The sequence below is a fragment of the Tsukamurella pseudospumae genome (assembly GCF_001575205.1).
Taxonomy (GTDB): Bacteria; Actinomycetota; Actinomycetes; order Mycobacteriales; family Mycobacteriaceae; genus Tsukamurella; species Tsukamurella pseudospumae.
In genome coordinates this window covers 336,726-558,006 of sequence record NZ_LSRE01000050.1, presented here as the reverse complement: position 1 = coordinate 558,006, position 221,281 = coordinate 336,726, and the positions used below count along the sequence as shown (strand labels likewise).

The following is a 221,281-nucleotide window of genomic DNA, read 5'->3' as shown; positions in this document are numbered from 1 at the left end:
GCGGCGTCGACGAGATGAGCGCGGCGCTGCGCTACCCGCTACGCGAGCACAGCCTTGCGGTGATCATGTGGTACCCGCAGCCGGAGCTCGAGCGCGGTGAGCTGATCGGTATGGAACGCTTCCTGTTCCTCGCGGCGAAGCACCTCGGCGCCTCCTCCAAGCCGCTGTTCCTCGCGCACGACCGGCAGACGGCCTGGGGCTGGATCCCGCTGTCCGCCAGGGCGGCCGACGGTGCCGTGGAGATCCTGCGCGCCCTCGGAGCGTCCGACCGGCAGGCGCCGTCGCTCGCGATCGGCGCGCCCCGCAGCGGGGTGGTGGGGTTCGTGCGCTCGCACGAGCTGGCCGAACACGCCCGCGCGGTCGCGGTACGCGCACCGGGGGAGGACCGGGTCTCGGTGGCCAGCGGCGACGTCGGCGTCGTCATCGCCGCGATGCTGGGCGGCGATCTCTCGACGGCGGACGTCTGGGTGCGCGAGGTGCTCGGGCCGCTCGCCGAGCCCACCGAATCGGATGCGCACCTGCGGCACTCGCTGCAGGTGTTCCTCGAGGCCGGCTCCAGCTTCACCGCCGCCGCGCCGCTGCTGCACCTGCACACCAACACGGTGAAGTACCGGGTGCGCAAGGCCATCGAACGCCGCGGACGGCCGCTCGAGGACGGTCGGCTGGACGTGGAGATCGCGCTGCTGCTGTGCCGGCGATTCCCCGCGATCACGGGGCCGAACTGGCGCTGAGCGCGACGATCCGGGCGTTCTCGAGCACCCGATCCGGCGGCCGGATCTCTGCGGTGCGGATCATCGCCCGGCCGACCTCCACCGCGGAAGTGATCCGGTCGGGGATCATGCGGCGCAGCAGCGGCGCGGCGGGAACGATGACCGCGTACAGCGCCGTGTTCAGCCGCGACCGGAGCCGCGCCCCGGGCAGCGGAAGGATGATCGCGGGCCGGAACATGTACGTGCCTGTACCGAGGGCGAGGAGGGCGTTCTCGGTCTCGCCCTTGACCCGCGCCCACATCAGCCGCGACCCGGCGTCGGTGCCCGCGCCGGACACGTAGCAGAAGGCCGCTTCGGGGTTCGCCGCGAGCACCGCCCGGGCCGCGGCGATCGGGATGTCCCGGTTGGCGATCCGGTACTGCGCCTCCTGCTTGCCCGCCGAGGTGGTGCCGAGGCAGAAGAAGCAGCCGTCGTAACCGACCAGCCGGTCGGCGACCGCGGAGTAGTCGGTGAAGTCGCGGTGCTCGATCTCGCGCAGCTTCGGGTGTTCCCGGCCCGTGGTCGAGCGGGCGACGACCAGGACCTCGGTCACGTCCGGGGCCTGCAGGCACGCCTCCAGCACGCCCTGGCCGAGGAGCCCGGTGGCGCCGAACACGATGACGCGCGTCAGCCGAGCTCCTTCTGAGCACGGCGGACCAGGCCGCCGCCGATGATGAGCCGCTGGATCTCCGAGGTGCCCTCGTACAGGCGCAGCAGCCGGACGTCGCGGTAGATCCGCTCCACGGTGGTCTCGCGCATGTAGCCCGAGCCGCCGTGGATCTGCACGGCGCGGTCCGCCACGTCGCCGACCATCTCGGTGCAGTACAGCTTCGCGACCGACGGTGCGATCCGCCGGTCCTCGCCGGAGACCCACTTCGCGGCGGCGTCCCGAGCGAGGGCCCGGCCCGCCATGACGCCGGTCTGCATGTCCGCCAGATGCGCCTGGACCAGCTGGAAGTCGCCGATCGGCGTGCCGCCCTGCGTCGCGACCGCCGCGTGCCTCAGGGACTCGTCCAGTGCCCGTTGCGCAGTGCCGACCGCGAGGCCCGCGATGTGTACGCGGCCGCGGGCCAGCGAGGTCATCGCAGCGCGGTAACCGCCCTCCTCGTCGCCGCCGACCAGCGCGGATGCCGGGACGCGCACGCCGGTGAACGCGACGTTCGAGGTCCAGGCGCCCTGCTGGCCCATCTTCTCGTCGTGCGGCGCCACCTCCAGGCCCGGCGTGTCCGCGGGGACCAGGAACACCGCGATGCCCGGGCCGGTGCCGGCCTCCGCGGGCCGGGTGCGGGCGAAGGTCACGAACAGGTCCGCCGACTGCGCATTGGTGATGAAGCACTTCTCGCCGTCGAGCACCCAGTCGGCGTCCGCGCCCTCGCCGTCCCGGGCGGCGCGGGTGCGCAGTCCTGCGGGGTTCGACCCCGCGCCGGGCTCGGTCAGCGCGAACGACGCGACGACCTCGCCGGCGGCGATCCGCTCCAGCCACGTCGACTTCTGTTCGGCGGTGCCGAAGTTCACCAGGACCTGGCCGGCGATGCCGTTGTTGGTACCGAACATCGACCGCACCGCCAGCGAGGTGTAGCCGAGCTCCATCGCGAGTTCGACGTCCTGCGCGAGGTCCAGGCCGAGGCCGCCCCATTCCTGCGGGATCGCGAAACCGAAGAGCCCCATGTCCTTCGCCTGCCGGCGCAGGTCGTCGGGGATCGCATCGGCGTCGGCGATCTCCCGCTCGCGGGGGACCACGCGGGTGCGCACCCACTCCCGGACCTGGTGCAGGATCTGGGCGAAATCCTCGGCGTCGACCTCGCTCATGCGGCGGCCTCGAACAGCCAGGACATGACCAGCGCACCGGGATCCGGTACGCCGCGTACTGCGTCGCCGAGGTAGCTCGCCCGGCCGCGAGAGGCGGCGCTGTCGGCCGTGGCCGCCACGCCCCGGGCGGCCGCCTCGGCGGCGTCCGCCATGGATCCGCCGGCGGACAAGGCGTCCGCGGCGGGGGAGAGCGCATCGACCACCGTCTTGTCGCCCACCCGCGCCCCGCCGAGCTCGACGACGGCGTCGAGACCGGCCCGCACGCCGGCGGCGAAGCCGGCACCGTCGGGCTGCAGGGCCCGCCCGAGCTCCGTGAAGAAGGTCCCGAAGACGGCGCCCGAGGTGCCGCCCGAGCGCACCAGGTACGAGGTGGCGATCGCCTCCAGGACATCGGAATCCGGGCCGCGCAGGGGCAGAGGGAAGTGGCCGAGCGCGGCGGCCATGTTGGTGCCGAAGTCGCCGTCGCCGGCCTTGCGGTCGAGTTCGGTGAGCTCGTCGACCGAGCGCTGCACCCGGCCCACGAAGTCCGAGAGCCACACGTTCGGCTCGCCGCGGTCCGCGGAGTCGTCCGGCAGCGCCTGCGCGAGCGGGTCCAGGTACGACGGTGCGGTGGCCGTGTTCGGCCAGCCCGGTGCCGCGGTCGGTGCGTCCCAGAGCGCGATCAGCTCGTCGTCGAGCGGGACGACGGTCACGGAGGCGCCGGCCATGTCGAGGGCCGTGATCACGCGCCCGACGAGCGAGCGGGCGACCTCGATCCCGCGCTCGCCCAACTGTTTCACCGTCTCGGCGAAGAGCACGCCGAGCTCGAGATCGGTGACGGCCCCGAGGTTGTCGACCACGACCAGGGCGCGGTCGCCGGACTCCAGGCCGGTGCCGGGCAGGATCCGCGCGAGCAGGTCGGTGACGATCTCCTCGGCGGCGACCACCGGCCGCTCGACCCGGGCGCGCTCGCCGTGGATGCCGACGCCGAAGGCCATCTCGCCGTCGGCGAGGTCGAAGGAGGGCTCGGTCGCGCCGGGCACGTTGCAGGCGGAGACCGACACCGCCATCGAACGCGCACGGGCGACGGTACGCCGCCCCAGCGCGGCGACCTCGGCCAGCGGCGCCCCGAGATCGGCTGCTGCGCCGCAGATCTTCTCCACCACGACCGTGGCGGCGGTGCCGCGCCGGCCCGGGCCGGCCGTGTCCTCGGTGGCCACGTCGTCGTCGACGAGGACGACCTCCGTCTGTACGGCGGACGCCGCGCCGTCGGCGACCGCGACCAGCCGCCGCGCGACGGCGAAGTTCATGACATCGCCCGTGTAGTTCTTCACGATGTGCAGTACGCCGGCGCCGGTGTCCACCGCGCGGGTGGCAGCGGCGATCTGAACGGCGTTGGGGGAGGTGAAGATCAGCCCGGGGCACGCGGCGTCGAGCATGCCGGCGCCGATCATCCCCACGTGCATGGGCTCGTGTCCGGAGCCGCCGCCGGAGACCAGGGCGACGCCGGAGGCGCGCGGCGTGCGCCGCGCGACGAAGCCCGCGTCGTGCCACGCGGCGTCGGGATGGGCCGCGAGGACGCCCCGCAGACCGTCGGTGAACAGGGAGCCGGCGGAGTTCTCGAAACGCGCGCGTACCGTCACGCCCCCACGTTAGCGAGGAATGTGCAGCTCCGCGTGCCCGTCTTCGACAACGGCGAAGGCCGAGGTCGGGAACTTGGCGAAGGTGAAGGTGGGATCGAGGATCTGGGCCGCCTCGGCGAGCCCCGGATCGTGGCCCACCACCAGCACCGTGGCCGCGTCGCCCCGCTCCGCGTCGACGATCTTCAGGATCTGTTCGCCCGTGGCGCCGTACAGCTTCGGGACGAAGCGCACCGGCGCGTCGACGGCCGCCTGTTCGAGCGTCGCCCGGGCCCGCTCGGCGGTGGAGCACAGCACCAGATCGACGACGTGCCCGTAGCGGCGGATCGCCTTGCCCGCCAACCCCGCCTGCCGGATCCCGCGCTGCGCCAGCGGACGGTCGTGATCCTTCACCTTGTCGGGGTACGCGGACTTGCCGTGCCGCAGCAGGATCAGGGTGTCCATAAAAGGACATCCTACGGGGTGAACCACGCACGCAGCCGCCCCGATCCGGGCGTGGCCGGACCGTCGTCGAGGTCCAGCAGCACGACGGTGCCGGGGGAGAAACCCGGCAGTTCGGCGCGCGGATCGAGCTCGGCCGCCGCCTCGGGCAGGCCGGGGAAGTGCGCGACCACCAGTAGGACCGGTACGTCGCCGGGGACGCCGTTGATCTCGTCGAGCACGCGCCGGCCGGGGCACTCGTACAATTCCTCGGTCGCGGTCATCGGGCACCGCAGTCCCGTCGCGTGGAAGGTCTCGACGGTGCGCCGCGCGAACGAGACGAGCGCGTGGTCGGGCTCGAGCCCCTGCTCGGCGAGCCACTCCGCGGACCGTCGGGCCTGGTACCGACCGTTCTCGGTGATCGGGCGTACCTCGTCGGGGATCGACATGCCGGCCTCGCCGTGTCGCATGAGTGCCAGCACCGTCATGATTCGATCTTGCCCTGCCGGGAATGCGTACATTGGTGACATGGCTGGAAAAGAGCTCGATCCCGCGCGCAAGCAGGCCGCGCTGGACGTCGTGAAGCAGCATCCGGGGATGGTCGCCGCGATGGCCGCCCCGGCGGTCGTCGTGGTCGCGGTGGGCTTCTTCATCAGCACGGGCCTCGGGTTCCTGCTGCTGGTGGCCTTCGGCGTGCTCGGCGCCGTCGGGTACTCGCGGCTGACGCGCCGGCGCTGAACCGTGCGGGTCGACGCCTGGCTGTGGTCGGTGCGGCTGACCAGGACCCGGTCCGCCGCCGCCACCGCGTGTCGTGCCGGGCACGTGCGGGTCAACGGCGCCGCTGCGAAGCCGGCGCAGCACATCGTCGTGGGCGACGAGGTGCGGCTGCGGCTCGGCGGCCGCGAGCGGATCGTCGAGGTGGCCACGCTGATCGCCAAGCGGGTCGGTGCGCCCGTGGCCGCCACCTGCTTCATCGACCACAGCCCACCGCCCCCGCCACGGGAGATCGCCGCGTCCATGCCCCACCGCGATCGCGGCGCGGGCCGTCCCACCAAGCGCGAGCGCCGGGAGACCGACCGGCTACTCGGGCGGGAGTGACGCGGTCCGGCATCTACCGTGGAACCATGACACCGTCACCGGCCCGGATCGCGCAGGCGCAGGACGCCGCCGCCGTCGCGGCGCTCGCCGCGCGGACCTTCCCGCTCGCCTGCCCACCCTCGCTCCCGCGCGAGCACGTCCAGACCTTCATCGCGCAGAACCTCGGCGAGGCCGAATTCGCCGGGCACATCGCCGAGCCCGGCCACCGGGTCCTCGTCGTCGACGGTGCGCCGGGACCCGACGGTGCCGCGCGCCCCGTCGGGTACGCGCTGGTCCTGCACGGCGACTTCGATGAAGGGCCGGAGAGCCTGCGCGGCGCACCGTCGACCTACCTGTCCAAGCTGTACGTGGACCCGGACCACCACGGCTCCGGGGTGGCGCGCACGCTCCTGGACGCGGCGGTGCTGGGTGCGGCCGGCGAGCCGCTGTGGCTCGGCGTGAACGCCGACAACGCCCGCGCGAAGCGGTTCTACGCCAAATCGGGGTTCGTGGTGGCGGGCACGCGCACGTTCACCGTGGGCGGGACGACCTTCGTCGACGACGTGCTGGTGCTGGCGGCGAGCGCGGCGCGCGGCGCGTAGAGCCGGGTGATCTCGTTGCGGCCCCGCAGATCCTGTTCATCGGTGAAGCGCCAGTGCTGCGACTCCGCCTCGCGGGCGCCCATGACCGCGGGCTCGGAGGCGACCGGCAGCGAGGTGTCGCGCTTGGCCACCTCGGACAGGCGCGCGGACTCGTTGACCGGGTCGCCGATCACGGTGAACTCGTACCGCTCGATCGCGCCCACGTTGCCCGCGACGACGACGCCGTAGGACACGCCGATCCCGGCGGCGAGGCCGGGCACGGCGGAGGGCAGGCGGTCCGCGATCATGCGGGACGCGCGGAGTGCGCCGCCGGCCGGATCCGGGTGGGGGAGCGGGGCGCCGAAGACGGCGAGCACCGCGTCGCCCTCGAACTTGTTGACCAGGCCGTCGTTCTCCTCGACGGCGGTCACGATCACCTCGAAGAACCGGTTGAGCAGCTCCACCACCTCGGTGGCCGGCCGCTCGCGGGCCAGCGTCGTGGACCCGACGACGTCGACGAAGAGCACCCCGACCACCTGCTCGGAGCCGCCCAGTTGCACGCCCCAGCCCAGGGCCTGCTCGGCGACCTCGCGGCCGACGTGCCGGCCGAACAGGTCGCGCAGCCGCTCGCGTTCGGCCAGGCCCGTGGTCATCTCGTTGAAACGGGCCTGTAGCTCGCCCATGTCGGAGCCGTCGAACACCGTGATGGAGACGTCGTGCTCGCCGTCGCGGACGCGCCGCAGTGCGTTCCGTAGCACGCGCAGCGGCCCGACGATGGTGTCGGCGTTGAGCAGGGTGAGCAGCGGGCCGGTGAGCAGGGCGATCGCGGCGATCGCGGTGACGGCGACGAAGATGTCCATCTTGGAGGTGTCGTCGCGGAAGGTGGCGAACACGACGACGAGGAAGATCCCGACGATCGGCACGCCCGAGCCCACCGCCCACGCGGTGAACGCCCGCCCCTTGAGGCGGCTGCGGCGCGCGATCGGGTACCCGGCCTCGAGCGCCCGGGCGGCCGCCGGGCGCAGCGCGAACTCGGTGATCAGGTACGAGATGGCACAGACCACGACCCCGCTCAGACCGGTGACCAGGGCGACCTTCGGCATCAGTTCAGGGTCGACGAGGCCGTAGCCCACCGTGACCACGACGGTGCCGCCCGCCCACAGCAGCGCCTGGATCACGGTGAGCCGCCACGGCGCGGTCATGGCCGCCCGCGCCTCCCGTGCGGTGGGGGTGTCCCCTCGGATCGACCAGCGCAGGGACCGGACCAGCCGGACCGTGCCGAGCACGACCCCGAGGAGGAACGCGATGCCGATGTAGACCGGCATCACGAGGAAGGGCATCCACCAGGCGTCCCACCGCATCGCGGGTTTGGGGATGCCGACCGTCGCGAGCGCGATGGCGAGCCCCACGCCGATGGCGTTGGCGATGAGCACGCCGGTGGTGAGCACCAGCTGGATCCGCACCCGGGTGGTCCGCGGGCTGTCGTCGGCGGAGCCCAGCAGGACCGACCCGTAGTCGGCGCGGAGCCGCGGCAACCTCATGCCGACAACGTACCGGGCCCGCGCCGACCTCGGGTCAGACCTCGCCCGCGTCGAGGAGCTCGTCGAGCTTCGCGTATCCGTCGACGATGCCCGACTCCATCCCACTGGCCAGCATGCCGTCGCGGTTCTCGAAGCTGTCCAGCAGCGAGACGGCGCGCAGGCGGGTGCGGCCGTCGCCGAGGTCCTCGAAGGTCATGGTCTCGAGCGAGACCCCGTCGGGCATGTCGTCGTAGGTGAAGGTCTGCACGATCCGGTCCTCCCGGACGTCGTGGAAGCTGCCGTGGAAGGCGTACCGCTCGTCGCCGCGGCGGCTCACGTACGCCCAGCTGCCGCCGGTGCGGGCGTCCCAGTGCACGATCTCGGTGTCGATGTCGGACGGACCCACCCAGCGGGTGTAGATCTCCGGGTCGGTGTGCGCGCGGAAGAGCTGGGCGGGGGTGGCGCGGAAGTCGCGCGTGATGGTCACGGTGGGGAGGGTGGTGGAGGCCTCGATGCCGGCCTCGGCGTTGACGATGGTCATGATGCTGCTCCTTGCTCGGTGCTGTCGGTGGGGTTCTCTTCGGCGTTCATGTCGGCGAGCACGGCGTCGAGGCGCTGGTAGCGCTGCTCGGCGCGGCGGCGGTACCGCTCGATCCACCCGTTCATGAGGTCGAAGACCTCCGCCTCGAGGTGGGCCGGCCGAGCCTGTGCCCGTCGGGTCCTGCTGATCAGGCCGGCGCTCTCGAGCACGGTGAGGTGCTTCGAGACGGCCTGGATGCTCACGTCGTAGTGTTCCGCGATCTCCGTGAGCGTGGCGTCGCCGTCCGAGAGCCGGGCGACGATGTCGCGGCGCGTGGGGTCCGCCAGTGCGGCGAACGCGCGGGACAGATCATCGTTGTCGTCCGTGGTGCACCTCCGTCGTGTTCAACCAATCGATTGAATACGACGGTACGCCCCTGTCCCGACGTGGTCAACCTGTTGGTTGAATACGCTTGTCCCCGGGACGGACGTCCCCGTCGGTGATAGGAACGACGCATGCGAACAGCAGCGGTCACCGACGACGCCCTCGCCCGGCGGGACCCTCCCCGAGCGGCGGTGACCGCGTTGCGGCGGGCGGTCCTCGCACTGCTCGTGATGCTGCTGGTCGCGGCGCCGCTGCCGGCGAACGCCGACCCGGTGCCGCCCGCCGGCGGCGTGCTGCGGGTGGGCACCGAGGGCGTGTACGCGGTGTACAGCTACCACGACGACACCGGGAAGCTGACCGGGTACGACGTCGAGATGATCACCGCGATCGCCGAGAAGATCGGCGTGCGAGTGGAGTTCGTGGAGACGCCGTGGGATTCGATGTTCGCGGCGCTGGAGTCGAACCGGCTCGACCTGGTGGCGAACCAGGTCGCCGCGAATCCGGCGCGGGCGGCCAAGTACGACCTGTCGGACCCGTACAGCACGGCGAGCGGGTCGATCCTGGTCCGCAAGGGCGACGATTCCGTGAAGTCGCTCGCCGACATCCGCGGCGAGCTCGCCGCGCAGAGCTCGACGAGCAGCTGGTCCGGCGTCGCCGAGAAGGCGGGCGCGCGGATCGAGCCGGTCGCCGGGTTCACCGAGGCGGCGACGCTGCTCGCGCAGGGCCGGGTGGACGTGGTGGTCAACGACACGGGCGTGATCCGCAACTACCTCGCGGTGAATCCCTCGGCGCCGGTGAAGATCGCCGCGGAGACCCCCGACAAGTCCGAGTCGGTGTTCGCGGCGCGCAAGGGATCCGGCCTCATGCCCGCGATCAACCGCGGCCTCGCCGAGATCCGCGCCGACGGCACCGCCGAGCGGATCTCGCAGAAGTACTTCGGCGCCGACAGTGCCGCGCCGAAGCAGTCGACCACCTGGGACCTGGTGCGGCGCAGCCTGGTTCCCCTGCTCAAGGCGATGGTCACCATGACGCTGCCGCTCACCGCGATCAGCTTCGTGATCGGTCTGGTGATCGCGCTGGCCGTCGCGCTCGCGCGGATGTCGGCGCGGAGGCCGCTGCGGGCGTTGGCGACCGCGTACATCTCGGTGATCCGCGGAACACCGCTGCTGGTGCAGCTGGTCATCATCTTCTACGGACTGCCCGCGATCGGGCTCGTCTTCGATCCGTTCTTCGCGGCGGCGATCGCGTTCTCGCTCAACGTGGGCGGCTACGCGGCGGAGATCATCCGCGCCGCGATCGGCGCGGTCCCGCAGGGGCAGTGGGAGGCTGCCGCCACCATCGGCATGGACTACGGCACCTCGCTGCGCCGGATCATCCTGCCGCAGGCCGCGCGCACCGCCACCCCGCCGCTCGCGAACACCCTGATCTCCTTGGTCAAGGACACCTCGCTGGCGTCCACGATCCTCGTGACCGAGGTGTTCCGGCAGGCCCAGATCGCCGCGGCGCCCACCTTCGACTTCCTCACCATGTACGTGGTCGCGGCCTGCTACTACTGGGTGGTCTGCCAGATCCTCAGCGTGTTCCAGTCGAGGCTCGAGACGCGATTCGAAAGGTACGTGACGCGATGACCGACCTGATCTCGGTGCGCGGCCTCACCAAGTCCTTCGGTGACGTGGACGTGTTGCGCGGCATCGACTTCGCCGTGCCGGAGGGCACGGTCACCGTCGTCATCGGACCCTCCGGGTCGGGCAAGACGACGGTGCTCCGCTCCCTCAACGCGCTCGAGCTGCCGGACGGTGGAACGGTCACCGTCGGTGAGGCGACGGTGGACTTCGGCGCGGGGCCGCCGGGCAAGGCGGAGCTGAAACGCTATCGTGCGCAGAGCGCGATGGTCTTCCAGTCGCACAACCTGTTCCCGCATTTCACGGCGCTGCGGAACGTGACCGAGGGGCCCGTCGTCGTGCAGAAACGGCCCGCGGCGGAGGTCGAGTCGCAGGCGCGGGACCTGCTCACGCGGGTCGGCCTGGCCGAGCACGCGGACAAGTACCCGCACCAGCTCTCGGGTGGCCAGCAGCAGCGCGTCGGGATCGCGCGGGCGCTGGCGCTGCGGCCGCGGGTCGTGCTGTTCGACGAGCCGACCTCGGCGCTCGATCCGGAGCTGGTGGGCGACGTGCTCACCGTGATGCGCGATCTCGCGGACGAGGGCCGGACCATGGTCGTGGTAACGCACGAGATGGCCTTCGCGCGGGACGTGGCCGATCAGGTGCTGTTCGTCGACCGCGGCGTGGTGCTCGAGGCCGGCCGCCCCGCGGACGTCATCGGGAAGCCGCAGCAGGACCGCACCCGCGAGTTCCTCGACCGCATCCTGCGGCCGCTGTGAGCGGGAAACGGGTCGCGCGAACGGCCTGCTGATCTCTAGGGTCGATGGCATGGCGCACGAACGCAGACCGGTGACCACCGAGGCCGAACTGCGCGCGGTCGTGCCCGAACCGATCCCGCGGATCCGTGACAAGGCGAAACCGGAGCTGCACGAGGTGCACCGGCTGTTCCTGGCCGCGGCGCGGCTGTACTTCGTGGCGACCTCCGGCGCGGCCGGCGACCTCGACGTCTCCCCGAAGGGCGACCCCGCGGGCGGCGTGCTCATCCTCGACGACCGCACGATCGCGCTGCCCGATCGGCCCGGCAACCGCCGCGTCGACGGGCTGCGGAACCTGCTGCAGGACCCGCACGTCGCGCTCGAGTTCGTGATCCCCGGGCGCGGCGATACGCTGCGGATCAACGGAACCGCCGTCGTGCTCGCCGACGCGCCCTATGCGCCGATGATGGCGGTGGGGGAAAAGCTGCCCCAGCTCATCGTGGAGGTCGCGATCGACGAGGTCTTCTTCCACTGCAGCAAGGCCTTCCTGCGGTCCGAGGCGTGGGAGCCGTCGACCTGGCCGACCAACGACGACGACCACGGCGTGCCCCGGCGCGCCGTCATCGCGAAATCCCTGGAGCGCCCGGACGACTCGCTCGAGGAGCTGGACCGCTACTACGGACCGGGCTACGGCCGCGAGTTGTACTGAGCTCTAGTCCGGCCACTCGGAGCGGAGCGCCTCCAGGTAGCCGTCGGGGAACCATCCGGTGCCGCTCCCCGCGAGCCTTCGGGCTGCTGCGAGACGCCGTTCGATGTCGGCGGCGTCGGGGTCGTCGACCGTGCTGTTCGCGTCTCGATCAGGGGATCCGGTCATACGATGAGTGTGCCCCTCGGCGGGATGCCGTCACACCTGATTTCCGCCGCGGAGCACCCGCAGCAGGTCCAGATCTGCGGAGAGCTCCAGGACATCGGCGCGCAGGCCGGCGGACAGCTCACCCCGGTCCTTGAGGCCCAGCAGTCGGGCCGGCGTCGTCGCGCCCGCGCGGGCCGCGTCGGCGAGGGCGACGCCCGAGTACCGGACGGCGCGAGAGAACACGTCGAACACCGAGGAGGTGCCCCCGGCGATCGCGCCCGGCGTACCGTCGGACGTGGTCAGGCGGGCCGTGCCGCCCCCGACGGTGACCTCCAGCGGCCCCAGCGAGTACTGGCCGTCGGGCATGCCGGCGGCCTGCATCGCGTCGGAGATGAGCGCGACGTGGTCGGGTCCGACGGTCGCGAAGACCATCGCGACGGTGCCTGCGGCCAGGTGCACCCCGTCGCCGATGACCTCGGCGACCGCGCGCCCCTCGCCCGCGACCTTGAGCGACGCGCCGACCGCGCCGGGGTGCCGGTGGTGCATCGGGTGCATGCCGTTGAACAGGTGCGTGATGCTCACCGGACCGGACGGCGTGCCGAGCGCGGCCGCGACGGTGTCGTAGTCGCCGGCGGTGTGCCCGACCGAGACGACGGCGCCGGCCTCGGACAACTGCTGGGCCAACACGTCGAAGTGCGCCGTCTCGGCGGCGACCGTCATCGAGCGGATCCGTCCGCCCGCGGCGTCGAGGAGCGTCGCGAGGAGCGCCGGGTCACCGTCGACGATGTACCGCGGGTCCTGCGCGCCGCACACCTCCTGGGCCAGGAAGGGGCCCTCCAGATGCAGGCCGGCGACGGTGCCGTCGTCGACGAGGGGCGAGAGCGTCGCGATGCGCTCGAGGAGCTTGTCCGCGGACGCCGAGACGAGCGAGGCGAGCATCGTCGTCGTACCGCGGCCGAGGTGGTGCGCGGCGGCCGCGCGGGCACCGTCGGCGTCGGAGTCCGGGAAGCCGAACCCGCCGCCGCCGTGGCAGTGCACGTCGATCATGCCGGGCACGTACACGCGGTCCGACGGTGCCGGGAGACCGGCGGGCGGGAAGGCGGACGCCGGCCCGACCTCCGTGATGAGTCCGTCGCCGTACGCGACGACGCCGTCGTCGATCGCCCCGGAGGGCGTGACGACGGTGCCGCGCAGGTACTCGGTCACGCCGTCACCTCTGCTTCCTCGTCCTCGTCCTCGCGGCCGGGGGTCTTGAGGTTCCGGCGCTTGATGATGAACGAGAACGTGAAGTAGTAGATCACGGCGTACACCAGGCCCATCGGGATGAGCCACAGCGGATTGGTCGCCTTGCCGAAGTTGAGGACGTAGTCGATCGCTCCCGCCGAGAAGGTGAAGCCGTGATGGATGTCGAGCCAGTTCGCGATGAGCAGGGAACTGCCGGTGAGCAGTGCGTGGACGATCAGCAGTGGCCATGCGACGAAGATGAAGGAGAACTCGAGCGGCTCGGTGATGCCGGTGAGGAAGCTGGTGAGTGCGACCGAGAGCATGATGCCGCCGACCACCTTGCGGTTCTCGGGCTTGGCGCAGCGGTAGATCGCGAGCGCCGCGGCGGGCAGGCCGAACATCATGATCGGGAAGAAGCCCGTCATGAACGTGCCGGCGGTGGGGTCGCCCTGCAGGAAGCGGGCGATGTCGCCGTGCACCACGTCGCCGCCGGCCGTGCGGTAGTCGCCGAGCACGAACCACACCACGGAGTTGATGATGTGGTGCAGGCCGAGCGGGAGGAGCAGGCGGTTGACGGTGCCGAACACGCCGCCACCGACGACCGAGTGCTCGGCGACCCAGTTGCCGAGGCCGGTGAGCGCCCAGTTGAACGCGGGGTAGATGAACGCCATGATCACGCCGACGACGATCGCGCCGGAGGCGGTGAGGATCGGCACGAGGCGCCGACCGGAGAAGAAGCCGATGTAATCGGGCAGCTTCGTCTTGTAGAACCGCTGCCACAGCATCGCCGACATGATGCCGATGACGATGCCGCCCAGCACGCCGTAGTCGACGACCGCGGGGTCGCCCGCCTTGTCGACCTTGCCGGCGAGCACCACGGGGGACATCGCCTTCTCGACGGCCTGGAAGGACAGGTAGCCGACGAGCGCGGCGAGTGCGGTCGAGCCGTCGGCCTTCTTCGCCCAGCCGATCGCGATGCCGACGGCGAACAGGATCGCGAGGTTGCCGATCAGCGCGTTCCCGGCGCCGCCGATGACCGCGGCCACCGTCTTCATCGACGACCAACGGCCGAGGAGGTCGTCCTGCCCGAGCCGCAGGAGCAGGCCGGCGGCCGGGAGGACCGCGATGGGCAGCATGAGGCTGCGGCCGAGTTTCTGGAGACCGCTCAGATCGAGCCGTCGTGCTGATATACCGGATCCGGATGAGGAACTCATTTTTCGCTCCTGTCGAGGGACGAGTCCACTAGGGTGACGACAGGTTATAACCAGTTGGGGGCGGCGTGAGCCGGTTTCCCCGAACCTCTCCGAAAGGGCGGCAGACATGTCGAAGGCTCAGGACATCGTGAACGGACTCGGCGGGGCCGACAACATCGAGGAGGTCGAGGGCTGCATCACCCGGCTGCGCTGCGAGGTCAAGGACGCGGGTCTCGTCGACCAGGCCGCGCTCAAGAAGCTCTCGCACGGCGTGATGGTGGCCGGCTCGGCGGTCCAGGTCGTCGTCGGGCCGACCGCCGACGCCCTCGCGGAGGAAGTGCAGGACCTCCTGTGACCGACGTCCTCGCGCCGGTCGCCGGGCGACTGGTGCCGCTCTCCGCGGTCCCCGATCAGGTCTTCGCCGGCCAGATGGTCGGTTCGGGTGTCGCGATCGAGCCGTCCGTCCCCGCCGACGGTGCCGACGCCGTCGTGGTCTCGCCCGTCGCGGGCACGGTGCTCAAGCTGCATCCGCATGCGGCGATCGTGCTCGGCGACGGTGGTGTCGGTGTTCTCGTGCACGTCGGAATCGACACCGTGAATCTGGGCGGTGAGGGCTTCACGCTGCTGGCTGCGGAGAAGTCGAAGGTGGCCGCAGGTGATCCGCTGATCTCGTTCTCCCCGTCGGGAATTCGCGATCGAGGCCTTAGTGCGATCTGCCCGGTCGTGGTGATGGATTCCAAGCCCGGATCGGTCGCGGATCCTGCGGAGCGCGAAGTGCTTGCGGGAGAGGTGTTGTTTGCAATGTAATCGAGCTTGTGTCTCGGCGTGTTCATCTGGTCACAGTGATCGAATCGAGGAGTAATCCTCTCATCTTGTTGAGTACTGTGAGCGCGAATGATGTCGAGCGGGTGACCGTGAACCATTCGTAGGACGAGTGATTCGGGCCGCGCGAGCGGAGATGGAGGGTACGTGGTGCGCTCGACGACGAACGTCGGTGAGGGGTGCGTGTCGTGAACGCACATCTGATCGAGCAGCTCATCACGATCCCGTTGTTCACCGGCATCATCGGTTACATCACCAACTGGACCGGCATTCTCATGCTGTTCGAGCCCAAGCGGTTCTACGGCATCAAGATTCCCGGCATGGCCACGTTGTATCCGTTGCTCCCGCGGCGCGTCCAGGTGATCCCGGCCATTCAGCCGGACGGCCGCGTCGGATGGCAGGGGATCGTGCCCTCGAGGGCCGAGAAGATGGCGAGCATCGCCGTCGACAAGTCGCTCAACAAGGTTGGCAGTATCGCCGAGTTCTACGAGGTGATGGATCCCGAGCACGTCTCCGAGGTGCTCACCCGCGCGTCGCTGCCGATGATCCCGTCGATCGTCGAATCCGTGATGCAGCGCGAGAACCCGCGTCTGTGGTACTCGCTCCCCGAGGACGTGAAGCTGCTCGTCTACCGCCGCGTGTCGGCGTCGCTGCCGAAGGACGTCCGGCGGATCACGTCGACCATCGGCGAGAACATCGACGACTACATCGACGCCAAACTTCTGGTGATCCGCTACCTCACCAACAACCCTTCGGTCCTGAAGGACATCTTCTACAACATGGGCCGTAAGGAACTGAAGTTCATGCAGAACTTCGGCTTCTACTTCGGCTTCCCCATGGGCTTCCTGCTGGTCGCCCTGCTGCATTTCTTCCCGTACTGGTGGCTCCTGCCGCTCGGTGGGATCGTCATCGGCTACGTCGTGAACTACATCGGGATCCTGATGATCTTCGAGCCGATCCACCCCACCTGGTGGGTGCCGTGGAAGCAGGGCCTCTTCCTGAAGCGGAAGAAGGAGATCGGCGAGGAGTACGCCAAGGTGATGGCCGACAAGGTGATCACCATCGAGAACATCTGCGACGAGCTGCTGCACGGTCCGCGCTCGGACCGGACCCGGGCCACCGTCGAGACGGTGCTGCGCGACTCGATCGACAACGCCGCGGGCTGGGCGCGCGGCTTCGTCAAGCTGTCGGTCGGCAGTGAGGCCTACGACCGCGTGCCGCAACTGGTCGGTGCGGAGGCGCTCAAGGTCGCCGAGGCGACGGTCAGCCAGCCGCAGTTCGTGGCCGAACAGCAGACCAAGGTCCGTGAGTTCGTCATCGAGCGGATGAGCAAGCTCAGCCCGGACGATCTCAGCGAGCTGCTCCGGTCGGCGATCAAGCAGGACGAGTGGCTGCTGTTCCTGCACGGAGCGGTGCTCGGCTCGTTCGCCGGCTTCCTTCATCTAGCGATCTTCGGGGTGTGACAGACGTGAGTGACAAGTCCGGTTCCAACGCGGCGCGGGACGTCGACGACGCGCTCGACGCCGAGGGGCGCGAGTTGGCGGTGCGTGGCGAGGGCGGGATCGCCGAGGTCGACAAGCACGAGTCCGGCGGCGGCCTCCTCGGGCGGCTCGGGCGCGTGTCGAACTCGGCGTTCAACGTGACCCGCGAGATCGGCGGCTCGGCGCAGCGCCTCACTCAGCAGTTCGTCAGCGAGGCGGGGCATCTCGTGGACGTCGCGCTGACCACCGAGGTGGCGCCGCGCATCGTCGTGCACGGCGAGGTCGTCGAGGAGCTCGACGAGCGTGAGGACGAGCCCGTCACCACCTCCGAGGAGCTCCGTCGCACGGGTGACCGTCTGCTCGCCCAGTCGGCCGAGCCGGCCGGGGCGCAGGCTCCTCACCCGGCGTTCGCGCACATCCTGCAGGAGCTCTGCCCCGACGAGGCCCGCATCCTGCGGCTGCTCCACAACGACGGTGCGCAGCCGGCCATCGACGTCCGCACGAACCGGCCGTTCGGGGTCGGCGCGGAGACGGTGGCCGCGGGACTGTCGATGATCCCCGAGGTCGCGGGCTGCCGCCATCCGGAGCGGATCGCCGCGTACCTCGGCAATCTGCACCGCCTGGGCCTCATCTGGTTCTCGAAGGAGCAGGTGGAGGTGCGGCGGTACGAGCTGCTCCAGGTCCAGCCGCAGATCCTCGATGCGATCAGCACCGCCGGCCGGTACGCCAAGACCGTCCGCCGTCGGATCGAGATCACCCCGTTCGGCCGGGACTTCTACGGCACCTCCTTCACGCCGTCGTCGGGCTTCTCGGGGGCGTGAGCGCGAACCGCATGTGGTAGACAGTTCTCAACAGAGTGTCTATCTTACGAGGTGATCATGGTTGACGTGGCTCACACGGATGTCGAGGGCGCGCACAGCAGCGCCCAGCGCGCCGATTTCCACCGGACGTTGTCGGACCTGTCGACCGCGTCGGTCGAACGCAACTTCGACCCCTACCTGGACATCGCCTGGGATTCGCCGGAGCTCGCGATCGACCCCGCGGACCCGCGATGGGAACTGCATCCCGAGCTCGACTACATCGGCCGGAGTCCCTGGTATCAGGCGCAGCCGCTGGAGAAGCGGATCGCCATGGGCGTCTGGCGGCAGGCGAACCTCGTCAAGGCCGGCCTGCAGTTCGAGCAGGTGCTCATCGCGGCGCTGATGCAGTACTCGTTCGTGCAGCGCAACGGCTCCCCGGAGTTCCGCTACGCCACGCACGAGGCCCGCGAGGAGTGCAACCACACGCTCATGTTCCAGGAGTTCGTCAACCGCACCGGCCAGAAGGTGCCCGGTGCGCCGCGCTGGTTCCGCACGGTGATGCCGCGCCTGACCCGCGCCGCCGTCTGGGCGCCGCCGGGGTTCTTCGTGGGCGTGCTCGGCGGCGAGGAGCCGATCGACCACATGCAGAAGCACCAGTTGCGCGCCGCAGACACCCAGCACCCCGCGCTGACCGCGATCATCGCGATCCACGTCGCGGAGGAGGCGCGCCACATCTCCTTCGCGCACCAGCTGCTCGACTACCAGGTCCCGAAGATGAGCCGCGTGCAACGCGGCATCCTGTCGGTGGTCACGCCGCTCGTCATGTGGTCGCTCAACAACGTGATCATGGTGCCGCCCAAGCAGTTCTGGGAGACCTTCGACGTTCCGGACGAGGTGCGCAAGCAGATCTTCTGGCGCGATCCCGCCACGCGGCGCATGCGCGCCGAGGTCTTCGGTGACGTGCGTGCGCTGGCCGAGCGCATCGGCCTGATGAACCCGGTCTCGCGCCGGGTGTGGTCGGCGCTCGGGATCGGCGGCCGCGCATCGCGGTTCCGGGGAGAACCGCAGTACGAGGCGATCTGACGGGTCGCGTTCTCAGCGATCAGCTGCAGGTCACTCGGCGGGCGCCGGTCTGGCGGTGGAACCACGACGCCGCTCCGAAGTTCGAGTACGCCTGGCCCCAGCGGACGTAGGTGCCGGCGTGGAGGCCGTTGGCGGCCACGCCGCTGCAGTACCAGCCGTTCGGGTGCGGGGCGGCCTGGGCGGCGGGGACGGCGACGAACCCGCCGGTCGCGATGGCGGCGATCGTGGCGGCGGCGATGGTGAACCTGCGCATGGGACTTCCTTCGTTCGGGGTGATCTGCTGCTGTTGTCAGCGATCGTGCCGAGCGCCCCTTGTGTCCCGCTTGGCGCGCCCTAGCGGCCGGTCTCGGTGACCGTCATCTGCACCTGGTAGCGATCGGAGCGGTACCAGGAGTAGCTGTGCTCGACCCGGACCTCCCCGGAGAACGAGACGCGATCGAAGGCGAGGATCGGGGCGCCCGAGGGTACCCCGAGCAGACGGGCGAGTTCGCCGTCGGCGGAGATGGCCCCGATGGACTGCTCGGCGCGGTCGATGGGGTGGCCGTACTCGGTGCGCAGCAGGTCGTAGATCGACTGCGTGAGGTCGTGCACGTCCATCCCGGGCGCGACCGCCTGCGGGTACCACGCGTCGTCGATCGAGATGGGCACCCCGTCTGCGAGGCGCAGGCGTTTGATGTGAAAGGCCTTGTCCGCGGCGCGGATCTGCAGGGCCGCCGTCGTCGACGGGGGTGGGATCCGGAGCTCCGTCTGCAGCACCACCGTCGACGGTGAGCGGCCCAGGCGCCGCATGTCGTCGTGGAACGAGGCGAGGTGCAGCTGCGAGCGGGCGGGGCGGTCCGCGACGAAGGTGCCCTTGCCGCGGATCCGGACCAGTGTGCCCTCGGCGACGAGCTGGCGCAGCGCCTCACGCACCGTGATCCGCGAGACCCCGTACTCCTCGCACAGCTGCCGCTCGCTGGGGAGCGCGGCGCCCGGCTCGAGGCCGTCGGCGCAGCGTTTCTCGAGGAGCGATCGCAACTGCTCGTGCTTCGGAATCGGGCCGTCCGCGATCATGATCCCATCTTGTCACACCAGGTCATGACCAGTGGGTCATCTGACCCCGGCCACCCGGAACTGCACGCTGATCCGCGGCCCGGCGTGCGGGACCTTCGGCACCGCGTGTTCCCAGGTGCGCTGTGCGGAGCCGCCCATCGCGAGCAGATCGCCGTGGCCGATCGACAGCTTCGTGCTGGCGCCGCCGCCGCGCGGCCGCATCAGGAAGGGGCGCGACGCGCCGAGGGAGACGATGGCGACGATCGTGTCGTGGGTGGCGCCGCGGCCGATCGTGTCGCCGTGCCAGGCCACCGAATCCGCGCCGTCGCGGTACAGGCACAGCCCGACCGAGGTGAAGGGCTCGCGCAGATCGTCCCAGTACAGCTCGGTGAGCCGATCGCGCGTGCGGGCCAGTTCGGGGTGGGGCAGCGCCGCGCCCGTGTCGTAGTAGCGCAGCAGCCTGGGCACGGGCAGCGTGCGCTCGTACATGCGGCGCTTCTCCTCGACCCACGGCACGTCGCGGCCCAGGGCCTCGAACAGTTCGTCGGCCCCGACCTGCCAGTCCGCGCGCACGTCGAGCCACGCACCGTCGGCCAGGTCCCGACGGTGCGGGGCCAGCGGTACGGCGTCGTCGAACAGCGAGTCCTGCATCGCCCACGACGATACGACGACCCACCGACATGTTCGCCGCGACCTCCGTAGGGTTGAGGAGTGCGATTCGGACTCTTCCTCCCGCAAGGCTGGCGTTTCGACCTCGTCGGCATCGACCCGGCGGACCACTGGTCCGTCATGAACGGCCTCGCCCAGCGTGCCGATGCCGGCCCCTGGGACTCGGTGTGGGTGTACGACCACTTCCACACCACGCCGGTCCCGAGCCGCGAGGCGACCCACGAGGCGTGGTCGCTCATGGCGGCCCTCGCCGCCACGACGAACACCGTCAAGCTGGGCCAGATGTGCACGGCCATGAGCTATCGCAACCCCGCCTACCTGGCGAAGGTGGCGGCCACCGTCGACCTGATCTCCGGCGGCCGCACGCAGATGGGGATCGGCGGCGGCTGGTACGAGCACGAATGGCGCGCCTACGGCTACGGCTTCCCGCCGGCCGGCGAGCGCCTGGGCCGGCTCGACGAGGGCGTGCAGATCATGCGGCAGGCGTGGACCGAGGGCGTCTCCAGCCTGGACGGGAAGTACTACCAGGTCGACGGTGCCATCTGCGAGCCCCGTCCGCTCCAGGACGGGGGCATCCCGCTGTGGGTCGCCGGTGGCGGCGAGAAGAAGACGCTGCGGATCGCGGCTCAGTACGCGCAGTACACCAACTTCGACGGGACCTTCGAGGGGTTCGCGCACAAGTCGGAGGTGCTGCGGAAGCACTGCGCCGACCTGGGCCGCGACTTCGACGCCATCACGCGGTCCGCCAACTACAACATCGCGATCGGCGAAGCCGCACGCGACGTGCAGACCAGGCTCGACGAGACGCGCAACCGGCTCCTCGAGCACGCGCCGGAGGCGGCGGTCGACGCCACCATGGGCAGCTTCCTCGGCATGCCGGGGGTGGGCACGCCCGCCGAGATCGTCGCGAACCTCAAGCGTCTCGAGGCGGAGGGGATGACCTACGCCATCTGCTACTTCCCCGAGATCGCCTACGACACATCGGGACTCGAGCTGTTCGAGCGCGAGGTGATTCCCGCCTTCAGCTGACGGAGGCGATGCGCGCCCTCCGCCAGCACGTCCTCGCGCTTGGCGAACGCGAAGCGCAGGAGGTGCCCCCAGCGGGCCTGATCGTCGGCGAGCGCGCTCACCGGCACCGCGGCCACGCCGATGCGGCCGGGCAGTTCCCGGGCGAGAGCGGCGGCATCGTCGAAGCCGAGGGCCCGCGCGTCGGCCACGACGAAGTACGTGCCCTCCGACGGGTGCACCGTGAACCCCGCATCGACGAGCGAGGCGGTGAGCAGGTCGCGGCTGTCCTGCAGTGCGGGGGAGAGCTTCTCGAGCCACGAGGACTCGTTGTCGAGCGCGTGCGCGACCGCGTGCTGCAGCGGTGTGGCGCCCGTGAAGGTGAGCCACTGCTTGGCGGAGCGGCACGCGTCGGCGAGCTCGCGCGGGGCCGTGATCCAGCCGACCTTCCACCCCGTCACGTTGAAAGCCTTGGCGGCGCCCGAGATCCGGACGGTGCGTGTCCGCATGCCCACGAAGGCGGCGAGCGGGCGGTGCACCCGGCCGTCGAAGAGGAGGTACTCGTAGACCTCGTCGGTGAAGCACAGGAGGTCCCGCTCGACGCACAGGTCGGCGATCAGCTGGAGGTCCTCGTCGGACAGAACGGTGCCGGTGGGGTTGTGCGGGGAGTTGACGATGATCGCCGCGGTCCGGTCCGTGACCGCGGCCCGGAGCATCGCCGGATCGAGGCGGTAGCGGCCGCCGTCCTCGACGAGCGGCACCACGACCCTGGTCGCGCCGGCCATCGCCACCGTCGCGGCGTAGGAGTCGTAGAAGGGCTCGATGAGGATCACCTCCTGGCCCGGTTCGACCAGGCCCAGCACGGCGGCGGCGATCCCCTCGGAAGCGCCGACGGTGACCAGCACCTCGCCGTCCGGGTCGTAGTGCAGGCCGTACTCGCGCTCGACCTGCGCGGACACGGCCCGACGGAGCTCGGGCAGGCCATCGCCCGGCGGGTACTGGTTCATCCCGACGTCGATCGCCGCCTTCGCGGCCGCGAGCATCCCGGCCGGGCCGTCCGTGTCCGGGAATCCCTGCCCCAGGTTGACGGCGCCGGTCTCGGCGGCGAGGGCCGAGATCTCCGCGAAGATCGTCGACGTGAAGGGCTGCAGTCGTCGCACCGTGCGCATACCCGCAGCCTACTGACGTGGCTGGTTAGTGTGGAGGAATGACCTCCGCCGTCGTCGTCGGATCCGGCCCCAACGGGCTCACCGCTGCCGCGTACCTGGCCCGCGCGGGGCTCGAGGTGACGGTGCTGGAGGCCGAGCCCACGATCGGCGGGGCCTGCCGGTCGGATTCGCTGCAGGGGACCACGGTGGACCGGTTCTCGACGGGGCATCCCCTCGCGTACGCCTCGCCCGCGCTCCGGGACGTGGCACTCGACATCGCCTGGGGCACGGCGGAGATCGATGTGGCGCACCCGCTCTCGCCAGACCCGGCCGATGCGGTGGGCACGCTGGCGGACGTGCCGGATTGCGGTCCCGACGTGATGGCGGCCTTCTTCGCACCGATGACCGACGTGTCGCGGCACCCCGTCCTCGCCACCCGATGGGGGCCGCGTTTCGCGCTACCGGCCGCGGTGACCGCCGCCGCGCTGGGGCGGGTCGGCGGCGCCGTCTTCGCCGGTGTCGCCGCGCACGGCATCGTTCCCCAGCATCTGCCCCTCACGAGTTCGCTCGGGTACATCCTGGCGGGTGTGCGGCCCTGGTCGGTGCCGTTGGGCGGCTCGCAGAAGATCTCCGACGGGCTGGCCGCACTCGTGCAGGCGCGCGGCGGCACGATCCGCACGGGCGAGCGGGTGACCGCGCTACCGGACGCCGACCTCGTCCTCCTCGACACGGGCGTGCCCGCGGCGCGGGACCTGTTGGGGGAGCGCGCCCCGAGCTGGCTGCGGCGTCGTGCTCGGCAGTGGCGGTTCGGCGCCGCCGCGTTCAAGGTCGACCTCGTGGTCGACGGCGGGATCCCCTGGGCGCACCGGGATCTCCGACGGTCCGCCTTCGTCCATCTGGGCGGCACGGCACGGGAGATCGCCGCCAAGGAACTGATGGTGAACCGGGGAAGAATGCCGGAGCGCCCCGTGATGATCCTCTCCCAGCAGTACCTGGCGGACCCGTCGCGCTGCGCCGGCGATCTGGTGCCCGTGTCGATGTACGTGCACTGCCCCAACGGATTCCCCGGCGACCTCACCGAGTCCGTCGTCGCCGAGGTCGAGCGGCACGCGCCGGGCGTGCGGGAGCGCATCGTCGAACTCCGGTCCGTGGGTCCGGCCGGCCTCCAGGAGGGCAACGCCAACCTCGTCGGCGGCGACATCGCCGCCGGCGCTGCGATTCCCGCGCAGCTGGTCCGCCGACCCAAGCTGGTCGATCCGTACCGGCTCACCGATCGGGTGTACCTCTGCTCCGCCGCCGCGGCCCCCGGCCCGGGCGTGCACGGGATGGTCGGGTGGCACGCGGCGAAGGCCGCGCTCCGGGCGCTGTAGTCCGCGGCTACGTCGCCGCGCCGGTGGATCGCATCGCGGCGACGGCGGCCGCTACCGCCGCGACGACGATCGATCGACGCGCGGCGCCGTCGTCGGACGGTGCGAGGGAGGTCAGCGCGGGAGAGGCGGCGAACCACGCCGTGACCAGGCCGAGCGTGAGCACGAGCGCATCGACCGCGGCGTCGCCGTAGCGGGGTCGCAGCTCGTCGACCTTCTTGCAGTAGGTGGTGCCCTCGTCGTCCGTGCTCGAAGGCCGTTCGAGGTTCGCCCACGTCGAGAGCCGGAGCGTGCTGGGTTCGGCCAGGAGGTGGTCGTACAGCCTGCCCGCGTAGCCGGGCAGGTCGCCGGCGTCGAACCGGACCGCGTCCGCCATCGTGCGGAGGGCGTCGATGACGATCAGGTCGAACAGGTCCTCCTTCGGACCGAAGTGCACGTAGATCGAGCGCTTGTTGGCCGATGCGTGCTCGGCGATGCGGTCGATACGTGCTCCGGCCAGGCCGAACTCGGCGAACTCTCGGCGCGCTGCGTCGAGGATCCGCCGCTTCGTCTCCGTGGCGTCGGGTGGCACAGGAGGAGAGTACCGCCCTCCGAGTATGTAGGTAACTAACTAGTTATTGACAAACGGTCGGCGATCTTGCATCCTCGAAGGCGTCGCTCGCGGAGTGCGGGCGGAACGAAGGAGAGACGATGCCGAAGAAGATTCTGATCACCGGGGCCAGTTCGGGTTTCGGTGCCGGCGCGGCCCTTGAGCTGGCGCGTCAGGGGCACGAGGTGGTCGCCACCGCGGAGACCTGGCCGCAGGTCCGGAGCCTCCGCGCCGCCGCGACGGACGCGGGCGTGCGGCTGGAAGTGATCAAGCTGAACCTGACCGACGAGATCGATATCAAGCACGCCTCGTCGTTCGATCCGGACGTGTTGGTGCTCAACGCCGGCGTGATGGAGGGTGGCTCGATAGTCGATGTGCCGCTCGCGCGCGTCCGGGAGTCGTTCGAGATCAACGTCTTCGGTCACCTCGCCCTGGTGCAGGCGATCGTGCCGAAGATGGTCGCCCGGAAATCGGGGAAGGTGGTGTGGACGTCCTCGATGGGCGGCATCCTGGTTGTGCCCTTCGTCGGCGCCTATTGCGCGACGAAGCACGCCATCGAGGCCATCGCCGGCTCGATGAAGGCGGAGCTCGCGCCGCACGGCGTCCAGGTCGCAACGGTCAACCCCGGCGTCTTCGGGACCGGCTTCAACGACACCGGCGCGGAGAGCTACGTGCAGTGGTACGACGCCGATTCCGCGGTCGTGCCGATGCCCGACATGGGCGACAGCCTCGCGGATCAGGCCGACCCGCAGGAGATGATCGACGCCATGGTCGAGATCATCCCCGCCGACGAGCACCTGTACCGCACCATGCGGCCGGTGGCGACCATCGATGCCGCGAAGCAGTGGCAGGAGACGGAGTGGACCCAGAATGCCTGACATCACTCTCGCGCACGCCCAGGAGCTCATCGCCGCAGCCGACCGTGCCGGCCGGGAGGCCGGCGTCAAGGCCGTCTTCGCGGTGCTCGACAAGGGCGCGAACCTCGTGGCCTTCGCCCGCACCGACGGGGCCTGGCTCGCGTCGAACGAGCTCGCCGTCGCCAAGGCCCGGACCTCGGTGATGTTCGAGGCGCCGACGGCCGGGCTCGCCGCACCGATCCAGATCGGGCAGCCCGCATTGCATTTCGATCACATCCACGCCGGCGGTCTGCTTCTGGTGGGTGGCGGTGTGCCGATCGTCGACGACGACGGCCGACTGATCGGCGGTCTGGGCGTTTCGGGCGGCGCCCCCGAGCAGGACGCCGCCATTGCGGAGGCCGCGATCGCCTGAGTCGTCGTCTACAGGGCGCGGATGGCGTCGAGGGATCAGCCCGCTCGGTGCGGGCGATGAGCGCCTGGTCGAGAGTGACCGCCTCGAAACGTCGTGACGATCCTGTCGTACATGGTCCACCTCCGTGGTCAGCGCGGCTTCGACGGAGTCGGGGCGACGGTGCGGGTTCCGTAGGGATCGTCGCCGGCGCCGTGGTTCGGGTTGGTGCAGATCGTGCCCTCGCCGGGGCCTCCGGTGCAGGGGACGTCGTACTCGCTGCCCGGTCCGGTGGATTTCGTGGGCTTCGGGATCGTGGTCGGGGCCCGGCCCGTCGGTCGGACGGTGACCGTCCTCGTCGGGTGGACGGTTCCCGGTGACGGCGGAACAGACTGCGAGGTGGACGGTTCCGTGATCACCATGGACGACGGGGCCGAGGGCTCGGTGGGCGTCTCGGCCTCCGAACAGCCCACGACGAGGGCGAGGATCGCGGCGCCCGTGGCTCCGGCGACGATCGAGGTGGTGTGGTTCATCTGTCTTCTCCGTTCTGGGGAATCCCGCGCGGGTGGACCGGCTCAGGATAGGGCACGGCGCGACCGTTCAGTAGCGCCACCGGATGGCGGTAGAAATACTCGCTGGACCTCTCGCCCGCCGTCGCAGATGATCGTGGGGAACACCGCGAATGCGACGAAAAAGGCGGGTGACCATGCGATTCCACGACCTCCTTGTGAAGCTGGCGGCGCGATTCGGCGAGTTCCGCCGGACCCACGTCGAGCTCTACGAGCGGCACTACATCCTGCTCGAGCCCTGGACCCACGACATCCTCCACTGGGGCGCCGACGGCACTCTGCACGGCAGCATCGCCGTCGGCCGGGCCCGTCCGCCGGTGACCCGCGCCGGCTGGTGCCCGTGCCGCCCGCTGGACGCCGCGGTGTCTGCTCCCGAGGGAGAGCGGCTCCGGCCGAGGGGTTGTGTTTAGTAGTTAGTAACTACTAATCTACTCGAGTGGCCACCCGAATGAGCGGACCCGAGCGCAGGGCGCAGGTGCTGGCGATCGCCGGGCGCGAATTCGGCGCGCACGGCCTGCACGGTGCGTCGATCGACGCTGTCGCCGCGGAGGCGGGCATCACGCAGGCCTACGTGTTCCGGATGTTCGGCACGAAGAAGGCGCTGTTCCTACAACTCGTCACCGACGCGTTCGGCGGGCTGGTCGACGCGATGGCCCGGGTGGGGAGCGGCACCGTCGGGATCGAGGCGCTCGCGCGGATGGGCGGCGAGTACTACGAGAACCTCGCGGACGACACCGGTCTGCGCCTGCAGCTCCAGGGTTTCGCCGCGTGCGGCGACCCCGAGGTCCGCGAGGTCGTCCGTGGCTGCTTCGCCCGACTGTGGGACGCCACTGCGGACGGAACCGGGCTCGACCCGGTCACCGTCAAAACCTTTCTGGCCTTCGGCATGCTGCTCAACGCGGGGGCCGCGCTCGGCGTCGGCGAGGTCGATGCGCCCTGGGCGGACGGCGTCCGGACCCTCATCCGGCCCGGCCTGTTCGAGCACGTGCGGACCGAGACCAACGGGCCGGCGTCCACGTGACCGGGAGGCTGTCCGGTGCGCTGGTCACCGTCGCCCTCTGTGCGGCGGTGATCGGGAGCGTCGGGGCGCCGCTCATCACCGCCGTGGCCCGGTCCGAGGGCGTGTCGCTGGGTGCGGCGCAGTGGACCCTGACGATCACGCTGTTCACGGGCGCGATCGCCGGGCCCGTGCTCGGGCGACTCGGTGCCGGCCCGCTCCGGCGTCGAACGATCCTCGGTACGCTCGGCCTGGTCGCGCTCGGCGGTGTTCTGACGGTGCTGCCGCTGCCGTTCGGCGCGCTCCTGCTGGGCCGCGCGCTGCAGGGCGTCGGCATTGCACTGGTGCCGCTGCTGATCAGCGTGGCGCGCAGTGCCCTCGCGCCCGAGCGGGCGGCGGGGACGATCGCGTCGCTGTCGGTCGCGTCGACGGTGGGCATCGGGGTGGGCTACCCGCTGATCAGCCTCGTCGACCAGCTGCTCGGCCTTCGTGCGGCCTACGGAACCGGTCTCGCGATCACCCTGGTCGCCCTCGCCGTCGCGTGGCGGGCGGTCCCCGTCGACGATCCCGGGGTGCGCCGGCCGATCGACGTACCCGGCTCGCTGCTGCTCGGCGTGGGAACCCTCGGTGTGCTGCTGCTCGTCGCGGAACCCGCGCTGTGGAGCCGGCCCGGGATGGCGCTCGGCGTCCTTGCCGGCACCGTCGCCGTGCTCGGCGTGTGGGTGGCCGTCGAGCTGCGCGTCGCATCACCACTGGTGGACCTCAGGCTCGCCGCGCGACCGGCCGTGGCCGCCGCGAACCTCGCGATGCTGGTCGCCGGGATCGGCATGTACCTGTTGTTCAGCGACCTCACGCGGTACGTCCAGGTGCCGTCCGATGCGGCGTACGGCTTCGCGCTCCCCGGCGTGTTCGCCGGCGCCGCGCTCATCCCGTTCTCGGTGCTCGGCTTGGTCGCGGGCAGGCTCGTGCCGCCCATGTCGGATCGGCTCGGCGCGCGCGGGACCTTCGCTGCGGCTTCGGTTCTCGTGGTCGTCGCGGCGGGAGTCTTCGTCGCCGGGCGGGACCACCTCCCGGCGGTGCTGCTCGCGCTCGCTGTACTGGGCCTCGGGGTCGGCGGGGCGTCCGCGATGATGCCGCGCCTCGTGCTCGACGGGACTCCGCAGTCCGAGACCGCCAGCGTCATGTCGATCAACCAGATCGCCCGGTCCGTCGGCTTCGCCGTCGGCAGTGCGCTCGCCGGGTTCCTCCTCTCGCGTGCCACGCCCGACGGTGCGCTCCTTCCTGCGCAGAGCGGGTACGTCACCGTCGCGGTCTGGTCGACGGTGCCTGCCCTGCTGGGTGTCGCGGTGCTGGCGGCGGGGCGAAGGAGTCGCGTACCGGACATTTATTCGATCTAGCTCCGCATCTCGAAAACTTGTCAGTGGTTCCGGGTAGCGTCCTGGTATGGACGAAAACATTGCAGTAGAGGAAGACCCACCTCCCGACGGTGCTGTTGGTGGGGACGTGGTGGACCGGTTGCGTTCGAGTGAAATCCAGCGGTGCCGGTTGGCGGTCGAACAGTACGCGCTCGCCGCGGACCTGCTCCGGCAACGGGTCTGCGAGCGGGTCGCGGCGGGCGTGCCGCAGGACCGGTGGCAGCAGGGCGTCGCCGGGGAGGTCGCGCTCGCCTTGCACATCTCCCCGAACACCGCCGGCCGGTTCGTCGCCCGGGCCGTGGAACTGGAGAAGCACATGCCGCACACCCGCGCCCGCCTCTACAACGGGGACCTCTCCCCGGAAGCGATACCCGCACTTCTCGCCGGCCTCTCGCATTTGGACATCTCCGAGCGCCAGCAGGCTGACGAAGAGCTCTGCGCCGACCCGGCGACCCTGACGGGGTTGGGGCTCAAACAGCTGGCGGCGAAGGTCGAACAGGTCGCCTACCGGCTCGACGCGCAGGCCACCGTCGACCGGAATGCGGCGGCGGAGAAGGACCGCACCGTCACCCTCCGCCCGCAACCCGAGGGCATGGCCCGCCTGTCCCTGTTGCTGCCGATGGCGCAGGCCGTCGGCGCCTACGCCGCACTCCGCAACCACGCCGACACCCACGTCGGCCACGATCAGGAACTACGGACCCGGCCGCAGCTCATGGCCGACACCGCGTTCGCCCGCCTCACCGGCCGCGACGCCGCCGACGGCCAGCCGGTCGCCGTCAACCTCACCGTCTCGGCGGAGGTACTGCTGGGCGACCAGCCCGGCACCGCCCACCTCGACGGTGGTGGGGTCATGCCTGCGGAGATCGCCCGCGACCTCATCGGGAAGGCCACCGCCAAGGGCGTCGCCTGGGTGCGCCGCTTGTTCATAGCGCCGGAGACCGGGGCGGTGGTGGCGATGGACTCGCGGCAGCGGCTCTTCCCCGACGGCCTCGCCGATGTCATCCGCCTGCGGGATCGGTACTGCCGCACCCCGTACTGCGACGCACCGATCGCGCACACCGACCACGTCACCCCGCACGCGAAAGGTGGAGCGACGAGTTTGGAGAACGGGCAGGGTCTGTGCGCGGCGTGCAACTACGCGAAGGAAGCACCTGGCTGGCGCAGCGCAACCGTTGACGACCCGTCAGGGAGGCACACCGTCGAAACCCGAACCCCGACGGGGCATGTCCACCGATCCACCGCCCCGAACCAGGCGGCCTGAGAGGAGGATTCAGTTCGCCTCGCCGATGGCGGGGCCGAGGATGTCGTCGGCGTCGACGATGCGGTAGGCGTAACCCTGCTCCGCGAGGAACCGCTGGCGGTGCGCGGCGTAATCGGCGTCGAGGGTGTCGCGGGAGACCACGGAGTAGAAGTGGGCCGTGCCACCGTCGGCCTTGGGACGCAGGAGTCGGCCGAGACGCTGTGCCTCCTCCTGCCGCGACCCGAAGGTGCCCGAGACCTGCACTGCCACGGAGGCTTCCGGGAGGTCGATGGAGAAGTTCGCGACCTTGCTCACCACGAGCGTCGAGATCTCGCCCGATCGGAACCTGTCGAACAGCGCCTCGCGTTCCTTGTTCTTCACCGACCCGGTGATCACGGGCGCATCGAGCTCCCGCCCCAATTCCTCCAGCTGATCGAGGTAGGCGCCGATCACGAGCGTCGGAGCGCCCTTGTGTCGCTCCAGGGTCGACTTCACCACGGCGATCTTCGTGTGCGCGGTGGAGCACATCTGGTACCGCTCGTCCGCCTCTGCGGTCGCGTACTGCATGCGTTGGTTCTCGGTGAGCGTCACCCGCACCTCGACGCAGTCCGCCGGCGCGATCCAACCCTGCGCCTCGATGTCCTTCCACGGGGCGTCGTAGCGCTTCGGGCCGATCAACGAGAACACGTCGCCCTCACGGCCGTCCTCGCGCACCAGCGTGGCGGTGAGTCCCAAACGTCTGCGGGACTGCAGGTCCGCCGTCATGCGGAACACGGGCGCGGGGAGCAGGTGCACCTCGTCGTAGATCATCAGGCCCCAATCGCGGGAGTCGAACAGGTCGAGGTTCTTGTACTCGCCCTTCGACTTCCGCGTGAGCACCTGGTAGGTGGCGATGGTGACCGGGCGGATCTCCTTCTTCTCGCCCGAGTACTCGCCGAGCTCCTCCTCCGTGAGCGAGGTCCGGGCCAGGAGCTCGCGCTTCCACTGCCGCCCCGCGACGGTGTTCGTCACCAGGATGAGCGTCGTCGCCTGTGCTCGGGCCATCGCCGCCGCGCCGACCATCGTCTTGCCCGCGCCACAGGGGAGCACGACGACGCCGGAGCCGCCCAGCCAGAACGAATCGGCCGCGGTCTTCTGGTAGTCCCGCAGCTCCCAGGGGGTCGAGTCCGTGTCCAGCGTGATCGGATGCGATTCGCCGTCGACGTAGCCGGCGAGGTCCTCCGCGGGCCACCCGACCTTGAGCAGCAGCTGCTTGAGGTGACCGCGCTCCGACGGATGCACCACGACGGTGTCGTCGTCGATGCGAGCGCCCACCATCGGGGCGATCTTCTTGTGTCGGAGGATCTCCTCGAGGACGGCCCGGTCCAGCGAGACCAGCGTCAGGCCGTGCGCTGGATGCTTGACCAGCTGCAGCCGGCCGTAGCGGCTCATGGTGTCGACCACGTCCACCAGCAACGGTTGCGGCACCGGGTAGCGCGAGAAGCTGACGAGGGCGTCGACGACCTGCTCCGCGTCGTGGCCCGCGGCGCGCGCGTTCCACAGTGCCAGCGGGGTCACGCGGTAGGTGTGCACGTGCTCGGGCGCGCGTTCCAGCTCGGCGAAGGGCGCGATCGCCGCGCGCGCGGCACCGGCCAGCTCGTGGTCGACCTCCAACAGGAGGGTCTTGTCGGACTGGACGATGAGGGGTCCGTCGGTCATCCCTCCATTGTGCCGCGTGCGGCGCGACTTCCGCTCCTCGTCACAGACGCACGAGGCCGCCGTCGGCCATTATCGTCTGCCCGGTCACGAATGCGCAGTCTTCGCTGCTGAGGAAGCTGACGGTGCCGACGATGTCGCTGGCAACGCCCCCGCGCTTGATCGCCTGCATGGATGCGACACCGTCAAGGACGTCCCCGGCGATGTTGGCCTCTCCGCCAGGGGTACGTGACGCAGTGGGGGCAACGGCGTTGACGGTGATGCCGTACGGCGCCAGGTCGGTCGCCAGCCCCCGCGTGAAGCCGACGACGCCGCCCTTGCTGGCCATGTAGTGCGACAGAGAGGGGACCGCGAGCCCGAGGGAGTTGGACGCGAGATTAACGATTCGTCCCCACCCGCTGTCCCGCATCGACGGCGCAAAGGCACGCGCCGTGAGGAACTGCGAGTCCAGGTTGATCGCCTGGATTTTGCGCCAGTAGCCGAAATCGACGTCGAAGAAGTCCCGGAACGGATACACACCCGCGTTGTTGATCAGGATGTCGACGGAACGGAATGTCGTCAGGATCTGGTTGCCGGCATCGGCGACGGACTCCGGTTGCGAGACGTCTGCCTCGACGGCCATCGCTCGGCGTCCAACGGCCTCTACCGCAGCCACTGTCTCGCTCGCTTCGTTGAGGTCGATCACCGCGATGTCTGCACCGCGCTTGGCGAGTTCCACTGCGATCGCACGACCGAAGCCCTGACCGGCGCCAGTTACCACCGCGACCCGTCCCTCATGCGTTTGGACAACACTCATCTTCTTCGCTCCTTCGCTGGTCACCGCACCCGTCCGGTGGGGCGACTGCGGCAACGGTAGGACTTGAACGAACGAAAGTCAACACTAATGTCGATCTATTGACAAACATGTTGATTCAAGCCAGGGTGGAGCAGTGGGTGTGCCAGGTCACATCGCGATATCCACCAGTCGGTGGCGAATCGATGGCGCTCCAACACCAGATGGGAGGCGGCGCACACAGCACCGCCCGTATGCCGTGAAAGGTGAAGATCCAATGACAATCGACTCGATCACTTCCGCAACGCAGTCGGTCGGCCGCAACTTCATCGCAGGCCGATGGAGCGACGAAGGAGAGCGCCTCGAGACGATCAATCCCTCGACGGGGCAGAGCATCGGAACCTATGCCAGCGCGGGAGAGGCTGACGCCCTCGTTGCTATCGCCGCAGCGCGGCGCGCCTTCGACGACACGGACTGGTCGCGCGATGCGCGACGTCGGTCGCGGGCCGTCAGCGCATTGGCAGACAACCTCGAGCGGCGCGTCGAGGAGATCGCGCTGAGCCTCTCCAGGGAGAACGGCAAGCGAATCGGGGAGACGATGTGGGAGGTGTCCACGACGGTGGATTGGCTCCGGTACGCAGCGGCCTCCGCGATCGTTCTGGACGGCGGGCGGTCGTCGGAGGTCTCGCCCGGCGTCTACTTCCAGACCGGGCGTGAAGCGATGGGTGTCATCGGCATCATCACGCCGTGGAATTCACCGGTGATCCTGTCCATGCGGTCGATCGGACCCGCCCTCGCAGCGGGGTGCACGATGGTGGTGAAGATGCCGGGGCAAACTGCGCTTACCAACACGCTGGTCGCCGAGGTGATCGCGGAGACCACAGAGATTCCTGCTGGAGTGGTGAGTGTTCTGACCGAGGGTGGGAACGCGGTAGCGCCGGCGCTCGTGGATTCGCCCGACGTCGACATGATCAGCTACACCGGGAGCACTCATGTCGGCCGCGCCATTGCGAAGGCAGGAGCGGACACGTTGAAAAGGCTCAGTCTCGAACTCGGAGGCAAGACACCGCTGATCGTTTTCGATGATGCCGACCTCGATGTGGCCATGCAGAACATCGTGGCGGCGTGCACGCTGATGAACGGCCAGTTCTGTCTCACCGGTTCCCGACTTCTCATCCAGCACAGCATCGCGGACAAGCTCCGACCGATGATCGTCGAGGCACTCAGCGGCCTTCGTCCGGGACCGAGTGAAGATCCCACGAGCGATCTCGGACCGCTGATCGACGCTGCGAGCGCCCGCCGTGTGGACGCCGTCGTCGAGGACGCGGCGAAGTACGGCACGATCCTCGTTCGGGGAGGGGTCGTGGAAGACGCTGATCGCCCTGGCGGGGCCTTCTACCAGCCGAGCCTCGTCGAGGTCGATCGCCTCGACGTTCCGCTCGTGCAGGACGAATTGTTCGGTCCTGTGCAGACGTTCGAGATCTTTGACGACGAGGCGGATGCCGTTCGTATGGCGAACGGAACTTCCTTCGGGCTCGGTGCCGCCGTGTTCACCACCGATGAGTGGCGCGCGCGGCGGGTCACCCGCAACATGCGGGCCGGGTTCGTGTGGACGAACTGCTGGGGCGTCATTCATGAGGCGTTCGAGGAAGGTGGGCTCAAGCAGAGCGGGTACGGCGTGCTGTGCGGTCCGAGCGCCGTCGCCGAGTTCCAGGACACCAAGCTGTACGCACAAGTCGCTCCGCAGTAACGGCGCCGAGAGAGAGGCGGTGGGCGGTTCAGTCGGTCACATCGTGTCGAGGCGGCGGGCGAGTACCGGCACCACGATCGCCGCCGCTGCGACGTGCGTGAGGATCAGGACTGCGGCGGAGGCACCGTCGAAGCCGAAGGTGAGGTCCGGCACGAAGGACAGGACCAGGAGCGTGACGCAGGTGCGGACGAAGGTCGAGCGCGGGCGCCGGGCACGCCGTGCCAGCACGGCGGCGATGCCCACGGCGATCAGCGAGAAGATCATCGTGAGCTGCGCGAACCCCAGCAGGGGGATGGAGGCACCGTCGGGCCCGGCGAAGGTGACACCCGCGTCGGAGGCGACCGCGGCGATCGCGGTGGTGGCGACCGACGCGCCGACGGCGGCGCCCAATCCGTGCTTCCACACGGGCAGGCGGTCGGTACGGACAGGTGCGACGGTGGCGGCGATGGTGCTCATGGCGTGCTCCTCAGCGGTGGTTGACGGTGCCCGGGGCGGGCGCGTCCTACCCCTTCCACGAACGGGGCCGACGGATTTCGACATCGGTGCTGCGAAGAATTTCCGAGGGTGGTGTCGTATCGGTACGCCCGAGTTCGTAGTGAAGGTGAGGGACCGCCACCAGGCGATCCGACGACGAGAGGAACGACCATGACGAACTACCTGCTCTCCGTGCACGGACCCGCCGAGCGCGGCGACTTCGGCGACTACGGCACGAAGGAGGCGATGGAGGAGGCGTTCGCGCGAACGGACGCGTTCAACCAGCAGCTCAAGGCCGACGGCTACTGGGTCTTCGCCGGCGGGCTCGCGGAGGCGACCACCGCAACCGTCGTCGACGGCCGCGGCGACAAGCCGATCATCACCGACGGCCCCTACCTCGAGTCGAAGGAGCTCCTCGGCGGGTTCTGGGTGATCGACGCGCCCGACCTCGACGTCGCGCTGCGGCTCGCGGCCGAGGGATCCAAGGCCTGCGGCGGCACCGTCGAGGTCCGCGCCTTCGACGGGCTGGCGTGACCGAGCCCGGCGCCGGGAACGGAGCGAGCGGGCCGAATCCCGACTCGGTCGCCGCCCTCGACCGGGTGTTCCGCGAGGAGTACGGCCGGGTCGTCGCCTCGCTCGTCCGCCGCTTCGGCGACATCACGATCGCCGAGGAGGCGGCGGGCGAGGCGATCCTGGTCGCCGTCGAGCGCTGGCGGGCCGACGGCATCCCGCCGAACCCCGGCGCCTGGCTCACCACCACCGCGGGCAACCGCGCGATCGACCGGATCCGGCGCGAGAACCAGCGCGACGCCAAGCACAGGGCGGCTGAGATGATCCACGACGACTCCGACCCCGAACCGACCGGCGCGGTCGAGGACGACCGGCTGCGGCTGATCTTCACCTGCTGCCACCCTGCGCTCGCCCCCGAAGCGCGGATCGCGCTCACACTCCGCCTGCTCGGCGGCCTGACGGTGCCCGAGATCGCCCGTGCCTTCCTCGTCCCCGAGACCACGATGGGGCAGCGGATCACCCGCGCCAAGAAGAAGATCGCCGCGGCCCGCATCCCGTACCGGGTACCGGCACCGTCGGACCTGCCCGACCGGGTCGACGGGGTGCTGACGGTGCTGTTCCTCGTCTTCAACGAGGGGTACCTCGCGAGCGGCGACGGCGAGCCGATCCTCGCCGAGCTCACCACCGAGGCCATCCGGCTGGCGCGGCTGGTCCGCGTGCTGCTACCCGACGACCCCGAGGTGACCGGCCTGCTCGCCCTGATGCTGCTCACCGACGCCCGCCGCGAGGCGCGCGTGCGCGGCGGCCAGCTGGTGCCGCTCGACGAGCAGGACCGTGCCGGATGGGACCGCGTCGCGATCGCGGAGGGGCACCGTCTGGTCCGGGAGTGCCTCGCGCTGAACCGGCCCGGGCGGTACCAGATCCTCGCCGCGATCGGTGCCGTCCACACCGACGCGCCCAGCGCCGACACCGTCGACTACGCGCAGGTCGTGGCGCTCTACGACCAGCTCCTCGCTATCGACCCGTCGCCGATCGTGCGGCTCAACCGGGCCGTCGCGGTCGCCGAACTCGACGGCCCCGAGGTCGCGCTCGCTCTCGTCGACCCGCTGCCGCTGACCGACTACCACCCGTTCCACGCCACCCGGGCGCACCTGCTGCGGCGGCTCGGCCGCACCGCCGAGGCGAAGGCGGAGTACGACGCTGCGATCGCCGCGTCGGGCAACTCCGCCGAGCGCGCCTACCTCACTCGCAAGCGCGGCGAGCTGGTGTGACCAAGGTGGTCAAGATCCCGCGGGGTTCGGGCGAAGCGGCAAAGGGCGTATCCCGGAGGGCCCCAGTGCGACTGCCCAGGGGCCGGCGCCGCGTTTGATGATCTCGCGCCGAAGGCGATCTTCGTGGGCGAGAAACAGGTCCATCTGTTGCTGTGGCCCGAGGTCCTGCTTCGCGCCGATCCACACGGACCGGACACCGTGTTCGTGGTAGGCGCGCAGTTCCGCAGGGCGCGTCCTGATTCTTCGATCGCGGCTGACGACGATCATCGCGCGCGCTCCGACGATCGGGAGCCAATCCTGGTCCTCGGTGCCGCGCGGAATCTCAGGGAGCCCCTCATGTCCGGGGTAGAAGACGTCTGTGCGCCCGGCGCGGCGGAGCAGTTTGCCCAGCCCCAGGGTGTTCTCGTCGGTGAAGTACACCGGCGCGAAACCCTGGGCGCTCAAGCGCTGCGCTCGCTGCCCGCGATCAGTTCGAAGCGAATCGCCGCGTCGACCTCGCTCGGGCTTAGATCGTAGAGATCGGCCAGTTCGGCGCGGGTCGTGCCGGCGCGGAAGTCCTCAGCGAGGGATTCGGTCCTCACGCCACGGACGGACGGCCGCCCGAACGCTGTCCGGGGATTCATCGTGACGTCGGGAGTTCGTACATCCGGCGTCAGTCGGGCGACCACGTCATCGCTGTACCCGGCGGCCGAGTAAAATCGCTCGGCGGCGTCGGCGAGTACGACCTGGCCGTTCCTCACCACCACTAACTGCAGCGGACTCTCGAGTTCGACCCGCTCTTGCACGATCCGCACAAGCTCTCGGCCGGCGACGTCGAGGAGTGGTCGAGCGTGCGCGAGGGGGTAGCGACCGAACTCCTCCCTGAGCTGGACGATCGCGGGTCGAAGCCGTTGGACGGGTACGCGCCGATCGCGGTACTCAGCGAGCAGCCGGGACTCGACCATCTCGCCCCACGTCACTGCATCGGAGCATGTTGGTTCGTCGCGAAGAATCGGATCGTAGAACTTGCCGGCCCGGGCATAGCCCTCCAGCCAGCGGCGTGCGGTTCCTGAGTGAAGCCCGACGAGACGATCCACGTCCGAATAGGAGTAGATCGCTCGGTCGAGCAGGGAATGAGCCACACAACCATTCTTGCACGATTGAATTCGTGCGAGGACCGATGATTGCGACCTACTCGGCGTACTCCGCGGTGGTCACGCGATGCAGGGCGAACCGGCGGGGAGAGTCACCGTCGACCGCCGTGAGCTGACCGTGCCGCACCGACTCGGGCACCACGACGTGCCGCGTGAACACCCCGTTCGCATCCACGTAGCCCAGCCGGACGGATCGGCCGTCGCCGGCCGCGGACTGGAGCAGCTCCATCAGCTCCCGGCCGGAGACGCCGGCACCGTCGTCCGACGGGGCGTCCTGCCGGCGGATCTGCACCGCGGCGTCGGCCAACTGCTCGAGCGTGGGCCGCGCCGCCGGCGGCCGGGACCGGGGCGGGGGCAGCCGTACGGCGGACGGGCGCAGGTCGACGACGACGCCGCGCGAGTCCTCGGCGGCCGCGTTGAAGCCCGCGGCGGCCAGGCCGGCAACCAGGTCCGACAGCGTGACCTGGGCGATGAGCACCGTCGGGGCGACGGCCCGCAGCGCGAGCGCCTCCGCCGCGGGGGAGGCGAGGACCGCTGCGACGAGGGCGGGGTCGTCGGACCGGAGGAACGAGCCCGCGACGCCCGCGCGCAGGGCACCGTGCCGGCGCGCGACGTCGTCGACCAGGTAGGTGAGGCCTTGCGGCACCGGCGTCACCGCGTGCGCGGCGAAGAAGGCGTGCACCTCGGCGGAGGTGCGCCCGGCGTCGAGTGCCCGGCGCACCGAGGCGTCCGTCACGCGGTACACGGCCGCGCCGCCCGCGGACTCCAGGTCGGCGACCAGCGCGACGGACGCCGCGAAGTCGTGCGTCGTGGGACCGGGGATCGTCAGTGTCAGGTCCGCCTGGAGCAGGAACTCCTCGACCGGCTTCGGCAACGCCGCAGCCATCGCCTGCGCGGGATCGGTGGTGCGGGCCGCGCGGCCGGCGGCCGTCAGCGCGCCGCCCGCCACGAGGCCCACCACCTGCGCCTGCTCGACGATGTCCGCGATCGCCTGCAGCGTCAGCCTGCGGTACCAGGACGGGTGCGCGTACCGGGTCGCGGCGTGCAGGTCGGCCGTCGCCGGGGCGGTGCCCTCCGGGGCGAGGGCCAGGGCGTCGAGCACGGCCGCGCGGTCCTGCGGGGCGACGGTGCTGCGCGCCGCCCGGTGCAGCGGACCGACGATGCCCTCCTCACCGCGGGTGCCGATCAGCGCGGGCTGTCGCCGCAGGTCCAACCAGGTGCGGGCGAGCAGCGCCCAGCGGTCCGCGGGCTCGGACCGCTGCCACTCGTCGACCGCGACGGTCGGCGCGAACACCGAATCCTCCTCGCCGTCCAGTTCGCCCTCCGCGATCAGCGCCGCGGCCGCGAGCAGCTCCAGGAGGAGCGCGGCGCGCTCCTCGGGCAGGCCCGCCGCCTTCGCGACGCGGCGCAGCTCGCGGATCCCGATGCCACCCGCCTTCACCCGCTGCGCGGGGACTGCGCCCAGCACGCCCAGCACGTCGTCGGCGTGGCGCAGCAGCTCCAGAGCGGCGACCGCGCCGGCACCGTCGACGCCGGGGACGGGCGGACCGTCGAGCACGGGCGGCTTGAGGGAGGCGCCCAGCGGCAACTCGCCCCGCAGTCGGGCGCGGACCTCCCACGGCAGCTCGACGGTCTGGTGATCGACGCGGGCCAGCAGCCCGGATGCGAGCATCCGCTGCACCGGATGCTCGGTCGATGTACCGGGGCCCGCGGCGGCGGTCCGGCCCAGCGGCGAGCCCTCCGCGAGTCGGTCCAGTAGGGCCCGCTCGTCCTCGCCCGCGACCGCGAGGGCGGCGTCGATGTCCGCGAGGTCCGGCGGGGCGATCAGCTGCGCCGTCCGCCACGGGACGGCCTCCCGGACGGCGGGCGCGGTGTGCAGCTCCTGCTCGCCCCGGATCAGGGCCAGCCCGACGAGCTTGCCCGCCGACGCGGCGACCTGCTTCTTCAGTGCCCGGCCGCGGAGCCGGCGGGCCAGCGCGTCGAGGTCGATCCCCGACTCGGCGAGCACGAGTTCCAGGACGGCCAGGTCCAACAGGGTGAGATGCTCGGACACCCGGCCCAGCGATGAGGGGCTGAGCAGACGGCTCGCGAGCACCGGGAAACCCGCGGGGACCGGCGTCGCGACGTCGCGGCGGGCGTCGAGGAGGGCCGTGATCTCCGCGTCGTCGCGGCCGCGCAACCACTCCGCGAGGAGCGCCGCGGGGGCGGCCGACGCCGCAATACTGCTCACCGATACAGCCTAGACACCGCGGCATGTCAGAATAGCGGCGTGTCTGAGACCTCGAATGCGAAGAAGCCCGGCTACGTCGACAACGGCTGGCCGCAGGCGAACGACGGCCATGCCGCCCACGCCGTGAACGAGCTGGCCGCCCCGGTGGTCGGCGCGATGTCGCCGTTCGGCGAGGTCGAGTTCCCGCAGGCGCACATCCCGTACGTGCACCCGTCGACGAAGATCAACCGCTGACCGGAGAGCTCTCGCACGTCGACGCCACGGGTGCCGCCCGCATGGTCGACGTGTCCGGCAAGGACGTGACCGCGCGCACCGCGGTCGCGGCCGGGACCTTCCGTACCACCGAGACCGTCATCGCGGCCATCGCCGACGGTGCGGTCCCCAAGGGCGACGTGCTCGCCACCGCCCGCATCGCGGGGATCATGGCGGTCAAACGCACCGCCGACCTGATCCCGCTGTGCCACCCGCTGCCGATCTCGGGGGTCACCGTGGACCTCGAGCCCTCGGGAACGGAGATCACCGTCACCGCCACCGTGCGCTGCACCGGCCGTACGGGCGTCGAGATGGAGGCGCTCACCGCGGTGTCGGTCGCGGGCCTGACCCTGCACGACATGGTCAAGGCCCTCGACCCGGCCGCGGTCATGACGGACATCCGCGTGCTCACCAAGGACGGCGGCAAGACCGGCCACTGGGAGAGATGATGACCGAACCGCTCCGACCGTCCCGCGACCGCTGCGCCACCGTCGTGGTCGCCTCCACCCGCGCCGCCCTCGGCGAGCGTGCGGACACCACCGGCCCCCTCATCGCAGCCTGGCTCGGTGAGCGGGGCTTCGAGGTCTACGGCCCCGTCGTCGTGCCCGACGGCGAGGAGGTGGGCGCAGCCATCCGGTCCGCCGTCCGGCGCGGCGACGCCGTCGTGCTCACGACGGGCGGCACCGGCCTCACGCCGACCGATCGCACGCCCGAGGAGACGCGCGGTGCGCTCACCTTCGAGATCCCCGGCCTCGCCAACGCCATCCGCACGTCGGGCCTGCCGGACGTCCCGACGACCGTGCTCAGCCGCGGGCTCGCCGGCGTCGCGGGATCCTCGCTGGTGGTGAACCTGCCCGGGTCCACCGGCGGTGTCCGCGACGGGCTGGAGGTGCTCGACGGGGTGCTGCTGCACGCGCTGGACCAGATCCGCGGCGGCGATCATGGTTGAGGTCGTCATCGCGCAGGTCACCGAGGACCCCATCGACCTGCCCGCGCACGAGGCGGCGGTGACGCGCGCCGAGGCGGGCGCGGTCGTGGGTTTCGTCGGCGCCGTCCGCGATCACGACGGGGGCCGCGGCGTGACGCGATTGGAGTACTCGGCGCACCCCAGCGCCGGGCGGGTCCTCGCCGAGGTCGTGCAGGCCGAAGCGGACGCCGCGCAGGGAGTGCGGGCGGTCGCCGTGTCGCACCGCGTGGGCCCGTTGGCGATCGGCGACGCCGCGCTGGTGGTCGCCGTGTCGGCGGATCACCGCGCCGCCGCCTTCGCGACCTGCGCGCGGATCGTCGACGCCGTGAAAGAGGCGCTGCCCGTCTGGAAGCACCAGCTGTTCGGGGACGGAACAGACGAATGGGTCGGCAGCGCGTAGCCGCCGACCCACTCGATGCCGGTTCGTTACGAGGTGACCGGAACTACGCGCACGTGGTGACCTTCGTGGGGTCGCACGGGCGCGGAGTGAACAGGGGGACACCGAGGTGTCCGGGGACCACCGGGACGCCGAGCACGCCGTCGGGGATCGTGGCGCCCGGATTCGCCGGGCGCGACGGGACGTTCGCCGTGGCGGGCACGACGGGCCGAACGGGCTTGACGCCCGAGCTGGTGCCGGTCACGCCGACCCCGTCGATGCCGCCGTTGTCGCCGGGCGCGAGCGGATGCCCGGGGCGGCCGATCACGCCGCCGATACCCGCGCCGGGAGCGCCGACGGGGACGCCGCCGACGCCCGCGATGGCCGGGCCACCCAGGCCGCCGGGGATGGTGCCGACTCCGCGGGGTGCGACCGCCCCCGTGACGGGCGCGACGGTGCCGATGCCGCGAGGCGCCACCACGCCGGTGCCGCGCGGGGCGACGGTGCCGGTACCGACGGGCACCACTGCGCCGACCGCGGGCGCGACGGCGCCCACGCCGACCGGCGCCACGACGCCCGCTCCGTTGCCGTTGCCGGTGCCGGTGCCGCGCGGTGCTGCCGGGCGGGTGCCCGTGGCGGGGGCGACCGCGCCGGTTCCCGTGCCGACGGCGCCGAGCCCGGGCACCGTCGAACCGCCGACCCCGCCCACACCGGGAATGACGACCGCGCCGACGCCGGGAACGTTCACCGAGCCGGGCCGGGCGGGAGTGCCGGCCGCAGGCTTCGCCGGGGCGGGCTTCGCGGCCGCGGGGGCCGCTGCGCCCGGTGCGGGCGTCGGCACGGGGGTGGGGTTCGCGCACGGGCAGCCGGGCGCGGCGGAGACCGGAGCTGCGACGACGAGGCCCGCGGCGGCGATCAGTGCGCCGACTGCGGCGATCTTGCCGGCAGTGCGCGAGGTGCGGGGGCGAGCAGTCATCCTGGCTCTCTTCCTACTGTGCTTTGCAGTCACGAAATGTGATCGACAAGAACCTAGCAGATGATGTGCGACTGCAAAACGTTACCTCCTCGTGATCGATTCGGTGTGTCGCAGTTCACATCGTGCGAGCCTGGGGTGAAAGAACGAAGGGACCGACGGCGATGCCGTCGGTCCCTTCGGGGGAAGCGTGTGTGCTTCAGGCTCAGTAGCCCTTGGCCGCGGCCTGCTGCAGCATGGCGAGCACGGCCGGGTCGACCTGCTTGCCACCGTTCTGGGCCTGCGCGATGACCTGCTGGACGTAGGCCGAGTTCGCGGTCTGGCCGGCGACCGGCTTCTGCGCCGGCTTGACGGCCGGCTTCGCGACGGGCTTGGCCGCGGGCTTCACGGCGGGCTTGGCAGCCGGCTTCTGCGCCGCCGGGGTGGCGGGCTTGGCGACGGGCTTCTGCGCGGCCGGGGTCACCGGCTTGGTGACCGGACGCGTGCTGTTCGAGGTCTCGGTGGGGGAGACGGTGCGCTGGGTCGCGGCACCGAGGCCGGTACCGCACGACGGCCACGCGCCCTTGCCCTGGCCTGCGAGGACCTTCTCGCCGATCGCGATCTGCTGCGCGCGGGTGGCCTGGTTGGCGGTGGGCGCGTACTGCGTGCCGCCGTAGGCGGCCCACGTCGACGGGCTGAACTGGAGGCCGCCGTGGTAGCCGTTGCCGGTGTTGATGGCCCAGTTGCCGCCGGACTCGCACGCGGCGACCTGGTCCCACTGGGAATCGGGCGCGGCGTTCGCGGCGGGAGCGGCGAGCGCGAGACCCGCGCCACCGAGCATCGCGCCGGCGGCGGCGATCTTGGCGGCGCTCAGGCTGGTGGTGGACTGCTTGCGGTGACGAGCGGTCATCGTGTGAAGTCATTCCCTCTCTACGCGCGTGCGAAGTTAGCTGTCGGGTTCGAGCGAGAGGCTGCTCGGCCATTGCTGGCTTGACCCCTAGGGCGTGTGCCCTGCGGCGTTGCGGCCGCGGTGGTTCCTCCGCCTTCGTCCAGGTGTAGATCGTGGTGCATTCCCCGAAACGGACACTGGACGAAGCTCTGCGCTGCGCCCGATCGGGTGGCCACTGCTGCGGCCCTCAGCGACGGTAACAGACCCCGGCCCGTGGCCCAACCGTTACCGGACCGTGATTTTGTGGAGTGTGATGGATGTCACGGGCCCGGACGGGCCGGATCGGCTGCCCGCGAAGGGCGGGATCAGCCGCCCGCGAAGGGCGGGAGCACGTCGAGCATCGCCCCCGTCGCCGGCGCGTCGAGGTCGCGGACGGCCACCTCGTCGAGCAGGTAGCTGCAGCGCGTGAGCACACGGCCCAACTCGGGGTGGCGCTCGACCAGAACGTCGGCCACCTCGGCGACCGAGGCACCGTCGGGCATCGGGACGGTCTCCTCGGAGACCCCCGCGGCCGCGCGGGCGGCGGCGAAGTAGCGGATCAGCACGCGTCAGCCACCGATCGCGCTCATCGTGCGCGTGGGCTGCAGGAAGGTCGGGTCGTCGATGCCGTGGCCGGCCTGCTTACCGAGCATCGCGGCGGCCCACGCGTCACCGATCTCGTCGTCGGAGGCGCCGCCGCGGAGCAGGGGCTTGAGGTCGGTCTCGTCGGCGGCGAACAGGCAGGTGCGGATCTGGCCGTCCGCGGTGAGCCGGACGCGGTCGCAGTCGCCGCAGAAGGGGCGCGTCACGGACGCGATGACGCCCACCGTCGACGGTCCGCCGTCCACCAGGAATCGCTCGGCGGGCGCGCTGCCGCGCGGCTCGCCGTCCGGCGTGAGGGCGAACTCGCGGCGCAGCTCGGCGAGGATGTGCTCGGCCGTGACCATCGTGTCGCGGTTCCAGGTGTGGTCGGCGTCGAGCGGCATGTGCTCGATGATCCGCAGCTCGTAGCCCGCGTCGAGGCACAGGCGCAGCAGAGGCCGCGCGTCCCCGATGCGCCCCGGTCCCAGGACGGCGTTGACCTTGACCGGGGTGAGTCCGGCGGCCGCGGCGGCCCGCAGGCCCGCCAGCGCGTCGTCGAGGCGGTCGCGCCGAGTGACCCGGGCGTACTCCTCGCGGTCGACGGTGTCCAGGGAGACGTTGACGCGGTCCAGGCCGGCGCCGGCGAGCTTCCCGGCGTGTCGGGCGAGGGAGAGGCCGTTCGTGGTCAGCGAGATCTCCGGACGCGGCTCCAGCGCGGCGGCGTGCGCCACGATCCGGTCGAGGTCCGCCCGCAGCAGCGGCTCACCTCCGGTGAATCGGACCTCGGTGATGCCCAGGTCGCGCACCGCGATCGTGATGAGCCGGTCGATCTCGGGCCCCGTCAGGACGTGTTCGCCGGCCAGCCACGGCAGCCCCTCGGCGGGCATGCAGTAGGTGCAGCGCAGGTTGCACCGATCGGTCAGCGAGACGCGCAGGTCGCGTGCCACGCGGCCGTACTTGTCGATGAGGGGTTTCACGGCTGCTCGCGGTCCTCGGCGCGGCCTCCCAGGACCACGGCGACCACACCCACGAGGAAGCCGACCGGGGTCAGCGGGGTCAGTGCGTACACCCAGGTGGGTGCAGTGGCGCCGTGCGCGAGGAGGGGAGTGACGAACAGGGCGGCGATCGCGATCAACCCGATCGCGAACAGCGCGATCGACACGGAGACGGCGACGGAAACGGACTTGCCCACACGTCTAGACTAGTCCCAGTGCGTCTCGCAGTTCGCGGGGCGCGTTTTGTTGTTCTTTGAGCGCAGAGCAGGTGACGAAGACATGCCTACCGGCAAGGTCAAGTGGTACGACACGGACAAGGGTTTCGGATTCCTCTCCCAGGAGGGCGGGGAGGACGTCTACGTCCGTTCGTCCGCGCTGCCCGACGGTGCCGACGGCCTCCGGCAGGGCCAGCGGGTCGAGTTCAGCATGGCCGCGGGTCGTCGCGGCCCGCAGGCGCTGACGGTGACCGTGCTCGAGCCCGCCCCGTCGGTCTCGCGCGGCGCAGGTGCGGGCGCGGCGGGTGCTGCGCGCAGCCGCCGGCCGGCGGCGAACCGTCGTCCCGCCGAGGAGCTGAACGTGCTCATCGAGGACATGATCCAGCTGCTCGACGCGGGCGTGCAGCCCGAGCTGCGCAAGGGCCGCTACCCCGACCGCAAGGCCTCCGAGCAGATCGCCAAGGTGCTCCGCGAGATCGCCCGGGAGCTGGACTCCTAGTTCCGCGGGTCGACGGTCCGCGGTGGGCCGCTGCCGCGGGCGAAGCGGATGCGGGAAGCCATCCGCACCCGAATCGCCCGATGGCTGGGGTTCCGGAAGGGTGAAGTGCCGCCTGGGGGCCTCGGCTACGGCTTCTGGACCAGGGCGAAGTCCTTGGTCACGCTGGCAGCGAGAGTGTCGATGCCCCACACCGCCTGGGCGATGAATGCGCCGGACGAATCCTGGGCGGCCGAGGGGACGTTGATCTCGACGGCCGCGAGGAGCAGGTCGTGGGTGGACTTGAGAACCAGTGTGGCCCGCTCCGGCTCGAGGTGCGTGATGGTCTCCAGCGTCGCCTTGCCGAGCTTGGTGTCGTACCGCTGCACGGTGAGGAACCACGGAAGCTTGGTGATGTACTCGGGTAGGGAGATCACGAGCGCCTGACCGGGCTCGACGGACATCCTCGCCGGCTTGCGCGGCTGGTCGCACTGCAGTGCGCGCACGTCCGCGCAGAACTGCATCGGTGCGACCTGCTCGTACTGCCCGCCCACGGCGGCGCTGAGCGCGGGCCGGGGCTTGGGCTCGGCCCGCTTGTCCAGCGCGGCGCTGATCGTGAACGCGAACAGCACGGCCGCTGCGACGATGAACACCACCCCGGCGATGAGGACGTTCCGGCTGGGCTTGATCATCGAGCGACCTCGTTCATCGTGGGTGGGTGTTCATCGTGGGCGGCACGTGTTCGGGGCGCTTGCCGCCGAAGTTCGGGACGAGCGAGCCGCCCCGGTAGGTGAGGACCGTCTGCACGGTGCCCACCACCATGATCGCGGCGACGGTGGCGAAGCCGATCCACAGCGTGGGCGGCAGCAGCACGCCGAGCGCGGCACCGCCGACCCAGCCGAGCTGCAGCGCGGTCTCCGAGCGGCCGAAGGCCGACGCGCGGGACTCGTCGGGCAGGTCGTCCTGGATCGACGCGTCGAGTGAGACCTTCCCCAACGCGGACACACCCGAGGCGATGAAGGTGACCGCGGCGACCACCACGATGTTGCCGAACACCGCCGCGACGATCGCGCCGACGGTGGCGGCGATCGTCGTCTGCACGACGATGCGCGCAGGCCGGGGCAGCTGCAGCCGCGCGCCGATGCCGTTGCCGATGAAGTTGCCCACCCCCGCGGCGGCGCCGACCGCACCGATCATGGCGAGCGAGGCGAACGGATCGCCGCCGGCCGCCGTCTGCGCCTTGCTGTAGAACGCGATGTACAGGGTGAGGAAGCCGGTGAGCACGCGGATCGTGGTGTTTCCCCACAGTCCGGTCACGACGCTGCGGCCCAGCGGCGCGCGCAGGTTCTTGAAGGCGGCGCCCAGCTTCGCGCGGCCGGTCTCGGTCTCCTGCTCGGCCTCGCGCGCCATGGCACCGGTGTAGGACAGCGTGGTCGGGACCTCGCCGGAGGTGTTCTCGACCCGCTTGGGGATGCGCATGCACAGCACCGCTCCGGCCACCGCGAACGCCATCAGCGCGTACATGCCGCCGGGGATGTGCAGCATCCGGCTGAGCCCGAACTCGGCGCCGGACGCGATCGCGCCGCCGAGGCCCGTGCCCGCCACCAGCCCGAACAGGGTCAGCCGCGAGTTCACCCGGGCGAGGTCGATCGACGGTGGCAGCACCCGCGGCACGACCGCGGACTTGAGCACCGAGAACGATTTGCTCATCACCATCATCGCGAGTGCGCAGGGATAGAGCACCCAGGGATCGAAGTTCACGGTGTTCGCCACCGGGTCGTACTCGCAGTTCGTGATGAGCAGGACCGCGAGCCCGACGCGGATCACGAAGGACGCCGCGAGGGCCATCCGCCGGCCGTGCTGGATGCGGTCGAGCAGTGGTCCCATGAACGGCGCGATGATCGCGAAGGGCGCGATGTTCACCAGCAGGTACAGCGCGACCTTCGACTTGGACTCGGCCTGCGCCGCCGCGAAGAACAGGGTGTTGGCCAGCGCGACCATCATCGCGGCGTCGACGGCGTTGTTGAGGATCACCGGGTAGGTGAGCGCGGTCAGACCGGACTTGTCGGCACCGTCGGCGGTGGTGGCCCGGTGCCACTTCGCGATCCCGGCCTCGGTGATCTCGCGCCCGCGCATCGCCGCCACGCGGGTGACGGTGATCTTGCGCGGCATCCGCCGCTGCTCGTCCTCGGTCGCGCGCCGCTCGGACGGGGTCGGGGTGTCCTCGAGGGGAGGGAGGTGATGGTTGGACACGTACTGCGGGCGGTGCGGTTCGCCGTTCGACGGTGGCCCCTGCCGCGGCGACTGCCCGCTGTGCGCACGCGGAACCGACCCCGGACGGCGCCGGGGCTCGTCGGGGGGATACTGCTGCTGCCCCGGATGACCGCTCACGCGGACCATTGTTCCGCATCGGCGACGGCGCCGCCGACACCGGTCGTTCGCCGCCCGCGTGCACCGGCGATCCCGGCGTCCGGCACAATCACTCAGGTGAGTTCCGCATTGCAGTCAGGTGCCGCGGTCGACCTCGCGCGTGCCGTGCTGGAAGCCGAGGAGGGCGCGCCGGTGGGTGCGCACGTGGCCACGGTCGTCGAGGACGAGTTCGCCGTGGCCCACTACTTCGAGGCGAACCTGCCCGCGTACCGCGGCTGGCAGTGGTGCGCCGTCATCGCCGCCACGCCCGGTGGCGAGCTGACGGTGTCCGAGACGGCGCTGCTGCCCGGCCCCGGGTCCCTGACCGCCCCCGAGTGGGTGCCGTGGGATCGGCGGGTCCGCGCGGGCGACCTCGCTCCGGGCGACGTGCTGCCGCCCCGGGAGGCCGACGAGCGCATCGAGCCCGGGTACACCCTCTCGGGCGACCCGGCGGTCGACGAGGTGGCCGGCGAGATCGGTGTGAACCTCGAGCGCGTGATGTCCCGGATCGGCCGCGTGGACGCGGCGGAGCGGTGGTTGGCCGGAGCGTTCGGCCCCGAGTCGGAGATGGCCCGCTCCACCCGGTACCACTGCGGCGACTGCGCCTTCTTCCTGCCGCTGGCCGGCGTGCTGGGCGCGGCGTTCGGCGCGTGCGGCAACGAGTACTCGGCCGACGGGCACGTCGTGCACGCGCACTACGGCTGCGGCGCGCACTCGTCGGTGGCGGCACCGTCGGGCCAGGGGAGCCCGGCCTACGAGCCCTACGACGACGGCGCAGTGGAGAAGGTCCCTGTCGAACACGGCTGAGCGGGACCCCTTCGGGACCGCCGCGCTGCGGGCGGCCGTGCTCGCCGCCTGGCGTGATTCGCCCACCCGCGCGGCCGAGGACCTCGCCTCCGAGTGCGATCTGGTCGACGTCGGCTATCGCGACCGGGTCGCCGTCGAGCTGGCGCAGAACGCCGCCGACGCCGCGACCGCGGCCGGCGTCCCGGGCGAGCTGGCCGTCTGGGCCGAGCCCGACGGGGTGCACGTCGCCAACACCGGTACGCCGCTGTCCACGGCGGGCGTGGCCTCGCTCGCCGCCCTGCGCGTCTCCCCGAAGGCCGACGGTGCCGCGGGCTCCGTCGGCAGGTTCGGCGTCGGCTTCGCCGCGGTCCTCACGGTGACCGATCACGTCGAGATCCGTTCCGCGGAGGGCGGGATCGCGTTCTCCGCGGAACGCTCACGCGCCGACGCCGGCCGGGCCGAGGTCGCCGTGATGCGGCTGCCCTACCCGCTGGACACGCCGCCCCGCGCGGGCTTCGCCACCGAGATCGTGCTGGTGGGCGCGGATCCCGCGCTGGTCGGCGAGTTCGCCGAACAGGCCGAGGACCTCCTGCTGGACCTGCCCGCGCTGGCCGCGGTCGTCGTCGAGGGGGAGCGGACCGGGCGTCCCGACCTGGTCGAGGGACACGGCCCGCACGCGCGCTGGGTGATCGGCGCCGACGCGCGGTTCCTGCACGCGCCGACCCGCACCGACGAGCCGCTGACCCTGCCCGTGCGGGTCATCGCCGACCTGCCGACCACGCCCGACCGCCGCCGCCTGCACCCGGATGCCGACATCGCGCGCGCGGCCCGCGGCTACGCCGCCTTCGTCGCCTCCCGGCCCGACCCGATGCCCCTGCTCCCACCGCGCCGCCCGCCCGCCGGGGCCGTCGACGCGCTGCTCCGCGAGGTGATCGAGGACGAGTTGCGCGGGCACGCCTGGGTCCCCGGGCCCGACGGTGCGCGGCTGCGCCCGGACCGCGCCGCGGTGCTGCCGGGGCTCACCGACGAGCTGTTCGCGCTGCTGTCCGAGACCCTGCCGCTGGTGCCGCCGGCGTTCTCGTCGGCGCCCGACGCGGCGCGGCTGATCGCGCTCGGTGCGCGCGAGCTGACCGCCGCCGACCTCGCCGACGCGATGCCCCGCGATCGCGAACCCGGCTGGTACGCAGGGGTGTACGGGGCGCTCGACGCGGCACGCCTGTCTGCGGACGATCTCGGCGCGCTGCCGGTCCCGCTCGCCGACGGCCGTGTCGTCACCGGTGCGCGCGGCGCGGCGCTCGTCGCGGGCGGCGCCGATGCGCTCGCCCTCGTCACCTGGGCCCGCGTCGTGCATCCGGCCGCGCAGCACCCGCTGCTGGAGCGGGCCGGTGCCCGCCGGCTCGCGGCCGCGGACCTGCTCGGCGATCCCGCGCTCCGTGAGGAGGTCGGCCGGATCGACTGGGAGGCGGGGCCCTCCGACGAGGACGTCGAGCTCACCGAGGCCGTGCTGGGCCTGCTGGGGGAGGACGGCATCGTCGGGCCCGGTTGGCTGGGCGCGCTCCCGGTCCCGGGCGACGACGGTGCGCTGTACCCCGCGGATGAGCTCCTGGCCGCCGGGGCTCCGCTGCGGGCCGCGCTCGGGGCGGACCACCCGTACGGCACCGTCGACCCGGACTTCGAGGCGCGGTACCCCGCCGCGGCGCTGCGGGCGATCGGGGTGGGCTGGTCCTTCGGCGTGCTCCGAGAGGCGCTGCCGACGGAGCCGGAGCCGAGCCTCGACGGTGCCGAGGACTGGTGGGCGCAGCTGCCCGGCGAGCCGGACGAGCTGGTCGCGGTGCGCGACCTGGACCTGGTGGAGCACTGGGATCCCGCGCTGGCGCTGATCGCGGAACTGCCGGGCGTGCTGGATGATCCGGGCGGTTACACGGCGTGGTGGTTGCGCACGCACACCGCTCTGGGGCGCTTGCGCTCATCCGACGACGACTCCTTCGCGGGCCTGCTGGACCCGTGCACGCACCCCGACGGGGGCCGCCTGCGCGCGGCGCTGTTCACCGCGGTGCGCGGTGAGGCGGACGCGCAGGTCCTCGCCGACGCGCTGGCCGACCCGGATCGGTCGCCGACCCCGGCAGTGGTGTTCGCGGCGCACCGGGCGATCGCGGGGCATCGCCTGGCGCGGTTGCCCTCTCGGGTTCGGGGCATCGACGGTGCGGTCCTCGACGCGGACGCCGCCGCCGTGCTCGACGTGCCGCACGCGCGGTTCACCGCCGACGGCCTGGTCTTCGGCGGGCTCGACGTGGCCGCCGACCTCGCGGACACCCTCGACCTGCCGCTGGCCGGCGCGGAGCCGATCGAGATCGTCAGCGGCGGTGACCGGTTCGTGCGCGGCGCACATCCCGGGGTGACGCTGGCGCAGGCCCTCGGTGAGCTGCCGGACGCGCCGGAGACGGAGATCCACGAGGAGCTCATCGTGCGGGTGGCCGTCGGGGAGCGGCGGGTGCCGTACGTCCTCGAGGAGGGTGTCCTGCACGTACAGTCGGGTCGATGGTGATGCAGGACGGAGCCTGGCCGAATCCGGTCGACCGGGCGGTGCTCGACTGGGTCGTGTCGATCCGGTCCGAGGCGCTGACGGCGGTGGTTCGCGCGATCACGACGGTGGGCAACACGGTGCCGATGTTCGCGATCGCGATCGTGGGCTTCCTCGTCCTGCTGTACCGGGGCCGCATCGGGTGGGCGCTGTACTGCGGCCTGACCTCGCTGTCGGGCCTCTTCCTGATGATCGGCGTCAAGAACGCCCTCGGCCGGGAGCGGCCGCCGATCCCTCCGCGGCTGCTCCAGATCGACAGTCTCAGTTTCCCGTCCGGGCACGCACTGAACTCGATGGTGGTGCTCACGACCCTCGCGGTGGCCGCCCACGCGCTCACCGGCAGGCGGTGGCCGCTGGCCGCCGCACTGGCGGGCTCGATCGCGATCGGCCTGAGCCGGGTGTACCTGGCGGCGCATTGGATGACGGACGTGTTGGCGGGCTGGGCGATCGGGCTGGTGGTGGTGGGGCTGGGGTTCGCGGTGCGCGCGGCGGTGCTGCGCCGGGTCAGACCAGCCCGCGCTGCGCCCCTCGATCGCCCCGGAGGGCCGCCCGCCGCTGCAGGGTGAGGACCGTCGCGCCGAGGATCCCGACCCCGACGCCGCACGCGCACACGATCCACGCCGCGCCGAAGGTGTTCCGGGCGAGCAGCGTGACGACGAAGAATGCCGCGAACAAGATCGTTCCGGCGATCACGACCGGGCGCGGTTCGGTGAGAGTGCGGGGAAGTTCAGGGGCTTCCGTGACGTGTTCGGGATCGCTTCCTTGAAGGTTCACGGGTTCTCCCGGGGTTCGTGCGCGGAAAACATTCTGACGGATGTAGTCTAACGCCGTGACTGACAATGACGATCGGCTGGCTGGAGAACTCGCGCTGGCCACCGTGCGGTTCGCCCGCCACTTGCGTGGCCGGCGGCGTGATTCGCTCGTCTCCTTGACGCAGCTCTCCGCACTCAACGCTCTTGCGAACGACGGGCCGCTCACGCCGGGCCAACTCGCCGCCCGCGAGCGGGTGCAGCCGCCGTCGATGACGCGGGTCATCGCATCCCTCGCGGACCTGGGGCTGGTGCGGCGAGCTCCGCACCCCACGGACGGGCGTCAGGTGATCGTCAGCCTCTCGGACGAGGGCGAACGGGTCATCACGGGCGAGGCCGCGGCGCGCGAGGCGTGGCTGCGCGGCAAGCTCGCGGACCTCACCGCGGAGCAGCGGTCCACGCTGAACGGCGCCGTGGACATTCTCAACGGACTCATTGCGGCCGAGGAGAAGTAAGGCGGATTCACCCGGTTTCATCATCAGGCCCTATCGGATTGATTCCGATAGGGCCGTTCCTTTTCTCGGGCAATTACTTATTCATGGGATGAATTTCTCGGCGGGTTAGAACGATGTGCCGAGTTCCGGTTGCCGGGAGGTCGAGAAAATCCGCAGCGCGGTGCTTTCTCCGGCGAACCGCCCGGCGCGGTCCAGTGTGCTCGGCGCCGTCGCGCCCAGGTACAGGCCGGCCAGGGTGGGCCCCGTCATCGAGACCGACGGTGCCTCCTCCGTCGCCCGGCAGCGCGCCGTGCCGCCGGAGACGGTGAGCCGGTACGGGACCCCGTCGACCGCGAGCACGAGGTCGCCGTCGCTCTCGTAGGTGCGGGCCTCGAGCGCCGCCGGCACGTCCAGGAACTTCAGCCACAGCCGGTCCTTGCGGTCGGTGGTCTTCACCGACCGCGGGTCGACGAGCATCTCGCGGAGCGGATGGTCCGAGGGCAGGTCGGCGGTCACCACGTCGAAGATGTCCAGTCCCAACACGGTCTGCCAGAGGTCGGCGGCCGCGTCGTCGGTCAGCGCCTTGACGTCGTCGAGCTGCGCCCGGTCCTTCTCGTCCACCCGGTAGGTCACGAAGCCGTCGGGGTGCAGCAGGTACCGGCGGGCCGAGCCGCCCCAGCGCGCCCACTCGGGATCCGCGTGGAACAGCTCCCAGAACTGCTCCGCCGAGACGGATCCCGGTGTCGCGGCGTGCCAGCGGCGGTACAGCTCCTCGACGCGCTCGCGGGCCGCGTCGGCCTCGACCGCGCGGGAGCGCAGCGGACCGGGGAGCGGATCGCGCAGGCGCGCGGTGCGGCGCGCGATCGTCACCTCGTCGACCAGGGTCGCGACGCCGTAGCCGAACCGCTCGTAGATCGTGCCCTCGCTGGCGGTGAGGACCGCCACGGCGGCGCCCTCGGCGCGGTGGCGGGCGTGCAGCTCGTCGAGCATGCTCCGCAGGACGCCCAGCCGCCGGTGGCTGGGCGCCACCGACACCCACGTGACGCCCGGCGCGTCCAGCTGCGCGCCGCCGGGCACCGTCAGGGTCAGCGCGAAGGACCCCGCGACGCCGACCAGGGCACCGTCGGAGCTGTCCCGTGCGACGACGAACCGGTCGAGGTCGAGCGTGCGCCGGATCAGCGGGCGCGCCTCGGTCTCGAACGGGGAGCCGAAGGCGCGCACGTCCTGCGCGAACATCTCCGGCCAGTCGGCCTCGACGGCGGTACGGATCTCGATCACGTGGCCCGATATTAGGCTGGTGGTGTGCAGGCGCAACCGATTTATCCGATTCACGACGCGGATGACCCGCGGCTGAACGACTTCCGCGACCTGTCGGCGGCGGACAGGCGGCCCGATCTGGCGCGCGGCGTCGTGCTCGCCGAGGGCGTGCCCGTGGTGGAGCGGATGCTGGCGTCGCGGTTCGTGCCGCACGCGATCATGGGTGTCGAGTCCAAGCTCGCGCGCCTCGACGGCGTCGCGCCGGAGGTGCCGCGCTACCTCGTGACCGCCGACCTCATGGCGCGGGTGGTCGGCTTCCACCTCAATCGCGGCGTGCTCGCCGCGGCGCGGCGGCCCCGACCGCTCGCGGCGGCGGACCTGCTGGCCGGGGCGCGCACCGTCGTCGTGCTCGAGGGCGTCAACGATCACGAGAACCTGGGGTCGATCTTCCGCAACGGCGCAGGCCTGAGCGCCGACGCCGTGCTGTTCGGACCCCGCTGCTCGGACCCGCTGTACCGGCGCGCGGTGCGGGTGTCGATGGGGCACGTGCTGCTGGTGCCCTTCGCGTACCTGCCCGCGGACGGATGGCCCGGCGACGGCCTGTCGCTGCTGACGCGGCACGGGTTCCGGACGGTGGCGCTCACCCCGTCGGGGGAGACGACGGTGGCCGGGGCGGTCGCCGGTGCCCCGGACCGGGTCGCGTACCTCGTGGGCGCCGAGGGGCCCGGCCTCACTCCGGAGACGATGGCCGCGGCCGATGTCCGCGCGCGGATCCCGATGTCGCGCGGCACCGACTCGCTCAATGTCGCGACGGCCGCCGCCCTGGCCCTCTACGAGCGCGCACGCACGTGAACGCGCCCCGGTCGTTCCCGCCGCGGTATCCGCCGTGGTTCACCGGTGTCGCGGTCGCGACGCTAGTGGCGCTGCTCGCGGGTGGGGTGTTCTCCGGGCTGTTCGTGGCGGTGATGATGGTGAACCGGTGGCTGGGACTGTTCCTCCTCGCGCTGGGGACCGCGGGCTCCGTGCCGGTGCTGGCGGCGTACCGTCGGCGCCCCGTGACGCGATGGTTCTGCGCGGGGTTCGCCGGGGCGGTCGTCATCGCCTGGTGCGCGGTGGTCGGAGCGCTGACGAGCGGGCTGGTCTGAGATCCGGCCAGAAACTTAGGACTACTATCGGACGAGTGCCGAGTGTCTTCGTGTCCCTGAAAGCGAGGAACTACCGGCTCTGGGCGGGAGGCCAGGCGGTCAGCCTGACCGGGACCTGGATGCAGCGCGTCGCCGAGGACTGGCTGGTACTCGACCTCGCACACGGCCGGGGCTGGGTGCTGGGTGTGGTGATGGCGCTGCAGTTCGGGCCGACGCTGTTCCTGTCGGCGTGGGCGGGGCTGCTCGCGGATCGGTACGACAAGCGCCGCATGCTCATGGTCACGCAGACCGCGGCGGCGCTCTGCGCGGCGGCATTGGCGGTGCTGACGCTGACCGGTGTGGTCGAACTCTGGCACGTGCTGCTGCTCGCCTTCGTCTTCGGCTGCAACGCCGCGATCGCGGGGCCGGTCCGGCAGGCCTTCACCATCGAGATGGTCGGGCCGGAGCTGTTGCCCAACGCGATCGGCCTGAACTCCATGGTGTTCAACGCCGCCCGGATCGTCGGGCCCGCGATCGCCGGCCTGCTCATCGCGGGCGTCGGCACCGGCTGGGTGTTCGCCGTGAACGCGGTGTTCACCGGCGCGATCGTGGTGGCGCTGGTGGCGATGCGGCCGGGCGAGCTGTTCCCGTCACCGCCGGTGGAGCGGGCGAAGGGGCAGTTGCGGGCCGGGTTCGCCTACGTCCGGCGGCGGCGTGAGTTGGTGCTGGTGCTGGTCGCGGTGTTCTTCGTCTCGACCTTCGGCATCAACTTCCCGCTGGCGTTGTCGCTGCTGGCGCGGCAGGGGTTCGGGCTGGGCGCCGACGCGTACGGGCTGTTGTCGACGATGCTCGCCGTCGGCACGCTCGGCGGTGCGCTGATCGCCGCCCGCCGCACGGGGATCGCGTCGATGCGGACCGCGCTGATCGGGGGCTGCGCCTTCGGTGTGGCGTCGGTGCTGGCGGGGCTCGCGCCGTGGTTCTGGGCGGTGGCGGTGCTGCTGGTGGGGGTCGGGCTGCTGCAGATGTCGTTCACCACCTCCGCGATGAGCATCATGCAGCTGTCGGTGGACCCCGAGTTCCGCGGCCGGGTGATGGGCATCTACATGCTGGCCTTCCTCGGCGGTACGCCGTTGGGCGCCCCGCTGCTCGGCGCGATCGCCGACGTCACCACGCCCGCCGCGCCGCTCCTGGTGGGCGGAGTGGTCTCCGCGGTCACCTGCGCCCTGTGCGGCGCGTACGCGCTTCGACGGTCCGCATCCGCTCCCACTCCCGCCGCCGCGGAGGCGCCGGAGGAGGTGTAGTCGGCCGGAGCAGTCATGCGCCGGGCGCATGCCTCGCATTTCATCAGGTCACAGGGCTTTGTCGGCCCAGGGGTATACGCGATCTGCATGCCCGCGGGGTTTCGGGTACCGCGAGTGGCGGCCTCACTGGTCAGTGAGCGATCTCGCTGCGCCGATCACAGCGCCCGCTGCGCTGCGCGGCACTTTCCCCGCGCGCAGCGGGCATTTCGGGTGCGGATGCGCTGCCGCACCCGTTTCGCGCGGTCGCACCCTGCATGCCGGGTGCGCTGGCGCATTTCGGGTGCGGATGGCTTCCCACACCCGAAATGCCCGGTCACCCGGGCAGGTGGGATCAGAAGCCGAAGAAGCTGCGGACCTTGCCGCGATCGTCGGGATCCGCGCCCTGGGGCTGATCGACCGGGGGGTGCGGCGCACCGTCGGGCCCGGGGGCCTGGGCCTGCTGCGGGGCCGGAGTGGGGATCTCGGAGGCCAGGACGAAGTCGACGACCTGGACCCGGGCGGGGTCGAGGTCGGCGGCGTCGAGGGGGTGCGTGTAACGGAAGCCGAGGATCTCGCGGTTGGCCTGCTCCGCGAACTCCATCGGGTGGAAGGGCAGCGCGCGCGGGTCGGGGACGACGCCCTCGGCGTAGGTGAGCGGATGCGCGCCGGCCCAGAACGGGCCCTCGAAGAGCTCGGGCAGGCCCTCGTCCTCGAGAATGTCCACGGGATGCGCGGAGAAGGCGCGTTTCGGCGCACCGTCGGCGCGCACGGCGAACCCGCCGACGGCCCGCTCCGGATCCGCGACCAGCAGGAACGTGCGATGCGCGGGGAGCAGGTTCCACCAGGACTCGTCGAGGTCGGATGGTCGGTCCACCCGCAGGCCCTCGTGCGTGACGACCGTCAGCCCGCCCCACGCGGCCACGTACACGTGGCCGGGCAGCGGGTCGGCCGCGCGGGCCAGTGACTCGGGTCGCCCGGCGACGGGGCCGCCGAGCACCTGTTCGGCGATGACGCGGGAGGCGGCCTCGTCGGGCCGTCCGGCGATCGCCAGGATGCCCTTCGGCTCCGCCACGTCGATGAACCAGAGCGTCGCAGCTGTAGCGCCCACGCCCCTAGCCGTTCTTCCCGCCGCGGACCCCGAGCAGCACGTCCTCCCAGGACGGCATCTCGGGATGACGACGCCCGTGTTGGCCCACCGCGGCCGCGGGGGCCTGGGCCGGACGCTCGGCGCGCTCCTCGACCACGCCCTCCACGACCGGACCGCGCGCGACGGGCACGGCCCGCAGGGGCTCGTCGACCGACCGATCGATGCTCCGGAGTCCTTGCCGCGCATCGGGATCGAGCAGGCCGCGGGCGGTGTCGTCGATGGGGCTCGCGGTGCCGCCGTGGGCGCCGGGCGCGTACCGGAAGTGCGCCTGGTTCCGGGACTTGCCGACGCTCCAGCTGATGGCGACGACCCACCGGTTGTCGGCGCCCTTGAAGGCGTCCCACTCGGTGGTGTCGGCGTGCCCGCGCTCGGCCAGCGCCGTGTGGATCACATCGGCGAGGGTGACGTGCATCGGGCCGTCGCCGCGCACGGGATGCGCGAGCTGCGCCATCTCGGCCGCGCGGGAGCGCTCCAGCAACACCGGACCCGCGAACCGCTTGATCCGGTGGTTCGGGGCGCCGGTCAGCTCGGCGATCTCCTCGACGGTGGCGCCCGCACGGATACGGGCCTGGATCTCCCGCGGCGACAGGTCGGCGCCCAGCTCGAGCTCCGTCTGCCCGCCCGTCATTTCGCCGTTCACAGCCGCCTTCAAGGTGTCGTCGATCGGCAGGCGGAAACGTCCCGCGGGGCCCTCGCAGACCACCGACGTCCCGTCGTCGTCCACTCCCGTGACCCGCAACTCCTGCATGAATTCAGGGTAGGTTATCGAATCGTTACGCGCCCGTAGACACGCGCTCGACCACGAAATCGATGCACTTCGTCAGGGCGGTGACGTCCTCGGGGTCGATCGCCGGGAACATGCCGATGCGCAGCTGGTTGCGGCCCAGCTTGCGGTACGGCTCGGTGTCGACGATGCCGTTCTCGCGGAGCGTCTTGGCGACGGCGGCCGCGTCGACCTTCTCGTCGAAGTCGATGGTGCCGACGACCTGGCTGCGCAGGGCGGGATCCGCGACGAAGGGCGTGGCGAATTCGCTGGCCTCGGCCCACTGGTAGAGACGGTCGCTGGAGTCCTTGGTGCGGGCCACGCACCAGTCCAGGCCGCCGTTGCCGTTCATCCACTCGATCTGGTTCGCGAACATCAGCAGCGTGGCCAGGGCGGGGGTGTTGTAGGTCTGGTTCTTGCTCGAGTTGTCGACCGCGATGGGCAGCGACAGGAACTCGGGGGTGTAGCGGCCCGAGGCCTTGATCTCCTCGACGCGCGCGAGGGCGGCGGGGCTCATGAGCGCGACCCAGAGGCCACCGTCGGCGGCGAAGCACTTCTGCGGCGCGAAGTAGTAGACGTCGGTGTCGGCGACGTTCACCGGCAGGCCGCCCGCACCCGAGGTGGCGTCGATCGCGATGAGCGCGTTCTCGCTGCCGGCGAGGCGGCTGACCGGCACCGCGACGCCCGTCGAGGTCTCGTTGTGGGCCCAGCCGATCAGGTCGACGGTGCCGTCGGCCACCAGCTCGGGGGCCGAGCCCGGGTCGCTCGAGACGACGACCGGATCGCCGATGAACGGGTTGCCCTTGGCGACCGAGGCGAACTTGTTCGAGAACTCGCCGTACGTGAAGTGCTGGCTGCGCTCGCGGATCAGGCCGAAGGCCGCGGCGTCCCAGAACGCGGTGGTGCCGCCGTTGCCGAGCACCACCTCGTAGCCCTCGGGGAGGGAGAAGAGATCCTTCAGGCCGTCGCGCACGCGGCCGACGACGTTCTTCACCGGCGCCTGACGGTGGCTGGTGCCGAACACCGACGCGCCGGTCTCGACGAGCGAGCTCAGCTGCTCCGGGCGGACCTTGGACGGGCCGCAGCCGAAGCGGCCGTCGACGGGCTTGAGCGCGGCGGGAATCTCGATCGTCATGCCCTAAATCCTAATGGTGTCCCAACCGGGCACGTCCTCCGGCTGCCGCGGACCCTGCCCGATGTACTGCGCGGACGGGCGGATGAGCTTGGCCGCGCGCTTCTGCTCCAGGATGTGGGCGCACCACCCGGCCGTGCGGGCGCAGGTGAACATCGCGGGCATCATCCGCACCGGCACGCCCGCGTAGTCCAGCACCACAGCCGCCCAGAACTCGACATTGGTCGAGATCGCGCGGTCCGGCCTGCGCTCGGCGAACAGCGCGTTCGCCTCCCGCTCGAGGGCTGCGGCCGCCTCGTAGCGCGGCGCGTTCAGGGTGCGCGCGACGGTCCGCAGGACCTCGGCGCGCGGGTCCTCCGCGCGGTACACGCGGTGCCCGAAGCCCATGATCCGCTCGCCGCGGTCCAGCCGGTCGGTGACGGACCGGCGCGGGTCCCCGGTCCGCTCCACCTCGTCGAGCATCGGGAGCACGCGCGACGGTGCGCCGCCGTGCAGCGGGCCCGACAGGGCGCCGACCGCACCCGAGAGGGCCGTCGAGACATCGGCCCCCGTCGACGCGATGACGCGCGCGGTGAGCGTGGAGGTGTTGAGGCCGTGCTCGGCCGCCGTGACGAAGTAGGCGTCGATGGCGCGCACGTGGTCCGGGTCGGGCTCGCCCTGCCACCGGGTCATGAACCGATGCGTGACATTGGGGGACTGATCGATGATCCGCTGCGGCACTGCCGGTTTCTCCAGGCCGCGTGCCGACTGCGCGACGAAGCTCAGCGTGGTGACCGAGGCGCGCGCGAGATTCTCCCGCGCCGTCGCGTCGTCGATGTCGAGCAGCGGCTCGTACCCCCACAGCGGCCCGAGGATCGCGAGGCCGGCCTGCGCGTCCACGCGGACATCGCCGCTGTGGATCGGCAGGGGGAAGGGCTCGGCGGCGGGCAGCGGGTTGCCGAACTCCCCGTCCACCAGCAGGCCCCACACCTCGGCGTAGGTGACCTGGTTGCGCACCAGATCGGCCACGTCGACGCCCCGGTACCGCAGCACCCCGCCCTGCTTGTCCGGCTCCGCGATCTCGGTGGAGAACGCGACCACGCCTTCCAGTCCGCCGGGAATCTCAGTCATGCGCCTAACCTTAGTGGCGTGGACCTCACGGCGATGCGCGAGAAGTACGACGGTGACCCGTTCGATCTGCAGCCCGAGGACCTCGCGGCCGGCTGGGTGCCGCTGTGGCGCTCCTGGTTCGACGAGGCCGTCGCCGCGCAGGCGCCCGAGCCCAACGCGATGGTGCTGGCCACCGTCGACGATGCGGGGCTCCCGGCCACCCGAACCGTCCTGTGCAAGGGGCTCGACGAGCGCGGCGTCGTCTTCTACACCAACTACGGCTCGGACAAGGCCCGCGCGCTGGAGGCGAATCCCGTGGCGGCCGTGACCTTCCCGTGGATCGCGATCCACCGGCAGGTGCACGTGCGCGGCGCGGTGACGAAGGTGCTCCCGGAGGAGACGGCCGCCTACTGGGCGGAGCGGCCCCGGGGCTCGCAACTCGGGGCGTGGGCGTCGGACCAGTCGCGGCCGGTGGCCTCGCGGGCCGAGATGGCGGACCGGTTCGCCGAGGTCGAGGCCCGGTTCGAGGGCGTGGACGTGCCGGTGCCGCCGGAGTGGGGCGGCTACCGCATCGCGCCGCAGGTCGTCGAGTTCTGGCAGGGCCGGGAGAACCGCGTGCACAACCGCGTGCGGCTCGTCGCCCCCGACTACGCGGCGGTGCGCCTCCAGCCCTGACCGCCGCAATTGAACACCGTTATGGAGAGGGAAACCGCAGGTCGGATTCTCCATAACGGTGTTCAATTGCGGGTGGGTCGTGAGGAAGTCGTAGGATCTTTCGGTGCCGAGACTCCTGGCGGATACGCGTCCGCTCCGCAATCCCGACTACCGGCGGCTGTGGTGGACGGGGATCGTCACCGTCATCGGGGCGCAGCTGACGGCCGTCGCCGTCCCCGCCCAGATCTACGCGATCACCGGATCCTCGGCGTACGTCGGCCTGACCGGCGTCTTCGGCCTGGTCCCGCTGGTGATCTTCGGGCTCTGGGGCGGCGCGATCGCCGACGCCCTCGACCGCCGGCTGGTCATCATCGGCACCACGCTCGGGCTGGCCGGCACCGCGCTGCTGCTGGCCGTGCTGCCGAACAACGTGTGGCTGATCCTCGGCGCCTTCGCCCTGCAGCAGGCCTTCTTCGGTGTCAACCAGCCCACCCGCTCCGCGATCTACGCCCGACTCGTCCCGCCCGAGCAGCTGCCGGCGGCGAACTCGCTGAACATGACCGTCATGCAGTTCGGCGCCATCGCCGGGCCGATGCTGGGCGCGCCGCTGATCCCGATCATCGGCGTGCACTGGCTGTACACGCTGGACGCCGCGTCGCTCATGCTCACCCTGTGGGCGGTGTGGCGGCTGCCGTCGATCAAGGCGGAGGACAGGGGACAGTCGCTGGGGCTCAGTTCGGTGATCGACGGCTTCCGTTACCTCGCCGGCCACAAGGTGCTGCTGATGAGCTTCGTCGTCGACATCATCGCGATGGTCTTCGGCATGCCGCGGGCGCTGTTCCCGCAGATCGCGCACGAGAACTTCGGGGATCCGATGGAGGGCGGCTTCGTGTTCGGGGCGCTGTTCGCAGCGATGTCGGTGGGCGCCGTGCTCGGCGGCGTGCTCTCCGGCTGGACCTCACGGGTCTCGCGGCAGGGGCTGTCCGTGATCGTGATGATCGTGCTGTGGGGCGCCGCGATGGCCGGCTTCGGCGTGGCGGCCCACTTCAGCTGGCTGTGGGCGGCGCTGGTGATGCTCGCGCTGGGCGGTGCCGCGGACATGTTCTCCGCCGCCTTCCGCACCACGATGCTGCAGGAGGCCGCCACCGACGACGTCCGCGGCCGCCTGCAGGGCGTCTTCACAGTGGTCGTGGCCGGTGGGCCGCGGATCGGCGACGCCGCGCACGGCGCAGCGGCCGCCACCGCCGGTGCCGCGATGGCCGCCGCGGGCGGCGGCGTGCTCGTGATCGTGTTCACGGTGCTCGCGGCGCTGGCCGTGCCCGCCTTCGTCCGCTACCGCGTCACGCGCTGAGCCCCCAGTATCCTGCGCGGTATGAGGATGCAACGGATGCTCACCGTCGTCGCTGCGATGCTGCTCGCGCTGGTCGCGGTCGCCGGGTGCAGCCGTTCCATCGCGGGGACGGCGGTCCCGGCACCGTCGGGCGAGGCGGGGCGACGGCGACCACCGGATCGGACGACGGTGCCGTCCGCGTCGGGACGGGTGGGCTGAAGATCACCGTCTACCTGGACTTCCTGTGCCCCGCCTGCAAGAACTTCGAGACGACCTATGGTGCGGACATCACGACCGCGGTCCGGGCGGGGCGGCTGACCGTCGAGTACCGGCCGGTGAGCTTCCTCGATCGGCTCTCCGCGAGCGGTGACTACTCCTCGCGGGCGCTGCAGGCCTTCCTCGAGGTGGGCCGCGGCAGCGGGACCGACGCGACGCTGGGCTTCGTCAGGTCGATGTTCCTCTCGCAGCCACAGGAGAGCGGGGCGAGCGATCTCACCAACGCGGAGATCGCGACCCTCGCGGGCGCGTCCGGCACCGGCGATGCCGCGGTGGCGAAGATCCGTGACGGGGCGACCGGGGTCGACGGGAAGGCCGTGGGCGCCGCGAACCTGAAGCTGCTCACCGCCGCCGGCGGTACCGGCACCCCGACGGTGCTGCACGACGGTGAGCAGGTCTCGCTCAGCGATCCGGCGTGGCTGACGAAGATCACCGGCTGAGCGAATCCGCTACACCGGGAAGGACACCCCGGTGAGCTCCTCGGACACGGCCCACAGTCGACGCTGCAGGTCCAGGTCGAGCGACTGGGCGCTGGAGGTGACCAGCCGCGGGGCGCCGCGACGCTCGCCGGTGGCGTCGGGCCCGTAGTACTGCCCGCCGAGGACGGACGGGTCCGTCGCCGCCCGCAGTTGCGCGAGCGCGCCGTGCGCCGCGTCGTGCGAGAACAGGGGAGCGGCGACCTGGGCGAACTGCAGGGCCTTCGGTAGGTTGCGGACCAGCTCGGTGTCGGCGATGCCCGGGTGGGCCGCGACGGCGACTGTGCCCCGCTCGCCCGATGCGCGCGCCTCGAGGCGGCGCTGCAGCTCGTAGTGGAAGAGCAGGTTCGCGAGCTTGCTCTGCCCGTAGGCCGCGACCCGCTCGTAGGAGCGCTCCCACTGCAGATCGTCGAAGTGGATCGCTGCGCGGATGCGGTGGGCGAGGGAGGCCACCGTCACCACGCGCGAGCCGGGAACGTCGAGCAGTAGATCGAGAACCTGTGCGGTCCAGGCGAAGTGGCCCAGATGGTTGGTGCCGAACTGCAGCTCGAAGCCGTCGGCGGTGGTCTGCTTCGGCGGGTACATGACGCCCGCGTTGTTGACCAGCAGGTCGATCCGGGGCGTGCTCTCCCGCAGTTCCGCGGCGGCCTCGCGCACCGATTCCAGCGAGCCGAGGTCCAGGCGCTGCAGGCGCACCGTCGCACCCGGGGCGGCCGCGGCGATGCGCCGGACGGCCTCCGCGCCCTTGTCCGGGTTGCGGACCGCGAGCACCACCTCGGCGCCCTTCTGCGCGAGCACGCGAGCCGTCTCGAAGCCCAGGCCGGTGTTGGCGCCGGTGACGACGGCGACCCGTCCGGCCTGGGTGGGAACGTCGTTCTCGGTCCAGCTCATGTGTACTCCTGCTGCGTCGGCGACGGTTAATAGACCGTCGGTCTGTTGTGCCACCACGGTAGAAGGCCACCGTTCCGCTGTCAATAGACCGACGGTCTGTAAAATCGATCCGTGGGATTCCAGCGGGCGCGCACCGAGCAGCAGCGGCAGGAGCGGCGGGAGGCGATCCTGGCCGCGGCCGCCGCGATGCTCGGCGAGATGCCCGTGGTGGCGCTCACGCTCAACGAGCTCAGCCGCCGCGTCGGCCTCGCGAAGTCGAACGTGCTGCGCTACTTCGAATCCCGCGAGGAGGTCCTGCTCGAGGTGCTCACCCGCTCGGCGACGGGATGGATCGCAGAACTCGATGAGGCCTGGACGGCGGAGGAGCCGGACGCCACTGCGCCGGCCGCCGAGCGCATCGAGCGGTTCGCGGCCGTCTACGCCCGCGTCGCCGCCGCGCGGCCGGAACTGCTCGACCTCCTGGCCGCGCAGGCCTCCGTCCTCGAACGCAATGTCTCCACCGACGCGATCGTGCGGTTCAAGCGCACCGCGCTGGCCGGGATGGAACTGCTGGGGCGGGTTCTGCGGCGGGCGGTTCCGGAGCTGGGCGACGCGGCGCCCGCCGTGTGCGTCTTCCTCGTCACCCTCTCGGGCACCGTCTACACGCAGGCCGAACAGTCGCACGTCTGCCAGAGCGCGTATCTCGTGGACCCGGAACTGGCCGTCTTCCGGGTGGAGCTGGTCCCCGCACTGCACGCCGCCGTCGCGACGGTGATCGCCGGGACCCTGGCCCGCGGGTAGCAGGGGGTTGCACCGCCGCCGGTGGGGCCGACGCCGCTCGCCCCGGCGATGGCGCCCGTAGGATGACGGCCATGACGGTGCAACCGGGGTTCATCATCGCGGCCGGCGGTTACGTCGCCGAGATCGCGCGCACGGGAGCGGGCCTGCGCGGCCTGCGCCGCGACGGGGTCCCTCTCACCGAGGAGTGGCCGCTGGGTGAGAAGCCGCCGCTGTCCGCGGGTCTGGTGCTCGCGCCGTGGCCCGGCCGCACCGAGGACGGCATCTACTCCTGGGACGACGAGTTGTACCGGCTCGAGGTCACCAGCGACGTCACCGGCACCGCCGACCACGGGCTCGTCCGACGTGTCGACTGGGACGACATCGAGACCGCCGTCGACGCCGTCACCCTCGTCCTCGACGTGGGTCGGCACACCGGCTGGCCCTTCGACCTGCACCTGCGGATCCGCTACAGCGTCGCCGCCGACGGCCTGACCTGCGCCTTCGAGGCGCGCAACACCGGCACCGTCGACCTGCCCTTCGCCGTCGGATTCCACACCTACCTCCGGGTGGGCGCGAGCCCCGTCGACGACTGCACGCTCGAGCTCGGGGCGGAGCAGTGGCAGCCCCTCGGGCCGCGCCTGTTGCCCGACGGTCCGCCGCGCACCGTCGAGGGCTCCGCGTACGACTACCGCGCGCCGCGGTCCCTGGCCGGCGTCCACATCGACACCCCGTTCACCGGCGCGGCCGGCCGGTACGTCCTGCGCGGACCGGACGGGGAGACCGAGCTGTGGACGGCACCGTCGTTGCCGTGGGCCCAGGTGTTCATCGCGGACCCGGACGACGGCAAGGGCTTCCCCGGACGGGGCGCCGACGGTGGACCGGGCCGGGCCGTGGCGGTCGAGCCGATGTCCGCCCCGGGCAACGCGCTGCACACCGGGACCGACGTGATCCGCATCGCCCCCGGGCGATCGTGGACGTCCGAATGGGGGATCAGGTGACACCCTCGTTTTCGCAGAGAACCGCGATACCGCTAGGTTCTAGCCAGGTAGCTTTTATCCGCCGACTACAGCGAGGGGATACGAACATTGTCCACCGATGACAACACCGCGAACGCTACGGTCGCCTACCCTGGCGGCCAGATCGAGCTGCCGATCATCAAGGCGACCGAGGGTGCAGACGGCATCGCGCTCGGGAAGTTCCTCGGGCAGACCGGCCTGAGCACCTTCGACAACGGCTTCGTCAACACGTCGTCCTGCAAGTCGGCCATCACCTACATCGACGGCAACGCGGGGATCCTGCGCTACCGCGGGTACCCGATCGAGCAGCTCGCGGAGAAGTCGACCTTCATCGAGGTCAGCTACCTGCTGATCCACGGTGAGCTGCCGAGCCCGGAGCAGCTGGCGGAGTTCACGGCCAAGATCCAGCGGCACACGCTGCTGCACGAGGACCTGAAGCTCTTCTTCAACGGCTTCCCGCGCAACGCCCACCCGATGCCGGTGGTCTCGTCGGCCGTGAACGCGCTGAGTGCGTACTACCCCGACTCGCTCAACCACAACGATCCGGCGCAGGTCGAGCTCGCGACCGTCCGCCTGCTCGCGAAGTTCCCGACCATCTGCGCCTACGCGTACAAGAAGTCGGTCGGTCAGCCCTTCCTCTACCCGGACAACTCGCTGAGCCTGGTCGAGAACTTCATGCGCATGACCTTCGGGTTCCCGGCCGAGCCCTACGAGGTCGACCCGGAGCTGGTCAAGGCCCTCGACATGCTGCTCATCCTGCACGCCGACCACGAGCAGAACTGCTCGACGTCGACGGTGCGCCTGGTCGGCTCCTCGAACGCGAACCTGTTCACGTCCATCTCGGGCGGCATCAACGCCCTGTGGGGCCCGCTGCACGGTGGCGCCAACCAGGCCGTCCTCGAGATGCTCGACGACATCAAGGCCTCCGGTGGCGACACCTCGGCCTTCATGAACAAGGTCAAGAACAAGGAAGACGGCGTGAAGCTCATGGGCTTCGGGCATCGCGTCTACAAGAACTACGACCCGCGTGCGGCGATCGTGAAGCAGACCGCGGACCGCATCTTCGAGCTGCTCGGCGTATCCGACGAGCTGCTCGACATCGCCAAGGGCCTGGAGGACGTCGCGCTGCACGACGACTACTTCATCGAGCGCAAGCTCTACCCGAACGTGGACTTCTACACCGGTCTGATCTACCGCGCGATGGGCTTCCCGACGCGCATGTTCACGGTGCTGTTCGCGCTCGGCCGGCTTCCGGGCTGGATCGCCCACTGGCGCGAGATGCACGAGGACCCGACCACCAAGATCGGCCGTCCTCAGCAGATCTACACGGGCCACACCGCCCGTGACTACCCCGGTGCATAGATGCCGCCGATCCGTCGCGACAACCTGCACCGCCTGATCAAAGGAGCGTCAATGACCAAGCCGGAGATCGAGTTCATCGAGGGCCCCGCGCCCACCGAGCTCGTCATCAAGGACATCGTCGTGGGCGACGGCGCCGAGGCCCAGCCCGGCAGCGTCGTCGACGTGCACTACCTCGGCGTCGAGTTCGAGAGCGGCGAGGAGTTCGACTCCTCGTGGAGCCGCGGCGAGTCGATCAACTTCCCGCTGCGCAGCCTCATCGCAGGCTGGCAGGAGGGCATCCCGGGGATGAAGGTCGGCGGCCGCCGCCAGCTGATCTGCCCGCCCGCCCTCGCCTACGGTCCCGCCGGCGGCGGGCACCGCCTGTCGGGCAAGACGCTCGTGTTCGTCATCGATCTGCTGGGCGTCAAGTAACAGCAGTGAGTGCGCAGGGCCCCGTACCGTCGTTCGACGGTGCGGGGCCCTGCGCGTCAGTCCACCTCCGCCGCGAGGCGGGCGAGCCGCACCGTCGCGCCGCGGAGGCCGGCGGCATCGTCGAGCGGCTCGAGGTAGCCGACGCGCGTGACGGCCCACCCGCGGGGCGTGTCGACTCGCAGGTCGAGGCCGTAGCGATCGGCGCGCTCGCAGCGGGCGGACGTGGCGTCCGGGTGGCCGCCGAAGCGCCGCGCCATCGCCAGCAGCGAATCCGCATGGTCGTCGTTGAGGTGCCGAACCGCCCCGTCGGACACCGGGCGCACCGGGTCGGGCGCGGCCGTGGCGTAGTCGGCGCCGCTCGCCGAGTCCATGCGGCCGTAGCCGCCGACCCACCGCACTCGCTCGACCCCGAGCACCCACAGCGTGAAGTCGCTGTAGTCGATGTAGTGCCGGGCCGCCGGGACCGCGTCGAGGTGCGCCTGCCGCGCCGCCGCGGCCTCGTCGCCCGCGGGCTCGCGGACCCGCCCGGCCAGGGTGATCCGGGTGTTCGCGAGCGGGTCGTCGGGGGATGCGGGGGCCACGATGGAGACGCTCGCGCGGGGATCGCGCCGCAGGTTGCGGCCGTGTTCGGCCATGTGGGACACGCACAGCACCGGGTCGCCGCCGAGCAGGCCGTAGGTCACCAGCGAGGCCCAGGGCGCACCGTCGGAGGAGAGGGACGCGAGCGTCGCGGTGAACGTGCCCGCCGCGACGGTGCGCGCCTCCTCCGCCGCGGAGGGGCGCGCGGGGCGGGCGATGTCGGTCAGCGGCGGGGCGATCGTGGGAGCGTCGCCGGGGTCGCCGTGGTCTCGTGCGGTCATGGTTCCGAGCGTAGGTGAGAGCTCCGTCTGGATCCTGCCGGACCGGGGATCGACGAGGCGCAGGCCGAGACCCTCGAAGTCCCTGACGTTCCGGTGGCCGGCCCGGCGGCGCAGTCATTGGCTGCGCCGCTACTCGGTGGGTCCGAATTCCACCGTTCGGGGGATGGTGCGGTGGCTGCGGGCGTAGAAGGATGGGACCGGAGTCGTCGCGGTACTCGCGCGGCCGGAGCGGTGGAGGACTGATGAAGACGGTCAAGGTGGGGGCGGCGGCTGCCGCGGTGCTGTCGGTGGCGGGCTTGCTCGCGGCGTGCGGCAAGGATTCGGCGACGCAGGACTCGCCGGTCGCGTTCAGCCCGGTCACGGGCGATCGGTACACGGCGAACCCGGGCGCCTTCCAGACGGACGGCGTGGCCGTGCCGCCCAAGAGCGTGATGATGGTGGGCGACCCGGTGGCCGCGCAGGCCGTCGTGAACTCGGGCCTGCCGCAGGGCACGATCACCTCGACCAGTGACAACACCACGGTCTACTACCCGCCCGTCCCCTCGGACGCGCTCCCCGCCGACATCCGTCCCGTGGCACAGGCCGCGGTGCCGGAGCCGCTCGCCCGGCCCGCGAACACGCGGCCGTGGCAGTACACCCCGCATCAGATCGACGCCTACCGCGCCATCTGCGACACGGGCCGGTGGGGCTCGTGGGTCGCGGGCCCCGAGCATCAGACGCAGGTCTGCTGGAGCGTCTACGGCCGCCAGCTCGGAGTGCGCCCGTGGGCGCCGGGCCAGCCGCGGCCCTGGGACCGGCCGAGCTACCCGAAGCCGTGGTTCGACCCGGGCTTCCGCGCGGACGTGCCCGTGATGTGGATCTACCCGCGCGGCTGGGCGCAGCCGAAGCCGCAGCCGATCATCTCCGTGTCCATCACGATCAACCTCGGCACCAACCCCTATCGCAGGGTCAACCCGCGGTACACCGATCCGTTCTACCCGGTCTGGGCCGTTACTCCCGGCCGCGTCGTCGACGTGCGAGGGCAGGGTGTGATCGTCGCTCCGGTGTACACGACGACCACGACCACGACCACCACGACCACCGTGGTCAGCGCGCCCGTCGCCCCCGGGGTGGTGCTCATGCCGCTGCCGACGTCCGCGAAGGTCGAACCGGTCCTCGCGCTGCCCGGCGCGCCGATCCCCGGCAACGCCAACATCAATCCCACGGTCGTGGCCCCGGTCCCCGCCGCGCTCGACGGTGCCGTGATCCAGGCCGGCAGCCGCGCCGCGGTCGAGGAGGCCGTCGGCACCAGTGTGAAGGTGTCGGTGGCGAGCACGGCCTCGGCGCCGACGACGACGGCGACCACGACCACCGCCGCGGCGGGCACGGCCGGCCGCGGGAGCACGGGCACGACCACCGCGACCGCCACGGGAACCGCCACGGCCCCCGGCTCCGGAACCGCGACCGCCCCGGTCGAGACATCGGCAGCGGCACCGTCGGGGGCGCGGGCCGGTGACCCGAGCACCCCGGCGGGCGCGCCGCCGCCGCCGACCAGCGCGGCACCGGACGCACCGAGCACGACGGTGCCGGCCCCGGCCCCGACGACGGTTGCGCCGCCGGTCACGACTGCTGCCCCGGCCCCGACCACGGTGGCGCCCGTGCCCACCACCGTCGCCCCCGCTCCGACCACGGTGGCCCCTGCACCGACCACGACGGTGCCGGTGCCGACGCGGACCGTCGCGCCGGTTCCGACGACGACCGTTCCCGTTCCCGTGCCCACGCGCACCGTCGCGCCGGTTCCGACGACGACCGTGCCGGTCCCCGTGCCGACCCGCGAGATCCCGACGCGGACCGCGCCGCGGACCACGGTCCAGGCGCCGGTCACGACCACGACGGCGGCCCCCGCGACGTAGCGGGGCGCGCGGACACGGACGCCGTCCGCGTCCGACTGGGACTAAGTTTCGGTTGCCCGAAACCTAGTCTTCGCCTAGCCTTGACATGTGCTGACGAAGACCGAACCCCGGAGGCCGACGACGCTGCGCGGTGTGATGCTGCTCGGCCCGGCGTTCGTGGCCGCGATCGCGTACGTGGACCCGGGAAACGTGGCCGCGAACGTCACGGCCGGCGCCAAGTACGGCTACCTGCTGGTCTGGGTGCTGGTGCTGGCCAACGTGATGGCCGTGATGATCCAGTACCAGTCGGCGAAGCTCGGCGTCGTGACCGGCCGCTCGTTGCCGCAGGTCCTCGGCGACCGGCTGCCGCGGCGGGCGCGGCTCGCGTTCTGGGGACAGGCCGAGCTGGTGGCGGCCGCCACCGACATCGCCGAGGTGATCGGCGGCGCGCTGGCGCTGAACCTGCTGTTCGGGGTGCCGCTGGTGTGGGGCGGGCTCATCGTCGGCGTGATCTCGACGGCACTCCTGGTGCTCGCGGACGGTCGGCGGCAGTACCGCTTCGAGCTGGTGATCATGGGCTTGCTCGCGATCATCGTGGTGGGCTTCCTCGCGGGCCTGGTGGTCGCGCCGCCCGACGGTGCCGCGGTCCTCAGTGGGCTGGTCCCGCGGCTGCAGGGCACGGAGACGGTGCTACTCGCGGCGTCCATGTTGGGCGCCACGGTCATGCCGCACGCGATCTACCTGCACTCCGCGCTGGTCGTGGACCGGCACGGCGCACCTCCCGCGGAGGGGCGGATCGAGCGCGCGCGGCGGCTGCTGAAGGTGACGCGGATCGACGTCGTGCTCGCCCTCGTGATCGCGGGCGCGGTGAACATCGCCCTGCTCGTGCTCGCGGCGTCGAGCCTGTACGGACGGGAGGGCACCGATTCGATCGAGGGTGCCCACGCGGCGGTGCGCGACGCGCTCGGCCCGGTCGTCGCCGGCCTGTTCGCGGTGGGCCTGCTGGCCTCGGGGCTCGCGTCCACGTCGGTAGGCAGCTATGCCGGCGGCACGATCATGGCGGGCCTCCTGCGCAAGCGGATCCCGGTGGTGGTTCGGCGGCTGGTCACGATGATCCCCGCGATCGGCGTTCTGGCACTGGGGGTTCCGCCCACCGAGGCGCTGATCATCTCGCAGGTGGTGCTGAGCTTCGGCATCCCGTTCGCGCTGCTCCCGTTGCGGCGCTACACCTCCGACCGGGCGCTGATGGGGGAGTTCGTCGACGGTGCGCCGCTGCGCTGGGCGTCCGCGGGCGCGGGCGCGCTCATCGTCGTGCTCAACGCCGCGTTGATCTATCTGACCGTCACGGGCTGATTCACGGCCCCTCCGCGCGGCGGTCTTGAGATCACATACCTCCCATGATTCAATAATGGCAATCGAATCATGAAACAAGCGTAGATCGTTCGCGGAGGTAAGTGTCGACATGGCAGTGCGTGCACTGGCGGTGGTGGGCGGTGGCGCCGGCGTCGCCGTGCTCGCCTGCTGGTCGCTGTTCTCGCCTGCCCAGGTCGCCCGCGAGCAGGTCGAGTCGGGCACGCTCGCCCAGGTGGCGGCGGCACCGTCGGACAGTCTGCGCTGCGACGGCGGGCTCAGGGCCGAGGTGGGGGCCGCGCAGACCTGCACGCTGAGTCGCGGCGGCGAGACCTTCGCCGTGGCGCTCACCGTGACCCGCGTCGACGGCGAGCGGGTCGACTGGGACTCCGTGATCGACGGTGTGCCGCGGTCCGGCCGGCGCGTCGCGGTGTCCGAATTGGAGCGGCGCACCCGCGAGGCTCTCGCGCGGGAGCGCCCCGTCGAGGCTCTGACCTGCGACGGGGCGCTGTCCGGGGTCGTCGGGGCCACGCAGAACTGCGCACTGACCTCCGACGGTGCCCGGCATCCGGTGACGGTCCGCGTGGCGACGGTGGACCCCACCCGCGTGCAGTGGGGCGTCACCGTCGCTGGGTGACCCGCTCGTCGTGGGGTTCGGTCGCCGTCAGAACCAGGTCTTCGGGCGGTGTCGACGTTCGTGGCGCAGCCGGTGGTACTCCAGGTGGCGGACGTAGTCGATCAGCGTCGTCGCATCGGCGCACGCGTAGCCGAGCAGCTGATGGTCGAGGTCGTCCTCGGTGAGCTCGCGGGAGAAGAAGTGCCGGTACAGCTCTCGGAAACGCGCGCAGTCGAAGGACTCCTTGTCGCGCTCGTGGATCCGGCGGTACGCCGCGGCCACCCGGGCGCGGTCCGCGACCGGGTCGGACGGCGTCATGGGAACGAATTCTCCGACACGGGCAGCGGAGTCCGCAATCACCCGAACGGACGACACGCGGCCCGCCTGCGCCCGATCAATCGTCGGCGCGGCCGCGCAGACCGTCGAGGATCAAGTCGGCGACGAAGTCGGCGTTCTCCTCCGGCGTGAGCGTGCGTCGGCTGAAGCAGCGCACGAACAACGTGTTCATCAGGGTCGCCGCGAATTCGCGGGCGGGTTCGGCGGGGGAGAAGATCCCGAGGCGCTGCCCGTCGGCGATGACCGGCTCGATCAGCGACGGGAAGTGCAGTTCCTGCTTGAGTGCGACGAGCCCCTCGGCCTCGCTCGCGGTGTCGTAGGAGATGCTGGCGATGAGCGCATCCATGAACGGGCGCTCCTCGACCGTCAGGCGGGCGCAGCGCAGGAGGTGCCGCCGGATCACGGTCGCGTGGTCGGTGCCGAGCGAGACGTCGTCGGCGACGCTCTGGGTGAGCGCGGTGAACCGCGGCCGCAGGGCTGCGATCACGATGTGCGCCTTCGTCGGGAAGAGTCGCTTGAGCATGTCGAGAGGCACGCCCGACGCGTCCGCCATGCCCTCGAGCGTGGCGAGGTAGAAGGTGTGCCGCGTGAATTCGACGGCGGCCGTGTCGATGACGGCGCGCCGTGGATCGTCGGGCAGAGCCGGGCGCAGTGATGCCGCGTCGGCGTCGGGCGCCGCGAGGCTCGCCCCGGCCTCGTCGATGTGCTGGTGGCGGTGCCGGGTGTCGAGGGCCGCGATCGCGATCGCCAACGCGGTCTCGCCGTACAAGGAGTCGGGGACGGCCTCGGGGTCGACGAGGCGCCGGATGAGCAGACCCTCCCGCAGGGCGGTCAGGACGGTCGCGAGCTGCGCGACCGTGAACGGGCGGCGGACCGTCGCCCCGTGTGCGCCGAGGATGCGGTCGTACGCCCGCAGCCGCAGCGCGTCGGAGCGCTCGTACGAGCCGAGGAGCTCGCCGGCGATCGCGGCGTCCGACCGCCCGAGGACGACGGCCAGCAGGCTGCGGACGGTCTCCCCGTCGTCGGCGGAGAAGTCCGCGGTGGCCGATTCACGAATGATCCGGCGCGCATCCCGGACCGTGACGTCCGGTTCGACGGGGACCCCGGGGGTGCCGGCGGGGGCGGAGGCGAGCGCCCGGACGAGCGCGTCCACGAAAGATTCTTTCGTATAATTGCGAAAGAAAGTGGTTTGCGAGGTGCGTGCTTTCGCAATGGCGCGCTCGCTGCGGATGCCGTGCTGGAGAACTTCACCGGGGTTCTCCATAAGAATCTCGATAGCGGCGTCGATCAGCCGGTCCGCCGCCCTTCGCTCCCGCATTCGCGCTCCATTCTTACCTCTGTGACCTGCGAAATGGGAGTTATCACACACCCCGCCGAGTACGTGAATCGTGTCGCAGTGGGGGAGGTGCTGTCAAACGGCTGCCATTGATTCCGTGTCGGACCCGGGTAATACGGTTGTCGTCAGTATTCGCGGTGGTTCGAGAACCGCGAGAAGGGAGTCCTCATGACGGAGGCAACGCTCGAGTCGACCGGGTCGATCGGCACGTCCGCCGCCCCCGGCGTCCTCGTGCGGCCCTACCTCAGCCGGCGCGAGGTCGATGTCCTGGTCGCGTGGCTGAAGGTGACGACCAAGGAGGAGGCGGCGGAGGTGCTGTACATCTCGCCGTCGACGGTGAGCACCCACATCGCGCGCATCCGTGCCAAGTACGTCGCCGTGGGTCGGCCGGCGCGGACGAAGATCGCCCTCCTGGTCCGGGCTCTGCAGGACGGCCACATCGCGCTCGACGAGGTGTAGGGCGGGCTCTCACCCGCAGGGCTGCAGGTATGGCTCACCCGGCGCCAGCCGGTCCCACTCCTCCGTGGTGATGGGTGCGGAGTGCGACGAACAGACCGCGTCGATGACGTGCTGCGGGTTCAGATCCCAGGTGCGCAGGCGCCCGCTGTTGCCGGACGCGACGACCATCGAGCCGTCACCGGTGAACCGCGCGTCGTAGAGGATCGCGCCGTCCACGGTCAGGGACGCCTCCCGCACGGGGACGGCACCGTCGGACAGGTGGTACAGGCGCGCCTCGCCACTGCTGGACGCGACGACGAGCCGCGTGCCGTCGGGGGAGTAGGCCGCACCGTTGACCGAGCCGCTGGGCCCGCCGAACCGGGTGATCCGCGGGTCGCCGTCCGCCGAGACCTCCACCTGCGCGAGGTGGCCGCCGCCCGACGCGGCGAGCAGCAGGGTGTGTCCGTCGGGCGCGACGGCCACGGCGGCGACCGACGCCTCGAAGACGTGGGTGGTGCGCACGGCCCGCGGTGCCGCCGTATCGCGCAGGTCCACCCGGACCAGATCGCCGCCGGCGGTCCCGAGCACCGCCGTCCGATCGTCCAGGAAGCCCACGGACGGTACACCGTTGGTCACGTCCAGCCGGCCGACCACGCGCGGCGCGGAGCGGTCCGCGATGTCGAGCACCGCGACCCGCGACGTCGACAGCCCGCCGACGAGGGCGGTGCGCCCGTCGGGCGAGACGGCGACCGTCTCGACGATCGACCCGAGCGCCGGCGCGCCCGCCGCGGACAGCCGCGGGTGGGTGCGATCGCGCAGGTCCGCGACGTACACGCGGCCGTTCGCCGTGCCCAGAGCGGCCGCCCCGTCGCCGGTCACCGCCAGCGCGCCGGAGAACAGGTCGCCCGACGGTGCCGCCAGGTCCGGCCCGGAACGGAGCAGCTCGGGCCCGGGCGCGGTGCGCCACTGGCCGACGGCGGAGTCGGGGCCGCCGTTGGCCACCAGCACCTCGGACCCGTGCGCGGGGATCTGGAAGATGCCGCGGGAGCCGAGCGTGATCGCCGCGGTACGCAGTGGCCAGCTGCGCAGGACGCCGCCGTCGGCCGCCGCGAGCACGGTGTCGCCGGCGACGGTCGCCACACCGATGGGCTCGGGCGCGGTGAACACGAGCTCGGGGTCGTCGCCGGCGAGCGGGACCACCCGGACCTGGCCGTCGGAGCTCGCGGCGACCAGCCGCGCACCGTCGGGGGAGATCTCGACGTCGTTGACGTAGCTGGTGAACCCGGACACGGTCCGGCGCACGACCGGTGCCGCCGGGTCGGCGGTGTCGACGACGACGGCCTCGCGGCTGCGCAGGCCCGCGGCGAGCGCGGTCCCGTGGAAGGCCATCCGGACCGCCTGATTCGACGCGCCGCTCAGCGGTAGGCCGCCGCGCCGGACGGGGGCGGGGCCGGAGACGTCCCACAGCTCGATGCCCCGCCCCGGTGCCGACACCGCGGCCAGCCCGGCGTCGGCGCTGAGCGCGACCGCGGCCTGGGTCTCGGCGTAGTCGCCGTCGGGGAACGCGACGACCCGGCCGTCCCGCAGCAGCACCGGAGGGGCGTCGGCGCGGGAGGCGACGAGCGTCCGTCCGTCGCCCGCGACGGACAGCCGGACCACCGGCCGCCCCACGTCGACGACCGTCTCCACCGTCGGTGCCGCCGCGTCGCGCACGGCCACCGTGAGCACGCCGCGGCCGGTGCCGACGAGGAGGGTCGCGCCGTCGGGTGTGAACGACAGCCCGGATCCGGGGAGCGCCCCGGGACCGATGTCGACGCCGCCGATCCGGTCGCCGAGGCCGTGGGCCTCGACCCGGTACAGGTCGATCCGGCGTTCGCCGCGGACGGCCGCGACGGTGCCGGACGGCGCCGCCGCGATCTCGAAGGCACCGCCGATCATCCGCCGCGAGGCCAGTGGGTCCGACAGCGTGTCGAGCAGGTTGGACCGGGCCTCGACGGTCGGGGAGATCCGGTACGCCGCGACGGCCAGCTGCGCGGCCAGCGCCGAGTCGCGCGGCCGCAGCCGGCGGGACTCCAGAGCGAGTTGGCGGCTGGTCGACTCGTCGTGGGCCTGCGCCGCGGCGTCGCGGGCGCGGGCGGTGTTCGCGAGCCCGATCCAGGCCATCGTCGCCGCCAACGCCGCGATCACGGCGAACGCGGCGGCGGTGATCGCGACCGTCCGGAGCTTGCGGACCTGGCGCCGCTCGCCGGCCAGCCGATCCTCGCGGCGCTCCGCGCTGCGGGCGATCATCCGGCGCTCCGCCTCGCCCCACCTGCTCGGGCGCTCCACCGACAGCGACTCGATGAGATCCAGCATCCCGGACGAGAGCAGGAGCGACGGGGGCTCACCGGCCTGCGTCCAGTGCGCCGCCGCGACCCGGATCCGGTGCTCGAGGCGCAGGCGGGCACGGTTCTCGTCGACCCACTGCGAGAGCCGCGGCCAGGCCCGCACGAGTGCCTCGTGGGCGAGTTGCACGCCGTCGTCGCCGACGGTGACGAGCCGCGCCTCGAGCAGCCGGTCCAGCACGGCCTCCGCGTCGGCGTCCAACTCCAGCTCGACGGCCGGCGTGATGCGCCTGGTCACGCGGTCGGCGCCGACGTTGATCAGGCTCAGCAACAGGTCGTGCATGGTCGCGCGGCCCGCCTCGTCGAGCCCGTCGTGGACCGCCTCCGCGCTCTTCTCCACGGCCCCCGTCAGGCGGCCCGTCTCGAGGTACCCCTCGACGGTGAGCCGCGATCGTCCGGACCGTTCCCACGTGGTCAACAGGGAGTGGGACAGGAGGGGGAGCACGCCGGCGGCGTCGCCGGTGGCCTCGGCGTCGTCGAGCAGGAGCTCCACCAGTCCGGGCTCGACGGTGAGCGACGCCCGGTCCGCGGGGGCGGTGATCGCGGCGCGCAGGCCCGCCCGGTCGAGCGGTCCGATGACGACGGGCCCGGCCCCCACCACCGCGGCGTAGCCGGGCTGGGCGACGAGCCGGTCGAGGAAGTCCGAGCGCAGCACGAGCACGACGACGGGATCGACGGTGCCGCCGGGATCGTCCACGGCGGCGGTTCCGGCATCGACCGCGAGGTCCAGCACGCGGGCCAGGACCTCCGGAGCGTGTTCGCCGCCGCCCTGCGTCCAGATCTCCTCGAACTGATCGATCACGAGGACCGGGTGGGTCGCCGACCGCTCGCGCAGCGCGGCGAGCGCCTCGTCGATGGAGGCCGACGGCTCGATGCCGGGCGTGATCACGACGTGGTCCCAGCCGTCCGCGTCGTCCGCGTCGCCGACCGTCCGGGCGAGGCCCGCGCGCACCACCGAGGACTTGCCGATGCCGCTCCCGCCGACCACGACGACGGGGTGGCGCGGTGCCCGGCCGGCCGCGATGTCGTCGATTCTCCGGCGCAACGCGGAGGCGTCGGTATCCCGCCCGAAGAAGTACTTCGCATCCGCTATCTCGAATGCCGCGAAACCCCGGTACGGGGAAGAATTCAACGGAGTCGGCGCTTTCGTGCGCGAACGAACTCGGGCGCGCGCCACCGCGTCCCACCACGTTCCGAATTCCGATTCCGGAACTCCGCACACGGTCAATACGCGGTCGAACAGATCGCGGTTCGCCGCCGTCGGGGCGTGTGCGCCGGAGAGCCATCCCGAGATGGTGCCCAGATATCCCTCGGCCTGCTCGACGAGCTCACGGACCGTCAGACCTGCGGCGTCGCGCAGATCCCGCAGCGCAGCGCCGAGCTCGGCGCGGGAATCCACCGCGCCGGGATCGGGCCGAGCAGGCCGATTCTCTTCGGATGCCATTTCCTTGACTTCCCCCGTACGTCGCCATTGACCCTGGTCGTCGTACGGAGATCGTACGAAGAATGCGTGCGATCGGGGAATTCGGGGGCGGCGATGCCAGGGTTGACCGAGAAGATCCGCCGGGGGCGGATAGGGGAAACAATCGAAGTGGGGCGTCATGACGGTCATGGACACGGTCGAGAACTCGGGCTGCCGGATCGGGCGGGCGGCCGCGGACCGTACGCCGCCGGGGGAGTCCCCGCTCACGGTGGAGCCGCCGCTCTCCGCACGGGAGATCGAGGTGCTGCTCGCGTGGTTCGCCAGCGACTCCAAGGAGGGCGCCGCGAGCCGTCTCTTCATCAGTCCGGCCACGGTCGCCACACACATCGCGCGGGTCCGCGCCAAGTACACCGCCGCGCACCGTGCCGCCCGGTCCAAGACGGCGCTGTTCGCCCGCATGCTCGAGGACGGCTACACCGACCTACGGGACTGGTGACGGCCCGCTCGTGCCCCGCCTGGGCGCCGGTCAGTGGGTGCCGAGGAACCGGTAGCGGTCCAGACGCCGGCTGATCCGGATCGAATCCGGGATGAGGGAGAGCTCCGCGAGCGATTCACTGACGGCGAGTCCGACGCGGCGGGAGAACTCCGTGGGTTCATCGGCCGCGTTCGGACGCTCGGGGATCACCCGGTCGACGATGCCGTCGGCGAGCAGATCCGCCGCGCGGATCCGCTGCTTCTCCGCCATCTCGGCGGCGTGCTCGACGTCCCGGAACATCACCGCGCTCGCGCCCTCCGGCGGCAGCGGCGCGAGCCACGCGTGCTGCGCGCACAGCACCCGGTCGGCGGGCAGCATAGCCAGCGCCCCGCCGCCCGTTCCCTGGCCGAGCAGGACCGACACCGTCGGGACCCGGAGGGTGACCAGGTCGGACAGGCTGCGCGCCACCTCCCCGGCGAGGCCGCCTTCCTCGGCCTCGGGGGACAGGGCCGCGCCCCACGTGTCGATGACCAGGACCAGCGGGAGGTTCAGCTCCGCGGCCAGCCGCATGCCGCGCCGCGCGGCGCGCAGGGCGGCAGGGCCGAGGAGCGGCGGAGTCTGGCCCTCGGCGCGGGTCGTGTCCTGCCCGACCACCACGCACGGATAGCCCTGCACCCGCGCCAGCGACAACAGCAGCGAATGGTCGGTCTCGCCCTCTCCGGTGCCCGACAGCGGGAGCCGGTCCGTGGCGGAGTGCCGGAGGAAGGCGCGCACCCCGGGCCGCCCGACCTCGCGGCTGATCCGCACCGAGTCCCAGGCGGACGTCCCGTCGTCGCCGGCCGCGAGCTCCTCGCGCACGCCCAGATGCGGGGCCAACGGGTCGGCGTCCTGCGCGCCCGCGAGCACCCGCAGCGTGCGGTGCGCGAGGAGCCGGACGAACCGCAGCGGTACGACCCCGTCGATCAGCCCGCGCTCGAAGAGATGCTCCGCGGTCTGGACGCCGTCGGGATAGGGCTCGCCGTGCAACGCCTCGTAGACCCGCGGGCCGAGGAAGCCGATCCGCGCGCCGGGCTCGGCGATGGTGACGTGCCCCAGCGAGCCCCAGGAGGCGAAGACGCCGCCCATCGTGGGGTCGCGCAGGTAGACCAGGTAGGGCAGGCCGGACTGCTTGTGCAGCGTGATCGCGGCCGAGATCTTCACCATCTGCAGGAAGGCGACGGTGCCCTCCTGCATGCGGGTGCCGCCGGAGGTCGGGGTCGCGAGGAGGGGCAGGCGCAGGGCGGTCGCGCGCTCGACGGCGGAGACGATCCGCTCCGCGGCCGCGACGCCGATCGATCCGCCGAGGAAGGCGAAGTCGCACGCGATGAGCGCCACCCGCTGTCCCCGGATGCGACCCTCGCCGGTGATGACGGCCTCGTCGTGGTGCGAGGTCTCCCGGGCGCGCTGCAGGTCGGCGGCGTACGCGGCGTCGGGATGCACGTCGAGCAGGGGCACGTCCCAGCTGGTGAAAGTGCCACGGTCGAGGATCGCATCGATGAGGTCCTGCGCGGTGATCGCCATGGATTCAGGTTACTGGGAACAGTGTCGGTGTCCGCCGTGTTGGCACAGGCATGACTGTGCCTGATGTGTTGCTCAACAACGGAACCTCCATCCCCCAGCTGGGCTTCGGCGTCTGGCAGGTGTCGGACGACGGTGCCCGCGACGCGGTCGCGGAGGCCCTCCGGGTCGGATACCGGTCGATCGACACGGCTCGCGTCTACGAGAACGAGGCCGGCACCGGCCGGGCGATCGCGGAGAGCGGGCTCGCGCGCGACGAGGTCTTCCTCACCACCAAGCTGTGGAACTCGGACCAGGGATTCGACGAGACGCTGCGCGCCTTCGACGCCTCCCTCGGCCGGCTCGGTACCGACTACGTGGACCTCTACCTCATCCACTGGCCCGTCCTCGAGTACGACCGCTACGTCGACACCTTCAAGGCCTTCCAACAGATCCGCGACTCCGGGCGGGCGAAGGCGATCGGCGTCAGCAACTTCACCGTCGAGGCGCTGCGCCGCGTCATCGACGAGACCGGCGAGACCCCGGCGGTGAACCAGATCGAGCTGCACCCGGGCCTGCCGCAGGACGAGCTGCGCGCCTTCCACGCCGAGCACGGCATCGCCACTGAGGCCTGGTCGCCGCTGGGCCAGGGCGAGTCGCTCGCGGATCCGACGGTGACCGCGGTCGCTGAGGCGCACGGCGTGACTCCGGCGCAGGCGATCCTGCGCTGGCACCTGCAGCTCGGCAACGTCGTGATCCCCAAGTCCGTGACGCCCTCGCGCATCGCCGAGAACTTCGACGTCTTCGGGTTCGCGCTGTCGGACGACGAGGTCGCGCGGATCAGCGCGATCACCGGCTCCCGCATCGGCCCCGACCCGGCGGAGTTCAACCTCCGCTGATCCCCGCTCGCCCCGGGGCCGCTCCTGCGGTTCCGGGGTTCGACGGTGCTCCGGGACGGAGCGCGGCACGTCCTCGGGGTGGACGGTGTTCTCTGTGGGTGGTCTCTCGGATCGTGACCGGATCGGACACGGCATCGGCTTCGGTTGCCGGCGTGAGGGACTCGGTTCTCGTGGGAGACCGGTGTCGCGCGGGGGACGGTCGATCCCGGTTCGCACGCCACGGGGATTCGGCTTCCCGTGGGGGAGGCCCGGCGTCTGGTGGGGGATTCGGCGTCGCGCGGGGGACGGTCGACCCCCTACGACACGACCGGCTTCCGATGGGGGTGGAAACGCCGGAGCCGCGGATCGGCGCGGCGTGGGGGACGACCCCGATCCGCCGGCCCTCACACCGCCGAGACCGCACCCGCCGCGATGTCCGATTCGGACACAATCGGAGAGCCGCCCACACGCGATGCGCCTGGTCTCACAGGCGCAAGCGCACGCGAGAGCTGCCCGCGGACGAAGCGCCCGGTCCCGCAGCCCCGGTGAGACGAGGGGGTGCCGGACGCGACCACGGACGAACGAGGGATGGGTGGGTGCGACGCCGACGAGCGCATAGGAGGACCCGAGCCGCAAGGCGAGCGGTCCGAGTTCTAAGCAAGCTGGGTCGCACCCACCCGGCCCGAACCTGAGCCCGAACCCGGCCCAGACGCACCGATCGCCTCCGCGACGGCGCGAGCGGCCTCGCGGCCCGCACGGTTGGCGCCGATCGTCGACGCCGACGGCCCGTAGCCGAGAAGGTGCAGCCGCGGCTCGCCGGCGACCTCGGTGGCCAGCCGCCCGGTCATGACGATGCCGCCGCCGGGCGACCGCAGTCCGAGCGGCGCCAGGTGGTCCATCGAGTAGCGGAAGCCGGTGCACCACAGGATCACGTCGGCCGCGGCGACGGAACCGTCGGCGAGCAGCGGACCGTCGGGCGTGAGCTCGCGGAACATGGGCTGCCGGACCAGCACCCCCGAATCGATGCCGGCGCGCAGCGCGGGCGTGAGCGGCAGCCCCGTCACCGAGACCACGGAGCCGGGCGGCAGGCCGGCCCGCACCCGCTCCTCGACGCGGGCCACGGCGCGGCGGCCCTTGTCCGGGTCGAAGGGCGTGGCGTCCCATTGGACCTCGCGGCGGGTGAACCACATCGTCTTCGCGACGGCGGAGATCTCCAGCAGCAACTGCACCGAGGTGATGCCGGCGCCGACCACGGCCACCGTCTTCCCGGCGAAGGGTTCGGCGGTGCGGTAGTCGTGCGCGTGCAACTGGACCCCGCGGAACGACGATGCCCCGCGCACCGTCGGCCAGAACGGGCTGTCCCAGGTGCCGGTGCAGTTGATGACGGCCTCGGTGCGGTACTCGAAGGGGCCGGCGATCCCGTGCCCGGCGACGAGGTACCCGGAATCCGTCCGTGAGACCGACGCCACGTGCGCCGGGCGGTGGACGTCGATGTCGAAGCGCTCCTCGTACTCGCCGAAGTACTCCGCGACACCGGTGGAGGCGGGGACGTCGTCGCAGTGCGTCCCCAGTGCGTCCTGCAATCCCCAGCCCGGCAGGTCGTGCACCCGATTGGCCGCACGCAGTGTCAGCGACGGCCAGCGCTGTCGCCATGCGCCGCCGGGACCCGAGTTGTGGTCGAGGATCACCGCGTCGTCGATGCCGAACCTGGGAAGGTAGTACGCGGCCGAAAGTCCGGCCTGGCCAGCACCGACCACCACGACGCGTGTCATCTCCCCAGGGTAGATTGCGGGCCATGATTGGTTACACGCTGGAGGAGAAGGTCGCCGTCATCGAGTTCCAGCGCCCCGAAGCGCGGAACGCCCTGAACCCGGAGATCATGGACGGCCTGGAGGCGGCGTTCGACCGCGCCGAGGCCGACGGGGTGTTCGTCATCGTGCTCACCGGGCAGGGAACGGTGTTCTCCGCGGGGGCGGATCTGCGGTCGGGAGCGGTGCTGGACAAGGGCTTCATGGAGCGGGTGATCCGGTTCTACCGCCGGGTCGAGGCGATGAAGCAGATCCTGGTCGCCGCGGTCAACGGCCCGGCCGTGGGAGCGGGCGTGCAGATGGCGATGCTCGCCGACCTGCGCGTGCTCGACCCGAGCGCCACCATCGCGATCCCCGCCGCCAAGCTGGGCGTCACGATCGACAAGTGGACGCTGCGCCGGCTGGAGGACCTCGTCGGCGGCGGTCACGCTCGCGGCGTGCTGATGGCCGCACAGAAGATCGGTGCCGAGAAGCTCGCCGAGCTGGGCTTCGCCAACGCCATCGGCGACCGCGAGGCGGCGCTCGAGTTCGCCCGCGGCATCGCGAAGCTCGCCCCGCTGTCGCTGCAGAACTACAAGGCCCTGTTCAAGACGGACGTCGCGCTGGAGCCGCTCACCGAGGCGGAGGAGGCGCGGCTGCACGCCGTGTGGGACTCGGAGGACCTCAAGGAGGCCATCATGGCCCGGATCGAGAAGCGCGAGCCGCGCTTTACGGGTCGCTGACATGCGGTTGGGCACTGTCGTCACCTTCGCCGCCGGCGCGGCCGCCGGGATCGCGGGTGCCGCGGGCCTGCGCGCCGCGAGCGGCCTCAAGCGGTCGATGGGCGCGCAGGTCGACACCGTCTACACCAACACCGACCCGGACAGCCCGCACCAGCGGTTCGATGCGGCGAAGATCGCGCGCGGGGTCGTGGGGCGCGCGCGGCACGGGCTGGGCGCACCGTCGGGCTCCATCCCGCTGGCCGCCGACCCGAGCCCGGAACAGGCCTCCGACCTGGCCGTCACCTGGTACGGGCACTCGTCCGTGCTGATCGAGGTCGACGGCTTCCGCATCCTGGCCGATCCGGTGTGGGGCGAGCGGGTCTCGCCGTCGCCCACGATCGGGCCGGCGCGACTGCACCCGGTGCCCGTGGCGCTGAGCTCCCTGCCGGAGATCGACGCGGTGATCATCAGCCACGACCACTACGACCATCTCGACCTGCCCACGATCGACGAGCTCACCCGCGACCGGGACGTGCCCTTCTGCGTGCCGATCGGCGTGGGCGGGCACCTGCGCGCGTGGGGCGTCCCCGAGGACCGGATCGTCGAGCTCGACTGGGACCAGGCGCACACCCTGACCCGCGGCGGGCGCAGCCTCAAGGTGGTCTGCACCGAGGCCCGGCACTTCTCGGGCCGCGGCCTCACCCGCAACTCCACGCAGTGGGCGTCGTGGTCGTTGGTCGGCCCGGACCACGCCGTCTTCTTCGGCGGCGACACCGGCTTCACCGAGCGGTTCAAGCTGGTCGGCGACCATTTCGGCCCGTTCGACCTGACGCTGTTGCCGATCGGGGCGTACGACCCGCTGTGGCCCGACGTGCACACGAATCCCGAGGAGGCCGTCGCGATCCACCAGCTGATCGCCAAGCCGGGTGCTCCGCTCGTTCCTGTGCACTGGGCCACGTTCAACCTCGCCTTCCACGACTGGTCCGAGCCCGTCGAGCGGCTGCTCGCCGCCGCGGAGGAGGCGGGGGTCACCACCGTGATCCCCATGCCGGGCGGCAGGGTCGACGGTGCGCCGTCCCAGGGGCCGTCGGGCACCGTCGATCCCGCGATCGCGCCCGGTACTCGCGACTGGTGGGAGCGGGTCCGCTAGCCTGAGCGGCATGGATTTCAAGGATCTCGCGAACAAGGCCAAGGACGCTCTCGGGAAGAACCCGGGACTGATCGACAAGGCGGGCGACCTGGTCGACGGCAAGACCGACGGCAAGTTCGCCTCGCAGGTCGATAAGGCGCAGGACGCCGCGAAGAAGTTCGTCGGCGGCGACGAGCAGAAGTAACTCTCAAGAAAGAGCGTCACTGCACTCATGGGTCGTCATTACGCGCCGGGTGACCCGGCCGCGGAGCCCCCGCGTACGCGGCGAAACCTCGGTCGGGTCCTGCTCGGCGTGGGCCTCGTCGCGATCCTGATCGCCGGACTCGTCGCCATCGTGGGCGGCCGGTTCGAGCGGTGCAGTGGCACGAACACCTACACGGTGCTGGCCGACCCCGCGCTCGCCCCCGCGGTGCGCGCCCAAGCCGCCCGCGTCTCGGACCGGTGCACGACCTTCGCCGTGTCCGAGGCGCCGGACGGTGACGCCGCCGGCCGCCTCACGGGCGGCGGTCAGACGCCCGACCTGTGGGTGGCCCCGTCGCGTGCGCGGTCCGACGCGGTGGCGGCGCAGCTCGGCCGTGAACTGCCGACCACCGCGGTCGCGGGCTCGCCCCTCGTGCTCGCCGGGGCGTCGATCCCGCAGCCCGCGAGCTGGCTCGCGGCGATGTCGCAGGCCACCATTCGCGCGGTCCCGGCGAACTCGCCGTACGCGGACGCGCCGGTGGTGGCCGGTGTGTCCGAGGCCGGCTCGCCGGGCGGCGACTCCAAGGGGCTGGACGTGGCGCTCGCGCAGTACGCCCAGGCCGCGAAGCGGGTCAGCGGCGAGCCCGTGCAGGCCGCGGCCGCCGAGGGCGGCGTCGTGGTCGTCCCCGAGTACGCGTACCTGGCGGCGAAGAAGACCAAGGGTGATGTCGCCGCGGTGGTGCCGAAGACCGGCGCGCCGCGCGACGAGATCCTGCTCGCCGTCACCGCGACCGGGGATCGGTCGAACGTGGCGAAGGACGCCGGGCAGCGCCTCGCGGCGGCCTTCACCTCGGCGGACGGTCGCGCCGACCTCGCGCGGGAGGGCCTGCGCGGCACGGACCTGGCGGCGGCACCGTCGGGCGGCGTGGGCCCGGTGACGAAGCTCGCGGACCCGAACCCCCAGCTGCTGGCGCACGCCCTGCAGGCCTTCAGCACCCTCGAGGTGCCCCTCAAGACTCTGGTCGTGGTGGACACGTCCGGTTCGATGGACGAGAAGTCCGGCGCGACCACGCGCATCGGCATGCTGGTCTCCGGCTTCACCAAGGTGGTCACGCAGATCCCCGACGCGAACGCCGTCGGCCTGTGGTCCTTCTCCCTTGCGGCGAACGGCGGCAAGGACTGGAACGAGGTCGTGCCGACCGCGCCGCTGGCGGACAAGCGCGGCGCCGTCACGCAGCGGCAGGCCCTGCTCGACGGGGTGAAGGCGCTGCCCGGCAAGGTCGGTGGCGGTACCGGCCTCTACGACACCACGCTCGCCGCCTACCGGCAGGCCGTGAAGGACTTCGACCCCGCCTACTCCAACTCGCTGATCCTGCTCACCGACGGCGGCAATGAGAAGAACGGCGGCACCACGCTGGACCAGCTCGTCGCGGAGCTGCGCAAGCTGGTGGACCCGGCGCGCCCGGTGAACATCCACACCGTCGGCATCAGCAAGGACGCCGATCTGTCCGCGTTGAAGAAGATCGCCGACGCCACGGGCGGCACGGCCCAGTCCGCGGACAGCGAGGATCAGATGCTCACCGATTTCGTGACCGCGATCGCCAAGCGCGCCAAGTAGGCGCGATGCTGGTGCCCCCGACAGGAATCGAACCTGCGGCCTGATCTTTAGGAGAGATCCGCTCTATCCGACTGAGCTACGAGGGCGTGCGGCACGATTCTAGCCACGCGCGGCCTGCCGGGTACATTCGGATGTCCGAGTTTGCACCAGCACGAGGGGGAGACGCGCGTGCCCACCGGCGTCATCGTGGTTCTGATCGTCACTCTGGCGTCGCTGGCACTGGTCCAGTGGCGCGTCGTGCGACGCTGGTCCAGCCGTCCCGCCCGCACCGCGGGCACCGTCGCCGCCGTCGCCGCGGCGCTGCTCACCGTGGCCGCCGCGGTCGGCTTGCTCGCGGGCGCGGGCCGCATCGCCCCCGACGGCGTGCGCTGGATCAGCGCTGCCGGCCTGACCTGGCTCGCCACGGTCTTCTACCTGCTGCTCACCCTCCTCGTGCTGGGTGTGCTGTGGGTGCTCGCCCGCCTGGTCCGCCGCTTCCGTCCCGGGTTCGACGGTGCGCCGCTGCGTCGCGTCGTGGCCCTCGTCGGGGTGGTGGGCGCCGTCGTTGCCACGCTCTACGGTCTGGTCGAGGCGGCGACCCCGCGGGTCACGCACACCGCGGTGTCGCTGGCGTCGATGCCCGCGGCGTTCGGACCGCTCAAGGTCGCGCTGATCACCGACATCCACGCCGGCCCGGTCCGGAATCGGACGTTCGTGCAGGGCGTCGTCGACCGGACCAACGCCGAGGCGCCGGACCTCGTGATCCTCGGCGGCGACATGATCGACGGCACGGTCGCGCAGATCGGTGAGGATCTGGCCCCGCTGCGCGGGCTGCGCGCCCCGCTCGGGGTGTTCGCGGTGACCGGCAACCACGAGTACTACGCCGGCGACGCCGTCAACTGGGTGCAGCGCTGGCGCGACGTGGGCGTGCGGCCATTGGTCAACGAGTCGGTGCGGCTCGAGCGCGGCGGGGCCGCGATCACCGTCGTCGGCGTCAACGACCGCAAGGGCACTCCGCCGCTGGCGGTGGACTACGACGCGGCCTTCGCCGGCGTCGACCCCGCGGGTTTCGCGCTGGCCGTCGCCCACGAGCCGCTGCAGGGGCGCGAGTTCGCGAAGCGCGGGGCGGACCTGCAGGTCGCCGGGCACACGCACGGCGGCCAGTTGTGGCCCTTCCGGTACATCGTGAAGCTGCAGCAGCCCGCGGTGGCCGGGCTCGAGAAGGTCGACGGGATGCCCGTCTACACCAGCCGCGGCGCCGGTGCGTGGGGGCCGCCGGTGCGCGTCGCGTCGCCGCCCGAGATCGCGATTCTGGAACTGCGCGCGGCGTGAGCAGCGCATGATCGGCACATGGCCGGTCGGATGCAGGTGCACGCGAGTACCGAGGTCGGTCCGGTGCGGGTGAGCGTGGCCCCGGCGCGCGGCGCGAAGGGGCGTGCGAAGGCGGGCCGTACCGCCGATCCGGTGCCGCAGCGGGCCTCGACACCCCAGCGGTTCTCCACCGCGCAGCGGGCCGCCACCGCGGGGCGCGCCGTCGCCACCGGGCTGCGGTTGCCGAAGAAGGCGGATCTCCCGCCGCCCGTCGCGCCCGCCGGTTGGTACCCGGATCCCGAGGACCGCGCCAGGATGCGCTGGTGGAACGGTGAGAAGTGGACCCGCCGGTTCGCGGAGCCCGGCGCGGTCCCGGTCGTCGCGCGCAGGTCGGACGCCCCGCCCCGGCTGGCGGCACGGCCCAGGACCGTCCGCACGCAGGGGCTGCTTCAGAACGTCGGGTTCTCCGGCACCAGAGGTGCGCGGAGGGCATCGTCGGCCCGCAGAACCCGAGGGTCGGAGCGCAGCGAGTAGTCCCGCCTAGGAGTCCCGCGCCTCCTGCGCGCCCCGCGACGCCAGCTGGTCGGCGAGCTCGTTGCCCTCGTTGCCCGCGTGCCCCTTCACCCAGCGCCAGTCGATCTCGTAGCGCGCGGCGGCCTCCTCGAGGCGCTGCCACAGCTCGACGTTCTTCACCGGCTGCTTGTTGGCCGTCTTCCAGCCGTTGCGCTTCCAGCCGGCGACCCACTTCGTGATGCCGTTCTTCACGTACGAGCTGTCGGTGTAAAGGATCACCGGGAAGGGCTTGGTGATCGCCTCGAGCGCCGAGATCGCGCCCATGAGCTCCATGCGGTTGTTCGTCGTGTCCTTCTCGGCGCCGTACAGCTCCTTCTGATGGTCGCCGAACCGCAGCACCGCGCCCCAGCCGCCCGGTCCGGGATTGCCCAGGCACGCGCCGTCCGTGTAGATAACGATCTCTTCCGCCACGGGGAGCCATCCTAGCGGGGCGCGCTACCGTGAAGCCGTGCCGAACAACCACTACCACCACATCGCCTTCGGTCCGGGCGCGGTGGACCGCCAACGGCGGGGCGGCGGCCCGCCCGGGTACGCCGGCGCGCTGGAGCGGCCGGACGACGGTCCGCAGGAGCTCACCGACCGTGAGCTGCTGGTGATCTCCCGCGCCGATCAGTTCTGCCTCGCCACCGTCACCCCCACGGGCTGGCCCTACCTGCAGTACCGCAGCGGGCCGGCGGGGTTCGTGCGGCACGACCCGGCCACCGGGCGGCTGCGGTTCACCGACCTCACGGGCAACCGGCAGTTCGTCACTCTCGGCAACCTCGACGCCGACGACCGCCTCGCCATGTTCTTCGTCGACTACCCGCGCAGGATCCGGCTCAAGGTCTTCGGCCGCGGCACGATCATCGAGACCGACGAGGCCCGCGCCATCGAGATCGCCGTCGAGGCCTACGACTGGAACTGTCAGCGCAGCATCATCCCCCGCTTCGACCGGGACTACCTCAAGCAGCTCGGCGCCGCGTACCAGAAGGTCGCCGCTGAGCGGGAGGCCGAGCTCCAGGCCGAGATCGATCGGTTGCGCGCCCGCGTCGCCGAGCTCGAGGGCTGACGGGGCGTTCCGCGTCCCGGTGCCCCTGGGGTCAGAGCGGCTGGGTCGGGCCGTCGAACCGCGGATCGCGGCGGGGAATGGCCTCGGTCTCGGGCTTCGGCGAGACCTTCACGGGGCGCGGCGGCCGCTTGACCACGACGGTGTGCTGCTCCGACGGTGCCGCCGGGCCGGTCTTCTGAGGTTGCGGGGCGCCGGCGGGCCAGTTCCGGTCCCAGTCCGGCTGCGGCCGACGCCGCGCCACGGGCGCCACCGCGGTGTTGTGCTGCTCGGCCGGAGCTGGTGCCGGTGCGGGTGCGGGTGCCTGGACCGGCGCGGGTGCCGGGAGGGGCGGCGGGGCGACGGGACGGGCCCAGCTCGGGTCCGGGACCGGGCGGTGCGACGGTGCCAGGGCCGCCTGCGGCGGCAGTGCCGCGGTCGGCGCGAAGGGCGGCGCCGGGACGGGCGGCAGCGGGGCCGCGGCAGGGGCGGACCGTCGGGCGAGGAGCAGCGCGAGGGCACCGAGCAGGACCACCGCGGCTGCCGCGATCACGATGTACGGCCCGACGGCGGCGGAGGTGTCGACGGTCAGGCTCAAACCCTCGACGGTGACCTTCTGCGAGCCGATCGGCGCGAGGAGCGCGTAGGCGCCGACGCCGAGTCCGGCGAGCCCGCACGCGCCCGCGGCGGCGGCCAGCGGGCGCCGCAGCCGAACCGGCCCGAACGCCGCGACGGCGGCGAGGAGCAGCGCCGCGACCGCGAGACCGATCACGGACCAGCCCGCCCATGCGGCGTGAACCGGCACGACCGAGGAGACGTCCCGCCCCCCGACCGACGGCATCGTCACCGCGCCGACGCCCGTCACCTCGGCGCGGACCTCCGCCGGGAGGTCGGGCAGCTGCGTGATCGTGGGGAGCTTCGCGGTCACGGTGAACCAGGTCAGGAACGCCGACGCGACGAGGCCGGCGGCGCCGGCAGCGGTGAGCACGAGCCCGGCGATGCGCGGCAGGGTGCCGGTTCGCTGCGGAGCGGGCGTGGAATCGGGCATTGCGGGCCTCCTCGGGCGGGTCGTCAACGACGCTAGGCGGCAGCGGTTGGCGACCGCTTAAAGTCCGGCTGAATCGATGGCTACCGACGGGTACACTGAGCCGATGACACAGCCACGCGCAATCTGTCCCATCTGGGCGATCGGATGACCGCGGCGCTGCAGCAGACGGACGACCCGAAGGGGCGCGCGAAGACCCGTCGGCGGCTGATCCGGGCGGCGTACATGGTGTTCGCGCAGCACGGCTACGGCTCGACGACCGTGAAGATGGTGTGCGAGGCGGCCGGCTTCACGCGGGGCGCGTTCTACTCGAACTTCACCAGCCTCGAGGAGCTGTTCATCGAGGTCTGGCGGTTCCACGTGCAGTGGATCATGGACATCATGGCGAAGGTCGTCGACACCTACACGGTGCAGGGCGCCGACTACGGCAAGCTCATCGAGATGGCCGTGCGCGCGATCCCCGTCAACGAGCGCTGGCAGCGGGTCAACGCCGACTTCGTGGCGCTGTGCACCCGCACCCCCGAGCTCAATCAGACGGTCCGCGACGCGCAGCAGATGCTGCTGGCCAACATGATTCCGACGGTGATGCACGTCCTCGAGGCCGCCGGCCGTCGGGTGACCGCGCCGGAGGCGCTGGGCTACGCGCTGCTCGCCGTGCACGAGGGCACCGCGTCGTACTGCGTCATCGACCCGACCAGCGAGACGCTCAAGCAGAACCGGATCGACCTGCTCACCGCGACCCTGAACATGTACAGCGAGCCGATCGCTTGAGCCGCACCGCACTGGTCATCGGCATCGGCGCCGGCGATCCGTCGCATGTGACGCTGGGCGCCGTCGACGCGATGCGCGCCGCCGACGCGCTGTTCGTGCTCGAGAAGGCGACCGCATCCTCACTGACCGCGATGCGCCAGGCGCTGGTCGATCGGCACGCTCCGGGCGTCCGGGTGGTCCTGGTGCCCGATCCGCCCCGGGATCGGTCCGCCGAGCACGGCGCGTCCCAGCCCGACGGTGCCTACGCCGCGAACGTCTCTTCCTGGCACGACGCGCGCGCCGCGGCGCTGGCGGCCGCGATCGTCGAGCACGTCCCGGAGGGAGGTTCGGCGGGCTTCCTGGTGTGGGGCGACCCGTCGCTGTACGACTCGACGCTGCGGGTTCTCGACCGGGTTTCTGCGGTGATCCCGTTGGCGCCGAAGGTGATTCCCGGCATCACCAGCGTGCAGGCGCTCACCGCGGCGCACGCGATCCTGCTCAACCGGGTGGGCGAGCCGATCCACATCACCACCGGCCGACGCCTGCACGAGGACGACGGCCGCAACACCGTGGTCATGCTCGACGCGGACTGCACCTTCCGCGAGACCGCCCGGCCCGACGACCACGTGTACTGGGGCGCCTACCTCGGCACGCCCGACGAGATCCTCCTCGACGGTGCCGTGGGCGAAGTGGGGGAGCTCATCGCCCGCACCCGCGCCGAGGCCCGGGAGAAGCACGGCTGGATCATGGACGTCTACCTCCTCCGCCGCCCCTGATCAGCGTTCGGTGAAGAGCAGGTCGCCCGCGCGCCGCGCGACCTGCGCGCGTGTCATTCCCGGGTGATCCGCCGCGAGCAGACTGCTACTGATCGCCGCGGAGAAGGCGAGGAAGGCGCGCGCCTCGATCTCCTCAGGGTCGTCGCAGACCAGGCCGATCGCCTCCCGCAGCAGCTGCATCCGGGCATTGTCGACGCGGCGCAGCCGGGCGGCCACGGTGTCGTCGCGTCTCGCCCAGTCGCGGACCGCCAGGTCGATGGGCAGGAGGCGTTCCGAGAAGGTGAGGCGCCCGGCGACGCGCACCTGATCGAGCGCGTTCTCGGTGGCGTCCGCCGACTGCCGGATCACCGCGTCGACGGTCTCCTCCTCCCACGTGTCGAGCATCGCGGACAGGAGGGCGTCGCGGTCGGCGAAGTATCCGTAGAAGCCGCCCTTGGTGACGCCGAGCGACGTGGCGAGCGTCTCGACGCGCACGGCGTCGACCCCGCCCGCGGCCAGCGCCGCAAGCCCGGCCTCGACCCATTTCTCGCGTGGCGTGCGCAAGGCGCCCATTGCGCTCCTCTCGTCCCCTCGATCCTATTGTGCGGTGGCGTACAACGTGTCATCCTGGGGTTATACGTATTCGTATAACCTCGGGAGGATTCGATGATCAGGTGGGCCGGTCGGTTGATCGTGGTGTTCGGGGTGGCGCACACGGTGCTCGCTCTCGGCTTCAAGGGGCGCGCTCACGCCCGCACGTGGGTCGGCGGCGGAATCCGGAACGTGGAACTGGGCGCGCCGGAACCTGCGAGCAGCGCGTACTGGTTCTCGCTCAACAGCTTCGGGGTGCCGATGGCGCTGCTCGGCGCGCTCGTCCTCCGGCTCGACCGCCGCGGCGAGGCACCGTCGTACCTACTCGCCGGGGTGCTCGCGGCGTGGACGGCGCAGTGCGCAGTCGTCCTGACCCGCACGCCGTGGCCGATCATGGCGGCCGCATCGGGGTTGTTGTTCGAGGGCACCCGCCGCGCACGTCGGGATGACCGGCGCGCGGGGACACATGCGGCGTCCGATGTGTCACTGGCGGTCACGATTTCATAGCCGCGATCGAGTCTGGACGTTCCCTGCCGGCGCGCGGCGCGGGGCGCGCGGCCCAGTCGCCGACCGGCGGCCGGGCGTTCAGTTCAACGCAGCGAGCACCTTCTCCGCCAGCTCCGGCCGGCAGATCACCAGGTCGGGGAGGTAGGGGTCGGGATTGTTGTAGGTGAGCTCGGAACCGTCGAGGCGCGAGCAGTGCAGGCCCGCGGCCCGCGCGACCCCGACGGGCGCGCACGAGTCCCACTCGTACTGGCCGCCGGCGTGCAGATACACGTCGACCTGTCCGGTGACGACGGCCATCGTCTTCACCCCGGCGGAGCCGAGCGAGACCGGATGCAGGTCCAGCGATTCGGCCACCCGGAACATGCCGGGCGTCGCACGACTGCGCGACAGCGCGAGGTTGCCGGTCAGTGACCCGGTGGGCGGGACCACGGTGTCGGAGCGGAAGACCTGTCCCATCGCGGGCAGCGAGACGGCGCTCTGCACCGGCTGCCCGCCCTGCGTCAGCGCGACGTGCACGGCGTAGTCCGGGCGGTGCGCGGCGTAGTCGCGGGTCCCGTCGAGCGGGTCGATCACCCACACCCGCTCGGCGGAGAGCCGCTCGGTCGAATCGGGCGCCTCCTCCGAGAGCACGGCGTCGTGCGGCCGGTACCGCTGCAGCACCCGCGCGATCCAGGCCTGCGCGAGCCGGTCGCCCGTGTCCCCGAGCACCCCGTCGTCCAGCAACGACCCGTGCCGGATGGCCTGCAGGATGCGCCCGGCACCGTCGGCGATCTCGGCCGCGAGGTCGATGTCGGACAGGTCGCCGCGGTCGGAACGCCCGAAGAAGGTCATACCCCCACCCTAGAGTGGCAGTATGCCGGAGCTTCCCGAGATCACCGCGATCGCGGACTACGTGGGCGCCAAGGCCGTCGGCACGCAGGTCCGGCGGGTCGATGTGGCCGCACTGTCCGTGCTCAAGACCTACGCGCCGGGCCCGCACGACCTGGTCGGCGCCACCGTCACCGGCACTCGCCGGATCGGCAAGTACTTCATCCTCGATGGCGAGAAGCCCGACGGTGAGCGGCTCTCCCTCGTGGTGCACCTCTCGCGGGCGGGGTGGTTGCGCTGGTCCGACAAGCTCTCGCCGACCCCGCTCAAACCCGGAGGCAAGTCGCCGATCGCGCTGCGGGTGCACGTCGGGCCCGAGGGGGAGGGCTTCGACCTCACGGAGGCGGGCACGCAGAAGCGGCTCGCGGTGTGGATCGTGCACGATCCGCAGGAGATCGAGATGGTCGCGACCCTGGGCCCGGACGCGTTGGCCGTCACCCGCGACGAGTTCGGCGCGATCCTCGCGGGTTCGCGCGCGCAGCTCAAGACGTTGCTGCGGGACCAGCGGACGATCGCGGGGATCGGCAACGCGTACTCGGATGAGATCCTCCACACTGCGAAGCTGTCGCCCTTCGCCGCGGCGAAATCGCTGGACACGCAGCAGGCGGACGCCCTGTACGCCGCGATGCGTTCGGAGCTCGACGATGCCGTGGCCCGATCCGTCGGGCAGCACGTCGCCACCCTCAAGGCGGAGAAGCGCTCGGGGATGAGCGTGCACGCCCGCACCGGCGGCCCCTGCCCCGTCTGCGGCGATACGGTGCGTGAGGTCTCGTTCGCGGACCGCTCCTTCCAGTACTGCGCGACCTGCCAGACGGGCGGGAAGATCCTGGCGGATCGTCGGATGTCGAAGCTCCTGAAATAGCCGAAATCGCCCGAAGGGTAGGCATCGCTGTGTGACGAGCGGTAGGCGTGCCTTACCTTCTAGGGATGATCTGGGGTGATGCCGTCCCGAACTTCCTCATCGGCCTGCGTGAAGGCCTCGAGGCGGGACTGATAGTGAGCATCCTGCTGGCCGCTGTGAAGAAATCGGGCGGTTCGCGGGTACCGGTGTGGTTGGGCGCGCTGGGCGCGGCTTCGTTGTCGGTGAGCTTCGGCGCTGTGCTGACGTTCACGACGTCGGAGCTGTCGGCCACGGCGCGCGAGGTGGTCGCGGGCACGCTGAGCGTGCTCGCGGTGATCCTCGTGACGATCATGATCTTCTGGATGCGCCGCACGGCCGCGTCGCTGTCGAAGAGCCTGCGCGGCGATGTCGAGACGGCGCTGGCGCTCGGCGCGGGCGCGTTGGTGCTCACGGCGTTCTTCGCGGTCGCGCGCGAGGGCCTCGAGACCACGCTGTTCCTGTGGACCGCGGCGCGGGCCTCGGGCGATGCGGTCGCGCCCGCGATCGGCGCGGCGGTCGGTCTGCTGGTCGCCTTCGGGATCTGCGTTCTGCTCTACCGGCAGGCCGTCCGGCTCGACCTGGGCAAGTTCTTCCGCTACACCGCGGTGCTGCTCATCGTGGTGGCGGCGGGCGTGCTCGCGTACGGCCTCGGCGACCTGCAGAACGGCGGCGTGCTCCCGGGCCGCACCTGGCTCGCCTTCGACCTCAGCGGCACCATCAGCCCGGACTCGTGGTGGGTGGCGCTGATCAGCGGCGTCACCAACCTGGCGCCCAAGATGACGGTGCTGCAGGTCGTCGCGTGGATCGCGTACGTGGTGATCGTGCTGGGGCTGTTCCTCGGTACCAAGCCGCCGGCGCCCGTCGCCGGTGCGCACGACAAGGGCCGCTTCGAGGCGTGGGCCGCTCGGCTCGCGGGTCGTCGCACGCTGCCCGTCGCGGCCGTGGTGGTGCTGGTGCCGCTGCTCGTCGCGGGCCTGATCATCGCCCTCCTGCCGGCCAAGCCCCCGGCGGCGGGTTCGGTCACCGTCACTGCTGCGGACTGCGCCAAGGGCTTCTCCGGCGCGGGCCCGGGCCTGCAGCGGATCACCGTCACGAACAAGTCCGGCAAGTCCGGCGAGATCACCCTCGTCGACAGTGGGGACGCCGTGGTCGGCGAGATCGAGACGCTCGGCCCCGCTACCACCGCCGACCTGTCGGCGACGCTCGGCAACGGCGGCTACCAGTTCGTCTGCTACCTCGCGGGCCAGAAGGCCACGCGCTCCGCGCAGTTCACCGTGACCGGCGGCTCGGGGGACACCCCGAAGGCCGTCTCCCGGGTGACCAAGGACGATCTCGACGGCGTGAACGTGAAGTACCAGGACTACGTGCTGGCGGTGCTGCCCTCGGTCGAGGAGGCCCTGGGCCGGGTGAAGAGCGCGCTGACCGGCGGTGACACCGCGGGCGCGAAGCGCGCCTGGCTCGACGCCATGACGGCGTGGGAGCGCGTCGGCGCCTCGTACAACAGCTTCGGCGACGCGGGCAAGGCCGTCGCAGGCCTGCCGGACGGGTTCGCCGACGGTGTCCGTGATCCGGAGTTCTCCGGCATCCGGCGGATCGAGTACGGGCTGTACACCGGCGAACCGTCGGCCGCCCTGGTGACGCAGGTCGACAAGACCCTCGACGGGATCGCGAAGGTCCGCAAGGACCTGCGCACCGACGACATCGCCGGGGACTCCACGACGCTGTCGCTCCGCGGCCACGAGATCCTCGAGGACGCGCTGCGCGACCATCTGACGGGCGTCAGCGATCAGGGGGCGCATGCGGGCTACGCCGCGACCGCCGCGGACGTGGACGCCACCCGCAAGGTTCTGCAGATCGTGGAGCCGCTGCTCACGCCCCGCGACCCGGACCTGCTGCCGACAGCGCGCCGCCAGCTCGACGACATCGTCAAGGCCCTCGACGCCGTGAAGCGGCCCGACGGCACCTACCCGCCGCTCGATGCGCCCACGCTCGCGCAGCGGCAGAAGATCAACGGCACCGTCGGCGCGGCCCTCGAAACCCTGTCCGCCGTGCCCAACCTCCTGGAGGTCCCCAAGCATGACGGATGAGAACACCACCGGCACGGGTCGCCGGAAGTTCCTGCAGGGCACGGCGGTCGGCGCTGTCGGTGTGGCGGCGATCGGCGGCGTCCTCGCCGGGGGTGCTCGGAGCGACGCCGCCCGGTCCCGGGAGAACGGAGCGCCGACGCCCTCCGAGTCCTTCCCCTTCGAGGGGGGACACCAGTCCGGTGTGCTGACGCCGCCGCCGTCGGCGAAGCAGGCATCGCTCATGGTCGCGGCGTTCGACGTGATCGCCGCGGACCGAGCGGGTCTCGAGCAGTTGCTGCGCACGATCACCGATCGCGCGCGGTTCCTCACCGCGGGCGGCGCGCCCGCCGATCTCGGTGTGGGGAAGCCGCCGTCGGACAGCGCGGTTCTGGGCCCCGTGGTCCCGGCCGACGGGCTGACGATCACGCTCGGCGTGGGCGACTCGCTGTTCGACGACCGGTTCGGGCTGAGCGTGCGTAAGCCGCGCAAGCTCAAGCCGATGACGGTGTTCCCGAACGACCAGCCGGACGCCGCGCAGATGCACGGCGACCTGGTGCTGCAGCTGTGCGCCAACAACCCCGACACCGTGCACCACGCGCTGCGCGACATCGCCAAGCACACCCGCGGCGCGATGCAGCTGCGGTGGAAGATGCAGGGCTACGGCGCCCCGCCGCGGCCGGAGGGATCGTCGCGGAACCTGCTGGGCTTCAAGGACGGAACGGCCAATCCGGTGGGGAACCAGGCGGAAGAGCTGATCTGGGTCGCCCCGAAGAACGAGGCCGGCGAGCCGTCATGGACCGTGGGCGGCACCTACATGGTGGTGCGGCTGATCCGGATGATGGTCGAGTTCTGGGACCGCGTCTCGATCGCCGAGCAGGAGGGGATGTTCGGACGTCGTCGCGACACCGGAGCGCCGCTCGACGGTGCTCAGGAGACCGACGACCCCGACTACTCGAAGGACCCGGACGGGAACGTCATTCCGACCGATTCCCACATCCGCCTGGCGAACCCGCGCGAGGGTGAGGAGACGGAGAAGCAGCGCCTGGTGCGCCGGTCGTACAACTACGACCTGGGCCTGGACATGAACGGCAACATGGCGTGCGGCCACGTCTTCATCTGCTTCCAACAGGACATCGACGCGCAGTTCGAGACGGTCCAGAAGCGCCTCATCGACGAGCCGCTCACCGACTACGTGACCCCCTTCGGCGGCGGCTACTTCTTCGCCGTGCCCGGTGTGCGCGGTGGCGACGACTTCCTGGGGGCCGGGCTCTTCCGGTAGTTCCGACGGTGCCTGGCAGGCCGGGCCGAGTGGTGGCGACGCCGCTCGCTTAGACCTCGGTCCGCTCGGCTAGCGCCTCGGGCCCTCCGATGCGCTCGACGGCGTCGCCACCACTCGTCCCTCGTCCGGCAGGCCGGAAGTCATGCGTTGCTGGGAGTTCGGGGTGCGGAGGGCGTCCCGCACCCCGCGCTCCGCACCCCGCGCCCGGCGCTCCACACCCCGCCAGGGGCTCTCACGATTTCGAGTACTGCGGCAGTATCAGTGCTTCAGCGCGCGGCTCACTGCCGCAGAACTCGACATCCTGAAGCGCAGTCACTCCGCAGACGACGATGCCGCCGGCCCCTGGGTGAGGGGTCCGGCGGCATCCGCTTCTTCGCGGCCGGTGAGTGCCGCGGCGGTGGGGACTACTTGATCAGCTTGTCCGCACCGTCGTTCTCGCCCGTCTCCGGGTCGTAATCGCCGAGCAGGAAGTCGCCCTCGGCGGCCTCGTCCTCGATCTCCTGGGACACGGCCGCGGCCTGCGCCAGCGCGGCGTTGCGGCGCGCGATCGTGACGCCGGCACCGGCGGCGGCGCCGCCGAGCGCGAGCGCGGCCAGCCACGGCTTGTTCAGGCGGTCGCCCAGCAGGTGGTCGACGGAGTACTTGCCCGGGCCGGTGAGGGCCAGCGCGGCGGCTGCGACACCGAGGGTGATCGGGTACTCGTTGCCGCCGCCCTGCGCAGCGAAGCCCTGCGGACGGTGCACCTCGGCGGCGACGATCATCGCGCCGACGCCACCGGCGGCGGCCAGCGGCGTGGCGGCTCCGAGGGCCAGCGCAGCGCCGGCCAGCTCGCCTGCACCGGCGATGGCCGCGTTCGGCTTGCCGGGCGCGAAGCCCATCGACTCGAAGCCCTGGCCGGTGGCGTCCAGCCCGTGGCCGCCGAACACGCCGAACAGCTTCTGCGCGCCGTGGTAGGCGAGCGCCCCGCCGACGGCGGTGCGGAGGGCGAGGAGTCCCAGGTCACGTGCGGTGTTGTTCTGTCCCATGCCATGGTTCAACCGGACCGCGGTCCCAGGGATTCCGGGAGGCGCGAAATGTGTCACACGTCACCGCGTTTCGAGCGCGACTCCCCGGTGGTAGTCGCGAACAGACCGGTAGCTCAGCCACATCGCCCCATTCGCCACGATTGAGTACACGACGAACGCGACGATCTCGAGCTGTGTCGGCCCACCGTGCCGCGAGAACAACAACGCGATCAGTGGTGTCAGCAGGACCGCGCCGAACAGAGGCCCTGCGGCGACGCGACCTGGCGTGAGGAGTGAGACGTAGGGGACCCAGGTGCGGTCCTGATTCTTCGCGTAGAAGATCGGCCTACCGCCACGGCGGCACCCCGTGCCGATCGCCAGAGAGACACATCCTGCAGACGCGGTCGCGAACGTGCCGATGAGGACCACGGTGGTGATGGCGCTGTTGGAGGTGCTGCCGCACCACATCCAGGTGATCGCGCACGCGAACGTGAAATGCGTGATCACGCCCATGTAGATGATCCAGGTGGCCGAGCGTCGACGGTGAGGCGGCGCAGGAAGTCCGGTATCCATGAAAGCAATGTACCTATTAAGATTTGACGATACTTGTGGCGCGGGCCGCTCCTTCTTCTTGCCTGCAAGGATGGGCAAGCGATACGGTATGGACATATACTAGATACATGATCGCGAACATGCGGAGGGGGTGTCGCGCGGTGGCCGCCGCCGCAGGGACGGGACTGCTCGTCATCGCGTGCTCGCCGGCGACCTCGCCGGGAACGACGACGTCCGCGTCGTCGCCTGCGTCGTCATCGGCCTCGAGCTCCGCGGACCCGCGAGCCCGTGCCGCCGAGGTCGAGCGTGTCCGTGACCTCCTGGTCGGCACGTGGCGGCGAGTGGAGGCGCCGAATGAGGTGCTCGAGAGGTACCTCGTCGACGGAAGGACCGAGGTGGTCAGCGCGTCGGGCGCCGTCGCGGGCGCGGGGACGTGGGAGGTGGTCGCTATGGATCGGGCGGGCGACTATTCGCCCACGGCGATTCAGCAACGCGGCGATCCGCGGACACGGATGGTCGTCGCGGCGATCGACTGGAACTCGATGGTGTGGTCGATACCGCTGCGCGGCACGACGTACCACTACACGCGCGTGGGCCTCTCGCCCTTGGCGGGCTTCTACGGCGGGCATTGGCGCGGCCTGACGATTCGCGCGGACGGCACGGGCACCGGGTACTACAAGGTGGTCTGCGACAGCGCGGGCGCCCAGTGCGAGAACGGCGTCTACTATGACTTCGTGCTCGAGGACGTCGAGACCGGCTCGGGTTTCTCGAACGCGGTCCGGCGCATCACCCGCGTCCGGCCCTCCGCAGCCGGTGACCTCCTGCGCGGCACCGAGCGGGTGCGGCTGGATGCGAACACCGACGTCATCTTCAGTGGCGGCATCACCTTCTGTGGCTCCCGCGCTCGCGTCTCCGCCTGCGGCGCGTAGCTCACACCACGAGCTGTCCCTCCAGGTCCGGCACGGACGCGCCGCCGGTGGCCCGACGGTACGCCGCCCCCACCAGTTCGATCGCCCGCCGGAGCTGATCGGGCGGCAGCGAGTAGGGGATCCGGATGTTGCGCTCGAGGGCACCGTCGACCCCGAAGGCGGAGCCGGCGGCGATACGCACCCCGAGTCCCGCAGCGGCGGCCGCCGTCGCGGTGCCGACCGGTCGCGGCAGCGTCACCCACAGGCACAGGCCGCCGACGCCGGGCGAGGCGGTCGCCCCCGGAAGGTGCTCGGCGACGACCTCGAGGGCGACCGCGCGGCCGGCGCGCAGGGCGTCGAGCCGCCCGGGGAGGAAGTCGGCGAGGTGGTCGAGGGCGTAGCCGGCGGCGAGCTGCTCGAAGACGGCGCCGGCGAGGTCCATGTCGTGCCGGGCGGCGGTCAGTGCGTCGGGCGAGTTCTCCGTGCGGATCCAGCCCACGCGCAGGCCCGCCCAGATGGTCTTGCTCGCGGAGCCGATCGTGATGATGCGGGCGCCGCGCGGTGCGAACGCCGCCACGGGCGGGGGAGCGGGCGCGTCGAGCGCGAGCTCGGCCATCGTCTCGTCGACGACGACGGGCACGCGGTAGCGCGCGGAGATCTCCCCGAGCCGCCGCCGTCCGGTCTCGTCGAGGAGCAGCCCCGTCGGATTGTGGAAGTCGGGAATGGTGAAGATGATCCGCGGATTCTGTTGCTTCACCACGGCTTCCACCTGATCGAGATCCCAGCCGTGGTCCGGGTGCAGCCCCACGGCGACGGGACGCGCGTTGTGCCGTCGGATCGCGAGGATGGAGCCGTGGTGGGTGGGCTGCTCGATGAGTACGCGGTCGCCGGGGTGCACCAGCGTGTCCAACACCACCCGCAGCGCGTGCTGCGCGCCGGAGGTGACGAGCACCTGGTCCTCGGTCGTCGGCAGGCCGCGGTCGCAGTAGCGTCGCGCGATCGATTCCTTCAGCGCCCGAACGCCTCCCGGGTACAGTCCGATGCCCGCGAGGTAGGGCGGGGCGCATTCGAGGGCGTGCCGGTAGCCGTCGTGCACGATCTGGTCGGGTGCCGACGGTGCCGCGATGTTCAGCCGGATCAGGTCGGCCTCCGGCCCGGTGTCGGCGGGCTCGGCGGGTACGGAGTGGGGCAGCGTGAGCACGCTCCGCGCGCCCTGCCGGGACTGCAGGTGCCCGCTGTCACGGAGCTCGGCGTAGGCCGCGGTCACCGTCGTCCGGCTGACCTCGAGGTGGGCCGCCAGGGCGCGCTCGCTCGGGAGCGCGGTCCCGACGGGGACCCGACCGTCCAGCACGAGCAGGCGCAGGGCCTCGGCGAGGGCGAGGTAGGCCGGACGCGGACCGTCGGGCCTCCAGGAGCCGAGCTGGCGGGCGAGAGCGGCCGCGCCGACGGTGCCAGTTGAGGGGAACATGAGGCCAGTATCTCAGAACTGGCTATGGATTGCCATGCCACTTCGCGGCATTGTGAGTGTCATGATGATTCGACTGATCAAGCTGTTCGTGGGCCTGTGGCTGTACGGCACGGCCATGGTCGCGATCCTGCGCGCCGGGCTCGGCAACATGCCGTGGGACGTGCTGCACCAGGGGCTCGCGGAGAAGATGCACCTCTCGGTGGGTGTCGTCTCGATCATCGTGGGCGCGCTGGTGCTGCTCCTGTGGATCCCGATCCGGCAGAAGCCGGGCTTCGGCACCGTCGCGAACGTGATCGTGATCGGCGTCGCCTTCGACACCATGGCGCCGCTGTTCCCGGAGGACCCCGCGCTGGTCGTGGCGATCCCGATGATGCTCGGCGGCATCGTGCTCAACGCCTTCGCGACCGTGCTCTACATCGGGGCCGGGATGGGGCCCGGCCCGCGGGACGGCCTGATGACGGGGCTCGTGGCCCGGACCGGCGGCTCGGTGCGGGTGGTGCGCACGTCGATGGAGGTGCTCGTCGTGATCGTGGGCTTCCTGCTCGGCGGGACCCTCGGTGTCGGGACGCTGCTCTACGCGGTGGGTGTCGGCCCGCTGATCCAGCTGTTCGCGCGCACCGGCCTCGGCGGGCCGGCGTTGGCGCAGGGCGGTGACGGGCACGGCGGGGGCCACGATGCGGTCGCTACTGTGGGGGAATGCGGATCCTCATCACCGGAGCCAGCTCCGGCCTCGGCGAAGGCATGGCTCGGACGTATGCGGAGCGCGGCGAGGACGTAGCGCTCCTCGCGCGGCGCCTCGACCGGCTCGAGGCGCTGCGCGCCGAGCTCACCGCGTGCCCGAAGGCGGGCACCGTCGAGATCGGGCGGCTCGACGTCACGGATTTCGACGCCGTCCCCGTCGCCATCGGCGCCGCCGTCGAGCGCCTCGGCGGCCTGGATCGCGCGATCGTCAACGCCGGTGTCGGCAAGGGTGCGCCGCTCGGCACGGGCAAGGCGCACGCCAACCTGGAGACGATCCAGACCAATCTGACCGGCGCGCTCGCGCAGATCGAAGCCGTGCTGGAGGTCTTCCGCGCGCAGGGCCGCGGCCACCTCGTGCTCATCAGCTCCATCGCCGGCCAGCGCGGCATGCCCAAGGCCCAGACCGCGTACTCGGCGAGCAAGGCCGGTCTCACCGCGATCGGTGAGGGGCTGCAGGCGGAGTTCGCGGGCAGTGACATCACGGTCACCGTGATCAAGCCGGGCTTCATCGAGACGGACATCAACAAGGGCGTGAAGACCTCGATGAAGTCCTCACTCGACGACGGCGTCAAGGCGCTGGTCAAGGCCATCGACCGGGAGCCCAAGGAGGCCGCCGTGCCGTCGTGGCCCTGGACGCCGCTCGGCGCGGTGCTGCGCCACGCCCCGGACGAGCTGACCCGCCGCCTCATCTGATTCGACTTCTCCGCCGTCTCACCCGTTCGAGGTAGGGGCTCAGCCCTGAGCCGGTGGCCGCAGAACCCAGGGGCCGGCCCGGATGTGCGGCACCATCGTCGCTCCTAGCGTGAGGAGTGACGAAAGGTGGTGCGAAATGCGCACATTCATCAAGACCGCCATGATCTCCACGGTGGCCGGAGCCGCACTGATCCTCGCGGCGGCACCGGCGAACGCGGGCCCCTCCGACGACTACGACTACGCGACCGGCGCGGTCGGCGAGTCCTGTGCCGCCCAGTCGCTGGGCAAACTCGCCCTCGACCGGTACAGCGGCATCGTTCTCACCTGCACCGACGCCGGCACCTGGCAGATCCCGAAGGCCTCGTAGGTCTTTCCGGCCAGCGGTCTAGACGGCGCGGCCCCGCGCCTCCCGGTACCAGCGCACCTCGGCGTCCGTCGACGAGTCGAGCTCGGCGGTGGGGGCACCGTCGGACGCGATGACGGGGAGCAGGGCGTTGGCCTGGACCTTCCCGAGCTCGACGCCCCACTGGTCGAAGGCGTTGATGCCCCAGACGGCGGCCTCCGTGAACACCTGATGCTCGTACAGGGCGATGAGTTGGCCCACGACGGACGGGGTGAGCTTGGGCGCGAGGATCGTGGTGGTGGGCCGGTTGCCGGGCATCACCTTGTGCGGCACCACCTTCGGGTCGGTCCCCTCGGCCGCGATCTCCTCGGCGGTCTTGCCGAACGCCAACACCTTGGTCTGCGCGAACAGGTTGCTCATGAGCAGGTCCTGCATGGTTCCGACGCCGTCGATGGTGGGCAGGTCGTCGGTGGACTCGGCGAAGCCGACGAAGTCCGCCGGAACCAGCCGCGTGCCCTGATGCAGCAGCTGGAAGAAGGCGTGCTGACCGTTGGTTCCCGGCTCGCCCCAGAAGATCTCGCCGGTGTCCACGGTCACGGGCGTGCCGTCGACGCGCACCGACTTGCCGTTCGACTCCATTGTCAGCTGCTGCAGGTAGGCGGGGAACCGCGCGAGGTCCTGCGCGTAGGGGAGCACCGCCCGCGACTGCGCGCCGAAGAAGTCGGAGTACCAGAGTCCGATGAGCCCCAGCATGATCGGCGCGTTCTGCGCGATCGGCGCCGTGCGGAAATGCTCGTCCACGGCGTGGAAGCCCGCGAGGAACTCGGCGAACCGCTCCCGGCCGACGGCGATCATCACCGACAGCCCGATCGCGGAGTCCACGGAGTAGCGGCCGCCCACCCAGTCCCAGAATCCGAACATGTTCGCGGTGTCGATGCCGAAGGCCGCGACGCGCTCGGCGTTCGTCGACACGGCGACGAAGTGCTTGGCCACCGCCTCCTCGCCCGTGCCCAGCCCGTCGAGCAGCCAGCGCTTGGCGGCGTGCGCGTTGGTCAGCGTCTCCTGCGTGGAGAAGGTCTTCGACGCGATGACGAACAGCGTGGTCGCCGGGTTCAGCGCGGCCAGTGTGCCGGAGACGTCCGCGGGGTCGACGTTCGAGACGAAGTGGCAGGTGATGCCGCGCTGCACGTACGCCCGCAGCGCGCCGTAGACCATCGCCGGCCCGAGATCGCTGCCGCCGATGCCGATGTTGACCACGTCGGTGATCGGCTCGCCCGTGGCGCCGCGCCACGTGCGGGAGCGGACGGCGTCGCTGAAATCGCCCATCCGGTCGAGCACGTCGTGCACGTCGCGGGTCACGTCCTGCCCGTCGACCTGCAGGTCCAGGCTCGACGGTGCGCGCAGGGCCGTGTGCAGCACGGCGCGGTCCTCGGTCGAGTTGATGTGCTCGCCGGCGAACATCGCGTCGCGCCGGGCGGTGACCCCCGCGGCCTCCGCGAGCGCGGCCAGTAGGTCCAGCGTCTCGCGGGTGACGCGGTGCTTGGAGTAGTCGATGTACAGATCTCCCACCCGGAAGACGAACTCGGAGCCGCGCTCCGGATCGTCGGCGAACAGCTCGCGCAGGTGGACGCCGGACAGCTCGGAATAGTGCTCGGCGAGGCTGCTCCAAGCGGGGGACGCGGTGATGTCGCTGTCGCTCATGGGCGCCAGCCTAATGTCCGGTGAGGGGTTCCGCGCGCGGTTCCGGGCGGACCCCGTGGGAGGCGGCGCGGACCCGGGCGCACGACCCGCCCGCCGGGACTAGTGTGGCTGGCATGGCAACCGAGCAGCGCATCCGTGACCTCCTCGACCGCGTCCCCACGGGGATCTTCGTGAACGGTGCGTTCCGCGATTCGAGTTCGGGTGCAACCTTTCCCGTGCACGATCCCGCCACGGAGGAGGTGCTGATCGAGGTCGCCGACGCCACCGCGGAGGACGGTGCGGCCGCGCTGGACGCCGCCGTCGCCGCCGGGCCGGCGTGGGCCGCCACACCCGCGCGCGAGCGTGCCGAGATCCTGCGCGCCGCGTACGAGGGCCTCGTCGCCCGCACGGACGACTTCGCGCTGCTGATGACCCTCGAGATGGGCAAGGCCCTGCCGGAGTCGGCCAACGAGGTCCGCTACGGCGCGGAGTTCTTCCGCTGGTTCTCCGAGGAGGCCGTGCGGATCGCCGGCCGCTACACCCCCGCGCCCGCCGGCACCGGGCGGATCCTGGTGAGCAAGGCCCCCGTCGGGCCGTGCCTGGCGATCACCCCGTGGAACTTCCCCCTCGCGATGGGCACGCGCAAGCTCGGCCCCGCGCTCGCCGCGGGCGCCACGATGCTGGTCAAGCCGGCCGGCCTCACCCCGCTCACGATGTTGCTGCTCGCGGAGGTACTGAAGGAGGCGGGCGTGCCCGACGGTGTGGTCTCCGTGCTGCCCACGTCGAAGTCCTCGGCGCTGACGGGGCCGCTGTTCGCCGACCCGCGCCTGCGCAAGCTCACCTTCACCGGGTCCACCGAGGTGGGCCGCAAGCTCATCGAGCAGTCCGCGCCGGGCGTGCTGCGCACGTCCATGGAGCTCGGTGGCAACGCGCCCTTCGTGGTCTTCGACGATGCCGACATCGACCACGCGGTCGCGCAGGCATTGCTCGCGAAGCTGCGCAACGGCGGAGAGGCGTGCACCGCGGCCAACCGGTTCCACGTGCACGAGTCGGTGATCGGGGAGTTCACCGACAAGCTGGTCGCCGCGATGGAGAAGTACGTCCTCGGCCCCGGTGTGCAGGACGGCGTCACCATCGGCCCGCTCATCTCCGCGGACCAGCAGGACATCGTCTCCGAGCTGGTGCAGGACGCGGTCGCGAAGGGGGCGACGCTGCGGCTCGGCGGCGTCGCGCCCGAGGGGCCGGGTCACTTCTTCCCGCCGACGGTGCTGGCCGACGTCCCGGCCGACGCGCGGATCCTCTCCGAGGAGGTGTTCGGACCGGTCGCGCCGATCGTCCCGTTCTCCGACGAGGACGAGGCCGTGACCGCCGCGAACGCCACCGAGTACGGCCTGGTCTCCTACGTCTTCACCCGCGACCTGGACCGCGCGCTCCGGGTCTCGGACCGTCTCGAGAGCGGGATGGTCGGCGTGAACCGCGGCGTCATCTCCGACCCGGCCGGCCCGTTCGGCGGCGTGAAGGCCTCGGGCTTCGGCCGCGAGGGCGGCAGCGAGGGCATCGAGGAGTACCTGGAGACGCGGTACATCGCGCTGCAGTGACCGCCCATCGCAATTGAACGACGTTCTGGAGGATCTGACCTGCGGTTGCCCTCTCCAGAACGTTGTTCAATTGAGTTCGGGGTGATCGCAAACCTCGCCGCGGCACGGTGAGTTGTGGCAACGTCGAGGGATGGCGGAGAAGCGGGCGGGCACCGGCACCCGGGAGAACGTGATCCTGGTGCACTGGCACGACCTGGGTCGCCACCTCACCTGCTACGGCGCCGAGGGCGTGGTCAGCCCGAACCTGGACCGGCTCGCGGCCGAGGGCATCCGGTTCACCGACGCGCACGCGACGGCACCGCTCTGCTCGCCCGCGCGCGGCTCGCTGTTCACGGGCCTGCACCCGCACCGCAACGGCCTCGTCGGGCTGGCGCACCACGGCTTCGAGTACCGCGACCACGTGCGCACCCTGCCGGCGCTGCTCGGCGAGGCGGGCTACCGCAGTGCCCTGTTCGGCATGCAGCACGAGAGTGCGGACCCGACCCGGCTCGGCTTCGACACCGCCGACGTCTCGGACTCCCTGTGCGACTACGTGGTCACGCAGTCGCAGGAGTGGCTGGCCGACGCCGCCACGCGCGACGAGCCCTTCTTCCTCACCGCGGGCTTCTTCGAGACGCACCGCCCGTACCCCGCCGACCAGTACGCGCCGGCCGACCCGAACGCGATCGGCGTGCCCGGCTTCCTGCCCGACACCGCGCAGGTGCGCGAGGACCTCGCCGGGCTGCACGGCAGCATCACGCAGGCCGACGCCGCGGTCGGGCGACTGCTCGGCACCGTCGACGAGTTGGGGCTGGCCGAGAGCACCTGGATCCTCTTCATCACGGACCACGGCCTCGCCTTCCCGCGCGCGAAGTCCACGCTGTACGGCGAGGGCACCGGCGTCGCGTTCATCGCGCGCCCGCCCCGCGCCCTCGGTCTCGCGCCGCGCGTCTACGACGACCTGTTCTCGGGCGTCGACCTGACCCCGACGGTGCTCGACCTGCTGGGCCTGCCCCTACCGGAGGACGTCGACGGTGAGACCCACGCGGCCGAGCTCCTGGAGCCGACGGGCGAGCAGGTGCGCGCCGGGCTGTTCACGCAGAAGACCTATCACGACGCCTACGACCCGATCCGCGCCGTGCGCACCAAGCAATTCAGCTACATCGAGAACTACGCCGAGCGGCCCGCGCTGCTGCTGCCGCTCGACATCGCGGACAGTTCCTCCGCCGCCTCGCTGGACCCGTACGAGACCGCCGCGCCGCGGCCCCGTCGGGAGCTGTACGACCTGGTCGTGGACCCGTACGAGCGGCGCAACGTGGTCGACGAGCCCGCGTACCAGTGGGTGGCGCGCCGTCTCGCCGGCGTCCTCGCGAATTGGCGCGAGGAGACCGGCGACGTGCTGCCCTCCGAGGCCGAGGGCACCGCGATCGCCGAGGCCTTCATGGCTGCCTTCTTCGCCGGCCGGGCCGAGCCCGACGCCGACGAGACGCCGCTGCCCTCGCGTCGCCCGCAGGGCGAGCGCCGCGAACTGGTCCCGCGCGAGTCGGCCGCTCGCGAGTCGGCCGAGCGGGTCCGTGCCGGCGCCGCGAACGCCTGACCTACACCCGCACCTGCCGGAACTCCGGCGCGACCTCCGCGATCCGCTCGTAGTCGCTGTCGCGATGCACCACGATCGCGCCGTGCTGGATGGCGATCGCGGCGATCATCGTGTCAACGGGTCCAGCAGCCCGAACCTTGCCTGAAATCCACAGCCTGCGCTGCAGATCCAGTGCGAGGGGGTGAGTCCGATCATTCGGGTGAAGAACCTCCAGCAACGACCATCGTGCGTGGTACTCCTTGTCCCACTCCCGCGGTGACCGCGCGGAGAACAGGGCCTCGAGCACCTGTGGTGTGCACGCGGCGAGGAAGTGGCCGCGCTGCGTGAAGCGCACGACCGACTCGACCGGAACTTCGCCGGTAGGGATCCGTGCGATAACGGAGTTGTCGAGCAGGCACGGCGTCAGCAATGCGCCTTCGAGTGTCGCCGTCATCGGCGTGCCTCCTTGCGGAATTCCGGATCCAGGAGGGCGACGTACGGCGAGTCGTCGTCGTTGGCGAGGCCGTAGAGCATCTTGCGCTGCAGCGTCTGCATCAGCGCGAGCTCGACGAGGCTCACGACCATGTCCTGATTGGATGCGTAGCCCAGCTCCTCGCGGGCCCTGTCGAACAGCCCCTCAGGGGCGCGGAGTGACGTCATCTTGAGCGGAGCCTCCTGGAACTCGGGCAGGTGAATCTCCATCGCCCTCACCTCCGTCTATATCGGATTCGTCAGATCAGTATATCGGAATCGGACACGGTGCGGAATCCGATGTTGCCCGCCGTCGAGCTCGGGGTGTTGTGGCTGCGGGCCGCCGTGCGGTAGCGGTAGCAGTAGGAGTCGTGGCACAGGTGGCTGCCGCCGCGCAGCACCCGGGCGGTGCCGCGGTCGGGCCCCGTCGGCGAGACCTCCGGTGCCGCACGGTAGTAGCGCGCCGAGAAGCGGTCGGCGCACCACTCCCACACGTTCCCCACCGCCTGGTACAGGCCGTAGCCGTTCGGCGAGTACGAGCGCGCCGCGACGGTGCCGACGGCCCCGTCGGACTCGGGGAATGCCCCGACGAAGACGTTGCAGTCCCGGCCGGTCACCGGGTGCTCGTCGCCCCACGGGTAGCGCGCGCCGTCGAGCCCGCCGCGGGCCGCGTACTCCCACTGCGCCTCGGTCGGCAGGGCGCGACCGGTCCATGCGCAGTACGCGAGGGCGTCCGCGTACGAGACGTGCACGACCGGATGGTCGTCCAGGGCGACGGTGCCGGGCCCGCCCGGCGCGCGGAACGTCGCGCCCGGCACCGTCAGCCACCACGGCGTGCCCGGGACCGGCGCCCCGGCCGACGGGTCCGCTGCGCTCGCGCGGAAGACGGCCGACGCGCCGAACCGCTCGGCATCGGTCACGTACCCGGTCGCGTCGGCGAAGGCCGCGAACGCGGCGACGGTCACCGTCGTCGCGTCGATCGCGAAGCCCGGCAGCACGACCCGGTGCACGGGGACCTCGCCGTCGGCGCGGTAGCCGTCGCCGTGCGCGTCGCCCATGCCGAACGCGCCGGCGGGGACGCCGGCCTGGGGGATCGGGTGCGTGCCGCCGCCCGGCACCGCGCCGGCGTGCGGCGGCAGGTCCGGGCCTTCAGGCGCGCAGCAGGTCACTCGTCGAGTATCCCGCGTTCGGTGAGCAGCGCGATCACCCGCTGGGCGAGCTCGTCGGTGTCGGCGCCGGTGGTGTCGAAGCGCAGGTCGGGGTCCTCGGGCTTCTCGTACGGTCCGTCGACGCCGGTGAGACCGCGCAGCTCGCCGCGGTCCGCGCGGGCGTACAGGCCCTTCGGGTCGCGCTTGCGGCACTCGCTGACCGGCGTCGAGACGTGCACCTCGAGGAAGTCGATGTCGGCCGCCAGGTTCAGCTCCCGGGCGATGTCGCGATCGGAGCGCAGCGGCGAGACGAGGGACGCGATCGAGATCACGCCCGCGTCGGCGAACAGGCGCGTCAGGTGCCCCACGCGGCGGATGTTCTCGGCCCGGTCGCCGGGGGAGAAGCCCAGGTCGTCGGAGATGCCGTGGCGGATGTTGTCGCCGTCGATGAGGTAGGCGACCCGGCCCCGCGAGACCAGCGCCCGCTCCAGGGCGACCGCCACCGTCGACTTGCCGGACGCGGGGAGGCCCGTGAACCACACCGTCGCGCCGCGCTGGCCGGTGCGGGCCCAGCGTTCGGTGCGGCCCAGCGAGCTGGGGTGCCAGCGGATGTCGTTGCGGGTCGCCTGCCCGGGGATCACCTCGCGGGCGACCGCGATCGTGCCCGCGCCGACGGTGTCGTTGCTCGCCTCGTCGATGAGGATCAGCGCGCCCGTGTCCCGGTTCTGCGCGTACGGGTCGGCCACCACGACCGACGAGGTCCGCAGGGTGACGGTCCCGATGTCGTTCAGCGCCAGCTCGCTCGGCCCCACCTGCTCGATGAGCGTCTCGGGGTCGAGGCGCCGTTCCAGGGACTGGACCGTCGCGCGGACCGTCGCGGTGGCGTGCTTGAGCGCGACGCGGTCCCCGGCGCGCAAGGGCTTCTCGGCCAGCCAGCAGACGGTGACCTCCAGCTCGCGCGCGTTCACCGGCAGGTGCGCGCCCTCGGCACCGGAGACCAGGACGTCGCCGCGGCCCACGTCGATGTCGTCGGCCAGCTCGACGGACACCGACAGTGGAGCGACGGCCGTCGCGCGGTCGTCATCGAGCGTGTCGAGCGCGGTCACCGTCGACCTGCTCCCGGACGGCAGGACCAGCACCTCGTCGCCCACGGTCAGCGTGCCGGCGGCGACGCGCCCGGCGTACCGTCGGCGCCGCTCGGCCGTGGGGCGGGAGACCCACTGCACCGGGAGGCGCAGTTCCGTCGCGACCGCCGACGGTGCCCGCAGGGGCACGGTCTCGAGGTGTTCGAGGAGCGTGGGCCCGTCGTACCAGGGGGTGTGCTCGGAGCGATGCACCACGTTGTCGCCGAGCTTGGCGGCCAGCGGGATCGCGGGGATCGCGTCCAGGCCGAGCCGGACCGCGAGCTCGGCGAGCTCCGCCTCGACCTCCGCGAACCGCTCCGCGGAGAAGTCGACGAGGTCGATCTTGTTCACCGCGGCGATGACGTGCGGCACGCCGAGGAGCGTCGCGATGCGCGCGTGCCGGCGGGTCTGGCGCAGCACCCCCTTGCGGGCGTCCACCAGCAGGATCGCGACGTGCGCGTTGGAGGCGCCGGTGAACATGTTGCGGGTGTAGCGCTCGTGGCCGGGGGTGTCGGCGAGCACGTAGCTGCGCGACTCGGTGGAGAAGAACCGGTACGCGACGTCGATGGTGATGCCCTGCTCGCGCTCGGCGCGCAGGCCGTCGGACAGCGCCGCGAGGTCCACCTCGTCGCCGTCGGTCACGGCGTCCAGGTGGTCGGTGGGCAGGCTGCCGGTGTCGTGCAGCAGGCGGCCGATGAGCGTCGACTTGCCGTCGTCGACGGACCCTGCGGTGGCGAGGCGCAACAGCTGGCGCGTGGTCGGTGGTGCCAGTACGTCCGTCATCAGAAGTACCCCGCAGCGGTGTCCGCGACCGATCCGGTGGCGGGGTTCGGAACGCGATTCATCAGAAATAGCCCTCTTTCTTCCGGTCCTCCATGGCCGCGGCCGACGTTCGGTCGTCGGCGCGGGTCTCGCCCCGCTCCGAGACCGTGGCGGCGGAGATCTCCGCGATCACGTCGTGGATCTCGGTGGCGCGGCTGCGGACCGCGCCGGTGATGGTCAGGTCGCCCACGGTGCGGTAGCGCACCCACTCCCGGTTCACTGTCTCGCCGGCGCGCGGCTGCGTGAACTCCGAGACGGCCAGCAGGATCCCGTCGCGCTCGAAGACCTCGCGCTCGCTCGCGTAGTAGATCGGCGGCAACTCGAGGCCCTCGAGCTCGATGTAGCGCCAGATGTCGAGCTCGGTCCAGTTGGACAGGGGGAACACCCGGACGGACTCGCCGCGGCGGATGCGGCCGTTGTAGAGCGACCAGGGCTCGGGGCGCTGCGCCCGCGGGTCCCACTGGCCGAACTCGTTGCGGAAGCTGAACACCCGCTCCTTCGCGCGGGCCCGCTCCTCGTCGCGCCGGGCGCCGCCGAACGCGGCGTCGAAGTTCCCGGCCTCCAGCGCGTCCAGCAGGGTGCGGGTCTGCAGCCGGTTCCGAGAGCCGGAGGACTCCGTCGACTCGGCGACCCGACCCGCGTCGATCGACTCCTGCACCGAGGCGACGATGAGCTCGATCCCGTCGGGGTTCTCCGCGGTCGGAGCGACGCGGCGCCCGCGGAAGTCGATCACCTCGGGGAAGTTGTGGCCCGTGTCCACGTGCAGGATCGGGAAGGGCAGCGGCGAGGGCCGGAAGGCCTTCTCCGCCAGACGGAGCAGCACGATGGAGTCCTTGCCGCCCGAGAACAGAAGCACCGGTCGCTCCAGCTCGGCGGCCACCTCGCGGATGATGTGCACCGCCTCGGCCTCGAGGACGCGCAGCTCGTCGACGGCGGCGATCGGTTCGGGTGTCGCGGTGCTCATAGGGGGTATCCGTTCTCGGCGGCGTCGGCGCGGTAGCGCTCCGCCCACTCCTTGGAGCGGTCGTTGGACTGGGGTTTGAGCGGCGGCGGGGGAGCGAGCTGCGGGTCCTGCCCGATCGCGTCCAGCACGCGCGCCGTCGTCTTCTGCGGGTCCGCGGTGAGCTCGTGGAAGTCGATCTCGAGCGGGGTGATGCCCTCGAACGCGAACCACGCCCGCCACGACCGCTCCTGCTCGCGCAGGATCCCGGCCAGGTGGGCGATCCCGTCGGCGCGGTACACGGCGCGCTCGTCGCGCTCGCGGTCGTGATCGGGGTCGTCGCGCCACACCCGGGTCTGTACCGCACGCCACATCGACACGGCCTGTGCGACCACATCGGGCCGGTGGACGTGCACGTACAGGGGGTCGGCACCGTCGAACAGCGAGCGGATGGCCGTCCGCACCGAGCCCGACGCGGTGCGGGTGCGGGTCACGAGGACGGGCGTCTGGTTCCACATGAGCTTGCCGCCCCACACGCCGTTGGGCGTCCGGCCCTCGCGCAGCACGTCGGCGCGCCACTGCGCGGGGCCGCGCGGGTCGACGGTGCCGGGATCGATCCGGTCGAGGAGGTCGAGCAGCGACGCATCGTCGACGCCGGCGAACCACTCGCGCGGCTGCGGCGACAGCGACGAAGACGGGTAGTACTGGAAGAACTCCTGCGGCCGCCCGGCGACGCCGGTGGCCGCGAGCGACTCCACGAGGAGGGTGCTCCCGCTGCGCTGGCTGGCGCACACGAGATAGTCGTCAGGGCTGGGCATGCCCGCCAGTCTGGCGCAGAAAGGCCTTCCGACCTGGGGTTCGATGGCACCGTGAACGTGATCCTTGACGGATCGCAGCCGGTGTGGTGCGTTCGCTACAGGGCGTCGATGCCGGCCAGGAGCAGGTCGAGCCCGGCGAGGAACTGGGCGCGGTCGTCGTGGTCGGCCATGGTCGCGGCGATGCGGCGCAGGTACGGGAACTCGTCGGGATCCAGCTGCCCGATGCGGGCCGCGACGCCGCCGAGCAGCTCCTCGCGGCTGGGCCCGCTGCGGGCGAGGTCCGAGCGCGCGTTGGCGGCGTTCTGGGCCGCCGAGCCGAGCACGTAGCCGACGATCGCGGTGGCGGCGTCGAACAGCGCGTCCTCCGGCGGGCCCATCGCCAGAACGGCGCCGCCGATCCGCTCGCTCAGCAGCAGGTTCGCCGGCCGACCCGGATCGGCCATCACCTGGGTGGCCAGCCACGGGTGCGCGTCGATCGTGTCGAACAGGGTGAGTGCGAGGCCGCGGATCGTCTCGCGGGGGTCACGGCCGCCCGCGGGCGCGGCGAGGATCGGCCGCAGGACGGCGTCGGTCGCGGCGGCGAGGAGCTCGTCCTTGCCGGCGATGTGGTGGTAGATCGCCCCGCTGCCCGTGTTCAGGGCGCCGCCGAGGGCGCGGAAGGTCAGCGCGTCGGCGCCGCTGTCGTCGAGCAGGTCGATCGCGGCGTCGACGATGCGGTCGCGGGAGAGGGCGTCGGTGCGGCGGCTGCGGGGTGGCACGCCTCCATCTTGACATGAGTGGAACGATGTTCCAAGCTCGTATGGAACGTTGTTCCAATGAAAGGGGAGCACCATGCAGACACCCATCACGATCATCGGTGCCGGACTCGGCGGCCTCGCCCTGGCCCGCGTCCTGCACGTCCACGGCATCGACGCCGTGATCTACGAGGCCGAGCCGACGCCCATGTCGCGCACGCAGGGCGGCCAGCTCGACATCCACGAGGCCGACGGCCAGGCCGCGATCGAGGCGGCCGGGCTGACCGCGCAGTTCCGCGCGCTGATCCACGAGGGCGGCGAGGCGACCCGGGCCCTCGGCCGCGACGGCACCGTCCTCCTCGACCTCCCCGACGACGGCGACGGCGGCCGGCCCGAGGTCCTCCGCGGAGAGCTGCGACAGCTGCTCATCGATTCCCTACCGGCCGACGCCATCCGCTGGGGCGCCAAGGTCGTCGCGGTGCGCGCGCTCGGCGGCGGTCGGCACGAGCTCACCTTCGCCGACGGGGCCACCGTCGCGACCGAGCTGCTGGTGGGCGCCGACGGGGCCTGGTCCAAGGTCCGGCCGCTGCTCACCGACGCGAAGCCCACCTACTACGGCACCACCTACGTCGAGACCTACCTGCACGACGTCGGGCGCCGCCACCCGGGCATCGCCGAACTGGTGGGGGAGGGCGCGATGTTCGCCCTCGCGCCGGGTCGCGGGATCAGTACCCACGCGGAGGCGGGCGGCATCGTCCACACCTACGCGCAGCTGCACGTCCCCGAGGATTGGGCCGACGGGATCGAGTGGACGGGCACGTCGGCCGTCGGCGCCGTGCTCGCGGAGTATCCGGGCTGGTCCGACGCGCTGACCCGCCTGGTCAGTGAATCGGACACGCCGCCCGTGCCGCGGAAGCTGTACACCCTGCCGGTCGGGATCCGCTGGGACCGCGTCCCGGGCGTCACGCTGGTCGGCGACGCCGCCCACGTCAGCCCGCCGGCCGGCGAGGGCGCCAACATCGCGCTGTTCGACGGTGCCGAACTCGCCCGGCACATCGTCGAGAATCCCGGAGACCGCGACATCGCGCTCACCGCGTACGAGCGGGAGATGTTCGAGCGCGCCGCGGCCTCCGCGGCGTCCGCGGACGAGATGGCCACCATGATGCTCGGCGACGACGCACCGAACAGCCTGCTGGACTTCTTCGCAGGGGTCGGCCGGGGCTGACCGCGGACCGTCGGACTAGCGGCCCAGCGGGCCCCGGCCCAGACGGAGGAGGAGCATGGCGAGGGTGTGCCCCTCGCGGCCGAGCTCGGAGAACCGCTCGAGCACCTTCATCTCCCGCGAGTGCACCAGGCGCGTGCCGCCCGACGCCATACGTGTGCGGCCGATGATCTGCGAGACCTCGCTGCGGCGCTTCACCGCGGCCAGGATCTCCGCGTCGAGGCGGTCGATCTCCTCGCGGAGGGCCTGGATCTCCTCTTCGGCGAGCGGCGTCTCGGCGCCGGTGTCGTCCGGTGTGCTCATGGGTTCAAGTTTTCCACAGGCGCGGGACCTACGATCACACACCGTGCACCGTCCCACCCGGCTCCCCGCTCCGCAGCGCCTGCTGTGGGTCGGCGCGGCGGTGCTCATCGCGGTGTCGCTCGCGGTCCGCGCGTACGTGCTCGCGCGGGGGAACTTCTACTGGGACGATGTCGCCTTCATCGGCCGGGCGTCGCGACCGCTGACCGACCTGAGCGCCTGGTTCGTCGACTACGACGGCCATTTCATGCCGGGCACCCTGTTCGCCGCCGCCGTCCTGACCAAGGTCGCGCCGCTGAGCTGGCCGGCAGCGGCGACATCACTCCTGGTCCTGCAGTTGCTGGCATCGCTGGCGACCCTGCGGGCGCTGGTCGTGGTCGCCGGGCGTCGGCCGGTGGTGCTGGTCCCGTTCGTGTTCTTCCTGTTCAGTCCGCTCACGCTGACGGCGATGGCGTGGTGGGCGTCGGGCCTCAACGCACTGCCGCTGCAGATCGGGCTGGCGGTGGTGGTCGCCGAGACGGTGCGCTACCTGCGCGGCCGCCGGCGGTCCGGGGTCTACGCGGTGCTCGCGTTGGTGCTCTCGCTGCTGTTCTTCGAGAAGGCGCTGGTCATCCCGTTCGTCGCGCTCGCGACCGCCTGCCTGTTGCCCTACCTGCGGGGGCACCGTCGGCCCGTGCGGACGGTGCTGCGGCGCGGTCGGTGGTTGTGGGGCGCGTTCGCGGTCGTCGTCACCGCGTGGATCGTGCTGTGGCTGACCGTCACGGCCTCGCGGCCCGGCACCCACACCGTCGGGTTCACGGCCCGGACCTTGTGGCGGTCGGTGAACGCCGTGATCGCGCCCGCCGCGGTCGGCGGGCCGTGGACGTGGACGCGCACCAACCCCGGGCCGCCCATCGTGGTGACGGGTGTGGTGCTCACCGTGTTCGGGCTGCTCGCGATCGCAGGGATCGTGCTGGTCACGCGGTTGCGCGCGCCGCGGGGGCTCGTCGCCTGGGGCGCTGCGGTGCTGTACTTCCTGGGCGTGTCCTCGACGGTGTTCTTCCTGCGCAGCTCCGAGTACACGTCGCCGCTGCTGCCTCTGTCCCTGCGGTACTTCGCGGACTTCGCCTGGGTGCTCACGCTCGCGGGCGCGCTGGTGCTGCGTCGTGAATCCGGCCGATTCCGGGGTCGGGACGCCGGATTCGGCCTCGTGATGTCGAAAACCGCCGGGTTCACGAGGGACCGCCGACTGTGGATCGCCGTCGTGGTGGTGTTCGCGCTCAGCTCCACCGTCTCCGCCGTCCGCTTCGCCCCGGTCTGGCGCGACAATCCGACCGGCCCCTACCTGCGGGAACTGCGCGCGGGCTCCGCGGAGTACGCGGGACGAGAGGTGCTCGACCAGGAGGTCTACGGCGATGTCCTGAGCCCGCTGTCGGGCCCGAACAACCGGCTCTCGCGGATCCTCGCCACCCAGCCCGCGCACCCTCGGTTCGCCGACCACGCGGACGAGGCCACCGTCGTCGACCGGTCGGGACGGTTCCAGCCCGGCCGCGTCACGCGGGTCCGCAGTCTGCCGCTCGGGCCGTTCCCGTGCGGCACCCGCGTCGACGACGGTGCCTCCGCGACCCTCGCCTTCGAGGGGCCGCTGGCGTTCTGGGACTGGGTCGTGGAGCTCAACTACCTCGCGTCGTCCGACGGTGTCGTCGTGCTGCAGCAGCAGCGCGGAGCCAGGCCCGTCCGCGTACCGCTGCGCAAGGGAGCGCACACCGTCTACGCCCGGGTCACGGGGACGGGGGACGGGCTCGCCGCCCGCGCGGAGACGCCCGGTCTGGTCGTCTGCGTCGGCAGCGGGCCGATCGGTCTGCTCGTCCCGGCGTCCATGCCGGACGCGGCGCCTCGCTGACCTGCGAACACTCTGACCTGCGAATATTCAACACTGTGGGTTTCATGCATGCGACACATCGACGTTAGATGTCGCAAAGATTCTGAAATCGGGCTTAAAACCCACGATGTGGACGATATGGTGCCCACGTCCGATCGCCAGTGATCGGCATCACTCCAGTCGAAGGGTGTTGCTTCCATGCACGCTGCCGTCCGCCGTTCCGTTCCACGCCGTTACGTCGGCGCCTCCCTGGCCATCGTCACCGCCGCCGCGGTCGCGGTCGCGCCCATGACCGCCTCGGTGGGCGCGGTCACCGCTCCCGCGTCGACGATCTTCGTCAACCCCGCCACGCTCGTGAACCTGCAGACGCAGGTCGCCGGCTCCGCCGCCGCGTTCCTGCCGCGTGTCTCCGTGCCGGGCGTCACCGCTGCCGCCGCGGCCCCGTCGTGGGGTTGGGGCGACGTCGAGTTCCTCTCGAAGACGCTGCAGGACGCGCTGAAGGCGACCTTCGAATCCGCGTCGGGCACCGGCGATTACGCAGGTGCGGGCTTCCCGAAGGCGCTGCAGACGGCGCTCGACGCGATCTCGAAGGGCAGCCTGTCGGGGGCGTACAGCCCGATCGGCGGCCAGCTCGAGTCGACCCTGTTCATCGCTCTGATGAGCGCGATGTTCCCGATCGCCGATCAGTTCAACCCCAAGCTGGGGAAGATCGGCGCGGCGCTCGACGCGGCACTCAACGACGGCAGCATGATCGCCCTCGGCCAGGCCGCGCTCGGGCTCCCGCTGCGACTGCCCACCGAACTGCTCAAGGCCGGCGAAGCCATCGCCAAGGCCGTGATGACCGGTGACGTCTCCAAGGTCGGCGCGGCGGTCGGTGCCGGTATTAACAACGTGGGCAAGTTCCTCGAGACCTATGTGACCAACGGTTCGACGGGCCTGCTTCCGAACCTGGTCAAGGTGGGCAGCACACTGCTCGGCGCGGTGATCCCGTCGGTGCCCGCCGCCTCCCCGGCCAAGGTCGACGCGCTCGCCGCCCAGGCGGCGGTGGCGGCTGCGCCGGCGCTCGGGATGCCGGACTTCCAGACGCTGTTCGCCGCGTGGAAGGACGGCTACGAGATGCTCGTCTCGAGCATCAAGGGTGATCAGTGGACGCCCGGCGTCGTGAAGACGATCACCGACGCGCTCGCCAAGATCGGCAAGGGGGACGCCGCCGGCGCGATCGGAGACGTCGCCGACAAGGCGAAGGCGCTGTCGATCATCGTCATGCTGGGCGGTGTCCTGCCGGTCACGGACCTGATCAACCCCTACCTCGGTCCGATCGGCACCGGTCTCACGAACTCCCAGGCCGATTTCATCGGCCTCGGAAACTCGGCTCTGGCAGTGCTCTTCGACACTCCGGGCAAGGTGGTGGGGGGCGGCCAGAACCTGGTGACCGCGCTGCTGTCCGGCGATCCTTCGAAGGCGCTCACCGGACTGACGACGGACATCGGCGCGCTGACGACCTTCCTCAACGATCGTCTGTTCGTCGCTAAGGACAACCCGTTCGACAACGCGCTCTTCCCGGGGCTCGCGAACATCGGGAAGAACATCTTCGACGCCTTCGGGCCCGCGAAGCCTGCGGCGGACGCGGCGAAGCCCGCGGCCGGCGACGTGCCGGTGACCGCGATCGCGGCGACCGTCGCGGACGAGATCGCGCCCACGCCGACGCAGGAGGCGCCGGTCACCGTCGTCGACGGGGTTGATGAGGTCGCCGCTGCGCCGGCGCCGGTGGTCGAGCCCGCCGCGCCCGTCGAGTCCGCGGCGCCCGTCGAGACGGCGCCCGGGGTCCCGGCTGAGACGGCGCCCGAGGCGCCCGCGGAGTCGGGTGGCGATACGCCCGCCGTTCCGGACGCGGCACCGTCGGAGCCGGTCGAGACGCCGGCGGCGGAAGCCTCCGCGGGAGATCCGGCGGATGCGGGTGCCGCCGGGGCAGCGTCGGAGGTCTCCGCCGGCGCGTGATTCGCTGCGCGAACCGCTCCCCAGTGCACGCCCGCGGAACTACCGGCCGCGGAGCCACCTGGGGGCGGTTTCGTTTCTGACCGAGAGAAAATACCCTCTGAACTGGTGGGTTCAGAAACATGCAGACAGCATTGAGACAGATGGACGTATGGTGTCGCAAAGCTTCTTCGAATCGAGTCCGAAAATCCACGGCGTGGGCGTATGTTCCGTTCGTCCGGTTCTTGTGTGATCCGGCTCACTCCACCCGAGCGCACCCGGCACGCCGGGTGCGCTCGGGCGTTCCGGGTGCGCGGACGGCTCCACTCGGTGCACGCCACGGCGCCGCATGAATCGCCACGAACGGCGTGCGAAAACTTGTCACCCACCCCGGCTAGGCTGGACGGGAGATGAGTAACCCAGCACCGCAGCAGTCCGGACTCCGCCAGCGTCAGCCCTTCTCCCGCGAGAAAGCGCAGGTGAAGCGGCAGGAGCGCGGGCAGGAACTGCTGGAGGGGCTGAACCCGCAGCAGCGGGCGGCCGTCCTCCACGAGGGTTCGCCGCTGCTCATCGTCGCGGGCGCGGGCTCGGGGAAGACGGCCGTGCTCACCCGTCGCATCGCCTACCTGCTGGCGGCCCGCAACACGCAGCCGGGGCAGGTCCTGGCGATCACCTTCACCAACAAGGCCGCGGCGGAGATGCGCGAGCGCGTCGCCGGGCTCATCGGCCCCCGCGCGAAGATCATGTGGGTCTCCACGTTCCACTCCACCTGCGTGCGGATCCTGCGCGCCCAGGCCGGCTTGCTGGCGGGGATGAACTCCAACTTCTCCATCTACGACGCGGACGATTCCCGCCGGCTGCTCACCATGATCGTCAAGGACATGGGGCTGGACGCGAAGAAGTTCGCGCCGAGGGCGCTCGCCACGCACATCAGCAACCTCAAGAACGAGCTGATCGACCCGGAACAGGCGTCAGCGGACGCCGCGAAGACGGGGGAGCCCTTCGCGGTCACCGTCGCCGAGGTGTACGGCACGTACCAGTCCCGCCTGCGCGGCGCGAACGCCTTCGACTTCGACGATCTCATCGGGGAGACGGTGGCGCTGCTCCAGTCGCACCCGAACGTCGCGCAGTACTACCGCCGCCGGTTCCGGCACGTGATGGTCGACGAGTACCAGGACACCAACCACGCGCAGTACGTGCTGGTCCGCGAGCTCGTGGGGCTGGAGACCGACGCGGATGGCGTGGAGCCCAGCGAGCTCTGCGTCGTGGGCGATGCGGACCAGTCGATCTACGCCTTCCGCGGCGCAACGATCCGCAACATCGAGGAGTTCGAGCGGGACTTCCCGAACGCCGAAACCATTCTGCTGGAACAGAACTATCGCTCCACGCAGACCATCCTGTCCGCGGCGAACGCCGTGATCTCCCGCAACGCGGGCCGCCGCGACAAGAAGCTGTGGACGGACCAGGGCGACGGGCAGCTCATCACGGGCTACGTCGCCGACAATGAGCACGACGAGGCGAGCTTCGTGGTCTCGGAGGTCGACGCGCTGGCGGATCAGGGCGTCAAGTACAGCGATGTGGCGGTCTTCTACCGCACCAACACCGCCGCTCGCGTGCTGGAAGAGGTGTTCATCCGCCACGGCGTGCCCTACAAGGTGGTCGGCGGTGTCCGGTTCTACGAGCGCAAGGAGGTCCGCGACCTCGTCGCCTACCTGCGTGCGATCGACAACCCGAACGACACCGTGAGTCTGCAGCGCATCGTCAACACTCCTCGCCGGGGCATCGGCGACCGTGCCGTGGCCTGCCTCACGGTGCACGCCGAGAACCGTGGGGGCACCTTCAGCGGAGCCATCGACGACGCGGTCGAGGGCACCGTCGCCATGCTGAACCCCCGCTCCCGCAACGCGATCGCGGCGTTCTCGGGCCTCATGGCCGATCTGCGCCGCACCGCCGCCGACGACGATCAGGACCTGGGTGACCTGCTCGACGCCGTCGTCGAGAAGACCGGATACCGGGCCGAGCTCGAGGGCTCGTCCGACCCGCAGGACGGTGCGCGCCTGGAGAACATCGAGGAGCTGATCAGCGTCGCGCGGGAGTTCTCCGCGCAGGACTTCACCGATGTGGTGGTCGACGAGGGTGCACCCGAGCCCGGCTCGCTGGCCGCGTTCCTCGAGCGGGTCTCGCTGGTCGCCGACGCCGACCAGGTTCCGGACAACGAGGCGGGCGTGGTCACGATGATGACGTTGCACACCGCCAAGGGACTCGAGTTCCCCGTCGTCTTCGTGACCGGCTGGGAGGACGGCCAGTTCCCGCACATGCGCGCCCTGGGCGACGAGGCGGAGCTCGCCGAGGAGCGTCGTCTCGCGTACGTGGGTATCACCCGCGCCCGCGAACGTCTCTACGTCAGCCGCGCCATGATCCGTTCCACCTGGGGTGATCCCATGCAGAACCCCGAGTCGCGGTTCCTCGCCGAGATCCCGCAGCACCTCATCGACTGGCGCCGCACGGAACCCAAGGGCGGCAACCGCTTCGGCGGTGCGCGGGGCGTGTTCGGGCAGGACCGTCAATCCTGGGGCGGGGGCACGTACGGCGGTCGAGGCGGGGCCCAGGGCGCCGACGGTGCCTGGAAGTCCAAGCGGGAGCCCAAGCCGGCGCGGCGTTCGAACAAGCTCAAGCTCACGGTGGGCGACAGGGTGCTGCACGACTCGTTCGGCATGGGCACCGTCACCCGGATCACGGCTCAGGGCAGCACGATGGAGCAGACGACCTTCGACTTCGGCTCGGCGGGCACGATGACGCTGATGTCGCACTTCGGCCTGCCGATGGAGAAGCTCTGACGGCGCGGTAGTGGGCCGCCGCCGCCCCTACGGCGCCACGCAACGCGAAAGGCGCCTCGGAGTGATCCGGGGCGCCTTCTGCGTGTGCTGGAGTTCTAGACGTTGACGCCGCGCTCGGCCAGCCAGGCCTGCGGGTCCATCTTCGCGCCGGCGGGGCTGTGCACCTCGAAATGCAGGTGCGGGCCGGTGGAGTAGCCGTTGCTGCCGACCCAGCTGATCAGGTCGCCGGCCTTGACGGTCTGGCCGGCGTGCACGTTCACGTTGTACATGTGGCCGTAGACCAGGACGGTGCCGTCCGAGAGCCGGATCTTGATCCAGATGCCGAAGCCGGACGCGGGGCCGGCGTCGGTGACGACGCCGTCGGCGGCCGCGAACAGCGGGGTGCCGAGCGGCGCGGCCAGGTCGAGCCCGCCGTGCATGGCGCCCCATCGGGTGCCGAAGTTCGAGGTCAGGGTCGCGCCGTTGATCGGTGCGATCACCTTCGGGCGCATCGAGTCGATGATGCGCTTGTCGTCGGCGTCCTTGCGGGCCTTGCCACCCGCGAGACCGGCGGTGAACTGGTCCATGTCCTGCGCGGGCGGCAGCGGCGCCTGGCGGCCGGCGTTGGCCTCGGGGCCGGGCGCCGGTGCGATGGGCTGCTGCGAGGTCGACGGGCCCTCGTCGGGCGCGGTCGAGACGGCGGCACCGGCGACGGTCGCGCCGGCGGCCAGGGCCAGCAGTGCGGCGCGGCCCTTGAGGGCGTGCGGGGGAGCGGGAACGCGGTGCTTGCCACCCCGGCGGACGGGGTCGGCGAGGGGCTCGGGCGCGAGCTCGGGCTCGGCGAGGAGTGCGGTGTCCTCGTCCTCGTCCAGGGCCGGGCCGTCGAACCGCGGGGTGCCGGTGAACAGCACCTCGGGGATCATGAGGTCCTGCGTGACCTCCGAGCGGGACGGGCGGTAGAGCAGCGCCGATTCACCGTCGGACGCGTCGGTCCAGGTCTCGGCGTAGGCGGCTTCGAGGCGGGCCTCGAGCTCGTCCAACGGAATGATCGCGGTGATCGACTCATCGTCCAGTACCTGCGTGGAGCCCTTGAAGCTCACGTGGTCCTCGCGACTCCGTGTCATATCTCGCCTACTCCAACCGTAAAACCGCACTTCGGGCCACTCGGTGATCCGACGATGTCCTCGTCGTGACCGCTCTGTGACCCGCGTCCCGTCGACGATAACGAAATGATTGCGGCGAGACAACCTCTAGGGGTGCCCTCGTGGCGAATGTGTGCTTGGTCACAATGCGATAACAAAGCGCCGGATCACGACAGTGCTGCAGCCGGATCGAGCCGGATCCGATCGGCGTCCGCGTCGTAGTCGTAGAGCTCCGCGTACCGCCCCCAGTCGATCGCCAGCCGCATCTGCCGGTCGGCGTCCTCGGGGCCGAATCCGCGCCGCAGGAGGTCGACGAACAGGCCGAGCCGGACGGCACCGTCGTTCGAGGAGCGCAGGGTGCGCAGGATCGTCCGGACCAGCGGCGCCCGCCCGGCGGCCTGGCGCGCGAACACCTCCTTGGCCTCGGTCAGCGGCACCGTGACGAAGACGCGTCCCTCCTCGGTGATGCTGATGTCGTTGCCGGTGACCTCGACGAAGCCCAGCATCGCCGCGGCGTCGACGAGCGGCATGATGTCGTCGAGCTCGAAATTGAGGTCCGCGGCGAGGTCGGGCAGGTCGGCGTGGTCCTCGTGCGCGTGCACGAGCTCGACGAGGCCCGCGAGCCCACCGACGGTGGCGTCGGGCAGGGGCCGGCTGGCGGGGGTCGCCTCGCCGGGGTCGGGTGCGTGCTCGATCTCGACGCTGCGTCCGGTGAGGGCGCCGTACAGCTCGTCGACGATCGCCTCGAACTCGGGTGCGGTGCGCGTGCGAGGGCGCGGCAGGTCGATCCGGGACTCGTGGACGATCCGGCCGGGCTTGGACCCGAGCACGACGACGCGGTCGGCGAGCAGCACCGCCTCCTCGATGTTGTGGGTGACGATGCACACGCTCCGAGTGGGGAAGTCGTCCTGCGCCCACAGTTCGACGAGCTCGCCGCGCAGGTTCTCGGCGGTCAGCACGTCGAGGGCGGAGAAGGGCTCGTCCATCAGCAGCAGGTCGGGCTCGAGGACCAGGGCGCGGGCGAAGCCGACGCGCTGGCGCATGCCGCCGGACAGCTCCCGCGGGTACGCCGACTCGAACCCGTCGAGGCCGATGGTGTCGATGGCGGCGAGCGCGCGGGCGCGGCGCTCCTCGCGGGGCACGTTGCGGGCGGCGAGCCCGAGCTCGACGTTGTCCTGGACCGTCAGCCAGGGCATCAGGGCGAAGGACTGGAAGACCATGGACGTGCCGGGGTTGGGGCCGGCGAGTGCGGCACCGTCGGCCTCGACGGTGCCGGACGTGGCGGGAATGAGCCCGGCGATGATCCGGAGGAGGGTCGACTTGCCGGAACCCGACCGGCCGAGGAGGGCGACGATCTCGCCCGGCTCGATGGTGAGGTCGATGTCGTCGAGGACGGTCAGGGTGTCGCCGCGGGCGCCCTCGAAGCTCTTGGTGAGGCCTGCGAGACGGATCAGCGGGGTGGCGGTGGTGACGGTCATGGGAGAGCTCCTAGTAATACAGGGTGGCTAGAGGGAGTAGCGGCGTTCGGCGACGCGGTAGAGGCGGCGCCAGAGCGCCGCGTTGGTGCCGACGACGAACAGGCACATCACGACGATGCCGAGCAGCAGGTGCGAGACGTGCTCCGCGCCGGTGGCCGCCGTGGCGCGGGCGATGTAGTCGCCGAGACCGAACGCGTGCTGCGTGTCGCCGTTGTACGACACGATCTCGGCCACGATCGAGGCGTTCCACGCGCCGCCCGCGGCGGTGATGCCGCCCGTCACGTAGCCGGCGAAGACGCCGGGCAGGAGCACGTAGCGCCACCTCATCGTTCGGGGGAGCCGCATGTCGTCGGCGGCTTCGAGCAGGTCGCCGGGGATCGCGCTGGCCGCCGCGATCACGTTGAACAGGATGTACCACTGCGTGCCGAGCGCCATGAGCACGATCCCGCCGATGTTCAGCGGGATGTGCCAGGCTACGAAAACCGCCGTGACCACGGGGAACAGGAAGTTCGCCGGGAAGCTCGCGCAGACCTGGATGATCGGCTGCAGGGCACGGCTCAGCGCCGGGTTCAGGCCGATGATCACGCCGATCGGGACCCAGATCACGGTGGCGACGACCATCACCACGGCGACGCGCCCCATCGTCGCGAGCCCGAGGGGCAGGACGTGGCCGACCTCCCCGATGCCCGCGTCGCGCAGGATCAGTTCGACGGCGCGCCACAGCCCGTAGGCCACGACCGCGGCGACGACGAGCGCGAACACCCAGTTGCCCAGGCGCCTGCGAGCCGGATGCCCGACGGTGGCCGGCGCGCTCCGGCCGAGCAGGCCGAAGGTCGCGTCGAGGGCGGTGACGACGGGGTTCGTCAGGCGACGGAACGCGGAGCCGACGTGCGAGCGGCGCAGGACACCGAGGACCAGCGACTTCGGCTCGCGACCGGTGGCCGAGTCCTCGAGCCGGAACCGTTCGGCCCATGCGGTGAGCGGGCTCCAGAACAGGAGGTTCACGCCGACGATCACCACGATCATCGCGGCGATCGCCCACCCGACGCGGCCGAGGTCACCGTCGGACGAGGCGGTTGCGACGTAGGCCCCGATGCCGGGGAGGGCGTACTCGTTGCCCGCGACGGAGACGGCCTCGGAGGCGGTCAGGAAGAACCAGCCACCGCCGAAGCTCATCATCGCGTTCCAGACCAGCGGGATCATGCCGCTGGGCACATCGAGACGCCAGAACCGTTGCCAGCGAGACAGTCCCAGATTCTGCGCCGCCTCACCGAGGTCGCGGGGTTGGCTGATGAGGCTCTGGTAGAAGGCGAAGGTCATGTTCCACGCCTGCGAGGTGAAGATCGCGAAGATCGCGGCGCATTCGAGGCCGAGCGTGGAGCCGGGGAACAGGGCGATGAAGAGCGTGACCGTGATCGACAGGAAGCCGAGGATCGGCACCGACTGCAGCACGTCGAGGATCGGCAGGAGGACCGCTCGGGCGCGCCGCGAGCGCGCCGCCAGCGTGGCGTAGACGAAGGTGAACACGAGCGAGGCGCCGAGTGCGAGGAACATGCGCAGCAGTGATCGTGCTGCGTAGTAGGGCAGTTCGGCGGGATCGGTGTCGATCCGGGCGCCCGCGTGGGCGGCGTCGAAGGGCGCACCCATGCCCTGGCCCACGCGGATGATGAGCCAGATCAGCGCGGCAGCACCGATGATCACGAGGAGGTCGGCGGCGAACCCGAATCGGCGTCGGCCGACGTTGCGGCGGCGGGCGGGCAGCAGTGCGCTGCCGAGGGGCGTGGTGGTCACAGGTCGACCTCCTCGTGGTCGGAGAGAACGTCCCAGCGGACCGCCGTGACCGACGGCTCCATGCTGAGCTGGCTGATGGCGGATTCGAGCGCGCGGTCGTCGCGACCGTCGGCGGCGAGCGTGGCGCGGACCTCGACCCGCCCCTTCTCCGCGTTGGTGCTGCTGATGGACTGCAGATGGAAGACGGTGCGGCTCAAGGCCTGTACGAGCATGACCCGGACGTGCGCCTCGTTCTCGTCGCGCGTCACGGCGACGAACTCGTACCGGCTGGGAGCCTCCTTGCCGGTGTCCGGCGCCTTGTCGACGGCGTGCCCGACCGATCGCAGCGCGGTGTTCACGCCGATCACGACGGCGGTGCCGATCGCGGCCGGCACGTACATCCCCGAACCGGCGAGCGCGCCGACCGCGGCCGAGCACCACAGCGTGGCGGCGGTGTTCAGTCCGCGCACGGTGAGGCCGTCGCGCAGGATCACGCCGCCACCGAGGAAGCCGATGCCGGACACGATCTGCGCCGCGACGCGGGTGGGGTCGCCGCCGCCGAATCCGTAGGCGGACAACACGACGAACAGCGCCGAGCCGACCGAGACGAGCGCATTGGTGCGCAGGCCGGCCATCCGGGCGCGGTACTGGCGTTCGAGTCCGATCAGGGTGCCGAACCCGACGCCGGCGGCGATGCGCAGCAGCATGTCGAGCAGGGCGATGTTCGTGGTGGAGGCGTGCATGGTGTTCCCCTCGTCCGGGCACGCGCTACCGCGCCGCGGGCCCGAGGGCCGCGGCGGAGCAGGGTGTGGGAGATGTCAGTGGGGCGGAGGAGGCATGCCTCCGGCCCGGATCACGGTGCGCTCAGCGGGTTCCCGCGGTGATGCGGGGAGTGCCGAGCGATCGACTACGACTGTCGTCGGGCATGCGCATCACCTCCATCGGTCGAACCGCGCGCCACAGGAGGAAGGTGAAGTAGATCGCCCCTCCACGTCAGACCTTCAGCACTTCGCGGCGTGAACCCGTGAACGGGAGCCAATCGGGGTGCACCCTTAATCCGGATGCGCCTGTCCTGACCCGGGGCGTCTCTCGACGTTCGGGGTCGCTGGCCTGTTTCCGCGAAGGAGCCTCAGCGAACGATTGGCGCCTTGCGCAACAAGCATGACACGGGGTCCGGGGCGGGGCAAGCCGAGTAGTGTGGCGCGCCATGGAGGTACCCACGACGAGGCGCGGTGTCGGCTCGGCGCCGGAGGCGGGCACGGCGCGCGAGCGGGCCAAGGCCGCGCGCCGCCGCGAATTGCTCGCCGCGGCCGCCGCGCTCATGGCGGAACGGGGCTTCGCGGGCGTGCGGCTGGAGGACATCGGGGCCGCCGCGGGAGTCTCGGGACCCGCGATGTACCGGCACTTCTCGGGTAAACAGGACGTGCTCGCCGCGCTCCTCGAGGAGATCTCCGAGTACCTCTACGACGGTGGCCGCCGGGTCGCCGAGGAGCGCGCCGACGATCCGCGGCGGGCGCTGCACGACCTCGTCGACTTCCACGTCGACTTCGCGGCCTCCGAGCCGGACCTGATCCGGGTGCAGTACCGCGACCTGTGGTCGCTGGCCCCGGAGTCCGCGCGCCGGGTCCGGCGGCTGCAGCGTCAGTACGTCGAGCTCTGGGCCGACGAGCTGACCCGCCTCGGCGGCGACCCGGTGGAGAACCGCGCGACGGTGCACGCCGTCTTCGGCCTGCTCAACGCCGCCCCGAGCCTGCCCGCCCTGCCCCAACCGCGCCTGCGCGCCCTCCTCCGCGATAAGGCCCTCGCCGCCCTCGGGGTGTAGCGCGCCGCCCGCAGGGTGAGCCGTGGCGCGGGGCCGGCGACGCGGCGCAGGGGACGACGGCGTGGCGTGGGGGACGACGGCGTGGCGTGGGGGTCGGTTCACCCCCTCTGTGACGCCGGGCGTCTGGTGGGGGAGCGAACGCCGAGGTCGCGGTTCGGTGCGGCGCGGGGGACGACGATGCCGCGTCGGCGCCATCGGTCGGTGAGCGAACCTCGGGAATCGGCCGCGCGGAAACTACTCGCCGGTAAGACTGGACAGAGGTGGTCGGGCTCACATACTCTCGATTTCAGTTAATGGTGACTAACTCACAAGGAGCGGGCGTGACATTCCGGGAGGAACACGAGGCGAACGTCGCCGAGCTGCGCGAACGGCTCGGCCGAGTGGCTCAGGGTGGCGGCGAGCGGGCCCGCGCACGGCACGAGGGCCGCGGCAAGCTGATGGTCCGCGAGCGGATCCGCCGGCTGCTGGACACCGGCAGTCCGTTCCTCGAGGTGGCGCCGCTGGCGGCCGAGGACATGTACGACGGCAAGGCACCGTCGGCGGGTGCGGTCGCGGGTATCGGCACCGTGTCCGGACGGCAGGTCATGATCGTCGCCAACGACGCGACGGTCTCCGGCGGCACGTACTACCCGGTCACCGTCAAGAAGCACCTGCGCGCGCAGGAGATCGCGATGCAGAACCGGCTGCCCTGCATCTACCTCGTCGACTCGGGCGGCGCCATGCTGCTCAACCAGGACGAGGTCTTCCCCGACCGGGAGCACTTCGGCCGGATCTTCTACAACCAGGCGAATATGAGCGCCGCCGGCATCCCTCAGATCGCGGCCGTGCTGGGCAGCTCCACCGCGGGCGGCGCCTACGTCCCGGCGATGAGCGACGAGACGGTCATCGTCCGCGATCAGGGCACCATCTTCCTCGCGGGTCCGCCGCTGGTGAAGGCGGCGACGGGCGAGGACGTCACCGCCGAGGATCTCGGCGGCGGCCTCATGCATTCCACCAAGTCGGGCGTGACCGACCACCTCGTGGACTCGGACGACGAGGCGCTGGAGAAGGTCCGCCAGATCGTCGGGAGGCTCGGCCCCGTCGGTGAGGTGCAGTGGGACGTGCGCCCGGCAGTGCCGGCGGCCCGGCCGCAGACGGACCTCTACGACGTGGTGCCGACCGATCCGAAGATCGGCTACGACGTGCGCAAGCTGATCGGGATCATCGCCGACGGTGGCGAATTCGACGAGTTCAAGGAGCTCTTCGGCACCACCCTGGTCACCGCGTTCGCGCGGATCCACGGCCATCCGGTGGGCATCATCGGCAACAACGGCGTGCTCTTCGCCGAGGCCGCCCAGAAGGGTGCGCACTTCATCGAGCTGTGCGACAAGCGCCGCATCCCGCTGCTGTTCCTGCAGAACATCACCGGGTTCATGGTCGGCCGCCAGTACGAGGAGGGCGGCATCGCCAAGCACGGCGCCAAGATGGTCACCGCCGTGGCGTGCGCCCGGGTCCCCAAGTTCACGGTGATCGTGGGCGGATCCTTCGGCGCCGGAAACTATTCCATGTGCGGGCGGGCGTACTCGCCGCGCTTCCTGTGGATGTGGCCCAACGCGCGGATCTCGGTGATGGGTGGCCCGCAGGCCGCCGACACGCTCGGGTCGGTCCGCCGCGAGCAGGAGGGGATGGAGGAGTTCAAGCAGGGCGTGCGCGACCAGTTCGATCGGCAGTCGCAGGCCTACTACTCCACGGCCCGGCTGTGGGACGACGGGGTCATCGACCCCGCCGACACCCGCACGGTCCTCGGCCTCGCGCTCGAGGCGGCGTCCCGCACGCCGCTCGCCGAGGTCTCCTACGGCGTCTTCCGGATGTGAGGCAGAAGAAGATGAGCAAGATCGAGAAGGTCCTGATCGCGAACCGCGGCGAGATCGCCTGCCGCGTCATCGACACCCTGCGCACCCTGGGCATCGCCAGCGTCGCGGTGTACTCCGACGCGGACGCCGACGCCCGGCACGTGAAGCTCGCCGACGAGGCCGTGCGCCTCGGCCCGGCGGCCGCGACGGAGAGCTACCTGCGCATCGACAGGGTCGTCGAGGCCGCCCGCGCCACCGGCGCCGATGCGGTGCACCCCGGCTACGGCTTCCTGTCCGAGAACGCCGCCTTCGCGCGGGCGCTGTCGGAGGCCGGGATCGAATTCCTCGGCCCGCCCGTCGAATCCATCGAGACGATGGGCGACAAGATCACCGCGCGCGCCGCGGTCGTGGAGCGCGACGTTCCCGTGGTCCCCGGCATCAGCCGCCCGGGCCTCACCGACGCCGACCTCATCGGCGCGGCCGAGGGCATCGGTTTCCCCGTGCTGATCAAGCCCAGCGCGGGCGGCGGCGGCAAGGGCATGCACCGGGTCGAGAACCCGGCGGACCTGCCCGCCGCGGTCGCCGCCGCGCGCCGCGAGGCCGCCGCGGCCTTCGGCGACGACGCGCTCTTCATGGAGCACTTCGTGGACACCCCGCGCCACATCGAGGTGCAGGTGCTGGCGGACAAGCACGGCAACGTGATCCACCTCGGTGAGCGCGAGTGCTCGCTGCAGCGCCGCCACCAGAAGGTGATCGAGGAGGCCCCGTCGGCGCTGCTCGACGAGGCCACCCGCGCCGAGATCGGCCGCGCCGCCTGCGATGCCGCACGGTCGGTCGGCTACACCGGCGTGGGCACCGTCGAGTTCATCGTCTCGGCCAAGCGACCCGACAAGTTCTTCTTCATGGAGATGAACACCCGCCTGCAGGTCGAGCACCCCGTCACCGAGCTGGTGACCGGAGTCGACCTGGTGGAGCAGCAGATCCGCGTCGCCAACGGCGAGGTGCTGGCGATCGCGCAGGAGGATGTGACGCTCACCGGGCACGCCGTCGAGGCCCGCGTCTACGCCGAGGACCCGGCGGCCGGCTTCCTGCCGACCGGCGGCACCGTGACGGCCCTGCGCTACCCGCGCAGCGACCGCCGCGGCCCGGTCCGCGTGGACACCGGCATCGAGGCCGGCAGTGTGGTCGGCAGCGACTACGACCCCATGCTCGCCAAGGTGATCGTGCACGCCGACGACCGCGAGCAGGCGCTGCGCCGCCTCGACGAGGCCCTCGCCGGCACCCAGCTGACGGGCCTGCGGACCAACGTCGACTTCTGCCGGTTCGTCCTCGCGGACGCCGATGTGATCTCCGGCGAGCTGGACACCGAACTGCTGGATCGCCTGGCGCCCACCTACACCCGCCCCGCGCCGACGGTCCGCGCCTACGCCGCCGCCGCGATCACGGCCGTCGCGGCCGCGACGGGCGACGGTGCCTGGGGCACCGAGACCGGCTGGCGCATCGGGGGCGCGCAGCCCACCGTCGTCCGTTTCGCCGGCACGGAGGAGACCGGCGAGGTCCACGTCTCCGTGCTCGGCGACGCGGTGACGGTGCGCGGCACGGCCGAGGACTCGACGCTCGACGGTGCGGGCACCGCCCGGATCGCCGGCGAGCGTCTCGTGGTGGACGGCTACTCGACGCCGGTCACCGTCGACCTGCTGGGCGGGACCTACTGGGTCAGTGGCGAGGACGGTACGCACGAGCTGCCGCTCGCGCGGTCGACGTCGAAGGACCGCGACGGCGCCCACGGCGGCGACGTCGTGAGCCCCATGCCGGGCGCCGTGGTGGCGGTGCCGGTCGAGGACGGCCAGACGGTCACCAAGGGCGAGACCCTGGTGATCATCGAGGCGATGAAGATGGAGCAGCCGCTGGCCGCGCCGCACGACGGTGTGGTGTCGATCGCGGTGCGCACGGGCGACAAGGTGACGGCGGCACAGGTGCTCGCGACGGTCACGGCGAACACGAACGAAGGTGAATGACATGGAACTCAGCCAGGATTACGCGGACCTGCGGGACACGGTGCGCGACTTCGCGAACCAAGTCGTCGCGCCGGTCTCGGCCAAGCACGACGAGGAGCATTCGTTCCCGTACGAGGTCGTCAAGCAGATGGGGCAGATGGGCCTGTTCGGCCTTCCCTTCCCCGAGGAGTACGGCGGCATGGGCGGCGACTACTTCGCACTCGCTCTCGCGCTGGAGGAGCTCGGCCGCGTCGACCAGTCGGTCGCGATGACGGTCGAGGCCGGCGTCGGCCTGGGCGCCATGCCGATCTACAGGTTCGGCACCGAGGAGCAGAAGCAGAAGTATCTGCCGTCGTTGGCCGCCGGCGAGAACCTGGCGGGCTTCGGCCTCACCGAGCCCGGCTGCGGCTCGGACGCCTCGGGTACGCAGACCACGGCCAAGCTCGATGGCGACGAGTGGGTGATCAACGGCTCCAAGCAGTTCATCACCAACTCCGGCACCGACATCACCAGCCTGGTGACGGTGACCGCGGTGACCGGCACCAAGCCGGACGGGCGCAAGCAGATCTCGACCATCATCGTGCCCAGCGGCACACCCGGATTCACCGTGGAGCCCGCCTACAACAAGGTCGGCTGGAACGCCTCCGACACGCATCCGCTCAGCTTCTCCGACGTGCGCGTGCCGAAGGAGAACCTGCTGGGCGAGGAGGGGCGCGGCTACGCGAACTTCCTCTCGATCCTCGACGAGGGCCGCATCGCCATCGCGGCCGTCGCCACCGGTGCGGCGCAGGGCTGCGTGGACGAGTCGGTGAAGTACGCCAAGGAGCGCAACGCTTTCGGTAAGCCGATCGGCGAGTTCCAGTCGATCGCCTTCGCCATCGCCCGGATGGAGGCCCGCGCGCACACCTCCCGCGTCGCCTACTACGAGGCCGCGCGGCTCATGCTGGCGGGCAAGCCCTTCAAGAAGGAGGCCGCCATCGCCAAGATGATCTCCTCCGAGGCCGCGATGGACAACGCCCGCATGGCCACCCAGATCCACGGCGGCTACGGCTTCATGAACGAGTACCCCGTGGCGCGGCACTACCGCGACTCGAAGATCCTCGAGATCGGCGAGGGCACCACCGAGGTGCAGCTCATGCTGATCGCCCGATCGCTGGGGCTGCAGGCGTGAGCGCGGCGGACTCGGGCGCCGAGCCCGTCAAGCGGGTCACCCAGCGCGGCCTGTGGTTCGACGAGTTCGAGGACGGTGTGCTCTACGAGCACCGCCCCGGCGTCACCGTGACCGAGGCCGACAACATGCTGTTCACGAAGCTGACCATGAACACCCAGGCGCTGCACCTGGACGCGCACTGGTCGGCGCAGCAGCCCGGCTTCGGCGGGCAGCGGCTGGTGAACTCGATGTACACGCTCTCCACGCTGGTGGGCCTGTCCGTGGCGCAGCTGACCCAGGGCACGCTGGTCGCGAACCTCGGGTTCAGCGAGATCGCCTTCCCCGCCCCGGTGTTCGCGGGTGACACGCTGTACGCGGAGACGCTGTGCACCGGCAAGCGGGAGTCGAAGTCGCGGCCGGGCGAGGGCATCGTCAACCTGCGGCACGTCGCGCGGAACCAGGACGGCACCGTCGTCGCGGTGGCCGAGCGGTCGACCCTGGTGCGCAGGGCACCGTCCGCCTCCGATGAGGCGGGGGAGTGAGCGTGTTCCATCACGACGGACGTGACGCCCCCGCCTGGCGGCCGCCGGGCCCCGCGATCCTGTTCTGTCCCGCCGACCGGCCGGAGCGGTACGCGAAGGCGGCCGAGCGCGCGGACGCGGTGATCCTCGACCTCGAGGACGCGGTGACGGCGGAGGCACGCCCGGCTGCGCGTGAGGCCCTCATCGACAACGATCTCGATCCGGAACGGACGATCGTGCGGGTGAACGCCTTCGGCACCTACGACTTCGCCGAAGACATCGAGGCGCTGCGGCGGACCGCCTATCGTGTGGTCATGCTCGCCAAGACCGAGTCCGCGCACCAGCTGGACAAGCTGGCGCAGGTCGACGGGCTGCAGGTGATCGCCCTGATCGAGACGCCGCTGGGCGCGGTGAACGTCAACGAGATCGCCGCGCACCCGCGCTGCATCGGGCTGATGTGGGGCGCGGAGGATCTGGTCGCGGCGATGGGCGGGCGGTCGTCGCGGTTCGCCGACGCCACCTACCGGGACGTCCCGCGGCACGTCCGCTCGGCGACCGCGCTCGCCGCGGCGGCGCACGGCAAGTTCGCCCTCGACGCGGTGCACATCGACATCGCGGATGTCGACGGTCTCGCTGCCGAGGCCGAGGACGCGGTGGCCCTGGGCTTCGCGGCGACCGTCTGCATCCACCCCTCCCAGTCGGCCGTGATCCGCGCCGCCTACCGGCCGACGGACGAGGAGATCGCCTGGGCCCGCGAGGTGCTCGAGGCCGAGGCGGGCAACAACGGCGTCTACCAGGTGCGCGGTCAGATGATCGACGCGCCGCTGCTCGCCCAGGCGCGAGCGATCATGAGCAGAGCAGACTGAGTCACCAGGAGCGAAGATGACCACCACGTCCTACGACCGCGGCCAGGCCGAACCCGCCCTGCTCACGTACACCATCGGCGCGCAGCTCGAGGTGACCGCCGACCGGTTCGGCGAGCGCACCGCGCTCGTCGACGTGCCCTCCGGCCGGCGCTGGACCTACGCCGAGCTCCTCGCGGACTCGCGTGCGTTCGCGGCGGGGCTGTTGCGGAACGGGATCCGGCGCGGCGACCGGGTCGGCGTCTGGGCGCCGAACACCCCGGAGTGGGTGATCGTCCAGTTCGGTACCGCGCTCGCCGGCGTGATCCTGGTCAACCTCAACCCGTCCTACCGGCAGCGCGAGCTCGAGTACGCGCTGAACCAGTCCGGCATCGTCGCGGTGTACACCATGACGAGCTTCAAGACCTCGGAGTACGCGGCGATGCTGGAGGCCGCGCGGCCCGAGGCACCGGAGCTGCGCGACGTGGTGACCTTCGGCTCGGCGGAGTGGGACGCGTACCTGGTTCCGGCGACCGACGACGAGCTCGGCGCCCTCGCCGACCTCGGCGACGAGCTGGCCGCCGACGACCCGATCAACATCCAGTACACCTCCGGCACCACGGGGTTCCCCAAGGGCGCCACGCTCACCCACTCCAACATCCTCAACAACGGCTACCTCGTGGGCGAGCTGCTGGACTACACCGAGCAGGACTCGATCTGCATTCCTGTGCCCTTCTACCACTGCTTCGGCATGGTGATGGGCAATCTCGCGGCGATCACGCACGGTGCGGCCATGGTCATCCCGGGGCCGGCGTTCGTTCCCGACGATGCGCTGGCCGCCGTCGCCGCGGAGAAGTGCACGAGCCTGTACGGCGTGCCCACCATGTTCATCGCCGAACTGGCACTGGGGAACTTCGACGACTACGACCTGAAGAGCCTGCGCACCGGCATCATGGCCGGCTCACCGTGCCCGGAGGAGGTCATGCGCAAGGTGGTCGACCGGATGGGCATGACCGAGGTGTCGATCTGCTACGGCATGACCGAGACCTCTCCCGTGTCCACGCAGACGCGGGTCGACGATGCGCTCGAGCTGCGCGTCGGCACCGTCGGGCGGGTGGGGCCGCACCTGGAGATCCAGGTGATCGACCCGATCGACGGCACGGTCATGCCGCGCGGCGAGGTCGGGGAGCTGTGCACCCGTGGCTATTCCGTGATGAAGGGCTACTGGAACAACGAGGAGAAGACCGCCGAGGCGATCGACGCCGACGGGTGGATGCACACCGGCGACCTCGCGACCATGGACGACGCGGGCTACGTGCGCGTCACCGGACGCATCAAGGACATGGTGATCCGCGGCGGCGAGAACATCTACCCGCGCGAGATCGAGGAGTTCCTCTACACCCACCCGGACATCCTCGACGCGCAGGTGATCGGCGTGCCGGACGAGAAGTACGGGGAGGAGCTGATGGCGTGGATCCAGCTCCGCGAGGGCGTGGACTCGTTCACCGTCGAGGACCTGAAAGCCTTCGCCGACGGCAAGATCGCTCGCCACAAGATCCCGCGCTACGTGCACGTGGTATCGGCTTTCCCTATGACGGTATCGGGAAAAATTCGCAAGGTGCAGATGCGAGAGGAGTCCGTCGGGCTCCTCGGTCTGGGAGAGTAGAGACATGCATTCGATCGATCGGTTCGCCGAATTCGCGGGCGTGCCCACGGGCGACTACGACACAGTCTTCCGGTACTCCGTCGAGGAGCCCGAGAAGTTCTGGGGCGGAGTGTGGGACTTCTTCGAGCTCGGTGAGCGCACGGGAGCGGTGCTCGAGGCCCGCGAGATGCCCGGAGCCCGCTGGTTCCCCGAGGTGGAGCTGAACTACGTCGACCGGGTGCTGACGTTCGCGGACCTGCCCGGCAATGCGATCGTCGGTCTCTCGGACGACGGTGCGCGGGTGGAGGTCCCGTGGTCGGAGCTGCCCGCACGGGTGTCCGCGATCGCCGAGCTGCTGCGCTCCCTCGGGGTCGGGGTCGGCGACACCGTCGCGGCCTACCTCCCCGACGAGCCCTTCGCGGTCCTCGCCTTCCTGGCGACGGCGTCGATCGGCGCGATCTGGTCGGGCTGCGGCCAGGACTACGCGCCCGAGGGCGCGGCGGGCCGCATGGCGCAGTTGGAGCCCAAGGTCCTGTTCGCCCGCGACGGCTACGCGTTCGGCGAGAAGCAGGTCGACAAGCGAGCCGATACCGCCGAACTCGCTGAGCTGCTCGGTGTTCCGCCGACGCATGTGATCACGCAGCTGCCCGAGCCGGGCGCGGACACCCCGGACCTGCGGCCCGTGCGGGTTCCCTTCGACCATCCGCTGTGGGTGCTGTTCAGTTCCGGGACCACAGGCAAGCCGAAGGGGATCGTGCAGGGGCACGGCGGCATCCTCGTCGAGCACGTGAAGGTGTTGGGGCTGCACAACGAGATCGGTCCCGGCGACGTCTTCTTCTGGCACACCGCGCTGTCCTGGATGATGTGGAACTACCAGGTGGCCGGCCTGCTCATGGGTGCCACCATCGTGACCTTCTCGGGGCACCCGTTGGCGCCCACCGCCGATCGGCTCTGGCAGGTCTGCGAGGACGAGCGGGTCACCTTCTACGGTACCAGCCCCGGACAGCTGCAGGCCTCGCGCAAGGCCGGTCTGAACCCCGGCACCGAGCACTCGCTGGTGCTGCGCACCATCGGCAGCACCGGCTCGCCGCTCGCGCCGGACCTGTTCACCTGGGTCGATGAGCATGTGGCGCACGGGCTTCCGGTGAGCTCCGTCTCGGGCGGCACCGACGTGTGCAGCGCCTTCTGCGGTGGCACCGCATCGGTACCGCACGTCCCCGGGGAGCTGACGGTGCGCTACCTCGGGTGCGCGATGGATTCGTGGGCGCCCGACCGCACGCCGCTCGTCGGCGAGGTGGGCGAAATGGTGATCACCATGCCCATGCCGTCGATGCCGACGCGCTTCTGGAACGACCCGGGCGACAAGAAGTACCGCGCCGCCTACTTCGAGCACGAGTGGACCGACGGGGTCGCGCCGAACGTGTGGCGTCACGGCGACTGGGTGGAGCTGACGGACCGCGGATCGGTCACGATCCACGGCCGCAGCGATGCGACCCTGAACCGCAACGGGATCCGCATGGGCTCGGCCGACATCTACGAGGTGGTCGAGGCCGTCCCGGAGGTCGCGGAGGCCATGGTGGTCGGCGTGGACGGCCCGGACGCGCGGTACTGGATGCCGCTGTTCCTCACGCTCGTGCCCGGCGCCGAGCTGACGGACGAGCTGGTCGGGCGGATCCGCACCGACGTCAAGACGCGCCTCTCACCGCGGCACGTGCCCGACGAGGTCATCCTCGCCCCCGGCATCCCGCACACCAGGACCGGCAAGAAGCTGGAGATCCCCGTGACCGGCATGCTCGCCGGCCGCGAGGTCAGCGTCGACCCCAAGTCCGTGGACGATCCGGACCTGCTGGGCTGGTACGAGGAGCAGGGCCGCCAGCACGCCTGGTGATCGGCACTACCGGAGCGCGGAACGAAGGGAGTTCCACGCAGGCTTCGCCGCGTAGTTCGCGTCGAGGAGGTTCGCGCTGCCGTAGCCGGAGAAGGTGGCGGGGTAGTCGGTGATCCAGGAGCGCTCGTCTGTGAAGCCCCACACGGTGAGTCCGGTGCAGCGCTCGATCTGCCGGCACAGCCCCGCCATCGTCGCGTAGACCCGCGCCTGGCGCTGTAGATCCTCGGCACCGGCCCGGCCGTCCTTCGTCGGGATCCGCACGTCCAGCTCGGTGAACCGGACGTCGAGTCCGAGATCGGTGAACCGCCGCAGGTTCGCGCGCATGTCCTCGGTCCGCGGCTGCTGATCCGCGCCGCCGAGCATGTGTGCCTGGAAGCCGACACCGTCGAGCAGGGGCCGCCGCTCGGCCCGGCCGTCGACGACCACCTCGACGCTGGTCTCCCGCAGCTTCTTCGCCAGCGCCAGCAGGGCATTCGACTTGTCGCTGACGGTCTCGGCGCTGTGCTCGTTGAGGTAGAGCTTCATCGTCGGTGCGGCGAGGCGCGCGGCGCGGAACGCATCGACGATGTACTGATCGCCGGAAGTCGTTCGCCACCAGGCATTGTGCTGTAGGGTGCCGCGCTGGTCGAATGGCTCGTTGACCACGGTGACCGTCGACGCCCTGCCCGCGTACCGCCCCACGACCTTCGTCACCAGGTCGGTCATGAACCGGTGCCGCTGCGCGTCCGGGAGTGCCCGCACGTACTCGGGCACGACGCCCCACACCTGCTGGTCCAGGGGATCCCAGATCAGCGAATGGATCTGGAAGTCCTGACGGTTCCGACGTGCGGCATCGGCGACCGCGTCCGCCTCTCGGAAGTCGAACCGCCCCGCGGCCGGCGCGACGGTGTTCGTCATCGTCCCGATCTCCGTGGTCAGCGAACCGAACTCGCGACCCGCGATCTCCGCGTAACAACGGTCACCGTCGGCGAAGGAGGATCGGTAGGCGGTCCCGATCGTCCGTCCCTCGGCGAGGTCCCGCAGGGGTGGGTCGGGCAGGGCGCACGGGCCCGCGCGGTTCGACGGTGACGGTGCCCCGCCGGGCTCGACCGATCCGCAGGCACAGGCGGCGATCGCCGCGGCCAGCAAGATCGCCCCGAGCCGTCCCTGTTTCATGACCCGAGCGTACGGATGTCGTGTTCGGCCGAGGACGGACTACTCGGCCCGAACACGTCGAGGGGCGGCGCCGTTCGTGAACGGTGCCGCCCCTCGTGCAGTGCGGGGTGGATCAGAGGTGACCCGAGGTGCACGTCCAGACGAAGATCGACCCACCGCCGGACAGCGAGATGGCGCTCCGCTGCGCCGCGTAGAGGGAGCGGCCCGTGCCGCCCTGGTACCGCGTGCGGGTCTGGGCGACCGCGCCGCAGCCGTCGCTGAACGAGGCGAGCACCTTGCAGCTGCCCCAGCCGCACGAGTTGAGCGCGGCGCGCTCGGCGGCGCCGCGGGACGGGTAGTCCCACGAGCGGCCGGTCGCGCCGTTGGACGCGACCGCGATGGCGCCGAAGTTGACGGCGGCGTTCGCGGCGGGGGCGGCCGCGATCTGGATGCCGCCCGCGACGCTCGCGGTGGCGACGGCGGCGACGAACGCCTTCTTGGTGAGGGTCTTCATGGTGGTGCCTTTCTCGGAAGAGCTGGGGGATGGCGCGATCCGGGGGGAGACCGCGACGGGGGTCAGCGGGGCAGGGCCTCGCCGGCCTCGGGCTTGTCGGTGGTCTCGATGGGGGTCACGGTCGGCTTGGTCACGGTGACCTTCTCGCCGAACTTGGAGAAGGTGAGCGTGATCGACCCGTCGGTGGAGGGCTTGATCTCGATGCGGACGAGCTGCTTGTCGCCGGACTTCTGGACCCATACCGTGGTGGGCACCGGGACGCTCTTCGCCGGATCGACGCGCGAACCGGAGATCGTGGCGATCTCCGTCGCGGGCACGGTGCCGGTGATCTTGGTGGTCTCCTGGCCGTCGATGGTCTCGGTGCCGACGGCCTTGGCGCCGGTGATCTTGGTCAGGATGTTCGGGATGCCCTTGCTCTGGTCGAAGAGGGCCGAGACGTCGTAGATCGACTTGCCGTCGCCGTAGTCGACGTACTTGTCCCCGAACAGAGCGGCGTACATGGTGCCGTCGATGAAGGTGAACTTGCCCTCCGCGTTGCCGGGCTGCACCAGCGCGGTGCCCTGCGCCTGGATGGCGGGCTTGATCTGGAGGTCACCGTCGACCTTGGAGATCGGGAGGCCCTGCACCTTCCCGGTCACCGCGACGGTGAAGTGCGTGCTGGTGAGGTTCTTGGCCGCCTCGGAGGTCTCCTTGAGCGCGGCCGGGGCGTCGATTCCCGACGCATCCGCCGATGCGGTGGACGTGGACTCCGAGCCGTTCGACGAGCTGCCCTTGTCGGCGCAGCCGGTGAGCGCGACGGTCAGCGCCAGCGCCGCGGAGGCGGCGACGAGAGCGGGGCGGGAAGACTTCATGAGATGTGTACTCCATTCACTTCGACTGCGGTAACCATCGTCGGCGGCACTTAACCCGCGCTTGCGGTCCTCTGAATTCAGTCATAATCGCCAGGTGCGCAGCGCGGATCGCAAAACTTACCGGCGGGTAGGTTGCGGAGCCTGATAACCGCAGGTCAAGTGAGATAGGTCATGGAACAAGGGTCGGCGCCCGAGCGGATTCGCGGAGGCATAGAGTCGACCCCGGACCCGTGAAGAATGCGGGTGGACCGAGTAACCAGACAGATGGTGAGCTGATGGATCTCTTCGAATACCAAGCGAAGGAACTGTTCGTCAAGCACGGCGTGCCCACATCGGCCGGCCGTGTCACGGACAATGTCGCCGACGCCCGCGCGATCGCCGAGGAAATCGGCAAGCCGGTGATGGTCAAGGCGCAGGTCAAGGTGGGTGGCCGCGGCAAGGCCGGCGGCGTGAAGTACTCCGCCGACGCCGATGCGGCGCAGGCCAACGCCGAGGCGATCCTGGGCCTGGACATCAAGGGTCACGTCGTCAAGAAGCTGCTGGTGGCCGAGGCGAGCGACATCGCCGAGGAGTACTACATCTCCTTCCTGCTCGACCGCGCGAACCGCACCTACCTGGCCATGTGCTCGGTCGAGGGCGGCGTCGAGATCGAGGTCACCGCCGAGGAGAACCCGGACGCGCTGGCGAAGATCGCCGTCGACGCGACCAAGGGCGTCGACCTGGCCACCGCGCGCGCGATCGCCGAGGCCGGCAAGCTGCCCGCCGAGGTGCTCGACGCCGCGGCCGTGACCATCCAGAAGCTGTGGGAGGTCTTCGTCGGCGAGGACGCCACCCTGGTCGAGGTCAACCCGCTCGTCCGCACCCCGGACGATCAGATCCTCGCGCTGGACGGCAAGGTCTCGCTGGACGAGAACGCCGACTTCCGCCACCCCGATCACGAGGCCTTCGCCGACGCCGGGTCCACCGACCCGCTCGAGCTCAAGGCCAAGGAGAACGACCTCAACTACGTCAAGCTCGACGGTCAGGTCGGCGTCATCGGCAACGGTGCGGGCCTGGTCATGTCGACCCTCGACGTGGTCGCCTACGCCGGTGAGAACCACGGCGGCGTCAAGCCGGCCAACTTCCTCGACATCGGCGGCGGCGCCTCCGCGGCCGTGATGGCCGCCGGCCTCGACGTCATCCTCGGTGACGAGCAGGTCAAGAGCGTGTTCGTCAACGTCTTCGGTGGCATCACCGCGTGCGACGCGGTCGCCAACGGCATCGTCGGCGCCCTCGAGACCCTCGGCGCGTCGGCCTCCAAGCCGCTCGTCGTGCGCCTCGACGGCAACAAGGTGGAGGAGGGGCGGGCGATCCTGGCCGCCGCGAACCACCCGCTGGTGACGCTCGCGCAGACCATGGACGAAGGCGCCGACAAGGCCGCCGAGCTGGCGAACAAGTAAGGGAGACAACAGAAAAATGGCTATCTTCCTGACCAAGGACAACAAGGTCATCGTCCAGGGCATCACCGGCGGCGAGGGCACCAAGCACACCGCACTGATGCTCAAGGCCGGCACCAACGTCGTGGGCGGCGTGAACGCGCGCAAGGCGGGAACCACCGTCTCGCACACCGACAAGGACGGCAACGCCATCGAGCTCCCCGTCTTCGGCTCCGTCGCCGAGGCCATGGAGAAGACCGGCGCCGACACGTCGATCGCGTTCGTGCCGCCGGCGTTCTCCAAGGACGCCATCGTCGAGGCCATCGACGCCGAGATCCCGCTCCTGGTGGTCATCACCGAGGGCATCCCCGTGCAGGACTCGGCGTACGCCTGGGCCTACAACGTGGAGAAGGGCCAGAAGACCCGCATCATCGGCCCGAACTGCCCCGGCATCATCACGCCGGGCGAGGCTCTCGTCGGCATCACCCCGGCGAACATCACCGGCACCGGCCCCGTCGGCCTCGTGTCGAAGTCGGGCACGCTGACCTACCAGATGATGTACGAACTGCGTGACTTCGGCTTCTCCACCGCCATCGGCATCGGCGGCGACCCGGTCATCGGCACCACGCACATCGACGCGATCGAGGCCTTCGAGAAGGACCCCGAGACCAAGATCATCGTCATGATCGGCGAGATCGGCGGCGACGCCGAGGAGCGCGCCGCGGCGTACATCCAGGCGAACGTCACCAAGCCCGTCGTGGGCTACGTGGCCGGCTTCACCGCTCCCGAGGGCAAGACCATGGGCCACGCCGGCGCCATCGTCTCCGGCTCGTCGGGCACGGCCGCCGCGAAGAAGGAGGCCCTCGAGGCCGCCGGCGTCAAGGTGGGCAAGACCCCTTCCGAGACCGCCGCTCTCGCCCGCGAGATCCTGAAGTCGCTGTAACTGCAGCGCATTCGGTCCACCGCCCCGCCTCCCCTCCGGGAGGCGGGGCGGTCCCGTTTCCTGGACCGACGGTGCCGGGCGTGCGCTGAGATGTCGATCCCAGCGGCGCCGGTCCGGCGTGTCGGGAGGGCGGCGCCGCTCAGGCCGACATCTCAGCGGGGCCCGTGGCGACGGTCTCCACGCGGCGGAACACCAGGTACAGCACCAGGGCCGCCGAGGCGAGCCCCGCGCCGAGCAGGCAGCACCCGGTCCAGCCGGCGACCGGCCACAGCGCGGCCGTCGCTGCGGAACCCAGTGTGCCGCCGACGAAGAAGGTGCCCATGAACACCGCGTTGATGCGGCCGCGCGCCTCGGGCCGGAGCGCGTAGATCACCGCCTGGGACGTGTTCAGCACCGCCTGCTGCCCGATGCCGAGCACCACCAGGCCCACGATCAGCGCGGGCAGACCGCCGGCGCCGTCGGCGAGGAGCATCGCGCACCACGCGATCGGCTGCGCGACGAGGCCGGCCGCCGTGAGCACTGCGCCGTGCCCGCGATCGACGATCCGGCCGATCACCGGCCCCGACAGTGCGCCCACCGCGCCGAGCAGCCCGATCGTGCCGATCGCCGTCGGCGTCCACCCGAACCGGGGGCCCGCGAGCAGGAAGGTCACCGCCGCGCCCTGCACGACGAACGAGGCGAGGGAGAGGGCGGCCAGTACGGACCGCAGCCGGAGCGCGGGGAACTCGCGGACCAGCGCGATCATCGACGCCAGCAGGCCCCGGTAGCGCGCGACGGTGAGCCCCGGCCGGTCCGGGTCGCGCCGCGGCATCGTCCGCGCCAGCCCGGCGGCAGCTGCGAGGAGCGCTGCCGCGAGGACGAAATAGGGGGTGCGCCAACCGAACGCGTCCGTGAGCACTCCGGACAGGAAGCGGCTCAGGAGGCCGCCGAGGATCACACCGCTCATCACGACGCCGACCGCGTGCGCCTGTTCACGCGGCCCCGCGAGCTCGGCGGCGTACGGCACGATCACCTGCGCGCCGACCGCCGTGACAGCCGCCAGCGCCGACGCCACGAGCAGTACCGCTCCGGTCTGCGCCGCGCCGGCGACGACGAGCGCCGCGGCCGTGAGTGTCAGCAGCGCCAGCGCCAGCGGCCGGCGCCGCACCACGTCCGACATCGGCACGAGCAGGATCAGCCCGGCCGCGTAGCCGGCCTGCGCCACCGTCACGAGCAGCCCGGCCGTCGTGTCCGACATGCCGAACCGGTCGCGCAGCAGGTCGAGGATCGGGTACGCGACGTACAGGCTCGCCGCCGACAAGCCGGTGGCGACGGCCATCAGTCGAAGCAGGCCGGGGCCGGCGGTCGCGATGCGGGTCGTGGTCATGCCCTCCACTCTTGCCGGGCCGCAACCATCAGTACAACGTATTGTTTCGATGAAATGATCTATCCGGGAGATGATCGATGGAGTTGCAGCAGCTGCGCTACGTCATCGCGGTGTCGGAGACCCTGAACTTCACCCGCGCCGCCGAGCGCTGCCACGTGGTCCAGTCCGCGCTCAGCCACCGGGTCGCCGCGCTCGAGAAGGATCTCGGCGCGCGCCTCTTCGACCGCACCAACCGGTCGGTCCGGCTCACGCGCGCCGGGGAGGCGTTCCTCCCGCAGGCGCGGGCCGCGCTCGCCGCCGTCGACCGCGCTGCTGACGAGGTGGCCGCCACGACGGGCGCGGTGCGCGGCACCGTCACCGTCGGGATGATCCCCACCTTCACCGCGTTCGACGTGGTCGAGGTCCTGCGCGCCTACCGCGCCGCCCACCCCGACGCGGGCGTCCGGCTGCGCAGCGGCCCCAGCGAGCACCTCCTCGAGGACGTGCGCACGGGCACCGTCGACCTCGCGCTCCTCGGCGTGCCCGACGGATTCTCCACCGCGGGCGTCGTCGCGCGGCGACTCTCCGTCGACCGGCTCGTGCTCGTGGTGCCCGAGTCCGAGGAGGTCGACGGTCCCCTCACCCTCGCGCAGGCGGCCGAGCGCCCGTTCGCCGACTACCCGACCGGCGGCGCCGGGCGCGCCGAGACCGACCAGGCCTTCGACCGGGCCGGGGTACGGCGCACCGTCGCCTTCGAGGTGGACCGGTCCGAGACCATGCTCGAGCTGATCGGCGCCGGATTGTGCGTCGGGACGGCCGCGCGCGAGACCGTGCCCGACGGTGTCGGGCTCGCCGTCGTGCCACTCGTCGACGGCCCGACGCGGTCGCAACTGCTGGTGCACTCGAAGCTGCTCAGTCCGGCGGCGAGAGCGCTGTTGACCGTCGTGGATCAGCACTCTGCATGAGGTGAACCGGATTGACGTCGGAGTTCGTGTATAGGGTGGTGGCGTACTGGCCCGTGGGGCCGACGTCGACCTTCGGGGAGAAGAACATGACCTACTCAGGTGGAGGGTACGGGCAGCAGCCGGGCCAGGGGGGCTACGGGCAGCCGGACTACTCGCAGCAGGGCTACGGCCAGCAGGGCTACGGCCAGCCCGCGCAGCAGCCCCAGCAGGGTTACGGCCAGCAGGGCTACGGCCAGCCGGCGCAGCAGCCCCAGCAGCAGGGCTACGGGCAGCAGCCTCAGGGTTACGGCCAGCAGGGGTACGGCCAGCAGCCGGACTACTCGCAGCAGGGCTACGGCCAGCAGGGTTACGGCCAGCAGTACGGCGGCTACCCGCAGCAGCCGGCCGCGCCCTCCAAGCCCCTGGACCTCGCGCTGATCGCGTCCATCGCCACCGCCGCGCTGGGTGTCATCACCTTCCTGCTGGGCTTCCTCGAGTTCACGTCCCTCGGTGGTCAGTACAGCTCCAAGACCATCGACTTCAACGGCTTCAGCACGCCGGGCGCCACGGGTCTCGGGTTGGCCCTCGCCGCGGGCGTCGCGGGTGGGCTCAGCCTGATCTCGAAGGGCAACACCGGCCGCACCCCCGCTGCTGCGCTCGCGTCCGCTGCGTTCCTGATCCTGCTCTTCGGCGCTTTCGCCTGGAACGATGAGCTGTACGGCGATCTGTCCTACGGATTCTGGATCGCGCTGGTCTTCGCGCTGCTCACCGCGGCCGCTGCCGTGGTCCTCGTGCTGATCGACGCGGGCATCGTCAAGAACCCCGCCGCAGTTGCAGCCGCCGCTGCGGCGAGCGCCTCGGCGGACGCGTCCGCGACCGCCGCCCCGTCCGCCGACGCCGCGCAGGCGTCCGCCGCGGAGCAGCCCGCCGTCTCGTCGCCGTCGCTCCCCGCCGCGCCGTCGGCGCAGGCGCCGTCGGCGCAGGCGCCGTCCGCGCAGTCGCAGTGGCCGAGCTACGGCGGCTACCAGGCGCCGGCCCCGTCGGGCTACCAGGCCCCGGGCGCACCGTCGACGCCGTCCGCTCCGGCCGCTCCCGCGGCCCCGGCCACCACGGGCTTCCAGGCCCCGGGTGCGTCGGCGGCACCGTCGAACCCCGGCGCCTCGGCGTCGCCCGACGAGGTGACCACCGCGTTCGGCCAGTCCGCGTCGTCGTCGGCCACCCAGGCCTTCGGCAGCCCCGCCACCCCGCAGCACGGCTCGCACTCCACCGAGGGCGAGAACAAGCAGGGCCAGTAGTCCCTGCCTGCGGCGCGCCTGAGCCACTATCCGACGCTGCGATGTCACAGTGGTGAAGATGATGGATTCAGCGCGCGCCGCCGGGCCGGGCCCGAGCGAGACCCGGCCGCTGTTCGTGATGGCCTTCGGGCCGTCGCTCGTGACCCTCCTGATCACGTTCGTGGTGGGAGCGGTCGTCCTGCTCACCTCGTCGACCGGCCTCGGGGCCATCGCCCCTACGGTCGCCGGGCTCTGGCTGGCCGTGCACCAGGTGCCGGTCACCGTCAGCGACATCACGCTCGGCGTGCTTCCGTTGGTCCCCACGATCGCGCTGGTCGCGGGCGTCGCGCGCGCCGCGCGTCGCGCCGGCGGCGAGGGACGCCCGCTCGCCGAGCTGCGCTCGGTGCTGCTGTGCGCGATCGCCGGACCCGCCCTCTTCACCGCCATCGCGCTGGCCGTCGTCAACGACGCCGCCGGGCGGTTCACGATCGGCACGCCGCCGCCGCTCACCGCGTTCCTGTGCACCATCGGCGTGCACCTCGGCGCCGCTCTGCTCGGCCTGGCGCCCGCCTACTGGCGTGACGCGGCCCACTTCCTGCACCTGCCCACCTTGGTCGACGACTGCGCCCGGCTCGCGGGGCGGGCGCTGCTCACGTTCGGGGTCGTGGGCGTCGCGATCGTCGTGGTCCGCCTGGTGATCCGCTGGGAGACGGTCTTCGAGCTGGTCCGCTCCGGCAACGACGCCGTCGGCATGATCTCCCTGGTCCTGCTGTCGCTGCTGTACCTGCCCAACGTGGTGATCGGCGCCGCGGCGCTGCCCCTGGGCGCCGGTGTCCAGCTGGGCCCGATCTCGATGAGCCTGTTCTCCGCGGCCCCGGGACGCGCCCCGGGCGTGCCGATCCTCGCGGTCCTGCCCCAGGGACCGTCGCCCTGGTACCTGCTGCCCCTGCTCGTCGTTCCCGCCTTCGTGGCGGTCCGGGTGGGCCGACGGTGCGCCGCCCGCTCCCTCGACCTCGGGCCGACGGTGACCACGGTCGCCGTCACCGCGTTGCTCACGGCAGCGGGCTTCACCGCGGCCGCCTTCGTCGCAGGTGGGGAGCTCGGCGGGTTCGGTTACGCGGGCGCGGACCTGCTGCAGGTGTTCCTGTTCACCCTGGGCTGGGTCGGCCTCGTCGGCGTTCTCGCCGCCCTCGTGCTGCAGCAGGCGGGGGAGTCGCGCGCCGTCCGCGCCGCGCGCCGGGCGGAGGAGGAGGCACCGTCGGGCTACACGACCTACGCCGACGAGCCCGACGCGATCGACGACGGCGCCACCGTGGAGATCGAGCCGGTGGAACGCGGCGATCGCGCCGAGGATTCGGCGGACGACCTGCGCGAACACGACGAATCCGCGGCCGACACGGGGGACTTCGACGCCCTCGCCGAACAGCCGACCGAGGAGGTCCGGCCCGTGTCCCGGCCGGCCCGGCGGGCGACCTCGGCGCCGGCCGCGTCGAAGCGGGAGCGGAACATCGCGGACATCGAGGAACTCGACAGTTACACCTTCGGTCAGTAGGCCGGACCCGGCGATCGGTAGGCCGGATCGAATCGTCCGGACCGGCCGATTAGGCTGGACGCGAATCGTCCCCCTGCGATGGAGAGCATCCTGACCACCCCCAGCCCCTCCGTGGTGTCGCCGTGTGCGCCCGCCCGGATCGTCGTGCTGGCCTCCGGCACCGGTTCGCTGCTCGAGGCACTGCTCGCGGCGTCGTCCGGCCCCGACTATCCGGGGTCCGTCGTCGGTGTCGTCGCCGATCGGAGCTGTCGGGCGCTGGAGGTCGCCGGGCGGGCCGGGGTCGAGAGCGCCGAGGTGCCGCTGCAGGCCTACGCCGATCGCGCCGAGTGGGACGCCGCGCTGACGGCCGCCGTCACCGAGCTGGAGCCGCACCTCGTGGTGGCGGCCGGCTTCATGAAGATCCTCGGTCCCGCGTTCCTCGCCGCGTTCGGCGGGCGCGTGATCAACGCGCACCCCGCGCTACTGCCCGCGTTCCCGGGCGCCCACGCCGTTCCCGCAGCCCTCGAGCACGGAGTCAAGCTCACCGGCTCCACCGTGCACCTCGTGGACGCGGGGCTCGACACCGGACCGATCCTCGCTCAGGAGGCGGTCGCGGTGGAGGCGGGGGACACCGAGGACACCCTGCACGAACGGATCAAGGTCGTGGAGCGCCGCCTTCTGACAGAGGTCGTCGCGGAAGTCGCCCGCCAGGGCTACCGCGTGGATGGACGAAAGGTCACCATTTCATGAGCAGCAACATCCCGCTCAAGCGCGCGCTGATCAGCGTGTACGACAAGTCGGGTCTGGTGGAACTCGCCACCGGGCTCGCCCAGTCGGGCGTCGAGATCGTCTCGACCGGCTCGACCGCGCGCACCATCGCCGATGCCGGCGTCGCCGTGACCCGCGTCGAGGACGTCACCGGCTTCCCCGAGTGCCTCGACGGCCGGGTGAAGACCCTGCACCCGAAGATCCATGCCGGCATCCTCGCCGACACCCGGCTGCCCGAGCACCTCGAGCAGCTGCGCGAGCTGGACGTCAAGAAGTTCGAGCTGGTCGTCGTGAACCTCTACCCGTTCACCGACACCGTCGCGTCCGGCGCCTCCGAGGACGAGTGCATCGAGCAGATCGACATCGGCGGACCGTCGATGGTGCGGGCCGCCGCGAAGAACCACCCGTCGGTGGCGGTCGTCGTCTCGCCCTCCGACTACGGCGACGTGGTCGACAACGCGCGCGTCGGGTTCTCGCTGGAGCAGCGGAAGGCGTTCGCGGCGAAGGCCTTCCGGCACACCGCCGACTACGACGTGGCCGTGGCCTCGTACATGACCAATGTCGTCGCGCCCGAGACCGTCGACGGGGGCGCCGTGACCTTCCCGTCCTGGATGGGTGGCACCTGGACCCGTGAGGCCGTGCTCCGCTACGGCGAGAACCCGCACCAGGGCGCGGCGCTGTACGTCGGCGGCTCGAAGGCCGGGCTGGCGCAGGCGCAGCAGCTGCACGGCAAGGAGATGAGCTACAACAACTACACCGACGGCGACGCCGCCTGGCGCGCCGCGTACGACTTCAACGAGCCGGCCGTCGCGATCATCAAGCACGCCAACCCGTGCGGCATCGCGATCGGCAAGGACGTCGCGCAGGCGCACCGCAAGGCCCACGCGTGCGACCCGGTCTCGGCGTACGGCGGCGTCATCGCCGCGAACCGCGAGGTCAGCCTGGAGATGGCCGAGCAGGTGTCGGAGATCTTCACCGAGGTCATCATCGCGCCCTCCTACGCCGACGGTGCCCTGGCCGTGCTGCAGCGCAAGAAGAACATCCGCGTGCTGCTCGCCGAGCCGCCCGTGTTGACCACCGAGATCAAGCAGATCACCGGCGGCCTGCTGCTGCAGCAGTCCGACGCGATCGACGCTCCCGGCGACGATCCCGACAACTGGACCCTGGCGTCGGGGGAGTCCGCCGACGAGGCCACCCTCGCCGACCTCGAGTTCGCCTGGCGCGCATGCCGGGCCGTGAAGTCGAACGCGATCCTGCTGGCGTCGCGCGGTGCGTCCGTGGGCGTGGGCATGGGGCAGGTCAACCGCGTCGACTCGGCGCAGCTGGCGGTGACCCGCGCGGGTGACCGGGTTCTCGGCTCGGTGGCCGCGTCCGACGCCTTCTTCCCGTTCCCGGACGGCCCGCAGATCCTCATCGACGCGGGCGTGAAGGCGATCGTCTCCCCGGGCGGGTCGATCCGCGACAAGGAGGTCATCGCGGCGGCGGCCGAGGCCGGCGTCACGATGTACTTCACCGGAACGCGCCACTTCTTCCACTGATCCCGGGCGGACCGGTCGAGGGATTCCGGCCGGCCGGATGCTATCCGGCCGGCGGTGGTGTGCGGGTGATCCGACCCGCGAGCGGGTTGCCGGGGTCCTCGTACAGGACCTCGCAGTAGGTCACCGCGGGCGCGGCGAGCACGAGGCCGGTGGCGGGCGCGCACCGGGCGATGTCGGACACCCCGTCGATCCGGCGGGTGACCTGCCACGCCAGGAGGTCGCACGCGATCGTGCGCACCAGACCGCCGCGGTCGGTCCCGGCCGTGTAGCAGGACCCTGCGTGCAGGACCGGGGCGAGGCACATCGAGCCCCAGCCGTACGTGGTGCGGATGGTGCGTGCACCGTCGCGGATGCGGACCCGGGCCGCGGCGGCCGCGTCCTTCTTCCCATCGGGGCACGTCATCGCGGTGACCGGGGTGGTCGTGCTGTGCGCGACGACGACGTAGTTCGCCTGCGCGCCGTCGCACGGCACCGTCGTCGCCCGAGTGGCGCCGTGACCGCCGAGCTGGGCGACGGGGCCGTACGGGACGGAGGCGAGGCACTCACCGTCCGTGGCATCGTCGAAGAACGTGCCCGTCGCGCGACCGTGGTACCAGATCCCGAGCGCGACTCCGACGGCTGCGATCACCAGTACCGTGGCGACGCGCCCCCACCTGCCCATGCGGAGATACTCCCACGTCCGGCGGGAGCGGGGTGTTATCAAGGAATGGAGTGCGCGCCGAGCGGTGCGCCGCGTCCTTCAGGAGAGTGCCGATGACCGTGCCAGCCGAATACCTCCCGTTGCTCGAGGCGGCGGTCGGGCCGATGCCGGAGAAGGCGGAGCTGCCGCTACCGCCGATGGGACTGTCCGTCGACGAGGAGCGCGAACAGCGCAAGCGCGACCTCGCGGTGGCGTTCCGCGTGTTCGGCCGGCTCGGGTTCTCCGAGGGTGTCGCGGGGCACATCACCGCGCGCGATCCCGAGGATTCCGGACTGTTCTGGGTGAACCCGTTCGGCATGAGCTTCAACCAGATCCGCGTCTCGGACCTGATCTGCGTCGATCACAACGGGGTCGTGGTGCACGGCCGGCGTCCGGTGAACCGGGCGGCGTTCGTGATCCACGCGCAGGTGCATGACGCCCGGCCCGACGCGGTGGCCGCGGCGCACGCGCACTCGGTGTACGGCAAGGCCTTCTCGTCGCTGGGGATCCCACTGGCGCCGCTCACGCAGGACGCGTGCGCCTTCTACGACGACCACGGCATCTACGACGACTACGCGGGCGTGGTGAACGAGACGGTCGAGGGCAAGCGCGTGGCGGCGGCGATCGGCGATCACAAGGCCGCGATCCTCAAGAACCACGGCCTGATCACGGTGGGCGGCTCGGTGTCGGCGGCGGCGTGGTGGTTCGTGACGATGGAGCGCTCGTGCCAGGCGCAGCTGGCGGCGATGGCCGCGGGGGAGCCGCAGGAGATCGACCACGAGACCGCGCTGCTGACGCGATCGCAGGTGGGCAGCGACATCGCCGGGTGGTTCCAGTTCCGTCCGTTGTGGGAGCAGACCGTCGCGAGCTCGCCCGACGTGTTCGACTGAACGGGCCGTCGCCGGGGTCATCGGGCGGTCGGAGTCGGCGGGCTCGGGTCGGCGGGCTGGGCGGCGCGGTCGGGGTCGGCGGGGCCTGCGCGGAGGCATGTGTCGACCGTATGGCGATGCGTGGGACGCATGGCCTCTGACCAGCGGGTTCGCTGATCGGTTATGCGTTCCCTGCATACCCCGACCTCGCGATGTTCCTCCAGCGCCGGCTATCCGCGGGTGAGGTCGTCGAGCAGGGAGACGGCGGCGCGGGCGTACTCGCCGATCCAGCGGTCGTGGATCCGCTTGATGGGCACCGGCGCGAGGGTGAGGTGTCGCTCGCGGCCGACCTTCCGCCCGATCACCAGCTCCGCCCGCTCGAGGACCCGCAGGTGTTGGAGCACCGTCGTGCGGTCGAGGTCGGGGAAGTGCGCGCACAGGTCGCCCGTGGTGCGCGGCGACTCCTTGAGCACGTCGAGCATGCGGCGGCGGGTGCCGTTCGCCAGCGCTTTGAAGACCTGGTCATCGGCGTCGTCGTCCGGTGCCATCGCCTGACCCGCCGCGGTGGTGCTCGTGTTTGCTCCCGCCTTCGTGTCCGCCGGCGTGACCGACTCTGCGCCGATACGGCCTCCCGACTCCGCGGCGGGAGTCTCGGGATCGCTCTTGCGGTCGACGTCAGACATGTTGTAGTTTTATCACATGTCCGAACTCGCAGAACTCTCCTTCACCGTTTCCGGCTACGTGGCGCGCCCCACGGCCCAGGTCTACGAGGCCGTCGCCGACCCGCAACAGCTGTCCGAGTACTTCACCACGGGCGGCGCCCGGGGACGGCTGGAGTCGAACACCGAGGTCACCTGGGACTTCGCCGATTTCCCCGGCGCCTTCCCGGTGCAGGTGGTCGAGGCGGATCCGCACTCGAAGATCGTGATCCGGTGGGCCGCGGAGCACGCCGTCACCGGCGCCGACACCACGGTGACGTTCGAGTTCGAGCCCGTCGACGACGATTCCCGCACGCTGGTCACGATCACCGAGTCGGCCTTCGCGGCGAGCGGCGACGGTGCCAAGAGCGCCTTCGGCAACTGCATGGGCTGGACGGGGATGCTCGCCGCGCTCAAGGTGTGGGTCGAGCACGGCATCAACCTGCGCGAGGGCTTCTACAGGTAGCCCGGCGTCGACAATCCTCGCCCGCCCTGACAGTGTGGGGACATGTCGGACAACGCCGTCGCCCTCGCCCGTACCGCCTACGAGACCGTCGAGCCCTTCCACGTCGTCGCGTACTTCAACCCGGGCATCCGGGACGCCGTCGCCGACCTGGGCATCGACCAGCACGCCTTCTACGTGGGCGCCCGGGCCGCCCCGATCGGCGAGGCGCACGCCTCCGTGGTGGCCGCCGCGTTCTACAACTTCGCGCCCACGCTCATCGAGAGCGCCTGGTCCGTGGCCGTCGACGCGGGACTGGCCGAGATCGATGACCGCCGCTACGTCATGCTCGCCGAGCAGTACCGCGGGATCCTGGCCGGCATCGATCCGGCCGAGGTCCGCGCGCTCGCCGAGGGCTTCGGTGACCTCGTCGCCGACCTGCCGCTCGCCGGTCGCACCCTCGCCTCCGCCTGGGCATCGTCGACGGTGCCGGACGATCCGGCCCTCGCCCTCTGGCGCCACCTCTCGGTGCTGCGCGAATGGCGTGGCGACAACCACCTCGCCGAGCTGATCCGGCACGGGCTCACCGGCCTCGAGGCGGGCGTCCTGCACGAGGCGGACGTCCCGGATCCGACGGTGCGCCGTCGGGTCATGGGGCGCAGGTTCTTCCGCATCACGCGCGGGTACAGCGAGCAGCAGTGGGGCGACGCGGTCGCCCGCCTCGCGGAGCGCGGCCTCGTCGAGGGCGAGCTGGAGGAGCACCGCCTGACGGGCGAGGGCATGGGCGTCTACCTCGACATCGAGGCGGGCACCGACGCCATCACCGCCGCCGCGTTCGGACCCGGGTCGGAGGAGCTCATCACCCGGATCCGGCCGCTGACGAAGGCCGTGATCGACGCGGGCGTCATCCCCGGCACCAAGAAGAAGTAGCCCCGCCGTATTCCCGATTTCGCTGCGGGCGTAGACCCTGGGGCGGCGCGGGTCGACCGGCGTAGCGTGGACGGCGTGACTTCCGCACGCTCCGATGCACGCACCGATCGCCGCTCCGACGTCCCCACCGAGCTTCCCGGCACGGTCGGCGAACTCAGGGCCTCCGGCCACGTCTACCGCGGGATCAAGGACGAGCTCCGCAACAATCTGCTCACCGCCCTCCGGGCCGACACGAACCCCTGGGACGGCATCCAGGGCTTCGATGACACCGTCGTCCCGCAGCTCGAGCGGGCCCTGCTGGCCGGCCACGACGTGGTGCTGCTCGGCGAACGCGGCCAGGGCAAGACGCGCCTGATCCGCACCATCGTCGGCCTACTCGACGAGTGGACCCCCGTGATCGACGGAGCCGAGCTCGGCGAGCACCCGTACCACCCGATCACCCCGGCCTCGATCCGCCGCGCACAGGAACTGGGCGACGATCTGCCCGTCGCGTGGAAGCACCGCGAGGAGCGCTACTCGGAGAAGCTGGCCACGCCGGACACCTCCGTCGGCGATCTGGTTGGCGACGTGGACCCCGTCAAGGTGGCGCAGGGCCGCAGCCTGGGCGATCCCGAGACCATCCACTTCGGCCTCATCCCGCGGGCGCATCGCGGCATCGTCGCCGTCAACGAGCTGCCCGACCTGGCCGAGCGCATCCAGGTGGCGATGCTCAATGTCATGGAGGAGCGCGACATCCAGGTGCGCGGCTACACGCTGCGCCTGCCGCTCGACGTACTGCTCCTGGCGTCGGCGAACCCCGAGGACTACACCAACCGCGGCCGCATCATCACGCCGCTCAAGGACCGCTTCGGCGCCGAGATCCGCACGCACTACCCGCTCGACCTCGAGGATGAGGTCGCGGTCATCGAGCAGGAGGCCGACGTGGTCGCCTCCGTGCCGCAGTACCTCACCGAGGTGCTGGCGCGGTTCACCCGCGAGCTGCGCGAGTCGCCCGCCGTCGACCAGCGGTCCGGCGTGTCCGCCCGGTTCGCCATCGCGGCGCAGGAGACCATCGCCGCCGCGGCGCTGCACCGCGCGGCCGTCGGCGGCGAGGAGCTGTCGGTGGCGCGCCCCGTCGACCTGCTGACGGTGCCGGACGTACTGCGCGGCAAGGTGGAGTTCGAGGCGGGGGAGGAGGGGCGCGAGATCGCGACCCTGGTGCACCTGCTGCGCCGCGCCACCGCCGCGACCATCGGCGAGTACCTGCTGGGCGTCGATCTGGGCCCGCTCGTGGAGGCCATCGAGGCCGGCGGGCCGATCGTCACCGGCGACGACGTGACCGCCGCGGCGCTGCTCGCGAACCTGCCGGAGGTGCCGGTGCTCGCGGAGGTCTACCGACGGCTCGAGGCCGAGTCGCCCGGGGAGCGTGCCGCGGCAGCGGAATTCGCGCTCGAGGGGCTGTACCTCGCGCGGCGCATCGGCAAGGAGTCCGACGACGAGGGGCAGACCGTCTATGGCGGATAGTTCGTCTCGGGGAGGGCGGAGCCCACGTCGGGACAAGGGCACGCGGCGCGGGCATCTGGCCCGCTACCGCCGGTACACCGGCGGGCCGGATCCGCTGGCGCCGCCGGTCGATCTGCGAGACGCACTCGACGAGATCGGTCGCGACGTGATGAACGGCGTCTCGCCGCGGCGCGCGCTGCAGGAGTACCTGCGGCGCGGCGGCGAGAACCGGCGCGGGCTGGACAAGCTGGCCGAGCTCGCGAACCGCCGCAAGCAGGATCTGTTGCAGCGCAACAATCTCGGCAAGACCTTCGAGGACGTCCAGAAGCTGCTCGACGAGGCCGTGCTCGCCGAGCGCAAGGAGCTCGCGCGGGCGCTGGACGACGATGCCCGGTTCCAGGAGATGCGGTTGGGCGACCTGCCGCCGTCGGCGGCGCAGGCCGTGCGCGAACTGGGGGACTACCGGTGGCGCTCGCCCGAGGCGGCGCAGAAGTTCGAGCAGATCCGCGATCTGTTGGGGCGGGAGCTGCTCGATCAGCGGTTCGCGGGGATCAAGCAGGCCCTCGAGGGCGCGACCGACGAGGACCGCGCCGCGATCCAGAAGATGCTCGACGACCTGAACACGCTGCTGGACAAGCACAACGCCGGCGAGGCCACGCAGGACGACTTCGACGACTTCATGGCCGAGCACGGCCAGTACTTCCCCGAGAACCCGCGCAACATCGACGAGCTCATCGACGCGCTGGCGCAGCGGTCGGCGGCGGCGCAGCGGCTGTACAACAGCCTCACACCGGAGCAGCGGGCCGAGCTCGACGAGCTGTCGCAGGCCGCCTTCGGCTCGCCGCAGCTCTCGCAGGCGTTGAACGATCTCACGGGCAAGCTCATGGACGCGCGCCCCGGCGAGGACTGGTTCGGTAGCCAGGAGTTCGAGGGATCCGAGGGCATGGGTCTGGGGGACGCGACGCAGGCGATGCAGGACATCGCCGACTTGGAATCCCTGGCGGATCAGCTGAACCAGCAGTACAACGGTGCATCGCTCGACGACATCGACCTCGAGGCGCTGCAGCGGCAGCTCGGCGACGAGGCAGTGGCCGACGCGCGCACTCTCGCCGACCTGGAGAAGGCGCTCCGCGACCAGGGTTACTTCTCCCGCAACGCCGACGGCTCGCTCCGCCTCTCGCCCAAGGCGATCCGGCAACTCGGCCAGTCGATCCTGCGGGACGTGGCGCACCGTCTGACCTCGCGGGGAGGGGAGCGGAACACCGCCCGCACCGGGGCGACGGGTGAGGCCACCGGCGCGAGCCGGGAATGGCGGTTCGGCGACACCGAGCCGTGGGACGCGACCCGCACCGTGCTCAACGGGGTGCTGCGGCAGGCCGGTGAGGGACGTTCCGGCGCAGTGCAGTTGGACGCCCGCGACATCGAGGTCACCGAGACCGAGGCCCGCAGCCACGCGGCGGTCGCGCTGCTCGTGGACACCAGTTTCTCCATGGTGATGGAGGGCCGCTGGCTGCCGATGAAGCGCACGGCTCTGGCGCTGCACCAGCTGATCTCGACACGCTTCCGCGGAGACGACCTGGCGCTCATCGGATTCGGCCGCTACGCGCGCACGCTCAGCGTGGGGGAGTTGACCGGGCTCGACGGCGCCTACGAACAGGGCACGAACCTGCACCACGCACTCCAGTTGGCGCAGCAGCACTTCCGTGCCCATCCGAACGCGCAGCCGGTGCTGCTCGTGGTCACCGACGGTGAGCCGACCGCGCACCTGGAGCGGAACGGCAGGAGAGGAGTCGGGGGGGACTCGGGGGGCGGAGCCCCCCGAGGGGAGGCCTTCTTCGACTACCCGCCGCACCCGCGGACCGTCGCGATGACGGTGCGCGGCCTGGACGCCGTTGCCGCGCAAGGCGCGCAGATCACCGTCTTCCAGCTCGGCGACGACCCCGGGCTCACCCGCTTCCTCACCGCGGTGGTGCGGCGCGTGGGTGGGCGGCTCGTCTCGCCGGACCTCGACGGCCTGGGCGCCGCCGTGGTCAGTGACTACCTGGGCAGCCGCAAGCGGGGATAGCTACTTGATCTTCACCTCGACCCCGCCCCAGAAGGCGAAGCCCTTCACGGTGATCCGGGGACCGGTGGGGTCACCGGTCTGCGGGTTCTTGTGCTCGAAAGCGCCCATGATCCCGACGCCCTCGACGTGCACGTTGGCGCCCTTGGGCAGGATGATCTCGACGCCGCCCATGACGGCGTAGACGTTCAGGGTCACATCGCCCACGAGGAAGGTGGCCTCGCGCAGGTCCAGGTTCACACCACCCCAGAACGCGGTGGCGGTGTGCTCGGGTCCCACGGCGATCGGCCCGCGCACCCGTGTTCCGGACATGACGGCCCACTTGTTCTCGCTCATGCGCGGCACTCCCGCGGGCGCGACCGACGGTGCGCGGTACGCGGGAGCCGCCATCGACGACGGTGCCTGCACGGCCGGAAGGTCGACGACCAACCGGTCGAGGTCCGCGAACGTGCGGGCCTGCACGGCGTTGTGCGACCGCTCCTCGTACTCGGGCAGCGTGATCTGGCCGAGGCCGAGGGCCTCGGAGAGCATCTCCACCACACGGTTGCGGTCGTGATCCGATGCCCGCAGGACGTCGCGGCGCAGGGGTTCGAGCTCGTCGGACATAGCCTCGACTCTAGGCGAAGCGGGTGGGTCCCCGCTGCCGACAGCGAGCCGGCCTCCCCGCTGCAGAGCGGGGAGGCCGGATCGTCGAGGGTGGGGGCGCCGCGTCAGAGCAGGCGGCCGACCACCGGGAGGCGCTTGAGGAGCAGCGCGATGCCGGTGGGCTGATTCTTCTTCGGCGCGGGCTTGTCGGCCTTGGCCACGTCCTTCGACGGTGCCTTCGTCTCCGGCTTGGTCTCGGCCTTGGTGGCCTTGGCCTTCGGGGCGGCCTTCGCGTCGGCCTTGGGGGCGGCCGCGGGCTTCGCCGACTTCGCGTCGATGGAGGCGGGAGCCTTGCCCTTCGACGCGGCGTCCTTCTGCGCGGCGATCGGGGTGATCTTGGCCTCCGAGGCCTTGACCGGTGCCTTCTTGGCGGCAGGCTTGCTCGCCGCAGGCTTCGCCGCAGCGGTCTTCGCGGGGGTGGACTTCGCAGCCGCGGGCTTGGCGGCGGTGCTCTTCGCAGCCGCGGTCTTGGCCGGCGCCTTCGTGGCCGCGGCGGCCTTCGTGGCGGCAGTGGTCTTGGCCGGGGCCTTCTTGGCGGCGGTGCTCTTCGCCGCGGCCGGCTTGGTGGCGGTCTTGGCAGCGGCCGGCTTCGCAGCCGCGGCGGGCTTCGCGGGGGCAGCGGCCTTGGCGGGCGCGGCGGCGGCACCGTCGAGCCCCAGCACGGACCAGGCGTCCTCCCAGGCGGCCACGGCGTCGGCGGTGACGACGAGGTTGGTGTTCGCGGTCAGGGTCTTGCCCGGGTTCTTGCCCTCGTAGCCGGCGGCGAGCTTGCCGACGTGCGCGGCGTAGTCGGCGGCCGAGACGATGGCGATCGGCGCACCGTCGGACAGGTCGACGAGCGCCCACGCGGTGACGGGCGCCTTGGCGACGGCCTCACCCTTGCGGGCCTGCCAGGTGTCGCCGGTGGTGGCCTTGACGCGAAGCGTCTCGGTGCGGCCGGCTGCGGTCACGGTGACGAGCACGGTGCTCCCCTTCGTGGCGACCTCTGCCTTGCCCCCGCGGGCCTGAACGGCAGAGACGAACACCTCGACGGCGCGCTGAGCGGCGGTCTGAGCCATGGGTCTCTCCTGAGTGTGTGGTCGCGGCGCGCCGTACAGCGCACCGCTCGTGGTCTTATTAACCCACGAGTAAGATGTCGAACCCAAGCCGAAACGGGCGTCACAGGCGTAATGTGACCGGGTCGTTCGTCACATCCGTCAGGTGAGAAGAGCCGCGATCAGCATGATCGCCGGTATCGACAGCATGGTCGTGATAAGGCCGGAATCCCGTGCCAGGATCACGCCGCGGTTGTATCGCAGGCCGTAGACCAGCACGTTCTGCGCGGTCGGGAGGGCTGCGGTCACCGTCTGTGCGAACAGGGCGTGCCCCGTCTGACCGAACAGGAAGCGCGCCATCGCCCATGCGAGCACGGGCATTGCGATCATCTTGAGCGCGGTCGCCAGCGCGATGTCGCGGCGGGGCGCCTCGCCCTTCTGCAGCACCCGGACCCCGCCCAGCGACAGCCCGAAGACGATCAGCGCCATCGGCACCGACGCGTCGCCGAGCAGCTTGACGGGGCTCATCAGCCATTCCGGGGGATGCCACCGCGCGAGCGAGATCACGAGGCCGATCAGGGCGCCGACCACGATCGGATTGAGCAGGGGGGTGGCGACGGTGCGCCAGATCGGCTGGGTCTTGTCGGGACTGTCCCGGAACTCGGCGATGTCGAGCATGGTCAGCGCGATCGTCGAGTAGATCAGGATCTGGAAGAGCAGCAGCGGAGCCACGTACGAGGTGTCGTGCAGCACGAACACCGCGATCGGGATGCCCAGGTTCGACGAGTTGACGTAGCTGGCCGCGAGCGCGCCGATCGTGGCGTCGCCCATCGGCCGGCGTCGGAACACCCGCACGATCACGTAGTAGATCGCGCCGATCGCCAGTGCCGACCCCGCGCTCACCCACAGCCGCGAACTGAACAGCACCGTCACGTCGGTGGTGGCCAGCGCGTGCAGCAGCAGGGCCGGGGTGAGCAGGTAGAACACCAGGAGCGAGAGCTGCTTCTCGGGCTCCTCGCCCAGGACGCCGACCCGGCCGACCAGCCAGCCCGCCGCGATGATGATCGCGATCACGGCGAAGCCGGCCAGCACGGAGGTCACGAGCGGGAAGGGTACGCGACCGAAGTATCGCCGCGTTTCGCCCCGGGAGGGGTTCATGCCGACTGCGATGTCTCACCGCGATGTGCGGCGACTCTCGGATTCCGTCCGTGTCGGCCGCGCGCCCGCCGCTGGTCGGCGGCGCTGCGTCGGCCGCGCCACGGGCGGCCGGACGCCGCGTGGGGGACGGCGGCGCGGCGTGGGGGACGGTCGCCCCTCATGGGAAGCCGGTCGTGCGGCGGGGGAGCGGCCGTGGCGCGGGGGAGGTCGCCGCCGCGTGGGGGACGACGGCGCGGTGCGGGGGACGACGGGTGCGGTGCGGGGCGACGGGCGGCGCTCGCCCACTGTCCGCGGCCCGCGCTGTCCGATCCGGGCAGAATCCGAGAGCCGCCCCGCCGGCACTCTCTGACGCCGGACGCCCCGACCTCCGGCGCCCTGACCTCCGGCGCCCCCCGCGCCTCAACCCCCGAGCCGGCGCATCGTCGACCCCGCGCCGGCGCGCCCGAACCTCCGTTCGCGCATCGTGACGTGCTACCTCGTCGAGTACGGCAGCAACGCCATCTCCCGGGCGTTCTTCACCGCCAGCGCGAGCCGCTTCTGGTCCTGCGGCGACAGCCGGGTCACGGCGCGGGAGCGCAACTTGCCGCGGTCGTTGAGGAAAGTCCGCAGGTACGTGACGTTCTTGTAGTCGAGGGCACCGTCGGGCACGCGGACGAGGCCGCGGCGCGTGGCCGGGGTGCGCACGGGCCTGCGTGCCATCACCAGCTCGACTTCCGGACGCCGGGCAGCTGACCGTCGTGCGCCATCTGCCGGACCCGGACGCGGGACAGGCCGAACTTGCGCAGATGCCCGCGGGGCCGGCCGTCGGCGGCGTCGCGGTTGCGCACGCGCGTGGCCGACCCGTCGCGGGGCAGCTTCGCGAGCGCGCTCACGGCCGCCGCGCGGTCGTGAGCCGAGGTCGACGGGTGCGCGATGACCCGCTTGAGCTCGGCGCGGCGCGCGGCCCAGCGCGCGACCAGAACCTTCCGCCGTTCGTTCGCGGCGATCTTCGCGACGCTCGCCATCAGCGCTCCTCGCGGAAGTCGACGTGCTGCCGGACCACCGGGTCGAACTTGCGCAGCACCATGCGGTCGGGGTCGTTGCGACGGTTCTTCCGGGTCACGTACGTGTACCCGGTGCCGGCGGTGGACCTGAGTTTGATGATCGGTCGGATCTCGTTACGGGCCATTACAGCTTCTCCCCTCGGGACAGGATGTCGGCGACCACGGCGTCGATGCCGCGGCGATCGATGGTCTTGATGCCCTTCGTGGACACCCGGAGCGTGACCGAGCGCCCGAGCGAGGGCACGTAGTAGCGGCGGCGCTGGATGTTCGGGTCCCAGCGGCGGTTCGTGCGCACGTGACTGTGCGAGACCCGCTTGCCGAAGCCGGGCGCGCGGCCCGTGACCTGGCAGTGTGCGGACATGGTCCTCCTTCTTGCGAATGGTTGTCGATAATGTAACGTACTAGAAATGGGAATCATTTCCAACAGAACTCCGGTCCTGCTCCTCACCGGCTTCGGCGGGCAGGAGCGCGCCCTCGAGCTGGCCGAACCCGGCACCGTCGTCGTGCATCACGATCTGTCGGGCCTCCGCGAGGGGATGGTCGTCCGGTCGGAGTCCACCGTCCGGCCCGACGGCACCGCCGAGGAGCGCGTCGCTCTGCTCGAGCTCGCCCACGGCTGCGTCTCGTGCACCCTGCGCGAGGACCTGCTGCCGCTGCTGCGTGCGCTGCATCGCCGGGCCGGGACGCGGCGGATCGTCGTCCGGCTCGATCCCACCCTCGAGGCCGACGCGCTGCGGCACGCGATCGAGCACGTCGTCGTCGAGATGGTCGGCAGTGTGTCCGCGCCCGCGGCCCGCGATGTCGAGGTGGTCGGGACGATCGGCTTCGTCGACGGCGCGACCTGGCTCGACGACGCCCTCGGTGAGCAGGACCTCGGCGAGCGGTACGCCGTGCCGGACGACGACGAGCGCACCGTCGCCCAGTTGGCCGTGGGTCACGCGCAGAACGCGGACCTGCTGGTGGTGACCGGCGACAGCCCCGACCCCGCCCGCCTCCGGGCCGTGCTGCGCCGCCTCGCGCCCGGTGCTCCGATCGCCCGCGAGCGGGTGCCGCTGACAGGCCTGCTCCCGCGGCTGGGGGCCCCGCGGGCACCGATCGAGCCCTTCGGTCCGCTGCTGCCCGGCTGTCCGCCCCTGGAACCCGACGGCGACGTCCGCCTGATCGAGTTCAGCGCCCGCCGGCCGCTGCACCCCGGCCGGTTCCACGAGGCCATCGACGTGCTGCTCGACGGGGTCGTTCACGCGCGGGGGCGGATGTGGCTCGCCACCCGTCCCGACGATGCCTTCTGGCTGGAGTCCGCCGGGGCGGGGCTGCGCGTCGGCGCGGCGGGCCCGTGGCTCGCCGCGGGCGGCCAGGGGAGTCCCGACCGCTGGGCGATGGCGTCCGCCGGCTGGGATGAGGCCTACGGGGACCGTCGGACCGACCTGGTGGTGCTGGTCGCCGGGGCCGACCCCGTGCGCGTCGCCGAGACGCTGCGCTGGGCCGAGCTGACCCCCGCCGAATTCGCCGCCGGGCCCGGCGAGTGGGCGCTCTGGCACGACCCGTTCGGCGCGATGCACGCCGACCCGTGCGAGGACCTGGCCGCCGACCCGGCGGCCGGGACACGAGAAGACGAGGAGATGTCATGAAGCAAGGAATCCACCCGGAGTACCGCCCCGTCGCGTTCCAGGACGCGTCGACGGGGAAGGTCTTCGTCACCCGGAGTACGGCGACGTCGGCGCGGACCGTCGAGGTCGAGGGGGAGACCTATCCGCTGATCGTCGTGGACGTCACCAGCGACTCGCACCCGCTGTGGACGGGCAAGCAGCGGCTGGTCGACACGGCCGGACGCGTGCAGAAGTTCGAGGAGAAGTACGCGCGTTTTGGCGGGCGGGCTGTTCGGCGGTAGACTTCTGTGCTTGTGACGTTGGAAGCCTTCCGGGCTCGCGTCGAGAGCTTTTTTCGTCAAGACCGATAGGAAGAATCATGGCTGTACCGAAGCGCCGTATGTCGCGGGCGAACACGCATGCTCGCCGCTCGCAGTGGAAGGCGAACAACCCCGAGCTGCAGGCCGTGCAGGTCGGCGGCCGCACCCACCTGGTTCCGCGTCGCCTCGTGCGCGCCGCGAAGCTGGGCCTGGTCGATCTCGACCGCCGCTAAGAACTGATCTTTCCCCAAGAGCGGGTCGGCCTGGTGCCGGCCCGCTCTTGAGGTGTATGCAAGCTCGTTAGGGGGGTTCCGTGCTGCTGGCGGTGCTGAACTACGCGGGCATCGCGGTGTTCGCGGCGTCCGGCGCGCTGATCGGCGTCCGCAAGCGGCTCGACCTGTTCGGCGTCTGGACGCTGGCCGCGCTCACCGGCGTGGGCGGCGGCGTGGCGCGCGACGTCCTGCTCGGCATCCACCCGCCCGCGTCCTTCCAGGGCTGGGAGAACCTCACCACGGCCACGATCGCGGCCGCCTTCGTCTTCGTCTTCCACCCGCAGTTCGGGCGGCTCAAGCTGTCGGTGGTCGTGCTCGACGCGATCGGCATGGGCGTGTTCTCCGCCGCCGGCGCGCTGACGGCCCTGCACCACGACGCGTCGCCCTTCGCCGCCGCGCTCATCGGCATCACCGCCGCGCTCGGTGGCGGCGTGCTGCGCGACATCCTCGTCAACGAGGTGCCGCTGCTCATCCAGGAGCGCGATCTCTACGCCATCCCCGCGCTCACCGGCGCCGGCGCGACGGTGCTCGCCTCGTACTGGGGCGCCACCGACGCGCGGTCGCTCGTGGTCGGCGCCGTGCTGGCCACGGGTTTCCGGCTCCTCGCCCTGTGGCAGGGGTGGAGCGTGCCCCTCGCGCCGGAGAACGTCGCGCACCGCTTCTACCGCGGGTGCCGCCGGATGCTCCGGCGCTGACGGTCCGGTGTCTCCGGGCCGCCGGGTGGCGCGGCTCCCGCTCAGGCGGTCCGACGGTCCGCCGCCCGCTTGGCCCGGTACATGGCGGCGTCGGCGGAGGCGAGGAGCGCGTCGAGGCCGGCGGCGCCGTCGGCGATCCCGTGGGCGAGGCCCAGACTCGCGCGGACGGGCACCCCGTCGAACGTGCCGCGGATACCGGCCTCGAGGTCGGGGAGACGGCCGGCGACCACGGCGAACTCGTCGCCGCCGAGGCGGGCGACCAGGGCACTGGGCCCGGCCGCGGCACGCAGTCCACGAGCGACGTGGCGCAGGACCTCGTCGCCCGCGGGGTGGCCGTGGGTGTCGTTGAGCCGCTTGAACCCGTCCAGGTCGAGGACGGCCACCGTCATGGCCCCCGACCAGCCGCGGCACGCGTGACCGAGGCCCCGGCGGTTGAGCAGTCCCGTGAGATCGTCGAGCCGCGCGAGATGCTCTGCACGTTCGGCGGTGAGCCCGAACCGGCGGATGCCGCCGTCGATGACGAGTGCGGTGGCGGCGTTGATGACGACAACGGTGACCGAGCCCGCCGCGAGCAGCGGGATCGACGAGTCGTGGTGGATCAGGGCCATCGCGATAACCACGCCGAGGCCGACGACACCGATCGCACTCTGCAGCGCCATCGCGACCCGCCCGTGGAACCCGTAGGCGTAGCCGCTCACCGCGACGAGCCAGGTGAGTTTGAGGAACCCGACCTCCGAGTCGGTCACGACGAAGAGGCCGACGATGATCACGACGTCGCAGTACGCGAGGAAACCGAGCGACTGGGCGTATCGCATCCGCGGCGTCCGATGCAGGAACCAGGCCCAGCCGACGGCGGGCACGGCCAGCGCGACACACAGCGCCGGGATCGTCGACCGGCCGCTGAGTGCTAGCAGGATCGCGGTGACGGCGATTCCGGCGACGCAGAGCGCCGCGAGGTTCACCGCTACGCGATGCAGCCCCACCCGTCTCAGGACGTCGTACTTGTCGGCGTGGACGCTCGCGCCGCTGTCGAACACGGCTCGGATCCCGGCGCTGGACATGGTGGCCACGCTAGCGCAAAGCTTCAGGATTGAAGAATCTGTTCACGAGGCGATCCAGCGTCCACCTGCGTGTTTCGCGGCGTACATCGCGGCGTCGGCGGCGGCGAGGAGCCGCTCGAGGGCGGCGGCGCTGTCGGCGACGCCGTGTGCCACGCCGACACTTGCGTGGACCGGGGTGCCGTCGGCGGGGTCGAACAGCCGCTCGCCGAGGTCGGTGGGCACGTGGTCGGTGACGACCGCGAATTCGTCGCCGCCGAGGCGGGCGACGAGGGCATTGGCACCGCAGATCGTCTGGAGCCGACGCGCGGCCAGGAGCAGTACTTCGTCGCCGGTGGCGTGGCCGTGCGCGTCGTTGATCCGCTTGAAGTGGTCGAGGTCGATCATCGCGACGGCGACGGTGCCGGGTCGGTTGCCCGCCACGGCGGTGAGCCCGCGCCGATTGAGGAGTCCGGTCAGTTCGTCGAGCCGCGACAGGCGCTCCGAGGTCAGGGCGAACCGGCCGAGCCGCTCCTTGCCCGCGAAGGTCAGGAAGGACAGTTGCGCGGCGCAGGCGACGGTGCCGAGGCTGATCGCGAGGACCACGGGGCGGACGTCGTCGAACCGGGCGGCGGCGGTCGCGGTGATGATCATGCACAGGACGATCACGACGTACTGGATCGCGACGGCGACGCGGCCGTGCCAGGTGTAGGCGAAGCACACCGTCGCGAGCATCCAGATGGTCTCCAGCAGCGCGACGAGGGTCGACGGCGCTGCGTGCAGCGCGATGAGAAGGCCGGCGTTGCTGAACGCGATGTAAGCGAGCGATCCGTGATAGGTCAGCGGGCGACCGGTCGCGAACCGCGCGCCCCAGAGGAACCCCAGCGCGGAGGCGAACAGGCTCGGGATCGCGGCGGGGGACCAGTCGTCGATCGCGAGCAGCGCCACGCCGCCCCATCCGGCGAAGGAACACAGGGCGGAGAGCAATGCCGCTGGGCGTTCCATGCCGAGGGTGCAGATCAGCGCCAGGTTCTCGGCGTGGACCCGCGCGCCGTCGCGATGGATGCGCAGCAGCGCACCGACGGGCACGCCGGCGCGGCGACGGGCGAATCCAGGGGCTACGGACACGATTCGAGTGTATGTCGGTGCATCGGCCGTGCACCAAATTGTCGAAGCCGTTGTCCAGAATTACCGGAGCCGCACATCACTGCCGCCTCTTCAGCGAATTCCTAGCCGCGTTGGGTAAGACTGGTAACCATGCGAATTCTGGTGGTCGACGACGACCGCGCGGTGCGGGAGTCCCTGCGGCGCTCACTGACCTTCAACGGGTACCAGGTGGACACGGCCGTGGACGGCCAGGACGCCCTCGATCACATCGCGGGCAACCGCCCCGATGCGGTGGTGCTCGACTTGAACATGCCCCGGCTCGACGGCCTCGAGGTGTGCCGTCGCCTGCGCAGCGCCGGCGACGACCTGCCGATCCTCGTGCTCACCGCGCGTGACGCGGTGAGCGACCGGGTCAGCGGGCTGGACGCGGGCGCCGACGACTACCTGCCCAAGCCCTTCGCGCTCGAGGAACTCCTCGCCCGCATGCGGGCGCTGCTGCGCCGCGCCACGCCGGACGCGGGCGCGGACAACGAGGTGTTCGCGTTCGAGGACCTGAGCCTCGACCCGGCGACCCGCGAGGTCTCCCGCGGCGAGCGCTCCATCAGCCTCACGCGGACGGAGTTCAGCCTGCTCGAGATGCTCATGGGCAACCCGCGCCGGGTGCTGACCCGCAGCCGGATCCTCGAGGAGGTGTGGGGTTACGACTTCCCGACCTCGGGCAACGCGCTGGAGGTGTACGTCGGGTACCTGCGCCGCAAGACCGAGGCCGATGGCGAGAGCCGGCTGATCCACACCGTGCGGGGCGTCGGGTACGTCCTGCGCGAGACCCCGCCGTGACGCCTGGGGGCGCGCCGTGACGGGGCGCATCCCGACGGTGTCCGGACCCCTGCCCCGGCACGCCCGGCCGGAGGTCCGGGACAAGCGCCCCATGCGCGACCCGAACCCGGTCACCCGCAACGTCAGCTTCCGCTGGCGGGTGACGCTGCTGGCCGCGGTGGTCGTGGGTATCACCGTCGCACTCATGGCGGCGTCGGCGTTCTTCGTGGTCAAACGGGCCATGTACGCGGACGTCGACAACCGGCTGCACCAGCAGGTGGACTCGGTGGCGCCGGCGATGAGCTCGCCGGTCACGCAGTTCACCACCGTGATGATGATGCTCATGTTCCGTCCGGACATGTCCGTCAACCGCACGATGGTCGTCTATCCCGACGGGACGCCGTACCACTCCGGGCCGTCCGGGCAGGTCCCGATCGGCGACGACGAGCGCGCCGTGATCTCGGGCAAGCTCGAGCAGTCGCTGCGCTCGGTGGGCGACACCCGCGTCATGGCCCGGCGGCTGGACAACGGCGTGACGATCATCGTCGCCGAGGACCTGACACCCACGAAGAACCTGCTCAGCGAGCTGGGGACGGTGCTCATCGTGGTCGGCGCGTGCGGCGTGATCCTCGCGGCGATCGCCGGCACCGCGGTCGCCCGCGGCGGGCTCAGGCCGGTCCAGCGGCTCACCGAGGCCGCGGAGCGCGTCGCCCGCACCGACGACCTGACGCCGATCCCCGTGACGGGCCGCGACGAGCTGGCGCGGCTGAGCATCAGCTTCAACACGATGCTGCAGGCCCTCGCCGAGTCGCGCGACCGCCAGGCCCGCCTCGTCGCCGACGCCGGTCACGAGCTGCGCACGCCCCTGACCAGCCTGCGCACCAACGTCGAGCTGCTCATCGCCACGCGCCGCCCCGGCGCTCCGCCGATCCCGGAGGAGGATCTGCAGGAGCTCTCCGACGACGTGCTCGCGCAGGTCGAGGAGCTGACCACGCTGGTCGGCGACCTCGTCGACCTGGCGCGGGAGGACGCCCCCGAGGCCGTCAACGAGGAGATCGACCTCGAGGAGGTCCTCGCGAAGGCGGTCGAGCGGGTGGAACGCCGCCGCCCGACGGTGCGCTTCGAGGTCTCCAGCGCGCCCTGGTTCGTGTACGGCGACAACGGCGGGCTCGGTCGCGCCGTGGTCAACGTGCTCGACAACGCCGCGAAATTCTCGCCCGACGGTGCCGTGGTGCGCGTCGAGCTGTCCGAGATCGGCGTGGACCGGGCGGCGCTCACCGTCGCCGACAGCGGCCCCGGCATCCCGGAGGAGGACCGCGAGCTGGTCTTCGAGCGGTTCTACCGGTCGATGGCGAGCCGATCGATGCCCGGCTCGGGCTTGGGCCTGGCGATCGTCAAGCAGGTGATCGAGCGGCACGGCGGCAGCGTCTCGGTCGGTTCGGCCGACGGTGGCGGTGCCCTGGTCCGGTTCGAGATCCCCGGCAGCCCGGTGGCGGGCGGACGGGCCCCGCAGATCGTGCATCGGGAACCCCGCATGCGGCTGCTGCGGGGTAAGTGACAATCTGCTCACAGCGACCTCACAGACGACGACTGCAGTCTTGGCGTGAGACACGAAGGAGGGGCTCCATGACCGAGGGTCCGCAGAATCCCTATCAGCAGGGGCAGCAGCCGGGACAGCCCGCGCAGCAGCCGGGCCAGGCCGGGCAGTACCGGCCCACCCAGCAGTACTCGAACCCGTACGCGGCCGGACAGGGCGGCGCACCGTCGGGCTACCCGGCGCCGGGCGGGGTGCAGACGGTGCCCCCGGCCCCGTCGGGCCCGCCCAGGGGTGGGCCGAAGCTGGGCGCGCTCGTGGCGCTGGGCGTGGCGATCGCGCTGGTCGCGTCGCTGCTGTCGGTGACCGGGGCGTACCTGGTGTGGGGCAAGGACTCCTCGAGCACGACGACGACCGTGTCCGGGGGAGCGGCGCCGCCGGTCGTCAAGGGGTCGGTGCAGGAGGTGGCGCAGAACGTGCTGCCCGCCGTCGTGTCGATCGACAATCAGGCCGGGTCCTCGGAATCCTCGGGCTCGGGCGTGGTGATCACCGCGGACGGCAAGATCGTCACGAACAACCACGTGATCGCGGGGAACGGCAAGCTCACCGTGTCCTTCTCGGACGGCACCGTGAGCAATGCGGCCGTGGTCGGCGCGGATCCGGTGACCGACCTCGCGGTGATCCAGACGGACAAGCGCGGCCTCAAGCCCCTGGCCTTCGCGGACAGCGGCAAGCTGACCGTGGGCCAGGAGGTCGTGGCCGTGGGCGCGCCGCTGGGGCTCGCGGGCACGGTGACCAGCGGCATCGTCTCGGCTCTCAATCGTCCGGTGGCCACCAGCGGCCGCGACTCGGATCAGGCCACCGTCGTCAATTCGGTGCAGACGGACGCGGCGATCAACCCCGGTAACTCCGGTGGTGCGCTCGTGGACATGGCGGGGCAGCTCGTCGGCATCAACTCGTCGATCGCGACGCTCGGATCGTCCCGGTCCACGGGGCAGCAGAGCGGCAGCATCGGTCTGGGCTTCGCGATCCCGGCGAACCTGGTGCAGCGGATCAGCAAGGAGCTGATGGACTCGGGGAAGGCCTCGCACGCCGCGGTGGGCGTGACGGTGGATCCGCGGCAGACCTCGGTCACTCGGCCCGGCGCCCTGGTCGCGGAGGTGTCGGCGACGGGGGCGTTCGGTCGCGCGGGCATCCCCAAGGGCGCGTTGGTGACGAAGATCGACGACGTGCAGATCACCGACGGCTACGGATTGATCGGGGCCGTGCGCTCGTACCCGCCGGGGGCTACCGTGACGATCACGTACCTCGACAGCCCGAGCAGTACGAGTCCGGTGTCCAAGCAGGTGACGCTCGATAAGTTGGACAAATGATGCGAGGAGTGGACATGACCGCAGCGGATTGGCCGGAGGACGAGGTGCTCGACGTGCCCGTTCTGGACGAAGCGGCGCTCGACGGGGCCGGGGTGATCGGCCGCGCGCTCGTGGTGGTCGTCGACGACCATGTGCAGCCGGGTGTCCCGAACGCCGGCAAGTCGGTCGGTTCGCTGGTGACCGAGCTGCTCGAGGAGGCCGGTTTCGAGGTCGACGCCGTGGTCGTGGTCCCCGCCGAGGAGGTGGACGTGCGCAACGCGCTCAACACCGCGGTGATCGGCGGCGTGGACCTGGCGGTGACGATCGGCGGCGTGGGCGTGGGCGCCCGCGACGTGACGCCGGAGGCCACCGAGGACATCCTCGACAAGAAGCTGCCCGGCATCTGCGAGGCGCTGCGTTCGTCGGGTCTTGCTGCCGGCGCCACCGACGCGGGGCTCTCGCGCGGTCTGGCCGGCGTGTCCGGCAGCACCGTGGTGGTGAACCTCGCGAGCTCGCGCGCCGCGATCCGCGACGGCATGGCCACGCTCACCCCGCTGGCCACCCACGTGATCCGGCACATCGCCGGTGGGGACGACCAGGCCCGGTGACCGAGGGCGCCGACAGCCGGTCCGGCGAGAGCGGGCCCCGGAAGTACTCCGCGCGCGACATCGCGCGGATCTTCGGGGACGTTCTGCCCGCACAGACCAAGGACGACGTGTCCGACGATGCCGCATCCCGTTCGGGTGCGGCATCGCCCGTTTCCCAGTCCGACGGTGACCCGACCGAGCGGTGGTACCGCGAGAACCGTCCGCCGCACCACGGGGGCTGACCCGCCCGACCGCTTCGCGCTCCGAACCACGTAAGGTTTTGCATTAGCGCTGGTAGTGTGACTAAGGACACAGGCTTCAGATTTACGTTCAGGTTACAGGTCTGGGTTGCCTGAGTGAACTCTCAGAGTGTGCAATGACGCCTGAATTGCGGGTCGGGCCAGGTTACCGGTGAGTATGTCCTAAGAAGTCCTGGTCCAGACGACGTTCGGCAATCGCTATTTGAAATTACAAGTTTCGAAAGTCGGGATTCATAAAGGTTCAAACCGTTGCGACGTCGCGAAACCTGAGGATATGCTGCGCGGGAACCGAAGGTCGACGAAGATCTCCGGGGAAACGACAGTGGTCACGTGCTGAGACGACGCACGGGATTCGGTAGGCGGCTGGGTGAGCTGCTACGCCGGCGCTCCTGATCGGAGCGTCACTCCACAGATTCCTGGTGAGGGGAACGAATGAGCAAGATGAGCAAGGTCGCAGCGCGCGCAGGCGTCGTCGCGGTCGCGGTGGCAGCTGCTGCCTCTGTCGCAGCGGGTTCGGCGAACGCAGGGCCCCTGCCCGGCGGTCAGAAGACCGTTGCGGCGCCTGCGGGCTGGTCCGTGGTCCTGAAGTCGAGCCGCAACTCCTTCAACATTCAGCCGTCTATGGCGACTGCGCAGTCGCGGAGCGTGTGGGTCACGTCGACCGGCACGTTGGAGCTCAAGGCGCCGGCGGACGCGAAGGACATCCAGGGCAAGCTGGGCGTCGGCATCGTGTCCGGATGCCAGTTCCCGGGCCAGATCAATGGCGGCATCGATGTCGCGGGCCCCTCCGCCAGCGTCGGAACGAGCGTCGGCGGTGCGCTCGGTAGCGTCTCGCCGAGTCTCAACATTCCGCTTGCGCCGGGCCAGACCTCCAGTGTGACGGGCTTTGGTCAGTCTGATCAGCCGGGCAACATCGATGTGATCAAGTTCTCGAAGCCCGGCACGTACAACGTCGTCGTGTCGAACCAGAACGTCGACTACGCCTTCTGCTCGGGCTACGCGCAGGCGCGCGTGGTGACCTGGGTCGAGATCAAGGGCAGCAACCGCGTGCAGGGCTTCCTGTACGGCGCGCCCTTCTCCATGGGCTAAATCGGACCTTCTGACCCCCTGACTCTCTTGCTCACCCTTCGGGGTGGCGACATCATCGAAGGATCATTCATGAAGAAGCTCGCACTGCGCGGCGCCGCCGTGGCGGCCGTCGCGGGCGTTGCGCTGGGTGCCGTGTCCACCGGCACGGCCAACGCCGACACGTTCCTCAATCTCGACAACCCGACGCTCACTCAGAAGCTGGGTGACGGCTCCGTCACCATCTCGCTGACGGGCCACCACGCCATTCTCTCTCCCGGCATGGTCGCGCTCCCCACCACGCGCAACGCTTGGGTCTCCGGCACCGTCTCGGTGAAGGTGAACGGCAAGGCCAGCGGCGGAACCATCCAGGCCGGCTACGTCGTCGGCTGCCAGATCCAGGTCGGCAACGCTGGCGTCAAGATCAGCGGCAAGGTCGATCCGGGCGTCGGTCTGGACAGCTCGAAGGGCTTCACGATGAACCCGACGGCGACCGCCAGCACGGGTGCCAGCCTGAGCCTGGGTGCGGGTCAGGTGGGCGTTCAGAACCTCACCTTCGACCGCAAGAAGTTCCCGAGCCCCGGTGACGAGATCAAGCCGAACTGGTCGGTCCCCAGCAACAGCTACTCGTTCAGTAAGGACAAGGGCTCGCTGTCCTTCCAGGACCAGACCATTGGTGTCGATAACTGCGGCGGCTACGCGCAGGCCAAGTTCTACGCGCTGATCAACGCGCAGGTAGGCAACTCCGAGGGCAACGTGATCCTCTGGGGCAAGCCCTTCACCCTGGGCTGATAGGCCTACAGGCCGCGAAGGCGGTGTCCGATCCGGGCACCGCCTTCGTTGTCTCCACAGAATGGTACGAACGTACAAATCGGACACGGCGCCGCCGATACGTACGGATAATTCCGGTGCCCCACATGATCGTCCTGTCCTCAGGGAGCTGAAGAAGTGAATCGCAAGGCAACCTCCATCGCCGCGCTCGCCGCGGCCGCGGCCATCGCCGCCGTCCCCGTGTCCGGCGCTACCGCCGCTACATCCACTCCCGCGGTCGTCGCGGCCTCGCTTCCGGCCTCCGCGCCGGCCGCGAGCCCCGCCGCGGTGCTCAAGAACGTCGCCGCGTCCTCTGTTGTTGGCGCCCCCGCGTCCTCGGCCGTACCCCAGGGCGGTATCGCGCCGATCGTCGTCGTGACGGACGCTGCAGTGCAGGGTGCGCAGTCCGCCACGGTTCCGGCCGCGGCCGCTTCCGCGACCGGTGTGCCGATCAGCATCCCGGCTCTGCCGTCCGCGGTCACCGACATCCTCAACACCGCAGGCCTGCCGTTGGCGGGCGTGTGGCAGGTCGTCCAGGTCGCGCAGGGTGTCTACACCATCTGGTACAAGATGCTGACCTCCGTGCCGAACGCCATTCTGACCGGCCAGTGGGGCAGTGTGCCGTCGCTGTTCACCAAGGCGATCAATGATTCGCTCACCTGGGTCACGACGGGTACGGGGCCGAAGGCACCGGCGACCGCACTCTCTTCGTCGTCCACCTCGTCGGCCGCCGCGTTGCCCACCCTGACCGTTCCCAGCGTCGTGACCGATGCGCTGAACGTCGCCGCCATCCCGGTCTCTGCGGCGTGGGGTGCGGTGCAGGTCTTCCAGACGGTCTACTCCGCCGGCTACGGTCTGCTGACCTCGGTTCCGAATGCCATCCTGACCGGCCAGTGGGGGAGTGTTCCCAAGCTCATCACCGACGCGATCAACAAGTCGGTCGATGCTGTCGTGAGCTACCCGACCACCCAGCTCGCCTCCGCCTCGTCGGCGATCACCAAGCTGATCGCCGACCTGACACCGGCAGGCGCGGTCGCGACTACGGGCCCGGCAGTGCCGTCCACCGGCTCCGCGCCGCTGACCACGTCATCGACCACGTCGGGTGTCGACTCGAAGGCGATCACCGCGACTGCGCTGGACCTCCCGCAGACCGGCTCTGACGTGTCGAACGCTGCGGCCGCGAAGGTGCGCACAGGCGTTGCGCCGCCCGTGGTGGATGCGGCCGCCCCCTTCGCGCCGACCTCGGCGCCGACCGCGCAGGCCACGGCGGCGGTCGCCCCGGCCGCCCCGAGTGCTCCGTCCGTGCCGTCGGTGCAGACGCCTGAGCCTGAGGTCACGCCGACGGAGAACGCGACGCACAACGTGCCCGAGTCCAGCGCGCCCGCGGCCTCGGCTCCGGCCGCGTCTGCTCCCGAGGCATCCGGTGCTGCTGCCACTGCACCGTCCGCGTCCGCTCCCGCCGCCGCTGCGCCGGCTGAGGCCGCACCGGCCGCCCCCGCGGCCTCGGCTCCTGCGGCCTCGGCCTCCGGTGCGGACAGCGCGCCGGAGGCGTCAAGTTCGGGATCTTCGTCGAGCTCGTCCGGGTCGTCTGGGTCGTCTGGGTCGTCCGACAAGTAGTCGAATCGTCGGCCGAACGCGGCCGCCAGGAACAGCGCACGCCCCCCGGGGCGTGCGCTTTTTCGTGTTGTCAGGGCGGCCGTAGGCACGCGAGACCGCTCGCGATGTGTGACCTTCCCCATAATGCGGACCGCCTTGTGCAGGTCGAGGCGGTGTGTGTGCCCCGCATGCACAGTCGGACATAAGGACCAATAAGGTCATGTTAAGGTTTGGCTGACCTAAAGATGGATAGGGTGTCCTTGCTAACCTAGGTGGCACTCGAAGTCTGAAGGGGTCCGAGGGCGAGCGCTCCGGAAACGATCTTCGGTGAGGTGAGAGTTGCAGAACGCTGGATGGAAGTTGGGCGCGGTCGCGGTGGTGGTGGCCGCTGTCGCGTCGATGGGAATGGGCACGTCGAACGCCGGTCCGCTGCCGAGTGGGCAGAAGGTCGTGGCGGCGCCGGCCGGATGGTCCGTTGTTCTGAAGTCGACGGGGAATTCCGCGGCGATCCAGCCGACGATGGCGACGCCGCAATCGCGCTCCGCGTGGGTGACGACGACCGGTTCGGTCGAGGTGAAAGCGCCCGCCGATGCCAAGGACATTCAGGGGAAGCTCGGCGTGGGCTTGGTGACCGGATGTCAGTTCCCCGGGCAGATCGGCGGCGGTGTCGAAGTCACCGGGCCGAGTGCGGGTGCCTCCAGCAAGGGGTTGACCGGGTCGCTCGGTGGTGTGTCGCCGAGTCTGAGTATCCCGCTGTCGCCCGGTGCGACGTCGAGTGTCACCGGCTTCGGACAGTCCGATCAGCCGAGCGCGATCGACTCCATCAAGTTCGCGAAGTCGGGCACCTACGAGGTGACAATCAAGGACCAGAACGTCGATATCGCCTTCTGCTCCGGCTACGCGCAGTCGCGGTTGGTGACGTGGGTGGAGATCAAGGGCAGCAACCGCATTCAGGGATTCCTCTACGGCGCGCCGTTCTCCCTCGGCTGAGTCGCCGCTGAGCCTCGGTCGTATCTCATCGCGCTGTCGCGCGAAACCCGAACCACGAAGGATGAATTCAATGAATCGCACTGTTCTCCGCGGCACCGCCGCGCTCGCTGTTGCCGGAATCGCCATGGGCGCTGGCCAATCCGGTGCGGCGTACGCCGACACCGTGCTCAACCTCGGAACCGCGAGTGTCTCCCAGAAGGTGGGCGGCGCGACGGTGACTATCAGCATCTCCAACCATTCAGGTCGGCTCTCGCCAGGGATGGTCTCGCTGCCGACCACTCGCAATGCGTGGGTCTCCGGAGTCGTCTCCGCGAAGATCGACGGCGAGAAGGCTTCTGGCGGATCGATCATGGCCGGGTACGTCGTGGGTTGTCAGGTCGATGTGGGCGCCGCTTCGGTGAAGCTCTCCGGTGGCGTGGACTCCGGCGTCGGTTACGACAGCTCTGCGGACAGCCCGTTCTCGTTCACCCCCAAGGCGACCGCGTCGACCGGCGGATCGCTCTCACTCAAGGCTGGCTCGGTCGGCACCCAGATGCTCACGTACGACCGCTCGAAGTGGCCCGCGCCCGGCGACGAGATCACGCCGAAGTTCGCCGAGCCCGGCAGCAGCTTCAAGTTCGCCGGGAAGTCCGGCTCGCTCGCGTACAGCGACCAGACGATCGGCGTCGACGGGTGTGCGGGCTACGCCCAGGCCAAGTTCTTCGCGAAGGTGAAGGCTTTGGTCGGCAATTCCGAGGGCACGGTTCTGTTGTGGGGTAAGCCCTTCAGTCTCGGCTGAGTCGCCGCGTGGGCGAGGGGCGGCGGTAGTGCCCTCGTTTCGTGTTACCAGCTGTTACATGCGTGTTCCAGAGCGTGTTCGACGGGGATTCACCTGGTAGGTTCTGTTTTCTGCCGCTACGTCCGTAGTCGTGAGCGGCTCGAAAGGACCCCGCATGCTTAACCGAACCTCGTATCCCGCCCTCTTCGCTGTCGCAGGGGCGCTCGCCGTGGGGCTGATCGCCCCGACGGCGACGGCCACGGCTGACACCGTGATCCCCATCCGGGACGCCGTCAAGACCGTCAAGGTGGGTTCCGGCTCGATCACTGTGACAGTGAAGGGACAGAAGGCGAAGCTCTCGCCCGGAATGGTCGCGCTACCGACCACCCGTAACGCCTGGGTGACCGGCGCGATCAATGTCAAGCTCGACGGTGCCGAGGCCGACGGCGGGACCATCGAGGCGGGCTACGCAGTGGGCTGCCAGGTGCAGGTCGGCGATGCGAGTGTGAACGTCGGCGCGGAGGCCGCAGGCCCGACGTTCGGGGCGGATGCGGCGGGCCCGTCGGTCACCGGCACGACCGGCGGTTCGATCTCCCTCGGTGCGGGTCAGGTCGGCGTGCAATCCCTGACCTTCGACCGCGCCACCTGGCCCAAGCCCGGCGACGAGATCAAGCCCGGGGGCGGTTCGTTCGAGCCGTCGACGAGCTTCGACTTCGAGGGCGCGAGCGGCAGCTTCAACTACGCGGATCAGACGATCGGCGTCGATGGGTGCGGCGGCTACGCCCAGGCACGTCTGTACGTGATCGTCACCGCGCAGATCGGGAACTCGGAGGGCACCGTCATCGCGTGGGGTGACCGCTTCACCCTGGGGTGACCGCTACGCCGCGGCCACTGGAGGCTCCGTCGACAGGCTCCGCCAGTCGACCTCCGCGTCGTGTTCCGCCAACATCTCCTCGAGGATCGGTGGACCGTGGGGCCCGTCGAGGACGGCGGCGATGTCGTCGTAGACGGTGCCGATGAACTCCTCGTACTGCACGCGCAGTTCCTCACTGCGCCACAGTGATCGGAGTTGTGCCCGCCGCCGCTGCCAGCGTTCGATGGCCTGGCGGTAGAGCTCGCCGACGTGGTGCGCGTGGTTCACCCGGACCGCGCCGGTGGGGTCTGCTTTGCGGCGCCAGCCGGTGCGGCCGGCGTACTCGCCGTGCGGAACCGTGATCGTCTCCCACCCGCCCGGGTAGTCGCTGGTGCTGGGTGTGACCTTCCCGTGGTGCTTCTCGCACGCGAGGGTCAGCATCGTGATATCCGTGGCGCCACCGTCGGCCCACTCCGTGATGTGGTGGACCTGGCACCGAGTTGCCGGGACATCGCAACCGGGTGCGGTGCAACCCTTCTCGCTGCCGTACAGCGCGATCCGCTGATCCGGGGTGGCGAGCCGTTTCTCCCGGCCGAGGAACAGCGGCCGGTTCGCGAGGTCCAGCACCAGCACGTACTTCGGGTTGGTGCCCATCATGCGCAACGCGTCCTCGACGGGCATGCGCCCACCGGTCGCGGTGGTGGCGAACCCGGCCTCGGACTCGAGCTGATCGATCCCCAGCGTGATGACCGGGACGCACGGCACGCCGCGGTGCTGTCCCAGCGCCCCGGAAGAGATGAAGTCCCGGAGCGCCGCGTGCAGCGCGTCGTGATTGCGCTGCCCCTGCGAGCGGGTGTCGCGCTGGGCCGCCTCGGCGACTGCGTCCTGGTCCGCCGGGTCGACGGGGCTCTCCTCGTCCGCCGGGTTGTTCACGCCGGGCCGCGCGAGCTTCTCGAACACCACGTCCATCAGGGCTCGGCACTCGGGGGAGAGGGCACCGTCGAGGTCCGACATCAGATCGTCGCTCTGCTTGCCCAGGTTCACCTCGCGCTTGCGCGCGATGTTCTCCGGGCTGGGCTCGGCACCGTCGGGATCGATGAGCGCGTAGGCGCGCTGCCCGATCTTGGCGAGGTCCTCGGGAGAGACACTGAGCGCGGCGTTGACGAGCACGTCCTCGAGGAGAGCGACCTTCTCCGGAGTGGCCTCGGGCGCCTTGGTCACCTTGTCGATCCACTGCTCGACCGCGGCGGCGTGCCGCTCGGAGACGAGACCCGCCCGCTGCGCCGCGGAGAGCTCGGGCAGCCGGGGCTCCGGCGCCTCGCCCCGGGTATTGCGCGGCGTGCGGGATCTGGCGCCCTTCATCCGGTCTCGTGCTTCCGTGCCCGCGAGCCGCAGCCGATCGACCAGCATCTCCTTGATCCCCGTGTAGCCCAACTGCCCGGGGATCCCCTGCTCGACGCACACCTGAGTGAGGAGATGCTGGCCGTGCGGCACCTTCCGCGCCGCCATCTCGAGCCGGGGGAGCGCATCCAGGATCTCTTCCGAGGAGAGCATCACGGGGCTCGCCGCAGCGAGCCGCTCGGCGGCATTTTCGAACGAGGCGAGGGCGGCAAGATACTCCGCTGCTGTGCTGGTAGTCATGCCCACCACCTCCTCGTTCTGCTACTGCAAGTCTACTCCGATATTCGAGTAAAGTCGATAAAATCAAACAAAAAAGCTATAAATGTTTGAACCCGGCAGTGGCGCTAGCGGCCTCGCCTTCGTGGCATCTGAATCGCTGTGTGCACTGTCTCGCCGTGGGGTGTGTGCGTGACGGGAACCGAACCGCGTGCTGGTGCGTCCAATTGATGACGGCTTGTTCGACGGTGTTGCATCGGACCGACGAGTGAGGCTGCGAAGGGAGACTTCCGTGGTGCGTGCCTCTTTCGTGGATCGGACGCGCACTGTCGCAGCACTGCTGCGGGACACGAACTGGGCGGAGAGGCTCGGCGGGCACGGTCTCGCCCGGTCGTTGCTGGTCTGGTGGCTGCGCGGCGACACCGTACGGCAGGAGGATCTCTCCGCCCGTGAGCAGCTCGACTTCGTTGCACGCCAGGTTCGTACGCGGCGCTGGACGCGCCGGCTGGGTGGGGCGGTCGGCCTCGGTGTGCTCGTGTGGCTCGTCGCCAACCCCGGTCTGCGGTACTGCCGCCATCGATGGCCACAAGGCACGTCCGAAGTACTTCACGGCGCGTGGGCTCTCGTGACCTCGCCCGGCTTCGGCGCCGTCGGCGCTGTCATCGCTGCGCTCGTCGCCTTCATGGGTGCGCTGCGCAGCCAGGCGAGGTCGGCGAGCAAGGATCGCTGGTGGGAGACCTTCGAGTGGGTCATGACGAACCGGCTGACGGAGGACGGATCCGGAACGGGGAACGCGGCGGAATGGTTCGGTTACCTCAAAGGTACTGCGACGAGCCCCGATGAGAGCGTTATCATCAACGTATTGACCCAGGAGGCGAGAAGGCGTGAACAAGGCGACCGGTGACCGCGGTGGTGCGTCCGCGGTCGAGGTTCAGGACCGCTCCGGGGAAACGAGCCCGCATCCGAAGATCCTCTCGGTCACCAAGGCGGCGGACGGTGGCTATCGCCTGCGGCTCTCGAACGGGCGCACGATGATCGCGCGAAAGGACGAGTCCGGCCGGTACGTGGCAGTGAAGAACGTGGGCGAGGCGCCGCGTCAGAAGCGTAAGCGGGTCGCGCGTCTCACGCCCGCGCCGCGGAAGCGTGCCCCGGCCGCCGCCGACGCATACCTCGAGGAGCTCGACGCCATCCTGCGGATGGAGAACACCGGACGGTCGCGCCGCGGCGTGCGGTAGCGGCGCACCGTCGAACCCGGATACGAGAGCCGGCCTCCCCACGTGGGGGAGGCCGGCTCTCGTGGTGCGTGGGTCAGCGCTGCGTGGGGAACTGCCCCGTAGGAGGCAGGGCCGAGTGCGCGCCGCCCTGCGACGGCGCGGCCTGCGCGGCCAGCAGGTCGCGGATCTCGACGAGCACGTCCACCTCGTCCTCCGCCGCCTTCTCCGGCGCCAGCCGCGCCTTCATCTTCTCGTACGGCATGATCAGAATGAAGTAGACGACGGCCGCGACCAGCACGAAGTTGATGATCTGCGTGAGCACCGCGCCCAGGTCGACGGTGGTGGCGGCGACACCCGTCTTGATCTCCCACGCCAGCCCCTGCACGTCCTTGCCGCCGCCGATGGAGGCGATGAGCGGCTTGACGACGTGATCGGTGAACGCGGTGACGATCGCAGTGAACGCCGCACCGATGACCACGGCGACCGCGAGGTCGAGCACGTTGCCCTTGAGGAGGAAGTCCTTGAAGCCCTTGAGCATGTTTGTCGTCCTTCGGAAAGTTGTTACGGATGCGACGCGTGGTGCAGTGTCGCAATTATGCTAACCGTATGAACCGAATCCGCGCAGTCGACGCGGGCGTTTCGGCGGGTGTGATTCTCGTCGTCGGCGGGCTCGCCGCCGGGTGGTACGGCGTGGACCGCGCCGTGCCCACACCGCGCACGCCCGTCGCCGACCACACCTATCGCGTCGGGAACGCCTCTGCGGGAGTGGACTTCCGCGCACCGTCGGGCTGGGACAAGGTGCCGTCCGGCCGGGCCGATGTGGTGCGTTTCGTGCACCCCAGCGGCAGCTCGCTGTCCGTGCGCCTCACGACCGGCATGACCGACTTCGACACCGCCGCACCGCGCCGCCTGCGCGAGTTCGAGGCGGGCGGCGTCGACGCGCACTTCACCGGCGACATCCGCGGCCCGCAGTTCGCCGGTCGCAGCTGCGCCGCATCGGGCGGCGGCAGGTCGGGGGAGTGCGCCGTCGTGGGCCACTCGGACCTGTTGGTCACGGTGCTCACGCTCCGCGGGCCCGACGGTGCCGCTCCCGACCTGACCGCGCTCGTCCAGACCCTGCGGGAGGACTGATGCGCGCGCAGCTCACGACCATCAGCTTCTGGGTGTTCCTGGCGGGTTCGGCGTTCGGCGCGTTCGTGCTCGTGCGCGACATGGTGCCCCGCATCGCGGAGGCGGGCGGCGCGGTCGCGGTCGCGCTGCCGATCATCCTGCTGGCCGCCGCGCTGATCGCCGTGATCATCTGGGCGCTGGACCGCTCGCACGCCCAGCTGCGCACGGTGTGGGCCCTCGCCTTCGCGTGGGGCGCGATCGGCGCCTGCGGGCTCGCCCTGCAGATCAACGGGTTCGCCTCCGACGCCGTCAACGACGTGCTCGACGATCCCGGCTCCACGACCTGGGGTGCGGCCCTCATCGGACCGCTGGACGAGGAGACCATCAAGGGCGCCGGCGTCGCGCTGCTGCTGGTGATGTTCCGCGACCGCCTGCGCAGGCCGCTTCAGATCTTCGCGGTCGGCGCGTTCGCGGGTCTGGGCTTCCAAGTGGTCGAGAACCTCTCGTACGCAGTGACCTTCGCGGTCCGTGATGCCCAGTCCGACACCGTGGGCGCGCTCACGGTGACGCTCATGCGCGCGCTCTTCGGCTTCCAATCGCACTGGGTGTACACGGGGTTCTTCGCGCTCGGCCTGGCGTTGCTGCGGATCCGGCCGGCGCTCGCGGCGATCCCGATCGTGCTCGCCTACTTCATGCACTTCTGGTGGAACGCGCCGAGCGGCGAGAACCCCATGGTGGTGCTTCTGCTCATCGTGCTCAAGTGCGCGGTGACGCTCTCGCTCCTCGGCGGCGCGTGGACCTGGATGATCTACGAGCAGCGCCGGTGGCTGCAGCGCGCCATCCGCATGCCGGAGGCCGCGAAGCTCGCGCCGCCCGCCGAACTGGCCACGCTGCCCACCCGCGCGCTGCGCCGGAACGGCGAGGACTACCTGCGCTTCTACTACGGCCCCGCCGTCGCCGAGGTGGCGCGCAAGCGCCAGAAGTGGCTGATCCGCGAGCTCACCTACCGGGTCGGCTGAGCGCCGCCATCCGGAACCCGTTGCCCGGGATCGACGAAGAGACTCAGCGATTCCTAGGCCGCCGGCGTGTGTTGGGTGACGCTCCGGATCACCTGGTCGGTCTCGTCGAGCAGGTCGACTCGCACGTCGGGGAGCGCGGACGCCACGGCGATGTGCACTCGATCGGCGTACGAATTGTGCGCATGATCGTCGTCGGTGACGCTCTCGATGCCGACGCCGAACCCTCCTTCGGACACGCCCGGGGTGACGACCCCCGTAGCGGTACGGATGACGGCCCGACGGCCGTTCGGCCTCGTTCGCACGGCGCTGTCCTTCGCTCCGAGCGACGCGGCGAGGTCTGCGACGAACTGTGAGAACCGGCCCGTCGGATCGTCGACCTGAGCCGTGAGAATGAGATCGTTGCGCATCACGGCCACCTCCCGAGCTCGATGTCGGCACGACGTCCGATGACCCGAATATACGCGGCGTCGCCATGCGCGACCAGCGCCTGCATCGCTCCGACGAGGTCGGCGTGATCGATCGCCGACTCGTCCGCGTTCACGAACACGAGGCCGGTACCTTGCCGGTCCCACACCTCGCCCACCCGGAATGCGAACGCTCGAGCATTCCCTCGGGTGGACGACTTGATCTCCGCGGCCCGGCCATCGACTGCGATATCGGGCGTCGAGTCGCCGGTCCGCGCCCGAGCGAGAACCGTGACGTTCCGGCCCTCGGCGACCAGCGTGTCCACGACAGTGCGTTCCCTCCGGTCCAAGGGCTTGCCGACGCGTTCGTCCACTCGGCCGGAGATGAGGAGTCGCCGGCGAAGCTCCTGGAGTGCGTGGACGTGGAACATGACCTCGGCAAGAGGTACCTGTGGGACCTTGATTCGACGGAGCATAGCGACGTCCATCTGCCATTCGAGTCGGCGTTCCACGTCGACGTCGGAGTACCCGCGGCCGCCGAGTCGTGGAGGTGCGGTTGTCGGGACGTTGCCGTCGGGGCCGCCGGGCGAGCCTCGGCGCCGGTCGTCGCCCGGCCTCACCGGAACACCACGGACAGTGGTGAACTGAGCGCCGCGGCGGCGACGGCGTGCGCCTCCGTCTCGGACATCGCGAGCATCACGGTGCGGGCCTGCTGCCGTGAGGCCTGCGCCGCTGCGGCGACGGCGACCGTGGCCGAGCGGGCCAGGACGGAGGGCGCAGCGTCGTCCCGCTCGCCGGCGCGGGGCTTGCGCTGCGCCACCACGTCCACCACGTCGCCGGGGCGGAGCAGGTCCATCGTGGCGGCGTCCTGCAGCGCGATCGGCACCAGCCGCGAGCCGGGGCGGATGAAGCCCGCGGTGCGGTCGCTGAGCACCCTTCGGCCCGTGAGGATCTCGCCCGCGCCGACGGGCCCCGTCACCGACCGTCCGACCGCCTCGTCCGGACGCGTCAGCGCGTCCTGGGGCGCGAGGTCCGCCGGAACGGTGCGCACCACGAGATCCTCGCCGACGAGCTTCCCTCCCGGCCCCAGCTCGCGCGCCGCGACGAGCACCTGCGCCTGCGGCCCGCTCGGCCGGCTCGTGACCGCGACGATCAGCGCCACCACCGCCAGCGCCGCGGCCGCCGCCCGCCGAGCCGTCAGCGTGCGCGCCCACCCGGGCCGCAGCGCGGCCCGCATCCGTTCGACACCGGTCGGCTGCAAGGACTCCATGCCCGGAATCTACGACGGTGCGCCGACGGCGGACCGTCGGAAAGGGGCCCGGAAGCCGCCCTTGTGGATAACCCCGTTCCTGTGGAGGAACGGCCCCGATCAGGCCTGCGGATCCTTGTAGTAGACGATCTGGTGCGTGGTCGCCAGCAGGGTGCCGTTCCGCCCCCAGACCTGGCCGTACTGGTCGAAATGGCCATGGCCGAAGCGCGCCGCCCGGGCGGTCGCGAGGAGGTGCTCGGCGCCCTGCTGCTCGAGTTCCGCGGGGCTCGCGTGGAAGTAGGTGGTGAGCGAGATGGTGCCAGCGGGGGCGTAGGTGCCGCGACGGCGGAAGATCCGCGGGTAGAAGGAGTCCGCGATCGACGCCAGCGCCGGGTAGTCCAGCGGGCGAGCGGGCTTGTCGCGCAGCCACATCGTGGTGGTCGAGTCGTCCTGCGGGCCGTCCATGACCAGGCTGCCCTCGACGAAGCGGGTCTCGTAGTTCTTGGCCCACTCCACGAAGTCCGGCATCGACTGCTCCGGGTAGTCCTCCGGTGCCTGGACCTGCGGGAACGGCGTCTCCGTGGCGCCCCAGGTGTCGCGGCGCGTGCCGAACACCGCGGTACCGGAGGCGACGGGGCCGTCGCCCTGGCTCAGGACGAAGACGAAGTGCTGATTGGTGCGGTTCGTGCGCAGGACGGTGACCGCGAGGTCCCAAGCGCCGTCCTTGATCGGGGCGGCGAAGTTCAGTGTGAGGCTCAGCGGATGGCCCTGCGCCTCGGGATGCGCCTGCAGCGCCGCCACGACGGTGCCGGCGGTGATCCCGCCGAACGGCCCGACCATGTTGTTGTAGGCCGGGTGCGTGTGGGCGCGGAAGCCGCCGGCGATCGGCTCGACGGCGGTCGCTTCATCGAAGACGTGGGTCATGCCAGCAACGTAGCAAGGCTAGGAGCTGGTGGCCTTGTCGACCTTGGCGGCGGTGTCGGAACTGCTCTTGGTCTCCGACTTCGCGGTGGTATCGGCCTTTGAGCTGCGGGAATCGGTGCGGTAGAAGCCGCTGCCCTTGAACACGACGCCGACGGAGTTGAACAGCTTCCGCAGCGGGCCGCCGCAGTTGGGGCACACCGTGAGCGGATCGTCGGAGAAGGACTGCACGGCGTCGAAGGCCTCGCCGCACTCCTTGCATTGGTACGAATAGGTAGGCACCGATCGATTCTACCGCTCAATTAGCACTCCGGCGATTCGAGTGCCAGGGGTGTGAGCGGATACGATACGGCCATGAGTGCCCCGCGTACGCCGTCGCCCGCGCGACGGATCGTGGACGCCGCCCGCGAGGTGATCGCCGCGAACGGGATTCCCGGCGTCAGCATGGACCAGGTCGCCAAGCAGGCGCACGTCTCCCGCAGCACGCTGTACCGGATCTTCCCCAACCGCGACCAGCTGATCGCCCGCGTCGTGGCCATCGAGATCCGCACGCTGCGCCGCAAGTTGGACAAGACGATCGTCGGGTACACGCCGCAGCAGACGCTGGTCGAGGTGTTCGCGCTGAGCATCGGGCAGGCCGAGTCGAACATGGCCGTGTCCAAGGTGCTGGCCGCCGAGCCCGAGTACTTCCTGCGCATCCCGCGCGGCGTGTGGGACCTGCTGATCCAGGGCATCGTCATCCGGCTGCGCAACTCCGGCGCCGAGCAGGACTACGCCGAGCTGTGCTCCGTGGTGGACCTCATGCTGCGGATCACCGGGTCGCTGCTGTCCAACTCGCCCACCGGGCTGGACATCGGTGACTCCGATGCCCTGCGGGCGTACGGCGAGAAGTACATCTCCCGGCTACTGATCTAGACCGTCCGACGGTCCGCGGTCCCTCGCCTCGGACGGTGGCGACTGCGACGGCAGAAGGGGGCGTGTCGTTGCCGAGAAGCCATGCGCGGTGCGCATGGTCGCATATTCGCAGTTCAAGAGCACTATTCGACGGTGCCCTCCATGCGTGGCGCGCATGGCCTCGGCGGGTTGGTGACATCGTGCGCCGCGCGCGGCTACCGGCAGCGGCGGCGCTTCCGCCCTGTGGTGGGGACGGCGGTTGCCAGTGGTTTCGGTGCGGAGATCGCAGGTCGCGATCACTGAAACCGCGGGCGATCTCGGACGACGACCGCAGCCGGCGTCACCCACCGCCGGGCACGCCACGCGGCCCGGGAACGGTCACCCCGTCGGGCCGGTGAGAAGCCATGTGCGCCACGCATGGCTTGACTGCTGAAAATGCATGCTGACCTGCAATGATGCATCCATGCGTGCCACGCATGGCTGCGCGGAACGGCATGTCACCTCGCGGTACGAGCAGGCGACCGCGCCGCTCCCGGGCCCCGCAGGATTCGGAACTCAGGACTCAGAACTCCACCAGCCCCGACGGGGTCAGCGCTGCGTCCACCGGCACATCCGTGGTCTCGGACGGCAGGAAGTCCACCAGCTCGTGGTCGTAGACCACCGCGATCAACCGCGGCCCCGCGACCAGCGACCTGTCGTAGTACCCCGCGCCCCGTCCCAGCCGCACCCCGGCGCGCGAGACGCCCAGTGCGGGCAACAGCACCGTGTCCACCGAGGCCAGGGCATTCGTACCCAGCCGCGGCCCCGCCGGCTCCAGCAGCCCGAACGGCCCCGGCGCCAGCGATCCGCTCCAGGCCCAGTTCAGCGGCCCCGGCTCCGGCGGGGTCACCGGCAGCAACACTTGCGGGCCCAGGGCGTCCAGCAGCTCGATCGAACCCGGCTCCGAACCCACCGGCACGTACGCCGCGACCACACCCAGGTCGAGCCCGGACACCGCGCGGACCAGCGACGCGGCCGCCGCTGCACGCGCACCGTCGGACATCGCGGCCCGGCCGCGCCGCAGCCGCGTGCGCCACTCCGCCTTCGTCTCGGGGGTGGGGCCGGGCCCGGAATCGATCACCGCGCCATCCTCCCACCCGTCGCGCCGCTTCGTTACCCGAGCGTGACCTCCCCTATGGTGGGGGGATGAGCACCACACCCTCCATCCCGAGAACCGCGGTCGTCCCCGCCGCAGGCCTCGGCACCCGATTCCTCCCCGCGACGAAGACGGTTCCCAAGGAGCTGCTCCCCGTTGTCGACACTCCCGGCATCGAGCTCGTCGCCGAGGAGGCGGCGGCTGCGGGCGCGGAGCGCCTCTGCATCGTCACCAGCCCGGGCAAGGACGGCGTGGTCGCGCACTTCGTCGAGGACCTCGTGCTCGAGGGCACGCTGGAGAAGCGCGGCAAGACCGCGATGCTCGACAAGGTGCGCCGCGCTCCCAACCTGATCCACGCGGAGGCCGTGATCCAGGAGAAGCCACTGGGCCTCGGGCATGCCGTGGCCTGCGTCGAGCCGGTGCTCGACGACGACGAGGACGCGATCTGCGTCCTCCTCCCCGACGACCTGGTGCTCCCCATCGGCGTGCTCACCACGATGGCGCGGGTCCGCGAGAAGCGCGGGGGCTCCGTGCTCTGCGCCATCGCGGTGCCCGAGAACCAGATCAGCAGCTACGGCGTCTTCGACGTCGAAACCGTGCCGGACGCGGTCAACCCCGACGTGCTCAAGGTCAACGGCATGGTCGAGAAGCCCAAGGCGGAGGACGCACCGTCGAACTTCGCGGCCGCGGGGCGCTACCTGCTGGACCGTGCCATCTTCGACGCGCTGCGGCGCATCGACAAGGGCGCGGGCGGCGAGATCCAGCTGACCGACGCCATCGCGCTGCTCATCGAAGAGGGGCATCCGGTGCACGTCGTGGTCCATCACGGAACCCGACACGACCTCGGAAATCCCGGAGGCTACCTCAAGGCTGCGGTTGACTTGGCGTTGGACCGTGACGACTACGGTCCCGACCTGCGCTCCTGGCTGCAGGATCGCCTGAACAAGTAGGAGGCCGAGTACATGCGCTCCGTGGAGGACCATCTGGCTCGGGTCACGGCGGCGGCGGTGGCGCCGCGGCCGGTGCGCGTGGGGATCTCCGAGGCGCAGGGCCTCATGTGCGCGGAGGAAGTGGTCGTCGAGAACGCCCTTCCCGCCTTCGACCAGGCCGCTATCGACGGCTACGCCGTGCGCTCCGTCGACGTGGCGCGTGCCGGCGAGACCGACGAGGAGACCGGCGAGCAGATCATCGTCAGCCTCCCAGTCGTCGGCGAGGTGCGCGCGGGCAACCGGCAGCCCATCCGGCTGCAGCCCGGCCAGGCCGTCAAGGTCGAGACCGGGGCGCCGCTGCCCACGCTCGCCGATGCCGTCCTCCCCGACAAGTGGACCGACGGTGGGCTGTCGAAAGTCCGTGTCGGACACTCGGTCCGGTCCGGGCAGTACGTCCGCCGCACCGGTGACGACGTGCAGCCCGGCGACGTGGCGGTGCGTCGCGGCACCGTCGTCGGACCGGCCCAGGTGGGCCTCCTCGCCGCGGTCGGGCGGGACAAGGTCTCGGTGCATCCCCGCCCACGCGTCGCGGTGATCTCGGTGGGCCGGGAGCTCGTCGACATCGATCGCGACACCGGCGCCGGCCAGGTCTACGACGTGGCCTCCTACGCGCTCGCCGCGTCCGCCCGGGACTGCGGGGCCGAGGTGCACCGCGTGGGCATCGTGGGCACCGACGGCGTCCGCGAGGCCGTCGAAGCGCAGCTGCAGCGGTCCGAGGTCGTGGTCATCACGTCCGCGCTGGGCGGCTCCGCGTCGGAGGACATCTCGTCGGCGCTGGCCGAGCTCGGCGACCTCGTCGTCGAGCGGATCGCGATGCACCCCGCGTCGGTCCAGGGCTTCGGTGCCCTCGGTCCCGACGAGGTGCCCACCTTCCTGCTGCCGTCGAACCCGATGAGCGCGCTGGTGGCCTTCGAGGTGATGGTGCGCCCGCTCATCCGCATCGCGCTGGGCAAGCGGCAGCCGATGCGCCGCCTGGTCACCGCGAAGAGCGCGGCGGCCTTCGAGTCGCCCGAGGGGCGGCGCGAGTACGTGCGCGGCCAGCTCATGCGCGACGAGGACACCGGCGAGTTCATGGTCGCGCCGATCCCGGACAACGGCTCCCACCTGCTGGTGAGCCTGGCCGAGGCGAACTGCCTCATCGTGGTGGATCCGGAGGTCACCGAGGTCCGTGCGGGCGACGACGTGATCGTCGCGTTCCTCGCCCAGCGCGGCTGACGCGGGTGTTCGGGGCGAACTGGCAGGTCGAACTCGGGCCGCTCACCACGGCCGCCGGCGTCGTGCGACTGCGACCGATCCGTGCCCGCGACGGGCGGCAGTGGTCGCGCCTGCGCCTGGTCAACCGCGCGGAGCTGGAGCCGTGGGAACCGTCGGGCGAGACGAACTGGCAGCGCCGGCACGCCGCCTCGCAGTGGACGCCCCTGTGCGCCTCGCTCCGCTCGCAGGCCCGGTCCGGGACTATCGTCCCGATGGTCATCGAGGTCGACGGTGCCTACGCCGGCCAGATCACCATCGGCAACATCAGCCGCGGGCAGTTGCAGAGCGCGTGGGTGGGCTACTGGGTGGACCGTCGGGTGACCGGCCACGGCGTGGCGACGGTGGCGGTCGCGCTGGCCGTCGACCATTGCTTCGGGACGCTCGGCCTGCATCGGGTGGACGCGACGGTGCGCCCGGAGAACGGCGGATCGCGCGCGGTGCTGCGCAATGCGGGGTTCCGCGAGGAGGGGCTGCTGCGCCGGTACCTGCACGTCGACGGTGCCTGGCGCGACCATCTGCTCGTCGCGATCACGGCCGAGGAGATCGCGGATTCCATGGTCGCGAGGGTCGTCCGGTCCGGCCGGGCGTGGTTCTGAGACGCCGACTCGCGTGTGACTGAAGTGACTGTTTGAGATTTTTGGGGTTTCGCTACGGCGCGTCGGGCGCGCTGATCCACCCTGGTGAAATAGCCTTCGAGGCGACTTACACGGATGTGATCCGTGCTCGCTGATTGCCGGAGGGAGCCGACATGATCCCGCAGACACTGCTCTGGGTGGGGCTGATCGTCGCGTGGCTGGTGGTGCTCGTTCCGATGCTCGCCGCGCGTCACCCCAGGGTGAACCAGGTGTCCGACGCGACGCTCAAGACCCGACTGCTGCACCGCGGCGGCTCGGCCACCCGCGCCGTCCGCCGCCGCATCCGCCCGGCGGCCACCGTCGCCGAGGATCGCGCCGACGAGGCCGAGCTCCCGGAGGACGACGACGCCGAGCCTGTCGAGGACGGCCGCATCGTTCTCGGGAAGGCCGTCGACGACCCGGCCGACGATGATCCGGCGGACGATGATCCGGCGGACGATGACGCCGAGGCGCACGCCTATGTCGACTCCGACGTGGACGACCTGCACGGGTCCAGCCCGATGGACGGCGACACCACCCCGATCCCCACCGTCGAGCGGGCAGCGATGCGCGCGAGGGCGTCGATCGTCGACCTGGACGCGCCCGCCCCGAAGGCGGCCGCCGACACCGACGCCGCCGCGCCGGAGTCCGAGCCGATCGTCCGCCGCGTGACCGCGCCCGTGGCGCCGATCGCCGCGGACTCCTTCGTCGCCGATGATCTCGACTCGGCCGATGACCTCGACCCTGCCGATGACCTCGACATGGACGAGTCGGCGGACGAGCTCGTCGACGGGTCGGTCGTCGAGGACCCGGCCGGCCCGGAGCTCGCGGACGCGGACCTGGCGGACGACCAGCTCACCGAGGAGATCGCCCCGGCGACCCGTCCCAAGGCCGAGCCTGCCGAGATCGACGCCCTCGACGACTCTCCGCGTCGCCGCCGCGGCGGCTACGACCCCGAGAACGACGCGCGGATCACCGAGGCCCGCTTCCGCTTCCGGCAGCGCGTCACGCTCGTGCTGGGCGTGCTCGCGGTGGTCGCCCTCGGCGCCGGCCTGATGAACGTGCCCTTCGCCTGGTACGGCCTCGGTGCCGTCGTGCTCGCGCTGGCCGTCTACCTCACCTACCTCCGCCGGACGGTGCGCATCGAGGCGGAGATCCGCCGCCGCCGGACCGCGCGGCTGGAGCGGGCCCGGAGGGAGCGCGAGCGTGAGGCCGAGGTGCTCGACGGTGTGCCCGCCCACCTGCGCCGCGGCGGCTGCGTCGTCATGGAGATCGACGACGAGGACCCCGCGTTCGACCACCTCCCGCGCTACCGCGCCGAGGAGTTCGACTTCCTCGATCGGCCTGCTGACGTGCGGGAACCGTACGAGCGCAAGGTCGGTTAACAGTTTGCCGAGCGGGCTTGCTAAGGTAGTCGAGTTCCGCAAGGGGCTATAGCGCAGTTGGTAGCGCGCCTCGTTCGCATCGAGGAGGTCAGGGGTTCGATTCCCCTTAGCTCCACAGAGGAAACCGCAGTTCGGGCGGGGTTCTGAGAAATCAGAGCCCCGCCCGAACTCGTTTCCGGACCGATCCCGTGCCCTGCTCGCGACCGTCGTTCGCGGTAGCGTGAGCGCATCGACCGCAGGAGTCGACCGAACCGAGGGAGGCCCACGGATCATGTTCTCGAAGAAGGGGGACGCGGCCGTCCTCGCGAAGCTCCGCGCGATGCCGGCGCCGTACGCCGAGATCGGGGAGCGGCTGCACGCCATCATCCGCGAGAACGCGCCGGGTCTCGAGCCGGTCGTCCGCTGGGGCCTGCCCTTCTACGTGGGCGGCGGCGAGGACATCTGCTACATCAAGCCGGGAAAGGACTACGTGGCCTTCGGTTTCGGCGAGACGGTGAACCCGGCCTTCGAGGAGGGCGTGACGATGCACCCGCTCGTCTGGACCGTCACGGCCCTCGACGACGCGACCGAGGCCCGGATCGCGGAGCTGGTCTCCAAGGCCGTCGCCTGAGCCCTGCCTCGATCGACGCGGAGTCGACGCCCACCCGTCGAACCGCAAGCGTGTGCACCGTTGATCAACGGACAGTTGATCAACGGTGCACACGTCTTTCGGGTGAACGGGTCAGCGGCGCGCGAGCATCTCCGTGATCGCCTGGTAGCCGCCGACGGCCAGGATCGCGGTCAGCGCGAGCGCGGCGCAGATCAGGCCCGCGCCGGGGGAGACCGACATCCCGGTGTCGTATCCGGACGACTTGGCGGTCGCGAAATCGCCGGTGCCGCTGACGGCGATGCCGGGCGAGATCCACGTGAACACCGCGACGACGAGCGCGCCGAGGGCGAGCAGCACCGTCCCCGTCGCGCCGCCGGGATGCATGCCGCGCACGGCCTGCAGCGCTCCCAGCGCGCCGACCAGTCCCAGCACGATGGGGATGATCGCGACCATCGCGACGCTCATCGGACCGATGTCGAGGAAGCCGATGTGGGCGGTGGCGGCTCCCCGCACGATGCACTCGTCCGGGTACTTGGTGCAGTACCTGGTCATATCGGTGCCGCCGCCGTAGCCGCCGTAGAAGCTCCACGGCCCGATCCCGGGGTTGACGAACTGCAGCTGCACGTCGGTCGCCTTGATGGTCAGCAGCGGCAGCATCGTGAGCCCGAGCCCGGCGATGCCGAGCACGCCGGTGATCGCCGCCAGGATCCGCGCGGGATTCACCACGCCCCCGGCTGGTTGCCGGGCCCGCCGGGGCCGGGCTGACCGGGCTGCAGCGGACCGTCGGCGATGCGCGGCATCTGCCCCGTGAATCCCATGCCGGGCTGGCCGTAGGGTGCCCCGGGCGCCGGCGGGACGGGCCCGACGGGGCCGGGGGCACCGGCCGGCTTGTGGGCCCCGATCTGGAGGTAGGACAGGACCGCGCCCACGGAACCGAGCAGCCCGACGATCAGCGCGATGATGAGGCCGGCGCCGGGGCCGACATCGACGACGCGTGAGACCAGGTCGTCGATCGAGGAGAAGTTCGTCTCCTTCGAGAAGTCGGTGGCGAGCTTGCCGGACAGCTCGACGCTGGGCAGCGGGTTCGCGATCATCAGCACGAGCGAGAGCAGCGTCGAGGCGATCGCCGCGACCGCGGACACGAGCGCGCCCTGGGCGCCCCGGCCGAGGACGCCGGGCAGCGCGGTGAGCGCCGCGACGAGCATCAGGAGCGGGATCGCCAGTGCGGTCACGGGTGCGGGGAGCGGGGCCACGTTGTAGAAGCCGATCCCCACGTCGACGGTGCCGCTGGGGATGTCGTTGTAGTTCGACGTGTCGGCCGCGCTGGGTGTGACGGTGACCGTGTACAGGTTGAGCAGCGAGCAGAACAGCACGATCAGGCCCGCCGCCAGCGTCACCGCCGCGCCGATGCGGGCGATCGGGGACGCGGGGCGCGGGCCGAATCCGGATGGCGGTCCGAAGGGCATGCCGCCGGGCATTCCCGGCGGTTGGCCCCCGAGCGGTGGCCCAGCGGGCGCTCCGGAGTAGTTCTGTGCTGGTCCATGCGGTTGCATGCTCGTGTTCCCCTCCCTGACACGGCGATATGACTCCACCGTGAACACCACTGTGAGAACAGCACACTACGCCGGAATCGGATGTTTGCGGGGCCGAAACCGGCAGACCTCATCCGTTCGGATGACCACCGCCCCGTCGCGCGGACGCCGCCTACCATCGAGGCCATGACCCCGCTCGAACAGCTGCAACGCTGGGAGGACTCCGGCGGCACCTGGACGGTGCTGCACCGGTCGGGCGACGGTGCCGTCGTCGCGCTGATGCGGTGCGACGGTGGCGAGATCGTCGACCGTCTCGAGTCCGGCGATCCGGCCCTCCTGGCGCACCTCGACGCCACCGGCTGACCTCACCGGGACCGGGGCTCACCCGCCGGGCGCGACCCGCGGCATCGCGGCCTGGACGGCGTCGGCGAGCCGCAGCACGGCGTCGGCGATCGACGCGCCGACCTCGGTGAGCCGGTACTCGGTGTGCGGGGGATTCGTGCCCGCGGAGTACCGGCTGACCAGGCCGTCGTCGACGAGGGTCCGCAGCGTCTGGGTGAGCATGCGATCGCTGATGCCCTCGACCTGACGGCGGATCTCGCCGAAACGCTGCGGCTCCGGGCGCAGGCGCCCCAGTACGAGCGCGCCCCACCGGCCGGTGACGTGGGCGAACATGTCGCGCGAGGGGCAGTCCTTCGCGAAGACGTCGAAGTCGGGCATGTCGTGGAACCTAACACTCACGGAAGTATTGCGCTTACGAATCGTATGTGCTTCCATGGTAGCGCAAGCTTGAAGCTTCAACAATCAGAACGGAGTGGTCCACATGACCGCACAGCTCGAGCGGGGCCAGGGCCTCGCCTCCACGATCGCCCGGGTGATCCTCGGCGGCATCTTCTTCGCACACGGCTGGCAGAAGGTCGTCACGAACGGCATGGACGCCACCGCCAAGGCCTTCGACGGCATGGGGGTTCCCGTGCCCACTCTGTCCGCATGGTTCGCCGGCCTCGTCGAGCTGGTCGGTGGCGCGGCGCTCATCATCGGCCTCGCCATGCCGATCGTCGCGGTGCTCGGGATCGTCGACATGCTCGGCGCGATCATCTTCGTGCACTGGGACAACGGATTCTTCGCGTCGAACCCGGGTGGCGGCGGCTACGAGCTGCCGCTGGCCCTCATCGCCGGCCTCATTGCCGTGGGCATCGCCTCGCACGGCTCGCTGGCCGCCGACACCCACCTCCTCAAGAGCCGTCGTTCCCCGACGCCGTGAAGCCCATCGCGCAGGAGCACGACCGCGCGCTGGACTACCTGCGCACCGTCGAGGACGTGGACTGGTTCTACCTCAGCCCCGCCGCGAGCTACGGCTCCTTCAACCCGGGGGAGCAGCGCGGCACCTACCGCACGAGCGGCGACCTGCTGCTCACCGATGCCGAGGGCAACTCCGAGATCTCGGGCGCCGACTACGCGAAGGCCTTCGTCGACGAGATCGTCGCGCCCGCGCACCGCCGCGAGCGGTTCTCCGTGGCGTACTGATTCCCCGCGGCTCGCGCCGCGCCATCGTATCCTCGGGCTAGGAGAAACGAGGGAGAGTGATGGCGCGGCGCGAACCCGTCTATCAGGTGGTCCTGATGTTGGCCAACAGCATTGTGGGCCTACAGGGGCTGCGCGTGCAGTACCGGGGCCTGGAGAACATCCCGGCGTCGGGCGGCGCGCTCATCGCGGTCAACCACACGTCCTACGTCGACTTCCTCGAGGCCGGCCTCACCGTCAAGCGGACCGGCCGCTGGCCGCGCTACATGGTCAAGGCCGAGCTCCGCGAGAACAAGATCATGGCGTTCATCATGAAGCACTGCGGCGCGATCGGTGTCGACCGCGAGCACGGCGCCGAGAGCTACCACGAGGCCGTCACCGCCCTCGAGGCCGGCGAAATCGTCCTCATGTATCCCGAGGCCACCATCAGCCGCAGCTTCGAGCTCAAGGAGTTCAAGTCCGGTGCCGCGCGCATGTCGCTCGAGGCCGACGTGCCCATCGTCCCCGTCATCGTGTGGGGCACCCAGCGCATCTGGTCGAAGGGCACGCAGCGCCGCATCGGCCGGCACCGCTTCCCGGTCGTCGTGGAGGTCGGCGCGCCCCTCCTGCCCGACGGTGCCGCCCCCGACGTCCTCACCGCCCGCCTGCGGTCCGCCATGGGTGAGGCGCTCGAGCGCGCGCAGCGCGGATTCCCTGCTCCCGCAGGCGAAGACTGGGTTCCGGCCCGTCTCGGCGGCGGAGCGCCCGCGCCCGACGAGGCGCTGCGCCTCGAGCAGGAGGAGTTCGCGCTGCGGAGAGCCAAGCGCGACGCCCGCGGCGACTGAGAATCCTCGGTGGTGCCGGCACTGCCGGGTTGGTAGATTTGCCGGGATCGTCCGTCAGCGACCGGAGGAAACCATGACGCAGCCGCCGAACAACCCTGGCGACAACCAGGGCGGCTACCCGCAGGACCCGAATCAGGGTGGATACCCGCAGCAGCCTCAGCCCGGCTACGGCCAGGGCGGCTACCCACCCCCGCCGGCAGGCGGATTCCCACCCGCCGGCGGCTACCCACCGCCGCAGGACCCGGGGTACGGCCAGGGCTTCCCGCCGCCGCAGGATCCCGGGCAGGGTCAGGGCGGTCAGGGCTTCCCGCCGCCGCAGGCCGGCTACGGCCAGGGCGGTTTCCCGCCCCCGCCGCAGGGCGGATTCCCGCCGCCCCCCCGGCGGTTTCGGTGCGCCGCAGCCCGGCGGCCAGCAGCCCTTCAACATCGGTGACGCGTTCTCCTGGGCGTGGAACAAGTTCAGCAAGAACGCCGTCGCGCTGATCGTCTCGATGCTGGTGTATGTCCTCGTGATCGGTATCATCGGTGGCGCAGCGACCTTCCTGGTGGGCTCGTTGATCGGCAACACCACGTCCGTCGACGGCGGTTTCGTCTACCAGGCGAACGGATTCGGTGCGATGCTCGGCTTCGCGCTCGCGGGCCTGATCACTCAGATCCTCGCGTCCGTCGTGCAGGCCTCGCTGTTCACAGGTCTACTCGACATCGCTGACGGTCGGTCGGTCTCGATCGGTTCGTTCTTCAAGCCCCGCAACCTGGGGCAAGTCGTACTCGCCGGCGTGATCATCGCGGTGGTGACGAACGTGCTGATGCTCATCCCGTTCCTCGGCTACATCGCTGCGCTCGTCATCGGCTTCCTCACGATGTTCGTCGTGCCCGTCATCGTCGATCGTGGCCTGCCCGCCGTCGACGGACTCAAGGAGGGGTTCGCGATCATCCAGCGCGACATCGGCAACTCGATTCTCACCTACGTCATCGCGATTCTGATCGCGTTCGTGGGCGCGTGCCTGTGCGGTATCGGCCTGCTCGTCGCCGGCCCGATCGCGAGCCTGCTGATCACCTTCACGTACCGCCGCCTCTCCGGCGGACAGGTGGCTCCGCTCACCCCGTAGCACCGCGCGTTCCGTACTACGAGGTCCCGCTCCACCGTTCGGTGGGGGCGGGACCTCGTCTTTCGTACACCGACACCTGCGCACCGGCTGTGATGCGGACTATAGGAATCGAAATGTCATCGGTGCTCGCTGCTACCCTTCTGCGCGTTAGCGGCCCGAAAGGGTTGAATCGCCCAAAAGGGAAGGCTCACATCGGAATGCGTGTTGCAATCGCATGCATGGAGTCGGGGGGGGTGACATCGGCCCACTGCTTGCGGTGGCGCAGGTCCTCGTCGGTCGTGGTGACGACGTGGTGATCGGCTACACGGTCGAATCGCGGGAGTTCGTCCGATCTCACGGCTTCGAACCGCACGTGCTGACGACGCGCGATCTCAAGGCGCCCCCCTGCTCGAGCCCCGAGTCCAGGACCTTGCGGCCAGGTTCCCGCTGGTGATCCCGCTGACGTACCACCTCTTCGATGTCGGCTGGGCGCTGAGCATCTTCACGAAGACGGCCCAGCTGGCGAAGCGCGTGGGCTACCCGCGCCGGATCATCGCCCCCCGTTCAGTGCTCCGGGGACGGGACGTGTTGCGCGTCGAGGCGTTCGGCCGCACGCTGGTACCGCCTCGTACCCGCGAGGACGTCGACCATCCGCGGATCGGGTTCGTCCGGATCGCGGACCGCACCGCGGACTGCGCGGAACGGGATTCCCGGATCTACCGCTGGATCGCGCAGGACGAGCGTCCCGTCGTGTACGTCGGATTCGGCAGTATGCCGGTCCGCGATTTCGACGGTGTCGTCGGTGATCTGTCTCGCGAACTCGCCGGTGCGGGAGTGCGGTTGATCGCGGTCCCCGGCTGGTCGGCCCGGACTGACGACGCGCCCGTCGACACCGACGACCTGCTGGTCGTGCAGGACATCGACCACGCCGCCGTGCTGCCGCGATGTGCAGTGGTCGTGCAAGCGTCGCTGTCACTCGGCGCCGCGGCCCGCGCCGAACTCGCCTCGTCCGTGATCGGCGGCGTGCGCGTGATCACCGGAGCCCCACCGGAACTACAGCCCGTGCTGCAGCAGGGATTCGTTACCGCGATGCATGCCGCGAACGGCGCGGCCGTCGGCGCCGCGCTGTTCGCCTGCGTCGTCGTCCTGATGCGGATGCGAACCCCGTACACGGGGCGGCATCGTCAGCCCAGTGCGTAGCTCAGCGCCACGCACACCGCGGTTCCCGCCACGATGCTGAGCACCGCGTTGCGTCGACAGAGGTGCGTCAGCACCGTCGCCGCGACGCCCGCGATCTGCGGCATGCCGTGCGCCGGCGCCGAATAGTCCACCTGCGCCATGCAGTACACGGCCAGCACCACCACCGCCCCCGCGGGCATCCACTTCCCGAAGTCGGCGAGCAGCGGCGAGTCGCGCAGCACCGTCGCCAGCCCGAAGGGAGCGAGACGCAGTGAGACGGTCACCGCTGCGGCGATCGCGATGCCCGCCAGCAGGTATCCGGTGCTAGGCATGTGCCACCTCCCGCCGGGCGAGTGCGTGCCGCACCACGAGCGCGCCCGCGAATCCGCCCATCGCCACCAGCAGCATCGCGCCGGGCGCCGCGACCAGCGCGACGGCGCAGGCGCCCAGCGCGAGGGCCGCGGTGGTGCGGTCGGGGTGGGCGTCCAGCGCGAGCACGATGAACAGGGCGGTGAGGACGAAGTCGACACCCGGCACGTCGCGCAGGAAGGCGCCGCCCGCGAGCCCGCCCACCAGCGAGCCGCTCACCCACGCGACGTGCAGGCCCACCTGGGTGCGCAGGATCATCGGCCCGGTCATCGTGGCCGACGGTGCCGTGCTCACCAGCGCGTAGGCCTCGTCGGTGAGGGCGTAGACGCCGTACGCCCGGCCGAGCCGGCTGCGGATCCGCGCCAGTGGGAAGGTCAGGCCGTAGAACAGGTGCCGCGAGTTGACCAGGAAGGTCGTGGCCGCGATCGCGGCGAGCGGCGTCGATGCCGCGAGCAGGCCGGCGAGCAGGAACTCGACCGAGCCCGCGTACACCGCCATCGACAGCACCGGGGCGATCCACCACGGCAGCCCGTTCCCGGTGACCACGACGCCGAGGCCGAGCCCGAGGACGAAGAGGCCCAGCTGGACGACGGCGACTTTCGACGGGACTCCCATGAGGGACAATTCTATTTCGCATCGCGCGCAATGTGCTTGCGACAACTTTGATCCATCGCCGATGTGTAGCAATACTTGAGAGGTGGATGCACTCGATCGGGCAATCATCGACGAGTTGGTGCGGGACGGCCGGCTCACCAACCAGGAACTCGCCCAGCGCGTGGGGCTCACGCCCGCCCCGTGCCTGCGTCGCGTGCGACGGCTCGAGGCCGACGGCGTGATCACCGGTTACACCGCTGTGCTCGACCCGGCCGCACTCGGCCGTGGCTTCGAGGTGCTCATCCACGCGGATCTCTCCGCGAACGACCGCGCCTCCGTCGAGGCCTTCGAGGCGCGCATCGCCTCGTTCGACGAGGTGATCGAGGTGCGCCGCATGTTCGGCCTGCCCGACTACGTGATCCGCGTCCGCGTCGCCGACCTCGACGCCTACGAGCGGTGGGTCACCACGCACCTGATGGGCGATCCGGCCATCGTGCGCGTGGACTCCCGGATGACGATGAAGGTGGTCAAGTGAGCTCGGGGGACTCGGATCCGCTCGTCGCGCAGCGCATCGCCGACGGTGCCCTCCCCGGCGCCCGCGTCGAGCCCCTGCTGGTCAGCGAGAACGCCACCTTCCGGGTGCGCGGCGGGCCGCGGCCGGCGGTGCTGCGGGTGCACCGCCCGGGCTATCAGGACGACGCGGCGATCGAGTCCGAGCTGGCGTGGATCGCCGCGCTGCGCCGCGACGCCGCGGTCCCGGTGGTCGAGCCGCTCAGCGGGGTGCTGGTGGACGGCCCGACGGGACGCCGCGCGGTCCTGTTCGCGGAGCTGCCGGGCGGCCCCGTCCCCGACGAGGCCCTCGACGCGGCGCACTTCGCCGCCCTCGGCGAGATCGCCGGGGCCTTCCACGACCACGCCGAGAGCTGGTCTCGCCCGGCCGGTTTCGCTCGATTCCGCTGGGATCTCGACGAGACGATCGGTGCGGCGTCGCGCTGGGGTTCCTGGCGGGAAGGGCTCGGGGTGGGCGAAGCGCACCGTCGGGCGTTGGCGCCGGCGGCCGAGCGCGCGGCGCAACGCATCGAGACCTTCGGCCGCACGGCCGATCGGTTCGGGCTGATCCACGGCGACCTGCGGGCGGCCAACCTCATCGCGCGTCCCGACGGGGGCGGGTTCACGGTGATCGACTTCGACGACTCCGGATTCGGCTGGCACCTCTTCGAATTCGCGGCGGCGGCGTCCTTCGTCGAGACGGATCCACGGCTGCCGGAGTGGGCGGCGGCGTGGACCGCGGCGTACCGGCACCGTCGGGACCTTCCGGACGCGCACGCGGCGCTCCTGCCGGACTTCGTGCTGCTGCGCCGGCTGCAACTGCTCGGCTGGCTGGGCACCCACGGGCACGCCCTGGAGGCGGACCCGGGGTTCGCGGACGGCACCGTCGAAGTGGCCTCCCGGTACCTGGCCGGACGACTACTGTGAGCGGGGTGAGCTTCTCGGAAACGCCTCCCGCGCACGTCGTGCGGTACGGCGGCACCTTCGCGCCTCTGCCCGTCGACCGCGCCGCGGGCACGTACGTCTACAGCGGCGAGCGGCGCTGGCTGGACTTCACCTCCGGTCAGATGAGTGCCATTCTGGGGCACAGTCATCCGGCGATCGTGGAGACGGTGCAGCGCGAGATCGCGACGCTCGACCACCTGTTCTCGGGGATGCTGTCGCCGCAGGTGCTCACGCTGGCGGAGCGGCTGGCCGCCACGCTGCCGGAGCCGCTGAGTCACGTGCTGCAACTGACCACCGGCGCGGAGTCCAACGAGGCCGCGCTGCGGATGGCCAAGCTGTACACCGGGAAGCACGAGATCGTCAGTTTCTCCAAGTCGTGGCACGGCATGACGGCGGGCGCCGCCGCGGCCACCTACTCGTCGGGACACAAGGGCTACGGGCCCACCGCGCCGGGCAACTTCGCGCTCCCCACGCCGAACGCCTACCGCTCCCGCTTCGTGGACGCCGCCGGGAAGTACGACTGGCAGTCGGAGCTGGACCTCGGCTTCGAGCTCGTCGACGCGCAGTCCACGGGCTCGCTCGCGGCGTGCCTGGTGGAACCGATCCTCAGCTCCGGCGGCATCATCGACGTGCCCGTCGGCTACCTGTCCGCGCTCAAGCGCAAGTGCGAGGAGCGCGGCATGCTGCTCATCGTCGACGAGGCGCAGACGGGGCTGTGGCGCACCGGCGCCGCGTACGCCTTCGAGCGGGACGGCATCGTGCCGGACATCCTCACGCTGAGCAAGACGCTCGGCGCGGGCCTGCCGATCGCCGCGGTGGTCACCTCCGCCGAGATCGAGCGGGTCTGCCACGAGCGCGGCTTCCTGTTCTTCACCACGCACGTCAGCGATCCGATGGTGGCGGCCGTGGCCACGACGGTGCTGGACGTGCTGGGCGACGGTGGCCCCGACGGCGTCGCCGGGCGGGTCGCCTCCCGCGGTGCCCGCCTGCGCGCGGGCCTGGACGCGCTGGCCGCGCGCCACGAGGCGATCGGCGACGTTCGCGGCCGCGGGCTGATGCAGGGCATCGAGTTGGTCGTCGACCGCGAGACCAAGGAGCCCGCGAACGAGCTCGGCCGGCTGGTGACCGAGCGCTGCTACGAGCGCGGCCTGCACATGAACGTGGTGCAGCTGCCGGGCATGGGCTCGATCTTCCGGATAGCGCCGCCGCTGACCGCCTCCGACGCCGAGATCGACGAGGGCCTCGCCATCCTCGACGGTGCCCTCACCGGATAGCGGGGGAGTTTTTCCCGGCGGACCGATGAGTTCCGGTGAGCGGGAGTGTCCAACCATGTGACGGCATCCGAGAGCGGGCGCCACCGACACCAGGAGAACACCATGCACAAGATGATCTTCGTGAACCTGCCCATCGCCGACGTCCAGCGCTCGCGGGACTTCTTCACCGCCGTGGGCTACACCATCAACGAGAATTTCAGCGACGAGAACGCCCTCGCCGTGGAGCTGGGCGAGAACATCGCCGCGATGCTGCTCAAGACGGACTTCTTCGGCACCTTCCACGAGTCGACGACCGCGGCGCCCGGCGTCAAGGAGTGCCTCATCGCGCTCAGCGCCGAAAGCCGAGAGGAGGTCGACGAGGTGGTGAACCGTGCCGTCGCCGCCGGCGGTACGGAGGGCCGTTCCGAGGACCACGGCTTCATGTACGGCCGCGCCTTCGACGACCCGGACGGCCACGGCTGGGAGATCATGTGGATGGACCCCGCGGCCGCCGAGGCCGGCCCCGAGCATATCGGCTCCGAGGGCTGACATGACCGCCACCGACACCGGCTTCGAGGAGGTCACGGCCCCGCTGCGCGCGGAGCTGCTCGCGCACTGCTACCGCATGTCGGGGTCGGCGTCGGATGCGGAGGACCTGGTGCAGGAGACCTACCTGCGCGCGTGGAAGGCCTTTCACCGCTTCGAGGGCCGGTCGTCGGTGCGCACGTGGATGTACTCCATCGCGACGAACGTCTGCCTGTCGGCGTCGAAGGCCCGGCGGGTGCTGCCCGTCGGCCTCGGCGGCGAGCCGTCGAATCCGCTGGAGCCGGTGGCACCGTCGACCGAGGTGCTGTGGCTGCAGCCGCTCCCGGACGCCGCGCTGGGCGATCCGGGGGAGGCGGCCGTCGCGCGGGAGGGAATCGGGCTGGCGATGGTGGCGGCGCTGCAGGTGCTTCCGGCGAAGCAGCGCGCCGCCCTGATCCTGCGGGACGTCCTCGCGTTCTCCGCCGCCGAGACCGCCGCCGCGCTCGAGACCTCCGTGGCGTCGGCCAACAGCGCGCTGCAGCGGGCGCGGGCCTCCATCGGCGGCGGTGCCGCCCGCGACGGACGGAGGGCGACGGAGTTGTCCGCGCACGAGCGGGAGGTGTGGGACGAGTTCTGCGCGGCCTTCGAACGGCACGACATCGACGGGGTGGTCCGCATCCTCGCCGCCGACGCCACGTGGGAGATGCCGCCCATCCCGGGCTGGTACCGCGGGGCGGAGGCCATCGGTGAGCTGTCGCGGACGCAGTGCCCCGCTCAGGTCGCCGGGGACCTGCGGATGATCCCGACGGTGTGCAACGGCCTGCCCGCCGCCGCGATGTACCTGCGCTCGCCGGCTGCCGACGGGGCCGCCGGGGCGGGCGGCGATGTCTGGCTGCCCTTCCAACTGGACGTGCTCACCTTCACCGACGGTGCGCTGACGCACGTCTCGGCCTTCTTGGACCCGGCACCGCTCTTCGCCCTCGCGGGCCTGCCCGCATCGCTGGGGCCGGTCGAGCCGCGCTGACTCAGCGCGCGGCACCGTCGGCGTAGGCCGCGACGGCGAGGCTCCACGCCCGCTCCAGCGGCTCCACGGCATCGGAGTCGAGGGACTTCCCGCTGGCACTCGGATTCCGTCCATCTCGGACACGCTGTCCGCAACGGACAGAATCCGAGTGTCGCGCAGAAGTCGTGTGATGTCTCAGGACATCGGTGACAGTGTTTCGCCGTCCGCACCCACAGGCGCGGTCACGGCCGTAGCCTCGGCATCGGGGGAACACGTGGACTTCGGGGGGAGCCATGCACAATTTCCAGGAACGCACGATGCCGATCCGCGATCGGGCGCTGCACGAGGCGGCGATCCGCGTCGCGCTGCCGATGGTCGCGCGCGAGGGGTTCGACCGCGTGTCGCTCACGGCGGTCGCCGACCGGTTGCGGCTGCCCGGCGAGGAGTCGGTGTCCGAGCGCACGCTGCGCCGCAAGTACGGCTCGACCGCCCGCCTGCTGTTCGGCACGCCGTGGTGGCTTCCCGAGCCCGACGATGCCGTGCGCGCGGTGCTCGAACCCCGGCCCGATCGCGCGGAGCCGGACGTCTGGCCGTCAGGGCCGGCCGCGGAGGCCGCTGCGGCGGTCCTCGACGACTGTCGGTGCGAGGGCGGGGTGCCCGCACGCGACGTGCGGGACCGCCCGTCCTGGTGCCGCTGCGAGGACGGCCGCACCGACGATGCGTGGCCGGACGCGGAGTTCTTCGGCGCCGCCGGCGGCGACGACCCGCTCGGCCCTCTGGCCCGTACGGTGCCGTCGTCGATCACCCTGCGGGGGCTTCGTGCACGACCTGCACGCGGTGCTCACCGGCCACGTCGTCGCGACGGGGTGGGCCTCGAACCTCCCGTGGATCCTCCCGCTGCGACAGGAGCGGCCCGAGGTGGCCGCGTGGCTCGCGCTGGCGGAGCGCAGCTGGGCTGAGCGGCTCGCCGCGCCGCTCGCCCGCACCTTCAGCCTCGACACCGCGGCGGGAACGGTTGCCGCGCATGCCTTCGGCGCCGTCGTCCGCGAGCTCGAACCCCTGGTGAGCGATCTGGGCGACGCCGACAACCGGGCCGCGCACCGCGCGGGAACCGTCGCCGCCGCCGAGACCGCGGACGCCGCGCTGCGCGCCGCGCGGCAGCGGGCCGTCGAGTCGTTCACCCGCGTCGTGTCCGAACCGGACAGAATCCGAGTGTCGCGCGGAAGGAGCACCGTCGTTCCCGGCGGGCGGTACGCCGAGCTCCCCAACCGGGCCCCGGCACTGTCGGCGCCTGTGCCGTCGGCGACGGCCGCGACCTATGGGATGAACCGGTAGCCCATCCCGGGCTCGGTGACGAAGTAGCGCGGGGTGGCCGGGTCCGGCTCCAGCTTGCGCCGCAGCTGCGCCATGTACACGCGCAGGTAGTTGGTCTCGCGGGAGTACGACGGGCCCCACACCTCGTGCAGCAGGGTCTGCTGGGAGACCAGCCGGTCGGCGTTGCGGACGAGCACGTCGACGATCTTCCACTCGGTGGGGGTGAGGCGCACGGTCGCGCCGTCGCGGGTCACCGTCCGCGCCTCGAAGTTCACCTCGAAGGCGTCGGTGCGCACCGGCGCGGGCGCGTCGACGAGGCCCGTCCGCCGCACCTGGGCCCGCACCCGGGCGAGGAACTCGTCCATCGCGAAGGGCTTGGTCACGTAGTCGTCGGCGCCGATGTCCAGCGACTCGACCTTGTCGTCGCTGCCGTGCCGCGCGGAGAGCACGATCACCGGCGACGTGCAGAACTCCCGCAGCTTCGCCAGCACCGCCGTCCCGTCCAGGTCCGGCAGCCCCAGGTCGAGGATCACCACGTCGGGGGTGCGCTCGCGCGCGATCTGCAGGGCGGAGCGCCCGTCGGCGGCGGTCTCCACCTCGTACCCGCGGGCCTTGAGGTTGATCCGCAGGGTCCGCAGGATCGCGGGCTCGTCGTCGACGACCAGAACGAATGTCACGAGACCACCTCATCACTCGACACCGGCTGCGCCGCCGGCAGGTCCACGATCATGGTCAGGCCGCCGCCCGGGGTGTCCTCCGCGGTGAGCGTGCCGCCCATCGCCTCGGTGAGCCCGCGGGCCACCGCGAGACCCAGGCCCACGCCGTTGCCCGCAGGCGCGTCGCCCATCCGCTGGAAGGGCGCGAACATCGCGTCCCGCTGCTCCTGCGGCACGCCCGGACCGTGGTCGCGCACGTGCACCTGCAGGCGATCGCCGTCCGGGGTGTGGACGCCCGAGACGCCCACGGTCACCGTCGAACCTCCGGAGTGGCGCACGGCGTTCTCGACGAGGTTCGCCAGCACCCGCTCCAGGAGGCCCGGGTCGGCGAGTGCGGTGGGCGGCGGCGCCGTGTCGTCGCCGGCGAACTCGAAGGCGAGGTCCGCGTCGGGGAGCGCCGTCCAGATCGCGGGCAGCACCTCCTCGATCCCCACCTCGCGGGTCAGCAGCGTCAGCGAATCCGATTGCAGCCGAGACATGTCCAGCAGATTCCCCACCAGGGAGTCCAGCCGGTCCGCGCTCTCCTCGATGGTGGCGAGCAGCTCCGCCTCGTCCTCGTCGGACCACTCCACGTCGTCGCTGCGCAGCGAGCTCACCGCCGCCTTGATGCCGGCCAGCGGCGTCCGCAGGTCGTGCGAGACGGCGCTGAGCAGCGCCGTCCGGGCCCGGTTGCCCTCGGCGAGCGAGCGCGCCTGACGGGCCTCCGCGGTGAGCGCCTCGCGGTCCAGGCGTGCGGCCGCGTGCGCCGCGAAGGCGACGAGCAGGCCGTGCTCGGACGCGCTGAGCGGGTCGCCGGCCACCACGAGCGCGACGGTGTCGCCGACCAGCGCCGCGTCGGTGCCGGCGTCGGGGGTCAGTGGCGACTCCTTCCGCCCGGCGACCAGCTGCCACGGCGACTCGGCGTCGTCGCGGCGCAGAAGAGACGCGCCGCGCAGGCCGAAGGTCGCGATGGCCTCGTCCAGCAGGGCGGGGAGCTCGTCGTCCGCCGCGAGCAGCGTGTCCGCGAGGCCGCTGAGCACGTCGGCCTCGGCCCGGGCCCGGGCCGCGCGGGCCGTCTGCCGGGCGGCGATCGACACCACGGACGCCACCGCGATCGCCGTCAGCACGAACATCGCCACGGCGAAGACGTTCTCGCCCGATGCCACGGTGAACGTGTACAACGGCGGCGCGAAATAGTAGTTGAGCAGCACGGACCCGAGGATCGCCGCCGGCACCGCCGGCCGCAGCCCACCGACGAGGGCCACCGCCACCGTCAGCATGAGGAACAGCATCAGCTCGGTCGGCAGCGAGTGCCAGTGCCGGGTCTGCGCGAGCAGTGCCGTGAGGAGCACCGGGCCCGCGATCGCGAGCATCCAGCCGGCGATCGTGCGCCGCCGGCCGAGGAGCGCGGGCTCGGGCCCGTCGACGCGGGGGAGCAGCCGGCGACGGCGCGCACCCGCGGCCCGCTCGTGCGTCACCACCTGCACGTCGATCTCGCCCGACCCCTCGATCACCGCGTCCGACACGGGCCAGCGCACCACCGAGGTCAGCGCCCGGTGCCGCGACTTGCCGAGCACGATCCGCGACGCGTTCACCGACGTGGCGTACTGCAGGATCGCGGCGGCCACGTCGTCGCCGGTGACGATCTGGAAGGTGCCGCCGAGGGATTCGGTGAGCTGCCGCAGCTTCGTCAGCGCCGCGGGCGAGGCGCCCGACAGGCCGTCGCTGCGCGCGACGTACACGGCCCGCAGCTCGCCGCCCGCACCCTTCGCCGCGATCCGCGCGGCGCGGCGCAGCAGCGTGCCGCCCTCCGGTCCGCCGGTCAGCGCGACGACGGTGCGGTCGCGCGTGGGCCACGCCGCCGAGATGCCCTGCTCGGAACGGTACTGCTCGAGGCGCTCGTCCACCCGGTCCGCGAGCCACAGCAGCGCGAGTTCCCGGAGCGCCGTGAGGTTCCCGATGCGGAAGAAGTGCGAGAGCGCGGCGTCGACCTTGGACGGGTGGTAGATGTTCCCGTGCGCCATGCGGCGCCGCAGCGCCTCCGGCGTCATGTCCACCAGCTGGACCTGCTCGGCGCGGCGCACGACGGTGTCGGGGATCGTCTCGCGCTGCCGCACACCGGTGATCGACTCCACGACATCGCCGAGGGACTCGAGGTGCTGGATGTTGACGGTGGTGACCACGGCGATCCCGGCGTCGAGCAGCTCGGCGATGTCCTGCCAGCGCTTCTCGTTCCGCGAACCCGGCGCATTGGTGTGCGCGAGCTCGTCCACCAGGACCACCGTCGGGTGCGCGGCGATCACCGCGTCGACGTCCATCTCCTCCAGCACCGCACCGCGGTACTCGACGCGCCGCCGGGCGATCACGTCCAGCCCCTGCAGCTGCGCCTCCGTCTGCGGCCGGCCGTGGGTCTCCACGTATCCCACCACCACGGAGGTCCCGCGGGACGCGCGGCGCGCGCCCTCGGTGAGCATCGCGTAGGTCTTGCCCACGCCCGGTGCGGCGCCCAGGTAGACGCGCAGCTGCCCCTTCGGCATGTGTCCTCCTGTGTCGGGCCCGGACTACTTCGCTGTGGCGGCGAGATCGGCGAGTGCGGCGTTCAGAGTCACCACGTTAACCCGCTCGACGCCCAGGTAGCCGAGCTGACGCCCCTCGGTGTGCTGCGCGATCAGCGCCGTCACCCGCTCGGGCGACACGCCGCGGGCCCGGGCGACGCGGGCCGTCTGCTGCCGGGCGTACGCGGGGGAGATGTCCGGATCGAGGCCGGAGAAGCTCGCCGTCACCGCATCGGTCGGCACGTCCGACGGTGCCACGCTCGCGCCCGGCACGGAGTCCTCCGCGGCGACCTTCGCGCGCCGCTCGGCGATGAGCGCAACGAGCTTCTCGCTGTTGGGCCCGAGGTTGGTGCCGCCGGAGGCGAGCGTGTCGTACTCGCCCGCGGACGGGCGCGGATGGAACCACTGCGGACCGTCGAACGTGCTGGCCAGCAGCGACGATCCGACGACGGTGCCGCCCCGCTCGATCTGGGAGCCGTTCGCCTTGTCGCTGAAGGCGACCTGCCCCACACCCCACACCACGAGCGGGAACAGGGCGCCGAGCACGACGGTCATGACGATCAGCATGCGCAGCCCGGCCAGGAGCTGGCGGGGCGCGGCGGAGAGGGATCCGGAGAACATGTCGGTGCCTTTCAGGAGAGTCCCGGCAGCAAACTCACGACGAGGTCGATGAGCTTGATCCCGATGAACGGCGCGATGATGCCGCCGAGGCCGTAGATCGTGAGGTTCCGTGCCAGCAGCTTGTCCGCCGACCTCGCGGTGTACTTCACGCCCCGCATGGCCAGCGGGATCAGCGCGACGATGATGAACGCGTTGAAGATCACCGCCGAGAGGATGGCCGACTGCGGGCTGTGCAGCCGCATCACGTTGAGCACGTCCAGTCCTGGGGCGAGCGGCACGAACATCGCGGGGATGATCGCGAAGTACTTCGCGATGTCGTTGGCGATGGAGAAGGTCGTCAGCGCGCCGCGGGTGATGAGCAGTTGCTTGCCGATCTCCACGATGTCGATGAGCTTCGTCGGGTCGGAGTCCAGGTCGATCATGTTCCCGGCCTCCTTCGCGGCGGAGGTGCCCGTGTTCATCGCGACGCCCACGTCGGCCTGCGCGAGCGCGGGCGCATCGTTGGTGCCGTCGCCCGTCATCGCGACGAGGCGGCCGCCCTCCTGCTGCTGCCTGATCAGGGCCAGCTTGTCCTCGGGGGTGGCCTCCGCGAGGTAGTCGTCGACGCCGGCCTCCTCGGCGATGGCCTTCGCCGTCAGCGGGTTGTCGCCGGTGATCATGACGGTGCGGATGCCCATCTCGCGCAGCTGCCCGAAGCGCTCCCGCATGCCCGCCTTCACGACGTCCCTGAGGTGCACGACGCCCTGCAGCGTCGGGGCGGCGCCGGGCTCGGCGTGCGCCACGACCAGCGGGGTGCCGCCGGACGCGGAGATCTCGTCCACGGCCAGCCGCACGTCGACGGTGCTCATCGAGTCCTCGTCGGTCCCCTCGCCCTGCCGCTCGGCGGCGACCCAGGCCAGCACGGCCGCGGACGCGCCCTTGCGGATGCGGGTGCCGTCGGGCAGGTCCACGCCGGACATGCGCGTCTGCGCGGTGAAGGGCACGAAGGAGCCGAGGCGGACCGTCGGGACCTCGTGGCCGAGCGTCGTCGCCAGGTCGACGATGGACCGTCCCTCGGGCGTCTCGTCGGCGAGCGAGGCGAGCAGCGCGTGGCCGGCCAACGTGTGCTCCGCGTCATCCTCGTCTCCGAGGCCCGTCACGGGGTGGAACGACGTGGCGCGGCGGTTGCCGTAGGTGATGGTGCCGGTCTTGTCGAGCAGCAGCGTCGACACGTCGCCCGCCGCCTCCACGGCGCGGCCCGACTTGGCGATCACGTTGCGCTGCACCAGCCGGTCCATGCCGGCGATGCCGATCGCGGAGAGCAGCGCGCCGATCGTCGTGGGGATCAGGCACACGAGCAGCGCCACGAGCACCACCACGTCGACGGCCCCGCCCGAGTAGATCGCCATCGGCTGCAGCGTCGCGACGGCCAGCAGGAAGATGATCGTGAGCACCGTCAGCAGGATGTTCAGCGCGATCTCGTTGGGCGTCTTCTGCCGGTTCGCGCCCTCGACGAGCCCGATCATCCGGTCGATGAAGCTCTTGCCCGGCTCCGTCTTGATCTCGACCACGATGCGGTCGCTGAGTACGCGGGTGCCGCCCGTGACGGCGCAGCGGTCGCCGCCGGATTCCCTGACCACGGGAGCGGATTCGCCGGTGATCGCGGACTCGTCGACGGTGGCCATGCCCTCCACGACGTCGCCGTCGCCGGGGATGACCTCGCCGGCGTCGACGATCACGAGGTCGCCGATCTTGAGTTGCGAACCGGGGACCTCCTCTTCGCCGGTGGAGGTGCGCCTGCGGGCGACGGTCTCGGTCTTCGCCTTGCGCAGCGACTCCGCCTGCGCGCGGCCGCGCCCTTCGGCGACGGCCTCCGCGAGGTTCGCGAACAGCACCGTCGCCCAGAGGAAGAACGCGACGGCCCACGCGAACACCGAGGGCTTCGTGATGGCGAGCGCGGTCGTGTACACCGACGCGATCCACACCACGAACACGACGGGCTGTCGGATCTGGGTGCGCGGGTCGAGCTTGCGGACGGCGCGGGGCAGGGCCGAGCGGATTTCTTCCCAATTCACTGGGTGACCTCCGAGATCGGTGCGAGCGCGAGGGCGGGGACGAAGGTCAGTCCGGCCACCAGGACCACGACGCCCACGGTGAGGCCCACGAACAGTGGGCGGTGGGTGGGAATGGTGCCCGCGGTGGCGGGCACGGGGTGCTGTCGCGCGAGTGTGCCTGCGAGGGCGAGGATCGCGACCATCGGCGCGAACCGGCCGAGCAGCATCGCCGCGCCCAGCGTGTAGTTGAACCACGGGGTGTCGACGGCGAGGCCGGCGAACGCGCTGCCGTTGTTGTTGGCCGCGGATGCGTAGGCGTACAACACCTCCGACAGGCCGTGCGCGCCGGAATTGGTCATCGCGGCGACGCCCTGCTCCTGCACGACGGTGGCCGCGGTCCCGACCAGCACCAGCGCGGGCATCACGAGGATGTAGAGGGCGGCGAGGGTGATCTCCTTGCGGCCGATCTTCTTGCCCAGGTACTCGGGGGTGCGGCCGACCATGAGGCCGCACAGGAACACCGTCAGGACGGCGATGCCGAGCATCCCGTACAGGCCGGAACCCACACCGCCGGGGCTGATCTCGCCGAGCAGCATGTTCACCAGCGCGGCGCCGCCGGCGCCGGGCGTGAGGCTGTCGTGCGCGGCGTTGACGGCCCCCGTCGACGTACTGGTGGTGGCGGTCGCGAACAGGCCGGTGCCCCACTGGCCGAACCTCAGTTCCTGGCCCTCGAGGGCGGCGCCCGCGGCGCGCGACGCCGTGCCCTGGCCGCCCAGCTGGGAGCCGATCGAGATCGCGGTGGAGACGGCGAAGATGATCGTCATCGAGCCGAGGATCGCGTAGCCCTGCCGGTGGTTGCCGACCAGGTTGCCCAGCATGCGCGGCAGCGCGACCGGGATCAGCAGGATGAGGAAGATCTGGAAGAGGTTGGTCGCGGCCGTCGGGTTCTCGAACGGGTGCGCCGAGTTGCCGTTGAAGAAGCCGCCGCCGTTGGTGCCGAGGAGCTTGATCACCTCCTGGCTCGCGACGAGGCCGCCGGTGAGCACCTGCTTCTGGCCGTCGAGTCCCACGATCTCGTGTCGCTGCCACAGCGTCTGGACCACGCCCTGCGCCATGAGGATCACCGCGCCGATCACGGCGATCGGCAGGAGCACGCGCAGCGTGATGCGGGTGAGGTCCACCCAGAAGTTGCCGAGCCGGTCGGTGCGGGAGCGGACGAAGCCGCGGATCAGCGCTACGGCGACGGCGATGCCGACGGCCGCGGACACGAAGTTCTGCACCGCGAGGCCGATGGCCTGTGCGACCAGGTTCATCGCCGTCTCGCCGGAGTACCACTGCCAGTTGGTGTTGGTGACGAAGGAGATCGCGGTGTTGAGCGCCTCGTCGAAGCGCCACTGCTTCGGGTGGAAACCGGGCAGCAGGCCCTGCGCGAGCAGCAGGCCCGTGAGGGCGATGATGCTCACCGCGCTGAACGCCAGCGCCGCGACCGCGTAGACGCGGTAGCCCTGCTCGGCCTCCGGGTCGGCGCCGACGAGGCGGTAGACCACCTTCTCGACCCGCCAGTGCCGGGGCGTGGTGACGACGTGCGCGAGGTAGTCGCCCAGCGGGCGGTACGCGATCGCGAGCGCCGCGACGAGCGTGCCGATCGTCAGCAGCCCGGCGAGAGTACCGCTCATCAGAAGCGCTCCGGGCGCAGCAGGGCGTACAGGAGGTACGCCAGAGTGAGGATCGTCGCGGCGAGGGCCAGCGCGTTGGAGATGTCCATGGGGTCCACCAGACCACCGGGAACGACGGTTCTCGCGCGGCGTTAACGGCCCCCATGCGGGTCTTGACGCGTTCTTAGCGGATGATGTTTCGGTGACTCACGACCCAGCCGCCACCGCGGACACGACCCCGCAGCGGGTGCCCGCCGAGGTCTGGGTGCTCGTGGCCGCCAGCTTCGTGATCGCCCTCGGCTACGGCGTCGTCGCGCCGGCCCTGCCCGCCTTCGCCCGCACCTTCGACGTGGGGATCGGCGCCGCGTCCGCCGTCGTCAGCGCCTTCGCGATCATGCGGCTCGCCTTCGCGCCCGCGACCGGGCCCCTGGTGAAGGCCTTCGGCGAACGCTGGATCTACATGGCGGGACTGCTGATCGTGGCGGCGTCGACGCTCGCGGTGGCATTCGCGCAGAGCTACTGGCAGCTGATGCTCTTCCGCGGCCTCGGCGGCGTCGGCTCGGTGATGTTCACCGTCTCGGCGATGGGGCTGATGATCCGCATCGCGCCCGCCGAGATCCGCGGCCGGGTGAGCGGCGTGTACTCGTCGAGTTTCGTTCTCGGCGGCATCTGCGGTCCGCTACTGGGCGGCGCCCTCGTCGGGTTCGGCCTGCGCGTGCCCTTCGTCGTCTACGCGATCGCCCTCGTGGTGGCCACGCTCGTCGTCGGGGTCGCGTTGCGCGGCAGCACGCTGGCGGGCCGGGAGGAGGCCTCCTCCGAACCCGGTACGACGGTTCGCGAGGCCCTCGCGGATTCCGCCTACCGGGCGGCGCTGTTCTCGTCGGTGGTGTTCGGCTGGGTTTACTCGATGCGGGTGTCACTGCTGCCGCTGTTCTTCGCCGCGGTGCTCGACCAGCCCGCCGCGATCGCCGGGTACGCGCTCGCCGCGTACGCCGCGGGCGACGTGCTGGCCATGTTCCCGGCGGGCCGCGCCTCCGACCGGTACGGGCGCAAGCCCTTCATCATCACGGGCATGCTCGTCATCGCCGCGGGCACGCTGGCCCTGGGCTTCACCGATTCGGTGCTCGTCGCGTTCCTGGTGACGGTGGTCGCCGGCATCGGCACGGGCCTCGTCGCGCCGACCATGCAGGCCACCCTCGCCGACGTCCTCCAGGGGAAGGGGCGCAGCGGCGGTGCGCTGTCGGCGTATCAGATGGCGCAGGACGCGGGCACGATCTCCGGCCCGCTGCTGGCCGGCGCGATCGCCCAGTACCTCGGTTTCACCTGGGCCTTCGCCATCACCGCGGCGCTGTGCGTCGCCGCCGCGGGGGCGTGGCTCCTGGCCCGCGAGACCCGCACCGTCGCGAAGGTCTGACATCGTTCGGAACCGTCACCGATGTCCTGATAGCGAACTGTCACCCCTGTCCTGAGACATCACGTGCACGTGTTGCGTGACACTCGGATTCTGTCCACTTCGGACAGCGTGTCCGAACCGGTCAGAATCCGAGTGCCGGGGGAAGCGGCACCGTCGGACTCGAGGACCGGGCGCGGAGGCACCGTCGGACCGGGAACGGGAGACTACTGCCAGCTGGGCAACCAGAGCTCGAGGCGCCACCACCACATGGGGATGGGCGCCGCGGTGAGGATGGGCCAGAGCCACGCGAAGTCGAGCACCACGATCGTGGCGTAGATGACCACGAGCCAGCGGCCCAGCTGCAGGCGCTCGAAGCCGAAGAACCGCGCGCGGCCGTCCAGCCCGAGCACCTCGCGGCAGATCAGGGCGATCATGATGCAGAGGAAGGGCATGAGGGTCAGCGCGTAGAAGTAGTACATCTGCCGGTCGAGGTTGAGGAACCAGGGCAGGTAGGTCGCGAAGTACATGGTCACGGGCGCGGCGTAGGCCCAGTCGTGTTTGACGAACATCTTCCACAGCGCCCACAGCAGCACCGGGACGGCGATCCACGTGAGCGCCGGCGTACCCACTGCCATCACTGCCCGGACGCACGGGCCGTCGCCGCACATCCCGCCCGACTGATCGGCGGTGTAGTGGTAGAGCATCGGGCGCAGGCCCATCGGCCAGGTCCACGGCTTCGACTCCCACGGATGGTGGTTGCCGGCGGAGTTGGTGAGGCTGTCGTGGAACTGCAGGACGCTGTCCTCGTAGTAGAACAGCGAGCGCAGTGCGGCGGGCACCCAGCCGAAGGTGCCGCTGTCGCCGATCTGGTTGCCCACCGCGTACCGGTAGACCGACGTCTCCGAGGTGAACCAGGCCCAGAAGGTGCCGAGGTAGATCAGCACGGGTAGCACCCCGAGCGACATGCCGGACGGGATCAGGTCGCGCAGGATCACCCCGCGCCAGGGTCGCAGCACGCCGTACTGCCGCCGGTTCGCGACGTCGAAGGCGAGCGAGAGCGCGAGAATCCCGATGAGGAAGTAGATGCCCGACCACTTCACCCCGCACGCCAGGCCGAGCATGACCGCCGCCGAGAACCGCCACCAGCGAAAGCCCAGACGGGGGCCGTACAGCGAATCCGTGATCCGGCCCTCGACGGCGGCGCGGTGCAGGCGTCCGCGCATCTGGTCGCGGTCGACGAGGATCATCGAGAACGCGGCGAAGCCGAAGAACACGAGGAAGATGTCGAGGAGCGCCACCCGCGAGGACACCATGGTGAGCCCGTCGCAGATGAGGAACAGGCCGGCCAGGCCGCCGATCAGCGTGGACCGGGACAACCTGCGGGCCGCCCGGATCACGAGGAACACCAGCAGCGTCCCGCACACGGCCGACATGAACCGCCAGCCCAGCGGTGTGTAGCCGAACATCCACTCGCCGATGGCGATCATCCACTTGCCCACCGGCGGGTGCACGATCAACCCGAATCCCGGGTTGTCCTCGATCCAGTGCCCGCCCGTGAGCACCTGCCAGCCCTGCGGCGCGTAGTGCTTCTCGTCGAACACCGGGGTCTGCACGGGAGCGCTGCCGATGAACCCGTTATTGCTCGGTGTGCCCAGGTAGAAGAACCGGGTGGCGGCCGCGACGGCAGTCAGGAGCAGCGTCACGGTCCAGCCGAAACCGCGGTCGGTCGCGCCGAACACCGCGGGCGGCAGTGTCGGGCCGGGACTGACGACGTCGCGGTCGGCGTCGGCTGCAGGGGTGGCCACGGCTGTCACGCGACCCATCGTAGGGTGTCAGTCGTGGGAGCTGAGGACGCGCGCGGTGTGCTGATCGTCGCCGGGGTGCCGATGGGCAACCCGGGTGATGCCACGGCCCGGCTCGTCTCCGCGCTCCGAACGGCCGACGTGATCGCCGCCGAGGACACCCGCCGGGCGCGGTCGCTGGCCGCCTCCCTGGACGTCGAGCCGCACGGCCGGATCCTCAGTTTCTACGACCACAACGAGGCCGGTCGCATCCCGCAGCTCCTCGCTGCGCTCGCCGCCGGCGAAACCGTCCTGCTCATCACCGACGCCGGCATGCCCTCGGTGTCCGACCCCGGATATCGCCTGGTCGCTGCGGTCGTCGAGGCCGGCCACAGGGTCACCTGCCTGCCCGGGCCGTCGGCGGTCACCACCGCGCTGGCCCTGTCCGGGCTGCCCGTCGAACGGTTCCTGTTCGACGGCTTCGCCCCGCGCAAGTCCGGCGCCCGCAGGGCGTGGCTGCAGGAGCTCGTGACGGAGCGCCGCGCCGCGGTCTTCTTCGAGTCGCCGCACCGCCTCGCCGACACCCTCGCCGACGCCGCCGAGGTCCTCGGATCCGGTCGACGCGCCGCGGTGTGTCGCGAGCTCACGAAGACCTACGAGGAGGTGCGGCGCGGCACGCTCGGCGAGCTCGCGGCCTGGTCGGCCGACGGGGTGCGGGGCGAGATCACCGTCGTGCTCGCCGGCGCCGACCCCGTCTCCGCCGACCCCGCCGACCACGTGGCCGCGGTCCTGCGCCGCGTCGACGCGGGGGAGCGCCTCAAGGACGCGTGCGCCGCCGTCGCCGCGGAGACCGGGGCGTCCAAGCGTGAGCTCTACGAGGCGGCGCTTGCGGAGCGGCGCTCGGGTCCCGACCACTGAGCGAGGTCGCGGAGGCTCAGGCGGCACTCGCGGAGCGGCGCGCCGGACCCGACTGAACCACCGGCCGTGTCAGGATCAGCCGGAGCGCCCCGACCACGACGATCCCACCGACCGCGAGGTCGAGGTAGTGGCACGCCATCGCGCCGAGGTAGGTCGGCCCGCCCCACGCGTTCACGGTGAAGTTCGGGTCCAGACCCGCCAGCACCTGGACGCCCGCCCGGAACGCGGCGAAGACCAGCAACGCAAGCAGTGGCGCCGCGAGCACGAGCCGCGCCGGCGTGGGTGCGGGCGTGCGGGGCGGCCACCGTCGGGCCCGGACACCGAGGACGAGCAGCGCACCGACCACTGCCACCACCGCGTGCTGCGGCCACGCCGCGGTCCAGGGGACGAACCCCGCGACGTGCGGATCGCGGTGCAGGAAGAGGTAGCCGCCGAAGGCCAGTCCGGCGGCGAAGGCCACCGCCAGGAGGGCCGAGAATTGCCGGACCACGGGGCTGCGTACGTCGATCATGGTCCCACCGTGCCGCGCCGGGTCGCGCGTCGGCATCACCCGTGCGGGGGAGATCCCGTCAGGGCCGGAAACCCACGATCGACGCGGCCTTGTCGAGGCACTCGCGCCACTCCGCGTCGGGCTCGGAGTCGATCGTGATGCCGCCGCCCACTCCGAGCCGGAGGGTCCCGTCCCGTGCCTCGACGGTGCGGATCGCGACATTGAGATCCAGACCCGTCAGCGGATGGTCGATGCCGATCGCGCCGCAGTAGCTGCCGCGGGTGTGCTTCTCCCAGTGAATGATCCGATCGCGGGCGGCGATCTTGGGCGTGCCGGTCACGGAGGCGGGCGGGAAGGTCGCGCCGAGGAGCTCCCGTCGGGTGGTCCCGGGCCGCGGCTGCGCCGTCACCGTCGAGACGAGGTGCCAGACGCCGGGCGCCGGTTCCACCCGCAGCAGCTCCGGCGTCCGGACGGTGCCGGTCGCGGCGACCCGGCTGAGGTCGTTGCGCACCAGGTCCACGATCATGACGTTCTCCGCGACGTCCTTGACGCTGGCCCGCAGGTCCTCGGGCCGCCGGTCCGCCGGCAGCGTGCCCTTGATCGGTCTCTCGGTGAGCAGGCCGTCGCGGTCGGTGAGGAAGGTCTCGGGGGAGAAGGAGGCGATCGCGCCCCAGTCACCCTCGAGGTAGGCGGCTTTCCCAGGTCGGGTCGCGGCGGCGATGTCGGCGAACATCTCCAGCGGGTCGCCGGTGAGGACGCCGTCGAAGCGCGTGCACACGTTCACCTGGTACACGTCGCCCGCCCGGATCGCCTCCTGGCAGGCGAGTACCGCCGCCCGGTGCTCGCCCCGATCCGGGGGTGACCAGCGGGCGGCCCATGGTCCTGCCCGCGGCGGCGAATCCGGCACCGGGAAGGTCGGATCGGTGCAGGTCCAGCGCCCGCCTGTGTCCAACAGCAGCAGCGGACCGGGGTCGCCGCCGACGACCTCCGGCACGAGCCGCGACTCCCCGGTGACGTCGGGATAGCCGACGATGCCGAGCCACGGCGCACCGTCGGGTCCGATACCGGGGCGGAGCGCGGGCTCCGGGGCGATCACAGCGCGAAGGCCACCCCAGCCACCGAGCAGCGCGGCGGGACGATGGCCGCGATCCCGCAGCGCCCGCAGCATGTCGACCGGATGCACCGCGCCATCCTGTCATGCGCCCGCATCGGCCGAATGGGGGACGGATGTCGGGGAGAAATAGGGAATTCGCCTGATGTGCGCAGCGGCGCGAGACGGAAGAGTGCTTCGTGGCAGGCGGATCCTCTCCCACCCGATCCGCCCGCCACCCACACCTATGAACCGCACCCGCACGACGAGGAGGAGCGATGAACCCGGTGATCGACGGCGGTACCGACCTGGGCGGTCGGCTGACCTGGGTGCACGTGACGCACGGTGATCTGAGCCAGGTCCGCTTCTACGCCGGGGGTGAGTTCGCCGGCACCGCCGCGGACGCGCCGACCGCGGAGACCGAGGTCATCGGCGTCGACTACGACGTGGTCTACGTGCGCTACGGGCGCGACATCGCCCGATTCCGGCTGGACGAGTCCGGCGCGGTCGTCGCTCTCGACGCGGTTCCCGACTCCGGCGTCGGGCCGCGGGTACTCGGGGTGGCCGCTGAGATGTCGGCCTGAGCGGCGCCGCCTCCGCGACACGCCGGGTCGCCGCCGCTCCGGCGGACGTTTCAGCGCGCATCCGTGTAGTCCGTCACGCTGCGTAGTCCGTGGCCCGCCGATGGTCTCGGTCGGCGATCTTGCGATCGATCGCCGCGACGACCTTGGGGAACTGGTGGAAGACCTGCTGGTAGGAGACGCGGAGCACCTCGAAGCCGAGCGTCTGCAGCACGAGATCGCGTTCTCGATCGGTCTCGATCGCGTCGCCCGCGTGATGCTCCTCGCTGTCGCACTCGATGACCAGGCTCCGGCCGACCAACAGGTCGACGTGGCCGACGCCGGGGATGAACACCTGCGTGCGGCACGGGAGCTGTGAGCGGCGCAGGTGCAGTCGCACGTGCGTCTCGGTGCCCGACTCGGCCGCGCCGTCGACGCCGGCGAGTGCTCGCGCGACACGACGTGGCTGCCCGCGGAGCAGCCCGGCGAGTTCGCCCGGCTGGAAGACTCGTCGATGCAGGAGCGAGTCGAGCACGGCGGTGAGTTCGTCGCCGTGCACGCAGTCGATCACCGCGAGGAGTGCGGTCGTCGGATCATCGATGGCGCCGATCGGTGCGCCCGGCCCACGAACCCCGCCCGCGAGCGCCGCCTGTGGAGGGATCCTGACTTTCCACAGGGGACCGTCGGGCCGTTGACCGGCGTGCCGAAACGTGCTTGCCGGACTCGGGGAACGCACCGATAAGCTGACCCCACCATGGCTGCAGACAAGGCGTTCTTCCTCACCACCGCGATCGCGTACCCGAACGGTGTTCCGCACATCGGGCACGCGTACGAGTACATCGCCACGGATGTGATCGCGCGGTTCAAGCGCCTCGACGGCTTCGACGTGTTCTACCTGACCGGCACCGACGAGCACGGTCTGAAGATGCAGCAGACCGCGGCCAAGGAGGGCATCGAGACGAAGGCCCTCGCCGACCGCAACGCCGCCGCCTTCGAGGCGCTGCAGCGCGCCGTGGGGTCCACCTTCGACCGGTTCATCCGCACCACCGACGCCGACCACTACGAGGCGTCGAAGGCCATCTGGGAGCGGATGGCGGCCAACGGCGACATCTACCTGGGCAAGTACTCGGGGTGGTACTCGGTGCGCGACGAGGCGTACTACGCCGAGGACGAGACCACCGTCACCGAGAACGGTGTCCGCGTGTCCACGGGCACCGGCACTGAGGTGGAGTGGACCGAGGAGGCCTCCTACTTCTTCAAGCTCTCCGCCTACCAGGACAGGCTGCTCGCGTTGCTGGAGCGCGAGGGCGGCTACCTCGAGCCGGCCACCCGCCGCAACGAGATCGTCAGCTTCATCAAGGGCGGTCTCAAGGACCTCTCGATCAGCCGCGACACCTTCGACTGGGGCGTCCCCGTGCCCGGCGACCCGGAGCACGTCATGTACGTGTGGGTCGACGCGCTCACCAACTACCTCACGGGTGCCGGCTACCCCGACACCGATTCGGAGCAGTTCGGGAGGTTCTGGCCCCCGAAGCTGCAGATCATCGGCAAGGACATCATCCGCTTCCACGCCGTCTACTGGCCGGCGTTCCTGATGAGCGCCGGGATCGAGCTGCCCGAGCGGGTCTTCGCCCACGGCTTCCTGTTCAACAAGGGCGAGAAGATGAGCAAGTCGGTCGGCAATGTCGTCGACCCGCACGCCCTCATCGCCGAGTACGGCCTCGACGCGCTGCGCTTCTTCCTGCTCCGCGAGGTGTCCTTCGGCCAGGACGGCAGCTACAGCCACGAGGCGATCGTGGGCCGGATCAACGCCGACCTCACCAACGAGCTCGGCAACCTCGCGCAGCGCTCGCTGTCGATGATCAACAAGAACTGCGCGGGCATGGTCCCGTCGCCCGGCCCGCTCACCGAGGCCGACGATGCCCTGCTCGCCAAGGCCGACGGCCTCCTGGCGGTCGTGCGCCGCCGCGTCGACGACCAGGCGCTGCACCTGTACCTGGAGGTGATCTGGGAGGTCCTCGCCGACACCAACCGCTACTTCTCCGCGCAGGAGCCGTGGAAGCTCAAGGCGAGCGACCCGGACCGCATGGCGACGGTGCTGTACGTGACCGCCGAGGTCGTGCGACAGGTCGCGCTGCTGCTGCAGCCGGTGATGCCGGAGTCGTCGGAGGAACTGCTCACGCTGCTCGAGCAGCCGAAGGACGAGCGGACCTTCGAGGCCATCGCCACCCGGCTGCGGCCCGGCACCGCACTGCCCAAGCCGCAGGGCGTCTTCCCCCGCTACGTCGAACCGGAGTAGCGGGCGCCTACGGGTTCTTCGCCAGGATCGTGTACTGCGCGGCGGCGGTCTGGACGGCGTCGAGCGCGGTGTCGGTGGAGAGGGAGAAGACGTAGCGTCCCACCTGGCCGCTGCATCCGACGGTCCCGTCGTCGGTGTACTGACCGCAGTTGACGGTGAGCAGGCCGGCGGGCACCGCGACCGGCGTGGTCTTGGTGGGATCGGCGTGGCTCCGGCGGTCGGCGAGCAGCTTCGCCGCCGCGGCCGTGTCCCGGGCCCGGAAGACGACGGTCTTCCCCTGTCCCACGGCGTCCACACCCGCCGCGCGGTACATGTCCGCATCGGAGACGTCCTCGACCCGCAGCACGAGCCCGGCGAGGTCGTAGTAGTTGTTGGCGATCTCCTTC

Annotated in this window: 234 protein-coding genes, 2 tRNA genes, 1 pseudogene and 2 riboswitches (2 of these 239 only partly in view); of the genes and pseudogenes, 134 read left to right on the top strand and 103 right to left on the bottom strand. The window is 71.0% G+C overall.

Annotated features, from left to right (window positions below):
• Nucleotides 1-731, top strand: partial view of a PucR family transcriptional regulator gene (locus tag AXK61_RS25950; protein WP_068575290.1) — the 3' portion only. Its footprint begins 562 nt before the window's first position; 731 of the gene's 1,293 nt are visible here — the last part of the coding sequence; its start codon lies beyond the left edge, outside the window; it ends in the stop codon at nt 729-731.
• Here the strand turns inward: AXK61_RS25950 and AXK61_RS23695 are convergent.
• The 5 genes from AXK61_RS23695 to AXK61_RS23675 are packed head-to-tail and all read right to left on the bottom strand — an operon-like array spanning nt 709 to nt 5,085.
• Nucleotides 709-1,365 (bottom strand): Rossmann-fold NAD(P)-binding domain-containing protein, encoded by a 657-nt coding sequence (locus tag AXK61_RS23695; RefSeq protein ID WP_068747155.1) that lies wholly within the window; start codon nt 1,363-1,365, stop codon nt 709-711. The two genes, AXK61_RS25950 and AXK61_RS23695, sit on opposite strands and share 23 nt — an antisense overlap.
• Before the next feature lie 11 nt (nt 1,366-1,376).
• Nucleotides 1,377-2,558, bottom strand: coding sequence for an acyl-CoA dehydrogenase family protein (locus tag AXK61_RS23690; RefSeq protein ID WP_068747154.1), 1,182 nt, complete (start codon nt 2,556-2,558; stop codon nt 1,377-1,379).
• Nucleotides 2,555-4,180, bottom strand: a complete 1,626-nt coding sequence (locus tag AXK61_RS23685) for a dihydroxyacetone kinase family protein (protein ID WP_068574481.1) — start codon at nt 4,178-4,180, stop codon at nt 2,555-2,557. The genes AXK61_RS23690 and AXK61_RS23685 overlap by 4 nt, the downstream gene beginning before the upstream one ends.
• Nucleotides 4,181-4,189: 9 nt before the next feature.
• The gene (locus AXK61_RS23680; protein ID WP_068574483.1) at nt 4,190-4,621 is read right to left on the bottom strand and encodes a SixA phosphatase family protein; all 432 of its coding nucleotides are present in this window, start codon (nt 4,619-4,621) and stop codon (nt 4,190-4,192) included.
• A gap of 11 nt (nt 4,622-4,632) precedes the next feature.
• A complete protein-coding gene (locus AXK61_RS23675) occupies nt 4,633-5,085 on the bottom strand; it encodes a SixA phosphatase family protein (protein ID WP_068574485.1) in 453 nt (150 codons plus the stop codon).
• A gap of 40 nt (nt 5,086-5,125) precedes the next feature.
• On the opposite strand from AXK61_RS23675, the gene AXK61_RS23670 reads away from it, so the two are divergent.
• From AXK61_RS23670 to AXK61_RS24630, 3 genes are read left to right on the top strand one after another with little or no spacing between them, the layout of a single operon-like run.
• Nucleotides 5,126-5,335 carry a hypothetical protein gene (locus AXK61_RS23670; RefSeq protein ID WP_068574487.1) on the top strand — a complete coding sequence of 70 codons (210 nt, stop codon included), beginning with the start codon at nt 5,126-5,128 and terminating at the stop codon, nt 5,333-5,335.
• A gap of 3 nt (nt 5,336-5,338) precedes the next feature.
• Nucleotides 5,339-5,695 carry an RNA-binding S4 domain-containing protein gene (locus AXK61_RS23665; RefSeq protein ID WP_068574489.1) on the top strand — a complete coding sequence of 119 codons (357 nt, stop codon included), beginning with the start codon at nt 5,339-5,341 and terminating at the stop codon, nt 5,693-5,695.
• Nucleotides 5,696-5,721: 26 nt separating this feature from the next.
• The gene (locus tag AXK61_RS24630; RefSeq protein WP_068982592.1) at nt 5,722-6,276 is read left to right on the top strand and encodes a GNAT family N-acetyltransferase; all 555 of its coding nucleotides are present in this window, start codon (nt 5,722-5,724) and stop codon (nt 6,274-6,276) included.
• Here the strand turns inward: AXK61_RS24630 and AXK61_RS23655 are convergent.
• From AXK61_RS23655 to AXK61_RS23645, 3 genes are read right to left on the bottom strand one after another with little or no spacing between them, the layout of a single operon-like run.
• Nucleotides 6,165-7,796: an adenylate/guanylate cyclase domain-containing protein gene (locus AXK61_RS23655; protein WP_068574493.1), complete on the bottom strand. Its 1,632-nt coding sequence runs from the start codon at nt 7,794-7,796 to the stop codon at nt 6,165-6,167. The two genes, AXK61_RS24630 and AXK61_RS23655, sit on opposite strands and share 112 nt — an antisense overlap.
• A gap of 34 nt (nt 7,797-7,830) precedes the next feature.
• The gene (locus tag AXK61_RS23650; RefSeq protein ID WP_068574495.1) at nt 7,831-8,316 is read right to left on the bottom strand and encodes an SRPBCC family protein; all 486 of its coding nucleotides are present in this window, start codon (nt 8,314-8,316) and stop codon (nt 7,831-7,833) included.
• On the bottom strand, nt 8,313-8,663 hold the full coding sequence (locus AXK61_RS23645) for an ArsR/SmtB family transcription factor (protein WP_068574496.1): 351 nt from the start codon (nt 8,661-8,663) through the stop codon (nt 8,313-8,315). The genes AXK61_RS23650 and AXK61_RS23645 overlap by 4 nt, the downstream gene beginning before the upstream one ends.
• A 246-nt stretch (nt 8,664-8,909) precedes the next feature.
• Between AXK61_RS23645 and AXK61_RS24625 the strand changes: the two genes are divergently transcribed.
• The 3 genes from AXK61_RS24625 to AXK61_RS23630 are packed head-to-tail and all read left to right on the top strand — an operon-like array spanning nt 8,910 to nt 11,744.
• Nucleotides 8,910-10,307 (top strand): ABC transporter substrate-binding protein/permease, encoded by a 1,398-nt coding sequence (locus AXK61_RS24625; protein ID WP_156485812.1) that lies wholly within the window; start codon nt 8,910-8,912, stop codon nt 10,305-10,307.
• Nucleotides 10,304-11,059, top strand: coding sequence for an amino acid ABC transporter ATP-binding protein (locus tag AXK61_RS23635; RefSeq protein WP_068574498.1), 756 nt, complete (start codon nt 10,304-10,306; stop codon nt 11,057-11,059). The genes AXK61_RS24625 and AXK61_RS23635 overlap by 4 nt, the downstream gene beginning before the upstream one ends.
• Before the next feature lie 49 nt (nt 11,060-11,108).
• The gene (locus tag AXK61_RS23630; RefSeq protein WP_068574500.1) at nt 11,109-11,744 is read left to right on the top strand and encodes an MSMEG_1061 family FMN-dependent PPOX-type flavoprotein; all 636 of its coding nucleotides are present in this window, start codon (nt 11,109-11,111) and stop codon (nt 11,742-11,744) included.
• A 3-nt stretch (nt 11,745-11,747) separates the two neighbouring features.
• Here the strand turns inward: AXK61_RS23630 and AXK61_RS25240 are convergent, their stop codons facing one another.
• From AXK61_RS25240 to AXK61_RS23620, 3 genes are read right to left on the bottom strand one after another with little or no spacing between them, the layout of a single operon-like run.
• Nucleotides 11,748-11,909, bottom strand: a complete 162-nt coding sequence (locus AXK61_RS25240; RefSeq protein WP_156485804.1) for a hypothetical protein — start codon at nt 11,907-11,909, stop codon at nt 11,748-11,750.
• Nucleotides 11,910-11,939: 30 nt separating this feature from the next.
• Nucleotides 11,940-13,094, bottom strand: a complete 1,155-nt coding sequence (locus tag AXK61_RS23625) for an N-acetylglucosamine-6-phosphate deacetylase (RefSeq protein ID WP_068574502.1) — start codon at nt 13,092-13,094, stop codon at nt 11,940-11,942.
• A complete protein-coding gene (locus AXK61_RS23620) occupies nt 13,091-14,326 on the bottom strand; it encodes a PTS transporter subunit EIIC (RefSeq protein ID WP_068574504.1) in 1,236 nt (411 codons plus the stop codon). Before AXK61_RS23620 ends, AXK61_RS23625 begins: the two co-directional genes overlap by 4 nt.
• A 106-nt stretch (nt 14,327-14,432) precedes the next feature.
• On the opposite strand from AXK61_RS23620, the gene AXK61_RS23615 reads away from it, so the two are divergent.
• The 5 genes from AXK61_RS23615 to AXK61_RS23595 all read left to right on the top strand — a co-directional run bounded on the left by AXK61_RS23615 (nt 14,433) and on the right by AXK61_RS23595 (nt 18,491).
• A complete protein-coding gene (locus AXK61_RS23615; protein WP_068574506.1) occupies nt 14,433-14,660 on the top strand; it encodes a PTS transporter subunit EIIB in 228 nt (75 codons plus the stop codon).
• Nucleotides 14,657-15,112: a PTS sugar transporter subunit IIA gene (locus AXK61_RS23610; protein ID WP_068574508.1), complete on the top strand. Its 456-nt coding sequence runs from the start codon at nt 14,657-14,659 to the stop codon at nt 15,110-15,112. The genes AXK61_RS23615 and AXK61_RS23610 overlap by 4 nt, the downstream gene beginning before the upstream one ends.
• 203 nt (nt 15,113-15,315) lie before the next feature.
• On the top strand, nt 15,316-16,590 hold the full coding sequence (locus AXK61_RS23605) for a DUF445 domain-containing protein (RefSeq protein ID WP_068575293.1): 1,275 nt from the start codon (nt 15,316-15,318) through the stop codon (nt 16,588-16,590).
• A complete protein-coding gene (locus AXK61_RS23600) occupies nt 16,587-17,429 on the top strand; it encodes an Abi-alpha family protein (protein ID WP_231855646.1) in 843 nt (280 codons plus the stop codon). Before AXK61_RS23605 ends, AXK61_RS23600 begins: the two co-directional genes overlap by 4 nt.
• A gap of 57 nt (nt 17,430-17,486) precedes the next feature.
• The gene (locus tag AXK61_RS23595; RefSeq protein WP_068575295.1) at nt 17,487-18,491 is read left to right on the top strand and encodes an AurF N-oxygenase family protein; all 1,005 of its coding nucleotides are present in this window, start codon (nt 17,487-17,489) and stop codon (nt 18,489-18,491) included.
• Nucleotides 18,492-18,510: 19 nt separating this feature from the next.
• On the opposite strand, the gene AXK61_RS23590 is transcribed toward AXK61_RS23595, so the two are convergent.
• The 3 genes from AXK61_RS23590 to AXK61_RS23580 all read right to left on the bottom strand — a co-directional run bounded on the left by AXK61_RS23590 (nt 18,511) and on the right by AXK61_RS23580 (nt 20,174).
• The gene (locus AXK61_RS23590; RefSeq protein WP_068574510.1) at nt 18,511-18,744 is read right to left on the bottom strand and encodes a hypothetical protein; all 234 of its coding nucleotides are present in this window, start codon (nt 18,742-18,744) and stop codon (nt 18,511-18,513) included.
• A gap of 80 nt (nt 18,745-18,824) precedes the next feature.
• Complete coding sequence (locus AXK61_RS23585) at nt 18,825-19,544, bottom strand: GntR family transcriptional regulator (RefSeq protein WP_068574512.1); 720 nt, start codon at nt 19,542-19,544, stop codon at nt 18,825-18,827.
• A 36-nt stretch (nt 19,545-19,580) separates the two neighbouring features.
• The gene (locus tag AXK61_RS23580) at nt 19,581-20,174 is read right to left on the bottom strand and encodes an alpha-ketoglutarate-dependent dioxygenase AlkB (RefSeq protein WP_068574514.1); all 594 of its coding nucleotides are present in this window, start codon (nt 20,172-20,174) and stop codon (nt 19,581-19,583) included.
• A gap of 60 nt (nt 20,175-20,234) precedes the next feature.
• On the opposite strand from AXK61_RS23580, the gene AXK61_RS23575 reads away from it, so the two are divergent.
• Entirely contained in the window at nt 20,235-21,221 is a 987-nt protein-coding gene (locus AXK61_RS23575; RefSeq protein ID WP_068574515.1) for an LLM class F420-dependent oxidoreductase, read from the top strand.
• Here the strand turns inward: AXK61_RS23575 and AXK61_RS23570 are convergent.
• The gene (locus AXK61_RS23570) at nt 21,164-22,366 is read right to left on the bottom strand and encodes a pyridoxal phosphate-dependent aminotransferase (RefSeq protein WP_068747152.1); all 1,203 of its coding nucleotides are present in this window, start codon (nt 22,364-22,366) and stop codon (nt 21,164-21,166) included. The genes AXK61_RS23575 and AXK61_RS23570 overlap by 58 nt on opposite strands.
• A 38-nt stretch (nt 22,367-22,404) precedes the next feature.
• Between AXK61_RS23570 and AXK61_RS23565 the strand changes: the two genes are divergently transcribed.
• On the top strand, nt 22,405-23,715 hold the full coding sequence (locus AXK61_RS23565) for a phytoene desaturase family protein (protein ID WP_068747151.1): 1,311 nt from the start codon (nt 22,405-22,407) through the stop codon (nt 23,713-23,715).
• Between the two features lie 7 nt (nt 23,716-23,722).
• On the opposite strand, the gene AXK61_RS23560 is transcribed toward AXK61_RS23565, so the two are convergent.
• Nucleotides 23,723-24,283, bottom strand: a complete 561-nt coding sequence (locus AXK61_RS23560) for a TetR family transcriptional regulator (RefSeq protein WP_068747150.1) — start codon at nt 24,281-24,283, stop codon at nt 23,723-23,725.
• Between the two features lie 119 nt (nt 24,284-24,402).
• On the opposite strand from AXK61_RS23560, the gene AXK61_RS23555 reads away from it, so the two are divergent.
• Nucleotides 24,403-25,179: an SDR family oxidoreductase gene (locus AXK61_RS23555; protein WP_068747149.1), complete on the top strand. Its 777-nt coding sequence runs from the start codon at nt 24,403-24,405 to the stop codon at nt 25,177-25,179.
• Nucleotides 25,172-25,570: a GlcG/HbpS family heme-binding protein gene (locus tag AXK61_RS23550; protein ID WP_068747148.1), complete on the top strand. Its 399-nt coding sequence runs from the start codon at nt 25,172-25,174 to the stop codon at nt 25,568-25,570. Before AXK61_RS23555 ends, AXK61_RS23550 begins: the two co-directional genes overlap by 8 nt.
• A 128-nt stretch (nt 25,571-25,698) precedes the next feature.
• Here the strand turns inward: AXK61_RS23550 and AXK61_RS23545 are convergent, their stop codons facing one another.
• Nucleotides 25,699-26,079 carry a hypothetical protein gene (locus tag AXK61_RS23545; protein ID WP_068747147.1) on the bottom strand — a complete coding sequence of 127 codons (381 nt, stop codon included), beginning with the start codon at nt 26,077-26,079 and terminating at the stop codon, nt 25,699-25,701.
• A gap of 173 nt (nt 26,080-26,252) precedes the next feature.
• Here AXK61_RS23545 and AXK61_RS23540 point away from each other — a divergent pair, with 173 nt between their 5' ends.
• The 4 genes from AXK61_RS23540 to AXK61_RS23525 are packed head-to-tail and all read left to right on the top strand — an operon-like array spanning nt 26,253 to nt 29,788.
• Nucleotides 26,253-26,525: a hypothetical protein gene (locus tag AXK61_RS23540; RefSeq protein ID WP_156485803.1), complete on the top strand. Its 273-nt coding sequence runs from the start codon at nt 26,253-26,255 to the stop codon at nt 26,523-26,525.
• Nucleotides 26,526-26,551: 26 nt separating this feature from the next.
• A complete protein-coding gene (locus AXK61_RS23535) occupies nt 26,552-27,136 on the top strand; it encodes a TetR/AcrR family transcriptional regulator (RefSeq protein ID WP_414930023.1) in 585 nt (194 codons plus the stop codon).
• Nucleotides 27,133-28,509, top strand: a complete 1,377-nt coding sequence (locus AXK61_RS23530) for an MFS transporter (RefSeq protein ID WP_068574549.1) — start codon at nt 27,133-27,135, stop codon at nt 28,507-28,509. Before AXK61_RS23535 ends, AXK61_RS23530 begins: the two co-directional genes overlap by 4 nt.
• A 46-nt stretch (nt 28,510-28,555) precedes the next feature.
• On the top strand, nt 28,556-29,788 hold the full coding sequence (locus tag AXK61_RS23525; RefSeq protein ID WP_082778188.1) for an HNH endonuclease: 1,233 nt from the start codon (nt 28,556-28,558) through the stop codon (nt 29,786-29,788).
• 9 nt (nt 29,789-29,797) lie between these two features.
• Here AXK61_RS23525 and AXK61_RS23520 read toward each other — a convergent pair whose 3' ends face one another.
• On the bottom strand, nt 29,798-31,465 hold the full coding sequence (locus tag AXK61_RS23520; RefSeq protein WP_068747144.1) for a DNA repair helicase XPB: 1,668 nt from the start codon (nt 31,463-31,465) through the stop codon (nt 29,798-29,800).
• Between the two features lie 40 nt (nt 31,466-31,505).
• Complete coding sequence (locus tag AXK61_RS23515; RefSeq protein WP_068747143.1) at nt 31,506-32,258, bottom strand: SDR family NAD(P)-dependent oxidoreductase; 753 nt, start codon at nt 32,256-32,258, stop codon at nt 31,506-31,508.
• Between the two features lie 253 nt (nt 32,259-32,511).
• On the opposite strand from AXK61_RS23515, the gene AXK61_RS23510 reads away from it, so the two are divergent.
• Entirely contained in the window at nt 32,512-33,984 is a 1,473-nt protein-coding gene (locus tag AXK61_RS23510; RefSeq protein ID WP_068574557.1) for an aldehyde dehydrogenase family protein, read from the top strand.
• Nucleotides 33,985-34,020: 36 nt separating this feature from the next.
• On the opposite strand, the gene AXK61_RS23505 is transcribed toward AXK61_RS23510, so the two are convergent.
• Nucleotides 34,021-34,440, bottom strand: coding sequence for a DUF6069 family protein (locus tag AXK61_RS23505; RefSeq protein WP_068574559.1), 420 nt, complete (start codon nt 34,438-34,440; stop codon nt 34,021-34,023).
• 189 nt (nt 34,441-34,629) lie between these two features.
• Between AXK61_RS23505 and AXK61_RS23500 the strand changes: the two genes are divergently transcribed.
• Both AXK61_RS23500 and AXK61_RS23495 read left to right on the top strand, forming a co-directional pair.
• Complete coding sequence (locus AXK61_RS23500; RefSeq protein WP_068574561.1) at nt 34,630-34,992, top strand: YciI family protein; 363 nt, start codon at nt 34,630-34,632, stop codon at nt 34,990-34,992.
• Nucleotides 34,989-36,239, top strand: a complete 1,251-nt coding sequence (locus AXK61_RS23495; protein ID WP_068747142.1) for an RNA polymerase sigma factor — start codon at nt 34,989-34,991, stop codon at nt 36,237-36,239. The genes AXK61_RS23500 and AXK61_RS23495 overlap by 4 nt, the downstream gene beginning before the upstream one ends.
• A 9-nt stretch (nt 36,240-36,248) precedes the next feature.
• Here the strand turns inward: AXK61_RS23495 and AXK61_RS23490 are convergent, their stop codons facing one another.
• From AXK61_RS23490 to AXK61_RS23480, 3 genes are read right to left on the bottom strand one after another with little or no spacing between them, the layout of a single operon-like run.
• Nucleotides 36,249-36,683 carry a PIN-like domain-containing protein gene (locus tag AXK61_RS23490; protein ID WP_068574565.1) on the bottom strand — a complete coding sequence of 145 codons (435 nt, stop codon included), beginning with the start codon at nt 36,681-36,683 and terminating at the stop codon, nt 36,249-36,251.
• The gene (locus AXK61_RS23485; RefSeq protein ID WP_068747141.1) at nt 36,680-37,360 is read right to left on the bottom strand and encodes a DUF433 domain-containing protein; all 681 of its coding nucleotides are present in this window, start codon (nt 37,358-37,360) and stop codon (nt 36,680-36,682) included. The genes AXK61_RS23490 and AXK61_RS23485 overlap by 4 nt, the downstream gene beginning before the upstream one ends.
• Before the next feature lie 49 nt (nt 37,361-37,409).
• Complete coding sequence (locus AXK61_RS23480) at nt 37,410-39,602, bottom strand: helicase-associated domain-containing protein (protein WP_068574569.1); 2,193 nt, start codon at nt 39,600-39,602, stop codon at nt 37,410-37,412.
• 39 nt (nt 39,603-39,641) lie between these two features.
• Here AXK61_RS23480 and AXK61_RS23475 point away from each other — a divergent pair, with 39 nt between their 5' ends.
• The 4 genes from AXK61_RS23475 to AXK61_RS23460 are packed head-to-tail and all read left to right on the top strand — an operon-like array spanning nt 39,642 to nt 41,221.
• A complete protein-coding gene (locus AXK61_RS23475) occupies nt 39,642-39,836 on the top strand; it encodes a hypothetical protein (protein WP_068574572.1) in 195 nt (64 codons plus the stop codon).
• Nucleotides 39,837-39,877: 41 nt separating this feature from the next.
• Nucleotides 39,878-40,303, top strand: a complete 426-nt coding sequence (gene moaC / locus AXK61_RS23470) for a cyclic pyranopterin monophosphate synthase MoaC (RefSeq protein ID WP_068574575.1) — start codon at nt 39,878-39,880, stop codon at nt 40,301-40,303.
• Entirely contained in the window at nt 40,303-40,803 is a 501-nt protein-coding gene (locus AXK61_RS23465; RefSeq protein ID WP_068574577.1) for a MogA/MoaB family molybdenum cofactor biosynthesis protein, read from the top strand. The genes moaC and AXK61_RS23465 overlap by 1 nt, the downstream gene beginning before the upstream one ends.
• Nucleotides 40,796-41,221, top strand: a complete 426-nt coding sequence (locus AXK61_RS23460; RefSeq protein WP_068574579.1) for a molybdenum cofactor biosynthesis protein MoaE — start codon at nt 40,796-40,798, stop codon at nt 41,219-41,221. Before AXK61_RS23465 ends, AXK61_RS23460 begins: the two co-directional genes overlap by 8 nt.
• Nucleotides 41,222-41,264: 43 nt before the next feature.
• Here the strand turns inward: AXK61_RS23460 and AXK61_RS23455 are convergent, their stop codons facing one another.
• From AXK61_RS23455 to AXK61_RS23435, 5 genes are all read right to left on the bottom strand, one after another.
• Entirely contained in the window at nt 41,265-42,173 is a 909-nt protein-coding gene (locus tag AXK61_RS23455; RefSeq protein ID WP_068747140.1) for a hypothetical protein, read from the bottom strand.
• A 202-nt stretch (nt 42,174-42,375) separates the two neighbouring features.
• Complete coding sequence (locus AXK61_RS23450) at nt 42,376-43,059, bottom strand: transglycosylase family protein (protein ID WP_068747139.1); 684 nt, start codon at nt 43,057-43,059, stop codon at nt 42,376-42,378.
• A gap of 9 nt (nt 43,060-43,068) precedes the next feature.
• Nucleotides 43,069-43,229: riboswitch (cyclic di-AMP (ydaO/yuaA leader) on the bottom strand.
• Between the two features lie 174 nt (nt 43,230-43,403).
• Nucleotides 43,404-43,643, bottom strand: coding sequence for a MoaD/ThiS family protein (locus tag AXK61_RS23445; RefSeq protein WP_068747138.1), 240 nt, complete (start codon nt 43,641-43,643; stop codon nt 43,404-43,406).
• A 3-nt stretch (nt 43,644-43,646) separates the two neighbouring features.
• Nucleotides 43,647-44,636, bottom strand: coding sequence for a GTP 3',8-cyclase MoaA (gene moaA / locus AXK61_RS23440; protein ID WP_068747137.1), 990 nt, complete (start codon nt 44,634-44,636; stop codon nt 43,647-43,649).
• Nucleotides 44,633-44,851, bottom strand: coding sequence for a hypothetical protein (locus AXK61_RS23435; RefSeq protein WP_068747136.1), 219 nt, complete (start codon nt 44,849-44,851; stop codon nt 44,633-44,635). The genes moaA and AXK61_RS23435 overlap by 4 nt, the downstream gene beginning before the upstream one ends.
• A gap of 82 nt (nt 44,852-44,933) precedes the next feature.
• Between AXK61_RS23435 and AXK61_RS25945 the strand changes: the two genes are divergently transcribed.
• Entirely contained in the window at nt 44,934-45,368 is a 435-nt protein-coding gene (locus AXK61_RS25945; protein WP_068747135.1) for a cold-shock protein, read from the top strand.
• Nucleotides 45,369-45,493: 125 nt separating this feature from the next.
• Here AXK61_RS25945 and AXK61_RS23425 read toward each other — a convergent pair whose 3' ends face one another.
• Both AXK61_RS23425 and AXK61_RS23420 read right to left on the bottom strand, forming a co-directional pair.
• Nucleotides 45,494-46,036: a DUF2771 family protein gene (locus AXK61_RS23425; RefSeq protein ID WP_068747134.1), complete on the bottom strand. Its 543-nt coding sequence runs from the start codon at nt 46,034-46,036 to the stop codon at nt 45,494-45,496.
• Between the two features lie 13 nt (nt 46,037-46,049).
• Nucleotides 46,050-47,744: an MFS transporter gene (locus AXK61_RS23420; protein ID WP_068747133.1), complete on the bottom strand. Its 1,695-nt coding sequence runs from the start codon at nt 47,742-47,744 to the stop codon at nt 46,050-46,052.
• An 87-nt stretch (nt 47,745-47,831) separates the two neighbouring features.
• Between AXK61_RS23420 and AXK61_RS23415 the strand changes: the two genes are divergently transcribed.
• Genes AXK61_RS23415 through AXK61_RS23405 form a run of 3 tightly spaced genes read left to right on the top strand, consistent with a single transcriptional unit; the run spans nt 47,832 to nt 51,686 of the window.
• A complete protein-coding gene (locus AXK61_RS23415; protein WP_068574599.1) occupies nt 47,832-48,560 on the top strand; it encodes a DUF3027 domain-containing protein in 729 nt (242 codons plus the stop codon).
• Nucleotides 48,561-48,597: 37 nt separating this feature from the next.
• Nucleotides 48,598-51,084, top strand: coding sequence for a sacsin N-terminal ATP-binding-like domain-containing protein (locus AXK61_RS23410; RefSeq protein ID WP_156485802.1), 2,487 nt, complete (start codon nt 48,598-48,600; stop codon nt 51,082-51,084).
• Nucleotides 51,078-51,686: a phosphatase PAP2 family protein gene (locus tag AXK61_RS23405; protein WP_068747131.1), complete on the top strand. Its 609-nt coding sequence runs from the start codon at nt 51,078-51,080 to the stop codon at nt 51,684-51,686. The genes AXK61_RS23410 and AXK61_RS23405 overlap by 7 nt, the downstream gene beginning before the upstream one ends.
• Here the strand turns inward: AXK61_RS23405 and AXK61_RS23400 are convergent.
• Complete coding sequence (locus tag AXK61_RS23400; protein WP_068747130.1) at nt 51,625-51,813, bottom strand: DUF2530 domain-containing protein; 189 nt, start codon at nt 51,811-51,813, stop codon at nt 51,625-51,627. The genes AXK61_RS23405 and AXK61_RS23400 overlap by 62 nt on opposite strands.
• A 136-nt stretch (nt 51,814-51,949) precedes the next feature.
• Between AXK61_RS23400 and AXK61_RS23395 the strand changes: the two genes are divergently transcribed.
• On the top strand, nt 51,950-52,384 hold the full coding sequence (locus AXK61_RS23395) for a MarR family winged helix-turn-helix transcriptional regulator (RefSeq protein WP_068574607.1): 435 nt from the start codon (nt 51,950-51,952) through the stop codon (nt 52,382-52,384).
• Between the two features lie 105 nt (nt 52,385-52,489).
• Here the strand turns inward: AXK61_RS23395 and AXK61_RS23390 are convergent, their stop codons facing one another.
• Nucleotides 52,490-53,641, bottom strand: a complete 1,152-nt coding sequence (locus tag AXK61_RS23390) for a GNAT family N-acetyltransferase (protein WP_068747129.1) — start codon at nt 53,639-53,641, stop codon at nt 52,490-52,492.
• A 24-nt stretch (nt 53,642-53,665) separates the two neighbouring features.
• Here AXK61_RS23390 and AXK61_RS23385 point away from each other — a divergent pair, with 24 nt between their 5' ends.
• Genes AXK61_RS23385 through AXK61_RS23375 form a run of 3 tightly spaced genes read left to right on the top strand, consistent with a single transcriptional unit; the run spans nt 53,666 to nt 56,045 of the window.
• Nucleotides 53,666-54,472: a TrmH family RNA methyltransferase gene (locus AXK61_RS23385; protein WP_068747128.1), complete on the top strand. Its 807-nt coding sequence runs from the start codon at nt 53,666-53,668 to the stop codon at nt 54,470-54,472.
• Nucleotides 54,469-54,765 carry a DUF2537 domain-containing protein gene (locus tag AXK61_RS23380; RefSeq protein WP_068747127.1) on the top strand — a complete coding sequence of 99 codons (297 nt, stop codon included), beginning with the start codon at nt 54,469-54,471 and terminating at the stop codon, nt 54,763-54,765. The genes AXK61_RS23385 and AXK61_RS23380 overlap by 4 nt, the downstream gene beginning before the upstream one ends.
• Nucleotides 54,766-54,800: 35 nt before the next feature.
• Nucleotides 54,801-56,045, top strand: coding sequence for an MFS transporter (locus AXK61_RS23375; RefSeq protein ID WP_068747126.1), 1,245 nt, complete (start codon nt 54,801-54,803; stop codon nt 56,043-56,045).
• 331 nt (nt 56,046-56,376) lie between these two features.
• On the opposite strand, the gene AXK61_RS23370 is transcribed toward AXK61_RS23375, so the two are convergent.
• Genes AXK61_RS23370 through AXK61_RS23355 form a run of 4 tightly spaced genes read right to left on the bottom strand, consistent with a single transcriptional unit; the run spans nt 56,377 to nt 60,176 of the window.
• Nucleotides 56,377-57,132, bottom strand: a complete 756-nt coding sequence (locus AXK61_RS23370) for a DUF6928 family protein (protein ID WP_068747125.1) — start codon at nt 57,130-57,132, stop codon at nt 56,377-56,379.
• A gap of 4 nt (nt 57,133-57,136) precedes the next feature.
• On the bottom strand, nt 57,137-57,919 hold the full coding sequence (sepH, locus tag AXK61_RS23365) for a septation protein SepH (RefSeq protein WP_068747124.1): 783 nt from the start codon (nt 57,917-57,919) through the stop codon (nt 57,137-57,139).
• 25 nt (nt 57,920-57,944) lie between these two features.
• Entirely contained in the window at nt 57,945-59,069 is a 1,125-nt protein-coding gene (gene serC, locus AXK61_RS23360; RefSeq protein WP_068747123.1) for a phosphoserine transaminase, read from the bottom strand.
• A 3-nt stretch (nt 59,070-59,072) separates the two neighbouring features.
• Nucleotides 59,073-60,176, bottom strand: coding sequence for a citrate synthase 2 (locus AXK61_RS23355; RefSeq protein WP_068747122.1), 1,104 nt, complete (start codon nt 60,174-60,176; stop codon nt 59,073-59,075).
• Nucleotides 60,177-60,209: 33 nt separating this feature from the next.
• Here AXK61_RS23355 and pdxH point away from each other — a divergent pair, with 33 nt between their 5' ends.
• The 3 genes from pdxH (at nt 60,210) to AXK61_RS25555 (ending at nt 62,855) form a co-directional block, all read left to right on the top strand.
• Nucleotides 60,210-60,830, top strand: a complete 621-nt coding sequence (gene pdxH / locus AXK61_RS23350) for a pyridoxamine 5'-phosphate oxidase (RefSeq protein ID WP_068747207.1) — start codon at nt 60,210-60,212, stop codon at nt 60,828-60,830.
• A 103-nt stretch (nt 60,831-60,933) separates the two neighbouring features.
• Nucleotides 60,934-62,160 carry an MFS transporter gene (locus AXK61_RS23345; protein ID WP_068574625.1) on the top strand — a complete coding sequence of 409 codons (1,227 nt, stop codon included), beginning with the start codon at nt 60,934-60,936 and terminating at the stop codon, nt 62,158-62,160.
• Between the two features lie 86 nt (nt 62,161-62,246).
• Nucleotides 62,247-62,855 carry a DsbA family protein gene (locus AXK61_RS25555; protein ID WP_197466902.1) on the top strand — a complete coding sequence of 203 codons (609 nt, stop codon included), beginning with the start codon at nt 62,247-62,249 and terminating at the stop codon, nt 62,853-62,855.
• A 9-nt stretch (nt 62,856-62,864) separates the two neighbouring features.
• Here the strand turns inward: AXK61_RS25555 and AXK61_RS23335 are convergent, their stop codons facing one another.
• On the bottom strand, nt 62,865-63,782 hold the full coding sequence (locus AXK61_RS23335) for an SDR family NAD(P)-dependent oxidoreductase (protein WP_068747121.1): 918 nt from the start codon (nt 63,780-63,782) through the stop codon (nt 62,865-62,867).
• Nucleotides 63,783-63,893: 111 nt separating this feature from the next.
• Here AXK61_RS23335 and AXK61_RS23330 point away from each other — a divergent pair, with 111 nt between their 5' ends.
• From AXK61_RS23330 to AXK61_RS23315, 4 genes are all read left to right on the top strand, one after another.
• Complete coding sequence (locus tag AXK61_RS23330; RefSeq protein ID WP_068747120.1) at nt 63,894-64,562, top strand: TetR family transcriptional regulator; 669 nt, start codon at nt 63,894-63,896, stop codon at nt 64,560-64,562.
• 71 nt (nt 64,563-64,633) lie between these two features.
• On the top strand, nt 64,634-65,539 hold the full coding sequence (locus AXK61_RS23325; RefSeq protein WP_231855645.1) for an aldose 1-epimerase family protein: 906 nt from the start codon (nt 64,634-64,636) through the stop codon (nt 65,537-65,539).
• Nucleotides 65,540-65,626: 87 nt separating this feature from the next.
• Nucleotides 65,627-66,919, top strand: a complete 1,293-nt coding sequence (locus AXK61_RS23320; RefSeq protein WP_068747118.1) for a citrate synthase — start codon at nt 65,627-65,629, stop codon at nt 66,917-66,919.
• A gap of 51 nt (nt 66,920-66,970) precedes the next feature.
• The gene (locus tag AXK61_RS23315) at nt 66,971-67,330 is read left to right on the top strand and encodes an FKBP-type peptidyl-prolyl cis-trans isomerase (protein WP_068574637.1); all 360 of its coding nucleotides are present in this window, start codon (nt 66,971-66,973) and stop codon (nt 67,328-67,330) included.
• A gap of 56 nt (nt 67,331-67,386) precedes the next feature.
• Here AXK61_RS23315 and AXK61_RS23310 read toward each other — a convergent pair whose 3' ends face one another.
• Complete coding sequence (locus AXK61_RS23310) at nt 67,387-68,190, bottom strand: HugZ family pyridoxamine 5'-phosphate oxidase (RefSeq protein WP_068747117.1); 804 nt, start codon at nt 68,188-68,190, stop codon at nt 67,387-67,389.
• 242 nt (nt 68,191-68,432) lie between these two features.
• On the opposite strand from AXK61_RS23310, the gene AXK61_RS23305 reads away from it, so the two are divergent.
• From AXK61_RS23305 to AXK61_RS23295, 3 genes are all read left to right on the top strand, one after another.
• Nucleotides 68,433-70,082: a hypothetical protein gene (locus AXK61_RS23305; RefSeq protein ID WP_068747116.1), complete on the top strand. Its 1,650-nt coding sequence runs from the start codon at nt 68,433-68,435 to the stop codon at nt 70,080-70,082.
• Nucleotides 70,083-70,169: 87 nt separating this feature from the next.
• Nucleotides 70,170-71,414 carry an Nramp family divalent metal transporter gene (locus AXK61_RS23300; RefSeq protein WP_068747115.1) on the top strand — a complete coding sequence of 415 codons (1,245 nt, stop codon included), beginning with the start codon at nt 70,170-70,172 and terminating at the stop codon, nt 71,412-71,414.
• 109 nt (nt 71,415-71,523) lie between these two features.
• A complete protein-coding gene (locus tag AXK61_RS23295) occupies nt 71,524-72,048 on the top strand; it encodes a DUF4333 domain-containing protein (protein ID WP_068747114.1) in 525 nt (174 codons plus the stop codon).
• A gap of 27 nt (nt 72,049-72,075) precedes the next feature.
• Here the strand turns inward: AXK61_RS23295 and AXK61_RS23290 are convergent, their stop codons facing one another.
• Nucleotides 72,076-72,345, bottom strand: a complete 270-nt coding sequence (locus AXK61_RS23290; RefSeq protein ID WP_068747113.1) for a hypothetical protein — start codon at nt 72,343-72,345, stop codon at nt 72,076-72,078.
• Nucleotides 72,346-72,421: 76 nt separating this feature from the next.
• Nucleotides 72,422-73,516, bottom strand: coding sequence for a hypothetical protein (locus AXK61_RS23285; protein WP_068747112.1), 1,095 nt, complete (start codon nt 73,514-73,516; stop codon nt 72,422-72,424).
• A 399-nt stretch (nt 73,517-73,915) separates the two neighbouring features.
• Here AXK61_RS23285 and AXK61_RS23280 point away from each other — a divergent pair.
• Nucleotides 73,916-74,158, top strand: a pseudogene (locus AXK61_RS23280) (LuxR C-terminal-related transcriptional regulator); the annotation flags it as partial.
• 9 nt (nt 74,159-74,167) lie between these two features.
• Here the strand turns inward: AXK61_RS23280 and AXK61_RS23275 are convergent.
• Complete coding sequence (locus AXK61_RS23275; protein WP_156485800.1) at nt 74,168-77,965, bottom strand: nSTAND1 domain-containing NTPase; 3,798 nt, start codon at nt 77,963-77,965, stop codon at nt 74,168-74,170.
• A gap of 166 nt (nt 77,966-78,131) precedes the next feature.
• Here AXK61_RS23275 and AXK61_RS23270 point away from each other — a divergent pair, with 166 nt between their 5' ends.
• Entirely contained in the window at nt 78,132-78,440 is a 309-nt protein-coding gene (locus tag AXK61_RS23270; protein WP_414930026.1) for a LuxR C-terminal-related transcriptional regulator, read from the top strand.
• Between the two features lie 30 nt (nt 78,441-78,470).
• Here AXK61_RS23270 and AXK61_RS23265 read toward each other — a convergent pair whose 3' ends face one another.
• The gene (locus AXK61_RS23265; RefSeq protein WP_068747110.1) at nt 78,471-79,979 is read right to left on the bottom strand and encodes a carboxyl transferase domain-containing protein; all 1,509 of its coding nucleotides are present in this window, start codon (nt 79,977-79,979) and stop codon (nt 78,471-78,473) included.
• A gap of 65 nt (nt 79,980-80,044) precedes the next feature.
• Between AXK61_RS23265 and AXK61_RS23260 the strand changes: the two genes are divergently transcribed.
• Nucleotides 80,045-80,854: an aldo/keto reductase gene (locus AXK61_RS23260; RefSeq protein ID WP_139058139.1), complete on the top strand. Its 810-nt coding sequence runs from the start codon at nt 80,045-80,047 to the stop codon at nt 80,852-80,854.
• A 632-nt stretch (nt 80,855-81,486) separates the two neighbouring features.
• On the opposite strand, the gene AXK61_RS23255 is transcribed toward AXK61_RS23260, so the two are convergent.
• Complete coding sequence (locus AXK61_RS23255) at nt 81,487-82,605, bottom strand: NAD(P)-binding domain-containing protein (RefSeq protein ID WP_068747109.1); 1,119 nt, start codon at nt 82,603-82,605, stop codon at nt 81,487-81,489.
• Nucleotides 82,606-82,628: 23 nt separating this feature from the next.
• On the opposite strand from AXK61_RS23255, the gene AXK61_RS23250 reads away from it, so the two are divergent.
• The 4 genes from AXK61_RS23250 to AXK61_RS23240 are packed head-to-tail and all read left to right on the top strand — an operon-like array spanning nt 82,629 to nt 86,290.
• Nucleotides 82,629-83,363, top strand: coding sequence for an enoyl-CoA hydratase (locus AXK61_RS23250; protein ID WP_068574671.1), 735 nt, complete (start codon nt 82,629-82,631; stop codon nt 83,361-83,363).
• 1 nt (nt 83,364) lies between these two features.
• Nucleotides 83,365-84,492 carry an MBL fold metallo-hydrolase gene (locus AXK61_RS23245; RefSeq protein ID WP_082789511.1) on the top strand — a complete coding sequence of 376 codons (1,128 nt, stop codon included), beginning with the start codon at nt 83,365-83,367 and terminating at the stop codon, nt 84,490-84,492.
• Between the two features lie 10 nt (nt 84,493-84,502).
• On the top strand, nt 84,503-84,676 hold the full coding sequence (locus tag AXK61_RS24620) for an antitoxin (protein WP_082778196.1): 174 nt from the start codon (nt 84,503-84,505) through the stop codon (nt 84,674-84,676).
• Between the two features lie 27 nt (nt 84,677-84,703).
• Nucleotides 84,704-86,290, top strand: coding sequence for a VWA domain-containing protein (locus AXK61_RS23240; RefSeq protein WP_082778197.1), 1,587 nt, complete (start codon nt 84,704-84,706; stop codon nt 86,288-86,290).
• Nucleotides 86,291-86,299: 9 nt separating this feature from the next.
• Here AXK61_RS23240 and AXK61_RS23235 read toward each other — a convergent pair.
• Nucleotides 86,300-86,376: transfer RNA gene (locus AXK61_RS23235), tRNA-Arg, on the bottom strand.
• Between the two features lie 82 nt (nt 86,377-86,458).
• On the opposite strand from AXK61_RS23235, the gene AXK61_RS23230 reads away from it, so the two are divergent.
• Both AXK61_RS23230 and AXK61_RS23225 read left to right on the top strand, forming a co-directional pair.
• Nucleotides 86,459-87,601, top strand: coding sequence for a metallophosphoesterase (locus AXK61_RS23230; protein ID WP_068574676.1), 1,143 nt, complete (start codon nt 86,459-86,461; stop codon nt 87,599-87,601).
• Nucleotides 87,602-87,619: 18 nt separating this feature from the next.
• Nucleotides 87,620-88,114, top strand: coding sequence for a DUF2510 domain-containing protein (locus AXK61_RS23225; RefSeq protein WP_068747108.1), 495 nt, complete (start codon nt 87,620-87,622; stop codon nt 88,112-88,114).
• Nucleotides 88,115-88,120: 6 nt separating this feature from the next.
• Here AXK61_RS23225 and rnhA read toward each other — a convergent pair whose 3' ends face one another.
• Entirely contained in the window at nt 88,121-88,564 is a 444-nt protein-coding gene (gene rnhA, locus AXK61_RS23220; RefSeq protein WP_068574680.1) for a ribonuclease HI, read from the bottom strand.
• Between the two features lie 37 nt (nt 88,565-88,601).
• Here rnhA and AXK61_RS23215 point away from each other — a divergent pair, with 37 nt between their 5' ends.
• Entirely contained in the window at nt 88,602-89,201 is a 600-nt protein-coding gene (locus tag AXK61_RS23215) for a pyridoxamine 5'-phosphate oxidase family protein (RefSeq protein WP_068574682.1), read from the top strand.
• A gap of 31 nt (nt 89,202-89,232) precedes the next feature.
• Here AXK61_RS23215 and AXK61_RS25235 read toward each other — a convergent pair whose 3' ends face one another.
• The gene (locus AXK61_RS25235) at nt 89,233-90,225 is read right to left on the bottom strand and encodes a hypothetical protein (RefSeq protein ID WP_068747107.1); all 993 of its coding nucleotides are present in this window, start codon (nt 90,223-90,225) and stop codon (nt 89,233-89,235) included.
• Nucleotides 90,226-90,369: 144 nt separating this feature from the next.
• Here AXK61_RS25235 and AXK61_RS23205 point away from each other — a divergent pair, with 144 nt between their 5' ends.
• Nucleotides 90,370-90,993 (top strand): TetR/AcrR family transcriptional regulator, encoded by a 624-nt coding sequence (locus tag AXK61_RS23205; protein ID WP_068574687.1) that lies wholly within the window; start codon nt 90,370-90,372, stop codon nt 90,991-90,993.
• On the top strand, nt 90,990-91,748 hold the full coding sequence (cobF, locus tag AXK61_RS23200; protein WP_068574689.1) for a precorrin-6A synthase (deacetylating): 759 nt from the start codon (nt 90,990-90,992) through the stop codon (nt 91,746-91,748). The genes AXK61_RS23205 and cobF overlap by 4 nt, the downstream gene beginning before the upstream one ends.
• Here the strand turns inward: cobF and AXK61_RS23195 are convergent, their stop codons facing one another.
• On the bottom strand, nt 91,749-92,300 hold the full coding sequence (locus tag AXK61_RS23195) for a TetR/AcrR family transcriptional regulator (RefSeq protein ID WP_068574691.1): 552 nt from the start codon (nt 92,298-92,300) through the stop codon (nt 91,749-91,751). It abuts the gene before it with no gap.
• Nucleotides 92,301-92,393: 93 nt separating this feature from the next.
• Between AXK61_RS23195 and AXK61_RS23190 the strand changes: the two genes are divergently transcribed.
• Nucleotides 92,394-92,825: a DUF6463 family protein gene (locus tag AXK61_RS23190; protein ID WP_068747106.1), complete on the top strand. Its 432-nt coding sequence runs from the start codon at nt 92,394-92,396 to the stop codon at nt 92,823-92,825.
• Between the two features lie 78 nt (nt 92,826-92,903).
• On the opposite strand, the gene AXK61_RS23185 is transcribed toward AXK61_RS23190, so the two are convergent.
• Nucleotides 92,904-93,656, bottom strand: coding sequence for a 3'(2'),5'-bisphosphate nucleotidase CysQ (locus tag AXK61_RS23185; protein ID WP_068574693.1), 753 nt, complete (start codon nt 93,654-93,656; stop codon nt 92,904-92,906).
• Between the two features lie 22 nt (nt 93,657-93,678).
• On the opposite strand from AXK61_RS23185, the gene AXK61_RS23180 reads away from it, so the two are divergent.
• From AXK61_RS23180 to efeB, 3 genes are all read left to right on the top strand, one after another.
• Complete coding sequence (locus AXK61_RS23180) at nt 93,679-94,554, top strand: DNA-formamidopyrimidine glycosylase family protein (RefSeq protein WP_068574695.1); 876 nt, start codon at nt 93,679-93,681, stop codon at nt 94,552-94,554.
• 65 nt (nt 94,555-94,619) lie between these two features.
• Entirely contained in the window at nt 94,620-96,659 is a 2,040-nt protein-coding gene (efeU, locus tag AXK61_RS23175) for an iron uptake transporter permease EfeU (protein ID WP_068747105.1), read from the top strand.
• A complete protein-coding gene (efeB, locus tag AXK61_RS23170; protein ID WP_068574700.1) occupies nt 96,649-97,917 on the top strand; it encodes an iron uptake transporter deferrochelatase/peroxidase subunit in 1,269 nt (422 codons plus the stop codon). Before efeU ends, efeB begins: the two co-directional genes overlap by 11 nt.
• A 404-nt stretch (nt 97,918-98,321) precedes the next feature.
• On the opposite strand, the gene AXK61_RS23165 is transcribed toward efeB, so the two are convergent.
• Together AXK61_RS23165 and AXK61_RS23160 are read right to left on the bottom strand one after the other, a co-directional pair.
• Nucleotides 98,322-98,942, bottom strand: a complete 621-nt coding sequence (locus tag AXK61_RS23165) for a DoxX family protein (protein ID WP_068574702.1) — start codon at nt 98,940-98,942, stop codon at nt 98,322-98,324.
• A gap of 60 nt (nt 98,943-99,002) precedes the next feature.
• Nucleotides 99,003-99,572, bottom strand: coding sequence for a hypothetical protein (locus AXK61_RS23160; RefSeq protein ID WP_156485799.1), 570 nt, complete (start codon nt 99,570-99,572; stop codon nt 99,003-99,005).
• 29 nt (nt 99,573-99,601) lie between these two features.
• On the opposite strand from AXK61_RS23160, the gene AXK61_RS23155 reads away from it, so the two are divergent.
• Complete coding sequence (locus tag AXK61_RS23155) at nt 99,602-100,402, top strand: hypothetical protein (protein WP_068747103.1); 801 nt, start codon at nt 99,602-99,604, stop codon at nt 100,400-100,402.
• Between the two features lies 1 nt (nt 100,403).
• Here AXK61_RS23155 and yczR read toward each other — a convergent pair whose 3' ends face one another.
• Nucleotides 100,404-101,849, bottom strand: a complete 1,446-nt coding sequence (gene yczR, locus AXK61_RS23150) for a MocR-like transcription factor YczR (RefSeq protein ID WP_068574708.1) — start codon at nt 101,847-101,849, stop codon at nt 100,404-100,406.
• A gap of 61 nt (nt 101,850-101,910) precedes the next feature.
• Here yczR and yczE point away from each other — a divergent pair, with 61 nt between their 5' ends.
• The 3 genes from yczE (at nt 101,911) to AXK61_RS23135 (ending at nt 103,650) form a co-directional block, all read left to right on the top strand.
• Nucleotides 101,911-102,627, top strand: a complete 717-nt coding sequence (gene yczE / locus AXK61_RS23145; protein WP_197466901.1) for a membrane protein YczE — start codon at nt 101,911-101,913, stop codon at nt 102,625-102,627.
• Nucleotides 102,546-103,283 carry an SDR family oxidoreductase gene (locus AXK61_RS23140; protein WP_068574712.1) on the top strand — a complete coding sequence of 246 codons (738 nt, stop codon included), beginning with the start codon at nt 102,546-102,548 and terminating at the stop codon, nt 103,281-103,283. Before yczE ends, AXK61_RS23140 begins: the two co-directional genes overlap by 82 nt.
• Before the next feature lie 136 nt (nt 103,284-103,419).
• Complete coding sequence (locus AXK61_RS23135) at nt 103,420-103,650, top strand: hypothetical protein (RefSeq protein ID WP_068574714.1); 231 nt, start codon at nt 103,420-103,422, stop codon at nt 103,648-103,650.
• A gap of 18 nt (nt 103,651-103,668) precedes the next feature.
• Here the strand turns inward: AXK61_RS23135 and pgi are convergent, their stop codons facing one another.
• Nucleotides 103,669-105,327: a glucose-6-phosphate isomerase gene (gene pgi / locus AXK61_RS23130; protein WP_068747101.1), complete on the bottom strand. Its 1,659-nt coding sequence runs from the start codon at nt 105,325-105,327 to the stop codon at nt 103,669-103,671.
• A gap of 113 nt (nt 105,328-105,440) precedes the next feature.
• Here pgi and AXK61_RS23125 point away from each other — a divergent pair, with 113 nt between their 5' ends.
• Both AXK61_RS23125 and AXK61_RS23120 read left to right on the top strand, forming a co-directional pair.
• Nucleotides 105,441-106,904 (top strand): NAD-dependent succinate-semialdehyde dehydrogenase, encoded by a 1,464-nt coding sequence (locus AXK61_RS23125; RefSeq protein ID WP_068574718.1) that lies wholly within the window; start codon nt 105,441-105,443, stop codon nt 106,902-106,904.
• A 130-nt stretch (nt 106,905-107,034) separates the two neighbouring features.
• Nucleotides 107,035-108,480, top strand: a complete 1,446-nt coding sequence (locus tag AXK61_RS23120) for a sulfatase family protein (RefSeq protein WP_068574720.1) — start codon at nt 107,035-107,037, stop codon at nt 108,478-108,480.
• Nucleotide 108,481: 1 nt separating this feature from the next.
• Here the strand turns inward: AXK61_RS23120 and AXK61_RS23115 are convergent, their stop codons facing one another.
• The 7 genes from AXK61_RS23115 to AXK61_RS23085 form a co-directional block, all read right to left on the bottom strand.
• Complete coding sequence (locus tag AXK61_RS23115) at nt 108,482-108,913, bottom strand: PIN domain-containing protein (protein ID WP_068574722.1); 432 nt, start codon at nt 108,911-108,913, stop codon at nt 108,482-108,484.
• A complete protein-coding gene (locus AXK61_RS23110) occupies nt 108,910-109,161 on the bottom strand; it encodes a hypothetical protein (RefSeq protein ID WP_068574724.1) in 252 nt (83 codons plus the stop codon). The genes AXK61_RS23115 and AXK61_RS23110 overlap by 4 nt, the downstream gene beginning before the upstream one ends.
• A gap of 29 nt (nt 109,162-109,190) precedes the next feature.
• The gene (locus tag AXK61_RS23105; protein ID WP_082778198.1) at nt 109,191-110,099 is read right to left on the bottom strand and encodes a formylglycine-generating enzyme family protein; all 909 of its coding nucleotides are present in this window, start codon (nt 110,097-110,099) and stop codon (nt 109,191-109,193) included.
• On the bottom strand, nt 110,096-111,985 hold the full coding sequence (cysC, locus tag AXK61_RS23100) for an adenylyl-sulfate kinase (RefSeq protein ID WP_068747100.1): 1,890 nt from the start codon (nt 111,983-111,985) through the stop codon (nt 110,096-110,098). The genes AXK61_RS23105 and cysC overlap by 4 nt, the downstream gene beginning before the upstream one ends.
• Before the next feature lie 61 nt (nt 111,986-112,046).
• A complete protein-coding gene (cysD, locus tag AXK61_RS23095) occupies nt 112,047-112,988 on the bottom strand; it encodes a sulfate adenylyltransferase subunit CysD (RefSeq protein ID WP_068574728.1) in 942 nt (313 codons plus the stop codon).
• Nucleotides 112,985-113,782 carry a trehalose 2-sulfotransferase gene (gene stf0, locus AXK61_RS23090; protein ID WP_068747099.1) on the bottom strand — a complete coding sequence of 266 codons (798 nt, stop codon included), beginning with the start codon at nt 113,780-113,782 and terminating at the stop codon, nt 112,985-112,987. The genes cysD and stf0 overlap by 4 nt, the downstream gene beginning before the upstream one ends.
• A 95-nt stretch (nt 113,783-113,877) precedes the next feature.
• A complete protein-coding gene (locus AXK61_RS23085; RefSeq protein WP_068574732.1) occupies nt 113,878-114,540 on the bottom strand; it encodes a TetR/AcrR family transcriptional regulator in 663 nt (220 codons plus the stop codon).
• Between the two features lie 73 nt (nt 114,541-114,613).
• On the opposite strand from AXK61_RS23085, the gene AXK61_RS23080 reads away from it, so the two are divergent.
• On the top strand, nt 114,614-115,741 hold the full coding sequence (locus tag AXK61_RS23080; protein WP_068574734.1) for an FAD-dependent oxidoreductase: 1,128 nt from the start codon (nt 114,614-114,616) through the stop codon (nt 115,739-115,741).
• 15 nt (nt 115,742-115,756) lie between these two features.
• Here the strand turns inward: AXK61_RS23080 and AXK61_RS23075 are convergent, their stop codons facing one another.
• On the bottom strand, nt 115,757-116,041 hold the full coding sequence (locus AXK61_RS23075) for a chorismate mutase (RefSeq protein WP_068574736.1): 285 nt from the start codon (nt 116,039-116,041) through the stop codon (nt 115,757-115,759).
• 43 nt (nt 116,042-116,084) lie between these two features.
• On the opposite strand from AXK61_RS23075, the gene AXK61_RS23070 reads away from it, so the two are divergent.
• The 3 genes from AXK61_RS23070 (at nt 116,085) to pcrA (ending at nt 122,710) form a co-directional block, all read left to right on the top strand.
• Nucleotides 116,085-117,920, top strand: coding sequence for a hypothetical protein (locus tag AXK61_RS23070; protein WP_068574737.1), 1,836 nt, complete (start codon nt 116,085-116,087; stop codon nt 117,918-117,920).
• Between the two features lie 177 nt (nt 117,921-118,097).
• Nucleotides 118,098-119,897 carry a hypothetical protein gene (locus tag AXK61_RS23065; protein WP_068574739.1) on the top strand — a complete coding sequence of 600 codons (1,800 nt, stop codon included), beginning with the start codon at nt 118,098-118,100 and terminating at the stop codon, nt 119,895-119,897.
• Between the two features lie 386 nt (nt 119,898-120,283).
• Nucleotides 120,284-122,710: a DNA helicase PcrA gene (gene pcrA / locus AXK61_RS23060; RefSeq protein ID WP_082778200.1), complete on the top strand. Its 2,427-nt coding sequence runs from the start codon at nt 120,284-120,286 to the stop codon at nt 122,708-122,710.
• Between the two features lie 95 nt (nt 122,711-122,805).
• On the opposite strand, the gene AXK61_RS23055 is transcribed toward pcrA, so the two are convergent.
• The 4 genes from AXK61_RS23055 to AXK61_RS23040 all read right to left on the bottom strand — a co-directional run bounded on the left by AXK61_RS23055 (nt 122,806) and on the right by AXK61_RS23040 (nt 127,801).
• A complete protein-coding gene (locus AXK61_RS23055) occupies nt 122,806-123,813 on the bottom strand; it encodes a M23 family metallopeptidase (protein ID WP_068574743.1) in 1,008 nt (335 codons plus the stop codon).
• 185 nt (nt 123,814-123,998) lie between these two features.
• A complete protein-coding gene (locus tag AXK61_RS23050; RefSeq protein ID WP_068574745.1) occupies nt 123,999-125,309 on the bottom strand; it encodes an ABC transporter ATP-binding protein in 1,311 nt (436 codons plus the stop codon).
• A 27-nt stretch (nt 125,310-125,336) separates the two neighbouring features.
• Nucleotides 125,337-127,100 (bottom strand): ABC transporter permease, encoded by a 1,764-nt coding sequence (locus tag AXK61_RS23045; RefSeq protein ID WP_175400093.1) that lies wholly within the window; start codon nt 127,098-127,100, stop codon nt 125,337-125,339.
• Complete coding sequence (locus AXK61_RS23040; RefSeq protein WP_068575302.1) at nt 127,097-127,801, bottom strand: MgtC/SapB family protein; 705 nt, start codon at nt 127,799-127,801, stop codon at nt 127,097-127,099. Before AXK61_RS23040 ends, AXK61_RS23045 begins: the two co-directional genes overlap by 4 nt.
• Before the next feature lie 257 nt (nt 127,802-128,058).
• A riboswitch (M-box (ykoK) riboswitch) is annotated at nt 128,059-128,227 on the bottom strand.
• 59 nt (nt 128,228-128,286) lie between these two features.
• On the opposite strand from AXK61_RS23040, the gene AXK61_RS23035 reads away from it, so the two are divergent.
• From AXK61_RS23035 to AXK61_RS23000, 8 genes are all read left to right on the top strand, one after another.
• Nucleotides 128,287-128,901: a TetR/AcrR family transcriptional regulator gene (locus tag AXK61_RS23035; RefSeq protein ID WP_068574746.1), complete on the top strand. Its 615-nt coding sequence runs from the start codon at nt 128,287-128,289 to the stop codon at nt 128,899-128,901.
• Nucleotides 128,902-129,221: 320 nt separating this feature from the next.
• The gene (locus tag AXK61_RS23030) at nt 129,222-130,754 is read left to right on the top strand and encodes a carboxyl transferase domain-containing protein (protein ID WP_414930022.1); all 1,533 of its coding nucleotides are present in this window, start codon (nt 129,222-129,224) and stop codon (nt 130,752-130,754) included.
• Nucleotides 130,755-130,765: 11 nt separating this feature from the next.
• Nucleotides 130,766-132,751 (top strand): ATP-binding protein, encoded by a 1,986-nt coding sequence (locus AXK61_RS23025; RefSeq protein WP_068747200.1) that lies wholly within the window; start codon nt 130,766-130,768, stop codon nt 132,749-132,751.
• 1 nt (nt 132,752) lies between these two features.
• Nucleotides 132,753-133,901: an acyl-CoA dehydrogenase family protein gene (locus AXK61_RS23020; RefSeq protein WP_068747097.1), complete on the top strand. Its 1,149-nt coding sequence runs from the start codon at nt 132,753-132,755 to the stop codon at nt 133,899-133,901.
• Nucleotides 133,898-134,422, top strand: a complete 525-nt coding sequence (locus AXK61_RS23015; RefSeq protein WP_068574751.1) for a MaoC family dehydratase — start codon at nt 133,898-133,900, stop codon at nt 134,420-134,422. The genes AXK61_RS23020 and AXK61_RS23015 overlap by 4 nt, the downstream gene beginning before the upstream one ends.
• A gap of 2 nt (nt 134,423-134,424) precedes the next feature.
• Entirely contained in the window at nt 134,425-135,267 is an 843-nt protein-coding gene (locus tag AXK61_RS23010; protein ID WP_068575304.1) for an HpcH/HpaI aldolase/citrate lyase family protein, read from the top strand.
• A 16-nt stretch (nt 135,268-135,283) separates the two neighbouring features.
• Nucleotides 135,284-136,909, top strand: a complete 1,626-nt coding sequence (locus AXK61_RS23005; protein WP_068747096.1) for an AMP-binding protein — start codon at nt 135,284-135,286, stop codon at nt 136,907-136,909.
• 4 nt (nt 136,910-136,913) lie between these two features.
• Entirely contained in the window at nt 136,914-138,776 is a 1,863-nt protein-coding gene (locus AXK61_RS23000) for an acetoacetate--CoA ligase (protein WP_068747095.1), read from the top strand.
• Between the two features lie 6 nt (nt 138,777-138,782).
• On the opposite strand, the gene AXK61_RS22995 is transcribed toward AXK61_RS23000, so the two are convergent.
• The 3 genes from AXK61_RS22995 to AXK61_RS22985 all read right to left on the bottom strand — a co-directional run bounded on the left by AXK61_RS22995 (nt 138,783) and on the right by AXK61_RS22985 (nt 141,275).
• Nucleotides 138,783-139,931 (bottom strand): endo-1,4-beta-xylanase, encoded by a 1,149-nt coding sequence (locus AXK61_RS22995; protein ID WP_082789510.1) that lies wholly within the window; start codon nt 139,929-139,931, stop codon nt 138,783-138,785.
• 112 nt (nt 139,932-140,043) lie between these two features.
• On the bottom strand, nt 140,044-140,424 hold the full coding sequence (locus AXK61_RS22990; RefSeq protein ID WP_068747094.1) for a DUF4189 domain-containing protein: 381 nt from the start codon (nt 140,422-140,424) through the stop codon (nt 140,044-140,046).
• 62 nt (nt 140,425-140,486) lie between these two features.
• The gene (locus AXK61_RS22985; protein ID WP_068747093.1) at nt 140,487-141,275 is read right to left on the bottom strand and encodes an LppX_LprAFG lipoprotein; all 789 of its coding nucleotides are present in this window, start codon (nt 141,273-141,275) and stop codon (nt 140,487-140,489) included.
• A gap of 275 nt (nt 141,276-141,550) precedes the next feature.
• Here AXK61_RS22985 and sucC point away from each other — a divergent pair, with 275 nt between their 5' ends.
• Together sucC and sucD are read left to right on the top strand one after the other, a co-directional pair.
• Nucleotides 141,551-142,714 carry an ADP-forming succinate--CoA ligase subunit beta gene (gene sucC / locus AXK61_RS22980; protein ID WP_068574762.1) on the top strand — a complete coding sequence of 388 codons (1,164 nt, stop codon included), beginning with the start codon at nt 141,551-141,553 and terminating at the stop codon, nt 142,712-142,714.
• Between the two features lie 16 nt (nt 142,715-142,730).
• Nucleotides 142,731-143,633, top strand: a complete 903-nt coding sequence (sucD, locus tag AXK61_RS22975; protein ID WP_068747092.1) for a succinate--CoA ligase subunit alpha — start codon at nt 142,731-142,733, stop codon at nt 143,631-143,633.
• Nucleotides 143,634-143,772: 139 nt separating this feature from the next.
• Here sucD and AXK61_RS22970 read toward each other — a convergent pair whose 3' ends face one another.
• Complete coding sequence (locus tag AXK61_RS22970) at nt 143,773-144,999, bottom strand: MFS transporter (protein ID WP_068747091.1); 1,227 nt, start codon at nt 144,997-144,999, stop codon at nt 143,773-143,775.
• A 77-nt stretch (nt 145,000-145,076) separates the two neighbouring features.
• On the opposite strand from AXK61_RS22970, the gene AXK61_RS22965 reads away from it, so the two are divergent.
• The 5 genes from AXK61_RS22965 to purH all read left to right on the top strand — a co-directional run bounded on the left by AXK61_RS22965 (nt 145,077) and on the right by purH (nt 151,033).
• Complete coding sequence (locus tag AXK61_RS22965) at nt 145,077-145,943, top strand: LysR family transcriptional regulator (protein WP_068747090.1); 867 nt, start codon at nt 145,077-145,079, stop codon at nt 145,941-145,943.
• Between the two features lie 86 nt (nt 145,944-146,029).
• The gene (locus AXK61_RS22960) at nt 146,030-147,217 is read left to right on the top strand and encodes a DUF5336 domain-containing protein (protein WP_156485798.1); all 1,188 of its coding nucleotides are present in this window, start codon (nt 146,030-146,032) and stop codon (nt 147,215-147,217) included.
• Nucleotides 147,218-147,275: 58 nt separating this feature from the next.
• A complete protein-coding gene (locus AXK61_RS22955; protein ID WP_156485797.1) occupies nt 147,276-148,748 on the top strand; it encodes a cell division protein PerM in 1,473 nt (490 codons plus the stop codon).
• A 78-nt stretch (nt 148,749-148,826) separates the two neighbouring features.
• Nucleotides 148,827-149,477, top strand: coding sequence for a phosphoribosylglycinamide formyltransferase (gene purN / locus AXK61_RS22950; RefSeq protein WP_068574773.1), 651 nt, complete (start codon nt 148,827-148,829; stop codon nt 149,475-149,477).
• Nucleotides 149,474-151,033: a bifunctional phosphoribosylaminoimidazolecarboxamide formyltransferase/IMP cyclohydrolase gene (purH, locus tag AXK61_RS22945; RefSeq protein ID WP_068747087.1), complete on the top strand. Its 1,560-nt coding sequence runs from the start codon at nt 149,474-149,476 to the stop codon at nt 151,031-151,033. Before purN ends, purH begins: the two co-directional genes overlap by 4 nt.
• A 40-nt stretch (nt 151,034-151,073) precedes the next feature.
• Here purH and AXK61_RS22940 read toward each other — a convergent pair whose 3' ends face one another.
• Nucleotides 151,074-151,694 (bottom strand): hypothetical protein, encoded by a 621-nt coding sequence (locus tag AXK61_RS22940; RefSeq protein ID WP_068574777.1) that lies wholly within the window; start codon nt 151,692-151,694, stop codon nt 151,074-151,076.
• A gap of 143 nt (nt 151,695-151,837) precedes the next feature.
• Between AXK61_RS22940 and AXK61_RS22935 the strand changes: the two genes are divergently transcribed.
• The gene (locus tag AXK61_RS22935) at nt 151,838-152,602 is read left to right on the top strand and encodes a class II aldolase/adducin family protein (RefSeq protein WP_231855657.1); all 765 of its coding nucleotides are present in this window, start codon (nt 151,838-151,840) and stop codon (nt 152,600-152,602) included.
• A gap of 209 nt (nt 152,603-152,811) precedes the next feature.
• Here AXK61_RS22935 and AXK61_RS22930 read toward each other — a convergent pair whose 3' ends face one another.
• Entirely contained in the window at nt 152,812-153,264 is a 453-nt protein-coding gene (locus tag AXK61_RS22930) for an ArsR/SmtB family transcription factor (protein ID WP_231855644.1), read from the bottom strand.
• A 16-nt stretch (nt 153,265-153,280) separates the two neighbouring features.
• On the opposite strand from AXK61_RS22930, the gene AXK61_RS22925 reads away from it, so the two are divergent.
• From AXK61_RS22925 to AXK61_RS22910, 4 genes are all read left to right on the top strand, one after another.
• A complete protein-coding gene (locus AXK61_RS22925; RefSeq protein WP_068574780.1) occupies nt 153,281-153,745 on the top strand; it encodes an SRPBCC domain-containing protein in 465 nt (154 codons plus the stop codon).
• Nucleotides 153,746-153,787: 42 nt separating this feature from the next.
• Entirely contained in the window at nt 153,788-154,651 is an 864-nt protein-coding gene (locus tag AXK61_RS22920) for an SCO6745 family protein (protein ID WP_068574783.1), read from the top strand.
• Between the two features lie 75 nt (nt 154,652-154,726).
• Nucleotides 154,727-156,154 carry a sigma 54-interacting transcriptional regulator gene (locus AXK61_RS22915; protein WP_068575306.1) on the top strand — a complete coding sequence of 476 codons (1,428 nt, stop codon included), beginning with the start codon at nt 154,727-154,729 and terminating at the stop codon, nt 156,152-156,154.
• Nucleotides 156,144-158,198, top strand: coding sequence for a VWA domain-containing protein (locus AXK61_RS22910; RefSeq protein WP_068747086.1), 2,055 nt, complete (start codon nt 156,144-156,146; stop codon nt 158,196-158,198). The genes AXK61_RS22915 and AXK61_RS22910 overlap by 11 nt, the downstream gene beginning before the upstream one ends.
• On the opposite strand, the gene AXK61_RS22905 is transcribed toward AXK61_RS22910, so the two are convergent.
• The 7 genes from AXK61_RS22905 to rpmB all read right to left on the bottom strand — a co-directional run bounded on the left by AXK61_RS22905 (nt 158,199) and on the right by rpmB (nt 162,436).
• Nucleotides 158,199-158,801, bottom strand: coding sequence for a DUF1707 SHOCT-like domain-containing protein (locus AXK61_RS22905; RefSeq protein WP_068574786.1), 603 nt, complete (start codon nt 158,799-158,801; stop codon nt 158,199-158,201). It lies immediately after the preceding gene.
• A gap of 104 nt (nt 158,802-158,905) precedes the next feature.
• Nucleotides 158,906-159,898 carry a hypothetical protein gene (locus AXK61_RS25550; RefSeq protein ID WP_068574788.1) on the bottom strand — a complete coding sequence of 331 codons (993 nt, stop codon included), beginning with the start codon at nt 159,896-159,898 and terminating at the stop codon, nt 158,906-158,908.
• A gap of 138 nt (nt 159,899-160,036) precedes the next feature.
• On the bottom strand, nt 160,037-160,975 hold the full coding sequence (locus AXK61_RS22895) for an AEC family transporter (protein WP_068747085.1): 939 nt from the start codon (nt 160,973-160,975) through the stop codon (nt 160,037-160,039).
• Between the two features lie 528 nt (nt 160,976-161,503).
• On the bottom strand, nt 161,504-161,731 hold the full coding sequence (gene rpsR, locus AXK61_RS22890) for a 30S ribosomal protein S18 (RefSeq protein WP_068747084.1): 228 nt from the start codon (nt 161,729-161,731) through the stop codon (nt 161,504-161,506).
• On the bottom strand, nt 161,731-162,036 hold the full coding sequence (rpsN, locus tag AXK61_RS22885; protein ID WP_068574794.1) for a 30S ribosomal protein S14: 306 nt from the start codon (nt 162,034-162,036) through the stop codon (nt 161,731-161,733). Before rpsN ends, rpsR begins: the two co-directional genes overlap by 1 nt.
• The gene (gene rpmG, locus AXK61_RS22880; RefSeq protein WP_068574796.1) at nt 162,036-162,200 is read right to left on the bottom strand and encodes a 50S ribosomal protein L33; all 165 of its coding nucleotides are present in this window, start codon (nt 162,198-162,200) and stop codon (nt 162,036-162,038) included. Before rpmG ends, rpsN begins: the two co-directional genes overlap by 1 nt.
• Nucleotides 162,200-162,436, bottom strand: a complete 237-nt coding sequence (gene rpmB / locus AXK61_RS22875) for a 50S ribosomal protein L28 (protein ID WP_068747083.1) — start codon at nt 162,434-162,436, stop codon at nt 162,200-162,202. Before rpmB ends, rpmG begins: the two co-directional genes overlap by 1 nt.
• Nucleotides 162,437-162,491: 55 nt before the next feature.
• Here rpmB and mrf point away from each other — a divergent pair, with 55 nt between their 5' ends.
• The 4 genes from mrf (at nt 162,492) to AXK61_RS22855 (ending at nt 164,948) form a co-directional block, all read left to right on the top strand.
• Nucleotides 162,492-163,703, top strand: a complete 1,212-nt coding sequence (mrf, locus tag AXK61_RS22870; RefSeq protein ID WP_156485810.1) for a ribosome hibernation factor-recruiting GTPase MRF — start codon at nt 162,492-162,494, stop codon at nt 163,701-163,703.
• The gene (locus AXK61_RS22865) at nt 163,700-163,963 is read left to right on the top strand and encodes a type B 50S ribosomal protein L31 (RefSeq protein WP_068574801.1); all 264 of its coding nucleotides are present in this window, start codon (nt 163,700-163,702) and stop codon (nt 163,961-163,963) included. Before mrf ends, AXK61_RS22865 begins: the two co-directional genes overlap by 4 nt.
• Nucleotides 163,964-164,040: 77 nt before the next feature.
• Nucleotides 164,041-164,214 carry a 50S ribosomal protein L32 gene (gene rpmF, locus AXK61_RS22860; protein WP_013127873.1) on the top strand — a complete coding sequence of 58 codons (174 nt, stop codon included), beginning with the start codon at nt 164,041-164,043 and terminating at the stop codon, nt 164,212-164,214.
• An 80-nt stretch (nt 164,215-164,294) separates the two neighbouring features.
• Nucleotides 164,295-164,948 (top strand): trimeric intracellular cation channel family protein, encoded by a 654-nt coding sequence (locus AXK61_RS22855; RefSeq protein WP_068574803.1) that lies wholly within the window; start codon nt 164,295-164,297, stop codon nt 164,946-164,948.
• Between the two features lie 41 nt (nt 164,949-164,989).
• Here AXK61_RS22855 and AXK61_RS22850 read toward each other — a convergent pair whose 3' ends face one another.
• Together AXK61_RS22850 and AXK61_RS22845 are read right to left on the bottom strand one after the other, a co-directional pair.
• The gene (locus tag AXK61_RS22850; protein ID WP_139058088.1) at nt 164,990-166,009 is read right to left on the bottom strand and encodes a GGDEF domain-containing protein; all 1,020 of its coding nucleotides are present in this window, start codon (nt 166,007-166,009) and stop codon (nt 164,990-164,992) included.
• Nucleotides 166,010-166,051: 42 nt separating this feature from the next.
• Nucleotides 166,052-167,113, bottom strand: a complete 1,062-nt coding sequence (locus tag AXK61_RS22845; protein WP_156485796.1) for a GGDEF domain-containing protein — start codon at nt 167,111-167,113, stop codon at nt 166,052-166,054.
• Nucleotides 167,114-167,242: 129 nt separating this feature from the next.
• Between AXK61_RS22845 and AXK61_RS22840 the strand changes: the two genes are divergently transcribed.
• From AXK61_RS22840 to AXK61_RS22790, 11 genes are all read left to right on the top strand, one after another.
• Nucleotides 167,243-167,929, top strand: coding sequence for a response regulator transcription factor (locus AXK61_RS22840; RefSeq protein WP_068574809.1), 687 nt, complete (start codon nt 167,243-167,245; stop codon nt 167,927-167,929).
• Nucleotides 167,930-168,020: 91 nt separating this feature from the next.
• Nucleotides 168,021-169,466: a HAMP domain-containing sensor histidine kinase gene (locus AXK61_RS22835; RefSeq protein WP_068747080.1), complete on the top strand. Its 1,446-nt coding sequence runs from the start codon at nt 168,021-168,023 to the stop codon at nt 169,464-169,466.
• Nucleotides 169,467-169,534: 68 nt separating this feature from the next.
• Complete coding sequence (locus AXK61_RS22830) at nt 169,535-170,815, top strand: S1C family serine protease (RefSeq protein WP_068747079.1); 1,281 nt, start codon at nt 169,535-169,537, stop codon at nt 170,813-170,815.
• A 14-nt stretch (nt 170,816-170,829) separates the two neighbouring features.
• Nucleotides 170,830-171,402, top strand: a complete 573-nt coding sequence (locus AXK61_RS22825) for a MogA/MoaB family molybdenum cofactor biosynthesis protein (RefSeq protein ID WP_156485795.1) — start codon at nt 170,830-170,832, stop codon at nt 171,400-171,402.
• Complete coding sequence (locus tag AXK61_RS22820) at nt 171,399-171,623, top strand: hypothetical protein (RefSeq protein WP_068747078.1); 225 nt, start codon at nt 171,399-171,401, stop codon at nt 171,621-171,623. Before AXK61_RS22825 ends, AXK61_RS22820 begins: the two co-directional genes overlap by 4 nt.
• A gap of 450 nt (nt 171,624-172,073) precedes the next feature.
• Nucleotides 172,074-172,730, top strand: coding sequence for an MspA family porin (locus AXK61_RS22815; protein WP_082789508.1), 657 nt, complete (start codon nt 172,074-172,076; stop codon nt 172,728-172,730).
• A 69-nt stretch (nt 172,731-172,799) separates the two neighbouring features.
• Nucleotides 172,800-173,498 carry an MspA family porin gene (locus tag AXK61_RS22810; RefSeq protein ID WP_068747076.1) on the top strand — a complete coding sequence of 233 codons (699 nt, stop codon included), beginning with the start codon at nt 172,800-172,802 and terminating at the stop codon, nt 173,496-173,498.
• Nucleotides 173,499-173,654: 156 nt separating this feature from the next.
• Entirely contained in the window at nt 173,655-175,133 is a 1,479-nt protein-coding gene (locus AXK61_RS22805; protein ID WP_068747075.1) for a hypothetical protein, read from the top strand.
• A gap of 339 nt (nt 175,134-175,472) precedes the next feature.
• Nucleotides 175,473-176,102 (top strand): MspA family porin, encoded by a 630-nt coding sequence (locus AXK61_RS22800; RefSeq protein WP_068747074.1) that lies wholly within the window; start codon nt 175,473-175,475, stop codon nt 176,100-176,102.
• A 70-nt stretch (nt 176,103-176,172) separates the two neighbouring features.
• Entirely contained in the window at nt 176,173-176,880 is a 708-nt protein-coding gene (locus tag AXK61_RS22795; RefSeq protein ID WP_082789507.1) for an MspA family porin, read from the top strand.
• A gap of 154 nt (nt 176,881-177,034) precedes the next feature.
• Entirely contained in the window at nt 177,035-177,733 is a 699-nt protein-coding gene (locus AXK61_RS22790) for an MspA family porin (protein ID WP_068747072.1), read from the top strand.
• Nucleotides 177,734-177,736: 3 nt separating this feature from the next.
• Here the strand turns inward: AXK61_RS22790 and AXK61_RS22785 are convergent, their stop codons facing one another.
• A complete protein-coding gene (locus tag AXK61_RS22785; RefSeq protein WP_082789506.1) occupies nt 177,737-179,353 on the bottom strand; it encodes an HNH endonuclease signature motif containing protein in 1,617 nt (538 codons plus the stop codon).
• A gap of 286 nt (nt 179,354-179,639) precedes the next feature.
• Between AXK61_RS22785 and AXK61_RS22780 the strand changes: the two genes are divergently transcribed.
• Entirely contained in the window at nt 179,640-180,233 is a 594-nt protein-coding gene (locus AXK61_RS22780; RefSeq protein WP_156485794.1) for a hypothetical protein, read from the top strand.
• Entirely contained in the window at nt 180,214-180,564 is a 351-nt protein-coding gene (locus AXK61_RS22775; RefSeq protein WP_068747069.1) for a hypothetical protein, read from the top strand. Before AXK61_RS22780 ends, AXK61_RS22775 begins: the two co-directional genes overlap by 20 nt.
• Nucleotides 180,565-180,637: 73 nt before the next feature.
• Here AXK61_RS22775 and mscL read toward each other — a convergent pair whose 3' ends face one another.
• A complete protein-coding gene (gene mscL / locus AXK61_RS22770) occupies nt 180,638-181,081 on the bottom strand; it encodes a large-conductance mechanosensitive channel protein MscL (protein ID WP_068747068.1) in 444 nt (147 codons plus the stop codon).
• A gap of 68 nt (nt 181,082-181,149) precedes the next feature.
• Between mscL and AXK61_RS22765 the strand changes: the two genes are divergently transcribed.
• The gene (locus AXK61_RS22765; protein ID WP_156485793.1) at nt 181,150-181,674 is read left to right on the top strand and encodes a hypothetical protein; all 525 of its coding nucleotides are present in this window, start codon (nt 181,150-181,152) and stop codon (nt 181,672-181,674) included.
• The gene (locus AXK61_RS22760; protein WP_068747066.1) at nt 181,674-182,672 is read left to right on the top strand and encodes a PrsW family intramembrane metalloprotease; all 999 of its coding nucleotides are present in this window, start codon (nt 181,674-181,676) and stop codon (nt 182,670-182,672) included. Before AXK61_RS22765 ends, AXK61_RS22760 begins: the two co-directional genes overlap by 1 nt.
• Before the next feature lie 53 nt (nt 182,673-182,725).
• Here AXK61_RS22760 and AXK61_RS22755 read toward each other — a convergent pair whose 3' ends face one another.
• The 5 genes from AXK61_RS22755 to AXK61_RS22735 all read right to left on the bottom strand — a co-directional run bounded on the left by AXK61_RS22755 (nt 182,726) and on the right by AXK61_RS22735 (nt 185,528).
• Complete coding sequence (locus tag AXK61_RS22755; RefSeq protein ID WP_139058093.1) at nt 182,726-183,079, bottom strand: hypothetical protein; 354 nt, start codon at nt 183,077-183,079, stop codon at nt 182,726-182,728.
• The gene (locus tag AXK61_RS22750) at nt 183,079-183,552 is read right to left on the bottom strand and encodes a hypothetical protein (RefSeq protein ID WP_139058094.1); all 474 of its coding nucleotides are present in this window, start codon (nt 183,550-183,552) and stop codon (nt 183,079-183,081) included. Before AXK61_RS22750 ends, AXK61_RS22755 begins: the two co-directional genes overlap by 1 nt.
• 140 nt (nt 183,553-183,692) lie before the next feature.
• Nucleotides 183,693-184,346, bottom strand: coding sequence for a Flp pilus assembly protein CpaB (gene cpaB, locus AXK61_RS22745; RefSeq protein ID WP_068574844.1), 654 nt, complete (start codon nt 184,344-184,346; stop codon nt 183,693-183,695).
• Nucleotides 184,347-184,445: 99 nt separating this feature from the next.
• Nucleotides 184,446-185,249 (bottom strand): acyl-CoA thioesterase, encoded by an 804-nt coding sequence (locus tag AXK61_RS22740; RefSeq protein ID WP_068747065.1) that lies wholly within the window; start codon nt 185,247-185,249, stop codon nt 184,446-184,448.
• Nucleotides 185,250-185,267: 18 nt separating this feature from the next.
• The gene (locus tag AXK61_RS22735) at nt 185,268-185,528 is read right to left on the bottom strand and encodes an FmdB family zinc ribbon protein (protein ID WP_068574848.1); all 261 of its coding nucleotides are present in this window, start codon (nt 185,526-185,528) and stop codon (nt 185,268-185,270) included.
• A gap of 72 nt (nt 185,529-185,600) precedes the next feature.
• On the opposite strand from AXK61_RS22735, the gene AXK61_RS22730 reads away from it, so the two are divergent.
• Entirely contained in the window at nt 185,601-186,161 is a 561-nt protein-coding gene (locus AXK61_RS22730; RefSeq protein WP_082778203.1) for a TetR/AcrR family transcriptional regulator, read from the top strand.
• 541 nt (nt 186,162-186,702) lie between these two features.
• Here AXK61_RS22730 and AXK61_RS22725 read toward each other — a convergent pair.
• Entirely contained in the window at nt 186,703-187,260 is a 558-nt protein-coding gene (locus tag AXK61_RS22725; RefSeq protein WP_068747064.1) for a 5-formyltetrahydrofolate cyclo-ligase, read from the bottom strand.
• Between the two features lie 65 nt (nt 187,261-187,325).
• On the opposite strand from AXK61_RS22725, the gene AXK61_RS22720 reads away from it, so the two are divergent.
• The 6 genes from AXK61_RS22720 to AXK61_RS22695 all read left to right on the top strand — a co-directional run bounded on the left by AXK61_RS22720 (nt 187,326) and on the right by AXK61_RS22695 (nt 192,127).
• Nucleotides 187,326-188,225 carry a UTP--glucose-1-phosphate uridylyltransferase gene (locus tag AXK61_RS22720; protein ID WP_068574853.1) on the top strand — a complete coding sequence of 300 codons (900 nt, stop codon included), beginning with the start codon at nt 187,326-187,328 and terminating at the stop codon, nt 188,223-188,225.
• Between the two features lie 12 nt (nt 188,226-188,237).
• Entirely contained in the window at nt 188,238-189,479 is a 1,242-nt protein-coding gene (gene glp / locus AXK61_RS22715) for a molybdotransferase-like divisome protein Glp (protein WP_068574854.1), read from the top strand.
• Between the two features lie 5 nt (nt 189,480-189,484).
• Nucleotides 189,485-190,114 carry a GNAT family N-acetyltransferase gene (locus AXK61_RS22710; protein ID WP_175400094.1) on the top strand — a complete coding sequence of 210 codons (630 nt, stop codon included), beginning with the start codon at nt 189,485-189,487 and terminating at the stop codon, nt 190,112-190,114.
• A gap of 152 nt (nt 190,115-190,266) precedes the next feature.
• Complete coding sequence (gene sepX, locus AXK61_RS22705) at nt 190,267-191,517, top strand: divisome protein SepX/GlpR (protein ID WP_068747063.1); 1,251 nt, start codon at nt 190,267-190,269, stop codon at nt 191,515-191,517.
• Nucleotides 191,518-191,559: 42 nt separating this feature from the next.
• Nucleotides 191,560-191,632 (top strand) — tRNA-Ala (locus AXK61_RS22700).
• A gap of 156 nt (nt 191,633-191,788) precedes the next feature.
• On the top strand, nt 191,789-192,127 hold the full coding sequence (locus AXK61_RS22695; RefSeq protein ID WP_068747062.1) for a DUF1801 domain-containing protein: 339 nt from the start codon (nt 191,789-191,791) through the stop codon (nt 192,125-192,127).
• Nucleotides 192,128-192,238: 111 nt separating this feature from the next.
• Here AXK61_RS22695 and AXK61_RS22690 read toward each other — a convergent pair whose 3' ends face one another.
• Nucleotides 192,239-192,832: a hypothetical protein gene (locus tag AXK61_RS22690; protein WP_156485792.1), complete on the bottom strand. Its 594-nt coding sequence runs from the start codon at nt 192,830-192,832 to the stop codon at nt 192,239-192,241.
• Entirely contained in the window at nt 192,826-193,572 is a 747-nt protein-coding gene (locus tag AXK61_RS22685) for a hypothetical protein (protein ID WP_068747060.1), read from the bottom strand. The genes AXK61_RS22690 and AXK61_RS22685 overlap by 7 nt, the downstream gene beginning before the upstream one ends.
• Before the next feature lie 252 nt (nt 193,573-193,824).
• Between AXK61_RS22685 and AXK61_RS25545 the strand changes: the two genes are divergently transcribed.
• Nucleotides 193,825-194,001 carry a hypothetical protein gene (locus AXK61_RS25545; protein ID WP_197466900.1) on the top strand — a complete coding sequence of 59 codons (177 nt, stop codon included), beginning with the start codon at nt 193,825-193,827 and terminating at the stop codon, nt 193,999-194,001.
• Between the two features lie 18 nt (nt 194,002-194,019).
• On the opposite strand, the gene AXK61_RS22680 is transcribed toward AXK61_RS25545, so the two are convergent.
• On the bottom strand, nt 194,020-194,358 hold the full coding sequence (locus AXK61_RS22680) for a winged helix-turn-helix transcriptional regulator (RefSeq protein ID WP_082789505.1): 339 nt from the start codon (nt 194,356-194,358) through the stop codon (nt 194,020-194,022).
• A 103-nt stretch (nt 194,359-194,461) separates the two neighbouring features.
• Here AXK61_RS22680 and AXK61_RS22675 point away from each other — a divergent pair, with 103 nt between their 5' ends.
• From AXK61_RS22675 to AXK61_RS22655, 5 genes are all read left to right on the top strand, one after another.
• A complete protein-coding gene (locus AXK61_RS22675) occupies nt 194,462-194,902 on the top strand; it encodes a DoxX family protein (RefSeq protein ID WP_068747058.1) in 441 nt (146 codons plus the stop codon).
• Complete coding sequence (locus tag AXK61_RS22670) at nt 194,899-195,165, top strand: NAD(P)-dependent oxidoreductase (protein ID WP_068747057.1); 267 nt, start codon at nt 194,899-194,901, stop codon at nt 195,163-195,165. The genes AXK61_RS22675 and AXK61_RS22670 overlap by 4 nt, the downstream gene beginning before the upstream one ends.
• 59 nt (nt 195,166-195,224) lie before the next feature.
• Nucleotides 195,225-195,986 (top strand): lysophospholipid acyltransferase family protein, encoded by a 762-nt coding sequence (locus AXK61_RS22665; protein WP_068747056.1) that lies wholly within the window; start codon nt 195,225-195,227, stop codon nt 195,984-195,986.
• A gap of 509 nt (nt 195,987-196,495) precedes the next feature.
• Entirely contained in the window at nt 196,496-197,095 is a 600-nt protein-coding gene (locus AXK61_RS25820; RefSeq protein ID WP_231855643.1) for a hypothetical protein, read from the top strand.
• A 429-nt stretch (nt 197,096-197,524) separates the two neighbouring features.
• Nucleotides 197,525-198,274 carry a glycosyltransferase gene (locus AXK61_RS22655; RefSeq protein WP_068747055.1) on the top strand — a complete coding sequence of 250 codons (750 nt, stop codon included), beginning with the start codon at nt 197,525-197,527 and terminating at the stop codon, nt 198,272-198,274.
• Here the strand turns inward: AXK61_RS22655 and AXK61_RS22650 are convergent.
• Together AXK61_RS22650 and AXK61_RS22645 are read right to left on the bottom strand one after the other, a co-directional pair.
• Nucleotides 198,259-198,585: a branched-chain amino acid transporter permease gene (locus AXK61_RS22650; RefSeq protein ID WP_068747054.1), complete on the bottom strand. Its 327-nt coding sequence runs from the start codon at nt 198,583-198,585 to the stop codon at nt 198,259-198,261. The two genes, AXK61_RS22655 and AXK61_RS22650, sit on opposite strands and share 16 nt — an antisense overlap.
• On the bottom strand, nt 198,578-199,237 hold the full coding sequence (locus tag AXK61_RS22645) for an AzlC family ABC transporter permease (protein WP_068747053.1): 660 nt from the start codon (nt 199,235-199,237) through the stop codon (nt 198,578-198,580). The genes AXK61_RS22650 and AXK61_RS22645 overlap by 8 nt, the downstream gene beginning before the upstream one ends.
• An 82-nt stretch (nt 199,238-199,319) precedes the next feature.
• Between AXK61_RS22645 and AXK61_RS22640 the strand changes: the two genes are divergently transcribed.
• The 7 genes from AXK61_RS22640 to AXK61_RS25540 all read left to right on the top strand — a co-directional run bounded on the left by AXK61_RS22640 (nt 199,320) and on the right by AXK61_RS25540 (nt 204,826).
• Nucleotides 199,320-199,751 carry an Lrp/AsnC family transcriptional regulator gene (locus AXK61_RS22640; RefSeq protein ID WP_068574881.1) on the top strand — a complete coding sequence of 144 codons (432 nt, stop codon included), beginning with the start codon at nt 199,320-199,322 and terminating at the stop codon, nt 199,749-199,751.
• On the top strand, nt 199,748-200,692 hold the full coding sequence (locus tag AXK61_RS22635) for a phosphotransferase enzyme family protein (RefSeq protein ID WP_068747052.1): 945 nt from the start codon (nt 199,748-199,750) through the stop codon (nt 200,690-200,692). Before AXK61_RS22640 ends, AXK61_RS22635 begins: the two co-directional genes overlap by 4 nt.
• Complete coding sequence (locus AXK61_RS22630) at nt 200,689-201,984, top strand: aspartate aminotransferase family protein (RefSeq protein ID WP_414930021.1); 1,296 nt, start codon at nt 200,689-200,691, stop codon at nt 201,982-201,984. Before AXK61_RS22635 ends, AXK61_RS22630 begins: the two co-directional genes overlap by 4 nt.
• Before the next feature lie 102 nt (nt 201,985-202,086).
• Complete coding sequence (locus AXK61_RS22625) at nt 202,087-202,512, top strand: VOC family protein (RefSeq protein WP_068747197.1); 426 nt, start codon at nt 202,087-202,089, stop codon at nt 202,510-202,512.
• Between the two features lies 1 nt (nt 202,513).
• On the top strand, nt 202,514-203,512 hold the full coding sequence (locus tag AXK61_RS22620) for an RNA polymerase subunit sigma-70 (RefSeq protein WP_068747051.1): 999 nt from the start codon (nt 202,514-202,516) through the stop codon (nt 203,510-203,512).
• A gap of 272 nt (nt 203,513-203,784) precedes the next feature.
• Nucleotides 203,785-204,450: a hypothetical protein gene (locus AXK61_RS22615; RefSeq protein ID WP_068574886.1), complete on the top strand. Its 666-nt coding sequence runs from the start codon at nt 203,785-203,787 to the stop codon at nt 204,448-204,450.
• Entirely contained in the window at nt 204,410-204,826 is a 417-nt protein-coding gene (locus tag AXK61_RS25540; protein ID WP_068574887.1) for a hypothetical protein, read from the top strand. The genes AXK61_RS22615 and AXK61_RS25540 overlap by 41 nt, the downstream gene beginning before the upstream one ends.
• On the opposite strand, the gene AXK61_RS22605 is transcribed toward AXK61_RS25540, so the two are convergent.
• The 6 genes from AXK61_RS22605 to AXK61_RS24610 are packed head-to-tail and all read right to left on the bottom strand — an operon-like array spanning nt 204,808 to nt 212,474.
• A complete protein-coding gene (locus tag AXK61_RS22605; protein ID WP_068574888.1) occupies nt 204,808-205,482 on the bottom strand; it encodes a response regulator in 675 nt (224 codons plus the stop codon). The genes AXK61_RS25540 and AXK61_RS22605 overlap by 19 nt on opposite strands.
• Complete coding sequence (locus AXK61_RS22600; RefSeq protein WP_068747050.1) at nt 205,479-208,037, bottom strand: ATP-binding protein; 2,559 nt, start codon at nt 208,035-208,037, stop codon at nt 205,479-205,481. Before AXK61_RS22600 ends, AXK61_RS22605 begins: the two co-directional genes overlap by 4 nt.
• 24 nt (nt 208,038-208,061) lie before the next feature.
• Entirely contained in the window at nt 208,062-208,676 is a 615-nt protein-coding gene (gene kdpC / locus AXK61_RS22595; protein ID WP_068747049.1) for a potassium-transporting ATPase subunit KdpC, read from the bottom strand.
• Between the two features lie 11 nt (nt 208,677-208,687).
• Nucleotides 208,688-210,730, bottom strand: coding sequence for a potassium-transporting ATPase subunit KdpB (gene kdpB / locus AXK61_RS22590; RefSeq protein WP_068747048.1), 2,043 nt, complete (start codon nt 210,728-210,730; stop codon nt 208,688-208,690).
• Complete coding sequence (gene kdpA / locus AXK61_RS22585; protein ID WP_068747047.1) at nt 210,727-212,385, bottom strand: potassium-transporting ATPase subunit KdpA; 1,659 nt, start codon at nt 212,383-212,385, stop codon at nt 210,727-210,729. The genes kdpB and kdpA overlap by 4 nt, the downstream gene beginning before the upstream one ends.
• Complete coding sequence (locus tag AXK61_RS24610; RefSeq protein ID WP_074850389.1) at nt 212,385-212,474, bottom strand: potassium-transporting ATPase subunit F; 90 nt, start codon at nt 212,472-212,474, stop codon at nt 212,385-212,387. The genes kdpA and AXK61_RS24610 overlap by 1 nt, the downstream gene beginning before the upstream one ends.
• 92 nt (nt 212,475-212,566) lie before the next feature.
• Between AXK61_RS24610 and AXK61_RS22580 the strand changes: the two genes are divergently transcribed.
• Nucleotides 212,567-213,778, top strand: coding sequence for an MFS transporter (locus AXK61_RS22580; protein ID WP_068574893.1), 1,212 nt, complete (start codon nt 212,567-212,569; stop codon nt 213,776-213,778).
• 203 nt (nt 213,779-213,981) lie between these two features.
• On the opposite strand, the gene AXK61_RS22575 is transcribed toward AXK61_RS22580, so the two are convergent.
• Complete coding sequence (locus AXK61_RS22575) at nt 213,982-215,580, bottom strand: dolichyl-phosphate-mannose--protein mannosyltransferase (RefSeq protein WP_068747046.1); 1,599 nt, start codon at nt 215,578-215,580, stop codon at nt 213,982-213,984.
• Nucleotides 215,581-215,595: 15 nt separating this feature from the next.
• Here AXK61_RS22575 and rsmI point away from each other — a divergent pair, with 15 nt between their 5' ends.
• Complete coding sequence (gene rsmI, locus AXK61_RS22570; RefSeq protein ID WP_082789504.1) at nt 215,596-216,456, top strand: 16S rRNA (cytidine(1402)-2'-O)-methyltransferase; 861 nt, start codon at nt 215,596-215,598, stop codon at nt 216,454-216,456.
• Between the two features lie 16 nt (nt 216,457-216,472).
• Here rsmI and AXK61_RS24605 read toward each other — a convergent pair whose 3' ends face one another.
• Together AXK61_RS24605 and AXK61_RS22560 are read right to left on the bottom strand one after the other, a co-directional pair.
• Nucleotides 216,473-216,967, bottom strand: coding sequence for a hypothetical protein (locus AXK61_RS24605; protein WP_139058100.1), 495 nt, complete (start codon nt 216,965-216,967; stop codon nt 216,473-216,475).
• Between the two features lie 58 nt (nt 216,968-217,025).
• On the bottom strand, nt 217,026-218,129 hold the full coding sequence (locus tag AXK61_RS22560) for an aminodeoxychorismate synthase component I (protein ID WP_231855642.1): 1,104 nt from the start codon (nt 218,127-218,129) through the stop codon (nt 217,026-217,028).
• Nucleotides 218,130-218,314: 185 nt separating this feature from the next.
• On the opposite strand from AXK61_RS22560, the gene AXK61_RS22555 reads away from it, so the two are divergent.
• The gene (locus tag AXK61_RS22555) at nt 218,315-218,620 is read left to right on the top strand and encodes a hypothetical protein (protein WP_068747045.1); all 306 of its coding nucleotides are present in this window, start codon (nt 218,315-218,317) and stop codon (nt 218,618-218,620) included.
• Nucleotides 218,621-218,693: 73 nt separating this feature from the next.
• Here the strand turns inward: AXK61_RS22555 and AXK61_RS25535 are convergent, their stop codons facing one another.
• Complete coding sequence (locus tag AXK61_RS25535) at nt 218,694-219,167, bottom strand: endonuclease domain-containing protein (RefSeq protein WP_068574897.1); 474 nt, start codon at nt 219,165-219,167, stop codon at nt 218,694-218,696.
• Nucleotides 219,168-219,350: 183 nt separating this feature from the next.
• Between AXK61_RS25535 and metG the strand changes: the two genes are divergently transcribed.
• The gene (gene metG, locus AXK61_RS22545) at nt 219,351-220,895 is read left to right on the top strand and encodes a methionine--tRNA ligase (protein WP_068747044.1); all 1,545 of its coding nucleotides are present in this window, start codon (nt 219,351-219,353) and stop codon (nt 220,893-220,895) included.
• A 7-nt stretch (nt 220,896-220,902) separates the two neighbouring features.
• Here metG and AXK61_RS22540 read toward each other — a convergent pair whose 3' ends face one another.
• A protein-coding gene (locus AXK61_RS22540) for a DUF7373 family lipoprotein (protein WP_068747043.1) crosses the window boundary here: on the bottom strand, nt 220,903-221,281 show its end. 779 nt of this gene lie beyond the right edge of the window; only the last 379 of its 1,158 coding nucleotides appear in the window; its start codon lies off the right edge, out of view — the gene reads right to left on this strand; the stop codon is at nt 220,903-220,905.

Bases quoted from the DNA above. Each gene is read 5' to 3' on its own strand.
- AXK61_RS25545 (WP_197466900.1), top strand. From the start codon at position 193,825: ATGACCCCGCTCGAACAGCTGCAACGCTGGGAGGACTCCGGCGGCACC.
- AXK61_RS23305 (WP_068747116.1), top strand. From the start codon at position 68,433: ATGAAGACGGTCAAGGTGGGGGCGGCGGCTGCCGCGGTGCTGTCGGTG.
- AXK61_RS23550 (WP_068747148.1), top strand. From the start codon at position 25,172: ATGCCTGACATCACTCTCGCGCACGCCCAGGAGCTCATCGCCGCAGCC.
- AXK61_RS23420 (WP_068747133.1), bottom strand. From the start codon at position 47,744: ATGGTCCGCGTGAGCGGTCATCCGGGGCAGCAGCAGTATCCCCCCGAC.
- AXK61_RS22685 (WP_068747060.1), bottom strand. From the start codon at position 193,572: ATGCCCTTCGGACCGCCATCCGGATTCGGCCCGCGCCCCGCGTCCCCG.
- AXK61_RS23270 (WP_414930026.1), top strand. From the start codon at position 78,132: ATGGACACGGTCGAGAACTCGGGCTGCCGGATCGGGCGGGCGGCCGCG.
- AXK61_RS23165 (WP_068574702.1), bottom strand. From the start codon at position 98,942: ATGGGACAGAACAACACCGCACGTGACCTGGGACTCCTCGCCCTCCGC.
- AXK61_RS23455 (WP_068747140.1), bottom strand. From the start codon at position 42,173: ATGACTGCTCGCCCCCGCACCTCGCGCACTGCCGGCAAGATCGCCGCA.
- serC (WP_068747123.1), bottom strand. From the start codon at position 59,069: ATGACGATCGAGATTCCCGCCGCGCTCAAGCCCGTCGACGGCCGCTTC.
- pcrA (WP_082778200.1), top strand. From the start codon at position 120,284: ATGAGTAACCCAGCACCGCAGCAGTCCGGACTCCGCCAGCGTCAGCCC.
- AXK61_RS23675 (WP_068574485.1), bottom strand. From the start codon at position 5,085: ATGACGGTGCTGGCACTCATGCGACACGGCGAGGCCGGCATGTCGATC.
- AXK61_RS22865 (WP_068574801.1), top strand. From the start codon at position 163,700: ATGAAGCAAGGAATCCACCCGGAGTACCGCCCCGTCGCGTTCCAGGAC.
- AXK61_RS22920 (WP_068574783.1), top strand. From the start codon at position 153,788: ATGTCGGACAACGCCGTCGCCCTCGCCCGTACCGCCTACGAGACCGTC.
- AXK61_RS22615 (WP_068574886.1), top strand. From the start codon at position 203,785: ATGCACAATTTCCAGGAACGCACGATGCCGATCCGCGATCGGGCGCTG.
- AXK61_RS23515 (WP_068747143.1), bottom strand. From the start codon at position 32,258: ATGAGTGTTGTCCAAACGCATGAGGGACGGGTCGCGGTGGTAACTGGC.
- sepH (WP_068747124.1), bottom strand. From the start codon at position 57,919: ATGCAGGAGTTGCGGGTCACGGGAGTGGACGACGACGGGACGTCGGTG.
- AXK61_RS23005 (WP_068747096.1), top strand. From the start codon at position 135,284: ATGACCACCACGTCCTACGACCGCGGCCAGGCCGAACCCGCCCTGCTC.
- AXK61_RS23505 (WP_068574559.1), bottom strand. From the start codon at position 34,440: ATGAGCACCATCGCCGCCACCGTCGCACCTGTCCGTACCGACCGCCTG.
- AXK61_RS22765 (WP_156485793.1), top strand. From the start codon at position 181,150: ATGAACCGAATCCGCGCAGTCGACGCGGGCGTTTCGGCGGGTGTGATT.
- AXK61_RS23240 (WP_082778197.1), top strand. From the start codon at position 84,704: ATGGGTCGTCATTACGCGCCGGGTGACCCGGCCGCGGAGCCCCCGCGT.
- AXK61_RS23065 (WP_068574739.1), top strand. From the start codon at position 118,098: ATGCACGCTGCCGTCCGCCGTTCCGTTCCACGCCGTTACGTCGGCGCC.
- cysC (WP_068747100.1), bottom strand. From the start codon at position 111,985: ATGACGGACGTACTGGCACCACCGACCACGCGCCAGCTGTTGCGCCTC.
- AXK61_RS23670 (WP_068574487.1), top strand. From the start codon at position 5,126: ATGGCTGGAAAAGAGCTCGATCCCGCGCGCAAGCAGGCCGCGCTGGAC.
- metG (WP_068747044.1), top strand. From the start codon at position 219,351: ATGGCTGCAGACAAGGCGTTCTTCCTCACCACCGCGATCGCGTACCCG.
- efeU (WP_068747105.1), top strand. From the start codon at position 94,620: ATGATCTGGGGTGATGCCGTCCCGAACTTCCTCATCGGCCTGCGTGAA.
- AXK61_RS23020 (WP_068747097.1), top strand. From the start codon at position 132,753: ATGGAACTCAGCCAGGATTACGCGGACCTGCGGGACACGGTGCGCGAC.
- AXK61_RS23155 (WP_068747103.1), top strand. From the start codon at position 99,602: ATGATCGCGAACATGCGGAGGGGGTGTCGCGCGGTGGCCGCCGCCGCA.
- rpmG (WP_068574796.1), bottom strand. From the start codon at position 162,200: ATGGCCCGTAACGAGATCCGACCGATCATCAAACTCAGGTCCACCGCC.
- AXK61_RS23525 (WP_082778188.1), top strand. From the start codon at position 28,556: ATGGACGAAAACATTGCAGTAGAGGAAGACCCACCTCCCGACGGTGCT.
- AXK61_RS22810 (WP_068747076.1), top strand. From the start codon at position 172,800: ATGAAGAAGCTCGCACTGCGCGGCGCCGCCGTGGCGGCCGTCGCGGGC.
- AXK61_RS23295 (WP_068747114.1), top strand. From the start codon at position 71,524: ATGGCAGTGCGTGCACTGGCGGTGGTGGGCGGTGGCGCCGGCGTCGCC.
- AXK61_RS23120 (WP_068574720.1), top strand. From the start codon at position 107,035: ATGGCGGAGAAGCGGGCGGGCACCGGCACCCGGGAGAACGTGATCCTG.
- AXK61_RS23650 (WP_068574495.1), bottom strand. From the start codon at position 8,316: ATGACCATCGTCAACGCCGAGGCCGGCATCGAGGCCTCCACCACCCTC.
- AXK61_RS22925 (WP_068574780.1), top strand. From the start codon at position 153,281: ATGTCCGAACTCGCAGAACTCTCCTTCACCGTTTCCGGCTACGTGGCG.
- stf0 (WP_068747099.1), bottom strand. From the start codon at position 113,782: ATGCCCAGCCCTGACGACTATCTCGTGTGCGCCAGCCAGCGCAGCGGG.
- AXK61_RS22740 (WP_068747065.1), bottom strand. From the start codon at position 185,249: ATGACCCACGTCTTCGATGAAGCGACCGCCGTCGAGCCGATCGCCGGC.
- yczR (WP_068574708.1), bottom strand. From the start codon at position 101,849: ATGTTCCCCTCAACTGGCACCGTCGGCGCGGCCGCTCTCGCCCGCCAG.
- AXK61_RS24605 (WP_139058100.1), bottom strand. From the start codon at position 216,967: ATGATCGACGTACGCAGCCCCGTGGTCCGGCAATTCTCGGCCCTCCTG.
- AXK61_RS23195 (WP_068574691.1), bottom strand. From the start codon at position 92,300: ATGGGCGCCTTGCGCACGCCACGCGAGAAATGGGTCGAGGCCGGGCTT.
- sucD (WP_068747092.1), top strand. From the start codon at position 142,731: ATGGCTATCTTCCTGACCAAGGACAACAAGGTCATCGTCCAGGGCATC.
- AXK61_RS23245 (WP_082789511.1), top strand. From the start codon at position 83,365: ATGCGGTTGGGCACTGTCGTCACCTTCGCCGCCGGCGCGGCCGCCGGG.
- AXK61_RS23580 (WP_068574514.1), bottom strand. From the start codon at position 20,174: ATGCAGGACTCGCTGTTCGACGACGCCGTACCGCTGGCCCCGCACCGT.
- yczE (WP_197466901.1), top strand. From the start codon at position 101,911: ATGATGATTCGACTGATCAAGCTGTTCGTGGGCCTGTGGCTGTACGGC.
- AXK61_RS22835 (WP_068747080.1), top strand. From the start codon at position 168,021: ATGCGCGACCCGAACCCGGTCACCCGCAACGTCAGCTTCCGCTGGCGG.
- AXK61_RS22755 (WP_139058093.1), bottom strand. From the start codon at position 183,079: ATGCGCAACGATCTCATTCTCACGGCTCAGGTCGACGATCCGACGGGC.
- AXK61_RS23275 (WP_156485800.1), bottom strand. From the start codon at position 77,965: ATGGCATCCGAAGAGAATCGGCCTGCTCGGCCCGATCCCGGCGCGGTG.
- AXK61_RS23255 (WP_068747109.1), bottom strand. From the start codon at position 82,605: ATGACACGCGTCGTGGTGGTCGGTGCTGGCCAGGCCGGACTTTCGGCC.
- AXK61_RS22840 (WP_068574809.1), top strand. From the start codon at position 167,243: ATGCGAATTCTGGTGGTCGACGACGACCGCGCGGTGCGGGAGTCCCTG.
- AXK61_RS23115 (WP_068574722.1), bottom strand. From the start codon at position 108,913: ATGACGGCGACACTCGAAGGCGCATTGCTGACGCCGTGCCTGCTCGAC.
- AXK61_RS23205 (WP_068574687.1), top strand. From the start codon at position 90,370: ATGACCGCGGCGCTGCAGCAGACGGACGACCCGAAGGGGCGCGCGAAG.
- AXK61_RS23140 (WP_068574712.1), top strand. From the start codon at position 102,546: ATGCGGATCCTCATCACCGGAGCCAGCTCCGGCCTCGGCGAAGGCATG.
- sepX (WP_068747063.1), top strand. From the start codon at position 190,267: ATGATCCCGCAGACACTGCTCTGGGTGGGGCTGATCGTCGCGTGGCTG.
- AXK61_RS23335 (WP_068747121.1), bottom strand. From the start codon at position 63,782: ATGAGCTGGACCGAGAACGACGTTCCCACCCAGGCCGGACGGGTCGCC.
- AXK61_RS23035 (WP_068574746.1), top strand. From the start codon at position 128,287: ATGGAGGTACCCACGACGAGGCGCGGTGTCGGCTCGGCGCCGGAGGCG.
- AXK61_RS23460 (WP_068574579.1), top strand. From the start codon at position 40,796: ATGGTTGAGGTCGTCATCGCGCAGGTCACCGAGGACCCCATCGACCTG.
- AXK61_RS23615 (WP_068574506.1), top strand. From the start codon at position 14,433: ATGTCGAAGGCTCAGGACATCGTGAACGGACTCGGCGGGGCCGACAAC.
- AXK61_RS23450 (WP_068747139.1), bottom strand. From the start codon at position 43,059: ATGACCGCTCGTCACCGCAAGCAGTCCACCACCAGCCTGAGCGCCGCC.
- AXK61_RS22785 (WP_082789506.1), bottom strand. From the start codon at position 179,353: ATGACTACCAGCACAGCAGCGGAGTATCTTGCCGCCCTCGCCTCGTTC.
- AXK61_RS22935 (WP_231855657.1), top strand. From the start codon at position 151,838: ATGCCGGAGAAGGCGGAGCTGCCGCTACCGCCGATGGGACTGTCCGTC.
- kdpC (WP_068747049.1), bottom strand. From the start codon at position 208,676: ATGTTCTCCGGATCCCTCTCCGCCGCGCCCCGCCAGCTCCTGGCCGGG.
- AXK61_RS22955 (WP_156485797.1), top strand. From the start codon at position 147,276: ATGATGGATTCAGCGCGCGCCGCCGGGCCGGGCCCGAGCGAGACCCGG.
- AXK61_RS23180 (WP_068574695.1), top strand. From the start codon at position 93,679: ATGCCGGAGCTTCCCGAGATCACCGCGATCGCGGACTACGTGGGCGCC.
- AXK61_RS23565 (WP_068747151.1), top strand. From the start codon at position 22,405: ATGACCTCCGCCGTCGTCGTCGGATCCGGCCCCAACGGGCTCACCGCT.
- AXK61_RS23000 (WP_068747095.1), top strand. From the start codon at position 136,914: ATGCATTCGATCGATCGGTTCGCCGAATTCGCGGGCGTGCCCACGGGC.
- AXK61_RS23355 (WP_068747122.1), bottom strand. From the start codon at position 60,176: ATGACTGAGATTCCCGGCGGACTGGAAGGCGTGGTCGCGTTCTCCACC.
- AXK61_RS22665 (WP_068747056.1), top strand. From the start codon at position 195,225: ATGGCGCGGCGCGAACCCGTCTATCAGGTGGTCCTGATGTTGGCCAAC.
- AXK61_RS23630 (WP_068574500.1), top strand. From the start codon at position 11,109: ATGGCGCACGAACGCAGACCGGTGACCACCGAGGCCGAACTGCGCGCG.
- AXK61_RS22940 (WP_068574777.1), bottom strand. From the start codon at position 151,694: ATGGGCAGGTGGGGGCGCGTCGCCACGGTACTGGTGATCGCAGCCGTC.
- AXK61_RS22645 (WP_068747053.1), bottom strand. From the start codon at position 199,237: ATGGGAGTCCCGTCGAAAGTCGCCGTCGTCCAGCTGGGCCTCTTCGTC.
- AXK61_RS23425 (WP_068747134.1), bottom strand. From the start codon at position 46,036: ATGATCAAGCCCAGCCGGAACGTCCTCATCGCCGGGGTGGTGTTCATC.
- AXK61_RS22760 (WP_068747066.1), top strand. From the start codon at position 181,674: ATGCGCGCGCAGCTCACGACCATCAGCTTCTGGGTGTTCCTGGCGGGT.
- glp (WP_068574854.1), top strand. From the start codon at position 188,238: ATGCGCTCCGTGGAGGACCATCTGGCTCGGGTCACGGCGGCGGCGGTG.
- AXK61_RS23050 (WP_068574745.1), bottom strand. From the start codon at position 125,309: ATGACCGTCACCACCGCCACCCCGCTGATCCGTCTCGCAGGCCTCACC.
- AXK61_RS23520 (WP_068747144.1), bottom strand. From the start codon at position 31,465: ATGACCGACGGACCCCTCATCGTCCAGTCCGACAAGACCCTCCTGTTG.
- AXK61_RS23025 (WP_068747200.1), top strand. From the start codon at position 130,766: ATGAGCAAGATCGAGAAGGTCCTGATCGCGAACCGCGGCGAGATCGCC.
- AXK61_RS23620 (WP_068574504.1), bottom strand. From the start codon at position 14,326: ATGAGTTCCTCATCCGGATCCGGTATATCAGCACGACGGCTCGATCTG.
- efeB (WP_068574700.1), top strand. From the start codon at position 96,649: ATGACGGATGAGAACACCACCGGCACGGGTCGCCGGAAGTTCCTGCAG.
- AXK61_RS22620 (WP_068747051.1), top strand. From the start codon at position 202,514: ATGACCGCCACCGACACCGGCTTCGAGGAGGTCACGGCCCCGCTGCGC.
- AXK61_RS23595 (WP_068575295.1), top strand. From the start codon at position 17,487: ATGGTTGACGTGGCTCACACGGATGTCGAGGGCGCGCACAGCAGCGCC.
- AXK61_RS22575 (WP_068747046.1), bottom strand. From the start codon at position 215,580: ATGGGTCGCGTGACAGCCGTGGCCACCCCTGCAGCCGACGCCGACCGC.
- AXK61_RS22995 (WP_082789510.1), bottom strand. From the start codon at position 139,931: ATGAAACAGGGACGGCTCGGGGCGATCTTGCTGGCCGCGGCGATCGCC.
- sucC (WP_068574762.1), top strand. From the start codon at position 141,551: ATGGATCTCTTCGAATACCAAGCGAAGGAACTGTTCGTCAAGCACGGC.
- AXK61_RS24610 (WP_074850389.1), bottom strand. From the start codon at position 212,474: ATGGACATCTCCAACGCGCTGGCCCTCGCCGCGACGATCCTCACTCTG.
- AXK61_RS23290 (WP_068747113.1), bottom strand. From the start codon at position 72,345: ATGACGCCGTCCGACCCGGTCGCGGACCGCGCCCGGGTGGCCGCGGCG.
- AXK61_RS23135 (WP_068574714.1), top strand. From the start codon at position 103,420: ATGCGCACATTCATCAAGACCGCCATGATCTCCACGGTGGCCGGAGCC.
- AXK61_RS23265 (WP_068747110.1), bottom strand. From the start codon at position 79,979: ATGGCGATCACCGCGCAGGACCTCATCGATGCGATCCTCGACCGTGGC.
- AXK61_RS22985 (WP_068747093.1), bottom strand. From the start codon at position 141,275: ATGAAGTCTTCCCGCCCCGCTCTCGTCGCCGCCTCCGCGGCGCTGGCG.
- AXK61_RS23540 (WP_156485803.1), top strand. From the start codon at position 26,253: ATGCGATTCCACGACCTCCTTGTGAAGCTGGCGGCGCGATTCGGCGAG.
- AXK61_RS22750 (WP_139058094.1), bottom strand. From the start codon at position 183,552: ATGCTCCGTCGAATCAAGGTCCCACAGGTACCTCTTGCCGAGGTCATG.
- AXK61_RS22675 (WP_068747058.1), top strand. From the start codon at position 194,462: ATGACCGCACAGCTCGAGCGGGGCCAGGGCCTCGCCTCCACGATCGCC.
- AXK61_RS22830 (WP_068747079.1), top strand. From the start codon at position 169,535: ATGACCGAGGGTCCGCAGAATCCCTATCAGCAGGGGCAGCAGCCGGGA.
- rpsR (WP_068747084.1), bottom strand. From the start codon at position 161,731: ATGGCACGCAGGCCCGTGCGCACCCCGGCCACGCGCCGCGGCCTCGTC.
- AXK61_RS22910 (WP_068747086.1), top strand. From the start codon at position 156,144: ATGGCGGATAGTTCGTCTCGGGGAGGGCGGAGCCCACGTCGGGACAAG.
- AXK61_RS24625 (WP_156485812.1), top strand. From the start codon at position 8,910: ATGCTGCTGGTCGCGGCGCCGCTGCCGGCGAACGCCGACCCGGTGCCG.
- moaC (WP_068574575.1), top strand. From the start codon at position 39,878: ATGGTCGACGTGTCCGGCAAGGACGTGACCGCGCGCACCGCGGTCGCG.
- AXK61_RS22600 (WP_068747050.1), bottom strand. From the start codon at position 208,037: ATGCCGAAGGGGCAGCTGCGCGTCTACCTGGGCGCCGCACCGGGCGTG.
- AXK61_RS23325 (WP_231855645.1), top strand. From the start codon at position 64,634: ATGACGGTGCAACCGGGGTTCATCATCGCGGCCGGCGGTTACGTCGCC.
- AXK61_RS23680 (WP_068574483.1), bottom strand. From the start codon at position 4,621: ATGGACACCCTGATCCTGCTGCGGCACGGCAAGTCCGCGTACCCCGAC.
- AXK61_RS23500 (WP_068574561.1), top strand. From the start codon at position 34,630: ATGACGAACTACCTGCTCTCCGTGCACGGACCCGCCGAGCGCGGCGAC.
- AXK61_RS22625 (WP_068747197.1), top strand. From the start codon at position 202,087: ATGCACAAGATGATCTTCGTGAACCTGCCCATCGCCGACGTCCAGCGC.
- AXK61_RS22555 (WP_068747045.1), top strand. From the start codon at position 218,315: ATGAACCCGGTGATCGACGGCGGTACCGACCTGGGCGGTCGGCTGACC.
- AXK61_RS23080 (WP_068574734.1), top strand. From the start codon at position 114,614: ATGCAGACACCCATCACGATCATCGGTGCCGGACTCGGCGGCCTCGCC.
- AXK61_RS22695 (WP_068747062.1), top strand. From the start codon at position 191,789: ATGTTCTCGAAGAAGGGGGACGCGGCCGTCCTCGCGAAGCTCCGCGCG.
- AXK61_RS22815 (WP_082789508.1), top strand. From the start codon at position 172,074: ATGAGCAAGATGAGCAAGGTCGCAGCGCGCGCAGGCGTCGTCGCGGTC.
- AXK61_RS23125 (WP_068574718.1), top strand. From the start codon at position 105,441: ATGGCAACCGAGCAGCGCATCCGTGACCTCCTCGACCGCGTCCCCACG.
- AXK61_RS25235 (WP_068747107.1), bottom strand. From the start codon at position 90,225: ATGCCCGATTCCACGCCCGCTCCGCAGCGAACCGGCACCCTGCCGCGC.
- AXK61_RS22730 (WP_082778203.1), top strand. From the start codon at position 185,601: ATGAGTGCCCCGCGTACGCCGTCGCCCGCGCGACGGATCGTGGACGCC.
- rpmF (WP_013127873.1), top strand. From the start codon at position 164,041: ATGGCTGTACCGAAGCGCCGTATGTCGCGGGCGAACACGCATGCTCGC.
- pgi (WP_068747101.1), bottom strand. From the start codon at position 105,327: ATGAGCGACAGCGACATCACCGCGTCCCCCGCTTGGAGCAGCCTCGCC.
- AXK61_RS23250 (WP_068574671.1), top strand. From the start codon at position 82,629: ATGATTGGTTACACGCTGGAGGAGAAGGTCGCCGTCATCGAGTTCCAG.
- AXK61_RS23690 (WP_068747154.1), bottom strand. From the start codon at position 2,558: ATGAGCGAGGTCGACGCCGAGGATTTCGCCCAGATCCTGCACCAGGTC.
- AXK61_RS23555 (WP_068747149.1), top strand. From the start codon at position 24,403: ATGCCGAAGAAGATTCTGATCACCGGGGCCAGTTCGGGTTTCGGTGCC.
- AXK61_RS24620 (WP_082778196.1), top strand. From the start codon at position 84,503: ATGGATTTCAAGGATCTCGCGAACAAGGCCAAGGACGCTCTCGGGAAG.
- AXK61_RS25945 (WP_068747135.1), top strand. From the start codon at position 44,934: ATGCCTACCGGCAAGGTCAAGTGGTACGACACGGACAAGGGTTTCGGA.
- rpsN (WP_068574794.1), bottom strand. From the start codon at position 162,036: ATGGCGAGCGTCGCGAAGATCGCCGCGAACGAACGGCGGAAGGTTCTG.
- AXK61_RS23110 (WP_068574724.1), bottom strand. From the start codon at position 109,161: ATGGAGATTCACCTGCCCGAGTTCCAGGAGGCTCCGCTCAAGATGACG.
- AXK61_RS24630 (WP_068982592.1), top strand. From the start codon at position 5,722: ATGACACCGTCACCGGCCCGGATCGCGCAGGCGCAGGACGCCGCCGCC.
- purN (WP_068574773.1), top strand. From the start codon at position 148,827: ATGGAGAGCATCCTGACCACCCCCAGCCCCTCCGTGGTGTCGCCGTGT.
- AXK61_RS23405 (WP_068747131.1), top strand. From the start codon at position 51,078: ATGGTGATGCAGGACGGAGCCTGGCCGAATCCGGTCGACCGGGCGGTG.
- AXK61_RS23570 (WP_068747152.1), bottom strand. From the start codon at position 22,366: ATGCGCACGGTGCGACGACTGCAGCCCTTCACGTCGACGATCTTCGCG.
- AXK61_RS22960 (WP_156485798.1), top strand. From the start codon at position 146,030: ATGACCTACTCAGGTGGAGGGTACGGGCAGCAGCCGGGCCAGGGGGGC.
- AXK61_RS23655 (WP_068574493.1), bottom strand. From the start codon at position 7,796: ATGAGGTTGCCGCGGCTCCGCGCCGACTACGGGTCGGTCCTGCTGGGC.
- cpaB (WP_068574844.1), bottom strand. From the start codon at position 184,346: ATGGAGTCCTTGCAGCCGACCGGTGTCGAACGGATGCGGGCCGCGCTG.
- AXK61_RS23465 (WP_068574577.1), top strand. From the start codon at position 40,303: ATGACCGAACCGCTCCGACCGTCCCGCGACCGCTGCGCCACCGTCGTG.
- AXK61_RS22930 (WP_231855644.1), bottom strand. From the start codon at position 153,264: ATGTCTGACGTCGACCGCAAGAGCGATCCCGAGACTCCCGCCGCGGAG.
- AXK61_RS23510 (WP_068574557.1), top strand. From the start codon at position 32,512: ATGACAATCGACTCGATCACTTCCGCAACGCAGTCGGTCGGCCGCAAC.
- AXK61_RS23225 (WP_068747108.1), top strand. From the start codon at position 87,620: ATGGCCGGTCGGATGCAGGTGCACGCGAGTACCGAGGTCGGTCCGGTG.
- AXK61_RS22650 (WP_068747054.1), bottom strand. From the start codon at position 198,585: ATGCCTAGCACCGGATACCTGCTGGCGGGCATCGCGATCGCCGCAGCG.
- AXK61_RS22795 (WP_082789507.1), top strand. From the start codon at position 176,173: ATGAATCGCACTGTTCTCCGCGGCACCGCCGCGCTCGCTGTTGCCGGA.
- AXK61_RS22790 (WP_068747072.1), top strand. From the start codon at position 177,035: ATGCTTAACCGAACCTCGTATCCCGCCCTCTTCGCTGTCGCAGGGGCG.
- mscL (WP_068747068.1), bottom strand. From the start codon at position 181,081: ATGCTCAAGGGCTTCAAGGACTTCCTCCTCAAGGGCAACGTGCTCGAC.
- cysD (WP_068574728.1), bottom strand. From the start codon at position 112,988: ATGAGCACCGCGACACCCGAACCGATCGCCGCCGTCGACGAGCTGCGC.
- AXK61_RS22680 (WP_082789505.1), bottom strand. From the start codon at position 194,358: ATGCCCGACTTCGACGTCTTCGCGAAGGACTGCCCCTCGCGCGACATG.
- AXK61_RS25550 (WP_068574788.1), bottom strand. From the start codon at position 159,898: ATGGCTCAGACCGCCGCTCAGCGCGCCGTCGAGGTGTTCGTCTCTGCC.
- AXK61_RS22905 (WP_068574786.1), bottom strand. From the start codon at position 158,801: ATGTCCGACGAGCTCGAACCCCTGCGCCGCGACGTCCTGCGGGCATCG.
- rpmB (WP_068747083.1), bottom strand. From the start codon at position 162,436: ATGTCCGCACACTGCCAGGTCACGGGCCGCGCGCCCGGCTTCGGCAAG.
- AXK61_RS25240 (WP_156485804.1), bottom strand. From the start codon at position 11,909: ATGACCGGATCCCCTGATCGAGACGCGAACAGCACGGTCGACGACCCC.
- purH (WP_068747087.1), top strand. From the start codon at position 149,474: ATGAGCAGCAACATCCCGCTCAAGCGCGCGCTGATCAGCGTGTACGAC.
- pdxH (WP_068747207.1), top strand. From the start codon at position 60,210: ATGCGCGAGAAGTACGACGGTGACCCGTTCGATCTGCAGCCCGAGGAC.
- AXK61_RS22990 (WP_068747094.1), bottom strand. From the start codon at position 140,424: ATGAAGACCCTCACCAAGAAGGCGTTCGTCGCCGCCGTCGCCACCGCG.
- AXK61_RS23310 (WP_068747117.1), bottom strand. From the start codon at position 68,190: ATGACCGCACGAGACCACGGCGACCCCGGCGACGCTCCCACGATCGCC.
- AXK61_RS23315 (WP_068574637.1), top strand. From the start codon at position 66,971: ATGACCAAGCCGGAGATCGAGTTCATCGAGGGCCCCGCGCCCACCGAG.
- AXK61_RS23635 (WP_068574498.1), top strand. From the start codon at position 10,304: ATGACCGACCTGATCTCGGTGCGCGGCCTCACCAAGTCCTTCGGTGAC.
- AXK61_RS22720 (WP_068574853.1), top strand. From the start codon at position 187,326: ATGAGCACCACACCCTCCATCCCGAGAACCGCGGTCGTCCCCGCCGCA.
- AXK61_RS23590 (WP_068574510.1), bottom strand. From the start codon at position 18,744: ATGCGCAGGTTCACCATCGCCGCCGCCACGATCGCCGCCATCGCGACC.
- AXK61_RS22850 (WP_139058088.1), bottom strand. From the start codon at position 166,009: ATGTCCAGCGCCGGGATCCGAGCCGTGTTCGACAGCGGCGCGAGCGTC.
- AXK61_RS22965 (WP_068747090.1), top strand. From the start codon at position 145,077: ATGGAGTTGCAGCAGCTGCGCTACGTCATCGCGGTGTCGGAGACCCTG.
- AXK61_RS23185 (WP_068574693.1), bottom strand. From the start codon at position 93,656: ATGACCTTCTTCGGGCGTTCCGACCGCGGCGACCTGTCCGACATCGAC.
- kdpA (WP_068747047.1), bottom strand. From the start codon at position 212,385: ATGAGCGGTACTCTCGCCGGGCTGCTGACGATCGGCACGCTCGTCGCG.
- AXK61_RS23545 (WP_068747147.1), bottom strand. From the start codon at position 26,079: ATGAACCACACCACCTCGATCGTCGCCGGAGCCACGGGCGCCGCGATC.
- AXK61_RS22825 (WP_156485795.1), top strand. From the start codon at position 170,830: ATGACCGCAGCGGATTGGCCGGAGGACGAGGTGCTCGACGTGCCCGTT.
- AXK61_RS23055 (WP_068574743.1), bottom strand. From the start codon at position 123,813: ATGACACGGAGTCGCGAGGACCACGTGAGCTTCAAGGGCTCCACGCAG.
- AXK61_RS23585 (WP_068574512.1), bottom strand. From the start codon at position 19,544: ATGATCGCGGACGGCCCGATTCCGAAGCACGAGCAGTTGCGATCGCTC.
- AXK61_RS23075 (WP_068574736.1), bottom strand. From the start codon at position 116,041: ATGAGCACACCGGACGACACCGGCGCCGAGACGCCGCTCGCCGAAGAG.
- AXK61_RS23190 (WP_068747106.1), top strand. From the start codon at position 92,394: ATGATCAGGTGGGCCGGTCGGTTGATCGTGGTGTTCGGGGTGGCGCAC.
- AXK61_RS22970 (WP_068747091.1), bottom strand. From the start codon at position 144,999: ATGACCACGACCCGCATCGCGACCGCCGGCCCCGGCCTGCTTCGACTG.